This window comes from Sedimentibacter sp. MB31-C6, assembly GCF_035934735.1.
GTDB lineage: Bacteria > Bacillota > Clostridia > Tissierellales > Sedimentibacteraceae > Sedimentibacter.
In genome coordinates, this window is record NZ_CP142396.1 from 57,672 (window position 1) to 288,357 (window position 230,686).

At 29.0% G+C, this 230,686-nt stretch carries 232 protein-coding genes, 3 tRNA genes and 1 riboswitch (2 of these 236 only partly in view); of the genes, 27 read left to right on the forward strand and 208 right to left on the reverse strand.

Features of this window, described 5'->3' with window-relative positions; genetic code table 11:
- Positions 1-183: the 5' portion of a DNA ligase D gene (gene ligD, locus U8307_RS00270; RefSeq protein WP_326909114.1), read on the reverse strand. Its footprint begins 2,259 nt before the window's first position; only the first 183 of its 2,442 coding nucleotides appear in the window; the start codon lies at positions 181-183; the stop codon falls past the left edge of the window.
- Positions 184-187: 4 nt separating this feature from the next.
- Entirely contained in the window at positions 188-961 is a 774-nt protein-coding gene (gene ku / locus U8307_RS00275) for a non-homologous end joining protein Ku (RefSeq protein WP_326909116.1), read from the reverse strand.
- A 190-nt stretch (positions 962-1,151) separates the two neighbouring features.
- Between ku and U8307_RS00280 the strand changes: the two genes are divergently transcribed.
- On the forward strand, positions 1,152-2,282 hold the full coding sequence (locus tag U8307_RS00280; protein ID WP_326909118.1) for a zinc-dependent alcohol dehydrogenase: 1,131 nt from the start codon (positions 1,152-1,154) through the stop codon (positions 2,280-2,282).
- A gap of 100 nt (positions 2,283-2,382) precedes the next feature.
- On the opposite strand, the gene purB is transcribed toward U8307_RS00280, so the two are convergent.
- The 25 genes from purB to U8307_RS00405 form a co-directional block, all read right to left on the reverse strand.
- Positions 2,383-3,816, reverse strand: coding sequence for an adenylosuccinate lyase (gene purB, locus U8307_RS00285; RefSeq protein WP_326909120.1), 1,434 nt, complete (start codon positions 3,814-3,816; stop codon positions 2,383-2,385).
- Positions 3,817-3,963: 147 nt separating this feature from the next.
- Positions 3,964-5,538: a ribonuclease Y gene (gene rny / locus U8307_RS00290; protein WP_442985534.1), complete on the reverse strand. Its 1,575-nt coding sequence runs from the start codon at positions 5,536-5,538 to the stop codon at positions 3,964-3,966.
- 316 nt (positions 5,539-5,854) lie between these two features.
- A complete protein-coding gene (gene recA, locus U8307_RS00295) occupies positions 5,855-6,880 on the reverse strand; it encodes a recombinase RecA (RefSeq protein ID WP_326909122.1) in 1,026 nt (341 codons plus the stop codon).
- A 111-nt stretch (positions 6,881-6,991) separates the two neighbouring features.
- On the reverse strand, positions 6,992-7,543 hold the full coding sequence (pgsA, locus tag U8307_RS00300; RefSeq protein WP_326909124.1) for a CDP-diacylglycerol--glycerol-3-phosphate 3-phosphatidyltransferase: 552 nt from the start codon (positions 7,541-7,543) through the stop codon (positions 6,992-6,994).
- Positions 7,540-8,865 carry a 30S ribosomal protein S12 methylthiotransferase RimO gene (rimO, locus tag U8307_RS00305; protein ID WP_326909126.1) on the reverse strand — a complete coding sequence of 442 codons (1,326 nt, stop codon included), beginning with the start codon at positions 8,863-8,865 and terminating at the stop codon, positions 7,540-7,542. The genes pgsA and rimO overlap by 4 nt, the downstream gene beginning before the upstream one ends.
- Positions 8,862-11,267: an FtsK/SpoIIIE family DNA translocase gene (locus tag U8307_RS00310; protein WP_326909127.1), complete on the reverse strand. Its 2,406-nt coding sequence runs from the start codon at positions 11,265-11,267 to the stop codon at positions 8,862-8,864. The genes rimO and U8307_RS00310 overlap by 4 nt, the downstream gene beginning before the upstream one ends.
- Positions 11,268-11,473: 206 nt before the next feature.
- On the reverse strand, positions 11,474-12,178 hold the full coding sequence (locus U8307_RS00315) for a ClpP family protease (protein WP_442985535.1): 705 nt from the start codon (positions 12,176-12,178) through the stop codon (positions 11,474-11,476).
- A 222-nt stretch (positions 12,179-12,400) separates the two neighbouring features.
- Positions 12,401-12,634, reverse strand: coding sequence for a YlmC/YmxH family sporulation protein (locus U8307_RS00320; RefSeq protein ID WP_326909128.1), 234 nt, complete (start codon positions 12,632-12,634; stop codon positions 12,401-12,403).
- Positions 12,635-12,653: 19 nt separating this feature from the next.
- On the reverse strand, positions 12,654-13,085 hold the full coding sequence (gene dut, locus U8307_RS00325; protein WP_326909130.1) for a dUTP diphosphatase: 432 nt from the start codon (positions 13,083-13,085) through the stop codon (positions 12,654-12,656).
- Entirely contained in the window at positions 13,075-14,355 is a 1,281-nt protein-coding gene (locus U8307_RS00330; RefSeq protein WP_326909132.1) for a M16 family metallopeptidase, read from the reverse strand. The genes dut and U8307_RS00330 overlap by 11 nt, the downstream gene beginning before the upstream one ends.
- Positions 14,356-14,384: 29 nt before the next feature.
- A complete protein-coding gene (locus U8307_RS00335) occupies positions 14,385-15,122 on the reverse strand; it encodes a polysaccharide deacetylase family protein (RefSeq protein ID WP_326909134.1) in 738 nt (245 codons plus the stop codon).
- Positions 15,123-15,400: 278 nt separating this feature from the next.
- A complete protein-coding gene (locus U8307_RS00340) occupies positions 15,401-17,494 on the reverse strand; it encodes a polyribonucleotide nucleotidyltransferase (RefSeq protein ID WP_326909137.1) in 2,094 nt (697 codons plus the stop codon).
- A gap of 180 nt (positions 17,495-17,674) precedes the next feature.
- Positions 17,675-17,944 (reverse strand): 30S ribosomal protein S15, encoded by a 270-nt coding sequence (gene rpsO, locus U8307_RS00345; RefSeq protein ID WP_326909139.1) that lies wholly within the window; start codon positions 17,942-17,944, stop codon positions 17,675-17,677.
- Between the two features lie 143 nt (positions 17,945-18,087).
- The gene (locus tag U8307_RS00350) at positions 18,088-18,843 is read right to left on the reverse strand and encodes an FAD synthetase family protein (protein ID WP_326909140.1); all 756 of its coding nucleotides are present in this window, start codon (positions 18,841-18,843) and stop codon (positions 18,088-18,090) included.
- A gap of 16 nt (positions 18,844-18,859) precedes the next feature.
- Entirely contained in the window at positions 18,860-19,735 is an 876-nt protein-coding gene (gene truB / locus U8307_RS00355; protein ID WP_326909142.1) for a tRNA pseudouridine(55) synthase TruB, read from the reverse strand.
- Positions 19,732-20,715: a DHH family phosphoesterase gene (locus tag U8307_RS00360; RefSeq protein WP_326909144.1), complete on the reverse strand. Its 984-nt coding sequence runs from the start codon at positions 20,713-20,715 to the stop codon at positions 19,732-19,734. Before U8307_RS00360 ends, truB begins: the two co-directional genes overlap by 4 nt.
- A complete protein-coding gene (rbfA, locus tag U8307_RS00365) occupies positions 20,690-21,064 on the reverse strand; it encodes a 30S ribosome-binding factor RbfA (RefSeq protein ID WP_326909146.1) in 375 nt (124 codons plus the stop codon). The genes U8307_RS00360 and rbfA overlap by 26 nt, the downstream gene beginning before the upstream one ends.
- 18 nt (positions 21,065-21,082) lie before the next feature.
- On the reverse strand, positions 21,083-23,254 hold the full coding sequence (gene infB, locus U8307_RS00370) for a translation initiation factor IF-2 (RefSeq protein WP_326909148.1): 2,172 nt from the start codon (positions 23,252-23,254) through the stop codon (positions 21,083-21,085).
- A 15-nt stretch (positions 23,255-23,269) separates the two neighbouring features.
- Positions 23,270-23,563: a L7Ae/L30e/S12e/Gadd45 family ribosomal protein gene (locus U8307_RS00375; RefSeq protein WP_326909150.1), complete on the reverse strand. Its 294-nt coding sequence runs from the start codon at positions 23,561-23,563 to the stop codon at positions 23,270-23,272.
- Positions 23,556-23,825 (reverse strand): RNase P modulator RnpM, encoded by a 270-nt coding sequence (gene rnpM, locus U8307_RS00380; RefSeq protein WP_326909152.1) that lies wholly within the window; start codon positions 23,823-23,825, stop codon positions 23,556-23,558. The genes U8307_RS00375 and rnpM overlap by 8 nt, the downstream gene beginning before the upstream one ends.
- Entirely contained in the window at positions 23,825-24,883 is a 1,059-nt protein-coding gene (nusA, locus tag U8307_RS00385; protein ID WP_326909154.1) for a transcription termination factor NusA, read from the reverse strand. The genes rnpM and nusA overlap by 1 nt, the downstream gene beginning before the upstream one ends.
- 14 nt (positions 24,884-24,897) lie before the next feature.
- The gene (gene rimP, locus U8307_RS00390; protein WP_326909156.1) at positions 24,898-25,362 is read right to left on the reverse strand and encodes a ribosome maturation factor RimP; all 465 of its coding nucleotides are present in this window, start codon (positions 25,360-25,362) and stop codon (positions 24,898-24,900) included.
- Between the two features lie 267 nt (positions 25,363-25,629).
- Positions 25,630-29,910, reverse strand: a complete 4,281-nt coding sequence (locus U8307_RS00395; protein WP_326909158.1) for a PolC-type DNA polymerase III — start codon at positions 29,908-29,910, stop codon at positions 25,630-25,632.
- 99 nt (positions 29,911-30,009) lie between these two features.
- Positions 30,010-31,476, reverse strand: coding sequence for a sensor histidine kinase (locus U8307_RS00400; RefSeq protein ID WP_326909160.1), 1,467 nt, complete (start codon positions 31,474-31,476; stop codon positions 30,010-30,012).
- The gene (locus U8307_RS00405; RefSeq protein ID WP_326909162.1) at positions 31,466-32,161 is read right to left on the reverse strand and encodes a response regulator transcription factor; all 696 of its coding nucleotides are present in this window, start codon (positions 32,159-32,161) and stop codon (positions 31,466-31,468) included. The genes U8307_RS00400 and U8307_RS00405 overlap by 11 nt, the downstream gene beginning before the upstream one ends.
- A gap of 233 nt (positions 32,162-32,394) precedes the next feature.
- Here U8307_RS00405 and U8307_RS00410 point away from each other — a divergent pair, with 233 nt between their 5' ends.
- On the forward strand, positions 32,395-33,021 hold the full coding sequence (locus U8307_RS00410; RefSeq protein ID WP_326909164.1) for an MgtC/SapB family protein: 627 nt from the start codon (positions 32,395-32,397) through the stop codon (positions 33,019-33,021).
- A gap of 62 nt (positions 33,022-33,083) precedes the next feature.
- Here the strand turns inward: U8307_RS00410 and ispG are convergent, their stop codons facing one another.
- From ispG to topA, 10 genes are all read right to left on the reverse strand, one after another.
- Complete coding sequence (gene ispG / locus U8307_RS00415; protein ID WP_326909166.1) at positions 33,084-34,145, reverse strand: flavodoxin-dependent (E)-4-hydroxy-3-methylbut-2-enyl-diphosphate synthase; 1,062 nt, start codon at positions 34,143-34,145, stop codon at positions 33,084-33,086.
- Between the two features lie 65 nt (positions 34,146-34,210).
- On the reverse strand, positions 34,211-35,455 hold the full coding sequence (gene rseP / locus U8307_RS00420) for an RIP metalloprotease RseP (RefSeq protein WP_326909168.1): 1,245 nt from the start codon (positions 35,453-35,455) through the stop codon (positions 34,211-34,213).
- Between the two features lie 16 nt (positions 35,456-35,471).
- The gene (locus U8307_RS00425; protein WP_326909170.1) at positions 35,472-36,239 is read right to left on the reverse strand and encodes a phosphatidate cytidylyltransferase; all 768 of its coding nucleotides are present in this window, start codon (positions 36,237-36,239) and stop codon (positions 35,472-35,474) included.
- 12 nt (positions 36,240-36,251) lie between these two features.
- The gene (locus U8307_RS00430) at positions 36,252-36,974 is read right to left on the reverse strand and encodes an isoprenyl transferase (protein WP_326909171.1); all 723 of its coding nucleotides are present in this window, start codon (positions 36,972-36,974) and stop codon (positions 36,252-36,254) included.
- Positions 36,975-37,046: 72 nt separating this feature from the next.
- Positions 37,047-37,232: a hypothetical protein gene (locus U8307_RS00435; RefSeq protein ID WP_326909173.1), complete on the reverse strand. Its 186-nt coding sequence runs from the start codon at positions 37,230-37,232 to the stop codon at positions 37,047-37,049.
- Between the two features lie 4 nt (positions 37,233-37,236).
- On the reverse strand, positions 37,237-37,794 hold the full coding sequence (frr, locus tag U8307_RS00440) for a ribosome recycling factor (RefSeq protein WP_326909175.1): 558 nt from the start codon (positions 37,792-37,794) through the stop codon (positions 37,237-37,239).
- 1 nt (position 37,795) lies between these two features.
- On the reverse strand, positions 37,796-38,509 hold the full coding sequence (gene pyrH / locus U8307_RS00445; RefSeq protein ID WP_326909177.1) for a UMP kinase: 714 nt from the start codon (positions 38,507-38,509) through the stop codon (positions 37,796-37,798).
- Between the two features lie 91 nt (positions 38,510-38,600).
- On the reverse strand, positions 38,601-39,515 hold the full coding sequence (tsf, locus tag U8307_RS00450; protein WP_326909179.1) for a translation elongation factor Ts: 915 nt from the start codon (positions 39,513-39,515) through the stop codon (positions 38,601-38,603).
- A 73-nt stretch (positions 39,516-39,588) separates the two neighbouring features.
- The gene (gene rpsB / locus U8307_RS00455; RefSeq protein ID WP_326909181.1) at positions 39,589-40,365 is read right to left on the reverse strand and encodes a 30S ribosomal protein S2; all 777 of its coding nucleotides are present in this window, start codon (positions 40,363-40,365) and stop codon (positions 39,589-39,591) included.
- Between the two features lie 191 nt (positions 40,366-40,556).
- A complete protein-coding gene (topA, locus tag U8307_RS00460; protein WP_326909183.1) occupies positions 40,557-42,749 on the reverse strand; it encodes a type I DNA topoisomerase in 2,193 nt (730 codons plus the stop codon).
- A gap of 268 nt (positions 42,750-43,017) precedes the next feature.
- On the opposite strand from topA, the gene U8307_RS00465 reads away from it, so the two are divergent.
- Together U8307_RS00465 and dprA are read left to right on the forward strand one after the other, a co-directional pair.
- On the forward strand, positions 43,018-44,544 hold the full coding sequence (locus U8307_RS00465) for a YifB family Mg chelatase-like AAA ATPase (RefSeq protein ID WP_326909185.1): 1,527 nt from the start codon (positions 43,018-43,020) through the stop codon (positions 44,542-44,544).
- Between the two features lie 103 nt (positions 44,545-44,647).
- Positions 44,648-45,754 (forward strand): DNA-processing protein DprA, encoded by a 1,107-nt coding sequence (gene dprA, locus U8307_RS00470; RefSeq protein WP_326909186.1) that lies wholly within the window; start codon positions 44,648-44,650, stop codon positions 45,752-45,754.
- Between the two features lie 6 nt (positions 45,755-45,760).
- Here the strand turns inward: dprA and U8307_RS00475 are convergent, their stop codons facing one another.
- A complete protein-coding gene (locus U8307_RS00475) occupies positions 45,761-46,474 on the reverse strand; it encodes an NAD-dependent protein deacylase (RefSeq protein ID WP_326909188.1) in 714 nt (237 codons plus the stop codon).
- A gap of 166 nt (positions 46,475-46,640) precedes the next feature.
- Positions 46,641-47,750, reverse strand: coding sequence for a polysaccharide deacetylase family protein (locus tag U8307_RS00480; RefSeq protein ID WP_326909189.1), 1,110 nt, complete (start codon positions 47,748-47,750; stop codon positions 46,641-46,643).
- Positions 47,751-47,885: 135 nt separating this feature from the next.
- On the opposite strand from U8307_RS00480, the gene U8307_RS00485 reads away from it, so the two are divergent.
- The gene (locus U8307_RS00485) at positions 47,886-48,416 is read left to right on the forward strand and encodes a DUF4364 family protein (protein WP_326909191.1); all 531 of its coding nucleotides are present in this window, start codon (positions 47,886-47,888) and stop codon (positions 48,414-48,416) included.
- Between the two features lie 34 nt (positions 48,417-48,450).
- On the opposite strand, the gene U8307_RS00490 is transcribed toward U8307_RS00485, so the two are convergent.
- From U8307_RS00490 to U8307_RS00510, 5 genes are all read right to left on the reverse strand, one after another.
- On the reverse strand, positions 48,451-49,368 hold the full coding sequence (locus tag U8307_RS00490) for a glycine betaine ABC transporter substrate-binding protein (RefSeq protein WP_326909193.1): 918 nt from the start codon (positions 49,366-49,368) through the stop codon (positions 48,451-48,453).
- 18 nt (positions 49,369-49,386) lie between these two features.
- Positions 49,387-49,974, reverse strand: coding sequence for an ABC transporter permease (locus U8307_RS00495; protein WP_326909196.1), 588 nt, complete (start codon positions 49,972-49,974; stop codon positions 49,387-49,389).
- Position 49,975: 1 nt separating this feature from the next.
- A complete protein-coding gene (locus tag U8307_RS00500; protein WP_326911508.1) occupies positions 49,976-50,611 on the reverse strand; it encodes an ABC transporter permease in 636 nt (211 codons plus the stop codon).
- A gap of 5 nt (positions 50,612-50,616) precedes the next feature.
- Entirely contained in the window at positions 50,617-51,738 is a 1,122-nt protein-coding gene (locus U8307_RS00505; RefSeq protein ID WP_326909198.1) for an ABC transporter ATP-binding protein, read from the reverse strand.
- A 198-nt stretch (positions 51,739-51,936) separates the two neighbouring features.
- Complete coding sequence (locus U8307_RS00510; RefSeq protein WP_326909201.1) at positions 51,937-52,827, reverse strand: YncE family protein; 891 nt, start codon at positions 52,825-52,827, stop codon at positions 51,937-51,939.
- A gap of 131 nt (positions 52,828-52,958) precedes the next feature.
- On the opposite strand from U8307_RS00510, the gene U8307_RS00515 reads away from it, so the two are divergent.
- Positions 52,959-53,474 carry a ferritin gene (locus U8307_RS00515; protein WP_326909203.1) on the forward strand — a complete coding sequence of 172 codons (516 nt, stop codon included), beginning with the start codon at positions 52,959-52,961 and terminating at the stop codon, positions 53,472-53,474.
- Positions 53,475-53,534: 60 nt separating this feature from the next.
- On the opposite strand, the gene U8307_RS00520 is transcribed toward U8307_RS00515, so the two are convergent.
- The 17 genes from U8307_RS00520 to U8307_RS00600 all read right to left on the reverse strand — a co-directional run bounded on the left by U8307_RS00520 (position 53,535) and on the right by U8307_RS00600 (position 71,544).
- Positions 53,535-54,209 (reverse strand): DUF3298 and DUF4163 domain-containing protein, encoded by a 675-nt coding sequence (locus tag U8307_RS00520; protein WP_326909205.1) that lies wholly within the window; start codon positions 54,207-54,209, stop codon positions 53,535-53,537.
- Between the two features lie 145 nt (positions 54,210-54,354).
- A complete protein-coding gene (locus tag U8307_RS00525) occupies positions 54,355-55,146 on the reverse strand; it encodes a patatin-like phospholipase family protein (protein WP_326909207.1) in 792 nt (263 codons plus the stop codon).
- A gap of 30 nt (positions 55,147-55,176) precedes the next feature.
- On the reverse strand, positions 55,177-55,905 hold the full coding sequence (locus U8307_RS00530; RefSeq protein ID WP_326909209.1) for a lytic transglycosylase: 729 nt from the start codon (positions 55,903-55,905) through the stop codon (positions 55,177-55,179).
- A 68-nt stretch (positions 55,906-55,973) separates the two neighbouring features.
- The gene (rnhA, locus tag U8307_RS00535) at positions 55,974-56,414 is read right to left on the reverse strand and encodes a ribonuclease HI (protein WP_326909212.1); all 441 of its coding nucleotides are present in this window, start codon (positions 56,412-56,414) and stop codon (positions 55,974-55,976) included.
- Between the two features lie 13 nt (positions 56,415-56,427).
- On the reverse strand, positions 56,428-57,591 hold the full coding sequence (locus U8307_RS00540; RefSeq protein WP_326909214.1) for a 3-phosphoglycerate dehydrogenase family protein: 1,164 nt from the start codon (positions 57,589-57,591) through the stop codon (positions 56,428-56,430).
- Between the two features lie 339 nt (positions 57,592-57,930).
- Positions 57,931-58,074, reverse strand: a complete 144-nt coding sequence (locus U8307_RS00545; protein ID WP_326909217.1) for a hypothetical protein — start codon at positions 58,072-58,074, stop codon at positions 57,931-57,933.
- A gap of 62 nt (positions 58,075-58,136) precedes the next feature.
- Positions 58,137-59,297, reverse strand: coding sequence for a tRNA uracil 4-sulfurtransferase ThiI (gene thiI / locus U8307_RS00550; protein ID WP_326909219.1), 1,161 nt, complete (start codon positions 59,295-59,297; stop codon positions 58,137-58,139).
- Positions 59,298-59,312: 15 nt separating this feature from the next.
- Positions 59,313-60,464 (reverse strand): cysteine desulfurase family protein, encoded by a 1,152-nt coding sequence (locus U8307_RS00555; protein ID WP_326909221.1) that lies wholly within the window; start codon positions 60,462-60,464, stop codon positions 59,313-59,315.
- A gap of 237 nt (positions 60,465-60,701) precedes the next feature.
- Positions 60,702-61,511 carry an aminotransferase class IV gene (locus tag U8307_RS00560; protein WP_326909223.1) on the reverse strand — a complete coding sequence of 270 codons (810 nt, stop codon included), beginning with the start codon at positions 61,509-61,511 and terminating at the stop codon, positions 60,702-60,704.
- Positions 61,511-63,850 (reverse strand): ATP-dependent DNA helicase, encoded by a 2,340-nt coding sequence (locus tag U8307_RS00565; RefSeq protein WP_326909225.1) that lies wholly within the window; start codon positions 63,848-63,850, stop codon positions 61,511-61,513. The genes U8307_RS00560 and U8307_RS00565 overlap by 1 nt, the downstream gene beginning before the upstream one ends.
- 85 nt (positions 63,851-63,935) lie before the next feature.
- On the reverse strand, positions 63,936-64,322 hold the full coding sequence (locus U8307_RS00570) for an ATP-binding protein (protein WP_326909227.1): 387 nt from the start codon (positions 64,320-64,322) through the stop codon (positions 63,936-63,938).
- An 88-nt stretch (positions 64,323-64,410) separates the two neighbouring features.
- Positions 64,411-65,004: a ribosome biogenesis GTP-binding protein YihA/YsxC gene (gene yihA / locus U8307_RS00575; protein WP_326909229.1), complete on the reverse strand. Its 594-nt coding sequence runs from the start codon at positions 65,002-65,004 to the stop codon at positions 64,411-64,413.
- 141 nt (positions 65,005-65,145) lie between these two features.
- On the reverse strand, positions 65,146-67,473 hold the full coding sequence (lon, locus tag U8307_RS00580) for an endopeptidase La (protein ID WP_326909231.1): 2,328 nt from the start codon (positions 67,471-67,473) through the stop codon (positions 65,146-65,148).
- 62 nt (positions 67,474-67,535) lie between these two features.
- A complete protein-coding gene (gene clpX / locus U8307_RS00585) occupies positions 67,536-68,795 on the reverse strand; it encodes an ATP-dependent Clp protease ATP-binding subunit ClpX (RefSeq protein WP_326909232.1) in 1,260 nt (419 codons plus the stop codon).
- A gap of 12 nt (positions 68,796-68,807) precedes the next feature.
- Positions 68,808-69,392: an ATP-dependent Clp endopeptidase proteolytic subunit ClpP gene (gene clpP, locus U8307_RS00590; RefSeq protein WP_326909234.1), complete on the reverse strand. Its 585-nt coding sequence runs from the start codon at positions 69,390-69,392 to the stop codon at positions 68,808-68,810.
- A 65-nt stretch (positions 69,393-69,457) separates the two neighbouring features.
- Positions 69,458-70,825: a trigger factor gene (tig, locus tag U8307_RS00595; RefSeq protein WP_326909236.1), complete on the reverse strand. Its 1,368-nt coding sequence runs from the start codon at positions 70,823-70,825 to the stop codon at positions 69,458-69,460.
- A gap of 149 nt (positions 70,826-70,974) precedes the next feature.
- The gene (locus tag U8307_RS00600) at positions 70,975-71,544 is read right to left on the reverse strand and encodes a GNAT family N-acetyltransferase (protein WP_326909238.1); all 570 of its coding nucleotides are present in this window, start codon (positions 71,542-71,544) and stop codon (positions 70,975-70,977) included.
- Between the two features lie 349 nt (positions 71,545-71,893).
- Between U8307_RS00600 and U8307_RS00605 the strand changes: the two genes are divergently transcribed.
- Positions 71,894-72,505, forward strand: coding sequence for a hydrolase (locus tag U8307_RS00605; protein WP_442985536.1), 612 nt, complete (start codon positions 71,894-71,896; stop codon positions 72,503-72,505).
- Positions 72,506-72,543: 38 nt separating this feature from the next.
- Here U8307_RS00605 and U8307_RS00610 read toward each other — a convergent pair whose 3' ends face one another.
- From U8307_RS00610 to U8307_RS00635, 6 genes are all read right to left on the reverse strand, one after another.
- A complete protein-coding gene (locus U8307_RS00610) occupies positions 72,544-72,984 on the reverse strand; it encodes an ATPase (RefSeq protein WP_326909242.1) in 441 nt (146 codons plus the stop codon).
- Positions 72,985-72,991: 7 nt separating this feature from the next.
- A complete protein-coding gene (coaD, locus tag U8307_RS00615) occupies positions 72,992-73,468 on the reverse strand; it encodes a pantetheine-phosphate adenylyltransferase (protein ID WP_326909244.1) in 477 nt (158 codons plus the stop codon).
- Between the two features lies 1 nt (position 73,469).
- Complete coding sequence (gene rsmD / locus U8307_RS00620; RefSeq protein ID WP_326909246.1) at positions 73,470-74,027, reverse strand: 16S rRNA (guanine(966)-N(2))-methyltransferase RsmD; 558 nt, start codon at positions 74,025-74,027, stop codon at positions 73,470-73,472.
- Between the two features lie 70 nt (positions 74,028-74,097).
- A complete protein-coding gene (gene recG, locus U8307_RS00625) occupies positions 74,098-76,152 on the reverse strand; it encodes an ATP-dependent DNA helicase RecG (protein WP_326909248.1) in 2,055 nt (684 codons plus the stop codon).
- A 77-nt stretch (positions 76,153-76,229) separates the two neighbouring features.
- Positions 76,230-77,849 carry a DAK2 domain-containing protein gene (locus U8307_RS00630; protein ID WP_326909250.1) on the reverse strand — a complete coding sequence of 540 codons (1,620 nt, stop codon included), beginning with the start codon at positions 77,847-77,849 and terminating at the stop codon, positions 76,230-76,232.
- Between the two features lie 13 nt (positions 77,850-77,862).
- The gene (locus tag U8307_RS00635; protein ID WP_326909253.1) at positions 77,863-78,219 is read right to left on the reverse strand and encodes an Asp23/Gls24 family envelope stress response protein; all 357 of its coding nucleotides are present in this window, start codon (positions 78,217-78,219) and stop codon (positions 77,863-77,865) included.
- 318 nt (positions 78,220-78,537) lie between these two features.
- Between U8307_RS00635 and rpmB the strand changes: the two genes are divergently transcribed.
- Positions 78,538-78,729 carry a 50S ribosomal protein L28 gene (gene rpmB, locus U8307_RS00640; protein ID WP_326909256.1) on the forward strand — a complete coding sequence of 64 codons (192 nt, stop codon included), beginning with the start codon at positions 78,538-78,540 and terminating at the stop codon, positions 78,727-78,729.
- Positions 78,730-78,786: 57 nt separating this feature from the next.
- Here rpmB and U8307_RS00645 read toward each other — a convergent pair whose 3' ends face one another.
- The 17 genes from U8307_RS00645 to U8307_RS00725 all read right to left on the reverse strand — a co-directional run bounded on the left by U8307_RS00645 (position 78,787) and on the right by U8307_RS00725 (position 94,787).
- Positions 78,787-78,975 carry a hypothetical protein gene (locus U8307_RS00645; RefSeq protein WP_326909258.1) on the reverse strand — a complete coding sequence of 63 codons (189 nt, stop codon included), beginning with the start codon at positions 78,973-78,975 and terminating at the stop codon, positions 78,787-78,789.
- Between the two features lie 133 nt (positions 78,976-79,108).
- Positions 79,109-79,567, reverse strand: a complete 459-nt coding sequence (locus U8307_RS00650; RefSeq protein ID WP_326909260.1) for a DUF2935 domain-containing protein — start codon at positions 79,565-79,567, stop codon at positions 79,109-79,111.
- A 145-nt stretch (positions 79,568-79,712) separates the two neighbouring features.
- A complete protein-coding gene (asnS, locus tag U8307_RS00655) occupies positions 79,713-81,101 on the reverse strand; it encodes an asparagine--tRNA ligase (protein ID WP_326909261.1) in 1,389 nt (462 codons plus the stop codon).
- 123 nt (positions 81,102-81,224) lie between these two features.
- Positions 81,225-81,866, reverse strand: coding sequence for a thiamine diphosphokinase (locus U8307_RS00660; RefSeq protein WP_326909262.1), 642 nt, complete (start codon positions 81,864-81,866; stop codon positions 81,225-81,227).
- On the reverse strand, positions 81,867-82,526 hold the full coding sequence (gene rpe / locus U8307_RS00665) for a ribulose-phosphate 3-epimerase (RefSeq protein ID WP_326909264.1): 660 nt from the start codon (positions 82,524-82,526) through the stop codon (positions 81,867-81,869).
- 19 nt (positions 82,527-82,545) lie between these two features.
- Positions 82,546-83,424, reverse strand: coding sequence for a ribosome small subunit-dependent GTPase A (gene rsgA / locus U8307_RS00670; protein ID WP_326909266.1), 879 nt, complete (start codon positions 83,422-83,424; stop codon positions 82,546-82,548).
- Between the two features lie 8 nt (positions 83,425-83,432).
- Positions 83,433-85,487: a Stk1 family PASTA domain-containing Ser/Thr kinase gene (gene pknB, locus U8307_RS00675; protein ID WP_326909267.1), complete on the reverse strand. Its 2,055-nt coding sequence runs from the start codon at positions 85,485-85,487 to the stop codon at positions 83,433-83,435.
- Positions 85,484-86,230 (reverse strand): Stp1/IreP family PP2C-type Ser/Thr phosphatase, encoded by a 747-nt coding sequence (locus U8307_RS00680; protein ID WP_326909268.1) that lies wholly within the window; start codon positions 86,228-86,230, stop codon positions 85,484-85,486. Before U8307_RS00680 ends, pknB begins: the two co-directional genes overlap by 4 nt.
- Before the next feature lie 9 nt (positions 86,231-86,239).
- On the reverse strand, positions 86,240-87,268 hold the full coding sequence (gene rlmN / locus U8307_RS00685; RefSeq protein ID WP_326909270.1) for a 23S rRNA (adenine(2503)-C(2))-methyltransferase RlmN: 1,029 nt from the start codon (positions 87,266-87,268) through the stop codon (positions 86,240-86,242).
- A gap of 34 nt (positions 87,269-87,302) precedes the next feature.
- Positions 87,303-88,634 (reverse strand): 16S rRNA (cytosine(967)-C(5))-methyltransferase RsmB, encoded by a 1,332-nt coding sequence (rsmB, locus tag U8307_RS00690; RefSeq protein WP_326909271.1) that lies wholly within the window; start codon positions 88,632-88,634, stop codon positions 87,303-87,305.
- Between the two features lie 150 nt (positions 88,635-88,784).
- Complete coding sequence (gene fmt / locus U8307_RS00695) at positions 88,785-89,714, reverse strand: methionyl-tRNA formyltransferase (RefSeq protein WP_326909272.1); 930 nt, start codon at positions 89,712-89,714, stop codon at positions 88,785-88,787.
- Positions 89,714-90,166: a peptide deformylase gene (def, locus tag U8307_RS00700; protein ID WP_326909274.1), complete on the reverse strand. Its 453-nt coding sequence runs from the start codon at positions 90,164-90,166 to the stop codon at positions 89,714-89,716. Before def ends, fmt begins: the two co-directional genes overlap by 1 nt.
- 18 nt (positions 90,167-90,184) lie before the next feature.
- Positions 90,185-92,602, reverse strand: coding sequence for a primosomal protein N' (gene priA / locus U8307_RS00705; RefSeq protein WP_326909276.1), 2,418 nt, complete (start codon positions 92,600-92,602; stop codon positions 90,185-90,187).
- A gap of 68 nt (positions 92,603-92,670) precedes the next feature.
- Positions 92,671-93,006, reverse strand: coding sequence for a DNA-directed RNA polymerase subunit omega (rpoZ, locus tag U8307_RS00710; protein WP_326909278.1), 336 nt, complete (start codon positions 93,004-93,006; stop codon positions 92,671-92,673).
- A gap of 5 nt (positions 93,007-93,011) precedes the next feature.
- A complete protein-coding gene (gmk, locus tag U8307_RS00715) occupies positions 93,012-93,617 on the reverse strand; it encodes a guanylate kinase (protein WP_326909280.1) in 606 nt (201 codons plus the stop codon).
- Positions 93,618-93,630: 13 nt separating this feature from the next.
- A complete protein-coding gene (locus U8307_RS00720; RefSeq protein ID WP_326909282.1) occupies positions 93,631-93,888 on the reverse strand; it encodes a DUF370 domain-containing protein in 258 nt (85 codons plus the stop codon).
- Positions 93,889-93,899: 11 nt separating this feature from the next.
- Positions 93,900-94,787 carry a YicC/YloC family endoribonuclease gene (locus U8307_RS00725; RefSeq protein WP_326909284.1) on the reverse strand — a complete coding sequence of 296 codons (888 nt, stop codon included), beginning with the start codon at positions 94,785-94,787 and terminating at the stop codon, positions 93,900-93,902.
- A gap of 176 nt (positions 94,788-94,963) precedes the next feature.
- Between U8307_RS00725 and U8307_RS00730 the strand changes: the two genes are divergently transcribed.
- A complete protein-coding gene (locus U8307_RS00730) occupies positions 94,964-96,715 on the forward strand; it encodes an Rqc2 family fibronectin-binding protein (RefSeq protein WP_326909286.1) in 1,752 nt (583 codons plus the stop codon).
- 36 nt (positions 96,716-96,751) lie between these two features.
- Here U8307_RS00730 and pyrR read toward each other — a convergent pair whose 3' ends face one another.
- The 15 genes from pyrR to U8307_RS00805 all read right to left on the reverse strand — a co-directional run bounded on the left by pyrR (position 96,752) and on the right by U8307_RS00805 (position 109,426).
- On the reverse strand, positions 96,752-97,282 hold the full coding sequence (gene pyrR, locus U8307_RS00735; protein WP_326909288.1) for a bifunctional pyr operon transcriptional regulator/uracil phosphoribosyltransferase PyrR: 531 nt from the start codon (positions 97,280-97,282) through the stop codon (positions 96,752-96,754).
- A 21-nt stretch (positions 97,283-97,303) separates the two neighbouring features.
- On the reverse strand, positions 97,304-98,212 hold the full coding sequence (locus tag U8307_RS00740; protein WP_326909290.1) for an RluA family pseudouridine synthase: 909 nt from the start codon (positions 98,210-98,212) through the stop codon (positions 97,304-97,306).
- A complete protein-coding gene (gene lspA, locus U8307_RS00745) occupies positions 98,205-98,681 on the reverse strand; it encodes a signal peptidase II (protein ID WP_326909293.1) in 477 nt (158 codons plus the stop codon). The genes U8307_RS00740 and lspA overlap by 8 nt, the downstream gene beginning before the upstream one ends.
- An 80-nt stretch (positions 98,682-98,761) precedes the next feature.
- The gene (locus tag U8307_RS00750; protein WP_326909294.1) at positions 98,762-99,547 is read right to left on the reverse strand and encodes a YlmH family RNA-binding protein; all 786 of its coding nucleotides are present in this window, start codon (positions 99,545-99,547) and stop codon (positions 98,762-98,764) included.
- A gap of 13 nt (positions 99,548-99,560) precedes the next feature.
- A complete protein-coding gene (locus U8307_RS00755; RefSeq protein WP_326909296.1) occupies positions 99,561-99,812 on the reverse strand; it encodes a YggT family protein in 252 nt (83 codons plus the stop codon).
- 9 nt (positions 99,813-99,821) lie between these two features.
- On the reverse strand, positions 99,822-100,262 hold the full coding sequence (locus U8307_RS00760; RefSeq protein ID WP_326909298.1) for a cell division protein SepF: 441 nt from the start codon (positions 100,260-100,262) through the stop codon (positions 99,822-99,824).
- A 1-nt stretch (position 100,263) separates the two neighbouring features.
- A complete protein-coding gene (locus tag U8307_RS00765; RefSeq protein ID WP_326909300.1) occupies positions 100,264-101,001 on the reverse strand; it encodes a YggS family pyridoxal phosphate-dependent enzyme in 738 nt (245 codons plus the stop codon).
- Positions 100,979-102,235 (reverse strand): HlyD family efflux transporter periplasmic adaptor subunit, encoded by a 1,257-nt coding sequence (locus tag U8307_RS00770; RefSeq protein ID WP_326909301.1) that lies wholly within the window; start codon positions 102,233-102,235, stop codon positions 100,979-100,981. The genes U8307_RS00765 and U8307_RS00770 overlap by 23 nt, the downstream gene beginning before the upstream one ends.
- A 239-nt stretch (positions 102,236-102,474) precedes the next feature.
- The gene (spoIVA, locus tag U8307_RS00775) at positions 102,475-103,998 is read right to left on the reverse strand and encodes a stage IV sporulation protein A (protein ID WP_326911510.1); all 1,524 of its coding nucleotides are present in this window, start codon (positions 103,996-103,998) and stop codon (positions 102,475-102,477) included.
- Positions 103,999-104,144: 146 nt separating this feature from the next.
- Complete coding sequence (locus tag U8307_RS00780) at positions 104,145-105,143, reverse strand: NAD(P)H-dependent glycerol-3-phosphate dehydrogenase (RefSeq protein WP_326909303.1); 999 nt, start codon at positions 105,141-105,143, stop codon at positions 104,145-104,147.
- 10 nt (positions 105,144-105,153) lie between these two features.
- Positions 105,154-105,735, reverse strand: coding sequence for a glycerol-3-phosphate 1-O-acyltransferase PlsY (gene plsY, locus U8307_RS00785; protein ID WP_326909305.1), 582 nt, complete (start codon positions 105,733-105,735; stop codon positions 105,154-105,156).
- Between the two features lie 29 nt (positions 105,736-105,764).
- Positions 105,765-107,084, reverse strand: coding sequence for a ribosome biogenesis GTPase Der (gene der, locus U8307_RS00790; RefSeq protein ID WP_326909307.1), 1,320 nt, complete (start codon positions 107,082-107,084; stop codon positions 105,765-105,767).
- 18 nt (positions 107,085-107,102) lie between these two features.
- A complete protein-coding gene (locus U8307_RS00795; protein WP_326909310.1) occupies positions 107,103-108,401 on the reverse strand; it encodes a DUF512 domain-containing protein in 1,299 nt (432 codons plus the stop codon).
- A gap of 156 nt (positions 108,402-108,557) precedes the next feature.
- The gene (locus U8307_RS00800) at positions 108,558-109,154 is read right to left on the reverse strand and encodes a HutD family protein (RefSeq protein WP_326909312.1); all 597 of its coding nucleotides are present in this window, start codon (positions 109,152-109,154) and stop codon (positions 108,558-108,560) included.
- Between the two features lie 101 nt (positions 109,155-109,255).
- Complete coding sequence (locus U8307_RS00805) at positions 109,256-109,426, reverse strand: 4Fe-4S binding protein (RefSeq protein ID WP_326909314.1); 171 nt, start codon at positions 109,424-109,426, stop codon at positions 109,256-109,258.
- 411 nt (positions 109,427-109,837) lie between these two features.
- On the opposite strand from U8307_RS00805, the gene U8307_RS00810 reads away from it, so the two are divergent.
- A complete protein-coding gene (locus tag U8307_RS00810; protein ID WP_326909316.1) occupies positions 109,838-111,241 on the forward strand; it encodes an alanine/glycine:cation symporter family protein in 1,404 nt (467 codons plus the stop codon).
- Positions 111,242-111,323: 82 nt separating this feature from the next.
- On the opposite strand, the gene U8307_RS00815 is transcribed toward U8307_RS00810, so the two are convergent.
- From U8307_RS00815 to U8307_RS00850, 8 genes are all read right to left on the reverse strand, one after another.
- On the reverse strand, positions 111,324-112,205 hold the full coding sequence (locus tag U8307_RS00815; RefSeq protein ID WP_326909319.1) for a PSP1 domain-containing protein: 882 nt from the start codon (positions 112,203-112,205) through the stop codon (positions 111,324-111,326).
- Complete coding sequence (holB, locus tag U8307_RS00820) at positions 112,202-113,185, reverse strand: DNA polymerase III subunit delta' (RefSeq protein WP_326909321.1); 984 nt, start codon at positions 113,183-113,185, stop codon at positions 112,202-112,204. Before holB ends, U8307_RS00815 begins: the two co-directional genes overlap by 4 nt.
- An 11-nt stretch (positions 113,186-113,196) precedes the next feature.
- On the reverse strand, positions 113,197-113,529 hold the full coding sequence (locus tag U8307_RS00825) for a cyclic-di-AMP receptor (RefSeq protein WP_326909322.1): 333 nt from the start codon (positions 113,527-113,529) through the stop codon (positions 113,197-113,199).
- Entirely contained in the window at positions 113,526-114,152 is a 627-nt protein-coding gene (tmk, locus tag U8307_RS00830; protein WP_326909324.1) for a dTMP kinase, read from the reverse strand. The genes U8307_RS00825 and tmk overlap by 4 nt, the downstream gene beginning before the upstream one ends.
- Complete coding sequence (locus U8307_RS00835) at positions 114,149-115,579, reverse strand: aminotransferase class I/II-fold pyridoxal phosphate-dependent enzyme (protein ID WP_326909325.1); 1,431 nt, start codon at positions 115,577-115,579, stop codon at positions 114,149-114,151. The genes tmk and U8307_RS00835 overlap by 4 nt, the downstream gene beginning before the upstream one ends.
- Positions 115,580-115,664: 85 nt before the next feature.
- Entirely contained in the window at positions 115,665-115,796 is a 132-nt protein-coding gene (locus U8307_RS00840) for a hypothetical protein (RefSeq protein ID WP_326909326.1), read from the reverse strand.
- A 110-nt stretch (positions 115,797-115,906) separates the two neighbouring features.
- The gene (locus tag U8307_RS00845) at positions 115,907-116,176 is read right to left on the reverse strand and encodes a pro-sigmaK processing inhibitor BofA family protein (protein ID WP_326909327.1); all 270 of its coding nucleotides are present in this window, start codon (positions 116,174-116,176) and stop codon (positions 115,907-115,909) included.
- Between the two features lie 88 nt (positions 116,177-116,264).
- The gene (locus tag U8307_RS00850; protein ID WP_326909329.1) at positions 116,265-116,771 is read right to left on the reverse strand and encodes an FUSC family protein; all 507 of its coding nucleotides are present in this window, start codon (positions 116,769-116,771) and stop codon (positions 116,265-116,267) included.
- Between the two features lie 144 nt (positions 116,772-116,915).
- Between U8307_RS00850 and U8307_RS00855 the strand changes: the two genes are divergently transcribed.
- The 4 genes from U8307_RS00855 (at position 116,916) to U8307_RS00870 (ending at position 122,417) form a co-directional block, all read left to right on the forward strand.
- Positions 116,916-118,106, forward strand: coding sequence for a coenzyme F420-0:L-glutamate ligase (locus U8307_RS00855; protein ID WP_326909332.1), 1,191 nt, complete (start codon positions 116,916-116,918; stop codon positions 118,104-118,106).
- 258 nt (positions 118,107-118,364) lie between these two features.
- Positions 118,365-118,847 carry a complex I 24 kDa subunit family protein gene (locus tag U8307_RS00860; protein ID WP_326909334.1) on the forward strand — a complete coding sequence of 161 codons (483 nt, stop codon included), beginning with the start codon at positions 118,365-118,367 and terminating at the stop codon, positions 118,845-118,847.
- Positions 118,844-120,721: an NADH-quinone oxidoreductase subunit NuoF gene (locus U8307_RS00865; RefSeq protein ID WP_326909336.1), complete on the forward strand. Its 1,878-nt coding sequence runs from the start codon at positions 118,844-118,846 to the stop codon at positions 120,719-120,721. The genes U8307_RS00860 and U8307_RS00865 overlap by 4 nt, the downstream gene beginning before the upstream one ends.
- 4 nt (positions 120,722-120,725) lie before the next feature.
- Positions 120,726-122,417, forward strand: coding sequence for a [FeFe] hydrogenase, group A (locus U8307_RS00870; RefSeq protein WP_326909338.1), 1,692 nt, complete (start codon positions 120,726-120,728; stop codon positions 122,415-122,417).
- 92 nt (positions 122,418-122,509) lie between these two features.
- On the opposite strand, the gene U8307_RS00875 is transcribed toward U8307_RS00870, so the two are convergent.
- From U8307_RS00875 to U8307_RS00940, 14 genes are all read right to left on the reverse strand, one after another.
- On the reverse strand, positions 122,510-123,967 hold the full coding sequence (locus U8307_RS00875) for a nicotinate phosphoribosyltransferase (RefSeq protein WP_326909340.1): 1,458 nt from the start codon (positions 123,965-123,967) through the stop codon (positions 122,510-122,512).
- Positions 123,968-123,978: 11 nt separating this feature from the next.
- Positions 123,979-124,614 (reverse strand): isochorismatase family cysteine hydrolase, encoded by a 636-nt coding sequence (locus U8307_RS00880; protein WP_326909342.1) that lies wholly within the window; start codon positions 124,612-124,614, stop codon positions 123,979-123,981.
- 270 nt (positions 124,615-124,884) lie between these two features.
- On the reverse strand, positions 124,885-125,856 hold the full coding sequence (locus U8307_RS00885; protein WP_326909344.1) for a 4Fe-4S binding protein: 972 nt from the start codon (positions 125,854-125,856) through the stop codon (positions 124,885-124,887).
- Positions 125,857-125,871: 15 nt separating this feature from the next.
- Positions 125,872-126,444 carry an electron transport complex protein RnfA gene (locus U8307_RS00890; protein ID WP_326909345.1) on the reverse strand — a complete coding sequence of 191 codons (573 nt, stop codon included), beginning with the start codon at positions 126,442-126,444 and terminating at the stop codon, positions 125,872-125,874.
- A 13-nt stretch (positions 126,445-126,457) separates the two neighbouring features.
- A complete protein-coding gene (locus U8307_RS00895; RefSeq protein WP_326909347.1) occupies positions 126,458-127,054 on the reverse strand; it encodes an electron transport complex subunit E in 597 nt (198 codons plus the stop codon).
- 9 nt (positions 127,055-127,063) lie between these two features.
- Positions 127,064-127,639, reverse strand: coding sequence for an FMN-binding protein (locus U8307_RS00900; protein WP_326909349.1), 576 nt, complete (start codon positions 127,637-127,639; stop codon positions 127,064-127,066).
- Positions 127,639-128,571, reverse strand: a complete 933-nt coding sequence (locus U8307_RS00905; protein WP_326909351.1) for an RnfABCDGE type electron transport complex subunit D — start codon at positions 128,569-128,571, stop codon at positions 127,639-127,641. Before U8307_RS00905 ends, U8307_RS00900 begins: the two co-directional genes overlap by 1 nt.
- A 12-nt stretch (positions 128,572-128,583) precedes the next feature.
- On the reverse strand, positions 128,584-129,915 hold the full coding sequence (rsxC, locus tag U8307_RS00910; protein WP_326909353.1) for an electron transport complex subunit RsxC: 1,332 nt from the start codon (positions 129,913-129,915) through the stop codon (positions 128,584-128,586).
- A 161-nt stretch (positions 129,916-130,076) separates the two neighbouring features.
- Complete coding sequence (locus tag U8307_RS00915) at positions 130,077-130,622, reverse strand: ATP-binding protein (RefSeq protein ID WP_326909355.1); 546 nt, start codon at positions 130,620-130,622, stop codon at positions 130,077-130,079.
- 46 nt (positions 130,623-130,668) lie between these two features.
- Positions 130,669-131,361, reverse strand: a complete 693-nt coding sequence (locus tag U8307_RS00920; RefSeq protein WP_326909358.1) for a PHP domain-containing protein — start codon at positions 131,359-131,361, stop codon at positions 130,669-130,671.
- Positions 131,358-131,690, reverse strand: a complete 333-nt coding sequence (locus U8307_RS00925) for a DRTGG domain-containing protein (protein ID WP_326909360.1) — start codon at positions 131,688-131,690, stop codon at positions 131,358-131,360. Before U8307_RS00925 ends, U8307_RS00920 begins: the two co-directional genes overlap by 4 nt.
- Positions 131,691-131,716: 26 nt before the next feature.
- Positions 131,717-132,952, reverse strand: a complete 1,236-nt coding sequence (locus U8307_RS00930) for a [Fe-Fe] hydrogenase large subunit C-terminal domain-containing protein (protein ID WP_326909362.1) — start codon at positions 132,950-132,952, stop codon at positions 131,717-131,719.
- A gap of 12 nt (positions 132,953-132,964) precedes the next feature.
- Complete coding sequence (locus tag U8307_RS00935) at positions 132,965-133,390, reverse strand: ATP-binding protein (protein WP_326909364.1); 426 nt, start codon at positions 133,388-133,390, stop codon at positions 132,965-132,967.
- Positions 133,372-133,734: a DRTGG domain-containing protein gene (locus U8307_RS00940; RefSeq protein ID WP_326909366.1), complete on the reverse strand. Its 363-nt coding sequence runs from the start codon at positions 133,732-133,734 to the stop codon at positions 133,372-133,374. Before U8307_RS00940 ends, U8307_RS00935 begins: the two co-directional genes overlap by 19 nt.
- Positions 133,735-134,019: 285 nt before the next feature.
- Here U8307_RS00940 and U8307_RS00945 point away from each other — a divergent pair.
- A tRNA-Leu gene (locus U8307_RS00945) sits at positions 134,020-134,105 on the forward strand.
- 72 nt (positions 134,106-134,177) lie between these two features.
- Here the strand turns inward: U8307_RS00945 and U8307_RS00950 are convergent.
- Entirely contained in the window at positions 134,178-134,924 is a 747-nt protein-coding gene (locus U8307_RS00950) for an SH3 domain-containing protein (protein ID WP_326909368.1), read from the reverse strand.
- Positions 134,925-135,081: 157 nt separating this feature from the next.
- On the opposite strand from U8307_RS00950, the gene U8307_RS00955 reads away from it, so the two are divergent.
- A complete protein-coding gene (locus U8307_RS00955; RefSeq protein ID WP_326909370.1) occupies positions 135,082-135,834 on the forward strand; it encodes a hypothetical protein in 753 nt (250 codons plus the stop codon).
- Positions 135,835-136,011: 177 nt separating this feature from the next.
- Here the strand turns inward: U8307_RS00955 and U8307_RS00960 are convergent, their stop codons facing one another.
- The 14 genes from U8307_RS00960 to nrdR form a co-directional block, all read right to left on the reverse strand.
- On the reverse strand, positions 136,012-136,554 hold the full coding sequence (locus tag U8307_RS00960) for a site-2 protease family protein (RefSeq protein WP_326909372.1): 543 nt from the start codon (positions 136,552-136,554) through the stop codon (positions 136,012-136,014).
- A gap of 13 nt (positions 136,555-136,567) precedes the next feature.
- Entirely contained in the window at positions 136,568-137,200 is a 633-nt protein-coding gene (locus tag U8307_RS00965) for a M23 family metallopeptidase (RefSeq protein ID WP_326909373.1), read from the reverse strand.
- Between the two features lie 135 nt (positions 137,201-137,335).
- Complete coding sequence (locus U8307_RS00970; protein WP_326909374.1) at positions 137,336-138,049, reverse strand: nucleotide-binding protein; 714 nt, start codon at positions 138,047-138,049, stop codon at positions 137,336-137,338.
- Positions 138,050-138,086: 37 nt separating this feature from the next.
- Positions 138,087-141,464 carry a penicillin-binding transpeptidase domain-containing protein gene (locus tag U8307_RS00975; protein WP_326909376.1) on the reverse strand — a complete coding sequence of 1,126 codons (3,378 nt, stop codon included), beginning with the start codon at positions 141,462-141,464 and terminating at the stop codon, positions 138,087-138,089.
- A 30-nt stretch (positions 141,465-141,494) separates the two neighbouring features.
- On the reverse strand, positions 141,495-141,986 hold the full coding sequence (mreD, locus tag U8307_RS00980; protein ID WP_326909378.1) for a rod shape-determining protein MreD: 492 nt from the start codon (positions 141,984-141,986) through the stop codon (positions 141,495-141,497).
- 26 nt (positions 141,987-142,012) lie between these two features.
- A complete protein-coding gene (gene mreC, locus U8307_RS00985) occupies positions 142,013-142,852 on the reverse strand; it encodes a rod shape-determining protein MreC (RefSeq protein WP_326909380.1) in 840 nt (279 codons plus the stop codon).
- A 13-nt stretch (positions 142,853-142,865) separates the two neighbouring features.
- Positions 142,866-143,927: a rod shape-determining protein gene (locus U8307_RS00990; protein WP_326911511.1), complete on the reverse strand. Its 1,062-nt coding sequence runs from the start codon at positions 143,925-143,927 to the stop codon at positions 142,866-142,868.
- A 50-nt stretch (positions 143,928-143,977) separates the two neighbouring features.
- Positions 143,978-144,667 (reverse strand): RadC family protein, encoded by a 690-nt coding sequence (gene radC / locus U8307_RS00995; RefSeq protein WP_326909383.1) that lies wholly within the window; start codon positions 144,665-144,667, stop codon positions 143,978-143,980.
- Positions 144,668-144,756: 89 nt separating this feature from the next.
- Positions 144,757-145,335, reverse strand: coding sequence for a nucleoside triphosphate pyrophosphatase (locus U8307_RS01000; RefSeq protein ID WP_326909385.1), 579 nt, complete (start codon positions 145,333-145,335; stop codon positions 144,757-144,759).
- Between the two features lie 10 nt (positions 145,336-145,345).
- Positions 145,346-145,588 carry a DUF4321 domain-containing protein gene (locus U8307_RS01005; RefSeq protein ID WP_326909387.1) on the reverse strand — a complete coding sequence of 81 codons (243 nt, stop codon included), beginning with the start codon at positions 145,586-145,588 and terminating at the stop codon, positions 145,346-145,348.
- Between the two features lies 1 nt (position 145,589).
- A complete protein-coding gene (locus U8307_RS01010) occupies positions 145,590-146,111 on the reverse strand; it encodes a Gx transporter family protein (RefSeq protein ID WP_326909389.1) in 522 nt (173 codons plus the stop codon).
- 74 nt (positions 146,112-146,185) lie between these two features.
- Positions 146,186-146,572, reverse strand: coding sequence for a NusG domain II-containing protein (locus tag U8307_RS01015; RefSeq protein ID WP_326909391.1), 387 nt, complete (start codon positions 146,570-146,572; stop codon positions 146,186-146,188).
- Positions 146,573-146,740: 168 nt separating this feature from the next.
- Positions 146,741-147,373, reverse strand: coding sequence for a DUF4241 domain-containing protein (locus U8307_RS01020; protein ID WP_326909393.1), 633 nt, complete (start codon positions 147,371-147,373; stop codon positions 146,741-146,743).
- A gap of 19 nt (positions 147,374-147,392) precedes the next feature.
- Complete coding sequence (nrdR, locus tag U8307_RS01025; protein ID WP_326909396.1) at positions 147,393-147,863, reverse strand: transcriptional regulator NrdR; 471 nt, start codon at positions 147,861-147,863, stop codon at positions 147,393-147,395.
- 150 nt (positions 147,864-148,013) lie between these two features.
- On the opposite strand from nrdR, the gene U8307_RS01030 reads away from it, so the two are divergent.
- Complete coding sequence (locus U8307_RS01030) at positions 148,014-149,270, forward strand: alanyl-tRNA editing protein (RefSeq protein WP_326909399.1); 1,257 nt, start codon at positions 148,014-148,016, stop codon at positions 149,268-149,270.
- On the opposite strand, the gene U8307_RS01035 is transcribed toward U8307_RS01030, so the two are convergent.
- The 14 genes from U8307_RS01035 to U8307_RS01100 form a co-directional block, all read right to left on the reverse strand.
- Entirely contained in the window at positions 149,237-149,620 is a 384-nt protein-coding gene (locus U8307_RS01035) for a thioesterase family protein (RefSeq protein WP_326909400.1), read from the reverse strand. The two genes, U8307_RS01030 and U8307_RS01035, sit on opposite strands and share 34 nt — an antisense overlap.
- Positions 149,621-149,663: 43 nt before the next feature.
- Positions 149,664-150,722, reverse strand: coding sequence for a mechanosensitive ion channel family protein (locus tag U8307_RS01040; RefSeq protein WP_326909402.1), 1,059 nt, complete (start codon positions 150,720-150,722; stop codon positions 149,664-149,666).
- A gap of 142 nt (positions 150,723-150,864) precedes the next feature.
- A complete protein-coding gene (locus tag U8307_RS01045; RefSeq protein WP_326909404.1) occupies positions 150,865-152,187 on the reverse strand; it encodes an ABC transporter permease in 1,323 nt (440 codons plus the stop codon).
- Positions 152,188-152,199: 12 nt separating this feature from the next.
- Positions 152,200-153,945: an efflux RND transporter periplasmic adaptor subunit gene (locus U8307_RS01050; RefSeq protein WP_326909406.1), complete on the reverse strand. Its 1,746-nt coding sequence runs from the start codon at positions 153,943-153,945 to the stop codon at positions 152,200-152,202.
- Positions 153,938-154,636: an ABC transporter ATP-binding protein gene (locus tag U8307_RS01055; RefSeq protein WP_326909408.1), complete on the reverse strand. Its 699-nt coding sequence runs from the start codon at positions 154,634-154,636 to the stop codon at positions 153,938-153,940. Before U8307_RS01055 ends, U8307_RS01050 begins: the two co-directional genes overlap by 8 nt.
- Positions 154,637-154,731: 95 nt before the next feature.
- Complete coding sequence (locus tag U8307_RS01060; RefSeq protein ID WP_326909411.1) at positions 154,732-156,267, reverse strand: hypothetical protein; 1,536 nt, start codon at positions 156,265-156,267, stop codon at positions 154,732-154,734.
- A 254-nt stretch (positions 156,268-156,521) separates the two neighbouring features.
- Positions 156,522-156,815: a DUF1232 domain-containing protein gene (locus U8307_RS01065; RefSeq protein ID WP_326909413.1), complete on the reverse strand. Its 294-nt coding sequence runs from the start codon at positions 156,813-156,815 to the stop codon at positions 156,522-156,524.
- 4 nt (positions 156,816-156,819) lie between these two features.
- The gene (locus U8307_RS01070; RefSeq protein ID WP_326909415.1) at positions 156,820-157,191 is read right to left on the reverse strand and encodes a universal stress protein; all 372 of its coding nucleotides are present in this window, start codon (positions 157,189-157,191) and stop codon (positions 156,820-156,822) included.
- Positions 157,192-157,207: 16 nt separating this feature from the next.
- A tRNA-Sec gene (locus tag U8307_RS01075) sits at positions 157,208-157,305 on the reverse strand.
- Between the two features lie 253 nt (positions 157,306-157,558).
- Positions 157,559-158,245 (reverse strand): response regulator transcription factor, encoded by a 687-nt coding sequence (locus tag U8307_RS01080; RefSeq protein ID WP_326909417.1) that lies wholly within the window; start codon positions 158,243-158,245, stop codon positions 157,559-157,561.
- Positions 158,246-158,374: 129 nt separating this feature from the next.
- Positions 158,375-160,282: a selenocysteine-specific translation elongation factor gene (gene selB, locus U8307_RS01085; protein ID WP_326909419.1), complete on the reverse strand. Its 1,908-nt coding sequence runs from the start codon at positions 160,280-160,282 to the stop codon at positions 158,375-158,377.
- Positions 160,279-161,694 carry an L-seryl-tRNA(Sec) selenium transferase gene (gene selA / locus U8307_RS01090; RefSeq protein ID WP_326909420.1) on the reverse strand — a complete coding sequence of 472 codons (1,416 nt, stop codon included), beginning with the start codon at positions 161,692-161,694 and terminating at the stop codon, positions 160,279-160,281. The genes selB and selA overlap by 4 nt, the downstream gene beginning before the upstream one ends.
- 59 nt (positions 161,695-161,753) lie before the next feature.
- On the reverse strand, positions 161,754-162,797 hold the full coding sequence (selD, locus tag U8307_RS01095; protein ID WP_326909421.1) for a selenide, water dikinase SelD: 1,044 nt from the start codon (positions 162,795-162,797) through the stop codon (positions 161,754-161,756).
- A gap of 12 nt (positions 162,798-162,809) precedes the next feature.
- Positions 162,810-163,382, reverse strand: a complete 573-nt coding sequence (locus U8307_RS01100) for a helix-hairpin-helix domain-containing protein (RefSeq protein ID WP_326909423.1) — start codon at positions 163,380-163,382, stop codon at positions 162,810-162,812.
- A gap of 148 nt (positions 163,383-163,530) precedes the next feature.
- Here U8307_RS01100 and U8307_RS01105 point away from each other — a divergent pair, with 148 nt between their 5' ends.
- Positions 163,531-164,826 carry a D-alanyl-D-alanine carboxypeptidase family protein gene (locus tag U8307_RS01105; protein ID WP_326909425.1) on the forward strand — a complete coding sequence of 432 codons (1,296 nt, stop codon included), beginning with the start codon at positions 163,531-163,533 and terminating at the stop codon, positions 164,824-164,826.
- 49 nt (positions 164,827-164,875) lie between these two features.
- Here the strand turns inward: U8307_RS01105 and U8307_RS01110 are convergent, their stop codons facing one another.
- The 8 genes from U8307_RS01110 to U8307_RS01145 all read right to left on the reverse strand — a co-directional run bounded on the left by U8307_RS01110 (position 164,876) and on the right by U8307_RS01145 (position 173,569).
- Positions 164,876-166,948: a methyl-accepting chemotaxis protein gene (locus U8307_RS01110; protein ID WP_326909427.1), complete on the reverse strand. Its 2,073-nt coding sequence runs from the start codon at positions 166,946-166,948 to the stop codon at positions 164,876-164,878.
- A gap of 150 nt (positions 166,949-167,098) precedes the next feature.
- Positions 167,099-169,165, reverse strand: a complete 2,067-nt coding sequence (locus U8307_RS01115) for a methyl-accepting chemotaxis protein (RefSeq protein WP_326909429.1) — start codon at positions 169,163-169,165, stop codon at positions 167,099-167,101.
- Positions 169,166-169,334: 169 nt separating this feature from the next.
- Positions 169,335-169,718, reverse strand: coding sequence for a RidA family protein (locus U8307_RS01120; protein WP_326909431.1), 384 nt, complete (start codon positions 169,716-169,718; stop codon positions 169,335-169,337).
- A 10-nt stretch (positions 169,719-169,728) separates the two neighbouring features.
- Positions 169,729-170,100 carry a ribosome silencing factor gene (gene rsfS, locus U8307_RS01125; RefSeq protein ID WP_326909434.1) on the reverse strand — a complete coding sequence of 124 codons (372 nt, stop codon included), beginning with the start codon at positions 170,098-170,100 and terminating at the stop codon, positions 169,729-169,731.
- Positions 170,097-171,218: a nicotinate-nucleotide adenylyltransferase gene (gene nadD, locus U8307_RS01130; RefSeq protein ID WP_326909435.1), complete on the reverse strand. Its 1,122-nt coding sequence runs from the start codon at positions 171,216-171,218 to the stop codon at positions 170,097-170,099. The genes rsfS and nadD overlap by 4 nt, the downstream gene beginning before the upstream one ends.
- A 1-nt stretch (position 171,219) precedes the next feature.
- On the reverse strand, positions 171,220-172,680 hold the full coding sequence (locus U8307_RS01135; protein WP_326909437.1) for a PTS system mannose/fructose/sorbose family transporter subunit IID: 1,461 nt from the start codon (positions 172,678-172,680) through the stop codon (positions 171,220-171,222).
- Between the two features lie 8 nt (positions 172,681-172,688).
- Complete coding sequence (locus U8307_RS01140) at positions 172,689-173,153, reverse strand: PTS sugar transporter subunit IIB (protein WP_326909439.1); 465 nt, start codon at positions 173,151-173,153, stop codon at positions 172,689-172,691.
- Between the two features lie 17 nt (positions 173,154-173,170).
- Positions 173,171-173,569, reverse strand: a complete 399-nt coding sequence (locus U8307_RS01145; RefSeq protein WP_326909440.1) for a PTS sugar transporter subunit IIA — start codon at positions 173,567-173,569, stop codon at positions 173,171-173,173.
- Between the two features lie 96 nt (positions 173,570-173,665).
- Between U8307_RS01145 and U8307_RS01150 the strand changes: the two genes are divergently transcribed.
- A complete protein-coding gene (locus tag U8307_RS01150) occupies positions 173,666-173,926 on the forward strand; it encodes a cysteine-rich small domain-containing protein (protein WP_326909442.1) in 261 nt (86 codons plus the stop codon).
- On the opposite strand, the gene U8307_RS01155 is transcribed toward U8307_RS01150, so the two are convergent.
- On the reverse strand, positions 173,923-174,768 hold the full coding sequence (locus U8307_RS01155) for a histidinol-phosphatase (protein ID WP_326909444.1): 846 nt from the start codon (positions 174,766-174,768) through the stop codon (positions 173,923-173,925). The genes U8307_RS01150 and U8307_RS01155 overlap by 4 nt on opposite strands.
- Before the next feature lie 167 nt (positions 174,769-174,935).
- Here U8307_RS01155 and U8307_RS01160 point away from each other — a divergent pair, with 167 nt between their 5' ends.
- Positions 174,936-175,580 carry a hypothetical protein gene (locus tag U8307_RS01160; protein WP_326909446.1) on the forward strand — a complete coding sequence of 215 codons (645 nt, stop codon included), beginning with the start codon at positions 174,936-174,938 and terminating at the stop codon, positions 175,578-175,580.
- A 202-nt stretch (positions 175,581-175,782) separates the two neighbouring features.
- On the forward strand, positions 175,783-176,484 hold the full coding sequence (gene sigK / locus U8307_RS01165; RefSeq protein ID WP_326909448.1) for an RNA polymerase sporulation sigma factor SigK: 702 nt from the start codon (positions 175,783-175,785) through the stop codon (positions 176,482-176,484).
- 71 nt (positions 176,485-176,555) lie between these two features.
- On the opposite strand, the gene U8307_RS01170 is transcribed toward sigK, so the two are convergent.
- Genes U8307_RS01170 through mltG form a run of 3 tightly spaced genes read right to left on the reverse strand, consistent with a single transcriptional unit; the run spans position 176,556 to position 179,510 of the window.
- Positions 176,556-177,773 carry a peptidase U32 family protein gene (locus U8307_RS01170; RefSeq protein ID WP_326909450.1) on the reverse strand — a complete coding sequence of 406 codons (1,218 nt, stop codon included), beginning with the start codon at positions 177,771-177,773 and terminating at the stop codon, positions 176,556-176,558.
- Between the two features lie 16 nt (positions 177,774-177,789).
- Positions 177,790-178,434: an O-methyltransferase gene (locus U8307_RS01175; RefSeq protein WP_326909452.1), complete on the reverse strand. Its 645-nt coding sequence runs from the start codon at positions 178,432-178,434 to the stop codon at positions 177,790-177,792.
- Between the two features lie 56 nt (positions 178,435-178,490).
- Positions 178,491-179,510: an endolytic transglycosylase MltG gene (gene mltG, locus U8307_RS01180; RefSeq protein ID WP_326909454.1), complete on the reverse strand. Its 1,020-nt coding sequence runs from the start codon at positions 179,508-179,510 to the stop codon at positions 178,491-178,493.
- Between the two features lie 266 nt (positions 179,511-179,776).
- On the opposite strand from mltG, the gene U8307_RS01185 reads away from it, so the two are divergent.
- On the forward strand, positions 179,777-180,019 hold the full coding sequence (locus tag U8307_RS01185) for a hypothetical protein (protein WP_326909456.1): 243 nt from the start codon (positions 179,777-179,779) through the stop codon (positions 180,017-180,019).
- 95 nt (positions 180,020-180,114) lie between these two features.
- Positions 180,115-180,822, forward strand: a complete 708-nt coding sequence (locus tag U8307_RS01190) for a peroxiredoxin (RefSeq protein WP_326909458.1) — start codon at positions 180,115-180,117, stop codon at positions 180,820-180,822.
- Positions 180,823-180,860: 38 nt separating this feature from the next.
- On the opposite strand, the gene U8307_RS01195 is transcribed toward U8307_RS01190, so the two are convergent.
- From U8307_RS01195 to pdaA, 19 genes are all read right to left on the reverse strand, one after another.
- The gene (locus tag U8307_RS01195) at positions 180,861-182,546 is read right to left on the reverse strand and encodes a ribonuclease J (protein ID WP_326909459.1); all 1,686 of its coding nucleotides are present in this window, start codon (positions 182,544-182,546) and stop codon (positions 180,861-180,863) included.
- Entirely contained in the window at positions 182,524-182,997 is a 474-nt protein-coding gene (locus U8307_RS01200; RefSeq protein ID WP_326909461.1) for a Fur family transcriptional regulator, read from the reverse strand. The genes U8307_RS01195 and U8307_RS01200 overlap by 23 nt, the downstream gene beginning before the upstream one ends.
- Positions 182,998-183,015: 18 nt before the next feature.
- Positions 183,016-183,261 carry a DUF1292 domain-containing protein gene (locus U8307_RS01205; protein WP_326909463.1) on the reverse strand — a complete coding sequence of 82 codons (246 nt, stop codon included), beginning with the start codon at positions 183,259-183,261 and terminating at the stop codon, positions 183,016-183,018.
- 15 nt (positions 183,262-183,276) lie between these two features.
- Positions 183,277-183,693, reverse strand: coding sequence for a Holliday junction resolvase RuvX (gene ruvX / locus U8307_RS01210; RefSeq protein ID WP_326909465.1), 417 nt, complete (start codon positions 183,691-183,693; stop codon positions 183,277-183,279).
- A gap of 7 nt (positions 183,694-183,700) precedes the next feature.
- Positions 183,701-184,648: an aldo/keto reductase gene (locus tag U8307_RS01215; protein WP_326909468.1), complete on the reverse strand. Its 948-nt coding sequence runs from the start codon at positions 184,646-184,648 to the stop codon at positions 183,701-183,703.
- Positions 184,649-184,741: 93 nt separating this feature from the next.
- Positions 184,742-185,011 (reverse strand): IreB family regulatory phosphoprotein, encoded by a 270-nt coding sequence (locus U8307_RS01220; protein WP_326909470.1) that lies wholly within the window; start codon positions 185,009-185,011, stop codon positions 184,742-184,744.
- A 137-nt stretch (positions 185,012-185,148) separates the two neighbouring features.
- Positions 185,149-187,788: an alanine--tRNA ligase gene (gene alaS / locus U8307_RS01225; RefSeq protein ID WP_326909472.1), complete on the reverse strand. Its 2,640-nt coding sequence runs from the start codon at positions 187,786-187,788 to the stop codon at positions 185,149-185,151.
- A 302-nt stretch (positions 187,789-188,090) separates the two neighbouring features.
- Positions 188,091-188,519, reverse strand: a complete 429-nt coding sequence (nifU, locus tag U8307_RS01230; RefSeq protein WP_326909474.1) for a Fe-S cluster assembly scaffold protein NifU — start codon at positions 188,517-188,519, stop codon at positions 188,091-188,093.
- A 93-nt stretch (positions 188,520-188,612) separates the two neighbouring features.
- The gene (gene nifS, locus U8307_RS01235) at positions 188,613-189,788 is read right to left on the reverse strand and encodes a cysteine desulfurase NifS (protein ID WP_326909476.1); all 1,176 of its coding nucleotides are present in this window, start codon (positions 189,786-189,788) and stop codon (positions 188,613-188,615) included.
- Complete coding sequence (locus U8307_RS01240) at positions 189,766-190,212, reverse strand: RrF2 family transcriptional regulator (protein ID WP_326909479.1); 447 nt, start codon at positions 190,210-190,212, stop codon at positions 189,766-189,768. Before U8307_RS01240 ends, nifS begins: the two co-directional genes overlap by 23 nt.
- 183 nt (positions 190,213-190,395) lie before the next feature.
- On the reverse strand, positions 190,396-190,668 hold the full coding sequence (locus U8307_RS01245; protein ID WP_326909482.1) for a putative Se/S carrier-like protein: 273 nt from the start codon (positions 190,666-190,668) through the stop codon (positions 190,396-190,398).
- 115 nt (positions 190,669-190,783) lie between these two features.
- Positions 190,784-191,287, reverse strand: coding sequence for a hypothetical protein (locus U8307_RS01250; protein WP_326909484.1), 504 nt, complete (start codon positions 191,285-191,287; stop codon positions 190,784-190,786).
- A 15-nt stretch (positions 191,288-191,302) separates the two neighbouring features.
- The gene (locus U8307_RS01255; protein WP_326909485.1) at positions 191,303-192,619 is read right to left on the reverse strand and encodes a replication-associated recombination protein A; all 1,317 of its coding nucleotides are present in this window, start codon (positions 192,617-192,619) and stop codon (positions 191,303-191,305) included.
- A 49-nt stretch (positions 192,620-192,668) separates the two neighbouring features.
- On the reverse strand, positions 192,669-193,085 hold the full coding sequence (locus U8307_RS01260) for a SoxR reducing system RseC family protein (RefSeq protein WP_326909487.1): 417 nt from the start codon (positions 193,083-193,085) through the stop codon (positions 192,669-192,671).
- A gap of 45 nt (positions 193,086-193,130) precedes the next feature.
- Positions 193,131-194,903, reverse strand: coding sequence for an aspartate--tRNA ligase (aspS, locus tag U8307_RS01265; protein WP_326909488.1), 1,773 nt, complete (start codon positions 194,901-194,903; stop codon positions 193,131-193,133).
- A gap of 346 nt (positions 194,904-195,249) precedes the next feature.
- Positions 195,250-196,128 (reverse strand): L-serine ammonia-lyase, iron-sulfur-dependent, subunit alpha, encoded by an 879-nt coding sequence (gene sdaAA / locus U8307_RS01270; RefSeq protein ID WP_326909489.1) that lies wholly within the window; start codon positions 196,126-196,128, stop codon positions 195,250-195,252.
- Positions 196,128-196,811, reverse strand: a complete 684-nt coding sequence (gene sdaAB / locus U8307_RS01275) for an L-serine ammonia-lyase, iron-sulfur-dependent subunit beta (protein WP_326909490.1) — start codon at positions 196,809-196,811, stop codon at positions 196,128-196,130. Before sdaAB ends, sdaAA begins: the two co-directional genes overlap by 1 nt.
- Before the next feature lie 132 nt (positions 196,812-196,943).
- A complete protein-coding gene (locus tag U8307_RS01280; RefSeq protein ID WP_326909491.1) occupies positions 196,944-198,110 on the reverse strand; it encodes a dicarboxylate/amino acid:cation symporter in 1,167 nt (388 codons plus the stop codon).
- Between the two features lie 149 nt (positions 198,111-198,259).
- Entirely contained in the window at positions 198,260-199,060 is an 801-nt protein-coding gene (pdaA, locus tag U8307_RS01285; protein ID WP_326909493.1) for a delta-lactam-biosynthetic de-N-acetylase, read from the reverse strand.
- Between the two features lie 302 nt (positions 199,061-199,362).
- Between pdaA and U8307_RS01290 the strand changes: the two genes are divergently transcribed.
- Positions 199,363-199,734, forward strand: coding sequence for a DUF1622 domain-containing protein (locus tag U8307_RS01290; RefSeq protein ID WP_326909495.1), 372 nt, complete (start codon positions 199,363-199,365; stop codon positions 199,732-199,734).
- A gap of 46 nt (positions 199,735-199,780) precedes the next feature.
- On the opposite strand, the gene U8307_RS01295 is transcribed toward U8307_RS01290, so the two are convergent.
- From U8307_RS01295 to U8307_RS01320, 6 genes are all read right to left on the reverse strand, one after another.
- Entirely contained in the window at positions 199,781-201,079 is a 1,299-nt protein-coding gene (locus U8307_RS01295) for a sensor histidine kinase (protein ID WP_326909497.1), read from the reverse strand.
- A gap of 2 nt (positions 201,080-201,081) precedes the next feature.
- Entirely contained in the window at positions 201,082-201,801 is a 720-nt protein-coding gene (locus U8307_RS01300) for a LytR/AlgR family response regulator transcription factor (protein ID WP_326909499.1), read from the reverse strand.
- Between the two features lie 52 nt (positions 201,802-201,853).
- Complete coding sequence (locus U8307_RS01305) at positions 201,854-202,300, reverse strand: hypothetical protein (RefSeq protein ID WP_326909500.1); 447 nt, start codon at positions 202,298-202,300, stop codon at positions 201,854-201,856.
- Positions 202,301-202,484: 184 nt separating this feature from the next.
- Positions 202,485-203,693, reverse strand: a complete 1,209-nt coding sequence (locus U8307_RS01310; RefSeq protein WP_326909502.1) for an ABC transporter permease — start codon at positions 203,691-203,693, stop codon at positions 202,485-202,487.
- Positions 203,671-204,387, reverse strand: coding sequence for an ABC transporter ATP-binding protein (locus U8307_RS01315; protein ID WP_326909504.1), 717 nt, complete (start codon positions 204,385-204,387; stop codon positions 203,671-203,673). Before U8307_RS01315 ends, U8307_RS01310 begins: the two co-directional genes overlap by 23 nt.
- A 7-nt stretch (positions 204,388-204,394) precedes the next feature.
- Entirely contained in the window at positions 204,395-205,633 is a 1,239-nt protein-coding gene (locus tag U8307_RS01320) for an efflux RND transporter periplasmic adaptor subunit (protein WP_326909506.1), read from the reverse strand.
- A gap of 423 nt (positions 205,634-206,056) precedes the next feature.
- Between U8307_RS01320 and U8307_RS01325 the strand changes: the two genes are divergently transcribed.
- Entirely contained in the window at positions 206,057-206,686 is a 630-nt protein-coding gene (locus U8307_RS01325) for an SIMPL domain-containing protein (protein WP_326909508.1), read from the forward strand.
- 163 nt (positions 206,687-206,849) lie between these two features.
- Here U8307_RS01325 and mobB read toward each other — a convergent pair whose 3' ends face one another.
- From mobB to U8307_RS01415, 18 genes are all read right to left on the reverse strand, one after another.
- A complete protein-coding gene (gene mobB, locus U8307_RS01330; protein ID WP_326909509.1) occupies positions 206,850-207,344 on the reverse strand; it encodes a molybdopterin-guanine dinucleotide biosynthesis protein B in 495 nt (164 codons plus the stop codon).
- A complete protein-coding gene (locus U8307_RS01335; RefSeq protein ID WP_326909510.1) occupies positions 207,345-209,153 on the reverse strand; it encodes an NTP transferase domain-containing protein in 1,809 nt (602 codons plus the stop codon). It abuts the gene before it with no gap.
- Between the two features lie 14 nt (positions 209,154-209,167).
- Entirely contained in the window at positions 209,168-210,253 is a 1,086-nt protein-coding gene (locus U8307_RS01340) for an ABC transporter substrate-binding protein (protein ID WP_326909512.1), read from the reverse strand.
- Between the two features lie 21 nt (positions 210,254-210,274).
- Complete coding sequence (locus U8307_RS01345; RefSeq protein ID WP_326909514.1) at positions 210,275-211,054, reverse strand: ABC transporter ATP-binding protein; 780 nt, start codon at positions 211,052-211,054, stop codon at positions 210,275-210,277.
- Positions 211,051-212,067 carry a FecCD family ABC transporter permease gene (locus tag U8307_RS01350; RefSeq protein WP_326909516.1) on the reverse strand — a complete coding sequence of 339 codons (1,017 nt, stop codon included), beginning with the start codon at positions 212,065-212,067 and terminating at the stop codon, positions 211,051-211,053. The genes U8307_RS01345 and U8307_RS01350 overlap by 4 nt, the downstream gene beginning before the upstream one ends.
- Positions 212,068-212,257: 190 nt before the next feature.
- A riboswitch (molybdenum cofactor riboswitch) is annotated at positions 212,258-212,386 on the reverse strand.
- 102 nt (positions 212,387-212,488) lie between these two features.
- Positions 212,489-213,520, reverse strand: coding sequence for a 4Fe-4S binding protein (locus U8307_RS01355; protein WP_326909518.1), 1,032 nt, complete (start codon positions 213,518-213,520; stop codon positions 212,489-212,491).
- A gap of 125 nt (positions 213,521-213,645) precedes the next feature.
- Positions 213,646-214,416, reverse strand: a complete 771-nt coding sequence (gene tatC / locus U8307_RS01360; protein ID WP_326909520.1) for a twin-arginine translocase subunit TatC — start codon at positions 214,414-214,416, stop codon at positions 213,646-213,648.
- Between the two features lie 16 nt (positions 214,417-214,432).
- Positions 214,433-214,606, reverse strand: coding sequence for a Sec-independent protein translocase subunit TatA/TatB (locus tag U8307_RS01365; RefSeq protein ID WP_326909523.1), 174 nt, complete (start codon positions 214,604-214,606; stop codon positions 214,433-214,435).
- 18 nt (positions 214,607-214,624) lie between these two features.
- Positions 214,625-215,029, reverse strand: coding sequence for a twin-arginine translocase TatA/TatE family subunit (locus U8307_RS01370; RefSeq protein ID WP_326909525.1), 405 nt, complete (start codon positions 215,027-215,029; stop codon positions 214,625-214,627).
- A 180-nt stretch (positions 215,030-215,209) separates the two neighbouring features.
- Entirely contained in the window at positions 215,210-215,809 is a 600-nt protein-coding gene (locus U8307_RS01375; RefSeq protein ID WP_326909527.1) for a 4Fe-4S dicluster domain-containing protein, read from the reverse strand.
- A 5-nt stretch (positions 215,810-215,814) separates the two neighbouring features.
- Positions 215,815-216,477 carry a TorD/DmsD family molecular chaperone gene (locus U8307_RS01380; protein ID WP_326909529.1) on the reverse strand — a complete coding sequence of 221 codons (663 nt, stop codon included), beginning with the start codon at positions 216,475-216,477 and terminating at the stop codon, positions 215,815-215,817.
- A 64-nt stretch (positions 216,478-216,541) separates the two neighbouring features.
- Positions 216,542-218,770 (reverse strand): molybdopterin dinucleotide binding domain-containing protein, encoded by a 2,229-nt coding sequence (locus U8307_RS01385; RefSeq protein WP_326911514.1) that lies wholly within the window; start codon positions 218,768-218,770, stop codon positions 216,542-216,544.
- Between the two features lie 54 nt (positions 218,771-218,824).
- A complete protein-coding gene (locus U8307_RS01390) occupies positions 218,825-219,604 on the reverse strand; it encodes a hypothetical protein (protein ID WP_326909531.1) in 780 nt (259 codons plus the stop codon).
- Between the two features lie 376 nt (positions 219,605-219,980).
- Entirely contained in the window at positions 219,981-221,303 is a 1,323-nt protein-coding gene (locus U8307_RS01395; protein ID WP_326909533.1) for a sigma-54-dependent transcriptional regulator, read from the reverse strand.
- A gap of 6 nt (positions 221,304-221,309) precedes the next feature.
- Positions 221,310-223,136: a sensor histidine kinase gene (locus U8307_RS01400; protein ID WP_326909534.1), complete on the reverse strand. Its 1,827-nt coding sequence runs from the start codon at positions 223,134-223,136 to the stop codon at positions 221,310-221,312.
- Between the two features lie 11 nt (positions 223,137-223,147).
- A complete protein-coding gene (locus tag U8307_RS01405; protein ID WP_326909536.1) occupies positions 223,148-224,146 on the reverse strand; it encodes an ABC transporter substrate-binding protein in 999 nt (332 codons plus the stop codon).
- Positions 224,147-224,511: 365 nt separating this feature from the next.
- A complete protein-coding gene (locus tag U8307_RS01410; RefSeq protein WP_326909538.1) occupies positions 224,512-226,143 on the reverse strand; it encodes a hypothetical protein in 1,632 nt (543 codons plus the stop codon).
- An 11-nt stretch (positions 226,144-226,154) separates the two neighbouring features.
- On the reverse strand, positions 226,155-226,925 hold the full coding sequence (locus U8307_RS01415; protein WP_326909540.1) for an ABC transporter ATP-binding protein: 771 nt from the start codon (positions 226,923-226,925) through the stop codon (positions 226,155-226,157).
- 250 nt (positions 226,926-227,175) lie between these two features.
- Here U8307_RS01415 and U8307_RS01420 point away from each other — a divergent pair, with 250 nt between their 5' ends.
- Both U8307_RS01420 and U8307_RS01425 read left to right on the forward strand, forming a co-directional pair.
- Positions 227,176-228,156 carry a biotin--[acetyl-CoA-carboxylase] ligase gene (locus tag U8307_RS01420; RefSeq protein ID WP_326909542.1) on the forward strand — a complete coding sequence of 327 codons (981 nt, stop codon included), beginning with the start codon at positions 227,176-227,178 and terminating at the stop codon, positions 228,154-228,156.
- Between the two features lie 40 nt (positions 228,157-228,196).
- Positions 228,197-228,745 (forward strand): biotin transporter BioY, encoded by a 549-nt coding sequence (locus U8307_RS01425; RefSeq protein ID WP_326909544.1) that lies wholly within the window; start codon positions 228,197-228,199, stop codon positions 228,743-228,745.
- A gap of 18 nt (positions 228,746-228,763) precedes the next feature.
- Here the strand turns inward: U8307_RS01425 and U8307_RS01430 are convergent.
- From U8307_RS01430 to U8307_RS01440, 3 genes are all read right to left on the reverse strand, one after another.
- Positions 228,764-228,851: transfer RNA gene (locus tag U8307_RS01430), tRNA-Ser, on the reverse strand.
- Positions 228,852-228,930: 79 nt separating this feature from the next.
- Positions 228,931-230,412, reverse strand: coding sequence for a coproporphyrinogen dehydrogenase HemZ (gene hemZ, locus U8307_RS01435; RefSeq protein ID WP_326909546.1), 1,482 nt, complete (start codon positions 230,410-230,412; stop codon positions 228,931-228,933).
- Between the two features lie 113 nt (positions 230,413-230,525).
- On the reverse strand, positions 230,526-230,686 hold the 3' portion of the coding sequence (locus tag U8307_RS01440; protein WP_326909548.1) for a glutaredoxin family protein. 97 nt of this gene lie beyond the right edge of the window; 161 of the gene's 258 nt are visible here — the last part of the coding sequence; its start codon lies beyond the right edge, outside the window; it ends in the stop codon at positions 230,526-230,528.

Sequence of the window (230,686 nt, forward strand, 5' to 3'; positions counted from 1 at the left end):
GGGTACCGCCCAGCTTAAAAGAACACCTTTCCATTCCAGTCGAAAATCAAAGTGATCTCTACTAGCTAAATGATGCTGAACAACAAATCTTAAAAATTCCTCCGAATCTTTTATCTTACCTACAGGCTCTAAAGTCCTTCCAAAATTTCTTTTTTGGTTATATTCGTCTAATTGTACATTCATAAGATTACGCCGATTCCTTGTCTTTCTTAGCTTTTTCTACGCTAGCTTTTAGTGCCTCCATAAGGTCAATGACTTTACCAGGACTTTCGCTTTCAACAGCCACAACCTCTTTTCCAGAAACTTTTGTCTCTATTAGTTGACGAAGTCTTGTCTGGTATTCATCTTTATACAAAGAAGGATCAAATGGCGTATCCATGGAGTTAATTAGCGTTTTTGCCATATTCAACTCCTGCTCTGATACTTCAGGCTTAGTATATTGTTTTTGAAGATCCTTAACTTCATCAGCAAAGAACATAGTAGAAATAAGTATACCTTCTTCTCGAGGAATTATTGCCATAAGCGTGTCCTTCGTTCCCATAACTGTCTTACCTATAGCTATTTTTTGTTCTGCCATAAGTGCAGACCTTAACAACTCAAAGGCCTTTTCTCCTCCTGTCTCAGGAGCTGCCTGATAGGTCTTTTCATAGTAAACAGGAGAAATCTGATTTAATTGAGCAAAGTGAAGAATTTGAATTGATTTTTCTTTTTCAGTCTTTATTTTTTCAATTTCTTCATTTGTAATTACAACATACTTGTCCTTATCATACTCATATCCTTTTACTATATCATTAGAATTAATTTCCTTGCCGCAGTGGCCACATGTTTTCTTGTATCTAATACGACTATTGTCTTCTTTATGCAACTGATTGAAGCGAATGTCATTGTCCTGTGTTGCAGTGTACATGGCAATAGGGATTGCAACCATACCAAATGTTATAACCGATTTACGTGATATCATATTGAAACACCTCCAAGGATATTGTTTCCAAATTAGGTCTATGTATTCCTACCCATTTTTAAATATTTGTAATATAGTTTTTAAAATATATTATATATATATCAAAATACCTTAATTCGAAGCCATAAATTTTTGTATATTAAATCTTCATAAGGCAAAGATAAATAAAAAAGTTATTTATGAGGTTAATATGAAAGCATTAGTATATGAAGGAATACAAGAAGTAAATGTTAAGAATGTAGATGACCCAAAAATTGAAAATCATGATGATATAATTGTTAAAGTAACATCAACGGCTATATGTGGTTCTGATTTACATCTTGTTCATGGATTAATTCCCAACATGCCAAAGGGATTTGTGTTAGGACATGAAACAATGGGAATTGTAGAAGAAGCAGGAAAAGATGTTCACAAAGTAAAAAAAGGAGATAGAGTTATTGTTCCATTTCCAGTAGCTTGTGGACATTGTTGGTATTGTCAACATGATTTGTATAGTCAATGTGATAATTCAAATGATTATGGGGAAATTGGAGGTATATTTGGCTACAGTAATACTCTTGGAGGATATGCTGGTGGTCAAGCAGAATACTTAAGAGTCCCCTACGCTAATGTAGGGCCTACAAAAATACCTAATCAACTAAGTGATGAACAGGCATTATTTTTAACCGATATCCTTCCAACATCTTATTGGGGTGTCGATATTGGTGGTGTTAAATCTGGTGATACTGTTGTTATTTTAGGTTGTGGTCCAGTAGGTCTTTTAACTATAAAATGGGCAGCATTCAGAGATGCGAAGCGTATAATCGCCGTTGACAGAGTTGGATATCGATTAAAACATGCCGAAGATAATTACAATGTTGAAGTTATTAATTTTGAAGACTATGATAATACTGGAGAATATATAAAAGAAATAACTAATGGAGGTGCTGATGTTGTAATTGATTGTGTAGGATTAGATGGAAAGATGTCAACTTTTGAAAAAATTGAAACAGCTTTAAAGTTACAAGGCGGTTCAAAGTCTGCTATAGAAATAGCAACTCAAGCTGTTCGAAAAGGAGGTACCGTCGTACTTGTAGGAGTGTATGGCCTACGATACAATAATTTTCCATTAGGTGACTTCTTCTCTAGAAATATAACTTTAAAAATGGGCCAATGCCCTGCCCAAGCTTATATAGATACAATTTTAAAATATATAGAAGAAGAAAAATTTGATGCTACTGATATAATAACACATAAATTATCTTTAGACAAAGGTAAGCATGCTTATGAAATATTTGATAAAAAGAAGGATGAATGTATAAAAGTAATTCTTAAACCATGATTTATAGTCCACCTTCTATATACCCAAATAAAATAAAACTATCAAAAAAGAGATTCTGCATAAAAAGCAAGTCTCTCTTTTATAGAACCTATAAATAATTCTATACTCTTAACTCTACATCAACACCTAGCATATCCTTATTTTCTTCAAGAATTGGTTTAATTGTTTCATTATAAAATTCTACAACCTGTTGAGGTGCTCTTCCTACATAGTTACTAGGATTAATTGTTTCTTCAATTTCTTCTATTGACATGTTGATTATTTTGCTCTTAGACATTCTATCGATTAAATCATTTTGTCTACCGAATTTTTTCACTTGCTCTGCAGATTGCATAGATAATACTCTTATTTCCTCATGAAGTTCCTGTCTGTTACCACCACGTTTTACTGCTTCCATAATAATATTTTCTGTAGCCATAAAAGGAAGTTCTTCATTAATATGTTTTTGTATCACTTTATCATTTACAACTAATCCTGAAAATACATTAATTGCAATTCCAAGAATAGCATCCGCTGCCAAGAATCCCTGAGGTATGCTTAACCTTTTAATAGCTGAATCGTCTAGTGTTCTTTCTAACCACTGAGTTGCAGTAGTATTGGCCATATTAGCTTCATTTGACATAATAAATCTAGATAACGACGCTATTCTTTCACTTCTCATAGGATTTCTTTTATATGCCATTGCAGAAGAGCCTATTTGACTTTTTTCAAATGGTTCTTCAATTTCTTTTTGACTTTGTAATATTCTAATATCATTAGTAATTTTATGTAAACTTTGTGCAATACCGCTTAAAGTAGACAACACATAATAATCAATTTTTCTAGTATATGTCTGACCAGTCAATTTAAAAGCATCTTTAAAACCCATTTTTTCGACTACAAGTTTTTCTAACTTATTAACCTTTTCTCCATCGTTATTAAAAAGACTCATAAAACTTGCCTGAGTGCCTGTAGTACCCTTAACTCCTCTTAATTTCACCATATCAATTACATGAGTAATTTCTTCATAATCAATATACAAATCCTGTAACCACAAACTTGCTCTTTTTCCTACAGTAGTAAGTTGTGCTGGCTGATAATGAGTATATCCCAAAGTTGGCATATCTTTATATTCTAAACAAAATTCTGATAAGACACTAATTAAATTTACAAGTTTCTTCTTAATTAAAAAAAGTGCTTTTTTCATTAAAATAGCATCAGTATTATCAACAACATACATGCTGGTTGCTCCAAGATGAATTATCGGCATCGCTTTTGGACAAGCAATTCCATATGTATGCACGTGAGCCATTACATCATGTCTAAATTCTTTTTCTTTTCTTGCAGCAAGTTCAAAATCTATATTATAAATATTAGCTTTCATTTCTTCAATTTGTTCATCCGTTATATTTAAGCCAAGTTCCTTTTCGCCTTCTGCTAAAGCAACCCATAACTTTCTCCATGTGGAAAATTTGCTTTCATCTGAAAATAAATAACTCATTTCTTTACTTGCATACCTTGATATTAATGGATTTTCATATGTATCTCTTGGCATTTTATACCTCCTAATATTTAAATTCTTTTAATCAAAAATTCTAACGAAAAATTTAACTCTTCTTTTGTGCAACAATTGTTCAACTACTTTTATTGTATCTCTATATTAAAAAGAAGTAAACAATAAATTGTTTACTTCCGTATATTTCTACTTTGCATATTCTATTGCTCTAGTTTCTCTAATAACATTTACTTTAATCTGTCCTGGATATTCCATTTCATCTTCAATTTTCTTAACTATATCTTTAGCAGTAATAATAATACTTGAATCAGTCGTTACTTCAGGTTTTACCATAATTCTAATTTCTCTTCCTGCTTGTATTGCAAAAGATTTTTCTACACCATCAAATGAATTTGATATTTCTTCTAATTTTTCTAATCGTTTTATATATGTTTCAAGAGTTTCTCTTCTTGCACCTGGTCTTGCAGCAGATATCGCATCAGCAGCTTGAATTAAAACTGCTTCAACAGTTTGAGGTTCAACATCTCCATGATGTGCAGCAATCGCATGCAATATAGCTTTATTTTCTTTATATTTTCTAGCTAAATCTTCACCAATAGTAACGTGAGGACCTTCAACTTCATGATCCACAGCTTTACCTATATCATGTAATAATCCAGCTCTTTTTGCTATCTTTACGTCAGCTCCAAGTTCAGCAGCCATTATTCCTGCAAGATAAGAAACTTCTATAGAATGTTTCAATACATTTTGACCATAGCTTGTTCTAAATTTTAACCTGCCTAATAATTTTATAAGTTCAGGGTGAAGTCCATGTACACCAGTGTCAAGTGTTGCTTGTTCTCCTTCATCTTTAATCTGCTGTTCTATTTCTTTTTTTGCTTTTTCAACCATTTCTTCAATTCTAGCTGGGTGAATTCTTCCATCTGATATTAATTTTTCTAGTGCCAATCTGGCAACTTCTCTTCTAATAGGATCAAATCCCGATATTACTACAGCTTCTGGGGTATCATCTATTATTATATCTATACCTGTAAGTTGTTCAAGAGCTCTGATATTTCTACCTTCTCTTCCTATTATCCTACCTTTCATTTCATCATTAGGTAAGTCGACTACAGATACAGTTGTTTCCGCTACATGATCTGCAGAACATTTTTGGATAGCATATGTAATAATTTCACGTGCTTTTCTCTCTGCAGTTTCTTTTGCTTCTCTTTCAATGTCTTTAACAGCGATTGCAGCTTCTTGTTCAGCATCTTTTTTAATGTTACTAATTAATAAGTTTTTTGCTTCTTCTGTTGATAATCCAGAAATTCTCTCAAGTTCTTGAATTTGCCTGTCATGTATAGCTGCTAGCTTACTTTGCTTTGTTTCAATTTCTTTTAATTTTTTTTGAAGCATTTCTTCTTTTTTTTCGACAAGCATACTTTTTGAATCAAGCATTTCTTCTTTTTTGATTAATCTTTTTTCTGATCTTTGTAATTCAGTTCTTCTTTCTTTGTTTTCTCTTTCATATTCATTTCTTATTTTGTGAGCTTCATCTTTTGCTTCAACAAGATATTCCTTCTTTTTTGTCTCAGCTTCTTTTTTTGCTTCGTCAATTATCCTTTTAGCTTCAGTTTCAGCACTACCTATTTTACTTTCTGATATACTTTTACGCATAAAAAAGCCTAATACTATACCTATAATTATACAGATAACGCCTACTATTATTTCAACGAACAATTCAGCACCTCCCAATATTAAATTTTCAAGCTGCGAAATATATACATTTTCATCACATTTCACTTATATTGTCGAAATAATTTGAAAATGTTTATCTTTAAAAAGATATATTTAAAAATAGTAATGTTATTTCTTAATACTTGAATATAATATATTTTATAATTTTTTAACAACTCTGTCAAGGAGCAATGTCTATTTGTGCACTAATTTCTTAAATTTTAATTAATTTTTTTCATAAAAATTTCTTTTTTTTAAAATAAGTGGCTAAAAAATACTATAGTTAACATAGATATAATTATGTTAACTATATTAGAAAATAAAAAAAGGCATATAAAATGCCTTAACTATGTTTATTTTATTTTTCTGTTTTATCCTTAGTTTTTATGATTGAATTGTCTTCTATAAATTCGTATTTTTCTCTTATCTTTAATTCTATTTCATTCATTAATTCTGGATTAGATAATAAAAATTCTTTTGAATTTTCCCTTCCTTGTCCTATTCTGTTTCCTTCATAAGAATACCAAGCTCCAGCTTTATTTACAATATCAGCTTCAACTCCTATATCCAGAATGCAACCTTCTTTCGATATTCCCTTTCCATAAATTATGTCAAACTCAGCTTGTTTAAATGGTGGAGCTACTTTGTTTTTAACTATTTTTACTCTAGTTCTGTTACCATAAACTTGATCTCCCTTTTTTAAAGATTCTATTCTTCTAACATCTAATCTCATTGAAGAATAAAACTTAAGTGCCCTTCCTCCAGTTGTTGTTTCAGGACTTCCAAACATAACCCCAACTTTTTCACGTAATTGGTTAATAAAAATTGCAACTGTGTTTGATTTACTAATTGCTCCTGCAAGTTTTCTAAGAGCCTGAGACATAAGTCTTGCTTGTAAACCTATGTGAGAATCTCCCATTTCTCCATCAATTTCAGCTTTAGGTACTAATGCTGCAACAGAGTCTACAACTAATACATCAACAGCACCACTTCTAACAAGAGCTTCAGCAATTTCTAAACCTTGCTCTCCTGTATCAGGTTGAGAAATAATTAAATCCTCTACTGATACTCCAAGTTTTTTAGCATATCCAGGATCTAATGCATGCTCAGCATCTACAAATGCAGCAATACCTCCCCTTTTTTGAGATTCTGCTATAATATGTAACGCAACTGTTGTCTTACCAGATGATTCAGGTCCAAATATTTCAATTATTCTTCCTTTTGGAACACCACCTATTCCAGTAGCTATATCAAGAGGCAATGCGCCTGTAGGTATTGATTCTAAGTTAAGTTTCGCATCTTCTCCAAGTTTCATTATAGAACCTTTTCCAAATTGTTTTTCAATCTGAGCAATGGCCAGCTCAAGGGCTTTTTCTTTTTCCATCTCATACTCCTTTTTAGAACATTTGTTCACTTTATTATATTATATAAAAATTACTACTTTTTGTCAATATAAACTTACATAAGAATAGTAATAAATCTTTGAGATTTATTACTATTTAATTACATTTAAATTATCATAAATATATGTTACACCAGATACAACTGTTAATAATACAGCTATTACAACAAGAGGAGTAATCATTGGTGATGCAAAACGAATATAACCTGTATAATCAATTAAAATAACAACAATTAATACCATTTGAAAAACCGTTTTAATTTTACCCCACGGATTTGCAGCTATTGTGACTCCTTTTGATGCTGCTAAAGTTCTGAAACCAGAAATTAGAAACTCTCTAGATATAATTAAAATTACTATCCATGAGCTTAAATATCCTATTTCTACAAATGCAATAAAAGCAGATGCAGTCAATAGCTTATCTGCTAAAGGATCCATAAATTTTCCGAAGTTAGTTATTAAATTGTCTCTTCTTGCAATATGCCCATCAATTGCATCAGTTACTGCAGCTCCTATAAATATTAACAATGGAAAGAATCGAAATACTCCTTTACTAATAAATAAAAACAGCAAAAATAGTGGAATTAACAAAATTCTAATAACAGTAAGTTGATTAGGTATGTTCATATTTTTAAACCAATTCATTGTTTCACATCTCCTATCAAATCATATTCTAAGGCATCATTTATTTTCACTTTATAAATATTGCCTATAGTTAACTCTTCATCTGATGTTACATAAACACAACCGTCTATTTCTATTGAATCCATATATGTTCTACCTACATATATATTTTCAACATCCTTTTCTTCAATTAATACATCATAAGTATTTCCTATTTTATTACTATTAAGTTCATATGATATGCCTAGTTGTAATTCCATTAACTCATCATGTCTTTGTTCTTTTACATTTTCACTTATTTGATTTGGCAATTTATATGCTGGTGTGTTTTCTTCCCTAGAATATTTAAATATTCCCACTCTATCTAACTTATATTTTTGTAAAAAATCTTTCAACTCTTTATGTTCTTCTTCTGTTTCTCCTGGAAATCCTGTAATTAAAGAAGTTCTAATTACAGCACCATCAACTTCCTTTCGAATTTTAGAAATCAAAGTAATAATTTGTTCTTTATTTGTTTTTCTGTTCATCTTTTTTAAAATATTATCGCTTATATGCTGAAGTGGAATATCAAAATATTTTAGCAGCTTATTATTATTTTTAAATTCATTTATTAGGTCATCATATACATCCTCAGGATACATATAATGAATTCTAATCCATTCTATTCCATCAATTTCAGATATTTTATGAATTACTTCATGCAATTTTCTTTCATTATAAATATCTAACCCGTACTTACTCGTATCCTGTGCTATTATTATTATTTCCTTTACACCTTTCTTTGCAAGTACTCTAGCTTCATCCACTATATTTTCAATTTTACGACTTTTATATTTACCTCTTATTTTAGGAATAATACAATAAGTACAATTATTACTACAACCTTCTGATATTTTCAAGTATGCATACCAACTAGGAGTTAATGTATTTCGTGGTAATATTTCATTTATCTCATCTTCACTTGTTTTTACGATTAACTTATTTTCTTTTTCATATTCTTCAATATATTTATCTATTTTATCAAAGCCACTTGTACCAACTATTATATCTACCTCAGGAATTTCCTTTGATAATTCACTTCCAAACCGTTGAGCTAAACATCCCGTTACTATTATTTTAGCATTTTTATTAACTTGATATTTAATATCTGCCGCACTTAGTATAGAATTAACCGATTCTTCCATAGCATCATTAATAAAAGAACAAGTATTAATTATAATATAATCTGCCTTGTCTGCATAATCAGTTATCTCATATCCTTTTTCTGTAAGAATTCCAAGCATGTTCTCTGAATCAACAAGGTTTTTCGAACATCCTAGTGAATGCATGTAAATTTTTTTCATTTATTTCCTCTCAATTCTTCTAATTCTTCTTTTGTAATAAGTACTTTTCGAGGTTTACTTCCCTCGTGCCCTCCTACAATTCCTCTTTCTTCTATTTGATCCAGAATTCTAGCTGCCCTTGCATATCCAACTTTAAATTTTCTTTGAATATATGAAGCTGAAGCTTGACCATTATCAACTACAAGTTCTATTGCTTGTTCTAATAATTCATCTGCTTCTTTCTGTTTTGTAGGTGATTTTTCAATTTCATCTAAAATTTCTTCTCTTTTTTCTGTTTTTAACTCTATATGTTGTTCTCTGATATTATCAACTACACGTTTAATTTCTTCATCAGAAATAAATGTACCTTGAATTCTTATTGGTTTTGCCATTCCCATTGGGTGATATAACATGTCACCTTTACCTAACAGCTTTTCAGCACCACCGCAATCTAAAATAGTACGAGAATCTATTTGTGAAGATACAGCAAAAGCTATTCTAGATGGAATATTTGCCTTAATAACCCCTGTTATAACATCGACAGATGGCCTTTGAGTTGCTATAACAAGATGTATACCACATGCTCTTGCTAACTGTGCTATTCTAGTAATATATTCTTCTACTTCACTAGAAGCTACAGTCATTAAATCTGCAAGCTCATCAATTATTATTACAATTTGAGGCATTTTTTCTGATTGTTCCTTAACCATCTTCTCATTATACGATAAAATATCTCTTACACTGTTTTGTGCAAACACCTTATAACGATTAGTCATTTCTGCGACTGCCCAATTTAATGCATTGGCAGCCTTACGCGGATCAGTTACTACTGGAATAAGCAAATGAGGGATTCCATTATAAATACTTAATTCAACAACCTTAGGATCAATTAATATAAGTTTGACCTCATCCGGCTTAGCTTTAAATAATATACTCATAATTAAAGAGTTAATGCAAACACTTTTTCCTGAGCCTGTTGCTCCTGCAATAAGCAAGTGTGGCATTTTCTCAATACTAGCTATTATATTTTTTCCTGCTATATCCTTTCCTAACGCAAATGGTATTTTTGTATTTACTGATTTATAATCTTTAGATTCAATTAAATTTCTCAAAAATACACTGGTCTTAATTCGATTTGGAACTTCTATCCCAATTGCTGATTTTCCTGGTATAGGAGCTTCCATACGTATTTCTGATGTAGCTAATGCCATTGCGATATCATTAGTTAGTCCAGTAATTCTACTTACTTTAATACCTGGTGCAGGTTGTATTTCATATCGAGTTATTGTTGGACCTTTACTAATTTGCAATATATTACACGGTATATTAAAGTTATTCAAAGTTTCTATAAGCTTTTCTCCATCCTTACGCAAGTCAGCCTTATCCCCTTTTGAGCTGGATGGAATAGATGTAAGTAGCGTAGTAGAAGGAAGTTTATATTTATCCGCACTATTTCCTGTTATGCTAATGATATCATCTGTAATTTCTTCTGGTTCAAACTTTTCAATTGCCTTTTTTCCCTTCTTTTTTGATACTTCAGAATTTTCAGTTTCATTATCTCCCTGTGTAGTATTATCTATATTAGAAACTAAATTATTTGTTAATTCAGCTTTTTTAATTTCGTCTATTTTTAATTGAGTAATATCAGATTTTTTTAAGTTTTCAAGTTGAGAATTTGAGTAATCGTAAATTTTAATATTTTCATTTTGGTCAATCTGACTTTTATTATCTATAGCCTTTTTCTTTGATTTATTTTCTTCATCTACTTCTATAAATACAAAACTATATATAGCATTTAATATTTTTTTAATATAATTAATAATTACTGTAAATAGTCCAATTACACTTTGATTTGTAAGAAGTATAATAAAAGAGAAAATTAAAGCACCTAATACTATAAAAGTTCCGTTTTTCCCAACTAACTTTATTGAAATGAAAGTTAGAATGTTTCCAAGTATGCCTCCACCTTTATTTAAAATTCCTGTATCTATTGAACTAATTATTAATTCACTAAAATTGCTGTTTCCTGTCATTATAGCATAAACAGCTAAGTCAGATATTGCACAATACATTATGTAACAAACAAAAAACCCTATTACAGCAATAACTTGATCATTATCATTAAAAACTTCCCAATTTAATAATCTCATCATACCAATTATTAAAATTACAAAGGGAAGAATGCTTGAGCCCTTTCCAAATACTGAATATGTAAATAGATTTATTGTTTTTCCTACTATGCCAGTTTGAGTTTCTGTATTTATTACAATAATCAAAAATACTGCAAAAGCAACAATAAATATTCCAGTTATTTCTTTTTTTAGAAGGTTGTTTTTATTATCTGTTGAAGTCTTCTTTTTTTTACTCTTCTTATGAGTAGTTTTCTTTTTATTTTTTACTTCAGTATTTTGTACCTTTGCCATTATTAATCAAAGTCCCCCTAATTGATTTGATTAATAATTATATCACATGATACAGCTAATTCGCAATGTTTATTTGCCTATTGCTTCATTGTACAATAAAATAAGCAAAAAAATATCGAATCTAAATAAGAAACTATATTTTTTTGCTTATCCTAATTTAATACTAATGTATAATTGAACTATAGTTACTAAGAATTCTATAGAGACTACTTATCATTCTCATCTATTATATTCCTTAACACGTTCATAGAGGCGCTAAAACCGCCTATTTCGTCTATTAATCCTATATCCACGACTTCTTGTGCATTGAGAACAGTTCCTACGTCATTAGCGATTTCGTCTGTATCATACATATAACCTAATAGTGATTCCCTATCTACTCTTGAGTTAGATACTATAAAATTCGTTATCCTTTCTTGCATTTTTTGGAAATACCTAAAGGTTTGGGGCACACCTATTACAAATCCATTAGTTCTTATTGGATGAATAGTCATTGTTCCTGTAGGTGCTATAAAAGAATGTCTAGCTGATACTGCAAGAGCAGTTCCTATACTGTGTCCACCTCCTAATACTAAAGAAACTGTAGGTTTAGTTATACTTGCAACAAGTTCTGATATTGCTAAACCGGCTTCTACATCACCTCCTACAGTATTTATAAGCATAAGTATACCTTTTATTTGAGGATCCATTTCGGCACCTATAATCATTGGTATTATATGTTCATATTTTGTTGTTTTACTTTGAGGTGGTAAAGATGAGTGACCTTCAATTTCACCTATAATACTAATAAAACATATGTCTTTAACAGGATTAACATCTGACATACTACCTACCTGTTTGACATTTTCCATTTGTTGATTTGAATTTTCGTCTTTATTAGTTTCATTCCCACTAAATAGAAATGGATTCATCGGCTCTTGATTAAAAGAGTTTTCATTTCCTTGTTGATTATTTATCTCTCTTTTACCATCTAGATTGTTAAATTGTGGCATATTCAAATTATTGCTATTTTGCTTCATATTTCCCTCCAAATAAAATAATCAGGTATTGTTCCTGATTATTCTTTGAAGATTTATTCTTTTTATACACTTATTAATTTAATTTTTAATAAAGTATTAATTTGTTGCCATAATTCACTCATTTTCTATGATAATCATATCACTGCCAATTTTTTTTATACTTTTCCATGATATTTCCTTTTTTTTCTGCTCTTTAAAAAAATTAAATCTATTTGAGCTTCCAGATATAAAACTTATTATCGAACCAGTTTTTTCATCAATAACCAAATCACAGTCTCCAAAAATCCCCATATTTTCACCTGTGTCAATATTAATAATTTCCTTACTATACAATTCACTTAGCTTCACAATATCCCCCCTTTTAATATTATACTCCTGTGTGACCGAAGCCTCCTTTTCCTCTTTCGGTATCTTGAAGTTCTTCTACTAACTCAAAATCAGCTTGCTCATGTTTAATAAAAATCATTTGTGCAATTCTATCTCCATTATTAATTGTAAATTCCTTATCTCCTAAGTTAATTAATATAACTTTTATTTCACCTCTATAGTCTGAATCTATAGTACCTATTCCATTTACAAGACTAATCCCATGCTTTATTGCAAGTCCGCTTCTAGCTCTCACTTGAGCTTCATATCCTTCAGGAATTTCTAAAAATAAACCCGTGGGCACTAAAGCTCTTTCTAAAGGTTTTAAAATAACAGAACTTTCTATATTTGCCTGTAAATCTACACCAGCTGATCCTTTAGTTTCATAGACTGGTAAATCAAATTGATTGTTTTTAATAACTTTAACTTTCATAATTGTCTCCTAGTACTTTATTTATTTTTTCTTCTAAATCTTTATGTTTTTTTAAATTACCTGCAAAGGTAATGCTTAATTCATCTAAATTAAATAATTCATTAGCTATCTTTAACACATCATCATATTTAACATTGTTTATTTTTTCAATAATTTCATCTGGATATTGAATTTCATTGTATAACAACTCTTTTCTTCCGATTGAAGACATACGGCTAGATGTACTTTCTAAACTTAGTATATAATTACCTTTTATTTGTTGCTTTGCTCTATTAAACTCTTTCATAGAAATATTTCCATTTTTCATACTAATCATTTCTTTTAATATAGTTCTTAAGGCATCTTCTGCCTGATTAAAAGACATCCCTGCATATATACTGAAAATCCCGCTATTAGTATAATTAGACACAAATGAATATACAGAATAAACTAAGCCTTTTTTTTCTCGCACTTCTTGAAATAATCTAGAACTCATAGTTCCGCCAAACAAATTATTTAAAATTGTAAGTGGATAATAATAAGGATCGTGTCTACCAATAGTTTTATTACCTATACACATATGCAATTGTTCTAAATCTTTATTAATAGGAATAACTTTTCTTTCATATTTACCATGTTTATCAGTATGAATAACTTCATTGTTTTTCCAACTATCAAATTTGTTTTTTATTAAATTAATGAATTTATTTTCATCAAAATTTCCTGCAATAGCTATAACTGTATTATAGGGAGAGTAATTATCATTCATATAATTTAATACTTTTTCTGTAGTGAATGTTTTCAGATTTCCTTCTGTACCAAGTATGTTGTAAGCCATAGGACTGTCATTAAAAACTATTTCAGTTAATTTATCATGAACATTATCTTCAGGCGAATCTTCATACATTTTTATTTCTTCTATAACAACAGAAATTTCTTTTTCTATTTCTTCTTGCTTGAATTGTGAATTGAAAAACATATCGGACAAAATATCCACTGCCTCTTCAATATTTTCATCTAATACCTTTACATAAAAACATGTATATTCTTTACTGGTAAATGCATTTAATTGACCTCCCAAGCTATCAATTTCTTCTGCTATTTGATTAGCCTTTCTATTTTTTGTACCTTTAAATAACATATGCTCAATAAAATGCGACAAACCATTCGTTTCTTCATTTTCGTTACTTGATCCTACTTTAACCCAAATACCAATCGAAGCAGACTTTACATAGTCTATCTTTTCCATTGTTATTCTAAGTCCATTATCTAATGTGTGTTTCTTTATCATATTTCCTCCGTTAAATTTTCTTTTGTAATTCACTTCTTAAGCATTTCACTTACTGGTACTATCTTATAATTTTGTGTTAGTAACTCTTCAATAATTGTCCCTAATGAATCAACAGTTCTTTTTGTTGGATGTATTATTATGATGTCACTTGTTGTAAGCTTATTGAAAATATTCTCATTTATCATATCTGTAGTAGTTCCTTTTTTCCAATCCATAGTATCAATAGATCCAAGTATGATTCCAGGATAACCTAAGTCAATTGCAGCTTTAATTACATCGTCATTATAAGTTCCAGAAGGTGTTGTAAATAGTTTCAAATCATAACCCGTTAATTCTCTTAAAATCTTATCTGCTTTGTCTATATCTTCATATGCATTTTCATAGGACAATGTTTCATAGGATTTATTAAGAAATCCACTGTTTCCTATTTCATGACCGCGAGCACTTAATTTAGGTACTATCCCTGGAAATTCTGCTGCCCATCTACCTGTAGGAAAAAAAGTTATTTTAACATTATATTTATCAAACAAGTCAAGCAACGGACTTATATAATCATTGCCCCAGTCCACTTTACAAGCAAATGAAACTACTTTACCTTCAACATTTGTTCCTTTTCTAATAACAAATTCTTCAGCTTCTTTTTCACTAAATACTCCAATTTTCTTAGTATTATATCGTCCTAATATAAGTAAAATTATTATAACTGCTATTAAAACTATAATTATAAGTCTTCTTATAAAAATTATATTATTGCAAAAAAATTTCATAAAAATCCCCCTTTTATTTAAATGTATTAACAATAGGGCTCATTTATGATTTATTAATTTGATAAACATTATGATTATTTCCCAAAAGCTCTTTATATTTATTATTTAAATGGAGAATGACATTTTTTTGCTTTATTATAAGTATAATATCAAACATCTACAATAAATTCAATACTTATAAACAATAAGTATTGAATAATAGAAATTAATTACAAAAAATAAAAAATAACAAATTCAAAGTCTCTGCCATGATATTTGTTATTTATTTTTAAAATTTATTATTTATCTTCTGATTCTTTTATTGCTTCTTTTCTTGAAAGTTTTATTTTACCATTTTGATCAATCTCTATTACTTTAACTAATATTTCATCTCCTAATTTAAGAACATCTTCAACTTTTTTTACTCTATTTTCTGATATTTGTGATATATGAAGCAATCCATCTTTATTATCAGTTAGCTGAACAAATGCTCCAAAAGTCGTAATATTTACAACTTTACCGAGAATCAATTCTCCTACTTCAATTTCTTTAACAATGCCTTCTATTATTTTCTTAGCCTTATAAGCATTTTCAACGATTTCTGCTGCAATTAAAACTGAACCATCCTCTTCAATATCAATTTTAACACCAGTTTCATCTATTATTTTATTAATTACTTTTCCGCCAGCACCTATAACATCTCTAATTTTATCAGGCTTAATATTCATCTTGATAATCTTAGGAGCATATTTACTTACTTCTTCTCTTGGTGTATCAATACATGCCATCATTTTATCTAAAATAAATAACCTTCCAATTAATGCCTTTTCTAATGCGTTTGTTAATACTGTTTTATCGATACCATGTACTTTAATATCCATTTGTATAGCAGTAATACCTTCTTTTGTTCCGGCTACTTTAAAATCCATATCTCCTAAAAAGTCTTCCATGCCTTGAATGTCAGTAAGTACAACAACGTTGTCTTTTTCTTTCATCAATCCCATGGCTACTCCAGCAACTGGCGCTTTAATTGGTACACCTGCATCCATTAGTGACAAAGTACTTCCACACACACTGGCTTGTGATGTTGATCCATTTGAACTTACTACCTCAGAAACAAGTCTAATAGTATATGGGAATTTATCTTCAGAAGGCAATACAGGTTCTAAAGCTCTCTCAGCTAATGCTCCATGACCAATTTCTCTTCTTCCTGGACCTCTGGATGGTCTTGTTTCACCAACTGAATATGATGGAAAATTGTAATGGTGCATGTATCTTTTAGATGTTTCTTCTGATATGCCATCAATTTTTTGTTCTTCACTAGTAACTCCCAAAGTTGCTACAGTTAAAACTTGAGTTTGACCTCTTGTAAATAATGCAGAGCCATGTGTTCTAGGTAACATTCCTACTTCACAAGATATTTTTCTTATTTCATCAATTTTTCTGTTGTCAGGTCTAATTCCTCTTTCAAGTATATTTTCCCTTACTTTTTCTTTTACTATTTTGTAAAGAGCATCATCTATATCAGCTGCATTTTCTGGATATTTTTCTAAAAATATCTCTGTTGCCTTAGCTTTAAATTCATCAATTTTTTCTTGTCTTTCTGTTTTATCTTCAACAATTATAGCTTCATTAATAATAGGCGAAGCATATTCTCTTATTTCTTGTTCAATTTCTTCATCTGCTTCAAACTTAACAAAATCAAATTTATCTTTTCCAACTTCTTTTCTTATTTCTTCTATAAAATCACATAATAATTTTATTTCATCATGAGCACGTAAAATAGCATCAAGCATTTTTGCTTCGGAAATTTCATTAGCTCCTGCTTCAACCATCATGATTGCTTCTTTAGTTCCTGAAACTGTTAAATTCAAATCTGTTGTTTCTCTTTGCTTACTATTTGGATTTATAATAAATTCATCATTAATCAATCCTACATTTACAGCTGCTGTTGGTCCATCAAAAGGAATATCTGATATTGTCAATGCTATTGATGAGCCTATCATTCCAGCAATTTCAGGTGAACAATTTTGGTCAACTGACAATACTGTTACTACAACTGAAACATCATTTCTAAATCCCTTTGGAAACAATGGTCTTATGGGTCTATCTATAAGACGTGATGTAAGGATTGCCTTATCACTAGGTTTACCTTCTCTTTTTAAGAATCCCCCTGGAATTTTTCCTACAGAGTATAGTTTTTCTTCAAAATCAACACTCAATGGAAAAAAGTCTATACCTTGTCTAGGTTCCTTTGATGCAGCTGTATTTGCCATTATGACTGTATCACCATATTGTACAATACAAGAACCATTTGTAAGTTCTGCTATTTTCCCTACAGTAACTTTCAGTTCTCTTCCAGCGAGCATATATTTAAATACTTTCTCTTCCATTAGTACCTCCTTAAATTTATGTATATATTGCAGTCTCATTCACAAAACTATTTGAATAAATAAAACGGACAAATAATACTGGAATTCCTTGCGTTTAACCTACTACTACTTTTTATACTTAATAATCGTAAAATAAGGTTATAGTTATAAATAATAGAGCGGGATTCCCCCGCTCTAATTCTATCTTCTTAATCCTAATTTTGCAATAATGCTTCTATATCTTTCAATGTCATTATTTTTTAAGTAGTTAAGAAAACCCCTTCTTTGTCCAACCATTTGTAAAAGACCTCTTCTAGAGTGATGGTCTTTTTTATTGCCTTTTAAATGTTCAGTCAAATTATTAATTCTGTAAGTTAATAAAGCAATTTGAACTTCGGGTGAACCTGTGTCATGCTCATTAATCTTATATTGCTCTATTATTTGTGTTTTTTGTTCTTTTGTCATAGTCATTGCTATGCACCTCCATATATTTAATTATTTCACCATAATCCAAGTAATACGTTGAGGATTCGTACAACATAGACTATGGAATCCTATAAATTCTAACATAAATTTTAATTTTTGTAAATATATTTAAACAATAAATTTAATTTTTATATAATTTTATCTAAAAATATTATATCTTTACTTGCATTAATTTCCTTATTAAAGGTAAAAACACTGCCTTCTTTATTCGTAATTATTGTTGCTATGGCTTCATCTTCACCTATTCTTACTTTATACTTTCCTTCTATTGGTACTACAATACTACTATTATTATTTACAAATCCCACTTTTTTATTATTATTTATAATAATATCTTCGCTATAAATAGTATAATCATTTATTAAGAGAGTATTACCTTCACGAATTTTTCCTTCTCTTATTAAATTACGTACCAAAGTACTACTAACTGCTATACCATTATATTTTACAGGGTATATTTCTTCAACTCTATAGCCATATATATCCTCAAATTTTTTTAATGTCTTAATATTTCCCATAGCTTTATAACCAAATGTAAAATTATACCCTACAACTATATTTTTAGCATTAAACCTTCCAATAAGTATTTCCTTAATAAATTGTTCTGGCGAGTATTTAGAGATTACCTCATCTAGCTCTATTTCAACTACGTTTGTTACGCCATAGGATTTTAACATATCTATTTTTTTCTTTGTATTATTAATATATCTAATATTAAAGCTAGATTTTTTCAAATCTTTTTTTACATACTTAAAAGTTATTATAATGCTATCTTGATTTGTTTCATGGCTTTTTTCTATCATTCTTTTAATTAAAATGTCATGTCCTATGTGAATACCATCGAAATTTCCAAGAGCAACACATGATGCATTATTTTTTATCATTTTTACCACCTATAGCCTACATAAGTAATTTGTCCATTTTTATCTTATTATCATCTATTTTATGACCTATTCCAATAAGAGTTTCCATACAATATATATAAAAGTTATTATCACTGTTCAATTCTGATGTATCCGTTATAATTTCATTTCCAGACACAATTTTATCGAAATGAATACGGTCTATATAAAGTCCTTTCATAGGAAACATTTTATCTATAGGTATCAAACATTCATCTAATCTACCACTTTCCATAAAGAATTTCAACTCATCTAAAGTAGTAGATTCATTAATATTTAAGCCCTTAGCTGCTGTTCTAATTAAAATACCCATATGACCTAATGTTCCAAGTCTTTCTCCAATGTCATTGCACAATGTTCTCATATATGTTCCCTTTGAGCATTTTACATTCATTAATATTTTATTTTTATTAAATTTCAAAAGGGTAAGTTCTTTTATATTAATCGGTCTTTTAGGTTTTTCAACTACTATATTTTGTCTTGCATACTCGTATAGTTTCTTACCATTAAGTTTAACTGCAGAATATGCAGGAGGTGTTTGAAGTTGCTCTCCCTTGAATTCCTTTAGAACTTTTAATATATCTTGTTCTGTTACTCTTAAATTGTCTCCAGTTTTAACAATCCTACCGTAACTGTCTTGAGTATCAGTACTGTGTCCCAATATTAATTCGCATACATATTCTTTATCCCCATTCATCAATATATCGCTGAATTTAGTACCTTTCCCAACACATATTACTAAAACGCCTGCTACATTAGGATCAAGCGTACCAGCATGACCAACCTTTTTAATTCCGAGGGTCTTTCTTACATAATATACAACATCATGAGATGTCATACCTGTCGGTTTCAATATGTTTAATATTCCGTTCATATTTCTCCAAAATATTCTTTTAAATCATTAATAATGAGTTTTTTTACTTTATCTATATTTTCATTTATCTCAAAACCTGCTGCTTTACTATGTCCCCCTCCTCCGTAACGAAGAGAAATTTTCGACACATCAATTTCATCGCTTTTAGAACGAAGACTTATTTTCGTATTATTATCGTACTCTTTTAATACACAGGATACCTCTACTTCATTGATTTCCCTTATAAATTCAACAACTCCATCAATGTTACCCATATCAACATTATTGTCATCTAGAATTTTTTTAGTTATTGCGGTAATACCTACTTTATTATTATAATATAGTTCTATTCCTGATATACATTCAATATATGCTTTAACAATATTAGCAGGTTTTGAATTATATATTAAATTATCGATTTTAGAAACATTTACTCCTAAATCTATTAAATCTGCTACTTTTCTATGAGTATAACTACTTGTACTTGAATAACTGAATTTTCCTGTATCTGTTACTATAGCTATGTAGATATATTCTGCCATTTTTTTTGTTATTTCCTTGCCAGTTGCTTTAATAACATCATATAAAAGCTCTCCTGTTGAGCTTATATCTGTATCGATAATATTAATATCAGCAAAGTTATCATTAGTTTTATGATGATCTATACAAATCGTTTTTATTGTATTATTTATAATATTTGTAAATTTACCAAGTCTTTCTGCATCACTACAATCAAGGATAAAAACAACATCAAAATTATTATCATTATATTCCTTTGCTATAATTTCTTCATTTACAAATGGTTTATAATTATAAGGAATGGAACCGTCAATACAAACTGTTAAATTTTTATTAAAGGGAATAAGGAATTCATATAGGGCCATAACAGACCCTATACAGTCTCCATCAGGATTTTTATGTCCTGCTATGCAAATATTGTTACACTTATCAACCATTTCCATTATTTTCTTTATATCATTCAGGTTTAGTTTTATCGACATCTTTTTTACCTTCTTCTTCTAAAACCTTATTGATTAGGTTGTTCATATATATTCCCTTTTCTATTGAATCATCCTTAACAAAAATCAATTCTGGAGTATTGCGAATTTTAATTTTCCTACCGACTTCTCTTCGAATATAACCTCTTGCACTTTTTAGAGCTTCAAGAGTCGGTTCGCTATCTCCATAAACTGAAATATATACTTTTGCAAACTTTAAATCCTCAGTAACACGAACATCAGTTACGCTCATTAGTTCTGATATTCTAGGGTCCTTAACATTATTTCTTATTACTTCTGAGATGACCCTTTTCAGTTCTGCTGGCAGTCTGCTATTTCTTTTGTTTGACATTCTATACCTTCTTTCTGACTATCGCTTTATCTCTTCCATTATATAAGCTTCTATTGAATCACCATCTTTAATATCATTATATTTTTCAATTCCAATTCCACCTTCATAACCAGAATTAAGTTCTGAAACATCATCTTTAAATCTTCTCAATGATGCAATTTGACCTTCATGAATAACAATATCATTTCTTAACAATCTAACCTTTGATTTTCTTGTAACTTTACCACTTGTTATATATACTCCAGCTACAGTACCAACATTAGGAACTTTAAAGGTTTGCCTTACCTCTGCTCTACCTTGAACTACTTCCTTATACACTGGTGCTAACATACCCTTAACTGCAGAATTAATATCTTCTATAGCATTATATATTATATTATAGGTACGCACATCAACATTTTCTTTTTTAGCTAAATCTATCGCTGAAACAGATGGTCTAACATTAAATCCAATAACTATTGCATTTGAAGCTGAAGCGAGCATTATGTCATTTTCATTAATACCACCTACTCCACCGTGTATAGGATTAACTTTTACTTCTTCCATACTAAGTTTTTGTAAAGCTTGCTTAACTGCTTCTATTGAACCACTAACATCTGCCTTAATAATTATATTTAAATCCTTAACTTCACCTTTTTGAATTCTATCATATAAATCATCTAAAGACACTTTTGAAGATGTATTAATATTTTCTTGATGTATTTTATCCTTACGTTTTTCAGCAATATTTTTTGCATCCTTTTCATTCTCCATAACTATCAAAATATCACCTGCTACAGGAGTTTCTGAAAGTCCAAGTATTTCGACAGGAACGGCTGGACCAGCTTGATTTATCTTTTTACCTTTACTGTTAAACATTGCCCTTATTTTACCATGAGAACTACCGACTAATACGGCATCCCCTTTTTTTAAGGTTCCTTTATCGATTAAAACAGTAGCTACTGGACCTCTTCCTTTATCAAGTTTAGCTTCTATAATGGTTCCTTTTGCATTTCTATTAGGATTAGCTTTTAACTCCTGTACTTCTGCAACTAGAATTATCATTTCTAATAAATCTTCAATTCCAGTATGATTCTTTGCAGATACATGTACAAAAATAGTATCTCCACCCCAATCTTCAGACAATACTCCTTGTTCAGCAAGTTCTTGTTTTACTTTATCAGGATTTGCACCTGGTTTATCTATCTTATTTACAGCAACTATAATAGGAACTTGAGCTGCCTTAGCGTGGTTTATTGCTTCTATTGTTTGAGGCATAACACCATCATCAGCTGCTACAACTAATATTGCTATATCTGTAACTTTTGCACCTCTAGCTCTCATAGATGTAAATGCTTCATGTCCAGGTGTATCTAAAAGTGTGATTTTTTTCCCATTTATCTCTACTTGTGAGGCTCCAATGTGTTGTGTTATACCACCTGCTTCCAAATCAGTAACAGAGGTATGCCTAATCGCATCTAAAAGAGAAGTTTTACCGTGATCCACATGACCCATTACTGTTACAATAGGTGGTCTAGGTAACAAATCTTTTTCATCATCCACATCATCTTTATTGATTGAATCTTCTAAAATTTGCAACTCATCAACTATTTCTAACTTCTTAAGGCTTACACCAAATTCTTCAGCAATTAGTAGAGCTGTGTCGTAATCAATTTCTTGATTCATATTTGCCATAACACCTAACGTAATAAGTTTAGATATTACATTGTTTACAGTTACTCCCATTTTATCTGCCAAACGTCTGACAATTATAGGTTCTTCTACTTGAATAACTTTAACCTTAGGTTGATAAACTTTTTTTTCTGTTTCTACTGGTTGATGTTGTTGTTGTTTATTTTTATTATTATCAGCCTTATTTTTATTTACATTAGATGAAGATTTATGGGATACTTGTTTAGGTTTTGTATTTTTGTTTGGCGTTATTAATTTTTTATCAACTTTTTTTAATTTAGCTTGATTTAAATCTATATCTTCATCAACTAAAGGTTCATCATCTATTACAGCACCTTTACTTGATTTGGATTTTTTGCTACTATTAATATGATTTAATGCTTTTTTTAATCTTATAACTTCTAGGTCGGAAATTGAACTCATATGGTTTTTTATAGTAATCCCTAATTCTTGTTCTGCTAAAACAACAAGATCTTTACTATTCATTTTTAATTCCTTTGCAAGTTCATATATTCTCATGCAACCACCTCCGATTTATGTGTTGTTTAATAAGTACGATGCAATGTTATCATCATTTATTGATAATACACTCACCATTTTTCTCCCTAGGCTTTTGCCAAGGAGTTCTTTTTCTCCATACTCAATATATTCACAATTATGATTTTTGCAAAAATACAGAATATTTTTTTTTGTTTTTTCTGATGCATCTTCCGCTATCAATACTAATACAGATTTTTTATTTTTAATTTCTGTAACAGTAACATCAAATCCTATAGATATTTTGCCACCTTTTCTCGCTAATCCCAACATAGAATAAATTTTATTCATTTCTTGAAATCTCCAATTTTAATGCTTCATATACTTCATCTGGAATTTCTGCTTCTATTGATTTAGCTAACCGTTTAGATTTAATCGCTTTTTCAAGACAATCTGATTTCTTGCAAATATATGTTCCTCTACCATTGAGTTTTCCAACTAAATCTAATTTAATTTCATTTTCCTTATTTTTCACGATTCTACACAATTCTTTCTTTGGAAAACTTTCCATACATCCAATACACTTTCTCATTGGTATTTTACGTTTTTTCATTATTCCACCTCAGAACTTCTTTCAATTTCCTGGGATTCACTAATAATGTCTATTTTCCATCCAGTCAACTTAGCTGCTAATCTAGCATTTTGACCTTCTTTTCCTATAGCTAAAGACAACTGATTATCCGGAACTACTGCTACCGCTCCTTTATCTTTGTCATCTGCTGTTACCTTTATAATTTTTGCAGGTCCAAGGCTATTTGCTATATATTTTGCAGGATCTTTATCGTATATAATAATATCTATTTTTTCTTGTGAGATTTCATCTATTATGTTTTTAACTCTTGAACCCTTATTTCCTACACAAGACCCAACTGGATCAACGTTAGGATCATTTGTATAAACTGCAATTTTTGTTCTTGATCCTGCTTCTCTAGCTATTGAAAATATTTCAATTATACCATCACTTATTTCAGGTACTTCTAATTCAAAAAGCCTTTTTACAAGATTAGGATGACTTCTTGATAGCATAATGCTTGCACCTTTTCCTGTGTTTTTAACTTCTAAAATAACTGCCTTTATCCTATCCCCAGAATTATATATTTCATTTGGTATTTGTTCACTTTGAGTTATTAAGCCTTCTATTTTACCAAGATCCAAATATACATTTCCCTTACTTATTCTTTGCACAACGCCTGTAATAATATCTGATTCTCTTCCATAAAATTCACTAAAAATATTTTCTCTTTCAGCCTCGCGAATTTTCTGTAAAATAACCTGTCTTGCTGTTTGAGCAGCTATACGACCAAAATCTTTTTTAGGTTTGATTTCTATTTTTACTATATCATCTAATTCGTACTTAGTATCAATAGCCTTAGCATCTTCTAAAGATATTTCTTGATTTTTATTCTCTACATTTTCAACAACTATTTTATCAGAAAACAATTTATATATTCCATTTACTTCATCTATCTCAATGCTAAAATTAGTAGATTTACTATAATTTTTTTTATAACCTGTTTCTAATGCGGATTTAATTGCTTCCAAAACAACGTCTTGGCGAATTCCTTTTTCTTTTTCAAGTTCGCTTAGTGCGTTCAATATATCTTTATTCATTTTAATTGCCTCCATTAAAAATCCTCAATTACTTTATTAATTTTTGATATATCATTTAAATTGATAGCAACATTTTCATTATTTACCTCAATAACTATATTACTTTCTTGCTTTTCAAGTAAAATTCCTGTATAAACCTTACTACCATTTAAAGGCATATATAATTTTACTTCAACTAATTCGCCTATATTATTATTAAAATCTGTTTCTGTTTTAAAAGGTCTTTCAACTCCTGGAGAAGAAACCTCTAAAAAATATTGTTCCTTTATCATATCTATATCATCTAGCCTTTTGCTTAAACTGCGACTTATATCCGCACAATCATCAACTGTAACTCCCTCTGATTTATCGATATATACCCTTAAGTACTTAAATGGACCTTCTTTTACATACTCCACATCTATTAATTCATATTCCGTAGGTTTTATAATATTTTGAACTATTTCACGAACTGATGTTTCAATAGATTTCTTATTCATTATTTTTACCTTCTCCTTTTCTTTATTATCCAGTTGATTTTAAATGATTAATACATACAATCAGAAAGAGTGGGAATCCCCACTCTTTCTGTCAAAAAACATCTTTTATATATTATATCATAGCTAATAATAAAAATCAAATAATAATAATTTTTTTTTTGACAAATAATACTATTTTCATAATATTTTTATTATACCCTTATTTATAATATATAATAGATTATTTATTGTATACAAAACAGTAATAATAGTCAAAGTTATGTCACATTAAAAAAGTGATATTTGATTTGTTTTATCTAAATCTTTAAAGCAACCATGTTTTTCCATTACTTCAATAACAGTCTTGCTTACTTTAGCGCGTTTAGCTATATCTTCAATAGAAATAAATTCTCCATTTTCTCTTTCGGCCTTAATATTTGCAGCTGCATTAGCACCTACTCCTTGAAGTCCTACTAACGGTGGTATAATACCTTCATCTGATAATAAAAATTTCTTATCATCTGACTTATACAAATCTACTTTAGTAAATTTATACCCTCTCTTGTACATTTCAAAAGCAACTTCTAATACTGTTATAAGATTTTTTTCCTTTGCAGTTTTTTCATTACCCTTTTCTTCAAGTATTTTAATATTTTGTAATATACTATTTTCACCCTTAACTATAATATCTGCATCAAAATCTTCTGCTTTCATTGTAAAGTAAGTTGCATAAAATGCTGCAGGATAATGCACTTTAAAATATGCTATCTTTACTGACATAGTAACATAAGCTACAGCATGAGCCTTCGGAAACATATATTTTATTGTATTACATGAATCAATGTACCACTGTGGAACATCCTGTTCCTTCATAGCCACTTCATCTTCATCTCTAAGACCTTTACCTTTTCTTACTCTCTCCATTATATCGAATGATTTTTTCTTAGGTACACCCATTTGAATTAAATATGTCATAATATCATCACGAGTCGATATAACTCCACCTATTTCAGCATAACCTTGACGTATTATATCTTGCGCGTTGTTTATCCATACATCAGTACCATGAGAAAGACCACTTATTCTCACCAAATCAGAAAACGATTTTGGCTTAGTATCCATAATCATTTGACGTACAAAAGGAGTACCGAATTCAGGTATTGCTAATGTTCCTGTTTTACAATTGATTTCATCTAATGTAATTCCAAAAACTTTTGGACTATTAAATATAGTCATAGTTTCAGGATCATCTGTTGGAACATCATCTCTATTTATTCCAGTAAAATCTTCAAGCATACGTATAATACTCGGCGTATCATGTCCAAGGAGATCTAGTTTAAGTATTCGCCCTGAAATAGAGTGATAATCAAAATGAGTTGTAATAGTGCCAGATTTTTCATTATTAGCAGGATATTGAACTGGTGTAAAATCATGAATATCCTTATTTCTAGGTACAACCATTACTCCTCCAGGATGTTGCCCTGATGTACGCTTAACACCTAAACAACCTTGAATCAATCTATCTATTTCAGCTCTTCTTTTTACTATTCCTTTATCTTCAAAATAATTCTTAACAAAACCATAGGCTGTTTTATCTGCTATTGTACCGATTGTACCAGCTCTAAATACCTTTCCTTCCCCAAAAAGCTCCTCAGTAAATTTCATTGCGATACCTTGCTCTTCTCCAGCAAAATTCAAATCTATATCAGGCTCCTTGTCTCCTTCAAACCCAAGAAAAACTTCAAATGGAATATCGTGACCATCTTTATTAAGAATCTCACCACATTTTGGACAGTTTTTATCAGGCAAGTCATAACCTGAACCATAACTTCCGTCAGTAATAAACTCTGAGTATTTACAATGAGGACAAATATAATGAGGCACTAGTGGATTAACTTCAGTTATACCACTCATAGTTGCAGCAAAAGAAGAACCAACTGAGCCTCTAGAACCTACTAAATATCCATCTTCATTAGATTTTTTAACTAACTTTTGTGCTATAATGTACATAATAGCATAACCATTACCAATAATAGAATTAAGTTCTCTTTCCAATCTCTTTTCGACAATTTCTGGCAAGTTATTTCCATATATTGATTTAGCCTTTTCATATGCTATACTTCTAAGTTCTTCGTCAGAGCCTTCTATAATAGGAGGAAAAGTTCCATTTGGAATTGGAAGTAAAAAATCAACATTATCTGCAATAAAATTAGTATTTTTAACAACTACCTCATAAGCTTTTTCTTCTCCAAGATAAGAAAAATTGTCAAGCATTTCATCTGTTGTCATTAAATATAGAGGTGCTTGATCTTCTGCATCTCCAAATCCCTGTCCGGTCATTAGTATTCTTCTAAAAACTTCATCTTCCTTTTCTAAAAAATGCACATCACCTGTTGCTATAACTAATTTATTTAGTTTTTCACCAAGGGAAACAATTTTGCTATTGATACCTTTTAGCTCATCCATATCTTTTACTCGTTCGTTTTTTACTAAAAACATATTATTTTGCAAAGGTTGTATTTCCAAAAAGTCATAATATGATGCTATTTCTTCAATCTTTTCATCACTGGCACCATTGAGTAACCCTCTGTACAATTCACCAGCTTCACATGCGGTTCCAATAATAAGTCCTTCCCTAAAGTTCGATAATCTCGACTTTAATAATCTAGGTTTTTTATAAAAGTAATTTAAATGAGATTCAGAAACTAATTTATATAAGTTCTTTAACCCAGTATAATTTTTTACTAATATATTTATATGATAAGAAATTTGTTTTTTTACATCAATATCATCCTTAAGAAGTTCATTTAAATTACCTAATTCAATTATAGAGCGTTCTTTTAACATATTTAATAAGTTAATGAACAAAAAACCAGTAGCCTGTGCATCGTCAACTGCTCTATGATGGTTCTCAAGCTTAATTCCAAGTTTTTTAGTCAATGTGTTTAATTTATGATTTTTCACTTCCTTCATTAAAGCTTTTGAAAGCTCTAGTGTATCAATAACAGAAGGATCATAATTAATATTAAGATGATTAATAGATTTTTCTTTTATAAAACTCACATCAAAATTTGCATTATGAGCAACAAGAACTCCATTTTCTCCAACAAACTCAAAAAAATCACTTAAAGCTTTAGTAATATCAGGTTGTCCAATTAACATGTCATCAGTTATTGAAGTAAGCTCTATAATTTTAGCTGGAATACTTCTATCTATATGTACAAATGTAGAAAAGCTATCAATAATCTTCCTATTTCTTACCTTAACTGCTCCTATTTCAATGATATCATCTTTTTTAGGATTTAATCCGGTTGTCTCTAAATCAAAAACAACAAATTCATCATCTAAATTTAATGCTTCACATTTATAAACAATTGAAACTACATCATTAATTAAATATCCTTCCATTCCATAAATTACTTTAAAATTGTCATCTGAACAATCCATTGCTTCAGGAAATCCTTGAACTACACCATGATCTGTTATCGCCATAGCTTTATGTCCCCATAGTTTAGCTTTATTAGCATAATCTTTGAATCCATTTATTCCATCCATAGAGCTCATTCCAGTATGCAAATGTAACTCTACTCTCTTTTCCTTAGCGTTGTCCATTCTGGTTATTTCTTCTTCAATTTTTTGCATATTATTTATTTTTATTACAAGTTGTTTTTCATATTCATCATACTCTGCAGTACCTATTATTTGAATAAAATTTCCTTTTTTATAATCTTCATCGTCAAAATTCTTCGGACAAAAATATTTTGCTCTTATAGAATCTGTCAAGTCAGTTAATGTAATAATTAAAAGTATAGTTCCTGTTTTTAGTACTCTTTTATCTATATTTATGATTTTTCCCTTTACATTTACAACACCAGAATCACTGGTGACTTCTGACATTTTAGATATAGGTACACTGTTAAAATCAATTTCCTTTCGTTTTCTTGCTCTCCTTTTAAATCCTTCTTTTTCAGAGACTACTGATTTAGTTTGCTTTTTTTCTCTTGTATCATATGAATTTTGAATTACCTCTATGTTTTTTTTAAGCTCATCGTCTAACAATTGTTGTGCTGTTAAAGCTGCTTCGTTTTCAGCTTCATTTAAAATAATTTTGAAATTATAAGCTAATTTATAGTTGTTAATTATATTAATGAATTTACCTTCTATATTCATTTTATTTAATTCATCATACAAAATTTTATTTTGAACCTTTAGTAAAATTTGGTCATTATCGAATTCAATATTTATATGATGAACTGCTTTTTCTATTACAAAGGATGTTTTCTTTAAAAAATAATAAAAATTACTTTTTAACTTCTCTCTAATTAATTTATCATTACCAAGGTATGAGTCATCAAAATTATAATTAAGTTTAATTTCAAAATTAATAGAATTGTCAAAATATTCTTTAATTTTATTAACTGCATAATCAATATCACAAAAATCAGCTATACAATTGCTTTCTGCATATATTCTTACTTTATTACTTTTTTTCAACACTTCTATTTTGTTAAGCTTTATATCTCTTATACTTTTGCATTCCTCAAAATTTAAAATTCTGTTAAAAAACATATGTTACTCCCTCTTTATTTCATACTATTTGATTATAACATTAAGAAATACTAAATTCAATATAATTGAATTTAGTAAATACTCTTAAGATGCAAATAGTCAAGGAAGAACAAATTTAAACACTGTACCCTCACTTATTTTACTATTTACTGATAAATCTATATCATGTCTATCCGCAATTTGTTTTGCAATGGCAAGCCCAAGACCTGTTCCCTCTATATTTTCTTTAGATTTCACCTTATAAAAACGGTCAAATATATAAGGTAAATCTTCTTTTAATATTCCTATTCCGCTGTCTTTTATATAAACTGTATTTTCATATTTAATAACATTTATTATACTATTTATATTAGAAAACTTAATTGCATTATCTAAAATTATCAAAAACATTTGACGTAAACGTACATAATCTCCATTAATTACACAAATATCTGTATCCTGTTCATACTTTACTTCAATGTTCTTATCTTTAGAAATACTTGCTATACTTCTTATTGTATCTTTTAAAACATCACACAAATTCAATTTTTGCATATCTATTTGAAAATCAGTATTTTGTAATCGTGATAAATCTAATAAATCATTAACAAGTCTTTCTAAGCTTTTACTTTCATTTAACATTTGTTTATGATAATCTTTAATAATATTAGGTTCTATTATTACTCCATCACAAAGTGCTTCCAGTGAACCTCTAATTACCGTTACTGGAGTTCTTAATTCATGAGAAATATTTGCAATAAAATCACGCCTTAGATTTTGAAGTTTTTTACTTTCATGACTTGCTATTTCTAACCGGTTGCTTAAAATATCTATTGTTGAAGCAAGTTCACCAATTTCATCACTTTGATTTATATTGGTTTTAACTTTATAATTTCCTTCAGACAACATAAGTGCAGTATTTTTCATTTTTTTCAAAGGGTTTGTAAAATTCACAACTAATATTGTAGATAATAAAATAGATAACACTAACCCAAATATTATACTTATTGCTAAAATTTTAAATCCTTCATAAAGAGCATCATTTATCCCTTCAACTGGCGAATGAAGTAGAAGTGCACCAACTATATTAGATTCAGACTTAATAGGAGTACCAATTGTAAGGGTTGCAGTATTCAACAAATTGCTAAATCCTTCGCTAAAGGTTGTACTACCTTTAAACACATCCTTTACCACAATATCTGCATCATTAGGTAAGTCAGTGTACATGTATTGTCTATGTCCCATTTGTCCTACAGTTATTAAATTTAAATTTTCATCAACAATCCATACATCAGCCATAGCAATATCATCTAAATTCTTGATATATACACCTAACCCTCCTTGCATATTGCCCATCATCCCACTTTGCATTCTGTTTTTTCTGTTATATATGTTTGTTGATGTATTATCCATGAATTCAGATATCGTATTAGCAATTATAACTGCACGATTTTCTAATTCTGATTTTTGTATTTCTATAGTATGTTTTTTAAATAAATGCATGAATATTAAACCTATGATAATAGAAAAAATGACAAGGGTAGCAGAAAAATAAAAGATTAACTTGTTTGCTATTTTACTTTTCATCTATATTCACCTCGAATTTATAGCCAATACCCCAAATGGTTTTTATTTCCCAACTTTTCTTTGATAAATTTTCTAGTTTTGCTCTTAACCGTTTTATATGAGAATCAACAGTACGACTATCACCATAATAATCATAGCCCCATATACTATTCAATAAATTATCCCTAGTAAAAGTTTTATTATTATTCGTCGCAAGAGTCCACAAAATCTCTATTTCTTTTTTGGTTAAGGATACATTTTTATTATCAATCGTGACAATATAATCATTTATATTAATTTTAAGATTATCGAAAGTGAAAATATGTTGTTTACTATTATCATCATTAGAAATTCTTCGCATAATTGCCCTTACCCTAGCCATAACTTCTGCAGGTGAAAATGGCTTAACTATATAATCATCAGCTCCAATGTCAAGTCCCATAATTCTTTCAAAATCCTCTCCTCTTGCAGTAATCATAATTATTGGTACATTAGAATTTTTTCTAATTTCTCTGCACACACCAAATCCATCTATTTCTGGCATCATAACATCTAGTAAAATTATATCTGGATTATGTTTATAAAAAGCTTCCATTGCTTCATTACCATCATATGCCACAATTGGAGTAAATCCTTCTTTTTTTGCATATTCACTTAATATTGAAGCAATTTGCTTATTGTCATCTGCAATAAGAATATTAGACATAATACCACCTCTACTAAATTTTTAATTAATTATATCATACTAGAAATTTAATTTGTGACAAAACTTTGTTTTTCAATAAAATAAAAAACTCTCAGTAGATATAATTTATGTTATAATAACTTTATTATTAACATAAATTATATTACTATGTTAATCTAACATAAAAAAGAGGAGGCTTACTTATCGATATATTATATGAATTAAACATTGTTTCTGTAACAGTCAGAGTTATAATGTCTTTAATTATTGGTGGACTACTGGGTTTAGAACGAAGCAGAAAAAGTAGACCTGCTGGCTTTAGAACATATATGCTTGTATGCTTAAGTTCAACTTTGGTTATGATGACAAATCAATTTATTTTTGAAACTTATAGTAGTGGTGATCCTGCAAGATTAGGTGCTCAGGTAATAAGCGGTATAGGTTTTCTTGGAGTGGGTACAATTATAGTCACAAGAAAAAATCAAGTTAAGGGGTTAACTACAGCTGCTGGATTATGGGTTGCTGCTTGCCTTGGATTATCTATAGGTATTGGGTTTTATGCCGGAGCTATAATTGTTGGAATATTTGTACTACTTATAATGACATTATTTAAAAGCATAGAAAACTGGCTTTTATCAACAAATAAATTTATGACAATATATGCTTCTTTCCCTACTATTGAAAATTTTGATGGGTTTGTTTTACTTTGTAAAAAATTAAACTTCAAAATAAATGACATTGAAATGACAAGAGATAACAATTCTAAAGAATTTGCTATAGTAGCAATAATTAATTTAGAAAGTAATGAACGATACAATCATATGGAAATCATACAGAAACTCAGTTCCTATGAAGGTCTTCATCGATTGGAAGAACTATAGTATATAAATACCTACTAAATTAAAAGAAAAAGGTTCTTGTATCAAAGCAAGAACCTTTTTCTTTACATTTTATCAATTTCTTTTAAAAGAACTTTAACTATATCTTCTTCCTTAATTTTTTTTATTATTTCACCCTTTTTAAATAATAATGCTTCACCACTTCCTCCTGCTATTCCTATATCAGACTGTCTAGCCTCCCCAGGCCCATTTACAGCGCATCCCATAATTGCAACTGTTATTGGTTTATGTACATCTTTTAATCCTTCTTGAATTTTTTTAGAAAGTTCAATTAATTGTATTTTAGTTCTTCCACAAGTAGGACATATTATATATTTAATGCCAAAATTTCTTAGTTCTAAACTTTTTAATATTTCTCTAGCTACTTTAACTTCTTCTTTTGGATCATCAGTCAATGAAATGCGCATTGTATCACCTATTCCATCTACTAAAAGACTGCCGACTCCTATTGCAGATCTAATACTTCCTTCAAATAAAGTTCCCGCATGAGTAATACCTAAATGCAAAGGATAATTTACTTTTTTTGCCATAATTCTATAAGCATCTATAGTCATTTTAATATCAGTACCCTTCATTGAAAGAACAATATTATCATAGTCAAGATCTTCTAATATTCTAACATGCTCCAATGCACTTTCAACCATACCAATCGATGTTGGCTGTCCGTTATACTTTTCTAATATTTTTTTATGAATTGAACCTGCATTTACTCCAATTCTTATAGGGATATTTCTAGGCTTAGCTTGTTCAACTATCTTTTGAACCCTTTCTATACTACCTATATTACCAGGGTTAATCCGTAATTTATCTATCCCATTTTCAATACTTTTCAATGCTAGTTTATAGTCAAAATGAATATCTGCTACTAATGGAATATGTATTTGCTTTTTAATTTCCTTGATAGATTCAGCATCTTCCATATCAGCCACAGCAACTCTTATTATCTCACATCCAGCTTCTTCTAATTCCAAAATTTGATTAACAGTAGACTTTACATCCTTAGTAAAAGTATTTGTCATAGATTGAACTAATACTGGAGCTCCTCCACCTATTTGAACATCTCCACACATAACAATCTTACTTTCTCTACGTACAATTTGATCCATTAAAACCTCCCGAAACAATACGAACCATATTAGGAATTGTAGGATATGGAATATATTTACACTAGTTATATTCTAAATATTCTCAATATATCTTTATATGTTATAAACAACATAAATGCAATTAATACTACAAATCCAACAAAATGTATATACCCTTCTTTTTCTATTGGTATAGCCTTTCCTCGTATTCCTTCAATTAATAGGAATACTAATTTACTTCCGTCTAAAGCTGGAATAGGCAACAAATTCATAAAACCTAGATTAATGCTTATAAATGCTGCTAAGCTCATTAATGAAAGTAAACCGCTTTCAGCAGCTTCCCCCACCATACTAATAACCATAACAGGTCCACCTAGTGCATCACTTCCTAATTGTCCTGTAACTAATTGAACTATAGTCTTAAACATAAGTTCTATATAATATACCGTTTTATAAGCTGATGATGCTATTGCCGAAACAAAAGACTTTTCTATTTGAGTATTATACCTTACAGAGATTTGCTCAACTGGAACAATGTTATAATCAAACAATTCACCATCCCTATCAACTGTAACTTGAATTGGAGAATCTCCTACAGAATTATCTATTTCTGCTGTAAGCTCTTCCCATGTATCAACTGGTACATCATTAATTTTTATAACCTTATCTTTATCCTTTATGCCGGCTTTATATGCTGGAGAATTCATATCAGTAGGTGTTACAACAGTTGTAGTTTCTCCATCTATTAATGTTGAAGTAATTCCCACTATCTTTCTATAATTATTATTAATTTTATATTCTTTAATTTCACCGTTTCTTTCAATATTTATATTATAATAATCATTTTCAGGATTTGTTATTTCATAGAATATATCTTCCCAAATATATGCTTTTTCTCCATTAACAGATATAATTTTATCTCCTGATCTAATTCCTGCTGCATATTCATTAGAATTTTCATCTATAATATCTATTATATTTCCAGCAACCCCAAAGGAAAATGCTATAATAATAAAAAGAACTAATGCCAATATATAGTTCATTATTGGCCCTGCTGCCACTACTTTAAACCTTTGCCACACTGTTTTAGTACTATAACTAGTTTTAGTTTTTATGTCTTCTTCTTCGCCTTCCATTTGTACAAATCCACCAATAGGTATAGCCCTGATTGAATAAACAGTATCATTTTTTTCCTTTTTAAATAATACGGGTCCCATTCCTATAGCAAATTCGTAAACTTTTATTCCAACACTTTTAGCTGCTTTATAGTGACCGTATTCATGAACAAGTACTATAATTGAAAATATTAGTATTGATGCAATTATTGTCAATATTATTCCCTCCAATTTATATAAAGTGGTTTATAAAGTAATATACAACAGGTGCTACAAATAAAACACTGTCAAATCTATCTAAAATACCACCATGACCTGGTAAAAAGTTACCAAAGTCTTTTATTTTATATTCTCTTTTTATTTTAGATGCTGCAAGATCTCCTAACATTGAAAAGACAGATGCACTCACACTAAATATTATAATGTAAATATATTTATTTATTCTTAAATAATCAAAATAAAATAAAGAAATTATAGTACAGCCAAGTATTCCTCCAATAGCCCCTTCAATAGTTTTATTTGGACTGACTTGGGGATACAATTTATGTCTACCAAATAATTTTCCAGTAAAATATGCAAAGGTATCAGAACCGAAGGCAATAATATAAACAATCCATACAAACTTTGAGTTGTTCATCAAAATCATATGATACATAAAAAATACAACATATGAACCTACAAATATTATTTGCGACATTATCTTTAGGTTAATTTTTTTGTTAAATATAAACATAACAAAATTGAATGATATATACAAAAATAATATAAAATTAAAATAAATCAAATAATCATTAATTTTGGCAACAAATAAAGATATAGCAAATAAGTAGTTTATTATAGCACCATACTTAAAACCACTATTAAATAAGGTTTTTGAAAGTTCATAAATAGCTATGCATGTTATTCCAAAATATACAAAGTCATATAGGATACCACCATAATATGTAACAAAAGCAATGAATGCCCCACCTAAAACTCCTGTAACAACTCTTTGTCTCATAATGACACCTTCCTAATTTCCGTACCTTCTCTTTCTTTGTTGAAAGTTATTAATTGCTTTTAAATATTCTTCTTTTTTAAAATCTGGCCATAATATATTTGTAAAATAAAATTCTGTATAAGCAAGTTGATATAATAAAAAATTACTTAGTCTCATTTCTCCACTTGTCCTTATCAATAAGTCAGGGTCAGGTATATCATATGTATATAAATATTTTGCAAAGTTATCTTCATTTATTTCATCTATATTAATTTCATTATTATCATAGTCAATTATTATTTTCTTAATAGCATTTATAATTTCACCTCTTGAGCCATAACTTAATGCTATATTTAAACTAAGTCCTGTATTATTTTTCGTAAATTCTATTGCACGGTTAACTTCATTTCTTGTATTTTCAGGCAAATCTTCTAAATTACCCATTAATCTAACTTTTACATTATTTTTATTTAAATAATTTAATTCCTTATTTATAAAATCAACTAATAAGTTCATCAAATAATCTACTTCATGTCTATCTCTACTCCAATTTTCAGTTGAAAAGGCAAATATTGATAAATATTTTATTCCAATTTGAACTGAGGTTCTTACTAAATCAATAACTCTTAAAGAACCCTCTCTATGTCCTAATTTTGCAGGTAGCAATTTTTGTTTTGCCCATCTTCTATTACCATCCATAATTACTGCAACATGTTTAGGAATTATTCCATTCATTACCTGGTCTTCTAAATTCATATTTTTCAGCCTCACAATTTTCAAACATTACTAACAGGCTTATGATTTATATTCACAAGCCTGTACTACAGACTAATAATAAGATACAAACAATGTAACATAATTGTTATTAGAATTTTCTCTAATAACATATGGTTTATGTAAATCATTAAACTTTTTGTTTGTTCCTGTAATTTTTATAATTTTAATTATTTTACTATTTTTCTCTTCAATAAATTTTAAAGCTTCTCTTAATGGATAACCAAGTACATTATCCATTAAATCAAACCTCTAATATTTCTTTTTCTTTACTTTTATATATATCGTCTATTTGACCAATAAATTCATCAGTTACCTTTTGGATTTCAGTTTCTGCCTTTTTATGATCGTCTTTAGTGATTTGGCTTTCTTTTTCCATTTTTTTAAATTCATCATTAGCATCTCTTCTTATATTCCTAATTGCAATTTTTGCATTTTCAGTTTCTTTTTTAACTAATTTTAAAAGTTCCCTTCTTCTTTCTTCAGTTAATTGTGGAATTACAAGTCTAATGATTTTACCATCATTTGAAGGATTAATACCTAAATCAGATGACATGATAGCTTTTTCTATTTCTTTTAATGCATTTCCATCCCATGGTTGAATTAATATAGTTCTAGGCTCAGGTACTGATATATTAGCAATTTGATTTAAAGGGGTCATAGTACCATAATAACTTACTTGAATTTTATCAACGAGTTTTGGGTTAGCCTTTCCTGCTCTAATAGACGCCAAATCTTCCTTAAGAAAATTAATAGATTTACCCATACTTTCTTTAGATTGTGAAATTAATTCTTTATACATATTATACCTCCTTAATTATTGTTCCTATACTATCTCCTGTAACAATTTTTTCAATATTTTCCGGATTCTCAATACCAAAAACTAGAATAGGAATTTTATTATCCATACATAATGATGTTGCAGTTGAGTCCATTATCTTAAGTCCTTTATTCAGAACATCAATATATTTGAGTTCTTCATATTTTATTGAATCTGGATTTTTCTTTGGATCATCACTATAAACGCCATCTACACCATTTTTAGCAAGGAGTATTATGTCTGCATTGATTTCTGCTGCTCTAAGCGCTGCAGTTGTATCTGTAGAAAAATAAGGGTTACCTGAACCACCGGAAAAAATTACAACTCTACCTTTTTCCAAATGTCTCACAGCTTTTCTACGAATATAAGGCTCTGCAATTTGTCTCATTTCTATTGCTGTTTGAACTCTGGTTTCAACATCAATTTTTTCAAGAGCATCTTGAAATGCCAAACTGTTTATTATAGTTCCTAGCATGCCCATATAATCTGAGGTAGTTCTATCCATATCTTTAGCACTAGCGCCTCTCCAGAAGTTTCCGCCACCAACTACGATAGCTACTTCTACACCTAAACTGCTTATTTTCTTAATTACATAGGAGATTCTAGTGATTATTTCTTCACTTATACCATGGCCAGCACCCCCAGACAACGCTTCACCGCTTATTTTTAAAATTATTCTCTTATATTTACAGTCCATTTTACCCTCCTGAACACTCTTATTTTAATTAATGGAGAACCATGCAGTTCTCCATTTATTTTTCCTTGATAAAGATTATTCTTTTTCAGGATTATAGACCGATTTGTTTTGCTACTTCATCTGCAAAGTTTTCTTCTTTCTTTTCTAACCCTGCACCTACTTCAAATCTCTGTACTCCAGCAATCTTGATGTCTTTTCCTATCTTTGCTGCAGTATTACTTATTACTTTTTTAACTGTTAAATCTGAATCCTTAACAAAAATTTGCTCTAATAAACATACTTCTTTAAGCTCTTTATTAAGTCTTCCTTCAACCATTTTTTCAACTATATTTTGTGGTTTTCCTTCATTCAATGCTTGTGCTATAAGAATTTCCCTCTCATGTGCTATGAAATCTTTATCAACATCATCTCTAGATATATATTTTGGATTCATTGCTGCAACTTGCATTGCTAAATCTTTTCCTAGTTCTTCAAGAGCAGACTTATCTCCTTCAGATTCTAAAGCAACAATAACAGAAATTTTACCACCACCATGAATATAAGATACAACAGCACCATTAGAAACTTGTTCTGTTGCAAATCTTCGAATTGACATATTTTCGCCTATTCTTGCAATTTTTTCTGTTAATACTTCTTGAACAGTTTTTCCATCCGTTAATACAGCTGCTTTTAAAGTTTCTACATCTGTATAATCATTTTTTATTACTATTTGTGCTAGTTCTTCTACAAACAATTTAAATTCTTCATTTTTAGCAACAAAGTCTGTTTCAGAGTTAACCTCTATTACAGTTCCCTTCTTACCGTCTTCTGAAACTATAGCAGTAGATAATCCTTCTGCCGCAACTCTTCCAGATTTTTTAGCTGCTTGTGAAAGACCTTTTTCTCTCAATACGTCTACAGCCTTTTCTATATCTCCATTTACTTCTTTTAAAGCTTTTTTGCAGTCCATCATGCCTGCATTAGTTCTTTCTCTAAGTTCTTTTACCATTGAAGCTGTTATTTCCATTTAATTACCTCCAAAATTTAAAAAAGCAAGGTGTAAGGAAAAATTTCCTAACCCCTTACTTTATTTTTTTTATCTATTTTTCTACTGTTTCTGTTGTTTCTGTTGTTTCTTCTACTTTTTCGAATTCTTCTTCTGTTATTGCATCCTTAGGCTCTTCTTCCATTTGAACACCTTGTTTTCCTTCTAAAACAGCGTCAGCCATAGTAGCAGTTAATAGTTTAACAGCTCTAATAGCATCATCATTACCAGGAATAACGTAATCTATTTCATCTGGATCGCAGTTAGTATCAACTATTGCTATAATAGGAATTCCTAATATTTTAGCTTCTTGGACAGCTATTCTTTCTTTACGTGGATCTACAATAAATAAAGCACCAGGAACTTTTTCCATGTTCTTAATTCCACCTAAAAACTTTTCAAGTCTTTCAGCTTCATTTCTCAACTTAATTACTTCCTTTTTTGTAAGAAGTTCGAATGTTCCATCTTCTTCCATAGCCTTTAATTTGTTTAATCTGTCAATTCTCTTTCTTATAGTACTATAGTTAGTTAACATACCTCCAAGCCATCTTTGACTTACATAATGCATGCCACATCTACTAGCTTCTAATCTAGTAGATTCTTGAGCTTGTTTTTTTGTTCCAACAAACAAAATTTCTTCACCATTTGCAGAAAGTTCTTTAACAAATTCATATGCTTTATCTATTTTACCGCTTGTTTTTGCCAAGTCAATTATATAGATACCATTTCTTTCTGTAAAGATATACTCTGCCATTTTAGGGTTCCATCTTCTTGTTTGGTGACCAAAATGAACACCTGCTTCTAGCAATTTTTTCATGTTAAGTATTGCCATAAATAATTTTCCTCCTTTTGTTTTTACCTCCAGAAATATCATCTCAAGCAAAAGACCTTTCGGCACAACTCTCGCATGATCTAAATCTGTGCGTAATTAAGATTAGTATATCATAGCATAATTCCTTTGGCAATATTAATTTTTATATTTTATTAATATTATTTTAATATTTTTACAATATAAATTATTTATTATTCTTTACTACTGCAATTTTTATTTGTACATGTTGCTTTATTATTTTTTAATACCATCATACTTCCGCAGTTTTTGCATTTTTCATTAGTTGGCTCATACCATGATAAAAAATTACAGTCAGGATAATTAGTGCAACCAAAAAATCTTCTCCCAGCCTTAGAATACTTAATAGCTAGTTTATGGCCACATTGTGGACAATCAACATCTAATTCCTTCACTATAGGTTTCGTATTCTTACATTCCGGATAATTTGAGCAAGCTAAAAAATCTCCATATCTTCCTTTTCTTTTTAGCATTTTAGACCCACATTTTTCACATGTTTCATTTGTTTCTTCTGCTGCTTCCTTTTCCTTAAGTGGTTTAGTATTTTTGCACTCTGGATAATTAGGACATGCTAAAAACTTTCCGTATCTCCCCTTTTTAACTACCATGTATTCTCCGCAATTTTCACATTGCACATCACTTACTTCATCTTTTATTTCTATCTTTTCCATTTCTTTTTCTGCTATATCAAGATAGGATTTAAAATCTTTATAAAAATTTTTAATTACATCGTGCCAATCAGTTTTGCCCGTAGCAATTTCGTCTAAATTATCTTCCATTTCAGCAGTAAACTTCTCATTAATAATTTCAGGAAAATATTTTTCCATCATTTCTGTAACAAGAAACCCCATATCGGTGGGAAGAAGATTTCCCTTGTCCTTTATAACATAATCTCTATTAGTAATGGTGGAAATGGTAGGAGCATATGTGCTTGGTCTTCCAATTCCTTTTTCTTCTAAATCCTTAATTAAACTTGCCTCTGTATATCTTGCAGGAGGTTGAGTAAAATGTTGTTCAGGATTAATTTTTATAATTTCTAATTTATCTTGTTCTCCTATATCAGGTAGTATTTTATCTTCGGAGCCATCTTTATAATTGTAAACAGCCTTATATCCATTAAATGCAAGAATTCTTCCATTTATTTCAAAAATATTATTATTACTATTTAAAATAACCTTTGTTACATCATATATTGCATCTGTCATCTGACATGCAACAAATCTTTTCCAAATTAAACTATATAATTTGAACTGATCGTTACTAAGATTATCCTTAATACTTTCTGGACTTCTTAATACTGATGTAGGCCTGATAGCTTCATGAGCATCCTGCACCTTACTTTCATTCTTCTTAGATTTTGTAAATACTCTGCTTTTAAAGTATTTTTCACCATAGTTAGATAATATATAATCTTTTACACTTGACATAGCCTCATCTGACAATCTATTTGAATCAGTTCTGATATAAGTTACAAGTCCAACACTTCCTTCACCCTTTATGCTAATTCCTTCATAAAGTTGTTGTGCTAACATCATTGTTTTCCTAGCTGTAAAGTTTAACTTCCTATTTGCTTCTTGTTGTAGACTACTAGTTGTAAAAGGTGCACTCGGCCTTGAATGACTCTTTGTTTTATTTATCTTATAAACAGGTATTGTTTTTTCATCTATGCTACTTATAATTGCATTTACTTCTTCTTCATTATTTATTTTACCCTTACTAATTTTCTCATTAATAATTTTTCCAATATATTTTGCAACTATTTTTTTTCTTTCTTTTTTTAATTCTAAATCTAATGACCAATATTCCTCTGGTTTAAAGTCAATAATTTGTCTTTCTTTATCAATTACTAACTTTAACGCCACTGATTGAACTCTTCCTGCACTTAAACCTTTTTCAATCTTTTTCCATAATAACGGACTTATATTGTAACCAACTAGTCTATCAAGCATACGCCTTGCCTGTTGTGCATCAACTACATTAAGATTTATTTTTCTCGGATTTTTACTAGCCTTTTTTATAGCATCCTTTGTTATTTCATTAAATTCTATTCTAATATCTTTGCTATCATCTAATTTTAAAATGTTAGCTAGATGCCATGATATAGCCTCACCTTCTCTATCTGGGTCAGTTGCTAAAAATACGTTGTCTGCTTTTTTAGCTTCCTTTTTTAATTCTTTTATTACATCACCCTTGCCTCTAATAGTTATATAATTAGGTTCAAAGTTATTATCAATATCAATTCCCAACTTACTTTTTGGCAAATCGCGAACATGTCCTACAGAAGCTTTTACAGTATAGTTTTTTCCCAAAAATTTCCCTATTGTTTTAGCCTTTGCCGGTGATTCTACTATAACTAAATTTTTCATTACTTCCTCCAATACCTGTTGCTTCTATGCTATTATTTATATTTTAATATTAGCTTATCAATATGGTATACCTTATAATACATTTTTTTATTTGTCAATAGGTGCTGTTTAAAATTATACAATCAATGTAACTTTATTTAACTTATAAATATGTCAAATATATTAAATTGTTAAATAATTCCATTAGTGTGTTGAAATTTTTGTAGAAATATTATATAATTATCGGAAGAAACGTTTTCTACTTATATTGTGGTCTATTGGAGGATATATGCTTTCAAAAGTAAAAACATGTGTTTTATGTGGTCTCAACGGTTATGAAATTGATGTTGAAACAGATTTGTCAGGAGGATTGCCAAACTTTACAATTGTAGGACTTCCTGATATTTCGATTAGAGAATCCAAAGAAAGAGTACGTTCTGCTATAAAAAACAGTGGTTTTAAATTCCCTGTCAGCAGAATTACTGTTAATTTAGCTCCTGCAAATTTAAAAAAGGAAGGGAGCCAAATCGACCTACCTATTGCAATAGGAATCTTAACTGCTAGTAAAATAATAAAAAATAAAATAGATGAAAAAACTTGTATTATTGGAGAGCTTTCTTTAGATGGTAAAATAACTGCTATAGATGGAGCCTTACCAATGACAATTTCAATGCTTAAAAACAATTTTGAAAGAATAATAATTCCTATGGATAATAAAGAGGAATGTGGTGTAATTGAAAAAATTGAAATTATACCAGTAGAAAATTTAAATGACTTAGTAGATTACTTAAACGATAAATTATTAATTGATTCTTATCATATAACTTATGACTCTATAACAAATATAGATAGCTTTACCGAAGATTTTTCAGACATTAAAGGACAACCTGCCATGAAAAGAGCTGTAGAAATCGCTGCTGCAGGTGCGCACAACCTTTTGCTTCTTGGAAGCCCAGGCTCAGGTAAAACAATGATAGCCAGACGTATACCAACAATTCTTCCTGATTTAACATTAGAAGAATCAATGGAAGTTACTAAAATATATAGCATATCAGGTTTGCTAAACAAAAAAGGGTTAATTAAAAAGCGTCCTTTCCGTTCACCTCATCACACTTCATCTCGGGTAGCTATGGCCGGAGGAGGTAGTAAACCTAGTCCAGGAGAGGTATCTTTGGCTCATTACGGTGTTTTATTTCTTGATGAAATACCTGAATTTCCTAAAAACGTACTTGAAGTATTAAGACAACCTATGGAAGATGGAAACATATCCATCTCTAGAGCAAATGGTTCCTTTACATTTCCTGCCAAGTTCATGATGGTAGCATCTATGAACCCCTGTCCTTGCGGTTATTTAGGGGACCCAACTCATGAATGTTCCTGCAATCAAGGACAAATAGACAAATATCTAAGTAAGATATCTGGTCCTTTATTAAATCGTGTAGATATTCAATTAGAGGTCTTTCCTGTAAAATATGATGATTTAAAAGATACTAGACTTGAGGAATCATCCGAATCAATAAAAAATAGGATAATTAGAACAAGGAACATTCAACAAAAAAGATATAAGAGTATTGGAATTATGACAAACTCCGAACTAAGTGGTAAACATATATTAAAATATTGTATTGTGAACAAAGAATCAGAATTACTTTTAAAAAATGCATTTGAAGTTTTAGGTTTAAGTGCTAGAGCATATAATAAAATACTTAAGGTTTCTAGAACAATAGCTGACTTAGAATGCAGTGACAGTATTGAAACAAAGCATATTGCAGAAGCCATTCAATATAGGAGTTTAGACAGAAAATATTGGAATTAATATAACAATCAAAAAAAATTGTGTTAACTTTATATGTAAGATGTAAATATGTATAAATTGAAATTAATATTGGAGTTAAAGTTATAATTATTCGGAGGAAACTATGGATAAATTAAATGCTAACCAAATAGCATTAGCTTGGCTCAACTCTGTCAATGGTGTAGGCAATGGAAAAATCGAAAAACTTCTTGAATACTTTGGTAGTCCTAAAGAGTTGTGGTACAATTTCGAAGAAGAAAGACATAATTTAAATATTTTAGATTTTAAAATTATTAATGAATTAATTAAAAAAAAGGATAATTTTGAGTATAAATTAATTAAAAAACTAGAAGAACAAAATGCAAAGATTATTACTTATTTTGATTTAGCTTATCCTAAGAAACTTAGAAATATCAATGGTGCACCTTATATTTTATATTATAAGGGGAATTTAAATTGCGCGAATAATTTATCTATTGCTGTAATAGGCTCACGTAAAGCAACAAACTATGGTAAATGGGTGGCTGGTAAATTTACTAAAGAACTATCTGAATTAGGAGTAACCATAGTAAGTGGATTGGCAACCGGTATTGATACTATCGCTCACAAAAATGCACTAAAATATAATGCTAAAACTATTGGAATAATTGGATGTGGAATTAATGTCATTTATCCGAAAAAAAACGAAGAACTATACAATGAAATTTTAAAAAATGATGGAGTTATTATAACTGAATTCCCCTTTGATATGAAACCCATGCCTGCTAACTTTCCAATTCGAAATAGAATTATTAGTGGATTATCAGATGGTGTTTTAGTAATTGAAGCTCAAGAAAAAAGCGGTACCCTTATAACTGTTAGTCACGCGGCCAATCAAGGTAAGGATATATTTGCAGTTCCAGGTAACATTGATAGTTTATACAGCAAAGGAACTAATGCATTAATTAAAGACGGAGCTAAAATTACCACATGTTTAGACGATATAATAGAAGAAATTTTAGAGTTAAAAAATCTAATTAGTTGTAAAAATAAAATCTTTTATAATAATTTAAATGAAAATGAAATAAAAATAATAGACTCTCTCAAATCAGGTGAAAAAACAATATTTGATATAAATAATAGTACAAATATATCAACTAATGATATATTAAGTACTATAACAATGCTAGAAATGAAAGGTATTGTATTACAGTTAACTGGTAATAAATATAGATTAGCTGATTTAAGCTAAACATATCTATAATTGCAATTCTTCAAATACTTTTCCTATACTATCATTTATTACTAGATTTGCTTTTTTATCCATAGATGTTATTGATTTATTAATGAGTACTAATTTATTTCCTCTATAATAATTAAGCAATCCTGCTGCTGGATAAACAACAAGAGAAGTACCTCCAACTATTAAAACATCTGCATTCTCTATATATTTAACTGATTTTTCTAAAACATCGCTATTAAGAACTTCATCATAAAGCACTACATCAGGTTTAATTATACCTCCACAATCACATTCAGGTACTTTATTACTATTAATAATTGTTTCAACATTATAAAATTTATTACATTTTGTACAATAATTACGATGTACTGACCCATGAAGCTCTAAAACATTTTTACTACCTGCTATTTGATGAAGTCCATCTATATTTTGAGTTATAATGGCTTTTAACTTCCCCATTTTTTCAAGTTTTGCAAGTTTTATATGAGTCGTGTTTGGTTTAGCATCTAAACATAACATTTTATCTCTATAAAAATCATAAAAATTATCAATATTATTTACAAAGAATCTATGGGATAAAATTATTTCTGGTGGATAATCATATTTTTGATTATATAAACCATCCACACTTCGAAAATCTGGAATGCCACTTTCAGTGGATACTCCCGCTCCTCCAAAAAAAACTATATTTTCACTTTTTGAAATTAATTCTTGAAATTTTGATTTCATAATTCTCCCCTTATCTTAATTAAAATAATTTTTTATATTTATATAGTATACCATAATTTCAAAAATGCAAAGTTAATAAATAAAAAAATGATAATTTCCCCTTCTAAGAAAATTATCATTTTAGTAATTTTTCCAAATAATATTGAATACCATTTCTTTAATATTATTAATATATATTTACTAGCATGTCTCCTACCATATCCATATTTAAATATTCTTTGTGTCTTTCAGGAATTGTTATTACCTCTGAAAATCCATCACTAATAAATCTTTCTCTTTTATTTTCTTCAAACTGTTTAAAATAATCATACATTCCACAACCATCAACATCTATTTCACTTGCTGTTACTCGATATAAACTTTTAAAATCAGTTAATGTATCAAAAGGTGAGTATGCAGGTCTCCAACCTACATCTAAAACAGCTACCGTTTTATAACTATTACCTTCATATTCTCCTTCTAACATGTCATTAATAAATTCATCATTAGGATTACTACCATGAGGCAATGCTAAAGTTTCTACTGAATAATCTGAAATATATTCTCCAATGATATTGTTAACTGAGCCAATTTCTGCTTGTATTTCCTCTCCTGTTAAAAGTTCCATTTTATTATGGCTATAGGTATGATTTCCTATGTCATAATCATTTTCAATTAACCAGTTAAGTTTTTGCTCAGCATAATCAATTTGTCCAAATGGATTTGTTCCAAGAAAAAAACTAGCTGTTACATTGAAATCTGGATATTTAGATTTAAATTCTTCTAAAATACCTACAGCACAATTCGAATCTATAACCATTTCGCCATTTTCTTCTATTAAATTAAAATTATTTTGTCTTCCATCATCAAAAGTCAAAATAATCGGAGTATATCCTTCTTCTGTATATATTTCTCCTTTTGCATAATCATTTAAACTTATCATACGATATCCATTTTTATACATATATTCCAAATCCTTGCGAAAATTAGCAGCAGTTCTTTGCCACACTGTTTCTTCCTCACCTATACCGTGATACATAAGAATCATAATCTCTCCTAACTCATTAGGTTCTTTCGTTAAATCTATTGAGTCTATTGGATTCTGTTCTTCTTCAGTAATAATTTCTTCATTTTTTTCATCTTTAGAATCTTCATTTTCAGCTTCATTTTCCTTATTAGTAGGTACATCTTCATGTTGATTATCTTCTTCTATAGTAGGTTTATCATCAACACCACAGCCTGTGAATAAAACAACAACTGCAATTAAAGTTAAAATTTTAAAAAATCTTTTTTTCATTTAATTCCCCTTTATTTTTACTTAAATATATTTTATAATAATATTAAGAAAAAGTCTACTTACATAATTTTCAATTTTTATTGTTATTATTTTAATTTTTGATATAATAAGATAAAATATCTGGAGGTATTAAAATTGGGAAATGGCAAAATTGCACAAGATAAATTAAAACTGTTATATATTATAGACTACATTAATCTTCCTCTTACTAACAACGAATTGACGAATTATACCTTAGAACATAACAATATGGATTATTTCACTTTACAACTAATGCTAAGTGACTTGTGTGATTCTAAATTTATTGAGCTTTATTCAAAGAATGGTAATGAATACTACTCTATTTCAGATGCAGGTAAAGCAGTTCTAGAAATGTTTGGAGACAAACTACCAGAATATTTTATAGAAGATGTAAATTTAAATTATTCACATTTGAAAAAAGAAATAAAAAAGCAAAGAGAATTACTTGGTCACTATTATAAAAGAAAAGACGACGAATATATTGTATCTCTTCAAGTTACTGAAAACGAATCCGTAATATTTAATCTCAGTATAAATGTTCCCACAGAAAATTTAGCAAAAAATATCTGTAAAAAATGGGATTCAAATCCTGAAGAAATTTTCGGTAAAATAATAAATACGTTGACTTCAGATTCACTTATATAATTAAAAAACCCCACTAGTGGGGTTTTTTAATTATTTATTTAGATAAGCCTATTTGAACTAAAAATTGTTTTGCTACATCATAAGGATCTTGTCCCTCAACATCTACTAAGTAATTTAACTCTGTCATTGTTTCATTATTGATTTTATCTGATAAACTATTTAACACTTCTTGTAGATTAGGTGCAGTTTCTTCATATTCTTCAAAAAGAGTGTCTCTAATTTGGTATGCTCCATAATATTGTGGGAAGAAAGACTTATCATCTTCCAAAACAATTAAATTAGATTTTTTTATTAATCCATCCGTTGAGTAAGCCATGGTAACATCAATATTATTATTATCCATAGCTGCATATTTAAGACCTATATCTATAGACTTACTATCTGCCCATTCAATTCCATACTTTTCATTAAATGGTTCAAAACGCATTGAAGCTTCCTCATCAAAAAATTCATGTTCTGCTCCAAATATCAAATCCTTTGTATATGGTACTAAATCGCTAATTGTAACAATATTATTTTTTTCTGCAAATTCTCTTCTAACTGCTATAGCATAAGTATTTTCAAAACCAAATTTATCTGTTAATGTAAGTCCTAATTCTTCAGAGCCTTTCTTTTTTACCCAATCAAAGAGTTCTTCTCCTTCAGGTACATCTACTGTATCCAAGCCTAATAAAGTTGTTAAATGTGTACCATCATATGATACAAATAAATCAACTTCTTTGGATTGATTTGCATTTGCTCCAGAAACCGTTTGCATTGAATCATGGAATTTCACATCTAAATCCGTATTTTCTTCAATTAAAATTCCTGCCATTTGCATCAAAATTTCAATTTCAGAAAAATGTCCACTAAGTAATACTATTTCAGTATTTTCATCTCCACCATTGCTACACGCTACAACTGTTACAATTAACAAAATTGTTATTAAAAGTAAACTAATGTTTTTTTTCATTTTATATCCTCCATTTTTTTATCTAGCTTTAAGTTTATTTTCTATAAATCCCATTCCAATATCAAAAGCTACAGCCATTATCATAAGTGTTATAGTAGCTTGAATTAAAGTCTCCATGTCTTGGATTAGTATTGCTCTATTAATTATTGATCCAAGACCTCCGCCTCCTACAATAGCTCCAAATACAGCAGTTCCAATAGATGTTACTACAGCTATTCTAATACCAGTAAAAACCATCGGAAAAGCTAACGGTAACTCTACTTTAAACAATCTTTGTATTTTAGTCATACCCATTCCTTTAGCAGCTTCTTTTACACCTGGGGCAATATTTTCTAATCCAACATATGTATTTCTTACGATTGGCAGTAAAGAATAAAGCATTAAGCCCACTATAACTGTTGTTCCAGTTGCTCCAAATGCAATCATTATTAGTCCAAGTAAAGCTAATGCAGGAATAGTTTGCAATAAATCAACTACCCATAGAATAATTTTTCTTGTTGGTTTAAATAAATAACAAATAACACCTAGTATTAAACCAATCATTGTAGCAAATAAGCTCGCCATAGCAACTAAATATAAATGTTCAAAAACTTTATCTAGTTTCAAATTACTTCTCTCCTTTCAGACCACGAGGCGTAATTTTGTTTTGAAGTAAATCAATTAAATATCCAAGACACATTGCTAAAATAGCTGATGGCAGCGCACCACCAATAATTAAAGCTTGATTATTAGTTTCGATTCCTCTATAAACAAATTCCCCTAGACCTCCTAGTCCAATCATTGCTGTCAATACTGCCCAACTAACTGTATAAATTGTTGCCATTCGAAGACCACTAAAAATAGAACTCATAGCAAGGGGTAATTCTACTTTAAATAAAATTTGCATATTATTCATTCCACAACCTTTAGCAGCTTCTTTCAAACTCTTGTCTACATCTAAAATACCTGTGTAGGTATTTTTTAATATTGGGAATATTGCATATATTGTAAGAGCTATAATTACTGTTATAGGATTCATTCCCAAATATATAAAGAGAATTCCTATAAAAACTAATCCTGGTATCGTTTGAAACACACCTAATATGGGAATAATTATCTTTGAAAGTTTATTAAATCTAGATAAAAATATCCCTAAGATAAGTGCTATAATAAATCCTATACCTACAGAAATAAAAACATATTGGAGGTGCACCAAAATTGCTTTAATAAGCATATCTCCATATCTTTCTAAAAATTCTAATATTTTATTCAATTTTCTTCACCCCAAACTACACTAGCTAAAGCTTTAGTCATACTAGTTCGTGTTATAATGCCAGCTACTGTTTTATTTCTATTTAAAACTACTAAATAGTCAGCCTTTATTTCTATAAGTTTTTCAAAAGCGTCTTTAGCGTTAGTATTTATTAAAACCGTAGGTACATCACTATTTACTATTTTAGAAATCATCTCACCAGGTTTTCCTGATTCCCGTATACATTCAATAGTAACAATACCTTCAAACTTATCGTTGTCATCAACTATGATAGCTGAATTTAATTCTTTTTGCTTCATAAGTTCAATGCACTCAAGGGTTTTTTTAGTTGCTGAAACAGTTAAAACCCTTTCCTTCATAACATCTGAACATGTTAAGTCATTACCACTACGAGAATAAGAAAGTTTACCCATAAACTTACTTATTAATGGATGTGCTGGTTTATTAAGCATATCTTCAGGAGATGCTGCTTGTAAAATTTTACCTTCTGCCATGAATACAATTCTATCTGCTAATTTTACCGCTTCATCCATATCATGAGTAACAAAAATTATAGTTTTATGTAGCTTTTTTTGTAAATTTTTTAATTCATCCTGAAGACTGTCTCTGCTAATAGGGTCTAAAGCTCCAAAAGGCTCGTCCATCAATATTATAGGAGGTCCTGCAGCTAAGGCCCTTAGTACACCAATACGTTGCTGTTGGCCACCACTTAATTCATTAGGATACTTCTTAGCATTTTCTTCATATGGTAAATTAACCATCTCTAATAATTCTCTAACTCTTTTATTTCGTTTTTCTTTGCTCCATTTTAATAATTTAGGCACAACTGCAATATTTTCTTCTATAGTCATATTTGGAAACAATCCAATTTGTTGGATTACATAACCAATTTTTCTGCGAAGTTCAACAGGATTTATATCTTTTATATTTTTATCATCTATGTATATCTTACCTTTATTAAATTTAATTAATCTATTTACCATTTTTAAAGTAGTCGTTTTCCCACAACCTGAAGGACCAATAAGAACTACAAATTCTCCATCATTTATGGTCAAGTTCAGGTTGTCTATAATGGTTATATCATCATATCTTTTCGTTATATTTTCATAAATAATCATATAATATCATCCTCATTCATTTTACACTCTTTGCTTAGTGTTATTTATAATCTTAACATATTTTTACATATATGTAAAGTTTCTAAATTCAACAGATTTTGACTTTACATAATAATGTTTTATTATTTCTCTAAATTTTACTGAATTTACGTCATGTAACTAATCTATAATTATGCAGAATATGCAAGTTAACTGAACTCAATTAATAGCTTTTATACATTCTGGAATAAAATTTAAATCAATATTATTTAAAACTGTTAATGTTTCTTTATCTATTATGTTTATTTGATTTTTTTTAGAATTAGTGACTAATATTTTATCAACTGTAAATGTTAATCCTTCAGGATATCCTCCTAAGAATATTTGTTTAACAATTTCTCTTTTTTTAACATCAATTATATAGATGCTTTTTTCTACAATATTTATTAGATATAGCAAATCACTTCTAATATCTAATTCAAAATTAGATATTAAACCTTCTATATCAATAACCTTTTCCATTTTGCCTGTATCTGTATTAATAAAATTAATTTTAGTATATAAGCAACCATTAACATAGTATGTCATGACAATAATATTTTTCTCTGATAAAAAAAGATGCATTGGCTTTCCTTCTGTATAAAAATACCTTTTTATGCCATTGCTTAAATCATACTCCAATATTTTATTTTCTTCATAGCATGAAGTATATAGCTTATTGATTTTTCCATTACAAATTGTATCATGAGGCTTAATATCTGCTGGAATTGAGCCTGTTAGTGTAAAGTCTTCTAAATCTATTACAGAAATACTATCTGATTCAAAGTTAGTAACAAACATGTTCTCATTGTTTAAACACATATGCCTGGGATCTCTTCCTACTGTAGTTTCGTCAAATTCATAATTGTCAAAATTGTACTTGTATATTTTATTATTAAATGAATCAGCTAAATATACAATATTACCTGAACTTAATATGCTGTGAACTGCAATTTTTTCTGTTGTACTAAAACCAATAACTTTATTGCAAATATAGTTATTTTCGCTTAATTCTAATAACATTAATAAATACCTATTTTGACTAAATCCTGTTACAACAACTTTTTCCATTGAAATCACCTCCATATATTTTATGTTATTCTTTTAAAGAAGTGATTTATTAAATAATAAATTGTTTTAACATATATATTTAGGGTATTATTATAATATATAAATTAAAATTTTTATGAAAAGGAGAAACTATGTTAAACGAAAAAATTGTTAGCTTACTAAATGATCAGATAAATAAGGAATTATTTTCTGCTTATCTTTACTTAGATATGTCAAATTATTATTATGATGAGGGTTTAGACGGATTTGGAAATTGGTTTAAAGTTCAAGCACAAGAGGAAAGAGATCATGCTATGCTCATAATGCAATATATGCAAAATAATGGAAAGAAAATCTCTTTAGGCGAAATAAAGGCACCGAACACAACATATTCAAATCATAAGATTCCTTTAGATGAATCTTTAAAACATGAACAATATATTACTGAATCAATTCATAATATATATGATTCAGCTTATAACACTAAAGATTATCGAACTATGCAATTCCTAGACTGGTTTGTAATGGAACAAGGAGAGGAAGAAAAAAATTCCGAAGAATTAATAAGAAAGTATGAATTGTTTGGAACTGACTCAAAAGGATTGTATATGTTAAATTCAGAATTAGCAGCTAGAGTTTATACCGCACCGTCCCTTGTATTAGAATAAATATTAAATAAATACAGCAGAATTTACTGTCCTGCTGTATTTTCTTTTCATTTTTTTATTTTAACACGAAGGATTTACTACTTCCTCTTGTTCATATGGTATTAAGAATTCAGGTATACCCGCAGCATATGGTGCTATTTCATATTGTTGAAAATAAATTACAATTCCCTGAGGAGTTAAATAAAAGTTATTAACATTAAAATACGTATCTACATTTTTTTCATAATCATCAAAGTACATATTATTATCTAATACTGATTGCAATCTTATTTCCATTTTAATATAATCTTTTATTAAGCTAACATAGTCAACATTATCATTAAATAAACTACATAACTTTATTATATCTCCAGTTTCTATATTAAATGTGTCTGAAGTTCTTTCAGTCATACCATGAGCTCCACCTAAATACCGATAATCATCATAATACAAACTTAGTATATTATTTTCATTATTTGTTATTGTATAAACATAATACAATTCAAATTGCCTTATAGGAATATTTCTTTCAATTGAATATCTATAGTGTTTTATAGCTAATTGAAAGTGAATGGCAACACAATATTTCACTAATCGAAAGGCTCTTTCGCTTAAATATCTATTAATTCTAACACAATTACTTTGATAATTTTCTGAGAATAACTGAGGATATTCTATTTTGTAATAAAGCAATAGCTCATTATTATAATACAACTTATCCTCTATAACCACCCTTTTAATTATGACAAAATCCATCTATATATCCTCCTTTATATACAATATGCAAAATATATAATAATGATATATGAAATAGTTTTATATAAATAAAAAAATCAGAGTAGAAATAAATTCTATATCTACTCTGAAAAAAGTGGTCACCATAAATTTGAGTGTTTTTTATTTAAGGTAATAAATAAGAAAGATTTTCTTCTAATATTTTTTTGGAATCCTCATATCCCTTTTCAATCATCCAATTAATTCTATCTCTACTTGCTTCTAACGTATTACTGAGAAAAACTTCAGGAGCTATGTCTATAATTTTAACATCATTATATTTGCTAAATTCATATTCTTCTGGTCTTAAGCGTACTGTAATAATTATGTTGCATCCTCTTTTCGCAACCATATCAATAGGTAATCTACTGTTGATGCTACCATCTAAATAATATTTACCATTTATTGATTTAGGTGTGAATATAGGTAAATTACAGCTTGCAAAAACAAACTCATGCAAAAAACCCTCTGGTATATCATTAATGAATAGATTCATTGTTTTTTTATCAGTTAAATTGTATGTTGTAAGTCCATAAATTATATTAGAACTTCTAACAGCATTTTCATTTATATTTTTTTTATAGAGATCAATTATGGGTTCTGGATTAATACCCTCGCTATGCAAATATTTGCTTTCAAAATCATCTATATTATTTAGTATTTTCTTTAAGTTGAGTGGCTGAGAGTGTTTAGATTTATTATGATTTTCAATAGAAAAGTTCAAGTTACTCCACATTTCAGAAAACTTCTCATACTCTCCTAATACATAAGCTATACCGTTAACCGCTCCAATTGATGTCCCCACAACAAAGTCATACTTTATATTTAGTTCTTTTAATGATTTTAAAACCCCTATTTGATAAGCCCCCTTAGCTCCTCCCCCCTCTAATACTATTCCTACCTTTTTAATACTATCCATCCCTATACCTTCTCCTTTGTTAAACTGATTTTATCCTATGACTTCTTCCTCTGGATTAGGAATACAAATTCTCGTTCCAGTAATCAAAAAGTTTGCAGGTCTTAAATTTGGATTTGCAATAAGTAATTGCGATGGTGTCATTTCAAATTGTTGTGCAACAGTCGATAAACTGTCATTTTGTCTTATAATATATTCTATAGTATTTGGACTTACACATTCTTGATAAGTTTCAGGCGGAATACATAATTCTGCCCCGGGTTCTATAATATTTGGATTAAAGCCTACATTAGCAGCCATCAATTCATTAACACTTATGTTATAAGTTATTAAAATATCGCTTAATCTAGTACCTTGTTCTATTGTCACCATGGTTCCAAAAGGACAAGTTGCTGATACATCGGGTATACATATTTCTTGACCAACCTTAAGGTCATAAGGATTAGCATCTGGATTTGCCTCTAACAAAACATTTAGAGGTATATTATATCTCTGTGCTATACTGTAGAAACTGTCTCTTGCTCTAACTACATAATATGCTCCGTTTATACAAGGCGGTCTTTCTGGTACACTTGGAACACATATTGTCATGCCTACTGTCAATGTTCTTAGTCTTAATGTAGGATTAAGGTCTAATAAACCAGCTAAAGTAATAGCAAATCTATTAGCTATAGAATTTAAAGTATCCCCTGGAACCACTGTATAAGGCATGGTAAATCTATCTTGACATGGATTCTGAATTTGATTTTGTCTATAAATCATTATTTATTCACCTCATAACGTAATATAATTTGTTATTTTATAATATTCATAAGGTAATGAATGTTTCCTTAATTTTTATACTTATCTCTTTCTAAAACAGCCAATTTATCGCATCGTTCATTATATTCATGCCCGTTATGCCCTAATACATGAACAAATTTTACATTATGCTTATTTACAACCTCTATTAGTCGTTGCCATAATTCCTTATTTAGCACAGGTTTACCATCGGATTTTTTCCAGTTATTTTTTTGCCATGAATTTATCCACTTTTTGTTAAAAGCATCGACAACATATTTAGAATCAGTTGTAACTGTCACTTCACAAGGTTCCTTTAGTGTTTCCAATCCTTTAATAACTCCCAATAGCTCCATTTTATTATTTGTAGTATTTTTTTCTCCGCCACTAAGCTCTAACTCTTTACCCTTATACTCTAATATTACACCATATCCACCAGGTCCAGGATTTCCACTACAAGCACCATCAGAATATATATTTACAATTTTCATATTACCACCTTTTTTATTTTATCAAAATAACTCTTAATATTCCAAGACTACTTTCCATTTCTCTTATTTGTTCTTCAGTTATATCTCCTTTAATATCTATTATATTACATGCATATTCTCCATTACTTTTATTAACCATACCCATTATATTTACATTATATTTAGCTAAAACCGTTGCAATTGTATTAATCATATTTGGAATATTTTTATTAAGAACTATAATTCTATCACTTTCAGGATATCTATCCATAGAGCAATCCGGAAAATTAACAGAATTACTAATGTTTCCTTTTTCTAAATACTCTACCAACTCAGTTACAGCCATTTCAGCACAATTTTCTTCAGCTTCATGTGTTGAGCCACCTAAGTGAGGTATACAAACAACATTTTTTGCATTAATTAGTTTTTCATTAGGTAAATCCGATACATGATATCCTACTTTGCCACATTCTAAAGCATTAAATAAGTCATCTTCATTAATTATACCCGTTCTAGCAAAATTTAATATTTTAACTCCTTCTTTCATTATTTCTATATTTTCTTTATTTATATAGTTTTTTGTTTCATCATTATATGGTATATGTAAAGTAATATAATCACTTCTTTTGTATAACTCATTAATATCATTTGTATACTGCACGTCCCAAGATAATCCTAGTGCATTTTTAACTGATATGTAAGGGTCATAACCTATTACTTCCATTCCTAGTTTTATTCCTAAATTTGCAACAAGATGTCCTACATTACCAAGTCCTATAACACCTAAAGTCTTACCTTTTAATTCAGGTCCTACAAATTGAGACTTACCCTTTTCAACATTTTCCACTACATTTTCATTTAAACTTCTTGTCCAATCTATACTATCAATTACTTTTCTTGAACTAATTAATAAACCAAAAAAGGTCAATTCGCATACTGCATTTGCATTTGCACCTGGAGCGTTAAATACTACGATTCCCTCTTCTGCACACCTTTCAACGGGAATATTGTTTACACCAGCACCTGATCTTGCAATCGCTTTAAGGCGTGTTGAAAAATCCATATTATGTATATCCATACTTCTCATAACAATTCCATCAACATTACTGGTTTGATTTAATACTAGTTCATACTTATCCTTTTTTAGTAAATTCAAAATATTTTTTGGTACTTTATTAAATAATGCTATCTTATACATATTATGTCTCCTTTTAGTAATTATAAGGAATAGTATACATCGTAAAATAGTTAAAATCAAGTAATAAAATATTAATTACTTATATACTTATTATAAATCTTAATAAAAAGAGTTGCTTCGCAACGCCGCTAGGGGGACCTATGTCCCCCTTCGGCGTAAAAATGCTTTATTAAAGCATTTTTACTGAGCACCCCCCTTAACGGCAAGGACGTTCCGTCCTTTGCAATCCTCGTTTTTTATTATATAGGAAAGGAGAACTTTCCTATATAATAAAAAAAATAGTCAAACACTTAAAATTAAATGTTTGACCATTGCTTAAGTACTTAAATTACATTTACCTTAGTATCCTCTTCCAAATCCTCTGCCAAATCCGCCAAATAAGAAGAAAATAACACCTATTATTATTATCCAAAACAAAAAATCATTGTCGTTATCACAAGGATCGCAACAACCAAAACCAGTAGCTTTTACTTCATCTGACATATAATTCACCTCTCTAACTTTATAATTTAATATATGTTAGAGTTCAGATATTGTGATTAAGTTTAAATAATTTCCATGGTAAAGTAAGCTTTATTAACTAATTCTTCTATATTTAAATTCTCTTCTGATTTTTTTATTCTTTCAATTTTTGGTTTAGTCAATGGATGTTTAGGAGCAAAAACTGAACAACAATCATCATAAGGTAATATTGATGTTTCATATGTTCCAATATTTCTAGATATTTCTATAATTTCAGTTTTATCTAATCCTACTAATGGTTTAAGTATAGGAATATCTATAGCATTTTCTATAACAGCCATAGATTTCATAGTTTGACTGGCTACTTGTCCTAAGCTCTCTCCAGTTATAAGCATATCTATATCATTTTCTTTTGCTATTTTTTCAGCAATACGCATCATGAATCGTCTTGCTAATATTGTTGTTTCTTCTTCTTTGCAATTTTCCTTAATAGCTTTATGAATTTCTAATATATTAATGCTATACAATTTTATTTTTCCACAGTATTCTCCTATTAACTCTGCTAGCTTTTTTACCTTTTCATTTGCCCTTTCACTTGTAAAGGGATACGTATGGAAGTAAAGAGCATCAACTTCAACACCTCGTTTTGCAATCATATATCCAGCAACTGGACTGTCTATTCCTCCAGATAGTAAAAGCAATGCCTTGCCATTTGTTCCGATAGGTAATCCACCAACTGTCTTAATTTTTTCAGAAGAAATATAACATTTACTTTTAATATCAATATAAATTTCTAAATCCGGATTGTGAACATCTACTTTAATATTATCAAAGTTTTTTAATATTTCTCCTCCAATCATAGCACTAAAATCCATAGATTTTATAGGGAAACTTTTATCACTCCTCTTTGTATGAATTTTAAAAGTTTTAATTTCTTTTTTGGATGTAATATATTCAAATAGTTCCTTAACATTTTCCTTTATTGTTTCTACATCTTTTTCAATTTTTATAGAAGGACTAATTAAAACTATACCAAAAACTTTCTTAACTTTTTCTATTATATCATCCATATCCTCTTTTCGTTGAGTTTCCACAAAAATTTTTCCTTGATCTTTAAAAACTCTAATATTTTTAAAGTCTTTTAATGCAAATTTAATTTGTTCAGCTAATTTTTGTTCAAAGGAACCTCTGTTTTTACCTTTTAAAAATATTTCACCAAAACTTAATGCTAATACATTATACATATTATTTTCCTTCCATTATAATTTAATTATATCCCTTATTTCATGTACGGATTTCTTGATATTTTCTATTACATATTCGACCTCATCATATGTATTAAAATACCCTAAACTTATTCTAATAGTACCACCTAAATAATCCTTGTCTAAATTTATCGCTTCTAATATTCTATAATTATTTTTAGCTTTTGAAGAACAAGCTGATCCGGTGGAAACATAAATACCGACATTCTCTAAATAATGAACGAGTATTTCTCCTTTAATATCTTTAAACGATACACTTAATATATGAGGTGCACCATTATTATCAAGCTGACTGTTAATTTTTATATCATCTATTTCTTTTGTTAATTTATCGCAATAAAGTTTTTTCAAAGAGTAAAACTTCTCTGTATATTTATTGAAATCTTCATTAATTAAATCACACGCTACTCCGAATCCCACTATTCCTGGCGTATTTTCTGTTCCTGGACGTATTCCATTTTCTTGATTTCCACCAAAAATTATTGAATTAATCTTACAATCTGAGCTAATATATAATCCTCCGACACCCTTTGGTCCGTGTATCTTGTGACTGCTAAAAGCCATAGTATCTACAGGATACTTTCGTATATCTATTTCAATTTTACCATAGGCTTGTATTGCATCTACATGAATTTTAGTTCTGCTATTCTTATTTTTTACCACCTTTGTTATTTCATTTAAATCTTGTATTGTACCAAATTCATTGTTAACTAATATAAAAGATACAAGAACAGTATTTTCATCAACTAATTTTTCAAGTTCATTTAAATTAATCTTTCCTGTTTTATCTGTATCTACATATTTAACATTAATTTTTTCTTCAAAATGTTTATATATATTATAAACTGACGGATGCTCAATTTTTGTTGTTATGATATTATGTTTTTCATTAATATTGTATAAATGACCAAAAATCGCAATATTATTACTTTCCGTTCCTCCTCCTGTAAAATAAATTTCATTTGCCTTTGCATTAATAATTTTTGCCACTGACATTCTTGCAGTGTTGATTTTTTTTTCAATCTCTAGTCCCTTACTATGAAGAGATGATGGATTTCCATAATCTTTTTCATAAATTTCAATCATTCCTTCTAATACTTCTGGTCTTACTTTAGTTGTAGAACTGTTATCTAAATAAATTTCCATATTAACCTCTTTTTCTAGAATTTATAAGCATTCTTTTATACTACTGTCGAATTCAAGAGAAATTTCTTTAAATTAGTAAAATTAGTTTGTAAAAATGCTTGCATAATCTTTCTACATTTGCTATAATATCTATGGTTATCCCCCCGATAACCAAATATATTCCCAATACCCCTTTTATGCATATTAATGCTTCACAATTATGGCCTGCTGGCCATTTTTGTGTTTTTGGGACTTTATTTATATAACCATATTCATTTCATTTAAATAAAGTTTTGAAACCCTTTGAATGATAGGATTATCAGATGAATTATAATTAATATCATCAATAGTTCTTATAGGAAGCACATTATTAGAAGTACCAGTGATAAATGCACCATCAAAATTTTTCAACTCGTTTAAGTGAATATTTCTTTTTTCTACTACAATTCCATTTTTATTACATACATCTACAATTTTGCCTCTTGTAACACCTAAAAGAACAGCATTATCTAAAGAAGTTACTAGTTTTTCTTTAATAACAAAAAATATGTTTGATTTGCTTCCTTCGCTAATAGTATCATCTTCATTAATTAAAATTACTTCGAAGGCATTAGATTCATTCAATATCCTTTCTACATTTTTTTTAAAATCAATTTTATATTCCTTTATATTTGGATTATCCCTCTGCAATTTTGCCGTAACTGTATATATGCCTGATTTAAATTGTTCATTTGACGGATAACTACTTTTTATAAAATACATCATTAGTACTGGTTCATTAGAAATATAAAATGAAACTCTTATATTGCAATTGTAAAATTCATTTTTACTAATAAGCAATTCTATGTTTTCCTTAAAAATTTTATAATTAATTGAAAAATTTAATTTACTCAACTTTATACTTTTAATCATTCTGTCATAATGCTCTCTTAGAAAGATAGGTCTTCTATTTATAACTCTTATTACTTCGTATATATTAACATTATTTTTTTCTAAAAGTTCATTAATATAATCTAGTGAAACAATTTTTCCATTTACTACATTCATATTGGAAATCACTTTAATCATTAGTCATCCTCCTTTTCAAACCAAAAATTATTTATTTGTTTTTTTAATTCATCAACATTATAAATTTCTTTATAATGTTTCCAATGCCCAGGAAACATATTTATATATGAATATTGACAAAATCTTGAATCTATTAATACTACAACTCCTTTATCTTCTTCAGTACGAATAACACGTCCTGCTGATTGAAGTATTTTGTTGAAACCTGGAAATTTATAAGCAAAATCAAAACCCGAATTATATTTTCTATCAAAAAAATTTTTTATTAAATTCCTTTCAAATGAAATTTGAGGTATTCCTGTACCTATTATAACTGTACCTATTAACCTTTCTAGAGGTAAATCAATTCCCTCTGAAAAAATTCCTCCAACTACAGTAAATAGAACAATATTTGAATAATTATTAAATCTATTAATTATCTCAATTTGTTCTTCTTCATTCATTCCTTTATTTTGTACAATAATATTATTGGTATTGTAACAATTTTCATACACCTTTACAACTTTTTCTAAATAGTTATATGATGGAAAAAAAATCATATAATTGCCCATTTTTTCATTAATAGTAGCATGAATATATTCGCAAGCTTTTTCTATATTTAAATCTCTGCATGAATATTTCATAGATATATCACCTGTTATCATAAGATTTAAATGTTTTTCCTTAAAGGGTGATTTTATTTTTAACAAAAGGTCACTTTCTTCTCCTCCTAAAATATACCTAAAATATTTTAATGGTGTTAATGTTGCAGAAAAGAATATTGAGGAACATGCCTGTTTCTCCACTTGATTCAATATATCAGACGGATCTATTAAATATATTTTAACAGTAAAATTATTTTTAGATAAATCCATATAATAACAAAAATTATCATCATACATTTCAGAAATCTTTATAAAAAACATACCTTTAAAATAAATATCGACAAGTTCATCTGGAATATGATTTACCTTTTTATTATTAATATATTTTCCTGCAGAATCGACAAACTTTCTTATTGATTTAATAAGGTCTTTAGGTTCCTCTTCTAGAACTTCTGATACTTCAATCATGCTCTTCTTTAATTCAATAAATTTTTTATTAACATTATATAAGTCTTTGCTTATATTTTTATTAATTTCTTTCATTATTTTATATGTATTATAAAAATCTTCTTTAACGATTTCAGGTGAATACATGTTTCTAGCTCTGTCTTCTAAATTATGAGCTTCATCTATCAATAATATATCATTGCTTTTTTTGAAAACATCATCTCTTTGTAATGCTACTCTTGGATCAAAATAATAATTATAATCGCAAATTACTATATCTGACATATAACTTAAGTCTAAACTTAACTCAAAAGGACATATTTCATTTTTCTTTGCTAAATTTTCTATATACACTCTATCATAAAGCAAATCATTTTTTATTGCATTTTTTAGAGGTGCATTAAGTTTATCGTAATATCCTCTTGCATACTCACAAATTTCAGGCTCACAATTACATTCTTCTTTAAAGCAAATTTTCTCTTTAGCTGTTATAATTGATGTCCTAAGTTTAAGACCGTTATCAACCATTAATTTTATTGTATCAAAAGCTATTGTTTTCGTTGATGATTTAGCTGTTAAATAGAATATTTTAGAATTCTTTTTTAAATTCATTGCCTTAATAGCTGGAAATAAAACAGATATTGTCTTACCAACTCCTGTTGGCGCTTGAGCAAAAAGGTTTTGCCCCAATTTTATTGTTTTAAAGACAGCGACGGAAAACTCTCTTTGTCCTTGTCTATATGATTCAAAAGGAAATTTTAATTTATCTATTGACGCAGCCTTTGATTTATTTAAAGAAATTATAGTTTTTGCCCAATCTACATAAATATGCAACATTTCATAGAAAAAAGCTCTCAATTCGTCAATATCATAACTAAAATACAATTCTTTTGTTTTTTTTGAATCAATATTAAAATATCTTAATTGTATATTTAAATTATCAACTTTATTTTGAAGTCCATATATATATGCATAACACTTTGCTTGAGCAATGTGTGATTTATTATAATTCTCATTAATCTTTTCTAAATCTGTATAAGTAGACTTTATTTCATCAATAGTAACCTTGTCATCTTCATCTACAATGCCATCAGCTCGTCCTTCTATTACAATATAAACATTATCTATTTCAAATTCTTGCTTTAAAAAAAATTCTCTTATGTAATTCTCACTCATTTGAGACTGTAATAATTTATGTGCCTTAATTCCTTCCATGGCTCTTTCATTGCTTATTGATGAAGTATTTAAATCTCCGCTTTTATAAATAAATTCTACTAACTCCCTTACTGAAAGTTTTATGTTATCCATTTTTCCTCCTATGCAGGCAGCAAAAAAATAAACACCTACAATATACAGTGTTTATTATATCAAACAAATTATAAATTTAAAATGTTTATTTTAAATATTGGACACAAGTAACAGTATTTCCTTTTACATCAAATTTATCGGAAAGACCTTCTACAAGCATTAATCCTCTTCCTGATTCACAATAGTCATATTCGCCAAATGCTTTTCGCCTATATCTTATTCCTGGGCCTTCATCTGATACCTCTATAATCAAACATGAATTATCTATTATAACATTAATATTCAAAAGCTTGTTTTTGTCTTCCATATTTCCGTGCTTTACTCCATTTATTATTAATTCATGTAGTATTAACTTTGTATTAAAGCAAACTTTCTCATTTAATAAACTTTCAATATTATGAAGAATGTCTTCAACAACATCTTTAACCATGTTTATGTCGATGTTAACTTTCCTCTCTATTTTACAATTCATCCATTTTTTCCTCCCCGTAAAAATAATATACCCTATTTTTACATTCTTAATCAGATATGTATATTAATTTGTAGTGGATAAGAGGTATCTATTCTTCTATTCCCAATATATTTTCAAATAGATTCCAGACATTTTCAACACCAGCTTTAGTTTCTGATGAAAAAGGATAAAGTAAATTATCATTACTTATATATAATGACTTTTTTATAACTGATAGATTTTTCATTTGTTGTGACCTTGACAATTTATCTGCTTTAGTAGCTATTACATATCCAGTAAAATTACAATTTTTAATCCATGTATACATTTGTTTATCATTTACGCTAGGTTCGTGTCTTATATCTACCAACAAAACAACTTCCTTAAGTTGATTTCTATTATAAAGATATGTTTCTATCATAACCCCCCATTTTTCTCTTTCATTCTTCGATACTTTTGCATAGCCATAACCTGGTAAGTCAACTAAATTTAACGTATCATTAATATTATAAAAATTAATTGTTTGAGTTTTGCCTGGCTGCCCACTTGTTCTTGCTAATTTTTTTCTATTTACTAATGCATTTATCATTGATGATTTACCAACATTTGATTTTCCAGCAAATGCTATTTCAGGAACTTCAGTATCTGGATATTGTTCTTTTTTGGCTGCAGTTATTAATAAATCTGCTTTTTTAATAATCATATTTTCCCTTTCTTTAATTATGTAAACTAGTAATATTTATAAATCTTTTATCTTTATGACAAAAAGCAAGTTATATATGTAAGCAATTACTTTTATATTTAATACAATTGCTTACATATTATCAAGTTCTAGCTATATCTATTATATTAATGATTCTTTTACAACATCTTCAATTTTATCAACGTATACTATTTCTAAAGAACGAGTAATTTTAGTGTCAATCTTCGAAGCTTCTAATTTATTTTTAGAGCATAGAATAACTTTCTTAATGCCAGCCCTTTTTGCAGCTAACAATTTTTCTTTTAATCCACCTATTGGTAAGACTCTACCAGTAATAGTAATTTCTCCAGTCATAGCTACATCCTTGCGAACATATTTTTTAGTTAAAGCTGAAATAATTGCAGTAGCTATTGTTATACCTGCAGATGGTCCATCTTTAGGTATTGCGCCTTCAGGAACATGTACATGAATATCAGTTTCTTTAAATATTTTATAATCTATTCCAAGGTTCTCTGCATTTGATTTTATATAACTTAACGCTGCCATTGCAGATTCTTTCATAACATCACCAAGCTGACCAGTAAGTTGAAGTTTCCCTTCTCCCTTCATAGTATTTACTTCTATAAATAGAGTTTCTCCTCCAACTGTTGTCCAAGCAAGCCCTGTAACTACACCTATTTGATCTTCTTCATATACTAAATCATAGTCATATTTAGGAACACCTAAATAATTTTTAATATTTTGACTATTAATAACTACCGAACTTTTATTGTTTTCTACAATTTGAACAGCAGCTTTCCTAATTAATTTTCCTATATTTCTTTCTAAATTTCTTACTCCTGATTCTCTTGTATATCTTTGGATTAATTGTATTATAGCGTTCTTAGATATTTGAATTTGGTTGTCTTTAATACCATGTTCCTTAATTTGTTTTTCGATTAAATATTTTTCTGCTATATTAATCTTTTCATTTTCAGTATATCCCGATAACTCTATTATTTCCATTCTATCTAAAAGAGGGCCGGGAATAGTTGATGTAGAATTAGCAGTTGTTATAAACATTACATTCTCTAAATTAAAAGGTGCTTCTATATAATGATCCGTAAACGTTGAGTTTTGTTCAGGATCTAAAGCTTCAAGTAAAGCAGATGCTGGATCTCCTCTAAAGTCATTTGCTAATTTATCTATTTCATCTAATAAAAAAACAGGGTTGTTTACTTTAACTTTTGCTATTGAAGATATTATCCTTCCTGGTATAGCGCCAATATAAGTTCTTCTATGTCCTCTAATTTCAGCTTCGTCTCTCACACCACCCAGTGAAATTCTTACATATTTTCTATTCATTGCTCTAGCTATGGATTTTGCTATTGATGTTTTCCCTACACCCGGTGGCCCTACGAAACATAGTATTGGACCTTTCATATTTTTATTTATATGTTTAATAGCTAAATATTCTAATATTCTATCTTTAACTTCCTTCAAGCCAAAGTGATCTTCATCCAGTATTGTCCTTGCCTTTTTTAGATTTGTATTATCTTTGGTTTTTTTATCCCATGGCATATCTATCAACCAATCCACATAAGTTCTTATAACGCCAGCATCTGGAGAAGATGAAGAAATTTTTAAAAGCCTGTTGATTTCTTTTTCTGCTTTTTCCCTAACTTCCTTTGGCATTTTGGCAGTAGATATCTTTTTCAAATATTCGTCTACTTCTAATTCAATACTTTCTTCTTCTCCCAATTCTTTTTGAATAGCCCTTAATTGTTCTTTAAGATAATAATCTTTTTGAAACTCATTTATTTGCTTTCTAACTATCTCACTTATCTCATCTTCAATTTGTAATATTTTTGTCTCTTTTACAATAAAAGTATTTAAAATTTCCAATCTTTTATATGGATCGAAGGTTTCAAGTATTTCTTGCTTTTGCTCAGGTTTAATATAAATATAAGAAGCTATTACATCTGCTAATTTATCTGGGTTTTTAATTTCTTTTAAAGATGTTATTGTATCTGTAGCTATTTTTGTATGAATTGATGCATATTCTTCAAACTTTTCTAAAGATAATCGAACCATTGCTTCAAGTTTTTCTTCTAAAGGTAACACACTACTATAAATATACTCATCTAAAACTACTTCAAAAAAAGGATCTTCCTGTGATATTGATTTTATTTTTCCTCTATTTATACCTTCTACTAAAACCCTTATATTATCTCCAGGCATTTTTATCATTTGTTTTATTTTACATATTACTCCTACTTCATAGAAATCTTCGTCTTTAGGTTTATCTACTTCTGGTTCTTTTTGAACAGTAAGAAAAATATCTGAATCTTCAAGCATTGCCTCTTCTAATGCATTTATTGATTTTTCTCTTCCTATATCAAAATGAATTACTGTATTAGGAAAAATTCCAATACCTCTGATAGGTATCAAAGGTAGAATTCTGTTTTCTATACTATAGTTTAAAATCATATTTTTCTCCCTATCTTAAAACAAGCAATATCATAAAAACTGCCTACAAAGGCAGGCAGTTTTTATGATGCATTTTCTTCTTTATCAACTAAGGCCTTTTTAGTTAATACTAATTTCGGCTCACTTTTATTAACAATTGTATCTTTCGTTATCAGACATTTTTTAACGTCATTTCTTGAAGGTATTTCATACATTACATCAGTCATTGTGCTCTCAAGAATACCTCTTAACCCTCTTGCTCCGGTGTTGATTTCTAAAGCTTTATTTGCAATTTCTTCTAATGCTTCTTTTTCAATTTCTAAATCAACATTATCTATCTTGAACAATTCTTTATATTGTTTCAATAAAGCATTTTTAGGTTCTGTCAAAATAGTAACTAAAGCTTGTTTATCCAGTTTTTCTAGTGTTACTAGAACTGGCATTCTACCAATAAATTCGGGAATTAATCCAAATTTTAATAAATCGTTGGCCTGCACCTTCTTTAGCAATTCATCAGTATCTTTGAAATTATTTCCTTTTATATCAGCACCAAAACCTATGCTTTTCTTACCTATTCTTTTTTGTATTATTTTTTCTATACCATCAAAGGCTCCACCTAAAATAAATAAAATATTAGTAGTGTCTATCTGTATAAAATCTTGGTGTGGATGTTTCCTTCCACCTTGTGGAGGTACATTAGCTACTGTACCTTCTAATATTTTCAAAAGAGCCTGCTGAACGCCTTCACCACTTACATCTCTTGTTATAGATGGATTATCTGACCTACGTGATATTTTGTCTATTTCATCTATATAAATAATACCCTTTTCTGCTTTTTCAATATCAAAATCTGCTGCTTGTAAAAGTTTGAGAAGTATATTTTCAACATCTTCTCCTACATACCCAGCTTCAGTAAGTGATGTCGCATCTGCTATTGCAAATGGTACGTTTAATAGCCTTGCTAAAGTTTGAGCTAAATATGTTTTTCCACTTCCAGTAGGTCCCATAAGTAGAATATTACTTTTTTGAATCTCTACTTCTTCTTTTTTAGTTTTATGATTAATTCGCTTGTAGTGATTGTATACTGCCACAGATAAAGATTTTTTTGCTTGTTCTTGCTGTATAACATATTCATCAAGCTTTTCTTTAATCTCTTTTGGTTTAGGAAGCTCGGTAAAATCATATTCCTCGTATAAATCTATATCATCATCAACTATATTATAACACAGTTCAATACATTCATCACAAATATATACATCTGGTCCCGCAATAAGTCTTCTTACTTGTTCTTGAGATTTTCCACAAAACGAGCATTTAATTTGTTTTTCATTATTTTTGCTCATTAAAACACTCCTTTATTTTCTTTTGGCAATAATTTCATCAATTATACCATACTCTTTAGCTGCCTCCGCTGTCATAAAATTATCTCTATCAGTATCTTTTTCAACCTGTTTTAATGGTTGACCTGTTTTTTCGCTAATTATATTATTTAAGGTTTCTCTTATTTTTATAATTCTGTCTGCATGTATCTTAATATCTGAAGCCTGACCTTTCATGCCACCTAAAGGTTGATGTATCATTATTTCTGAATTTGGAAGAGCTAGTCTTTTTCCCTTTGCACCAGATAGCAATAAAAATGCACCCATACTTGCAGCCATTCCAACACAAATTGTTGAAACATCAGGTTTAATATATTGCATTGTATCGTAAATTGCCATTCCTGATGTTATAGATCCCCCAGGACTATTTATATATAACTGTATATCTTTATCAGGATCCTCAGATTCTAAAAATAAAAGTTGTGCTACTATAACACTTGCAGTTGCATCATTTACTTCATCGCTTAAAATTATAATTCTATCTTTTAAAAGTCTTGAATAAATATCGTAAGATCTTTCTCCTCTACCTGTCTGTTCTACTACATATGGTACTAAAGCCATTATTCATTCCTCCTATATTATATTTTTATCTTACCTTTATTGTATCAATAAATCTTAATTTTATCTTAATTATTTTCCTTATTTTCCTTTGAATCATCTGAATCAGCATTTTCTTTTTTTTCTTCTGTTTCAACTTTTTCAACAAATTTAGCATTTTCTACAAGCATCTCGATTGCTTTTCTTTTTTGAAGAGTTTCTTCAATATAACTTTTGCTTGATTCAATCATACTTTCTTTAAAAGTTTCTAATCTTTCTTCTTCTACATTATATGATTCTGCTATTTTAGAAATTTCTTCTTTTAAATCATCATCTGAAATTTTAATGTCTTCTTTTTTAATGATTTCATTTAAAACTAATTCAGCTTTTACATTAAATTCAGCTTGTTCTTTAGCACTGTCCTTATATTGATCTACAAAGGATTTTATTATACTATCATATTCCTTACCAACAAATCCTTGAGAACGAAATTGTTCCTCATAATTCCTTGCTAAGTAATTTATTTCTCTTTCTATTAAAACTTCTGGTACTTCTACTGTTGATTCTTTTACAACTTTAGTTATAACATTATTATCATTTGTAACTTTTTCTTGATCTTCAGCTTTTTTTTGAAGTGTTTCTTTAGTTGATAATTTAAGCTCCTCTAAAGTGTCAAATTCACTTACATCTTTAGCAAATTCATCATCAATTTCTGGAAGTTCTTTTGTTTTTATTTCATGTATTTTAACTTTAAAAGTTGCATCTTTTCCTTGTAAATCCTCTGAATGATATTCTTCAGGGAATTTAACATTTACTTCAACTTCCTCACCCATTGACTTTCCAATAAGTTGTTCTTCAAATCCAGGTATAAATGAATTTGAGCCAATTTCTAAAGATTGATTTTCTGCAGTACCGCCTTCGAATTGTTCTTCACCTACAAACCCTGTATAATCTATAGTTAAAAAATCTCCATTTTGTACTGGTCTATCTGATACTTCAATAATCCTAGCATTTTTTTCTTGAATACCCTTAATTTCTTTATCCACATCTTCATCACTTACAGACATTTCAAACTTTTCAACTTCAATTCCTTTATATTCGCAAAGTTTAACATCAGGCATAACCTGAACTTCAGCACTTAAAACTATATCTTCACCATCTTCAAATTTTTCAATATTTATATTTGGACTATCAATAACATTAAGTTCTAATTCAGTTACTGCTGCTGGATATGCATCTTTTATTGCAATATCAAGTGCATCATCATAAAAAATACTCTTTCCATATTTTTTCTCTATAATGTGTCTTGGCGCTTTTCCTTTTCTAAAGCCTTGGACATTAATATTATTTTTAGCTTTTAAATATGCTTTATTCACAGCTTTTTCAAAGTCCTCTTGAGATACTGTAAATTCAATTGTTACTATATTATTATCTTTTTTTTGTAATTTGGAATTCATTATTTCCTCCTATAATCCTTATTTAGTTTATGTAAAAAAGTCAAAATTGTTTCATTTTAATCAATTTCATAATTAACCATTCTATTATAACATAATCAATTTTAAAATCAATAATTTATTGAGGATTTTTGCATTATTTTAGTAGTATATTACTCTTTATAGTCATATACACAACAATTTACTATTAATTTTTCTGAATTCAAAAATATTTTTTTTTCATTTTTTATATATACCATACCTGCCTTTTCCATTACTCTACCAGAAGCCTTATTTCTAACATCATGTAATGCTCTTATAGTAATAAACCCTACCTCATTTATCAAATAATCTATAACATCTTTTAAAGCTTCTGTGGCTATTCCTTGATTCCAATATTTTCTCGCAACTGTATATCCTATTTCGCAATACTTTTTTCTTGTCTTAATATTAGATAATGATATAGAGCCAATTACTTCTTCAGTTTTTTTGTCAGTTATTGCCCAATGATAATACTTTAACTTATCATATTGTTTAATCCATTCATATAAATATATCTTTGTAGTTTCTATACTATCGTGTACCTTCCACGCGTTATACTTTGCTGCTTCTACATCACTAGTCCAATTTGTATAAACATCATAGACATCTATGGTCTGAAATTTTCTTAATATAAGTCTTCTAGTTTCAATTAATTGAGTACCTTTATGTATCAAATTAGATTTATTTCTACACAAATACATTAGATTTTTTCTCCTCATATATTTATAACATCCACTTTGTATATATTAACTTGAAAGTACTTATCTTCTTTATAAGTTATAAACTTACCTCATTAGAATTATTATATAATTTTACAGTACATTTGCATAGAAAATTTTACAATTTATCAAGATATAATTTATTGTATTTTTACATCAAAAATTATATAATTATATAAATATAAAATCAGGAGGTATATATATGGAGAAATTATATAGTAATGAAATTATTGATGACAATTACAGCCAAGATGTTAAAAATAATACTGAAAAAAGAGATAGAAAATTCATACCTACCATTGAATCAGTTTTAAAAAAGAAACCAATACAAATGCCTAAAGAAATATATAAAACTAGTGGAATAAATATCTTTGGTAAAAGAATAAAGTCATTAATATTTTCAACTGATTTAGCGATTATCAAAAATCATAATGCCGATGGTGTAATAGCTGTTTATCCCTTCACACCACAAATCGCTATTAACCAAGCTATCATAGAAATCTCATCTTCTCCTGTATTTGTTGGTGTTGGAGGTGGCATAACCACTGGTCAAAGGTCAATAGATATTGCAATTAATGCGGAATTAAACGGTGCATTTGGAGTTGTTATGAACGCTCCCACACCTAATGAGCTAATCAGCGAAATGAAAAAAAGACTTGATATACCAATAATTATTACAATTGTATCTGCAAAAGAAGATTTTGAATCCAGAATTCAAGCTGGTGCTTCAATATTTAACGTTTCTGGAGGTAATAAAACATATGAAATTGTTAAAACAATAAGAGAAAGACATCCATTATTTCCAATTATAGCTACAGGAGGTCCAACAGCAAAAGATATATCTAATACTATTCAAGCTGGAGCAAATGCAATTACCTTTACTCCTCCTACAACTGGAGATTTATTCTCCGAAATAATGGACAACTATAGAGATAAAATGTAGTACTGGGAGGATATTTACCTCCCAGCTTGTACAAAAATTTAATTTTTTAAAGCTTCCCTGTTATCTTCAATAATATTATTTATATCTCTAATCTTTTCTTGAAGCTTAGAAAGTATTTCATCACTATAATTAAAAGCACTTAATTTCATCTCATTAGCTTTTTCCTCAGCTTCTTGAATTATTTTCTTTGCATAGCTTTGAGCTTCTTTTGTTATTTCACTATCTTGAATGAGATATTGTTGTTGCTCTTTTACTTTTGCAATTAATTCCTCAGCTTCTTCATGTGCCTCTGATAAAATTCTTTGACGTTCTTTTGCAACCCACGATGCTCTGTTTATTTCATCCGGTAATTTTAACCTTATATCATTAATTACCTCTAATACTTCCTCTTTATCAATCATAACTTTATTCGACAAAGGAAACTTTGAAGCATCCTCAATAATATCTTCTATTCTTTCTAATAAATTCAAAATATCCATTTAGACTTTACCTCCCTAGTTTTTTTTCTATTGCATTAAATACATTTTCCGGTACTAAATCCTTATAGTTACCATTAAATCCAGCTACCTCTTTAACCATGCTTGAACTAATAAAAGAATATTCTGATGAAGCAACTAAGAATATTGTTTCTAATTCACTATTTAAATGCCTATTAATAGCTGATATAGATAATTCGTATTCATAATCTGATACAGCCCTCAAGCCTCTCACAACCATATTTATTTTATTTTTTCTACAATAATCAACAACTAATCCTTCAGCTACATCAACTTGAACATTTTTTAATTCTGATACAGCTCCCTTAACAAGTTCATATCTTTCTTCTTTTGAAAACATGTATTTTTTTGAGCTATTATTAAATACAGTTACAAGCACCTCATCAAATTTATTAGCACATCTCTTTACTAAGTCAAGATGTCCACAAGTAATAGGATCAAAGCTACCAGTATATAAAACTTTCATTTCAGTCCTCCAAATACTTTACTATGCTGATTCTAGTTCTTCCATATAATTTTTCTTTATATTTTATTATATTATCTTTATATTCAATTTCCTTTTCGGTTTTATCACCTTCTATTATTAATAAACCATCCGGCTTAAGAATATTATACTTCAATACTTTTTCTACTATATTATAACTACAATTTAAATCATAAGGTGGATCTGCAAATATAAAATCAAATTGCTTTTTTTTATTATTTAAATCTATTATTGCTTTTTCATAATTACTTTGTATTATTTTAGAATTACTTATAAAATTGCATAGTTCTAAATTTTTCTTAACATAGCTTAAACTTTTTCGAGAATAATCGACAAATATACATTCTTTAGCGCCTCTTGCTAAAAACTCAATCCCTACGCTACCTGATCCGGCAAATAAGTCTAACACTATTGATTCTTCATCAATATAACCAATCATATTAAATATAGCTTCCTTAATTTTATCAGTTGTAGGTCTAACAGAAACACCATCAGGTGCATAAAGTTTTTTGCCTTTATTTTTTCCTGAAATAATTCTCAAAATTTTCAACCCCTAATTATAGTTTATTTCAAACAATCATCCTACACTATCCCTCTAAGTGACAACTGCATTAATTAAACACAACATCTTCATTTTTAAATAGTTTAATTATTTCTTCTTTTAAATTTATATATTCTTCTTTATCAAGAAATGGATTTTCATTAATGATTTTTTTAGATAGCAACTGAACCTTTTGAACAATATTAACATCATTAATTATATTTTGTACTTCATATTTAGATAATCCATGTTGTTTTGTACCAAAAAATTCACCTGGTCCTCTATTTTTCAAATCTTCTTCAGCTATAATGAAACCATTGTTTGTGTTTTTCATTATGTTCATTCTATCTGATGATTTTTTTGACTTACTGCCATTTACCAATATACAATAAGACTGATATTTTCCTCTTCCTACTCTACCTCTTAATTGATGTAACTGAGCAAGTCCAAATCTTTCTGCACTAAGAACCATCATCACAACGGCATTTGGAACATTAACTCCAACTTCAATAACAGTAGTCGAAACAAGTACCTTTATTTCGTCATTATAAAATCTATTAATTGTTTCTTCTTTGTCTGAACTTTTCATTTTTCCATGCAATAATCCTAATTTGCATTCAGAAAAATATGTATTACTTAATTCATTAAATATTTTTTCTGCAGAATCAATTTCTAAATTTTCTGATTCTTCTACTAAAGGAGCAACAATATACCCTTGTCGACCACTTTTAATCTGTTTTTTAATAAAACTATATGCTTCGTTTTTTTGATTTTCATTTAACACATATGTAATAACTTCATGCCTGCCAGGAGGCATTTCATCAATAACAGAAATATCTAAATCTCCATATACTATTAGAGCTAAAGTTCTTGGTATAGGCGTCGCTGTCATAACTATCATATCTGGGTTATTGCCTTTATTAGATAACATTGCTCTTTGTCTTACCCCAAATCGATGCTGTTCATCTGTAACTACAAGTCCAATATTACTAAATTCTACATTATTCTCTATGAGTGCGTGAGTTCCAACAATTATATCTATTTGACCATTTTTTAATTCATCTAATATTTTCCTTTTGTTTTTAGCATTTGTTGATCCTGATAGAAAAGCAACATTCAAATTAATATTTGCAATTTTAAAATAACCTTTAATTGTATCATAATGCTGTAATGCTAAAATTTCTGTTGGTGCCATCATAGAAGCCTGATAACCAGATTTTATTGCTATTAACATAGCATAAATTGCTACTATAGTTTTACCAGATCCTACATCCCCTTGTACAAGTCTATTCATAGGTTTACTTAATCTCATATCTTCTTTAATTTCTTTTATTACTTTGAGCTGCGCATTTGTAAGTTTATACGGAATAGAAGCTATAAGTTTATCACCAAGTGATGAATCATTAATTTTTAGACCTTGGGAACTTGTTCTAAGTCTATTCTTTATAGTTAATAGCCCTAATTGCATTATCAAAAGTTTTTCAAAAGCGATTGACTTTTTTGCAAGAGAATATATTTTATTATTTTCTGGAAAATGAAAATATTTAATTGCATCTCGCCTTGATATCAACTGGTATTTGTTTTTTATTTCAATTGGAATAATATCTTCAATTTTACTATAATATTCATCAAGAGCATTTTTCACAGCTTTTGTAATTTCATTATTTGAAAGACCATAAGTTAAACCATAAATAGGCATAATTCTTCCAGCTTTTTTATCTTTACCTACCTTTTCTATATCAGGATTAGTCAATTCATATTTACCATAAGCATATTTTACTTTTCCAAAAACATAAAACCAATCTTCTAAATTTAGTTTTTGAAGCAAGTAATCTTGATTAAAAAAAGTAAGAGTAACAAAGCCTGTATCATCTCTGCCTGCAACTTTTATTATAGTCATATTTTTTTTAATTACTTTTTTTTCAGGAGTATTAAAGAGCTTAATTTTTAGTAAGACTTTTGTATTATCTACCATTTCATTAATTTTACTTACTGTTCTCCTATCTTCGTACTTAATAGGATAATAATTCAACAAATTCTCTATGGTAAATATTCCTAGCTTTTTAAATTTTTTTGCTTTTTTTGGTCCAACTCCTTTTAAATACTGTATATCAGAATTTAACATGAAACCACCTATTTATAATTATAAATTCAGAATACAAATACACCCTGTTTATATCAATTTAAAATAAAGCGAAGGATTTATTCCACAGATATTATATAATAATAAAGAGGTTGACCACCATATATTATTTCAACATCGCATTCTTCTGCAGCTTCTTCAACTCTCGATTTTAAATTTTCTGCAATCTTTTTATCAACGCCTTCACCATAAAAAAGAGTTATTAAAAAACTATCTTCATCTACCATCTTATTAATAAGCTCTATTGTTTCATCTTCAGCATTATTTCCATGAGCAACTATCTCCCCATCATATAATGCAATAATTTCATCCTTTTTAATTTCCATATCATTAAATACAGTATCTCTTACTGCATAAGTTATTTGACCAGTTTTTACTTCCTTTACAGCCTCAGTCATAGCTTCAATGTTTTGTTCAACATCATTTTCTTCTTTAAATACAAGCATAGCAGATATACCTTGAGGTATACTTTTACTTGGTACTACATGTAATTGTTTTTGTGATACTTTCTTAGCTTGATTTGCAGCTAAAATAATATTGCTGTTATTTGGCAATATTATAATGTTATCAGCATTGATATTTTTTGTCGCTTCAATAATATCTTCTGTACTAGGATTCATTGTCTGTCCTCCAGACAAAAATACATCAACACTTAAATCATCAAAAACTTTTTCAATTCCTTCGCCCATTCCTATTGCAACGAACCCATATGGCTTCTTTTCTTCGCTTTTTTTAGAGGAATTCTTATATCTTTCTCTAAACTGTTCCTTCATATTATCTATCTTTATTTTAATTAATTCACCATACTTTACAGCGATTGCTAAAATTTGACCTGGATTATTTGTGTGTATATGTACTTTAATAATATTGTCATTACCTACACAAACTATAGAGTCACCTTTATCAAATATTTTACTTAAGAAATCTTCAGCAGTTTTTTTCGCATTATTAATAATAAATTCTGTACAATACGCATATATAATTTCATCTTCACTGCTGAATTGCTGTATTTCCTTTTCAGTCTCTACTACTTTTTTATCAACTTCTTCTTGCTTAATTTCAACACCTTTTAAAGAAGCCAACGCGCCCTCTAAAAGAAATATTAAACCCTTACCACCTGCATCAACAACATCTGCCTGCTTTAATACCTTAAGCATTTCTGGAGTTCTATCTAAAGTATCCTTAGCCTGCTCTATTAAAATTTCTAAAAATTCTATAGTATCTTCATAGTCTATATATGATTCCATTGCCCTTTGAGCTGTTTCTCTTGCAACCGTTAAAATCGTACCTTCAACTGGCTTCATAACTGCCTTATAAGCTGTATCTGAAGCAGATTTACAAGCTTCAGCTATAGCCTTTGTATCAATTTTATGTGTACTTTCCAACCCTTTAGCCATACCTCTAAACAATTGTGATAATATTACACCAGAATTACCTCTCGCTCCCATTAAAGATCCATTTGCAGCAGCTTGAGATAGTTTTTCTATAGTACTTTCAGTTAAATTGTTTATTTCTTTCATAGCTGCTTGAACTGTCAAGTTCATATTTGTACCTGTATCCCCATCTGGTACAGGAAAAACATTTAAAGAATCTACTATAGCTTTGTTATTTTCTAAATTGACAGCGGCTCCTAAAAGCATTTTTTTAAATGTAATATTATCAATATATTTTACAAACATTTTTTCCTCCTCACTATTTCTGCACCCTTATCCCTTGTACAAAAATATTTACTTTGTCAACATTTACCCCTGAAAAAGACTCTATACTATATTTAACTTTAGAAATAACATTTTCTGCTACTACTGATATTTTTACACCATATTGAAATACAGTATATAAATCAACATTTAATTTATCATCTACTGTAGTTACTTTTATTCCTTTTGTTAATTGTTCTTTCTTCAACAATTCGAAGAATCCTTCAGTAGCATTTTTTGTAGCCATTCCTACTATTCCATAGCATTCCATAGCAGCAATACCGGCAATTGTGGCAAATACTTGATCATCTATTGAAATATTACCAAATTCATTTGTTATATTTACTGACATATACGACCTCCTATATTTTATTTATTTAAATAATATCTTATAAGTAAACTTATTATAACCTTTTTATCAAAAATTTACAAATAAAATATGAATGGCGAAATTTAGTTTATATTCTGTCATATTATATTTTATTATACTAATTAAAATTTAATATTGCAATATTTATATTTTAATGGTAAACTAAATAAGTTAAAAAGATAAGCAAGTTATTATAACAGTAGCTTATACAAAAAAGGCATATGACGAAATTATCGTTAATACCTTAGATATATTTATGGATACGAAGCTTAATGTTAAAATAAACGGGAGGTGTAGAATATGGCTAAATTTTGTGAGGTTTGTGGAAAAGGTACTATTTCTGGACACAGTATAACACATGCTGATAGAAAAATTAAAAGAACTTGGAAGCCTAATGTTAGAAAAGTAACTGTTTTAGACAATGGCACTCCAAAAAAAATAACTGTTTGCACTAGATGTATAAGATCTGGTAAAGTACAACGTGCAATATAAAATAGTGGCTATTGAAGCCATTATTTTTTTTATAGTAATATACAAACAATTATTATTTTACAAAAGTCTAAACAAGGTACTTCCAAGAACAACTAACAAAACGCCTAAAATAAAGAGCCAAATTTTAACTGGCAAAATCTGAACAACAATAATAGCTCCTATAACTGCTATCATAATTCCTAATATTTCAGTAAATTTTATTTTTCTGCCTATAGGGTTACATTTCTTTTTACGCTTAAAATTCATAGTATCACTCCTAGTAACTGTTAAGGTATTCAATTTTAACATTTGAAGTTACCCGTTAATACATTCTATTCACTCTTATAAAAAAGATACAAAAAAATTAGAAATATCCTTATTTTTTTGCATCTTTGTTCTATTAATAAAAGTTCTTTCTTTTGTTAGCAGTATCTTGCATAAGTAAATCTAAAAATGCTGATACTATTCCTATAAAATATTCAGACTCTCTTCTTATATGATTTATAACAGTAGTAGAAATAGGATCATTCATAACTGGATCACTTTCTCTAAGTAACATACTTAAAAAATTTATAAAAACCTGGCTTTGTTTAATTGCTAAATTAATTAATTGAGCATTATCTTCATATATTCTAGGTGATATATTTTGATTATTTACAATGTTTTCTATATACTGTGTAATTCTTGATTCGGTAGAATCAAATATTTCCTTATATTCGATTAGTTTATTTACATATTCTTCCTCTAAATCTGGTACAACTTCTTGAATAACAACTGTATGTTCACTTTCTTGACGTTTCCAAAATTCTGCTTCTTCTAAAGCTCTAAGTATATTCATTTCACCATAAATAAACCTCATAACATTTTCCTCCGAATTATTTATTTATGTTATTATACGCAAAAATAAATTATTGGTGAGAATAAAAAGTGTTCAATAATGCAGAATAAGGAAATCAAAAAAGGATTTGTGTTTTATCACAAATCCTACAATAATTCTATATTAATTAAAATTCTGCATTTTTTGGTGTTCTTGGGAATGGTATTACGTCTCTTATATTAGTCATACCAGTAAGATACATAATAAGTCTTTCAAATCCAAGTCCATATCCTGAATGTTTTACCCCTCCGTACTTTCGAAGTTCCATGTACCACCACATTTCTTCTGTAGCTACACCCATTTCAGCCATACGTTTCTCAAGATAGTCTATTCTTTCTTCTCTTTGACTTCCTCCAATTAGTTCTCCTATTCCTGGAACAAGTAAATCCATAGCAGCAACAGTTTTATTATCTTCGTTCATTCTCATATAGAATGCCTTAATATCTTTTGGATAATTTGTAACAAAAACTGGTTTGCCAAATATCTTTTCAGACAAATATCTTTCGTGTTCTGTTTGAATATCAGTACCCCATTCAACAGGATAATCAAAATTATCATTATTTTTCTTTAATATTTCTATAGCATCAGTATAAGTTATTTTTCCAAACTCTGAATTAATTACATTGTCTAGTTTTGAAAAAAGTTCTTTATCTACAAAACTGTTAAAGAATTCCATTTCTTCTTTTCCATTATCCAATACATAATTAACTACAAATTTAACCATGTCCTCAGCAAGTTGCATATTATCGTTTAAATCTGCAAATGCAATTTCTGGTTCAATCATCCAAAATTCAGCAGCATGTCTAGTTGTATTAGAATTTTCTGCTCTAAATGTTGGCCCAAATGTATATGTATTTTTAAAAGCTAAAGCAAAAATTTCAGCTTCTAATTGTCCACTAACCGTTAGATTTGCTGATTTTCCAAAAAAATCTTTTGAATAGTCAACCTTACCTTCTGACTTTTCTAAATTATCTAAATTAAGAGAAGTAACTCTGAACATTTCACCTGCACCTTCAGCGTCACTTGCTGTAATTATTGGAGGATGAGCATATATAAATCCTCTTTCATTAAAAAATTTATGTATAGCATATGCCGCTAGAGATCTCACTCTAAATACTGCTGCGAATGTATTAGTCCTAGGTCTTAAATGTGCAATTGTTCTCAAATATTCAAATGAATGTCTTTTTTTCTGCAATGGATAACTTGAATCTGATGAAGCCTCCAAATTAACTTCTTTTGCTTTAATTTCAAAAGGTTGTTTTGCCCCCTGTGTTTCCTCAAACATTCCTCTAACTGTTATAGCACTTCCTGTAGAGAATTTTTTTATGTCGTCAAAGTTTTTCAAGCTATTATCAAATACAATTTGTAGATTCTTCAAAAAAGTTCCATCATTTAATTCAATAAAACCAAAATTTTTAGAATCTCTTATTGTTCTTATCCAACCTTCTACATAAACTTCTTTTCCGTAATATTCCTCAGATTTTTTAAATAAGTCTTTTAAATCAATTACTTTCATATTTCCTCCCTTGTAAAAAAAACTCCTTCTATCCTCTAGGAGGGAAAGAGATTTCCATATCATCTCACAACATATTTGATTATAAATCAAAATTCCATCTATTGCAATATTAAATTCATATATTCAATCATTAGCTACAATAAGAAATGCCGTTCCACTTCTCAAAGTAACTTCACTAACTTTAACATTTATCTCATTACTAATACAGAGAGTAGAACCTCTTTTAACATTAACTTTATTTAATGGATACTTGAACCCTTTCAAAGTTAAATCATTTATCTCTTCGGTAATAGGTACTATTGATATAAAATAATTTTTTTTATATTGTAATGTCAATTTTGTATCATCTGAGATAATTTGTATTATATTATTATTATCTATTATTTTAATTTTAATACCTTGTTTATAATACTTTTCCAATAACAGCATATTAGCCATAGTATGATCTAATCTAGTTCCTGTAGCTCCTAAAATTATCATATCCTTATAGCCTTTATTCACTGCAAGGTCTATAGCTAATTCCATATCAGTATAATCTTTTTCCGCCGGATACTTAATTATTTCTACATTCATATCCTCGTATTTTTTTAATATAGAATAATTTACGGAATCAAAGTCACCAATAATTATATCAGGTACTAATCCAAGGATTTCTGCTTTTGATAAGCCTCCATCTGCACATATAATTAATTCAATGCTATTAAAGACTTCTTCATTTGAGTATTTATTAAAAGAACTACCATTTCCAATAATTAAAACAGACATTTATTTTCCCGCCATAATTTTTTTAAACTTTTTAGTTTCTTCAATTACATTATTTGCTTTATAAATAGCTGAGCCTGCAACAATTACATTAGGTCCCCAGCTTAAAATTTCTTCTAAATTTTTTAAAGAAACTCCACCATCTATTTCAATGTCTATGTTTAAGTTTTTTTCTTTTATTAGTTCTTTTAAATCAGTAAATTTAGATTTAACATTTTTTATTAAACTCTGTCCGCCGAATCCTGGATTTACACTCATTAATAAAACCATATCAACATCACCTATTATATCTTTAAGTATTGATATAGGCGTTGCTGGATTTAATGAAACTCCTGCCTTTAATCCTAAAGATTTTATTTTTTGTATAGTTCTATGTAAATGTAAGCATGATTCTTGATGTACTGTAATAATATCTGCACCAGCCTTATAAAAGTCATCAATATACTTATCTGCATTTTCAATCATTAAATGAACATCAAAAGTTAACTGTGTAACTTTACGTATAGATTTAATAACATCAGCCCCTATAGAAATATTCGGAACAAAATGTCCATCCATTACATCTATGTGTATATAGTCAGCTCCGCCTTCTTCGACTCGCTTTATTTCCTCTCCTAGTTGAGAAAAATCTGCAGATAATATTGATGGCGATAGTTTATTCATATTTCCTCCCTAAATCTTATCAGTATAATTTTTTATTTCTTATTTCTTCTAGCAACTTTGTATAATTATTATATCTAGTTTCACTAATTAAGGAATTTGTAACTGCTTCCTTAATTACACAATTTGGTTCTTTATAATGCAAGCAATCTGCAAATCTACAACCACTACTATATTTTACTATTTCAGGATAGTAATTGCCTAATTCATATTCTGTAATTCCATCAAATTCAAAGGAACTAAAACCAGGTGTATCTACTACATATCCACCAAAACTTAACTTGTATATTTCTGCATGTCTAGTAGTATGCTTGCCTCTTTTTAGTTTTTCGCTTATTTTACCTGTTTTTAATTCAAAATTTGGTTGTACCGCGTTCATTATAGAAGATTTTCCAACACCAGATGGACCTGAAAATACACTTAATTTATCTTTAAGAATACTTTTAAGTTCTTCTAAAGATTTCTCATCTTTAATGCTTGTAAAAATAATTTTATAACCAGTGTTAATATAAATTTCTCTTATTTCTTTTTTCTTATCTTCACTGTCAAGATCTGACTTATTAAAACAAATTATTGGTTTTAAATTATTTGTTTCTGCCGCTATTAATAGTTTATCAAGAAGTAAGAAGCTTGGTTCTGGATTTGTAGTCGCAAAGAATATTAGCAATTGTTCAACATTTGCAATAGGAGGTCTCTTGATTTCATTTGTTCTTGTCTTTATTTCCTCAATATAACCACAATGTTCATCTTCAGCTGTAAGCCTAATTATTACATTATCTCCTACTAGTGGTTTAATATTTTGAAGTCTAAAAATGCCTCTAGCTCTGCATTCAATCTTTTCTTCACCTATATCTACGTAATAATTTCCGCCAACGCCTCTAGTTATAATACCCTCTATCATAAATTCTCCTACTCAAAAGTAATTTCAGCTCTATCATATAACTCATTATCTATATAAATATCAAAAATTTGAGTTCCCTTTCCTTCAATATTTATAATAATACTTTTTTCTGATGTATTTACTTCTTCTGAATATAATATTTCTATTCCAGAATCAGTAACCCTTTGAACTACAACGAGAACTTTTTCCTTATCTGACGGTAGTTTAATTGTAAGTGGATAAGTTCCGATTGCTGGCTCGTCAGGTTTTTCATTGTCTTCATTATCTTCAGAATCATTACCTTCATTTTCCGTTTCCTTTGGACCTAAGCTTACAGTCATCCATATTGATGAGCCTTGCTCCACATCTTGACCAGCAGGAACACTTTGTTTAATAACTAATCCCTCTGCAATATTTTCATCATTTTCCTCAGTAATTTGTCCTACAGTCAAACCATATTGTATAATCATTTGTTTTGCTGTTTCTAATTCAAGACCTTCTACATTTGGCATTGTAGTGTAAATAATTTCTGGACCTTTACTTATAACATAATCTACAGAATCATTTTCATTAGCAGAAGTTTCTGCTACAGGAGACTGGTCGATTATCTGACCAGAAGGTACATTTTCAGAATAATCTTCTGTTACACGACCTTCTTCTAACCCTGCTTCTGATAGGATTAGTCCAGCTTCTATAGCGTATTTCCCAATTAAATTTGGAACCTTAATTTCTCTTTGACCTTTACTTATAATTACATCAACAGTATAATTTTCTTTAAGTTTAGTTCCTTCTTCTTCACTTTGATCTACAACCTTGCCTTCTTCAAAATCATCATTATATTCTCTTTCTGAAATATTGAATACTAATCCAAGATCTTCAATTATTTTTTCAGCCTCTTCTTCATCTCTTCCAATTAAATCAGGCATTGTTACTTCAGGAACATAAAGCATGGCTCTAAATCCAATTAAACCACCAATAATTGCTACGGCTAATGCACTTAAAATAGCAGCTAAAGTAATTTTTAAATTCTTACTTTTCTTGCCATCTTCATCTTGCTCTTGATATTCATCAAATAAATTATCTTCTTCATTACTTTCCTTTTCTCCAAAAAAGGTTTTGAAAGCATTGTCAGAATTTTTATCAAATAAATCTATATCTATAACCTTTTTATTTTCTTCAGGATTTTCTGCATTGGAATTAATTTTAGGCATGACTATTGTTGGACTATCGATTATTTCTTCTTCATGATTTTTAGTTGGTATTAGTTCGCTTAAATTATCTAATTTCTTAATTAATTCATCAACACTTTGATATCTAAAACTCTGATGTTTTTCTAAACATTTCATTATAATATCTTCAAGACTTTTTGATATTTTTAAATTCTTTATGCGTGTTGTCGGTAACTCAGCATTCTCTTGAATTTGTTTCATAGCTACAGTAATATGATTATCACCATCAAATGGTACTACCCCTGTTATCATTTCATACATTACAACTCCTAGAGAATATATATCTGACTTATCATCTACATAACCTCCCCTAGCTTGTTCTGGAGAAAAATAATGCACAGACCCGATAACATTTGATGTATTGTTTATTGTTGAACTTGAAGCTGCTCTTGCAATCCCAAAGTCTGCAACTTTAGCAATACCTTCTTCCGTTAATAAAATATTATGTGGTTTTATATCTCTATGAACTATCTTATTTAAATGTGCATGTTTAAGCGCTTCAGCTATTTGTTTTGTAATTTTTATAGTTTCCTGCTCGCTTAAGCGATCCTTTCGTTGAATATATTTTTTTAAAGTTTCACCTTTAACATATTCCATTACTATATAATATATATCATCTTCTATTCCCGTATCATATATATTAACAATATTAGGATGTGTAAGACTTGCTGCAGACAAAGATTCTTGCTTAAAATTAGCAACAAAATCTGGGTCAGAAGTTAATTCCTGTCTAAGGACTTTAATAGCTACAAATCGGTTTAATACGTTGCATTTTGCCTTATATACATAAGACATTCCGCCTCCACCAATTCTTTCTATAATTTCATATCTATTACCTAATATTTTACCTATCATAAATTGTCACCTCTATAATTATTATCAACAATAATTAAAGTAATGTTATCTGTTCCTCCATTATCGTTGCTGAGATCTATTAACCTTTGTACACTTTTTGAACAACCATATGTAACTATAGTATTCAATATTTCTTCGTCGTTAATATGAGTTGTAAGCCCATCTGAGCAAATAAGCAAAGCTTCGTTTTTTAAGAACTCAATTTCAAAGATATCGACTTGCATATCTTCTTCACTGCCTACTGCTCTCGTAATAATATTTCTTTTAGGATGTTTTTTTGCTTCTTCTGTCGTTATTCTTCCATCTTTTAATAACTCATTTACATATGTATGGTCTTCTGTAAGTTGTATTATCTCATCATCTTTTAATAAATAAGCTCTACTATCACCTATATTTCCTATATATGCTATGTTATGCTCCAAGTCAACTACTGCCATAGTCACGGTTGTTCCCATACCATTGTACTCTTCTTTTTCAAAAGATTCTTCTCTTATTTTCTTATTTGCTAATTGTATACTGTCATTAATAAATTTTGGAACCATGAAATTCTCTGACATACAATCGCTATCGAAGCATTGCTTAATTGTATCTATGGCCAAAGAACTTGCGACTTCTCCAGCTTTATGACCACCCATACCATCTGCAACTGCATAAAGGTTAAATCTTTTGGTTTCTTGAATCAAAAAATTATCTTCATTTATTTCTCTCAACAACCCTTTATTTGTTTCAAAGTATACCTTCATAAAGATACCTCACCTCTTCAAAAAATTATTACGCAATTGTCCACATGCTGCATTGATGTCGCTTCCTAATTCTCTTCTGACAGTTGCATTAATCCCATTTTGAGTTAATAATTTTTTGAACTTCTCAATATCAAAATTTGATGAAGGACTAAGATTAGCTTCCTTCACATAATTACATGGTATTAAATTAACATTAACTAATTTATTTTTTAAAAGATTACTAAGTAAAATTGCATCTGATGAACTGTCATTAAAACCTTTAATCATTATATATTCAAAAGTAAGTCTTCTTCCTGTTTTACTTATATAATAGTCACATGATTTCATCAATTCTGGTAACTTGTATTTATTAGATACCGGCAATATTTTTTCTCTTTTTTCTTGAGTAGGTGCATGTAATGAAATAGCAAGGGTAATTGGAATATTTTCATCTGCAAGTTTATATATATTAGGAATAATTCCACATGTAGACAATGTGATTTTCCTCATAGATATATTTTGACCTCTCTCATCATTGATTATATTTAAAAACTTGATTATATTGTTATAATTATTAAGAGGTTCTCCAGAGCCCATTATGACTATATTTGTTATTTTTTCACATATATCCTTTTGGATTAAATAAATTTGCTTAAGCATTTCAGCAGATGTTAAATCTCGTATATAACCATTTTTTGTAGATGCACAAAAAGCACAACCCATTTTACATCCTACTTGTGATGAAATGCAAGCAGTATTTCCATATTTATATTTCAAATAAACACTTTCTACAATATTTGAATCTTCAAATTTTATAACATACTTCCTAGTATCATCTATTTTTGATTCAAGCTTTAAATCAATTGAAGATTCAGTAAATTCTAAATATTTAGATAAATTTTCTTTAGTTTTTTTTGAAATATTACTTATCTCATCAAAACTATCTACTGTTTTATTATGCAACCATTCAAATAATTGTTTTGCCTTGAATTTTGGTTCCTTAAGTTCTATAATTTTTTTTTCTAGTTCATTAAAGCTTAAATTATCTATTTTAATCATAAATTTACCTTCTCGCAAATAATACTGTATTATATCATACCCTTGTCATTTTAGCAATAAAAAAGCCGTCCATATTATGCATATGAGGGTATATTTCTACATACCCTAGCTTTGCTGTAGTAAAATAATTTCCAACTTCATTTGATATATCCACCAATGCAAAATTCTTATTTTTATTTAAAAACTCATTTACTAATTCAATATTTTCCTTTTTATTAGTAGTACATGTAGAATAAATTAAAAATCCTTTATGTTTTAAATATTTTGATGCATTTTCCAATATTCTATACTGAATTTTAGAAATATCTTCTAAGTCACTTTCTAATTTATACTTAATTTCTGGTTTTCGTCTAATTATTCCAAGCCCAGTACATGGTACATCTACTATACAATAATCTGCCTTGCTTATTAAATTTTCATCTAGTTTTGTTGCATCATATACTTGTGTAAATATATTCTTTATACCGAGTCTTTTTACTTCCTTGTTAATAAGTGGAAGTTTTCCTTCATAAATATCTCTAGATATTATTTTTCCAGTATTGTTCATAATTTCTGCAGCATTTAAGGACTTACCTCCAGGTGCAGCACACAAATCTATAATTAAACTGTTTTCATTAGGATTTAGTATTTGCCCAACAATCATAGAACTTTCGCTTTGTATTGAAAATAACCCACATTTATATTCTTCTATTGTATCAATTTCAAATGGATTTTTAATAATTAAACCCTTTTCAGCTATTTTACATTTATTTGAAATAATTCCTTTTTTACTAAACTTGTCTATTAACTCTTCTCTAGTAGTTTTTAAGGTATTTACTCTTACTTCTAAAGGAGCTTCTACATTATTTGCTACTAATACTTCCTCTAAGTTATCTTTACTAAATTGATTTTTCCACATTTCAACTATCCATTTTGGATATGAATATTTAATACTTAACAAATCTATATATGGTAACTTATTCATGTCATTTATTATATTTTCTTTATTTCTTATTATGTTTCTCAAAACAGCATTAACTAATTTAGATGCTCTAATATTTTTTCTATCTTTTAAATATTGAACACTTTCATTTACTACTATATTTTCACGAGAGATATCAAGAAAAAATAATTGATATACTGCAAGTCTTAAAACAGCTAATACATCAAATTCCATTTTTTTAGTTTTTGTTTTAGAAATTTGATTAATAACCCAGTCTATAAATATTAAATTTTCAATTACACCGAATACTGATTTTCTATATATACCCTTATATTTATTATTTATGTTATTTATATTATTATTTATAATTATATTTGAATATGACTTATCTCTAAATATTTTTTTAAGAGATTCAAGTACTATGACTCTATAACCATTATCCATTAACTTCTCCTTCATTTATTTTTAAAAAAAGGGTTGATTCCAAATCAACCCTTGTTAATTATAATACACTGTAATATATAATTCAACTCAATTAATTAAAAATTAAGATTACTCAACTAAAAATTAAGAATCTATAATGAGACTTTCCACTTATTTCAGAATTATTTTTTCTGGAAATTTATTTCCTCTTAAATATGATTCTATGGACATTCTTTTTTTACCAGGCATTTGAAATTCTTTTATAACAACAATACCATTCTTTGCTACTACATATATTCCTTCATTAACAGTCTTAATTATATATCCTTCTTCATAGTCAGTTTTTTCCTTGATGTATGAAGATTTATATACCTTAATATTCTTATCCTCATACCTAAAATATGCAGTAGGCCATGGTGATAATCCTCTAATTAAATTATGAATACTTTCTACATTTTCATTCCAGTTTATTTTAGAATTATTTTTATTAATCATTGGAGCATAACTTGATAAGTTATGCTTTTGCTTTATTGGCACTATCTCATTTTTTTCTAATTTTTTAAGTGTTTCAATTAGTAATTCTGCTCCTTGAATCATAAGTTGATCATGTAGATATCCAACATTCATTTCATCATCAATTTCAATTTCAGACTTCAATAGCATATCACCTGTATCCAAGCCAACATCCATTTTCATAGTTGTAACACCTGATTTCTTATCACCATTAATAATAGACCAATTAAGAGGAGCAGCTCCTCTTAATTTTGGTAATAGGGATGCATGAACATTAATACAACCATATTTAGGTATATCTAATATTTCTTTGCTTAAAATTTGTCCAAATGCTACAACTACAATAACATCAGGATTATAAGATTTTAATATTTCTAGATTTTCTTCTTTTTTAATTTTATCTGGCTGTAAAATATCAATACCTAATTCTTCTGCCTTTTGTTTAACTTCTGATTTTTTTAATTTTTTGCCTCTTCCATAAGGTTTATCAGGTTGAGTAACTACAAGTTGAATGTTATATCCATTTTCATGGAGTTTTTCTAAAGAAGGAACTGCAAATTCTGGAGTCCCCATAAATATTACATTCATTAATCCACCTGCTTTTCTACTCTATCAATAAATAATATACCATCTAAGTGATCTATTTCATGACAAATACACCTAGCTAAAAGATCCTGCCCTTTAAGTGTGACTTCCTTACCGTTTTCATCTGTATAAACAACTGTTACATTTTTAGGCCTTTTTATATTTTTTTTTACTTCAGGTACACTTAAACAACCTTCTTGATCTATTTGTTCTCCAGAGGTTTCAATTATCTTTGGATTAATAATTTTATAAACATTCCCATCTCCAACGTCTATAACAACCATACGTTTTAAAATACCTATTTGAGGAGCTGCAAGCCCTACGCCATCATTTTCATACATAGTATCAACCATATCGTCTAGTAATATTTTAATTTTGCTATCTACGTTTGTAACTATCTTGCTCTTTTTTCTTAATATTTCATCTCCATTAATTCTAATATTTCTTAATGCCATATATCCTCCCTATATATATTAAATAGTATCAGTATTTATATTTATACTAACCTTTATATGTTCAATATCCTTATCCATATAAATACTTCTCAAAATTTTTTTTAGATTATTAAGACAATAATTTGAAGCCTTAATAAACAAATTAACTCTATACTCATCATTAACTTTATAAATATTATGTGGTACAGGTCTATATAATAATAAACTTCTTTCAGTAACCATATCTTGTACTAAAATTTTAAGTTCATCATATTTTTCCCTAGCTATTTTAGAAACTAACCCTTCATTTCTTGATATTAAACATATATTTATTATATTAATAAATGGTGGAAATGCAAATTCTTTTCTTAACTTTAATTCTTCGTTTAAAAACAATTTATAATCATTGTTTGTAGCAGCATTTATAATAAAATTATTAGATTCATAAGTTTGAATATAAACATTTCCTTTTTTGCTTCCTCTACCCGCCCTTCCGCTAACTTGTGTTAGAAGCTGAAATGTTTTTTCACTAGAATTAAAAAATGGTAAATTTAAAATTGCATCTGCAGACAATACTCCAACCGTAGTAACATTTGGAAAATCAAAACCCTTAGCTAACATTTGAGTGCCTATTAAAATATCAATTTCACCAGATTTAAAATTATTATATATATTTTCATAATTTTCTAGATTTTTCATGGAATCAACATCCATTCGTTCTACAGTAGAACTAGGAAATAAATGTTTTATAAGTTTTTCAACATGCTGCGTCCCTGCTCCAAATTGTTCTATTTTATCACTTCCACATGTAGGACATACATTAGTCATACTTTTAGTTCTACCGCAATAATGACATCTTAACATATTTCCTTTAACATGATAAGTTAATGATACATCACAATGATCACATTTAGCTACATAACCACATTTTTTACAAGATACAAAACCAGAATATCCTCTTTTGTTCAAAAATAAGATAACTTGCTCTTTCTTATTTAACGATAACTTAATACTTTCATATAACTCTTCACTTATTATAGTATTATTACCTTTGTCAAGTTCATTACTCATATCTATTATATTCATTTTAGGCATCATCGTATTGTTTACACGACTTTTTATTTCTAACAACTTTATTTGATTCTTTATAGTCATATAATAAGTGTTTAATGATGGTGTAGCTGTTCCAAGTACAACTTTGCTTTTTAAAATATAAGCCATTTTAATAGCTACTTCTATTGTATCATACTTTGGAGAAGTAGAGGATTTATAGCTATCTTCATGTTCTTCATCGATTATAATAATACCTAAATCTTGAACCGGAGCAAATATGGCAGATCTTGCCCCCACAACAACATCAACTTCTCTATTATATATCTTACTCCACTGTATAAATTTTTCTTTTTTACTTAATCGACTATGTATTACAGCAATTTTATTTCCAAATCGTTTTTTAAATCTATCAATTGTTTGAGTTGTCAATGATATTTCAGGGACAAGCATTATTGATTGCTTATTCATATTTTGAAAATGCTCAATTACATTCATATATACTTCTGTTTTACCACTTCCTGTTACTCCATGAAGTAGAAAAGCTCTATCATCAGAACTTATAATTGTATTACATGCTATTCTTTGTTCATTATTCAACTCTATAAATTTCTCTTTTTTTTTCTTTTCTTCAGTTTGATATAAAACAAACTCTATTGATATAACATCTTTTTTTTCAAGATTTTTTATTACAGATGCAGAAACATTTAAATCTTTAGTAATTGTCTTTATATTCGTTTTACCATATTCTTTCAAATAATTGATTATTTTCAACTGTTTAGGTGTTTTTTTTATATTATATTCATCTATAGGCTTATCTTCTTTTAAGCTAATTAGTCTTTCATGAGCTACATTTTTATCTGTGTTTTCTTTACTTATAATTTCAATTACTTTTTTATCCTTTAAACTTTCAAGTAATGGATAAAGGTCATTCCCTTTATATATCTTTTTTAATTTAACTAATTCAAAATCGCCTTTTTTTAGCACTTCTAGCAACTCATTTTCTTTTGAATTTAATGTACTATTAAAATCTATATTTTTAACTTTTATAATTATTTTATGTTCATATTTAATCATAGCCGGTATCATTAGCCTAATTGCATCTGAATATTTACATATATATCTTTCACGAATCCAAAAAGCAAGTTTTATCATTTCTTCTTTTATAATTGGTTTATCATCTATAACATCAATTATAGGTTTAATTTTATTTAATGGAATATTACATACTCCACTTGTAGAAATTACCAATGCATCAACAATATGTTTGTTTCTGCCAAAATTCACAGTAACTCTTTTACCTGTTTGAACTTTATTTTCTAATTCATTGATAACACCATAAGTGTATATTTGGTCTGTACTTTTTGAATTATTATTAATAATAACCTGTGCAAATAAATTATACATTTTCTCTCCTAGCTTATGGATAAAAACTAAAATTAAATAATCAGCCATAAGACTGATTATAATTTTTACTATTTTTCTGTTTCTGCTGATTCAGATTCTTCTGTTTCTGCTAATTCTTCTAATTCTTCTATTTCTTCTATTTCTTCTAATTCTTCTAATTCTGTTTCTTTTTGTTTGCTTAGTTCAGAAATCTGAGCCTTACTATACTGATCTAAATTATATATAGCCTCGTATTTTTTTGCATAGAATTCCTCAATCGCAACAGCTACAGGTTTTATTGTATTTGTCTCAACCAATGTCTCCTGTCCATCTATAATTTGTCTAGCCCTTCTAGATATTATCGTAACTAACGAATATCTACTATCTGACATGTCTATTAAATTATCAATAGCAATTTTTTTCATCTATTCTATACCTCCTTTATTCTGTTTATTAAAGTTTTATTCCTAATAGCTTTGTTTTTCTCTGCTGAAATTATATGTCTAATTTTATCGGTTGCTGCTTCCACTTCATCATTTAATACTACATAATCATATTGAAAGGCATAATTTAATTCTTCACAGGCGCTTTCCATTCTTTTAGCTATTACCTCTTTTGAGTCTGTACCTCTTCCTTCTATTCTGTTTTTTAATTCTCTTAATGATGGAGGCATAATAAAAATAAAAACTCCATCAGGATAATTGTCTTTAACTTGCAATGCTCCTTGTATATCAATCTCCAAAATTACATCATTTCCAGATTCTATCTGCTCTAAAGCTTTTTCTTTTGGAGTACCATAATAATTCCCATACACTTTTGCATATTCTAAAAACTTATTTTGTTCAATTCTTTTTTCAAATTCTTTTTTATCTATAAAATAGTAATTGACTCCTTCAACTTCACCGACTCTTGGTTTTCTTGTTGTTGCCGATACAGAAATACTTATATCTTTCATTTGTTTTAAAAGTCTTTTGCAAATAGTTCCTTTGCCTGAACCTGAAGGACCTGATATTACTATTAGTAATCCTTTGTCCATTTTTGTCCCCTTGTTATTTTATATTATGATTATTATGTTCAAACCTTTGAGCCATTGTATCAGGTTGAATTGCAGACAAAATTATATACTCACAATCAGTAACTATTACAGCCCTTGTCTTTCTTCCATAAGTAGCATCAATAAGTTTACCTTTTTCACGAGCTTCTTGAATAACACGCTTAATAGGTGCAGATTCCGGACTAACAATTGCGATTATTCTGTTAGAAAGTGCGATATTTCCAAACCCTATATTAATTGTATTATTTGTCATAATTCTATCTCCTACTCTATATTTTGTATTTGTTCTCTTATTTTTTCAAGCAAATTTTTCACTTCAATAACTATTTGAGTAATATTTAAATCTCCAACCTTAGACCCTATAGTGTTAATTTCTCTATTTGCTTCTTGAATTATAAAATCTAACTTTCTACCAATTGTTCCACCAATTTTCAATGAATTATCTAATTGTTTCATATGAGATTTAAATCTTACTATTTCTTCATTTATATCACTTTTATCAGCGTAAAATACTATTTCATTATATAATCTGCCCTCATCTAATTCGTGTTTACTTCCTAAAAGCTCACTAATTCTCAATTCAAGCTTTTCCTTATAATCAGAGACTATTTTTTCAGAATATTTACTTATTTCATCAATGAGTTCAACAATTTTTTCCATACTGGATCTTATATCTTTTTCGAGCTGAATACCTTCGTTTTTTCTCATAATTATTAAATTACTAACTGCTTCATTCATTGCAGCTTCAACACATAGTCGTAGCTCTTCTTCATCTTTATTGTTATCTTTTGACACGAGAATATCTTGGAATTTAATTATAGTATCTAAAGAAAGGTTACTATCAATATTTAAATCTTTTTTTATTTCATTAATAGCATTATTATACTGTTGTGCTAAATATAAATTCGGAACAATGGTTGTATCAGATTCACTTAAATAGTCAATATTAAGATATACGTCTATTCTACCTCTTTGCAAACTGTTTTTCAAGATTTTTCTTATATTTTCTTCAATAGGTCTTAAATTTCGAGGAGTTTTAATATTTATGTCACAATATCTATTATTAATTGTTTTTATTTCTGCTGTTATACTTCTTTTACCATCATTATGTATGCCTTTACCATAACCTGTCATACTGATTATATTTGCCATCTTATTCTCCAATTTTTTATTCTATTTAATAATTATAACATTAATTTGAAATTAGTAAACAATAAATTTTATTTTACATGACATAAATAAAATTTTGTTGTACAATACTATAATAACAATAGCTAAGCAAGATACAAGCAAAAGTCTATCTTATTGCTTGTTATAAAGGAGGCAATATGTCATTAGACGGTATTTTTTTAAATAGTATAAAAAATAATTTATATAACAACTTAATCGGTGGGCGTGTAGATAAAATTTATCAACCCGATAAAAATGAAATAGTTATATCTATAAGAAATGGAGGTGGAAATTTTAAACTTTTATTAACATGTGCAAGTAGCAATCCACGTATTCACTTAACAAATGTTACAAGAAAAAATCCTGATCAACCACCAATGTTTTGTATGCTTCTACGAAAACATCTTACAGGAGCTCATATAATCGATATAAAACAAATTAATTTTGATAGGATTTTAGAAATAACTTTTGAATGTAAAGACGAACTACAAACTACAATAAATAAATCCATTATTATTGAAATTATGGGCAAACACAGTAACATAATTTTCTTGAATACAGAGTCTAAAATAATAATTGATTCTATTAAGAGAGTTGCAGAAAATGTTAGTAGTATAAGACAAATATATCCTGGGTTAACTTATATTACACCTCCATTAACTATTAAATTAAATCCTACAAAAATAATAAAAGAGGATTTCATAAACGCAATAAAAAACGCTAATGCAGGAGTTTATATATATGATTTTATCTATAAAACCTTCACTGGAATAAGTCCCTTTATCAGTAGAGAAATATGTTTTCTTTCAAAATTAAATGAAAGTACATATTTAGGAGAATTAAAAGATGAAGAAATCGAACTACTTTGGCATTCATTTTTTATGATAATGAATAAAATTAAAGAAAGAGATTTTTCATTTCATATATATTCAGATGAGAATTTTAACAATTTTGGATTCTATTGCTTTGATTTAGAATGTCTTAACACCTATGATAAAAAGACTTTTGAAAATCCCGGTGACTTATTAGATACTTATTATTATGAACAAGATAATAAAAATAAAATAAAACAAAGAGTATCAAGTTTAGTAAAAAGTTTGAATACAAAAATTGACCGAGATAAAAAAAAGGTTGAAAAGCAAAGAAATGAACTATTAAATGCCGAAAACAGAGAAAAATATAAAATATATGGTGAATTAATTTTAGCTAATTTACATATTGTACCTGAAAATAACAAACTCAAGGTTATAAATTACTATGATTCTGAACAAAAGCATATTTATATTCCACTAAATCCTAGACTTAATTTAACACAAAACAGTCAAAAATTTTTTAAAAGATATAATAAACTTAAAAAAGCAGAAGAAGAACTTCTAAAGCTAATAGATTCATCACTAAATGAAATACGGTATTTGGAAAATGTTCTATTCTCTATTGAAGAATGTGAAACAATAGAAGACTTAAATGATATTTACAAAGAACTAATAAGTGAAGGTTTTATGAAAAAAAAGAGTAAATATAAAAAAACCAAGGAGCAAAAGCCGAATATATTGACTTATATGTCATCTGAAGGTCATGAAATAATGGTTGGAAAAAATAACTTACAAAATGATTTTTTAACATTCAAATTAGGTAAAAAAGATGATTTTTGGTTCCATGCTAAAAACATACCTGGTTCTCATGTAATTTTGAAAACTAATAATGAGGAATTGACAGATGAGGAATATGTAGAAGCAGCAAAAGTTGCAGCATTTTACAGTAAAGGCAAAAATTCAAGTAGTGTTGAAGTTGACTATACTAAAAAAATAAATGTAAAAAAACCTTCTAATTCAAAACCAGGATTTGTAATATATGATACAAATTTTTCTATGTTAGTTAATCCTGATATATCATCTGTTAAATTAAAGTAAGCACTATTAAAGAGCCTTAATTTTAAGGCTCTTTAACTATTCCATAATTACTACCTGGCTGATACCATCTATTTCTTCAAGTTGAACACTTATTCTTTCATTTTTTGAAGTAGGAACGTTTTTGCCTATGAAATCAGCTCTAATAGGTAATTCTCTATGACCTCTATCTATTAATACAGCTAATTCGACATTTTTAGGCCTACCTTGATCTACAATAGCGTCTAATGCAGCTCTAACCGTTCTTCCAGTATACAAAACATCATCAACTAATATAACTGTTTTATCTTCTATATCAAAATCTATACTTTTAACTGCAACAGGCGCTCTATCATCCTTTTCATAATCATCTCTATAATAAGTTATGTCTAACGGAAACACTGGTATCTTAGATCCTTCAATTTCTTCAATTCTTTTTGCTAGTTTTAATGATAATGGCAATCCCCTTGTTTTAATACCAATAAGTATAATATTTTCAGTACCCTTATTTTTTTCTATAATTTCATGAGCAATTCTCACAGTGGCTCTATTAATTGCCTTTGCATCCATGATTAATGCTTTAGTTTTCATTATTACCTTCCTTTCTATAAGTTATTGCTTCTCTATTATTCTTAATACTTTTTTAAAGTAATCTGGTAATTCCGAATCAAATTCCATATATTTTTTCGTTGTTGGATGATTGAATCCAAGGATTTTAGAATGAAGCAACTGACCTTTTAATTTAAATTTATTCGTTTTGCATCCATATACATCATCGCCAACTACGGGATGACCTATATATTTCATATGCACTCTAATTTGATGTGTTCTGCCAGTTTCAAGTTTTAACTTAACTAATGTATACTTTCCGTAGCGTTTTAAAACCCAAAAGTTAGTTATTGCTTCTTTACTGTTTTTCTTTGTAACTGTACGTTTTTTTCTATCTTTCTCATTTCTTCCTAATGGAGCATTTATAATTCCATTATCTTCTTTTATATTTCCTTCAACCAAAGCATAATAAATCCTATAAATAGAATGTTCCTTTAAGCAATTAGCTAAATAATTATGCGATTTGTCATTTTTTGCAACCAACATAAGTCCTGAGGTATTTTTATCTAGTCGATGAACAATTCCTGGTCTCATAACTCCATTAATTGATGATAAATTCTTTAAATGAAACATTAATCCATTCACTAAAGTACCTGTATAATGACCTGGAGCTGGATGAACTACCATGCCTTGAGTTTTATTAACTACAACTAAATCTTCATCTTCATAAATTATATCTAAATCTATATTTTCAGCCTTTACATCAAGAATTTCTGGTTCAGGTATAATCATTTTTATAATTTCATTTTTTTTTATTTTATAATTTGATTTTATATTTTTTTCATTAACCGTAACATTTCCATCCTCAATAATTTTCTGAATAGAATTCCTAGACATATCTTGTAATTTACTTGATAAATAAGAATCTATTCTTTCACCAACAGTATCTGAAATCAATATTATTTCATTCATTCAATCCACTCTTTTCAAATTTATTAAAAAGTATTAATATTACCATTAGGAATGAACCAACAACTACAAAACTATCTGCAAAATTAAACACTGGAAAATTATATATATTACCAAATCTCACATCAATAAAATCAACAACATATCCCAATTTTATTCTATCAACAAAATTACCAATTGCTCCTCCTCCAATTAATGTTATTGATAGTCTAGACAACATCGTAATATTTTTAAACTTAATAAAAATATATAGCAATATTGACATCATAACTATTGTTGCAATAACAAAAAACCAAAGTTGATTTTGTAGTATTCCAAAAGCTGCCCCCCGATTTTCTACATAAGACAACATTAAAAAATCTCCTATTATTTTTATAGAACTACCATCCTTTAACACATTGACCGCCCACAACTTAGTAATTTGATCAATGAAAATAGAAAATATAAAAACAACACCAAAAAATATATTCATAATTATTTCCTCTCTTTTGCAATTAACAACCACTTATCAGCTATCGTTTCATAAATGTTCAAAATTATATATATAATTAACTAAACATAATGTTTTATTTCAATTTTATGCTTACCACTTTTTGTAACACCTAAGTATCTATGAACTTTAAATCTACCATATTTGCTTATTGAAATAATGTCACATTCTTTTATATTTTTAGAAATTCTATCCTCTACTTGCCAATTAATTTTAACATGACCTGATTTAATAATATTACATGCTAACTCTCTGGATTTATTAATTAAGTTTTTTACTAAATTATCAAGTCTCATGGAAGAAATATTAATTGTCAATAATATATGTTCCTGTTCTTTAAAATTAATATCATTTATGTCTATACTTTCCGTTTCAATTTTATTATGACCAATTTTGTCTAAATTGAAAATTATATAATCTAATATATCTCTATGAATAACAATATCAGCATAGTCTTCATATACAAAGATATCACCAGTCTTGCTTCTATCTATACCTAATGACATTATTGTTCCTAAATAATCTTTATGACTTAAATCCCTAAATTTAGACTTATTCTTTATTCTTAATCCTGTAATAAATTCACTTTCATCAATGTTTTCGAAATAACTAGGTGCGAAAATGAAAACTTTCCTCTCACCATCTTCAAATGAGGGGAAAAGTTCAAAATTAATATCATAATATTTAATAATAGGTAAACTTAATTCTGCCACATAAGGATTGATAAATTCCGTTGTGGCAGAGACATAGTTTTTTTCTACATAAGCTGCTTTATCAGCTATTTTTTTTACTGTAACTTTCGTTTCTTCATCTTTTATATAATCATAATATTTTTCAATATTTTTCATGTTTTCTCCACAGCTATATTATTGATTGTAATATATTCAAAAGAACAAAAGCCAATATAGGAGAAAAGTCAAACATTCCCATGCCTAATCCTAGTTTATCTAAAATTGCCCTGCAAGGTGCCAATATTGGCTCAGTCATCTGATAAATAAAGTAGGCTATTCTTGAAGATTGTAGGGTTGGGAAAAATGATAATAGTACTCTCACCAATATTAAAGAATCAATAATTCTAAATAATATACTGAGAGATAATCTTATTAAATACATATATGCTCCTTACTTGCTGTAATAAAAATTCCTTTCAAATCTATCACTTAAACGGCCATCAATTTGCACATTACAAGGTGCGATAACAAATATTCCATTAGATACCTTTTGTATACTTGCTTCTAATGCATATACAGCTCCCTTAATAAATTCGAATACTTGTTTTTGATCTTCTAGTTCCATTTCCTCAATATTAAGAACTACAACCTTACGATTTTTCAGTTCATCAACTGCTTTAGTACAGTCTTCGTACTTTTCTGGCTCACATATAAAGACTTTCATATCAGTGTTAGAATGAACCTTTATTACATTATTTTTCTTTGAATAGGCTTCCAATCTTTCTGGTTTGCTGTTTTCATATCTCGCATCAACAGCATCCTCCTCATCATATTCTTCATCATCATACTCAGTAATACCAATAAAATCCTTAACCTTATCCATTACTCCCATTTTAGTTTTCCTCCTTATAATTTCTTGCTCCAAATATAGCTGTTCCAATTCTAACTATATTCGAGCCTTCTTCGATAGCAATTTCAAAATCATTTGTCATACCCATTGATAAATATTTCATGTTAGTATTTTTAATTTTCATTTTAGAAATATCATCATAAATTTCTTTCATTTTTTTAAAAACCCATCTAATTTCTTCAGGATTTTCACAATAAGGTGCAACTGTCATAAGCCCTAAAATTTCTATGTTGTCATATTGTTCTAATTCTTTAACAAAGGAACGAACATTTTCAGAATTTATTCCGAATTTGCTCTCTTCTTCGCCAATGTTAAGTTCAATTAAAACCTTAGCTGTTAAATTATGTTGTTTGGCTCTCTTATTAATTTCGTTGGCTAAATCTTTACTTTCAACAGAATGAATAAGCTCAACCTTATCTATTATGTATTTCACCTTATTTTTTTGTAAATGTCCAATCATATGCCAATTTAAGTTATAATCAGACAGTGTTTCATATTTACTTACTAATTCTTGGACTCTGTTTTCTCCGAGATTTGAAATTCCCCCTTCTATTGCTTCCTTCGCTTTATCAGCATTGACCGTTTTAGATACTGCAATAACTTTTATATCATCAGCTTTTCTACCAGATTTTTCTGCTGCTTTAGCTACTCTTTGAAATATATCGCTAATATTTTCTTTAATACTCACCTCAAGCCTCCTATTTTGCAATTTGTCCCTCATATACATTTTCTGGTTCAATTATTACTTTATCAAAAATCTTTATAGTGTAATATGTATTATCATCTATATTAATTGTTCTTCTTTCTTTTTCACTTACATAACTTCCTATTGAAACCACAGTATACGTATCATCCTGACCTAATATTTCAACAGGGAAAAATTTAATTATATTACTTGCATCCTCAATATAAACACCTGTTATGCCGTCCTTTTGAGTTATAGCTTTTGTTTTTATTTTTATACCCTCATGAATATCTGTAATAAGTTCTATATCTATATATCTTTTATCATAAATTTTATAAAAATAATCATCAAAGTATAATATTAATACCGATTCTTCACTACCATAATTAATTTTTTCAATATAACCCCATACTTCGTGTTGAGTACCATCATATAAAATTCTCGTTTTAATATACTTATTTTCATTAAATAATTTAGCATATTCGTTATCTACAGTTATAGTTATGTAATAGTTAAAATTACGAATTATTTTATATAGATTGTCTCCTTTGAAAATTTCTTGTTTCTGGCTACTATCTGTTAATGTATAGTCTTTTTTAATTGTCGTACTAGGTGTCATGTCTAATACATTTTCATATCTATAAACATCTTCTAACCCATCAATTTTATATGTAATAATACCAGGTTGTGCCGAATAATATGGTATTTTATTAGTTTCAATACTTTTACTTAAATTATCCTTCATAGATTCAAGTTGTTCAACATCATAATCCTCATACTTATTGTCTGAAAAAACCATTACCCCATTATTATTTACTTGTCCAAAAATCTTATACATATTTTCTATATCATCATTTAAAATACTTGATTGTATCTCTAATTGATAAGTTGTTATATCTTCACTAGACAATTTTTGACCTTGAGGCATAAGACCTTTATTATTTTTTAAATCTATTACATTTTGCAATTCAGTAATTTGACTATTTATTTGAGTTGCATTTAAATCAGAGTTTAATTCTGCTACCAAATCGCCTTCTTTTATCTTATCTCCGTCTTCATGATAATATGTTACATTACCATCTAAGTTTGCGCTGTAAACCTCTTCATCTTTAACAACAATTCCATTAGCTTTAATTATATCTTCTAAGGTGCCTATCTCTGCAACTATAGTTTCTGCAGAACCATTGCTGTTTTGAAAAATATATAAAACAATGCACACTGTGACAAAAGAAAAGAAAAAATTTTTTATACCAAAGTTTCTTCTTGACATTCTTTCTTTGCCTCCACAATTCATTGATATAATATTATGTTAAAGTAGCCTTCTTAGAATGTTAGGTTATAATATTATAACATGGATTTAATTTGTATTGCAAGGAATATATACTTAATTTCTAATAATATTACACCATTTTTATATAAAATAATATAAAAATATGACAAATTACTATTTATAGTATTCGAAAAAATACAAAAAAAAAAGGGTGTCATTATGACATCCCAATTTTTCCCTTAAATTATTAAGAATATTATACTTCCTGAACCGTCATTTACAATTTTTTCAATAGTCTTTTTAAGTTTTTTTCTTGCATTTTCTGGCATAGCAGTTAATTTAGATTCAAGCTGTTCCTCAACTAAGCTATATAAAGTTTTGCCAAATATTTCAGCATCCCAAATACATTGAGGATTATCTTTACTTTGCTCTATAAGATGATTCATTAAATCTTCACTTTGAATCTTACTTCCTATAACAGGTGATACTTCTGTATTTAAACTTGCATTAAAGATATGCAGAGACGGTGCCTGTGCTTTAATTTTAATACCATATCTGCTACCTTCTTTAAACACTTCTGGTTTATCAATTATCATGTCAGAAATACCAGGTGTTACATAACCGTATCCTTTATTTCTTGCATCATTAATAGCATCTTCTACTCTTCTATATTCATCTTTTGCGCTTGCTAAATCACCAATAAGTTTCAATATTTGATGCTCTCCAGTAATTTCCTCACCAGATAATTCACTTATAACTTTATAATAATAAGAATCATCTATATCAATTCTCATATTGATACTACCTTTGCCTAACTCTATATCTTTTACATAGAAATCTTCCACATAATCATTATCATCAGAAAAGATTTTCGTAGCATCAAAATCGCTAATCTTATAGCAACTATCAAAATCTTCTTTTAAAACTTGAATTAAGTCATGTTTTAATGTATAGTCATAAGTCAACCCATCAAACCACTTAGGCAAATCGACATTAATTTCTTTTATTGGAAATTCATAAAGCACATCTTCAAGTACATTTTCTATATCTTCAGTTTTTAAATTTAAGCAGTCCACAATTTGTACGGGAGCTTCATATTTTTCATTTAATTGTGAAGCCAATGCAACGGTATTTTCGTTTTGCGGCTGTGTAGTATTTAAAATAATTACAAATGGTTTGTTTATTTCTTTAAGCTCTTTTACCACTCTTTCTTCAGCTGTAATATAGTTGTCTCTATTTAAGTCCGTTATACTTCCATCTGTCGTAACTAATACTCCTATTGTTGAATGTTCTTTTATAACTTTTCTTGTTCCAATTTCTGCTGCTTCAGCAAATGGTATAGGAGCCTCATTCCAAGGAGTGCTTACAAGTCTAGGAATTTCACCCTCCATATTTCCAATTGCACCTGGTATCATATAACCTACACAATCAATAAGTCTTAAATTTGCATTTATATTATCTTTAAATGTTACTTTTACTGCCTCACCAGGAACAAATTTAGGTTCCGTAGTCGTAACAGTTTTGCCTGTACCGCTTTGAGGCATTTCATCTTTAGCTCTTTCCCTTATGTACTCATCCTCAATATTTGGAAGCATTACATTTTCAGAAAATTTTCTAATAAATGTTGACTTACCTGTTCTAACTGGACCAACAATTCCTAAATATATTTCGCCCTTTGTTCTTCTAGCTATATCTTCATATATATCTAAATTAGTAATATTAATCCCTCCCCCTAAAAATATGCACTTTCGTATACAATTAATTTATATGCCTTTAATTCTATCATTATTACTAAATATATAAAAAAATATATTATAAAACAATCTATCTACAGCAACTTATAGAATATAAAGCCTTCTATCAAATATATGATAAAAGGCTTTATAATATGATTTATTCATTTGTAATATTATAGTTTTTCTTCTTTTTTATCTCTTAGCATTAATTTATTTACTGTTTCCTTTACTTCTGCACTATTTTCTAATATATGATACATTGCATCTACAATAGGCATTTCAACTTTTAACTTTTTAGCAAGTTCAAATGCTGCATATGTAGTTGATATTCCTTCTACAACCATACCAACTTTTTTAATAGCTTCATCCTTTGAATATCCTTGACCAATTAAATTTCCTGCATTCCAGTTTCGAGAATGCTTACTAGTACAAGTTACTATTAAATCTCCAATACCTGACAAACCAAAAAATGTTTTAACATCAGCACCCATTGCAACTCCAAGTCTAGCTATTTCAACGATTCCCCTGTTTATCAACGCTGCTTTTGCATTATCACCATATCCTATACCATCTGAAATGCCTGCTCCTAAAGCAATAATATTTTTAAGCGCCCCACCAAGTTCTGCTCCAATTACATCATCATTTGTATAAACTCTGAAATATGTTGACATAAAAACATCTTGGATCTTTTCTGCAACATTTTTATCTTCACATGCTACTGTAATAGCAGTAGGCATTGATAACCCTACCTCTTCAGCATGAGAAGGACCTGTAAGAGCTGCAAAAGTACAATTAATTGTTTCTTCTCTAACTATATCTGAAACTAAATTCATAGTTCCAATTTCAATACCTTTAGATGCGTTAATGATTATTTTATTTGATTTGTTTTCAGTGCGGATTTTCTTTAAAACCCCTCTTATCATTTGAGTAGGTATTACAACTAAAATGATTTCTGCACCCTTTACTGCTTCATTTATATTTGAAGTAAAAACCACATCTGACGGTATTTTAACATTAGGTAAATACTTTTTATTTATTCTTTCCTTACCTAATTCTATGCATTTTTTTTCGTCTCTTAACCAAACAGTAACATCATTTTTATTCTCAGAAAGAAGTTTTGACAATGCAGTTCCCCAACTACCTCCACCAAGCAAAGTAATTTTAGCTTTCATAAAGAATCTCCTATAATTTATTTTCTTTACCTTGTAATAATCTTTTAATATTTTCCTTATGCCTATAAATTGACATTGAAGCAATAATTAATCCAAATATAAATAGCTGAACATTAAATGGTCTAACGAAAAGTAATATAACAATAGGCGCTAAAGACATACCTATTATTGAACCAATAGATACTATTCTTGTAAATATAGCTATTAATATACCGATTACAAAGCATATAAAAGTAACAAAGGGATTAATTATTAACACAACTCCTATTGTAGTAGCAACGCCTTTACCTCCTTTGAATTTTAAAAGTACCGGCCAATTATGTCCAATAATCACACAAATTCCTGCTAAATAACAACCTATTTCACCACCAATACCATTTCCAATATAAACTGCTATAACTCCTTTTAATACGTCTCCAATAAACACCATTACACCTATCTTTTTACCAAATGTCCTAATTGCATTTGTTGCTCCAGAATTACCACTACCATATTCACGTACGTCTTTTCTAACTAATAACTTTCCTAGTATATAGGCAAAAGATAAATTACCTAAAAAATAAGATATAATTGCAATAATAAAATAATTCATATGTCTCCCCTCAATAAATTCTGTATTAACTATTTTTCACTTCTGTTTCTAAATTCTATTATAATAGGTGTACCTTTATATTCAAATGCTTCACGAATTTTATTTTCTAAATATCTTTCATAAGAAAAATGGACAATATTACTATCGTTTACAAATATTAAAAATTTAGGTGGATTAACAGCCACTTGCGTTCCATAAAATATTTTTAATCTTTTTCCTTTTACTGTACGAGGTTGATTCATCAATACTGCTTCCGTTAAAATGTCATTTAAAACACCTGTAGAAACTCTTAAGTTCCTAAAACTATATACTTCATTCACAGTATCTAATATTTTATTTACCCTTTGTCCTGTAAGAGCAGATACCGTTAAAATAGGTGCATAACTAGCATAAGCAAAACTGTTTCTTATATTATCATGAAACTCACTAAAAGTTTTTGGTTCCTTTTCTATTAAATCCCACTTATTAACAATTATTATCATGCCTTTATTGTTATCATGAGAGTAACCTGCAATTCTAATATCTTGATCAGTAACACCTTTATCTGCATCAATAACAAGTATGCAAATATCAGCCCTTTCTACAGCAGTAAAAGCTCTTAAAACGCTATATTTTTCTACCGCTAAACTAACTCTGCTCTTTTTCCTAATACCTGCTGTATCTATTAATGTGTATTTTTGTTCATTAATTTCAAACTTTGTATCTATAGCATCCCGTGTAGTACCAGGAATATCACTAACAATAACTCTGTCTTCACCAATTATGCGATTAATTATAGATGATTTACCTGCATTCGGTTTACCAATAACAGCAATCTTTATACTATCATCTTCTTCTGCAGTATCTAGACTTTCATCAAATTTTGATATAATAATATCTAAAAGATCTCCTAATCCTAAAGCTTCTGAAGAAGAAACCGGTATAGGTTCACCAAGTCCTAAATTATAAAATTCAAAAATATTGTTGTTGTTTACATATTTATCCATTTTATTAACTACAAGGACTATTTCCTTTTTAGCTTTTCTAAGCATTTGTGAAACTTCCATATCAGAAGCAGTTATTCCTTCTTTACCATCAACCATAAACAATACAACGTCAGCCATATCAATTGCTATTTCTGCCTGTAATCTCATTTGTGCAAATATAGTGTCTGTTGTATTTGGTTCAATTCCTCCTGTATCAATCAATGTAAAGTAGTTATCCAACCATTCACATTCTGCATAAATTCTATCACGAGTAACGCCTGGTGTATCTTCAGTAATTGATATTCTTTTACCGGCAATTCTATTAAAAAGTGTAGATTTACCTACATTAGGCCTACCTACTATAGTTACAACTGGTCTTGCCATTTTTGATCCTCCGTATTTTTATTCTACAATTAAATTAAGCAAAGCTTCTCCATTTACTTCACAAATAATCACTTCTGTATTAAGTTTATTTTTTAATTCATCTATAGTTAAATCATCTAACATAACATTATTATCATTAATCATATTTTGAGGTATAATTATATTCTTACAGTCTTTGTTTCTAAGCTGTTCTATTATATCATTTCCTGTTATTAATCCAGATACAGTTATTTTCTCCCCAAAGAAATTATTAACAATTTTTTCTACTTTTATTTTTATATTTATTTTACTCATTATAGTTTCAACTAATGAATTTAAGAAATTATATGCAGAAACTCCTGTCACTATAGTTACTTCATCTAGTATAGGCTTAGAATTATCACTTAAATTATCCAAATATTTTTCTATTTCCCATTGAAAAAGCCTGCACATACCTATTCCATTTTCAAGCTGGTCAAATTCTTCATACTTTTCATAAGAAGGAAAATCCATTTTACTTAACAAATAAAATTCATCAGCAATAAATATGAATCTTGTATTTATTTTTTTATATAATTCTTCTTGTAATGTAGACACTTGATTTACAACACTTAATGCACTATCATAATCAAACGGTGTTAATTTAGTCAATTTTTCTCGATATTTTGTCAAACCTACTGGAACTACAGCAACACTTCTAAGTCCTGGATGAAGTGATGATAAATCTTTTATAGTCTTTTCTAATTGAAGACCATCATTAACACCTTTAACTAAGACTATTTGACAGTCAACAGTTATACCTGCGTCAATTAATTTTTTTAAATATTTCAAAATGTCTATATCTTTATTGTTACCCATCATATATTTTCTTAAACTTGAATCAGTTGTATGAACAGAAACCTTAATTGGACTAATCCTATATTTTACTATTCTATTTATTTCATCATCTGATAAATTAGTGAGAGTTATAAAATTTCCATATAAAAATGACAATCTAGTATCATCATCCTTTAAATACAAAGACTTTCGCATACCTCTAGGCATTTGATCAATAAAACAAAAAATACAGTTATTAGAACATACTTTAATATTATCCATAAGTGGATTTTCAAAAACAATTCCTATATCTTCATCATAGTCTTTTTCAATTTCAAGTTCCCAAATTTCTCCGTTTTGCCTTTTTATTTCTATTGTAATTTCATCATCTGATATTTGAAATTTATAATCTATATAATCAGAAATTTTACAGTTATTTACAGACAACAACTCGTCTCCAGGTTCTAGTTCGAATTCATCAGCAATACTGTTTTTTAATACCTTTACTATAATATTTTTCATATTTTATTCCTTTATTTTATACTATATAATATACTTGCCAAAATTCATATGTTATCTCTCTTAACAGTCATCACATTATATCATATTGATTTAATATACTGCAATCCTATTATCAATTATTTTATTTATATCCAATGTAAACAAATACATGCCCCATTATTCCATTAAAGAGGCATGTAATATATTTACTGTTTTTTGTGTTAATATTTTAACGTTAATTTTTGTATTAGAGCTTAATTTAATGATTAAAAGTTCATTTTTATTTAAAAGTATTTCTTCATCATTAATCAAAAAAACTAATGGTTTGTAATAAGAATAAAATATTTCAAATTTTTTTGTTTTTCCTTCATTTGCAAATTCTAAAATATGCTCAATTTTATTATTTAGGTTTCTCAATTTTCCTTTTGCTTCGTTTGATAGCATCAGATTAAAGTCTTTTACTTGTCCGAAACTATGTGTCCTAATGTCTCCACAGAATTCATAAATATCAAAGGGTTTTAATTCAATGTATTTTTTATAGTCATGTGTCAATTTCAAATTATTATCTAAAGAAGTAATAAATCTATAAACACCTGCTAATTCTGTAAAATCAGATTCTTTTAAATCTACTGTTGCCGAACTTATTCTCCATTTAAAATTTAATTCTTTATAAGAAGATTCCTCAGGATATATATACATTTGTGTAGTTTTTCCACCTGACCACTCTGATGTTATAAAATCCTTTTCTTTTATTATTTTAATATCATAAGCCACCTTAATCTCCCTTTTATTAAATCATTCATTTAATCAGTTTTCTCCTTTAATAATACTTATCAAAAAAAGCCCTATTAAAAGGCTTTCTTTGATAAGTATTATTAATCCTGTTGAGGTGCCTCAACTGGACATACGCTAGCGCATGCTCCACAATCTATGCAAGTTGCAGCATCTATTACATATTTATCATCTCCAGCAGTAATAGCACCTACTGGACATTCAGGTTCACATGCTCCGCAACTAATACAAGCATCTGTAATTTTGTAAGCCATTAAATTTCACCTCCCCCAATATCATCATAAACATTTTAACATTAATTTTATATATTTAAAAGTACTTTTTATAATAAATTGTTAAATATTTTATTTATTTTAATATTTTGTCCATATTATTTTAATTATTTCCTTTTTTTTCATTCTTATTAAAATTTTCTATAAATGCTTGATTGATAATTTATTAACCATTGTGATGCTAAAATTTTAAATATTAAAATATAAAATATTAAAAATTCTATTTTCCTAAAATTATTATTGTCGTTAAAAAGTTAAGTTTCTTACTAAAAATAAACGTATATCGTTTTCCTCTTAATAAAAACAGTTTATATTTTTAATTGTTCTTTTACATTGACAAGCATATAGTACATTGTTATAATATTATCAATCACAAGAAAGGAGATATTCGAATTGACAGTATTAGAAAATTTTGTAAGTACAGTTAATAGTATTTTATGGGACTATGTATTAGTAGTCGGCCTAGTGGGAATAGGTATATATACCTCTATAAAACTAGGATTTCCACAAATTAAATGTTTCGGAGCGGCAGCAAAAAAGGTTTTTGGAGGTATCTTTAAAAAGGAAACCAATAAAGAAGGAACAATGTCTTCTTTTCAAGCCTTAGCAACGTCAATTGCTGCACAAATTGGTACTGGAAACATAGCTGGTGTAGCAACAGCAATCTCATTAGGAGGACCTGGAGCCGTATTCTGGATGTGGATATCTGCATTTTTTGGAATGTCAACAATATTCGTTGAAGCTACCATGGCTCAAAAATACCGTGAAACGACAAAAGATGGACAACTAGTTGGTGGTCCAGCATATTACATCAAAAATGGATTGGGTTCTAAAGGTTTAGCATCATTTTTTGCCATTGCACTTATTATCGCATTAGGCTTCATTGGAAATATGGTACAATCTAACTCCATAGCTGATGCAGTAAGCAGATCATTTAATATTCCACAATTGGCTATTGGTATTATCTTAGCTGTTTTTGCTGGCTTAATCTTTATTGGGGGAATGAAAAGGATTGCTTCTTTTGCGGAAATGGTAGTTCCTATAATGGCTGCAATTTATATTTTAGGTGCAATAGTTATTATGGTTATATTTAGAGCAGATCTAATACCAACAATAAAAGGAATCATTATAGCTGCATTTTCTGCAAAATCTGTATTAGGTGGTGCAGCTGGAATTGGTGTACAACAAGCCATAAGATTTGGAATTGCTAGAGGTCTCTTTTCAAACGAAGCAGGTATGGGTTCTACTCCAAACTCACACGCAGTTGCAGATGTATCTCATCCTGCTGAACAAGGACTTTCTTCAATGATTGCAGTATTTATTGATACAATATTAGTATGTACTTCAACAGCTGTTGTAATCTTAGCTACTGGAGCTCATAATTCAGGTGCGATAGGTGTCGGAATGACTCAAGAAGCTTTCAATATAGCTTTTGGTCCAATAGGAGGTATGTTCTTAGCAATTTGTTTAACATTCTTTGCTTTTACAACTGTAGTAGGATGGTATTATTTTGGAGAAAACAATATTCGTTTTTTATTTAAAGGTAAAAATGCAATTCACATATACCAAATAGTTGTTTTGATTTTTATCATTCTAGGTTCCTACCAAAAAGTAGACTTTGTTTGGAGTTTAGCAGATATGTTCAACGGAATAATGGTAATTCCAAACTTAATAGCTATCTTCTGTTTATTTAAAGAATCTAACGCTATTCTACAAGACTATAACAATCAAATTCATAATAATGAAAGATTACACTATGAATATAAATATCAACAAACAAAAACAAATTTGTCATAATTAGAACTATTAATTTAATTATTATAAACTAAAAAACCTCCTAAAGGATAGTATGATTTATCCTTAGGAGGTTTTCATTTACTTAGTCTTCTAAATCTTTTAATTCATCAATATTAATATCATCATGTTTATGTTTTATAGATCCTTCTTCAACTACTTTAATATCACATCCGTTAAATTCTTCTATTTCGTTAGTTCCATCTTCTTTCCTTATTTTAATTTTTGCAGTTTTAAATAAAGGATTTATATCAATAACTACTCCTGATTTATTAGTGTCATTAATAGTTACTCTATCTCCAACATCAGGTAAATATTTTATATTTTCATCATAAACATGATGTTCATAATTCAAACAACACATAAGTCTAGAACATATTCCCGATATTTTGGCTGGATTTAATGATAGTTTTTGTTCTTTTGCCATTTTTATAGAAACAGGGTAAAATTCTCCTAAAAATGATGAACAACACATTGGTCTGCCACATGGTCCTAATCCACCAATCATTTTAGCTTCATCTCGAACTCCAATTTGCCTTAATTCTATTCTAGTTCTAAAAATAGCAGCTAGATCCTTTACTAGTTCTCTGAAATCTATTCTACCATCTGCTGTAAAATAAAATATAACTTTATTATTATCAAAAGTATATTCTATATCAACAAGCTTCATATCTAATTTATGTTCTTCTATTTTTTGTAAACAAATGTCGAAAGCTTGTTTTTCTTTATCTTTATTTTCCTGATTTATTTTTATGTCTTCTACTGTAGCTATTCTTAAAACTTTTTTTAAAGGTTGTACTATATTTTCTTCTTTTACCATTTTAGGTCCTACAACTACTTGACCATATTCTATTCCTCTAACAGTTTCAACAATAACAAAGTCTCCCTCTTTTATCCATTTCTTATCAGGATCAAAATAGTATATTTTCCCAGCCTTTTTGAATCGAATGCCGACTACCTTAATCATATTTTAAAGACCTCCTGAATTTTGAGTAACATATTATCTATAATTAATTTATAGTTTACGTTACTTTTTATATTGTTTCTTGCAGATTGTAGATATTGTATTAACTCTGAGTCAACTTTTATACCTGTCCCATGTAAATTTGCAAGTTCTACTAAATCCTTGTTTATTACTAATGATTCTATATTGTGATTAACATATATTATATCTCTTATCCATACCATAAATATTTCTATAACTACATCTATATTATCTTTTTGAACTTCAAAGTAATTTTCAACTTCAAATATTATTTCTGAATCCGATTTAATAATTTTATTAAAAATATCTATTACTTCCATACGCTTTTCTAATATATTATCTTTTCCATTTATAATATTAACAGCTTTGTTTAAAATACCATTTGAATAATTAGCCGCTAAAATAATTTTTTCTTCATCTTCATTATATTTTTCTTTTAAATATTTTATAATTATACCAGTATTTACATTTTTAAATTTAATTATTTGACATCTTGATATTATTGTAGGTAGAAGCAAATTAATATTATTAGTCAATAATATTATTATTGAATCTCCCGGAGGCTCTTCTAAAGTTTTTAAAAAAGTATTAGCTGCCTGAATAGTCATTTCATGAGCATTATTTATAATATAAACTTTTTTATTTGATTCGTAAGGTTTTTTATTAATTGATTCGATTAATTCATCTATATCTTCCCTTTTAATAGAGTTTTCACCATTATTAACTATATGCATATCTGGGTGGTTCATAGAATTTACCTTAATGCAATCACTACAAACATTGCAAGGATCAAGTTCAAAGTCTTTGCAAAGTAAAGACTGGGCAAATACCAATGATAAATCATATTTGCCCATACCTTTAGGACCCTCAAAAATATAACAATGAGATATTTGATTATTATTAATAGAATTGACCAAAAAATTTTTGATTTCATCTTGTCCAGCTACATCTTTATAAAGCATTAGATGCCTCCTTAAATTTTTTCAAACCTATCAACAGTAGTTACAAACACTACAGCACCTCCTACTGTTACTTCTATAGTTTGTGGCAAATATCCACCAACAGTACTAAAAGAACTTGGTGGAATAGCAGCTGTTATCTTTTTTTTAGTTTTGCATATTTTTCTTATAATTTCAATTCCATTATCTACTTTATCATCTTCAACTACTGATAAAATAGTTGTATTTCCTGAGCTTAGGAAACCACCGGTTGATGACATCTTCGTTGAAGAGAACCCATTTTCTCTTAAAGCTGTAATTAATTTATTTGCGTCATCATTTTGTACAATTGCAGTAATTAACTTCATATAGTTTCCTCCTTTTTTAAATTTATAATTTTTTTAATATCATTGAAAATTTCGTCAATTGTTCTTTCAGCATTGATAGTTTTTATTTCAGGATAAGATTTTGTTAATGTTTTATATCCAGCATATACTTCCTTGTGAAAAGAAATATTCTCCTTTTCCATTCTATCTCCACCATCAATACTGAGTTTTCTTTTTAATGCTCTTTCTGGATTAATATCAAATAACAAAACTAAATCAGGCTTTAGTCCAGTTGTTCCGAAATTATTTATTTTATTTATCTCATCAATGCCTAATCCTCTCCCTAATCCTTGATATACAAGACTTGAATATACATATCTTTCACTTATTACTATCTTGCCAGCTTCAAGCCATGGTATTATTTTCTGTGATACAAGCTGAGCTCTAGCTGCAGCATACAATAATGCTTCAGTTCTGTAATTCATTTCTATATTGTTATTATCAAGTATAAGTTCCCTGATTTTTTCGCTTATATTAGTTCCTCCAGGTTCTCGAGTAAATTCAATTTCTCTTCCTTGTTCCTTAAAGTATTCTCCAATTTTTTTTGCCATTGTACTTTTTCCTGAACCATCTGGTCCTTCTAATACAATAAATAAACCTTTCATATAACCACTCTCAATTTATTATTTTTATCTACACCATTTACATTTATACCATTTTCAAGCATTGTTTTTACATAATCTATAGTATCTTGAACAATTATTTCTCCAGGACAAACTAATGGGATTCCTGGTGGATATGGAATAATTGATTCTGCAGCAGTTCTTCCTATAGATTTATTTATATCTATTAATTCATTTTTTGCATAAAAAGCTTTTCTCATTTTCACAGCATGTTTCAATACAGGAAATGCTTCTATTTGTATAATTTCTTTTTTATCTTTACTTTTACTTTCTTCAAAATATATTTCCTTTACTGCATCAAATAATCTTTCAATATCTTCTGGTTCATCAGTTGCAGTAATATATCCTACAGTATACATTAAATCTGCCATTTCCATTTGAATTTTATATTTTTCTCTTAAAATTTCCTGTAGTTCAGTACCAGTTATACCTAGTTCACTCATGCTTATAACAGCTCTTGTTGCATCAAAATCATAACATCCTTCATTTATAAGAAAATCATCTTCTAATACATTTATACCCATGTTCCTCAATTCTGAAGTTTTTCTTTTAAATACATCTATATTTCTTAACAATCTATCTTTTCCATATTCATTCATCCAATGAATTGAATTTTCTATCGAAGACATAAGTACATATGAAGGAGATGTTGTTTGTAGCATTCTTAACATCGCCTCGATATTGCTCAGTTCTACTCTGTCTGAACAAATATGCAAAATTGAACCTTGGGTTAAACAAGGTAATGTCTTATGCGTGCTTTGTGTAACAATGTCCGCTCCTGAACTTTCTGCTGAAGGTGGAAGCAAATCTTGACAAAAATGAAGATGTGATCCATGAGCTTCATCTATCATCAATATTTTTCCATACTTGTGGACAATTTCCGCAGCCTTCTTAACATCAAAACAAATACCATAAAAAGTGGGATACGTCAATACAACCATTTTAATTTCAGGCTCATCAATCAGCATCTGCTCTAATTTTTCTAAGCTAATACTAAAATTTAATCCATATTTTTTATTGAATTCCGGATATAGATAATCTAGCTTTAAATCCCCTAATATACAAGCATTGTAAACAGATTTATGACAATCTCTTTGTACAAGTATTTTATCTCCAGGACTTGTACAAGCCATTATGGATGAAATAATTCCACAGGATGTTCCATTTACTACCATGTAGGATTTCTTTACCCCGTAACTTCTTGCAATAAAATTCATAGCATCTTTTAAGAAGCCGTTAGGATAATGTAAATTATCTGTTCCTAGGGTTTCTGTAATATCATAAAAATTAAGATCATTTCCTAAGTCTCCTAAAATACCATATTTTCCTTTATGACCGGGCATATGAAAATTTGTCTCTACTTCACTTCTATATTGTTTAATACCCGAAATTATATTTTTTTTTTCCATTTACAACTCCTGTTAATAATTAAGTTTTTAATACTTTTTCATCCATAAATTTCTTTTCATAAATTCTTAAATAAAATGAAATACACTATTTTGAAACATTTCTTTGCCTTTTTTTAATTATACTCTTAGTAGTATGAACAGTTTCAACAGTCAATATTATCATTATTGAAATAACCATAATTACTATTGAAAATAGTACAATATATTCTAATAACAATTTATCACCTTCTGCAATAATAATTAAATATATTATATAACAGCATAACCTCTATGTCCAATAGAAATTCATAAATACTAAATATAAAACAGTTGATTTTGTCTTAGAATCTAAATTATTAGTTTAATAATTAATATGGCAATGAAACCTGGCACCCCTAATAGTCCAACCGTCAATGCAGTAATTTCATTTACACCAATATACACACCTGTAAATTGCCCAAAAAAATTAAATATTATTATAAGTAATCCTCCTAGTATTGAGTTCAATACTATTTTTCCTATGAATTTTAAAGGTTTTACAAAAATCCACGACAACATGAATATTAACATTATTCCGGCAGTATATGCAAGAATAATTCCTATATCAGCTCCTACCACTAGACAACCTCCTATATAGTTTTTATTAATATTATGAAGTTGTCCTTAAGTTTATGTCTACTAGGCTATATCTTTAAAATTAAATAAATTATTCTTCTTCTTCATCATTATCCTTCTGAAATCTTTTAGGCTTTTTTATATATTTATTTACAATAAGTGCAATAAAAATACCAATTGAAGTATCAATTATTCTGTCAATTGTATAAATTAAATAACCGCCTTCTTGTCTTTTAGTTATTAATATACTTAAATATACAACACAACATATTGAAACAGCATCCTTTTTATTAATTGCGACACAAATTTCTATCAAAACTATAATTCCTATTGGAATAAATAAAAAGTAAGCATCCTCGATAATATATGTTTCTAAAAATATCAGAACAATAATTGCAACAAAACCGCCAATGGCTGTTCCTATTATTCTAGAAATACTTTTCTGCATTGAATTATCAACTGTATTTTGCATGCAAATAACTGCAGCAATACAAGCATAAAATGAATTTTCTCTATTTATTATTTCAAATAGCAATAAACAAAAAAATACTGCTATCGTAGTTTTAATATTTCTCATCCCAATTTTAGGAATATTCATCTTTTCACCCCATAAAAAATCGTTACTTTTAATTTTTCTCTTAATGTTATATTATAAAAATTTAATATTATATTTTACTTATAGTATTTATTGTATTATAATATATTACGTTATAATAATAAAGTAATTTTTAAGGAGAGTTATATGGAAAGAATGTTAGGAACTGTCGCAAGGGGATTAAGAGCTCCTATTATCATCAAAGGTGATGACATAGCACAAATTACTGTTGATACAGTATTAAAGGCTTCAGAATATGGTAATTTTGAATTAATGGATAATGATATAGTGGCAATAACAGAAGCTGTAGTTGCAAGAGCACAAGGTAACTATGCGCATATTGATGATATTCAATATGATGTAAAGCAAAAATATAAATATAATACAATTGGATTAGTTTTCCCAATATTAAGTAGAAATAGATTTGCTATATGTTTAAAAGGTATTGCTAAAGCTGCAAAAAAAATAGTATTAATGTTTAGTTATCCTTCAGATGAAGTGGGTAATTCTATAGTGGATTTAGATATGCTTGATAAGGCAGGTATTAACCCATGGAAAGATACCTTAAATGAAAAGCAGTTCAGAGAGCATTTTAAAAATACAAGTCACTTATTTACTGGAGTTGACTATATAGAATATTACTCTAATCTTATTAAGGAAAGCGGTGCAGAAGTTGAAGTAATTTTTTCAAATAATCCTACAAGTATACTAAAATACACTGATTCTGTTTTAACCTGTGATATTCATACTAGAAACAGAACTAAGAGGTTATTAAGAGAAGGTGGAGCTAAAATAGTATACGGGCTAGATGATATTTTGACTACGTCGGTTAACGGAAGCGGTTTTAATGAAAATTATGGACTTCTTGGTTCTAATAAAGCTAAAGAGGATACTGTAAAATTATTTCCAAGAGACTGCGAATCATTAGTTTTGAAAATTCAACATATGCTTAAAGAAAAAACAGGAAAAACTATAGAAGTAATGGTATATGGTGATGGTGCCTTTAAGGATCCAGTAGGTAAAATATGGGAATTAGCAGATCCAGTTGTTTCTCCTGGATATACAAAGGGACTTGCAGGTACCCCTAATGAACTAAAATTAAAGTATCTTGCTGATAATCAATTTGGTAATTTAAAAGGTGAAGATCTTAAAATTGCAATATCAAAATACATTGAAAATAAATCTGACAACTTAAAAGGAAGTATGGAATCTCAGGGTACTACACCTAGAAGACTCACAGACCTAATTGGTTCCCTTTCTGATTTAACTTCTGGAAGTGGAGATAAAGGAACTCCTATAGTTTATATACAAGGATATTTTGACAATTATTCTAATTAATAAAATACGCATTTATTTCATCCTGAACATAGCAAGAGATTTTTTTGAGTTAAAAACACTTAAATGTGCTTTTTTATTTAAAACATTTAATTAAATAAGTATATATTAAAAATGGCATATTTCTTTTAACAAATATGCCATTTTGTTTAATTTAATAACATTTTTTTAATATATTAAAATTCTTCTTGATTTTATATTTGAATTGTTATAAAATTAACAAGTCCCACCCTATTTTGTAATGAAAGGAAAGGTATTTTTATGTTCAATGAGGTTTTTAAGGAAAAGGTAAACGAAATCATTACCCGTCATAATAGTGATAAGAAAAAGCTTATTAGTATTATACAGGACGTACAAAAAGAATATCATTATCTGCCCGAAGAAGTTTTGATTTATATTGCTGATACCCTTGATATTAGTCATGCAAAAATCTATGGTATAGCTACCTTTTATGAAAATTTTTCTTTAAATCAAAAGGGCAAAAATATTATAAAAGTATGTGATGGAACTGCATGTCATGTAAGAAAGTCTATTCCAATTCTTAATGCTATTTATAAAGAATTAGGTTTAAATGATGAAAAAAACACAACTGATGATATGATATTTACTGTGGAAACAGTCTCATGCTTAGGTGCTTGTGGACTAGCTCCAGTTATAACAGTCAATGATTATGTATATCCAAAAATGACACCTGAAGCTGTTATAGAGCTTCTTAATAACATTAAGAAGGAGGAATTCAGATGATAATTAGCAATTATAACGATTTAGTATCTACAGCAAATAAATATAAAGAATCTTTAGACAAGCAAACTAAAAAAGTTCTAATTTGTGCTGGAACAGGATGCCTTGCTGGAGGTTCTTTAGCTATTTATGAGAAAATCAAAAGTCTTATTAAAAAGAGAGGGCTTTTAGTTGAAATAGATTTGACTAAGGAAGATGAAGGTATTGGTGTAAAAAAAAGTGGTTGTCATGGGTTTTGTGAAGCGGGTCCTCTTATACGTATAGAACCATATAACTATTTATATTTACATGTCAAATTAGAAGATTGTGAAGAAATTGTAAGTAAAACTTTAATTGAAGGTAAGCCAATTGAAAGATTAATGTATTTTAACAATGAAAAGTTATATAAAACTCAAGAAGAAATTCCTTTCTATAAAAGACAAACAAGATTAATTCTTCATAACTGTGGTCATATTGATGCTGAAAATATTCAAGAATATATTAGCAGAGGTGGATATAAAGCTACTGCCATAGCTTTAAATACTATGAAATCTAAAGAGATATGCACCATAATAACAGATTCAGGTTTAAGAGGCCGAGGTGGCGGTGGTTATTTTACGGGAAAAAAATGGAGTCAGGTTTTGTCTCAAGATAACCCTGTAAAGTATGTAGTATGTAATGGCGACGAAGGTGACCCCGGCGCTTTCATGGATAGAAGTATCATGGAAGGTGATCCCCATAAGGTTATTGAAGGTATGATTATAAGTGGTTATGCAACTGGGGCTAACAATGGTTATATATATGTAAGAGCTGAGTATCCAATGGCAGTTAATAGATTAAAAATAGCCATTAATCAAGCTTTGGAACTTGGACTTTTAGGTAATAATATTTTAGATTCAGGATTTAATTTTAATATACATATAATCCAAGGAGCAGGAGCTTTTGTATGTGGAGAAGGTAGTGCTCTTACTGCCTCTATAGAGGGCGAAAGAGGAATGCCCCGTGTTAAACCTCCAAGAACAGTTGAGAAAGGGTTATTTGAATGTCCAACAGTTTTAAACAATGTTGAAACTTTTGCAAATGTACCTATCATTATATTAAACGGTTCAGATGAATACAAAAAATATGGTACTTCAAACAATTCTGGAACTAAAGTCTTTGCACTAACTGGTAATGTAGTTAATACTGGTTTAATTGAAGTTCCTATGGGAACAACATTAAGAGAAGTAATATTTGATATAGGCGGTGGAATTCCAAATAATAAAAAATTTAAAGCTGTGCAAATTGGAGGACCTTCAGGTGGTTGCTTAACATTTGATAAAAACCATTTAGATTTACCTCTTAGCTTCGACTCCCTCAAATCTGTTGGGGCAATGATTGGTTCAGGAGGAATGGTAGTTATGGATGAAGATACGTGTATGGTTGAAGTTGCAAGATTCTTTATGAGTTTTACACAAAGGGAAAGCTGTGGTAAATGTATCCCATGTAGAGAAGGTACCAAAAGAATGCTTGAAATTCTAGAAAAAATAACTTCTGGAAATGGTTCTTTAGAAGATTTACAACTACTTAAAGAAATTGCAGACACTGTCAAAAATACTGCTTTATGTGGACTCGGAAAAACTGCTGCCAATCCAGTATTAAGTACTTTAGAATATTTTTACGATGAGTACCTTGCTCACGTTAAAGACAAAATATGCCCCGCTAAAATTTGCAAGGGATTATCAACTATAACTATAGATCCTAATATGTGTAAAGGATGCAGTAAATGTGCTAAAAGCTGTCCCGTCGAAGCAATATCAGGAACAATTAAAAATCCTTATGTTATAGATAAAAATAAATGTATTAAATGTGGTGCTTGTATTGAAGTTTGTCCTTTTAAGGCAATCAAGGAGGTATAAAATAATGAGCGGTATTATGATTATAGACGGAAAAAAAGTGGATTTCGAAAATCAAAAAAATATTTTAAGTGTAATTAGAGATTCAGGTATTGACTTACCTACATTTTGCTATCATTCTGAACTAAGCATTTATGGAGCTTGTAGAATGTGTTCTGTAGAAACATCTAGTGGAAATATTATTGCAACATGTTCAGAAAAACCAAAAGATGGTATGGAAATATATACTAATTCTCCAAGAATCAGAAAATACAGAAAAATGATATTAGAACTATTATTAGCAAACCATGATAGGGATTGTACTGTATGCGAACGAACAGGAAAGTGTCAATTACAAAAACTTGCTAAAAGATACGGAATAAATAAAATTAGATTCAATCAGTTAAATGAAGAAAACGAAATTGACTATTCCAGCCCAAGTATAATTAGAAATCCTAACAAATGTATTAAATGTGGAGATTGCGTAATGGTATGCGAAGAAATACAAGGAGTTGGAGCTTTAGGCTTCTCTCATAGAGGTACTGAAGTAAAAATAAAACCCGCATTCAATAAAAATCTTAATGAAACTAATTGTGTTAATTGTGGTCAATGTAGAATTGTATGTCCTACCGCAGCCATAACAATTAAAAATGAAACTCAAAAAGTATGGGATGCCATTTATGACAAAAACACAAGAGTTATTGCACAGATTGCCCCAGCTGTACGTGTTTCATTAGGAGAAGAATTTGGAATGGACCCTGGTGAAGTTACTTTAGGTAAAATAGTTGCAATTTTGAAAAAACTTGGAGTTGATGAAGTATTTGATACAGCACTTTGCGCAGATTTAACAGTAATAGAAGAAAGTAACGAATTCTTAGATAGATTTGCTAAAAATGAAAATTTACCTCTTTTTACTTCATGCTGTCCTGCATGGGTTAAATTCGCTGAAAACAAATACCCTAACTTAGTTAAAAATATTTCTACATGTAAGTCTCCTCAACAGATGTTTGGAACTGTTGCAAGAGAAGCATATAATAAACAAGATAAAATAGATGGAAAAGAAACATTTATAATTTCAATTATGCCATGTACTGCAAAAAAAGCAGAAGCAGCACGACCAGAATTTAGTCATAATAATATAAGGGAAGTTGATGTTGTATTAACTACTCAGGAACTAGCTATAATGATTAAAGAAATAGGAATAAACTTTGATAATACCGAAGAAGAAGCATTAGACATGCCTTTTGGATTAGCCTCTGGAGCAGGAATAATCTTTGGTACAACTGGTGGTGTTACGGAAGCTGTTCTACGAAGAATGCTAAAAAATAAATTTGGTAAAGATGATTGTGAAATAATATATAACAGCGTTAGAGGTTTAGATGCCGTTAAAGAAGCTACAATAGAGGTAGATGACAAAAGTATTAGAATAGCCGTTGTTCATGGTTTAAAAAATGCTGATACGCTTGTTAAACTAATTGAAAATGGTGAAAAACATTATGATTTAGTAGAAGTTATGGCTTGTAAAGGTGGTTGTATCGCTGGAGGTGGACAACCTGTACCTAAGATTATAACAAAAGAAACTAGAGCACTAAGAGCGCAGGGTTTATATAATATAGATAAAACTAACCAAATTAAAAGTTCAGATGATAATTATATAATAAGGACAATTTATGAAGATATATTAAAAGACAAAAACCATATCTTACATGTTCATAAATAGCAATGACAAATGTAGGGTATGCATACCCCGGGACGCATACAATGCGTCACTACAAATGACAATTATACGGAACGCAATGCGTTCCGTATAGATTATTTAAAACTATATTGATTAATCATATTTTGTTTGCAATCCCATAATTCTTTAGACAAATCAACAAAATAGTTATGTGGATTTGTAAATCTTTTTACTTCATTCCAAACATTATCAACTTTTGCTTTGCAATAAGACCTTATATCATTAAGTTTAGGACTTTCATACACACATTCACCATTTAAAAATACTGGTACTTGAAGATTTTTAGCATAAAAATTAGTTACTTTTTTCTTTTTCCATACATGAACTTCATCAAATATTATATATGGTTTAGTATCATTTATAATTTCGTTAGCTAATGTTATGACATCTGCTATTGGACTGTTTGTTTTCTTATCATACAATCTCCAAACCTTCTTATACCCTGGATTTGTTATTTTCTCCTCGTTCTCTGAAAGTTTAATTTTCGGCATGATTTTACCATCTTTTTCAATAGCCGCAAGTTTATAAACACATCCAAAAACGGGTTCTGATTTTGCTGTTATAAGTCTTTCTCCTACACCAAATGAATCTATTTTAGCTCCCTGACTTAATAAATCAGTTATAATATATTCATCTAAACTGTTTGATGCAACTATGCTACAATCGTGAAGTCCTGCTTCATCTAACATCTTCCTGCATTTTTTACTTAAATATGCAATATCACCACTATCTAATCTTACTCCCTGTAACCTTTTACCCATCGGTTCCAAAACTTCTTTAGAAATTCTTATAGCATTAGGGATTCCACTTTCTATTACATTGTATGTATCTATAAGTAATGTACAATTATCTGGATAGTTTTCAGCATACAATTTAAACGAATCATATTCATTATCAAACATTTGTACCCATGAATGAGCCATTGTTCCTAAAGCAGGAACTCCAAATACTTCATCTGCCAATGTTGTTGCTGTTCCAACAACACCTCCAATATAAGCAGCTCTAGCGCCATAAATAGCACCATCATACCCTTGACTTCTTCTAGCACCAAACTCCATTATCGGTCTTCCTTTTGCTGCTCTAACAATCCTGCTAGCTTTAGTTGCTATAAGACTTTGATGATTGATAGTCAATAATAACATTGTTTCTATTAGTTGTGCTTCTATTGCCTTTGCCCTTACAGTTATTAATGGCTCACTAGGAAAAACTGGAGTTCCTTCAGGTATAGCAAAAATATCACCGGAAAATTTAAAATTTTTAAGATATTGTAAAAAATCTTCTTTAAATAAATTTTTGCTTCTAAGATATGCAATATCCTCTTCTTTAAAATTCAAATTTTTTATATACTGAATTACTTGTTCTAATCCTGCAACTATCGAAAATCCTGCTCCATCGGGATTCTTTCTGAAAAACAAATCAAAATAAACAATAGAATCCTTTTGTCCATTTGAAAAATATCCATTTGCCATTGTTACTTCGTAAAAGTCCATAAGCATAGATAAATTTCTTTCTCCAAAATTATTATATTCCATTAAACTTCTCCTCAGTTAATTTTATCAACTATCTCAATGCCACTAGTATGCATATTGTATAAAGCAAATAAATTCATTAAGTATCCGTCATGCGATCCACCATCATATGTCTCCACTGCATTTATCGGTACTAAAATCCTTTTATTTATATTTCTATCATTAAAATAAGCCTTTAAACTTAAAGTAAATTGAAGTACACATATATCTGTAACACAACCCATAATTATATAATTGTCTATAATATCTATATATTTATTCAACCATTCTTGAAAATTGTCGTTATTAAACCCATTAGTACTATTCTTCTCAATACATATAGACTCTTGCCCTTTTGTAAAGGGTATAAGCTCTTGAATTAAATTAGCTTCCTCTGTGTTTCTAAGACAGTGTAACGGAAAACTATTAAATTCAGCACATTCTTCATCGTGACTATCTATAAAAAATACTTTTTTATAACCTTTAGTTCTTTCATTCAAAGATACTATATTATCAACAATACTAGCAACTCTTGGTGACGATAATGGTCCTGTATAAACAAAACCATTTACCATATCAATAGTAATAAGCGCAGTTTTCTCTTTTTTTAAAGAAGTAAGTTCAACAGATTTTCCTTTTATTTCATTTTCAATTACCTTTAAAGCATCCATAATAATTTCCTTTATTTATTTTAGTTATAATGCAATTTAACAAATACATTATAATGTCTATTTAATATTTTGTCAAAAATAATTACTAGATTACTACTCAACTAATACTCATAAGAAAATTGATTGGTTTAATAAAAAAAGAAGAAGCTATTAATAGCTTCTCGACTATTGACAAAACATAAATATAATAACTTAAAAGATTTTCATATGTTTATAAGTTTGTCTTTAAGCTTATAAGCTAATAGTAGCTTATAAAACCTTAAATTTAGATTATTTTAATTCAATTGCATCTTTTGGGCATTTTGTTGCACATACTCCACAACCTATGCATTTATCCTTGTCTACTTTGTGAGTTTTTTTAACTTCTCCTTCAATAGCATCAACCGGACAATTTTTAGCACAAATTGTACATCCAATGCATTTTTCATCTATTATATTAGCTTTCTTTCTAGTAGATAAATCTCCCTCTATTGCTTTTGTAGGGCATTTCTCTACACATACCATACATTCAGTACATTTGTCGTAATCTATTTTTGCTATATTGTTTTCAACATGAATAGCATCAAAAGGACAATTCTTTTCACAAATTTTGCATCCTATACATCCAACTTTACATACTACCTTTACATCTTTTCCAAAATCTCTATTATTACATCCTACAATAACATCTTGAGAATAAGGAACTAATTCTATTACAGCTTTAGGACATTCTTCAATACATTTTCCACATGAAGTACATTTCTCTTTATCTATTACAGCTATACCATCTTCAATAGTAATAGCATCAAAATCACATACATCAACACAATTTCCAAAACCTAAACAACCTTTATCACAAGATTTGTTTCCACCTGCTACAGCTGCAGCAGCTTTACAGTCTGTAACTCCTTGATATTCATATTTCTTAGTTGCTACAGTATCACAACCTTGACATAATACATGAGCTACTTTCTTTTCCCCAGCTGTTGCTGTTACACCCATTATTGCACCTATTTTATCATAAGCTTCATCATTAGCAACTGGACAACCATTAACTGGCGCTTCTCCTTTTGCTATTGCATTTGCCATTCCATCACATCCTGGAAATCCACATGCACCACAGTTAGCGCCTGGAAGGGCATTTCTTACATCAATAATCTTTTGATCTACTTCTACATGGAATATCTTTGAAGCTACTGCTAATAAGGCACCAGCTAACACTCCTAATCCACCTAACATTCCTACTGCTTTTACTATAACCATTTATCTGCACCTCCCTTATATTTGTAATCCTGAAAACCCAAGGAATGCAATAGACATTAAGCCTGCAGCTACTAATGCTATAGGTGAACCCTTTAATGCTTCTGGTACATCAGCTGAATCAATTTTTTCTCTTACTCCTGCAAATAAAACTATTGCAAGTAAAAATCCACCTGATGTAGCAACAGAATTTACTATTGCTTCAATAAAGTCGTATTCTTTTGTTATATTTAAAATTACTACTCCTAAAACAGCACAATTTGTAGTAATCAACGGCAAATATACTCCTAATGCTTGATATAAGCCAGGACTTGATTTTTTCAAAAACATTTCAACAAATTGAACTAATGCTGCTATTATCAATATAAAAGCTATTGTTTGTAAATATCCAATTTCAAAATAATCCAATAAAATTTGTACCAAAAATGTTATAACAGCTGACAAAGTTATAACAAATATAACTGCAATACCCATGCCTGCTGCTGTTTCTATTTTCTTTGAAACGCCGAGGAATGGACAAACTCCCAAGAACTGTGAAAATATAATATTATTTACTAAAAACGATGCTATAAATAAACTAACTAATTCCATCTATCCTAACCTCCTACGCTTTCTTTTTTCTAGTTAAAAAATTTACGAGACCTATTAACAATCCAAGTGCTATAAAAGCTCCTGGAGGCTGTACCATTATCATCATAGGTTCAAATGATTCTCCCATTATCTGAAAACCAAAAATAGTTCCGTTACCTAAAAACTCTCTAATCGCAGCTAGAAGAGTTATAGCAAAAGCAAATCCTATACCCATACCCAAACCATCAAATATAGAATCAGCAACTCCATTTTTTGATGCAAAAGATTCAGCTCTACCAAGTATAGTACAATTAACAACTATAAGTGGTATAAAAACACCAAGAGCCTTATATAAGTCATAAGTATAAGCATGCATAAACATATCAATAATTGTAACAAATGTTGCTATTATTATAATAAAAGCAGGTATACGTACTTCATCAGGTATAACTTTTCTCAATAAAGAAATTACTATATTTGAACCTACTAACACCACGGTAACTGCAACTCCCATTCCTATTCCATTAATAGCTGATGTTGTTATGGCAAGTGCAGAACACATTCCAAGCAATTGAACAAAAATAGGATTTTCTTTCAAAAGACCATTTTTAAATACTTTTATCTTATCCATTTTTACCTCCTATTTATTCAAATATTGATTATAGATATTAATTGCATTATTTACAGCACTTGTAAAAGATACTGAGGATTTTGTCGCTCCTGTAATGGCATCATAACCATCATCAGGTATTTCAGCATTGGCATCCATATCTATAAACTGATTTTTAAATTCAGGTTCTGCTACTTTACTACCAAGACCTTGTGTTTCTTGTATTGTTGTAACAGCTATTCCAGTAATTTTACCCTCTGGAGAAACGCCTACAAATAATTCTATATCTCCACCATATCCTGAAATAGTACTAAAAGTTTTTATTGCATATCCTAATTGATTACCTGAACCATCAACAGCTGTCATTAAATCTACAAATTTTGTATTATCTGTTTTAATTGATTCAACTAATGCCGTATCTTCATACGGTTCAAAGATTTCTGAACCTGGCATTACAGCTTCTAATATTGCAGGATCCATACTAGCTTTTGCTTCAACTTCAGCAATTTTATCTTTAGTGAAATCATTTGTAAAAGCCAATACCCCACCAGCTATAGCTGAAATCAAACACAAAACGCCACCTAATTTAACTATGTTATTTTTCATTATTTAGCACCTCCAAAAAGCTTAGGTGTTACATACTTATCTATTAAAGGAGTTAAAATATTCATAAGTAGTATTGAATATGATACACCTTCTGGATATCCGCCAATTTTCCTTATTATCATTGTTAGAATTCCTGCACCTATTGCATAAATAACTTTACCTCTATCAGTTATAGGACATGTTACATAATCTGTAGCCATGAAAAATGCTCCAAGCATTAATCCTCCACCTAAAACATGATATAACATCATACTTCCGCCATCTACAAAAAGAGCTAATATTGCAACAGTTCCTATATAAAATACAGGGATTATCCACTTAATTACACCTCTGTAAATCAAATAAATTCCACCTGCTAATAATAGCAACGCTGAAGTTTCTCCTAAAACTCCTGGTATATTTCCAACAAGCATATCAAACAATGATGGCAATTCACCTGTAGCACTCCCTTTTATAATTGATAATGGAGTAGCTGAACTTACTGCATCAGTTACTGGATCTATCCATCCAGTAGTTAAATGAGGATTCCATGAAGCCATTAAAAAAGCTCTACCAGCTAATGCTGGGTTTATGAAGTTAAAACCTATACCACCAAAAATTTGTTTTGCAATTGCAATTGCAAAAGCAGAACCTAATACTGGAATCCACCATGGTGCTGTTGGCGGTATATTAAATGCCAATAATATTCCTGTTACAACTGCACTTAAATCAGTTACAGTTATTGGTTTTTTCATAATTCTTTGACAAATATATTCAGTTACAACTGCTGAAACTACAGAAGCGATAACTAAAATCAATGAATTAAATCCAAAATAAAAAATACTTGCCACTAATGCCGGTAGCAATGCAATAACTACATCTAGCATTAATTTCTGGGTCGTCTCATCTGTTCTAATATGAGGTGATGATGAACCTATCAATTTATTTTCCATCTATTATTCCTCCTATTTAGCCTTTTTGCGTTTAGTTAAAATTTCTTTTTTTGCAACACGTATCGTTTCAACCAAAGGTCTCTTTGCTGGACATATAAATGAACAAGATCCACATTCGATACAATCAGTTGCATGAAACTTATCAGCTTCTTCAAAATTATTTAATATTGCTTGTCTGCTGATCATATATGGCTGTAAATTAACGGGACATATACTTACACATTTTCCACATCTAATACAATTAGATGGTTCTGGAACTTCTGCATCCTTTTTATTAAGTACAAGTATACCTGAAGTTCCTTTGATAACTGGTACCTCATCAGTATATTGAGCTATTCCCATCATAGGTCCACCGTTAATTAATTTACCAGGCTCCTCAGAATAACCACCACATTGTTCAATTACATCTTTAAATAATGTTCCAATTCTAATATATAAATTTTTAGGATTTTGTATTGCACTTCCTGTAACTGTTGTTACTCTTTGAATAACGGGCATTCCTGTTGCAATAACATTTCCTATAGTTGCAACAGTCCCTACATTGTCTACTATACAGCCAACATCCATTGGAAGTCCGCCAGAAGGTACTTCTCTGCCAGTTATAGCATTAATAATTCTTTTTTCATCACCTTGTGGATATTTTGTTTCTAGAGATACTACCTCTATTCCTTCATAATCAGCCACAATTTTCTTCATAACCTCAATTGCATCAGGTTTATTCTTTTCTATAGCAACGTAAGATTTATTCACTCCTACTGCCTTCATAATTGCTCTTAACCCTAACAATACTAAATCTGGTTTTTCTAGCATTATTCTGTGGTCAGCTGTTAAGAAAGGTTCACATTCTGCTCCATTAACTATTATAGTATCAATTGGCTTATCTTTCGGTGGACTTAGTTTTACGTGAGTTGGAAAACCTGCTCCACCCATTCCTGTTAAGCCAGCTTCTTTAATAATTGCCAAAACTTCTTCCTTAGATAAGTCTTCAAGTTTTCCCTTTGGCCTTACAGATTCGTGAATTTCAAATAAACCATCAGACTCAATAGTAATGCAACTTACTTTAGCACCTGTTGTAATTTGATGCACATCAATTTTCTTTACAGTTCCAGATACACTTGAATGTACTGGTGATGAAACAAAAGCTTTAGATTCTCCAATCTTTTGTCCTACTTTTACTTTTTCTCCTACTGTAACTAAAGAATCACAGGGGGCTCCTATATGCTGTGATAATGGAATCACAACTATATTAGGTTCTAAAGCATTTTCAATTGCTACATTCTCAGTTTTCGTTTTATGATGAGGGGGATGTATTCCGCCCCTGAATGTAAACACCTTTGCGCTCATAATATCACCTCTTGTTTAAGTTTATAATATAATTAACAATCCTAAAAATCAAACAAATTGATTATATCAGATTTACATTTATTTTTAAATACCTATTTTAAAATTTTTATCATTTATTTAATTTTTTTGCAAGGTTTTGTTATAAAATTTCAAATATTATGTTAATAATTATATAAATTCTTAATATTTTCATTAATATATTCTTTAATCCAAAGTAATACACTGCTTTCGTTTATATCAACATTTTCTAATATTTCTTTAATTTCAGTTGTACTTACTGAAAATGTTAACATATCTACCTTATGTTTATATATTAACTCACAATCTACTAAAGAATTAATAATTGTCATAATTGTATCACCAATATTTCCCAAAGGTGCTCTATCAATATTACTTCTTTCAAAGCAGCATTCTACCTTTGTTCCCTTTCCAATTGTAGAATCAATTGTTAAATTTCCGTTACATCTTTCACAAGCCTCTTTTAACATAGGAAGCCCTAAACCTACTTTTCTGGTTTTCCGTGTTGTATAAAAAGGATTTGTTACTTGATTTAGAATTTCTTTACTCATACCATTACCATTGTCATTAATTATAATTTTTAAAACATCATCCTTTATACTGTCCATTATTTCTATTTCAATTAATGACGCATTGGCTTTTACACTATTCATAGCAATATCTAATATATGCATGGACAATTCCTTCATACTAACCTCCTAGCAGGCATTAAATAAAAAGTCGCATAATGCGACTTTAATATATCTTTAAATATCTATAGACATCCTCTATTGAATCTAAATTCATAAAATTTTCGGGTTCAGATATATCTACTAACTGATGTGCATCCGAATTTACTAATTTTATATATTTTTTTAATTGTTTATCCTTTATCTCTTCATTTGAAGTAACTTCAATAAAATTCAATTCTAAATCGATAGGTATAAATCCTAATACACCTAATATACCATTTGATTTTTTATATACATGTGCAGGAACAGTAATTCCGTGATATCTCTTTGATAAATAATAAATATCTTCTACAGAATAACTTGTTGCATTTATTAAAAGTTTATCTAATTCTCCAATTTTTTCTTCATTATGATTGTAAATATTTTGTTCTCCAAAAATTTTAGTATTATTTTTAATATTTGGTAACGAATCATATATTACATTGCCAAATGCCAAGGCGTCATCAAGAGCTTTAAAATAACATAATATATGAACTTCTTCTTTGGTTGTTACTTCTATTCCAGGAATTACCTTTATGCCCATTTTTTTTCCTAAAAATGCAATAGCTGATAAATTCTTAGTTGTATTATGATCAGTAATAGAAATGATATTCAAACCTTTTATATAGGACATATTAATAATATTATTGGGCGTCATATCACTATTTCCACATGGAGATAAATCAGAATGAATATGCAAATCATAATAAAATTTCATTTTATACCCATGGTGTGCAATCTACAAGCCACTTGATATGCACTATCCTTAGTTTTGAATATCGGTATATCTAATTCTTTTGCTTTATTTAAAGTTTCATCTTCAATTTCCATACCTTCAACAATAATTATGCATGATAAATCTAAGAGTTCTGCAATAGCTACAATATTGACATGAGTTTGTATTGTAATCCAAAGGAAATTTTCTTTCGCCTTTGACATAGCAATACTTAATAAATCTCCAATATAAACACCTTCAATTTGTATTTCTTTATTTGTAACTAATAATGGTTCTAATTTTAAATTACTAGCTAAATCCAAATTCTTCATATACCCCTCCAATATATTTAATCACTTCATGAATTAGCTCTTAAAACAACACATTCAAATATAGTCGATTGACCATTGTAAATGTCTTCTGCATGAGAGAGACAAGTAGGCGACCCACAAGATCCACAATCTAAGCCAGGGAGTATTGCCAATATTTGTTTAATTTCCTCATTCTTTTTTAATGCTTCTTTTATATTAATTTTATTTACACTTTCAGTATCCGGAAATTCAAATTCAAAAAACCCTTTATTGTATAACTTTTCAAAACATTCTAAATCAGAATTAATTGGTTCTCCATCTAATGTATTTAATATATACTTATTATTACTGCTTGCTATAAATGGATTTATAACATTAAAAGTTCCACCTACACAACCTTGAACACAGGCCAATACCTCAACATAATCAACTCCTGACAACTTGCCATTTTCTATTTCTTCTAATATCTGTATTACATTTTCCATTCCATTTACAGCAATAAAGTTTGTCAATTTAGCAGATTTTGATTGTCCGCCACACACTGACCACTTTAAGCCACTTAAAGATGGATAAGAGCAAATTAAATTGTCTTCCTTTACAACTTTTTGATATAATTCCCCATAAATTTTATTAAGAGGTATTACCCAATCAACAGAAGGTCCAAGATTTCCTATAGGATCAGTAACTGCTAACAATTTAGCTGGACATGGAGTAATATAAAACACGCCTATATCCTTATCTTCTAAGTTAAACTTCTTTCTAGCGTTATTTCTTGCTAGAATACCTGCAATTTCCATAGGTGTCTTCAATGCAATTAAATTTTCTGTTAAAGATGGATATCTTATATTTATAAGCCTTAATGTAGCTGGACAATTAGTGTTTATAAATGGTCTGATGTCTTTGTTATTATCTATTTTTTTCTTTATTGCCTTAGCAACTAGTTCTGCAGCCCAACTTTCATCATATACATAATCGAATCCAAGTTTTAAAATTGCATTCTGTACTACACATATATCAGTTCCTCTCGGAAACTGACCATAAATAGTAGTAGATGGTATAGCAATTTTACATTTATAAGCATTCGTTTCATTTTTCCACTCAATACATTCAGGAGAATATGCTCCATATGAACACGCTCTTATACATTCTCCACAATGTATACATTTTTTATGATCAATTATAGCTTTACCATTCTTTATTCTAATCGCCTGTGTAGGACACTTTTTCATACAGTTAGTGCATCCCCTACATTTTTCTTTATCAAACATAATAGAAAAATTCATTTGTCAATCCCCCTATATAAATATCGTCAATTCTATTAAAGTGCCATTTTTATCCGATATTATTTTAAATATATCAGAGTATTTTTTCATATTAGGTAGTCCCATTCCAGCTCCAAAGCCTAGCTCTCTTACCTTATCAGTTGCTGTTGAATAACCTTCAGTCATTGCTAATTCAACATTGTCAATTCCTGGCCCTATATCCTTCGATATTATTATAATTTTATCTTCATATAAGTCACAATAGATTTTTCCCCCTAAAGAATGAATAACAAGATTGATTTCTGCTTCATAAAAAACTATTGCAATTTTCCTGATAACTTTAGAATCAATACCTAATGATTTTAAATTACTTTTAATATAACTTGAACTTTTGCCTGCAGTAATAAAATCATTAGAAGTTATCTCAAAACTAAATCTTTTTAATAAGTCGTTTGCCATTTCCGATTTCCCTTCATGCCGTTTTTATATAATAACCCGCATGTTTCGAACATAATATTATCAGTAGCAAGTATAGTTAAAGAATTTTCAACAGCTAAATCAATTATATCTGAATTTGGTACTTTTCCTCGTACAAAAAGCACGGCAGATATATCCATTATTTCAGCAGTTCTAATCACCTGAGGATTACTTAAACCAGTAATAAGCAAAGTTTCATCATTTGCATAGGCTAATACATCACTCATTAAGTCACTGGCAAAAGCATACTCAAATTCTTTCTCTTCATTACAAAATTCAGTTAAAACTTTCGCATTAACAATTTCAATGATTTCTTTGATTTTCATATTGTCCCCCAAGACTTAATATTATTTTATTATTAATTAATAATTTTCATCCTTCACGTATATCTATAATTTAATAAAATTTCTCTAATTTTATTATGTTTTAACATTCTGCATCCTCACCTTTAGAGGTGGTTTTATACATTCATCTCATTTTGTAAATATTATAATATAATTATAATATAAATACCGTCTTTTCACAAGAGTATTTGAAAAAAGGTATGCAATTTTAAAAAATTATCTTTACAAAATATAAATCTTCTATTATAATAATAAAGCACTATAAATGCGGTTGTGGCGGAACGGCAGACGCACTAGCTTGAGGGGCTAGCGAATGAATATTCGTGGGGGTTCAAGTCCCCCCGACCGCACCAAAATATAATAAATAAGATAAAAAAATTTAGAGATAATCCTAAATTTTTTTATCTTATTTTTAAATTTATAAATTATTGTAAAGTAATATATTGAGAAAATACATATCCAATTGTACCATTGTAGTTTATATTATACCAATCACCAACTTGCTCGATTATAGTCACAGTAGCACCATTAGGTGCCATACCTATTACAGGTGCATTTAATGATGGACCATTTCTAATATTTAAATAGCCACTAGTTAGGGTTACTAATCCAATTTGTTCTTCTTCAGGCGGAACTACTTCAGGTTGCCCATAAAAATACTCAGCAATTGAAGTAGCAATTACATTTCCAATTGAATCAATATTATTTGTTATCCAATTTGCATCTTCTATATTATCATGATAAGCAACTTCTATTAAAACAGAAGGTGCTCTTGTTCTTGAAACTTCTCCAAGGCTAGTTGTAGGAACAATTGATACAAGATCAGGCAAAGGATAAATTTCTCGAAAATTCTGTTGAAGAATTTCAGCCATTCTTAACCCATCAGCACTAGTTGGATAGTAAAAGGTAATAACACCTCTATTCTGACCTGCTTGTGCCTCCCCTGATGCATTAGAATGTATAGCTACATGAAAATCATAATTTCCTGCATTAGAATCTCGTATAGACGAACCAGCTGTCATTTCTGGTGTGTTTCTTGCGTATTCTATCCCGTACTGTTGTAAGTATGGTATCATTGCATCAGTTACTAAATTCATCCAGTATTCCTCATTTCCCTCTGTTACATAGGGATTAAATTCTTGTGTCGAAGGACTTAAATATATTGTAGGCATTTCAAACCTCCCTTTTTATAGTATTCAACATTGTTGTTTATCCTATTTTATGCCACTTTATAAATCCTGTTCTTAATTTAAATTACGTATATCTATTTTTATGAATTAATATTATTTATCATTCTTAATCATATAATATTATTAGGGGGATGAAAAAATGATTAAAAGAATATATAACTGTTTATATAAAAGAATCTTTATTTTTATTTTTATATTTTGTATAGTAATAGTGTTTTTTTCTTTAACTAATGTTCATTCTAAAAAAATAGTATTCAGTAAAATAAACCCAACTGAAAATATAAATAAAAAAGTAATTATAGACAATTGCGAAAAGTATAACATGTCTATTTATTACCCAAATACAAAAAACAGCAAGGTTAACAATAATATAAAATTTATTATTAATAATTATAAAAGAAGGATAAAATATGATACTAAACATTTTATTCCAACTGATGATAAAGACAAAGTAATAATGAATATAGATTACAATATTACTAGCGTTAATAAAGAAATAATATCAATTATTTTCTTGGTAGATTACAGATATGGACAAATAACTAATAAAGAAATAATTACAAAGACATATAACTTATCTACAGGAGAAGAATTATATTTAAATGATATGTTTGATGAAAAATTAGGATATTCAGATCTCTTATCTATTAAAGCTAGAGAAGCTCTAATAAACAATAAAAAGATTGATAATAGAAATTTAATTTACTTTATAGATGATATTAACTTTAGTAATATTAAAAGTTTTGATGGTTATACTTTTTCTAATTCACATTTATCTATTTATTTTAACTCTAATAAACTCTCATCAAAATTTATTGATATTTATGAAATACAAATACCATGGATAGAAGTAGAACACCTGCTTAAAAATAATATATTGCTAATTAAATAGGGCAAGCCGCGGATTTCCGCGGCTTGAGGCAAAAAATTTAAGAGGCATTTATAAATTAACATTTACAAATGTAATATCATTATACTATTATATTAAAAATAATTCAAATATTTTTTTATAAATTGTAAATAGATTGTTTAACCCAATAGTAAATCATTACCTTATCTTAAAATTCAATTATTTATAATATCCATTAAAGTACTTTTTTCTTTTATTCTTATAATAGCTAACTTTAATATTTCTTTCCATTAAAATCATGTTTTCTTCAATTATACCTTTTAATCCCATAATAATTAACAATAAATAAACCCATATTTTATATCTATAAATAATAATCAAAAAGCATACAATAAAAAAACTATTTGTCATTATAATATATCTAGAGACAACTTTAGAATTCAAAAAATATTCTAAAATAGATTTGCAAATATTTCCTCCATCTAAAGGCACTATAGGAACTAGATTTACAAAAGCCAAAAAAAAATTAATTTCTGCGAAGTATTTATACAATGAATTTCGAAGAACTATGTATAAAACAATATTACAAAACGGTCCAGAAAAAAACAAAATAATTTTTTTAAATAAACTAACGTTTTCTAAATCAGCATTTATATTAAATCCAAATATTGTAATTTTTACTTTATCGAATTTTATATTTAAGATAATCGCAGAAAATAAATGAGCAATTTCATGAATGGCAAGAGCAATAAATATTGCCACAATTTTCGTCTACCTAATGTGTTAATTCAAATAATTTTACTGGATTAATAGATTCACCTTGTTCCCAAACTTCAAAATGTAGTAACTTGCTTTCTTTGCTCAATGCTCCTATTATATCGCCCTTAGAAATATTATCTCCTTCTTTTACAAAAGCTTCATTTAATTTACCATAAATAATCGTCTTATTACCTTCTTCAATAACTACATAATTAGATAATTTTTCATTATTTCCAACTTGAGTAACAGTACCAAATGATATAGATTTCACAGTCTCAGTGTTTGATAATATATCTATCCCATGATTATAATAAGTCTCATCTCCACTTTTATTCAAACCATAGTCTTGATATATTGTGCCAATAACAGGAGCAACAAACTCTGAATTTTCTTTAGAAAAAAATGGAATACTTTGTTTTATATCTGTTACAAAATTTAAAATATTTTTTTTAACTGTCGTTGGTTCAATTGTTTCGTTAAGTTTTTGATCTGCAGTATTAATAATTTGTCTTGTTGTATCTGAATTTACTTGCTTTGTTATTATTACTGCAGTTACTAGTACTATACTAAAAACTACTTGTAATGCTAATTTCTTATTAAATTGTTCCTTTCTTTTAATACTAATTCTTTTTTTAGATATTTTATTCATTCCTAAACTCACCCCTTCACTATATTTTATTAAAATATTACAAGCTTTATTACAAAATAAAAAACTTTTGTTATATTTTTCAACAAAAGTTTTTTATTTTAGTTTCGTTTCTAATCATAAATTAATATCCCATCATCAAACAATAGAATTTATTTTATTAATTATTTCTTTTATACCATCATTAAATATATTTTCTTCTTTGTTAAAGAAAAAGTCATTTGATAATGTAACATATCTTGAATCTTCCTCAATAATAGCCGTTAGTTCCTTTTCTATCATTTTTTTTAGATCACTTATTTTAAGCATAATTCCTTTTTTAGATTTTTTCTTATCATATCTATTTATTACAACCATTGAACTATCTAATGAAAATTTGTTTGCAATATCTATATCATTATTTATTTCTTTTACACTTGAGTAGTCATTATTATTAACGCTTACAATGATATCAATATTGTTAAAATCCACAAAAGATAATTCTATTGTTTTATCTATATCAACAATTATAATATCATATTTATTCTTTGCAGCTATTATCAGTTTCGAAAAATTTTCTCTTTTTACTTTATTTAATTTATCAAAAATTCTAGGATATGGAAGTATGCTTAAGTTTTCTGTAATATCTATTATTGCCTGTTCAACTGAACAGGTGCAATCCAACACGTCTTTAATATCATATATAATATCTTCATTAACATTTAAGTATTCCGATATTTTCTTTTTCCCAGATGATAAATCCATAAGAAGAACTTTCTTACCACTTTTTGAAAGTTCTACACCAGTTTTAATTGATATAATAGTTTTTCCTATTTCATTTTTTTGAGAACTAACTAAAATTACACTACCCATTTTTTATCTCCCCTATTTTTTTAACAATATAAATACTCTATTGCGAAACCGTATTGTTTGGAATTGTATTATTTAGTTTAAGATACTCGCCTATGACCTCTCTAACAATTGGAGTTGGATACCTTCCCGAACCACCTTGAAAAAGCACGCATGCAACAGCAATTTGTGGATCATCATAAGGTGCAAAAGCAACATACCATGCAAATTCGTCGTAAGGCTCACCAGTATCGGGGTTAATTCCTTCCTTTTGTGCTGTACCAGTCTTGCTTCCAACTCCAACAGGGAAATTAGCATAGGGCTTTGCACTATCATCTAAAGATACAAGCCTCATTCCTTCTTTTAATACATCAAAATAACTGTAGTCATTTACTTCAATTCTTTCAGATTCTCTTAAAGGTTTGTAATTTGTTTCTTTATCATCATATGTTTTAACATCTTTAATAACACTTACATTATGTTTATAACCACCACTTGCAATCATAGCAACATAATTTGCCATTTGCAAAGTAGTATATGAGTTATTTCCTTGGCCTATACTTATATTTAAATTATCTCCTGCATTCCAAACAGCTTGATTTATATATGAATATTTAATTATATCAACTAAAGGAATGTTATTATCATTAGTTTTATCTGGATTTAATCTTAAAGCTTTAAGTTCATCATAAACTTCTCCTCTTGTCATTAAATCATCACGATCAATCCAACTCACGATTTCTTCAACTATTTCATTTTTCATACCTTCATCAACTTTATATCCATCTTCTAAATATCTTTCTACATTAGCTTCTAGAAATATTCTTAGGTACATTCTAATATTTAACTTTTTTCCTTCTATACTAGGTACTCCACCGGAATATTCCTGAGGTATGTCTATTTCAATGCCTGTTTTGCTGTTTAAACCAAATTTATTTGCTGTTTCAATAATATCCTCTGCATCAACTTTAACAGTATGTTTTTGATTTGTAGCTAAATTTTCTCCTAATACAGTTGTATAAAAGTAAAAATTACAAGAATTCATAATTGCTTCATACATAGTTTGATATCCATGAGAACCACCATACATATTATAAATCCAACAACTAAAATGTCTATCTCCAACTTCCATAGTTCCAGCACAATATACCTTAGTATTAGGATTTACACCTTTGTCTAAAGCAGCTAAAGCTGTAACCATTTTAAATGTAGAGCCTGGCTGAATAGCAGTTAACATAGAAATATTATAAAGTGGTCTAGGAGCTAATGGATTTTTAGATTCATTTATAAGACTATTCCAATCCTCACTAGAAATACCAGTTGAAAACAAATTCAAATCATAAGAAGGATAGTTGGCCATTGCTAATACTTCTCCTGTTTTTACATCTAGCGCAACTAAGGCTCCTGATTCAGCATTTTCATATTTATCTACAAAATTAAAATCTCCCCATTCACTTTCAAATACACCCCCTACATGAATTTGTTCAAGACCTTTTTGCAAAGATTCTTCAGCTTTTTTTTGAAGATTTTTATCAATTGTAAGATACAAATCATCTCCAGGTATTGGTGCCTCGCTTGAAACAGACCTAATAGTCTTACCAACATTATTTACTTCAACAGTTTTTTTACCTTTTTTTCCTACTAAGTACTCTTCAAATTTTTCTTCTATTCCAGTTTTCCCTATTATATCATCAGGACTATATCCTTTTTCTGTAATATACTCCTGTACTTCATAGTCCTGTGCAATTTTGCCTAAATAACCTAAGATATGCGCTGCAGAATTATTTTCCGGATAATATCTAAGAGGTTCAATTTCTACATTAATTCCATTTAACTCATGAGATCTTTCTGATATCATTGCAACAGATTTTTCTGAGATACTATAACATATATCGACAGGATGATATGACAAATATCCAATCTTGTTATACCTTTCTCTTATAACTAACATGTTTCTTAATTCATAATCATTTATATTAGAATCAATATCCAAAGAATCTTTTAATAAATTAAAAACTTCTTCAGCAGTATAATCTTTAGAATCATCAATTGATTTTACATTTTTAGTAATCCAATTCTTTTTATTTCTAATTGGTGTGTATTCCCAATCTGCTATTGATATTGATGGGTTTTCATATTTGAGCAACTCTATTTGAGCATAATATTTCACATCATCATTAGTAATGAGGTTGTATAACACGTCAAAATTTCTTACTGCTATTTCCTTTATAAAATCAAAAGCAATTGTATTATTATCTAAATGTAATTGGTTTAAATATTTGTTTTTTATTTCTTCATCAGTATATTCAAACATTATATATTCGCCATTTTCAGTGAAATTCACCGGCAAATCAGGATATATTTCTGTTAGCATTTCTATCAAATATTTACCTGGAATAAATTTTTTATTCCCTGATTGATATACTCGTTGTAATAAGTTGTTTATTGAATTATTAATTGTGAGAAGAACAAAATCATCTTTAGCAGAAGTTGTTTCTGTTATTCCTTCATACTTCATTATCAAATTTCGTTTTACACTTTTATACTCATTATCTTGAATAAATGAATATTCAACAAGTTTAATATTGTCTGCCAAACCTTTTGTTTGTAAAAATTCATAAGAAAGTCGTCTTATCTTTGAATTTGAAAACAAATTAGTAATGTAATTATTTTTTTTGATTAGTAATTGTCCCACCACAATATCAGGACTTGAATTTTTACTCAATCCATTTTCTTCAAGCCATATTTTAATTGAATCTGTTTCTATTTCTTCAGTATTATCATTATTGTTTTCAATATTTTCTTCTGATTCTACTGTTTCTCTAATAAAAATATATTGCCCATCTACTAAATCAATGGGAATGTCCATATTCTTTTTAATTAATTCCAAAACTCTTTTTTTAACATTAAAATTTTCATTATAAATTTGTGTTTCATAATTTAACCATTCAATTATATTTAACTTAATTTCTTCAATTACCTTATCATGTGCTGTTTTATATATACTGGATATAATTTCTTCATTTGAATTTTCATCAGCTATTATATTCTGTACATTTTCTATATCTTCATTAATATACTCAAAGGTGTCTAATTCAATAGGAAATTCATCTATAGGTCTTTCTCCATTTTCATCAAGTATTTTGGATAAAATATAAGATACTTGATTAAACTGGTTGATAGGAAGTTCATCTGTATACATCTGTACAGTAAAACTTGTAACATTATCAGCAAGTATTTCTCCATTTCTATCAAAAATTTTGCCTCTTGGAGCTTTTACTGGAATATCCTTAATTTTCTTTATATCGGCTATTGCTCTATAATCCTCCCCTTGGACTATAGTAAGAACTGCCATTCTAAATCCAAGAACTATTAGCAAAAAAACGATAATTATATAAAATATATTAAATCTATTTTTAAAAAATTTTTTTAAAGCCATCTTATTTCACCATATAACCTTTTCTTTACACTATTTCACACTAATTCGCTCAAATAAGAGTATTACAAATTTTAAAATCAATACTGTAAAAACAGTATTTAAAACTATTTCAATTGTTAGTGTCCTAAACATTATACCTACACTTACTAAATTGTATTTAAGAAAAAATAGAATTATATATAAAAACACATGCATAAATACTGTAGAAATTACTGTGATTATACAATATAGTACATAATTTTCTCTATTTACCTCTTCACTATGATATCCTACTAAAGCTCCTATAATAAAATAAATCAATGAATAAATACCAAATACATCATATAACATAACATCGTATAAAAAACCTGTAAGCAACCCAAAAAAGCTGCCAGTTACACCTCCAGTCATTATAGCAAAAATAACAACTAATATTAATGAGATATTAGGTATAACTCCCAATAAATCTACAAAGTTGTAAAAAGAAGTTTGAAGGATAAAATTTATAACAATAATAGCAGTCATTATACTGATTTTTTTCATTTAAACTACTATTCCTTTCATTTATTCTATCTGTCTACCATTAAGACAAATACTTTATTTAATTTAGTAAATTCTACTGCTGATTTTACTACTATCCTTTGAGTAGATGCATCTGTTGTTTGTACTACATCTGTAATTGTTCCAATATAAATATCTGGTATATATACTTCACCTATGCCAGAAGTTACTAATTGCTCGCCCACATTTGCCCTAGCCTTACTATTAAAAAAGTATCCTGTTACAGTACCATCTATGCTTCCTTGAACTATTCCGCTTTCTTCATTGTCAATATCCCTAAAACTTATTCTGCAAGTTTCATCAAGAATTGTAATAACCTTTGACCAATTAGAAGAAGTTTCTGTAATTAAGCCAACTAGTCCAACTTGAATAACACCATTTTCACTTTCTACAGCATGAATTACTATATCATTTTTCTTTAATCCATCATTCTCACCTTTATCAATTGTAAAGCGACTAAACCAATTAGAATTATCTAAACCAATAACCTGACCTACAACATAATCATGTTCTAAATTTTTCTTCATTTCATATTCAGCTTCAACTGCTTCAGATTTATTTACAACATTTTCAAGTATTCTAACCTGTTCCTGCAATTCGTGAACCTTTTCAGTTAATAATAAGTTTTCTTCACGCATTTTTACTATTTCCTGAACAGAATAAAAGGAACTAGTCAATGTTTGTCCAATGTTATAAGTAACTTTTTGCAGACTAGATATAAGGTTTCCTAGGAAACCTATATTAATATCTGCAAATCGTCCTACTGACGATAACCCAATTAAAATTATTAATATCAAAATTGTTAGATAAAACAAAAATTTTTTTAGATGTTTTTTAATAAAATACATTTATACTCCACTATTACATATTTTCACATATTTTTCCTGCCCCAAGAACTACGCATGATAACGGATTATCTGCAATATATACTTTTAATCCTGATTCTTTTTCAATATAACGGTCTAATCCTTTAAGCAATGCTCCTCCACCAGTTAAAAATATACCATTTGTAAATAAATCCGATGCTAATTCTGGTGGTGTTTTTTCAAGAACCCTTTTTATTGCATTTACAACATTATTTATTGTTTCCAAAATTGCTTCCCTTACTTCATCATGTGTTATTGTAATTTTCAAAGGTAACCCTGATACTATATCTCTTCCTCTAATATCCATAATTGTAACATTCTCTACAATCTTTTCTTCCACTGTCTCTAAACTATCGTCTAATACCATATCTTTTACTCTTTTTTCTGTTTTTTGATTATAGTATTCATTACTTGCATTACCTAAAACTTTTTTTATTTTTTCTGCTGTTACTAATCCAATATCCATTTTATATTTTAATTTTATATAATCCTTAATATTAACATCCATATCATCTCCAGCAATTCTCAAAGAATCACTAACTACTATACCTCCTAAAGATACAACAGCTATTTCAGTAGTTCCGCCACCTATATCAACAATCATATTTCCAATTGGTTGTTCAACATTCAAACCTGCCCCAATAGCTGCTGCCATTGGTTCTTCAACAAGTTTTACTTTTCTTGCACCAGCATCATATGCTACTTCTTCTACAGCTCTCTTTTCTATTGAAGTAACGCCTACTGGTACACATATAACAATATTTGATTTTATAAAACGTCTGTTATTTAAAGCTTTATCTATGAAATATTTTATCATAGACCTTGTAATCTCGAAATCTGCAATTACGCCATTTTGCAAAGGCCTTATTGCGTTAATTGAAGCAGGTGTTCTATCAATCATATCTTTAGCATCTTGACCTACTGCACAAACCTGATTAAAATTTGTTTTTATCGCCACTACAGATGGTTCGTTAACAATTATTCCCTTACCTTTAACATAAACTAATGTATTTGATGTACCTAAATCTATACCTATTTTTTGTGTAAATAAATCCATAAAACTCATATATATTTCCTTTCAATCTACGATAGCGCAGTTATTCACAATTATATTAAACCGTCTTCTTTAAAACTAAAAAATATTCCATCACCTATTATTATGTGATCAATAACCTTAATACCTATAATTTTCCCGCATTCAACTAACCTGTTTGTCAGTACAATATCCTCGTGACTAGGCTCCACTTCACCACTAGGATGATTATGGACTAGTATAATTGATGAGGAGGAGCTTTTAATAGCTTCTATAAATACTTCTCTTGGATGAACTATAGAACTATTAAGACTACCTTCAGAAATTTGTGGAACTTTTATTATATTGTTTTTTGTATCTAAAATTATAATTTTAAAATATTCTTTTTTGCAATAACGTAATTCCTCCATCATAACAATAGCTGCATCGTTAGGTGAAGTTATTTTTATCTTATCTATTTTTAATGTACTTATTCTTTTACTAAGTTCAACAACCGCTAAAAGTTTAGCTGCCTTAACATTATTAATCCCTTTATATTTCTTGAAATTTTCTAATGTTCCTTCAGAAATATTTCTTAACCCTTTTCCATCCTCCATTAATAATCTTTGTGCTAACATTATAACATTTTCTTTTTTGCTTCCAGTTCTTAAAACTACTGCAATTAATTCTGAATTAGTCAAAACACTAGCTCCATACTTTAGCAATTTTTCCTGTGGTCTATCTTCGGCAGGTATTGACTTAATGGTATAATTAGTATTGTCCATTTTATCCTCCAATATGCAATATATTACAAAATTACCAGACATCGTTTATAGATGGATGTATGAACATGTTTCCTTTTTATGTAATATTATTAGAGCAATTTTTCAGAAAAATGTTTTGCACATAAATTATTCAATTTAACTAACGGTAATCCTTTTACATTATTATAACAACCATCTATTTTTTTTACTAACAGTTCTCCATAACCTTGTATGCCATAACCACCAGCTTTATCCTTATATTCTCCAGTATTTAAATATCTTTTTATAAAATCATCATCAAATTTAATAAACTCAACCGTTGTTTCTTCGTAGTCTACTATTCTTTTTCCTGTAACATTATCTATTATGCAAATACCTGTATAAACTTTATGACTTTTACCTGATAAATATTTGAGCATACTAAAAGCTTCATCATAATTACTTGGTTTTCCCATTACTTTATGCAAATAAACTATTGTATCTGCAGCAATAATCAAACCTTTTTCATCACAAATATCATGAACGTTATTAGCTTTTTCGATAGCTATTTTCATAACTGTAGTTTGAGGTTTATCCTTTGGATTAACACTTTCTTTAACTTCAGGTATATATCTATTTATTACATTTGCATAATTACTTAACATTTCAATTCTTCTTGGTGATTTTGATGCTAAAATAATTTTTTTCATAATATTATCCTTATAGCTTTCTATAAGCTATTATTGCAATTAATAGTCCTATTATTCCTGCTACAGTAAGATTTGCATTAAACCCTAATGTAAATGATACTAAATTTAAATCCAATGTAGCTGGACCAAAACCTATTGATTCGCCATAATTTAAAATAGGAAAATATGATGAAAATGCATTACCGATTATTGTTCCTACAATTGAACATGTCAAGATTAGTAAAATTAAGAAAAACGTGCTCCCCCTTTTCATACTAAACCTCTCTATTTTCTTTAAGTAATGTTTTATTTAAATTATCTGTCATAAATATTGATGTATATCCTACAAAACATCCTGTAAAGATACTTATTAATGACAAAATTGGCAAATAATAATACATATTGATAGTTTCAAACATTATTGCAGCTACACTTACTTGAGTAGCATTATGAGTTATAGCTCCTAATACACTAATGCCAATAAAACTAAAATATTTATTAAAATACTTAACCCCAAGATACATTATAATAACACTAGCGATTCCACTAACAATACTATATATAAATGATATAGGATTAGTTGCTACAAGCATGAGAAGAACGCACCTTAATATAACTACAATAAAAGCGTCTTTAAAACCAAATACTATTATTACTGTTAATGTTACTATATTTGTTAAACCTAGTTTTGCTCCTGGTGCAATATATGGAAGAGGTATCATTCCTTCTATAATACTTAGAATCATTGCCCCTGCAGTTAATAGTGATAAAAATATATATCTCTGTATTTTACTCATATCTATTCTCTTTCTATTAATATTATGAAAGTTAAAACAATATTATATATCATCATTTATCTTAATTTGAACAATTACGGTGCTATAAAATCAATACCATCATTGCTATTTCCTTCTATTTTAATTAGAAGCTGATTAGGAAGACAAACAATTATTTCACCGTCAGAACTTATTTTACCCTGATAAGTACAAATTTGATCTGGGCAACTTGCTTCTTCTATCCAAATTTTCTTGTCCTTAATTTTAATTGTATTATGTCCTACTCCTGAATTTATTGTAAATTCATTTTCATAATTTTCACTTAAAATATATTTACCTACTAATTCGTTTTTTGAATATACTAAAGCAATATTATCATCTACCTTGGATACATTTCTACTTCCGTAAAATAAAAGCAAAATATTTATTATTATTATAGCTATAATTAATGCAATATCATACTTATTAATTTTCTTTTTCATAATAGTCCTTTAAATTGTATTAGATTATGTAATTCTATCATTATTTAATCAAAAATTCAAGTTTGTTTAAACTTTTTTTCTTCAAATTTCTACATATTATTTAATCAAAAAACTCAAATAAGTGGCAATATTATCATAAAATACGAAAGATAATATTGCCAAAAGAAGTTACAGTTCTACAACCATAAAATCAGTTACTAATCGTGTCAATTTGTTATTTTTATCAAAACCATAATATGTAGGAAAAACACCGTTGTTCCAACCACTTGCAAATATTATTATATTGGCTCCATTTGTTTCATCCAATACAACTTCTACGCATGAATTATCACTTTCTCTAACTACATTCTTCACTTTCTTTTCATATTTTTCTAATTCATTCTCATCCATTACATCTAAAATTCTCATTACTTTTTCATCCATAAAACAGCCAAGACCATTTTCAACTTCATAACCCATGAATTCATCAAAAGCAAATCCTGAAGAAGATTCCCCCGCATATAAAGCCATTTCCCATTTAACTGGTTCATTATCGCTAAGTTTTAGTTCTGCGATAATTGATTGTTTTTTTCTTTTTTCTGTTTTCCCATAATATATGTACACTGGATAAGTACCCGGCTTAATTGTTTCAGAATAGCTTTCATCATCATATAATAAAATTGGGTCTGTAGCTATAACCTTTCCAGATATAACCTTAAGCTTTCCTGCTTCAATTCTTTCAATATGCATTCTACCAAATTCAGTATCAATCATATCAGTATTACCATGCGTTATATTTAAAACATCTAGATTAATATACATAATATGCTCCTTTTTAAAGTTAATCACTAATTTCATTTCTTTCGTCAAGAATTCTTTTCAGCTCATCCATAAAAGTATTTATATCTTTGAACTTCCTGTACACTGAAGCAAATCTTACATAAGCTACATCATCAACTTTTTGAAGTTCGTCCATTACCAATTCACCAATTAATTCAGTGGATACTTCATTTTGAAATGTATTATAAAGTTGTTTTTCAACTTTATCTGCAATGTTTTCAATTTCTTCAAGGCTTACGGAACGTTTATTACAGGCTCTAATTAATCCGTTAATAATTTTATCCCTGTTATATCCCTGACGGGTTCCATCTTTTTTTATTACAACAATAGTTGTCTCTTCAATTTTTTCATATGTAGTAAAACGATGTCCGCATTTAACACACTCCCTGCGACGTCTTATTTTAAACCCATCATCTGTAGGTCTTGTATCTATAACCTTGCTTTCTGAAAAATTACATTTTGGACATTTCATAATTATTATCCCTCCTTTAATAAATTTTACTAAAATTTTTCAATAAAGTAAACATATTTATTCAAATTTTCACGATTTATGTTATAATGGTAAAAATATATTTCAAATTAAATTATATACATTATAACAATAAATAAGTAGGAGCGTAAAATGAATAAAACCGACAAAATTTATCAAGAAAATTCTTATTTAACAACTCTTGAAGCTAAAGTAATAAATTGCACAAAAAAAAATAATATTTATGAACTAATTTTGAATAAAACAATTTTTTATCCTCATATGGCAGGCGGCCAGCCTAAAGACATAGGTACCATTAATGGTGTCGAAATACTAAATGTTTTCGAAAAAAATAATAAAATTATACATGAAATTAAAGAGCCTCTTCAAGGAAATGTGTTATTATCTATTGACTTTACTGTTAGATTCGATCATATGCAACAACACACTGGACAACATTTATTATCCTATGCTTTTGATAAACTATACAATGGTAAGACTGTTGGCTTTCACATAAGTAAAGAATATACTACCATTGACATTGATATAAACATAACTGATACTATGGCTAACGAAACAGAAAATTTTGCTAACGATATAATTTATAAAAATAAAGAAATTACATTTTCAACTTTAAATTATAACGACGCAATAAAGAGGAATTTAAGAAAAGAACCTCCTAAATTAAATAATCTAAGAATTGTTAATATTGCAAACATTGAAGCAACTGCTTGCGGTGGAACTCATGTTAATGCTACAGGAGAAGTTGGAATAATTAAAATAGTAAAGTTGGAAAAGTATAAATCTGGCACTCGAGTTTATTTTCTTTGCGGTAAAAGAGCTTTAAATGATTATAATAATAAAACAAAGGAATTATTAGAAATATCAACTACATTAACTTGCGGAACAGAATTAATCAAAGATACCATTAATAAATTAAAAGCAGAAAATAAAAATTATACTAAAGTAATAACATCTTTATCAAATGAACTCAATTTATATAAAGCAAAAGAATTAAAAACTAAATATGTAAAAAAGAATAATATTAATTTTATATTTGAATATTTAGATAATACCAATATTAAGGATTTAAGATTTATTTGTTCTAAAATAATTGAAGATGAAAATTATGTATTAGTAATTGTTTCTGAAACTGATGAAAATTGCAACATAGTAATAGGTCAATCTAATAATATGAGCTATGATTTAAGAGTCGTCTTTGAAGAATGTAAAAATTTCATTAATGCTAAGGGTGGTGGTAATAATAAACTCATTCTTTATATGTCTCTATGCTTATGGTATCTAGACATAGCGAATGATCTCTTTGTGAAATTACCGAGATTCTTCGACTATGTCTCATATATGAAATATATTTTTTATTTCAATTTTTCCATAAATTTTTCTTCTTGAATTATAAATCTTTCGTGTATTCCCTCTCCAATTTTTTTATCCTCATCATATGCTTCAACTTTAAAAACAAGTCTTTTTCTGTCTATTTCTACAAGTTCTGCTTCAGCATAAACCTTTTTTCCTACTGCAGTCGCACTTATATGTTTAATATTTACACTAATTCCAACAGTAGAATAACCATCAGGTAAAAGTTTCTGTATTGTATTCATTGAAGCTGCTTCCATAAGCCCTATCATCATAGGAGTTGCAAAAACTTCAGCTGCACCACTACCAAAAACTTTTGCTGTATCATCTATTGAAACAATTTTTTCTTCCTTATGCTTTAATCCTACTTTAAATCTTAATTCCAAAATATCTTACCTCCATTATAATTCATAAAAATAAAACTAAATTTTAATTTTTTTCCATATACACACTCATACTTGGAAATGCAAAAGACATACCCTCTTCTTCACATATATTCATTATTTTAAAATTTATATCATTTTTTACGTCCATAAATTCTCCATATTGAGAAGTATTTGTCAAATACTGAATAGCTATATCTAATGAACTAGCTCCAAAACCATCAAATTTTACTAGTGAAGAATCTTCTTTTACCATAGGATGTGAATCTAACATTTCCTTTATTTTATCTATTACTGTTAATAATTTTTCTGAAGATGTATCATATGTAGCGCCAATAGTAAAACTTGCCCTTCTATTTTCTCTCAACGTATAATTAATTACTTCTCTGTCAGTAAATTTTGCATTCGGTACGACAACTAATTCTTTATTTATAGTTCTTATTTTTGTACTTCTCAATCCAAGTTCTTCTACAGTACCTTCACTAGAATCTACTCTAATCCAATCCCCAATATTAAAAGACTTATCTGTAAGCACTATAAATCCGCCAAAGAAATTCTTTATTAAATCTTGCGAAGCCAATGCAAGTGCAGCACCTCCAATACCTAGACCAGCAATGATACTATTTAGCTGTTTAAAATTAAATTCTACTGCAACTGCTACAACTGCAATTACTATTATTAATACTTTTATAATTTTAAATAATAAAGGAAATACAGTATTAGGTATTTGTATTTTTTTATCTTTACTATAATATCCTTCACTTAATAGATATGAAAAAACAGAAATTATATTTAATAAGCCTTGTGTAACAGATATAATAATACAAGCTCTGTATACCCTGTTTAAAAATAATGATATTGTAGGAATAAATGGTAAAATTGAAAGAGCAAAATATATCCCTGTGTAAGTGAAAAATCTTTTCAATGGTTCTTCTATTGATTCAACTATCAAAGTAATTCCCTTTAATTTATACTTATCTGATATTTTTTTAATAAGTTTTATTATGATATTTGTGATAACATTTTTAAACATCAAAAAGATAAAAATTATTACTAATGAATAAATTACTGTATTTAAATTAACTTGTTCTATAAAAATTATCATAATCGTTTCCTTTCATTTTTTTTCGTTTTTTAATATTATATAATGAATTATAGAATTTTAAAAGGAGTTTTGCAAAAGAATAACAAAACTCCCGCTATTTAGTTTTTAATCCTAAAATTTATGAAATTAAATCACTAAATATTTATCTTTTTAAAGCTTCAACTGGTGGTAATGATGATGCATTGATTGCTGGATATACTCCAAATAATAACCCTGAGCACAAAGCAACACCAACAGCTATTCTAATAGAATCTAAGCTGACAACTGCTGATAAACCATATCTTGATACTACAGTAACAGCCCAAGCTCCTAATATAATACCAACTACACAACCAATAATACTAACATATACAGCTTCTAATAAAAATTGTATAAGTAAATCTTCTTGTTTCGCACCTAAAGCTCTTCTTACACCTATTTCACTTGTTCTTTCAGTTACTGCAACTAGCATTATATTCATAATACCAATACCACCAACTAAAAGAGAAACTGCAGCTATCCCTCCAAGTAGTACAGACATAATACGATTAGCTTGATCTGCTTCTTCTACAAGATTATTTAAACTAGTTATTGTTAAAGGCTCTTCGCCCTTTTCAAACACATTAGTTGAATCATCCGGGTTTTCAGGTTCTTCTACAGGCTCCTCAATAACATCGTCTATAGGCATTTCTTCTTCATTTTCATCTTCTTGCCCAGGCTTAATATTATTTCCTATACCAATTTGTCTTTTATATATTCTGCCAAGTTGAACCATTGCAAGCTCTGCATCTTCTGCTGTATTTGATTTAGCCCAAATTTCTTCAACATCTAAAGCTTTCGTAATTTTCATAGCTGATGTAAATGGTATGACAATTTTATTGTCTATATTGTCTCCATTTCCTTCACCCTTTTCACCTAAGACACCAACAATCCTATAATTTATTCCATCTATTTTAATCGTTTGTCCTACTGGACTTCTACCATTTAACAGTGAATTTGCAACATTAAAACCCAGCACAGCAACTGGTGAACGTTGTTTTACATGAAGAGATGTAAAAAAGTTGCCAGAAACTACAGGATGATCTTTAATTTGAGAATAATATTGATTTACACCTAATATATCTAGTTCACTTTCATCTCTTCTCCATCTAATTGGTGCTTCTTCTTTGTAAACAACAGGCGTTGCATATTCAACTCCTGTTATTCTTTCTGCTAACCCTTCTGCTTCATCAGTTTTAAAACGAACATTTTCTGCATTGGATTTTATTACAATTACATTTTGACCTAAACTTTCAAATTGTGCAACTATTGATTTTCTAGCACCTTCACCTATTCCCATTAAACTTACTACAGCAGCAACTCCAATTGCAATACCTAAAACTGTAAGAAATGTTCTAAGCAAATTCGAAGTAATACCGTTAAATGCCATTTCAGCAGAAAACTTTAACCTAATAAGTGCAGAGGTGATTTTTCCTTTATTTTTCACCTTTCCCACCTCCTACTCATTTGTACTTGGTATAAATGAGTCATTTTCTGGTACAGTTTGACTTGGCATTAAATCCTTAGTGCTACCTGTCACTACCAACTGTCCTTCCTCTAAACCGCTTAAAACTTCAACTTGCATATCATTCATTAATCCTACTTCAATTTCTATTACTTCAACTTCTTCATTTTCATTAATTATTTCTACTTTTTGTTTATTATCTTCTTCAAATACTGCTTCTATTGGTATAAGAAGTGTATCTAATGATTCTCCAGAATCTACAAAACAATTTGTATTCATCCCTGGTCTTAAGCCTTCTCTACCATATACCATTATTTGAACATTATATACAGTCTTACCATCTCTGTCTGTATATTGATTTAAACTCATAACCTTCCCTTCAAATTCTTCACCTGGGAGTGCATCAACTGTAATTTCTACAGGAGCATCCTGACTAATATAAAGTACATCTAAATCACTTACAGTTGTATATATATACATTTCATCTGTATTGTACATGTCCATTAACTGCAATTCCCATTCATCACTTGATTCAGATGCTTGTATTGTATCTCCTTCTCTATAATTTACATAAGAAACCATTCCATCCGATGGTGCTGTTACCATTAATTTAGTTGTCAATTCAGATAATTTATCTATTCTCTTATTTATATCTTCAATTTCATCATATTTAGAGTTTATACTATCTATGCTCTGCTTAATCGACTCGGTAACATCATTTCCAGCTATTCGTACTAAAATATCTCCCTCTTCAACAAATTCATTTTGACTTACAAAAACTTCAGTTGCAATAATATTTGCATTATCATCACCAGAATATTCAGTATATGGTATCTTTTTTTCATTGACAAATGAATCTACTGTACCTTGGTATGACAATGCCATTACAGGACTTCCTTCATTTTCAGTATATATTGAAACAACCATTCCCGGTTGAACAAGTCCAGGGTTATCAGCTTCTATAACACCATTGTGAACATATGTTATTCCATCTGCATTTGGTACTTGATTAGAGTTTAATTTTTTTATAGTTCCATAATAAAATCCATCGAAAGCTGTTACTGTACCAGTTTCAGTAGGTCTTCTATATTGCATCAATACCTTTTGATTTACCTTTAAGCTGCTATATTCATATGTATTTACTTTAAATGAAATTTCAACTTTACTATCATCTACTATTGTAGCTATATTGTAACTTTCAACTCTCTCTCCTTCTTCAACATTTAGTTCTGTTATACGCCCTCTTATAGGAGCACTAAAAACTATGCCTTCATGAGGGTTTATTTGGTTAATATCAGAAATATTTTTATTTATTAATTTCTCTAAATCTTCAATTTCAGAAGTAATTTTATCTTCATTATCTTTTATTGAATCAGTTAAATCTTCTAATATATCTCCTAAATTATTAGCAGATAAACGAACTAAATTATCTCCCTTTTGAATCATTTCATTAGGCTCAACAAATACTTCTTCAACAGTATATGTAACAGATACAGATGCTCCATTTGAGTCTGTTACTCCTTCGGGCTTAGGTGCGGTTATAGAGCCTCCCCAATTACCATTTAATTGTCCAGTTATGTTAACACCTTGTTTTATATCTCCTCTGGTAACAGGTTTAGTTGAATATTTAGGTCCTGTCGAAACCTCAGAAGAATCTGGTACTAATTGTTTAGCTGTTAAGTAACCTCCAAAAAAAACTATAACTAACACTAAAATAATTGAAATTACCTTTTTACTCATTTAATATACCTCCACTATTTACGTCAGAAACTATCTCACCATCAACTAATCTAACTATCCTGCTGCCATATTCAGCTATTTCCTCTTCATGGGTAACTTGAACTATCGTCATACCTTTTTCATTCAAACCAACAAATAGCTCCATTATCATATTACCTGTTTTGCTATCTAATGCTCCTGTTGGCTCATCTGCCAATATAATAGCTGGGTTACCTGCTAGCGCTCTTGCAATGGCAACTCTTTGTTGTTGACCCCCGGACAATTGAGTTGGCAAGTGGTGCATTCTTTCTTTTAATCCTACCAATTCTAATGCTTCCTGTGCTAATTCTCTTCTGACTTTTTTATTTTCCCCTCTATATATTAGCGGAATTTCAACGTTCTTTATAGCATCTAAATGAGGAAGCAAGTGAAAATTCTGAAAAACAAAACCTATGAATGCATTTCTCACTTCAGACATTTTAGAATCATTCAATTTATCTACGACATGACTTGCCAATTCATAAGATCCTCCTGTTGCATGGTCCAAACATCCTATTATATTCAATAGTGTTGATTTGCCTGAACCTGATGGTCCCATAATAGAAACAAATTCTCCCTTTTTAATAATCAACTGTATACTCTTAAGAGCTTCTACTTGAATTTGACCAGATTTATATAATTTGGAGATATTTTCCATTTTAATTATGTCCATTCTTCACCTCTCTTAAATAATTTAGTACAAATATATTCAATTAGTATGACGTTAAATAATAGAAAAAGTTCCACAATTTAATTAATTATATTTAATTATTTAATAACATCTATGTATATGGAGTCAATCCAAACCTTATTTATCCCTTCATATTCTAAATAAATATTTAACGAATCGGCATTTGTAACGTTTATAGGTACTGTATTTTGTGACCACAAATCATCATATATATCTATTTTTGTATGAAAATTAGATGCAAGATTTCCATCCTTATAAGCTTCTAAAACAATTAATGCTGATACATCCATTTCAGACTTAGTTTTTGCGGATACTCCTATTTGCCTTTTAAGCATATAACTAAAATCTTCATCAGTAAAGTCAACAGCCGCAAATAATACCTTTACTTTTTCATCAACATCATTTTTTATAACAAGTGAACTAGGTCCTTCTACAAATATTTCATTGTCTTCTTTCGCTATTTCTCCTTGATAACCTATATTATTTAATAATTCATCATTTAAATATTTTTTTTCTGTAACATTAGCATTAGATTCTTCGTTTGAATCTTCTTGGTTTGTATCATTTTCTTCATTTTCATTGTTATCTTTATTATCTTTATTTTCTTGTTGATTTGCTTCAGAAGTACCCCCTGAGGTTTCTTCAGAATCTTTTGTTTTTTTCATCAGAGAATTTCCTACAAGTAAAACTAAAACAACTAATAGTATTGATACAATTGCTCTCTTTACATCTTTATTCAATTTAAAACTTGTTTTTTTGATGTTATCTTTTTTTTCTATATCAACATTATCAATATCATTACTGTCATTACTATTTAAATAAATATCTAATACTGATTCATCAGTTTTTTCTTCAAGGTCAATTTTTGTATCGGTTGAATCTTCTTTTATATTTAAGTCTTGATTAAGTTGTTTTGCATTTTTATCAGTTAAATAAATTTCAGTATCATTAGAAAGTGTTTTCTTATTGCTAAATATCATATTATATATTGGTGACCTTACAAGCTCTTCTAAAGTATCTTTAGGAAACATATACTCTCTAGTCAAACATCTTACTATTATCTTTAAAATGTCTGGAGGAATTATTTCAGATATATTGTAATCAACTATTTCTGAACCAGCGAAAATAAAATGAATAATGTTTCCCAACCTTTTAAATGTTTCATTATCAGAAATATCGTACTCGTCTTCAAAAATAAGATTACAGTCAACAATTACTTCATTATTATTATCTATGTATACCCTGTCTAAATCAAGGATTTTTTGTTGTACAACATCAGTCATGTTATATATGTCTGAAGCTAGCTCAATTATTTTTTTCGATAATGAAAACTGTTGCTTTATTGTTAATTTACTATTTACAAATTCTTTAATGCTTTTTCTTTCATCCTTTAAAGGTTTAGTAAAAATATAAATTCTGTCCTCAGTATTATAACATTCTATAATATTAGAAGATAATTTTTTTAAATCTTCTATATTAATTAGATTGATAACTTTTTGACTTGTAATAATGTTACTATAAAATATATCCCCTGAATCGTTGTCTTTGCACTCTAAAACTCTTTGAAATACATTTTCGTAAATTGTTCGTACAATCTTATAATTATTATTCATAGGCACACCTCCGAATATTCTTTACTATATATTAACAATATTTTCGACAAATTGAAAGCAATTTTTAATATTTTTTAAGAAAATATATTTATTTGTATAATTGTAGGGTATGCATTTTATGCATACCGCGGGACGCATGCAATTAAAGTCCCCTACAGTCATAACCGTAATATATGCAATTGTCTAAATTAACGGGACGCATGCAATGCGTCCCCTACATTTTAATATTCGTATGTAATAAAAAAAGGAAGAAATTATTCTTCCTCATCTTTATGTATTTCATATTCTACATCTTCAACAATTTTATCTTTTTTAACATTTTTATTATTCTTTTCCTTGTCATAATATTTTTTTGTTTTTTCCATAACAATACTCAACAAAAAAATAAACATAATAATATCATCAATAATACTAAATCCAAAAATTGGAGCAGGTATTAAATCAATCGGACTTAAGATATAAATTAATGGAATTATTATCCACCATTTTTCCTTTAACGGAATATTTTTATCAAAAAGAAATTTAAAAATTAAATATATTCTACTCATCGCATTATATTATAAATTCTCTGCCAGGTAATTTTCTCTTAAGTTTACTAGCAAAGTTATTAGCAGGATCTTGCACATTTGGAGTGCCTAAAACAACATGAGTTATTTCATTTTCAATAGCATAATCAACAATAGTTTTTATAACATCCTTAGACCTTTTTACAACTAAATTAGCTCCAACTTCCTTTGTAATTTCAAATAAATATTCTAATGCATCTCCATCACTTAAATTATATAACAATTTATCTTTTTCATTTACTACATGAATTACATAAAGATTGCTGTCTTCATCATCACGGGACAACATTGAGCCTTGTCTAATAAGACTTTCACATGTCCTTTGTTGTGTAACACATACCAAAACTTTCTTATGCATCGTTACTCTCCTTAAATGGCGGGAATATGTGGGAATCGAACCCACCCAGGACGCTCTAAACGCCCCACATCTGATTTTGAAGACCAGGAGGCACACCAGCACCCATCTATCCCCATCGGTAAATAATAATAACATAATATCATACTTATTTCAAGAATAATTTCCATACTAAATTGAAATAACATTTATAATATTATGATACTTTTATTTTATAGCTTTACTCTTAATGTTTTCTTTATATTAAAGGTGTTAAAAGAATAGGTATATATGCAAAAATTAGCTGTAAGCACTTTTATAAGTGAATACAGCCCGTTTTATATTTATTAATTATTAAAGTTGTTAAAAATTATTGAAATTTACAAAATATTTATTGCTTATTTCTAAAATAATATCCTACTCCCCACTTCGTAAGAATATATTCATAACTTTCTGATTTGTTTTCAATTTTCTCTCTTAAACGTCTCACATGAACATCTACTGTTCTCAAGTCACCAAAATATTCATATCCCCATATTATTTCCAAAAGTTCTTCTCTCGAATATACTTTGCCTGGATTAGTAGCAAGTAATAATAATAAGTCAAATTCCTTTGCAGTTAAATTAATTTCTTTTCCATTCAAACTAACTTTTCTTCCAAGAGCATTAATTACAAAATCATCAACTACAATTGTTTGTTCATTTGACTTTTGATTATAACCTTTAGTTCTTCTTAAAATAGCTTTCATCCTAGCTTTTAACTCTAAAATATTAAAGGGCTTTGTCATATAATCATCTGCGCCGTATTCCAACCCTAATATTTTATTCATATCTTCATCTTTGGCAGTTAAAATGAGTATAGGAACATTTGATTTTTCTCTAATTTTTTGACAAACTTCAAGGCCATCCATTTCAGGTAGTATAAGATCTAGTATTATTATGTCATATTCTTGAGAAGACATTTTCTTCAAAGCTTCATTGCCATCAAGAGCTGAGTCAACCTCGTAATTGTCCTGCTCCATACTATACTTTAATCCTTTTATTAATAGAAGCTCATCATCCACAATCAATACTTTCATATGTTACGCTCCTTAAATTAGTTTGTTACAAAAATTAAACTTTTACCTTATATTACCTTGATAAAGAAGTATTGTCAAGCAGAATATTAAATTGAAGTAAATCATTATTATATTTAAGTAAATTTAATATTAGGTAGTCAATATTCTGTCATTTCCTACGCGTTTAGTTACTTTTTCAATGTCAAAGTATTCTAGAAGACTTATTGCGTTTTTACGATTTGTATTTAGTAAGTCTCTAAACTCTCCTGCAGTAATTTTATCATTTTCTTTAATATATTGAATTAGAATGTTTTTAGCTTTTATATATAAGCTGACTGTTGTAATACTATCTTCATTAATCTTTATTAATTTTTTTTCATCTATCATAAGAGATATGATTTCATCTGCTTCTTCACTTTTAATAATATTAATTAATTCATCAAGTCTTATGAAATTAAATTGCGTACTTTCAAGAGTTTTTAATATTTTATCTTCACAATAACTATATTCATCATCATATTGTATTTTAAAATAAGGTAAAGAAAGAAATTCTCCCTCAATATTGATTTTCCCATTTTCAACAAATAGCAGTATAACAGAATCAAAGACTGATTGTTTAATATTTGAAAGAAATCTACTTTTTATTTCTGACTTTTTAGCACCTTTTCTGTACTTATTATTTTCATGAAATTTAAAAAGATATTGTTCTAATTTTGTTTCAAATTCTCTTTCGAAATCCTTATGCCATGTATATAATTCACTTTTTTGTTGGAAAACAGAAATTCTTTCCTGCTCATTGAGTATTTCAATACTGCTTTTTATTTCATCTTCTGTTAAAGCAGTAATTTTTGCCAACTCTGAAATAGAAGGTATTGAAATTGAATTTTCCTTAATAATATTCTCTATTACATCTGTATTGGAACCTTTCTCTTTTACTTTTAGTTCCTCTAATAGTTTCTCATCAAATCTTTTTCTTTTTGTCGGTACTGGTTCAATTATTTCTCCTCCACCTATAGTCTCCATAGGTGAATAAAATCTTACAATAAACTTATCTCCTCGTCTTACTGCAATATTTTCTTCAAGTCTTAATTGAGCATAACAACTTTCTCCTGGAGCTAGTTCATCTTTGTCTAACAATACAACTCTACATAATATTTCACTTGTTCCAGTATAAATATGAAGCCTCGACCTGTTTAAAACAATACGTCTTGAATTTTTAAGTAATGTTAACTTTACATCCAGCATAATTGTATTTTTCATAGAATCTACCGGTGCAATTACACATCCCCTATATATTTCTGATTTTTTAATATTAGTTAAATTAACTGCTGTTCTTTGACCAGCATAAGCATCTTCAGCATTTTGCGAATGTACTTGGATATTCCTTATTTTACTTATTTTATTTACAGGATAAACTTCTACTACATCACCTTTTTTAATTTTTCCAGATATTAAGGTTCCCGTTATTACAGTACCAAAGCCTGAAATAGAAAACACTCTGTCTATTGGTAGTCTAGGTATAGTATTAACATTACGCTCTTCTATTTCTTCTTCTGTTAGTTTACATATTGAATTAACAAGATTGTCTATTCCGAATCCAGTTTTAGAAGAAACTTCTATTATAGGTGATTTTTCTAAAAATGTATCTTTTAAACCTTCCTTAACATCTTCTTTAATGAGTTGTAGCCACTCTTCATCTACTAAGTCATACTTTGTCAATACAACGATACCTTTTTTCACACCTAGAAGATTTAATATATTTACATGTTCTTCAGTTTGAGGCATTATTCCTTCATCTGCAGCAATAACCAAGAGAACTATATCCATTCCAATTACTCCTGCAAGCATGTTTTTAATGAATTTCTCATGGCCCGGAACATCTATTATACCAGCTTTATTTCCATCAGGAAGATCAAAATAAGTAAACCCTAAATCTATGGTTATTCCCCTATTTTTTTCTTCTTCCCATCTGTCAGTATCTCTTCCAGTAAGCGACTTAATCAATGAAGTTTTCCCATGATCAATATGACCTGCTGTTCCAATGATTAAATTCTTCATATTATTTCTCCCATAACTATCATCTTTTTAAAAGTATCGCATATTATTTCCATATCCTCAAGTGTAACAGTTCTTAAGTCCAACATAAAGTAATCATTAACTATCCTTCCAACAATAGGTACTTCCTGTAATCTTAATTTTTCTTCTAAAGCAGCTGTTGTCATACTCTTTGGTTTAATTGTTAAGCATTCGCTAATTAATCTTTCTAATGGCAAAGATCCTCCACCAATTTGTGATTCACACTTCTGTATATTTAATTCACAATAAGAACCTAAAATAGGATTTAATATATTATATAAATCCTTTACTTGTTGATGAATTTCCTCAAAGCTTTTCAAAATCATTTTAAGAACTGGAATATTTTTAACAGCTTTTCTTTCATCTATGTATTCGCGAAATACGCATTCAAGAGCTATTGCTGTAAATTTATCAATTCTGAGTGCACGAGTTAATTGATTTCTTTTTAATTTATCAATTAACTGTTTTTTCCCTACTATTATTCCAGCTTGTGGCCCTCCTAAAAGTTTATCACCACTAAAACAAACTATATCAACACCTGCATTTATTGAATTCTGAACTGTAGGTTCGTATGATAATCCATATTTGCTTAAATCTATCAAAACTCCGCTTCCAATATCCTCTATAACCGGTAAATTATACTTTCGCCCAAGTTTTATAAGCTCCTCCAATGAAACTGATTCAGTGAACCCAACTATTTGATAATTGCTAGTATGTACTTTTAAAAGAGCTGCTGTATCTACATTTATCGCCCTTTCATAATCATATAAATGAGTTTTGTTTGTAGTTCCAACTTCAAATAATTTTACGCCACTATGTTCCATAACATCAGGTACTCTAAATGAGCCTCCTATTTCTACAAGCTCACCTCTTGAAACTATAACTTCCTTATCTTTTGCAAATGTATTTAATATCAACAATACTGCAGCTGCATTATTGTTAACTGCCATTGCAGCTTCTGCCCCAGTTATTTTAGTAATTATCTTTTCAAAATGAGAATACCTTGAACCTCTTACTCCTTCTTGTAAATCATACTCCAAGTTTGAATAACCCGTAACTATTTTATTTATTTTTTCTGCTATATCTTCAGATATAACGGCTCTTCCAAGGTTGGTATGCAGTATTGTTCCTGTACCGTTAATTACTTTTTTCATATTAAAAGAAATGTATTCATCTAAGTCATTTTTTATATACTCTAAAATATTATCAATTTTTTTGCGAATTTCATCTTCACTCTCTGAAATTCTAATATATTCCCTTAAATCTTCAGTTGCTTTTCTTACAGATTGCAATACAAAATCCCTAGTATACATTTCTGATAATTTTCTTATCTCTTCATTTTCCATCAGTATATCAACCTTTGGAATGCTTCTGTAATAATTATTTTTATCCATTTATTTCTCCCTAGTATTTTTGAATGAAGCCAATATATGCATAAAATGCGTCCCTATATTTAGTTATAAAATGTAATATATTTATCTTGCTTTTCTACAACTTTCCCTATTAATGCGAATTCAGTTTCCAAGTTATGTTTTAATTCATCTAAAAGTTTATCTGCATATAATTCATTTACAGATATTAATAGTCCTCCTGAAGTTTGTGGGTCAAAGATTAAATCTAAATATTCTTCATTAATACTATTAAATGACACCTTATTTTCAAAAAATTTACAATTTTTATAAGAGCCACCTGGTACTAAACCCATTTTTGCATAATCCAATGCATCACACATTATAGGTATATCACCTATTTTTAAATTAAAAGTTACATTACTTGCTTCTGCCATTTCTACTGCATGACCTACAAGCCCAAATCCTGTTATATCTGTGCAGCTGTTTATAGGATAGTAACTAATAACTTCCTTAGCTTTTTTATTAAGAGAAGTCATTACAGAAATTGCATTTTGTTGGCTTTCTGCTGATGAAATTTCTGCTTTAATTGCTGTATTGATAATACCAGATCCAATAGGTTTTGTTAATATCAAAACATCACCCGGTTTTGAACCATAATTTTTTAAGATTTTATTTGGATTTACTAATCCAGTCACGCATAAGCCATATTTAGGTTCATCATCTTCTATGGAATGTCCTCCAGCTAATGTAGCTCCTGCTTCCATAACCTTTGATGCTCCACCTTTTAGAATTTCTGCCATTATATCAGCTTCTAAACAATTGGGAAAACCAATTATATTTAAGGCTAATATAGGGTCTCCTCCCATTGCATAAACATCACTTAATGAATTGGCTGCTGCAATTTGTCCAAATGTAAATGGGTCATCAACTACTGGTGTAAAAAAATCAACTGTTTGAATAATTGCTAAATCATCACTTATTTTATAAACTGCCGCATCATCAGATGTTTCCAAACCGACTATTAATTTATCGTCTACAAATTTAGGTAGCTTACTCAAAACTTGAGTAAGGGTCTCAGGACCTATTTTAGCCGCTCAGCCTGCTGCCTTTGTCATCTGTGTTAATTTTATATCCTCTATACTCATAATAACCTCCTATCATTTACCTACTGTTATATTATCTTTGAATTTTTCAAAGGTTTTATCTCCTATACCCTCTATATTTTTTATTTCCTCTATTGATGAAAATACTTTTGCATTTCGATATTCAATTATTCTTTCAGCATATACTTCGCCAATGCCTGTCAAACTCATTAATAAATCCTTTGAAGCAGTATTAATATTAATTTTACTACTTCTTAAATCATTTTCAACATAATCTATTTCTTCATTTTCATAAGGTATGTATATTTTTTCTCCGTCAATTAACTTCCTTGCTTTATTTAGATTCCTAGTATAAGCTTTATCCTTCAAGCCTCCAGCCATAACAATTGCATCATTTACCCTACCTCCATCCATAAGTTCATAAACACCCGGATTCTTTACAGCTCCATCTATGTCAATAACTATATAAAGTTCAGTAGATTCAATTTCCATGTCATTATTAAATGAATCCTCAGTAAATTTTATTTCCTTTTCCTTCCTTGACAGTTTAATTCCTATTAAAGTCATTACTATAGTTGCAATAATCAAAACAACTGCAAGTCCTTTTTTGTAAATGCTGTTGTTCATAAAATCCTCCCATAAGTAATTTGATGGATTCTAAATTTATAGTAAACACATACATTATACATTATATTTTTAAAAAAACAAAATTTTTTAATTACAATTTTACATTTTTCTGTTATACTATATTTTGTATAAATTTAAGGAGTTAAATATGGTTAAAAAGATATTAGTTTATTCTTTGATTTTTTCAATTATTATACTAAATATTAATTTAGTACAGGCACAAACGAAACCATCACTATTAAGCGAATCAGCAATTCTTATTGATTCAAATTCAGGTACTATATTATTAGAGAAAAATCCAAATAAAAAAATGCACCCCGCGAGCTTAACAAAAATTATGACAGCAATAATTGCAATCGAATCTGGAGATTTATCAGATGTTATAAAAGTAGATGATGATACTCCCTATGAAATATATGGAAGTCATATTGCACTTGAACCAGGAGAAATCTTAACATTAAAAGACTTACTTTATGCTTTAATGTTACCATCTGCAAATGATGCAGCTGCTGTAATTGCTAAACATTATGGAGGAAGTATAGAAGAATTTGTTGAGCAGATGAATGAAAAAGCTAAGGACCTCGGAGCACATAATACTAACTTTGTTAATCCTCATGGATTACATGATGAAAATCATTATTCAACAGCCTCTGATTTAGCTTTAATAACAAAGTATGCTATGAAAAATGAAACCTTTAGAAAGATAGTAGGAACTGTAAAATATGAAATTAAGCCTACCAATAAAAAGTCAGAAGTAAGATACCTTGCTACTTTAAATAAATTAATTCATAATACAAGTACAAGTCAAATAATAGTAGATGGTACTTATATAAACACCAATTATGATGGTGTTACTGGTGTTAAAACAGGATATACTCCTGAAGCTGGCAATTGTTTAGTTGCAAGTGCTGAAAAAAATGGAACTGAATTAATAGCCGTTACGATGAAGGGCGTATCTTTAGAAATGTATCAGGATGCCCATAATATGTTTAATTTTGGATTTAATGAATATCAAAGTATCACCATAGTTAAAGAAAATACTTTTATTCAAAATTTACAAATTAAAAATGGAGACAGCAAAGAAATTTCCTTAATTACTGAAAGTGACTTTACTACACTTACAAAAAAAAAATCTGAAAATGACATTGTTTCAAAAATAATAGTTGATGAAATTACATTACCTTTAGAAAAAAATTCAATTGTTGGTAAAATAGAATATTCCTTAGACGGAAAACTATTAGGAAGTGTTAATTTAATAACTCCAACAGAAGTAAAAAGCACGCTAATTAATTCTGATGAAAGTATAATTGTAACAATAATTAAATTTATAGCAAATTTAGGGTTGTTTATATTAATTATAGTACTAGCCTTAAAGATATATAATGGAATAAGAATTAAGGCGAACAGAAAGAGAAGACGTAAAAAATATCGTGCAGATTTATAATTTATAAAAAAAGCTAAAGAGCTGGCTCTTTAGCTTTTTTAGTTTAAAATTAGGAGAAACTTTCACTTTCCTCTTCTTCAACATTAAAATTATCAATTAACTCTTTTAGTATTTGAACTTGTCCAGACAATTCTTCACTATTAGCAGCACTTGCCTCTGCAGTTGCTGCATTTTCTTGAACAACTGATGATATTTGTTCAATTCCGTCTCTTATTTGATTTACGGAAACTGTTTGTTGAGCTGATGCATTGACAATTTCTGTTATCAGATCATTTGTTTCTTTTGTTTTACTTACAATACCTGACAATGATTTTCCTGCTTCATCAGCTAATGATGTTCCTTTATTTATAGCTGTTATTGAATTTTCTATTAATGAAGTTGTTTGTTTAGCTGCTTCTGCTGATTTACCTGCTAAGTTTCTTACTTCATCTGCTACTACTGCAAAACCTTTACCTGCTGAACCTGCTCTTGCTGCTTCGACTGCTGCATTTAATGCTAGTATATTTGTTTGGAATGCTATATCATCAATTACTTTTATTATCTTTCCTATCTCACTTGATGACATACTTATTTCATCTATTGCATCTAACATTTCTTTCATTTGAGCATTACCTTTATCAACTTCATTTGCAGACTCTAATGCTTTTTTACCTGCATTTTCTGCATTTTCCGCATTTGCTACTATTGTTGAATATATTTCATTAATTTCTGCTGATAATTCCTCTATAGAACTTGCTTGTTCAGTTGTCCCTTGTGCTAAAGCTTGTGAGCCACTTGATACTTGCTCTGCATTTATATTAATTGAATCCGATGAATCCTTTATTCTTCCAATTATATCCTTTAATGTACTTGATACTTTTTCTAATGCTCCTTTTAACTTTGCAAATTCACCTTTATAATCATTTTCAAGATCCATTACTAAATTGCCCATTGCAAATTCATCTAATACCATTACACTTTCATTTATATAAATGATATATGATTTTAATCGTTTTGTTAAACTATCTATTGACTTTGCAAGTTCTCCTATTTCATCATTGCTTTTTATATTTATGTCTACATCTAACTCTCCTAATGCTAGTTTATTAGTAACTTCTGTGATTTTCTTAATTGGTTTAGTAAGCTTACCAATAATAATATACATTAATAAAGACAATATTATTATTGTTATTATATAAATAATAATTATTGTTATCATTAAATTTAATTTATTTGCATTAAATTCACCTTCAGGCATAGCTGATACTACTTTCCATCCAGTATCTCCAATTGTAATACTACTTCCCATATATTTTTCATTGTTATATGTGTATTTAATAATTTCATTATTACTGTTATCTATTTCCTGAAGTAAATTATCACTTACTTCTATTTCATTTATAGATTTCAAAATATTATCTTCATCCTTATGTGAAGTAATTACATTGTCGTTTGTTAATAAATAAAAATATCCATTATTTCCTAATTTCGAGTCTCCTACTACTTTGGATAAAGCTTCAATTGTAATATCAATACCTGTAAGACCTACAACTTTATTATTTACCTTTACTGGTGCAGTAATAGTAATTACCATATTACCCGTTGCAACATCTACATAAGGCTCGGTAACGTTTATAACATCATCAGTCATAGTTACATAATAATCTCTAGTTTTCAAATCAAATGATGCATCAGATACTCCGCTTATATCATCTACATAATAAGAAGGATCTGATTCAGCTATATACGCAGATAACATAACATCAGCTTCCTTTTTTTGAGTATCTATTAAAGTTTGTCTAACAATGTCATAACCTTCTACTTCTTCTATTTTATCTCCAATTTCAGCATTAACTAAAAAGCTTTGTAGATTTTTGTCTTGTGCCATCTGTTCAGCTATTGTAATATAACGCAAAAAAAATAGTTCAGCTTCATTGCTTATACTATTTACCGTTTCTTGTAGTATTTGTTTTTCATTTTCAGTAAATCTCGTACTTACAGTTGAACTGATTATAATACCAGTAACAGATAACAATATTAAACTTGCACAAAACAATGCTATAACTAATTTACCTTTAATACTCCTAACGTTTTCCTTTTTCTTGATTTTTCTTTCTTTTTTTTCTCTTTTTTTAATCTTCATTTTAAGCCTCCAAAATTTATAATATTTAATTTTTCACCTCCACTATAATTATCGTGTTTATTTCGTAGAAATTTAGTAAATATAGGAAAAAATAAATAATCTCAATAAGGAATTATTATACACCTTATTGAGACTATTTGATTCTTTTGTTTATGAATTGCTTACAACTTTTTCTTCAACATTGAAATTATCAATTAACTCTTTTAGTATTTGAACTTGTCCAGACAATTCTTCACTATTAGCCGCACTTGCCTCTGCAGTTGCTGCATTTTCTTGAACAACTGATGATATTTGTTCAATTCCGTCTCTTATTTGATTTACGGAAACTGTTTGTTGAGCTGATGCATTGACAATTTCTGTTATCAGATCATTTGTTTCTTTTGTTTTACTTACAATACCTGACAATGATTTTCCTGCTTCATCAGCTAATGATGTTCCTTTATTTATAGCTGTTATTGAATTTTCTATTAATGAAGTTGTTTGTTTAGCTGCTTCTGCTGATTTACCTGCTAAGTTTCTTACTTCATCTGCTACTACTGCAAAACCTTTACCTGCTGAACCTGCTCTTGCTGCTTCGACTGCTGCATTTAATGCTAGTATATTTGTTTGGAATGCTATATCATCAATTACTTTTATTATCTTTCCTATCTCACTTGATGACATACTTATTTCATCTATTGCATCTAACATTTCTTTCATTTGAGCATTACCTTTATCAACTTCATTTGCAGACTCTAATGCTTTTTTACCTGCATTTTCTGCATTTTCCGCATTTGCTACTATTGTTGAATATATTTCATTAATTTCTGCTGATAATTCCTCTATAGAACTTGCTTGTTCAGTTGTCCCTTGGGCTAAAGCTTGTGAGCCACTTGATACTTGCTCTGCATTTATATTAATTGAATCCGATGAATCCTTTATTCTTCCAATTATATCCTTTAATGTACTTGATACTTTTTCTAATGCTCCTTTTAACTTTGCAAATTCACCTTTATAATCATTTTCAAGATCCATTACTAAATTGCCCATTGCAAATTCATCTAATACCATTACACTTTCATTTATATAAATGATATATGATTTTAATCGTTTTGTTAAACTATCTATTGACTTTGCAAGTTCTCCTATTTCATCATTGCTTTTTATATTTATGTCTACATCTAACTCTCCTAATGCTAGTTTATTAGTAACTTCTGTGATTTTCTTAATCGGTTTAGTCATTTTTCCAATTACCGCAGCTAAAATTACTAAGAGAATGGCTATGGCGAAAATATAAACTGTTATAATTATAAGAATTAATTGTATTGTATTAGATGTAAATTCATCCTTTGGTAAGAAAGATAACACTTTCCATCCTGTATCTCCAATTTCTACACTATTACCTAAATACTTCTCGCCTTGATATAAATATTCAACAACATCTTTATTTTTATTGTTAATTGATTGAATTATATTATCACCTAAATCTATTTCATTAATTGACTTTAATATATTATCTTTATTATTATGCATTGCGACAGTATTAACTTTTGTCAACAAAGCAAAGTTTCCAGTGTCTCCTAACTTATATTCTCCAACTGCCTTTGATAATTTATCGATTCCAATATCTACAGCCGTTAAACCTACTATTTTATTATTTACATAAACTGGTGCTGATATCGTTATTACTAATTTCCCTGTAATTGCATCTATATACGGATCAGTAATGCAAATTATTCCTTCTGTAACAGATTTATAGTACTCTTTTGCTGTAACATCATATGTCATATCTGAGTAAATTGTAGGTGAAACTAAATAGTATGATGGATCTCCTTCAGCAATATATGCTGATATTATAACTTCTGAATCCGTTTGTTGCGTTTCTTCAGTAGTTTTAGCTACCGTCATAAACCCTTCAACTTCTTTAATATTATCTCCTGGTTTTGTATTAACTAAGAAATTTTGTATATTTTTATCATTTGCCATTTGTTGTACAATAGTAATATACCGCTGAAAGAAAGTATTAGCTTCATTGCTTACTCCATGTGCAGTTTCATATAGTATTTCTTTTTCATTATCACTGAAATGATTATTGACCATTACACTTATAATTGCACCCGTAACAGAAAAAACTAATAAACATACAATGAATAATACTAACAATAGTTTTCCTTTTATACTTTTTGCACCGGTTTTGTTAACGTTTTCACGAACTCTGCTTTTGTTTTTAAATTTCATTATAATACCTCCTCGTTAATCACTGTTATATTAATTATCGTATTTATATTTAAAAAAATTAGTTTTATAAGCAAAAAACAAGTTTTCCATCTGAAAACTTGTTTTTCAATAAATGTATACAATTAAGATCTTCGGACATTGAAAAAAACGGGACGCATAAAATCGCCCCCTACATTACTGCTATTGCATCGATTTCAATATTAGCATCTTTAGGAAGTCTTGCTACTTCTACGCAAACTCTAGCGGGTTTATGATCCTTAAAAAATTCTCCATACATTTCATTTATTAATCCAAACTGATCCATGTTTTTAATATAAACTGTACATTTTACCACATCCTTAAGAGAAGCTCCACTCTCTTGTAAAATAGCTTGAATATTTTGTAAAGAAATCTTAGTTTCTTCTTTAATGTCATTTCCTTTGTATAAATCCCCAGTATATGGATTAATTGGCAGTTGTCCTGATACATATATAGTATTACCAGCCTTTATTCCCTGAGAGTATGGCCCTACTGCTGCAGGTGCATTTTTAGTTTGTATTACTTCTATTGACATATAAACCTCCCTATTTCCAATTTTTTATACCATATTGTTCAACATCTAAAGAATTATTATCGAGCCATAACGATTCTAAATCATATATATCTCTTTCTTCTCTATGAAAAATATGAACAATAATGTTATCTGTTTCTAATAATATCCATCTTCCAGTTTCAAAACCTTCTTTATGATAAAAATTCATGCCTTCCTTTAATCCTCTATCCAGTACTTCATCTGCAATTGCAACAGTTTGCCTTTCATTATTACCACTGCAAATTATAAAGTAATCAGTTATGGAACTAATTTTAGAAACATCTAATACTACAAAATTATAAGCTTTTTTATTATCACATGCATTTAAAATTACTTCAATTCTTTTTTTGTCGTCTAAATTCAAATTTTACCTCCTTTCTTTAAATATTTTAACGCCTTTAATGATTCCTCGTCAAGTTCAAAATTCCTCTTTTTTACATAATTAATTGTATTCTCTAATGATTTAACTATCGCTTTATCGAGATCTTCATATGCTATTTTTCGAAGTTCTTCTACACCTTCATAATTTCTGGATTGTTCAATTTTATCCGCAATAAAAATTATCTTTTCTAAAGTATTCATTGATTCTTTACCTGTAGTATGACATTTTATTGCATTTAACACATTTTCATCATATACATTAAAAAAGTCCTTTGCTAATTCTGCTCCGTCTTTAGAATGGGAAATATTATCGCCAGCTTTTTTTGATTTAGCACAATCATGTAGAAGTCCTGCTAATTTTGACTTATTAATATCTTCATTATATTTAACTGCAAGTTTTTCTGCTTCTTCCATAGTTCTTACACAATGATTAAAAACTTTAGAAGTAGTAATACTTTTAAGTTTTATTTTAATTTGCTCTATATCATTATTATTTAAAGTATAAATACTATTTTTAATTATGTACTGTTCTACTATCTCTGGTAGCAAATATTTTGATGTTTTTCCATATTTAAATCTTTGCCTAATATCTGTAGAAGAAATTTGCAACATAGGAACCTGTAAGATTTCAATATTAGCTTTGTATTTTTCTTTTATTTCATTAATTTTCAATTCAACTTCATTCTTATTATTTCCAGGCCTTGAAACCGCTATAAATTTACATAATTTAAGTAAAGTTTCTGGCTTATACCAAGTAGATATTTCTATTATAGCATCCATACCTGTTATAAAATAAAACTCAGTATTTTTATAATGTTTTTGAAGTTCTACAATTGTATTCAGAGTATAGCTTTTACCTGGTTTATTAATTTCAATATCAGATACAGTAAATTTATCATTTGTTACTATAGCTAAATTAGTCATTAAATATCTATCATACGAACTTGCACCAATCCCATTTTTATGTGGAGGGTTTCCAGCTGGTATAAATATTATTTTCTCCAAATTATATATATTTAATACCTCGTTTGCAATAACCAAATGACCAAAATGTATCGGGTCAAATGTACCTCCCATAATTCCAATTCTCTTGTTTTTCATGCTAACTCCTCATATGTTTTCCTATTAAATATATAGTATATATGATTGTTAATATTATAATAACTAAAACAATATATAAATTCTCTCGAAATGTTTCTTGACTTAAATTAATAAATTTACCTGTGCATGCACCTAATAATGCTGAAAATATATATGAAGAATACCGTTTAATTTTGCTTTTCTTAACAAAATTTATCCTTTTAATCAGGCTTCCTTTGCCTTCATAATAGCCCTTCATCCAACCAGTATAAGATAATAGTAAAATTATTATACCAAGTAAAATAATAGGTAATAAAGCTACATAATAATTTTTATCTAAAGACAATAAAATGGATAAGGTAATAAACATAGGTGTTAAAACAACTTGCGTATAAGAATCTCCTAAACCAGCTGCAATACCCATCATTCCTTTTTTTATATACCCAATATCACTGTTTTCATTACTAATTATTTTTTTTTCTTCCAAAGAAATTATATATCCATGAATAGGCGTTCCCATATTTGGTTCAGTATTGAAAAAGTCAGAATATTCATGAATAACTTCAGAAACTTTATTATTACCCTTATACAATTTTTTTGCTATGTTTTTCATACTATGAGCAAATGCCATACCTTGTAATCTGTCATAACTATAACATGAATGAGAAAAGTTCATCCATATAATCCAAGAGTAAACTAAATCCTTTTTATTTATATGTAAACTTTCTTGTTTATAAGTAAACCCTGATATATCTTTTATAATATCTTTATATGATAATATTAATAAAACTACAATTGTGATAAAAAATAAAAAAGAAGAACTTATGTTAAAAAATAATACAATTAGTAAAAAGGAAACAAAAATTAAAATAAAAAGTATTTTTTTCAGATTAAAAATGATATTTATAATAGAACTAAATGTTAATAATATACCCATTATAAAAAATATATTTTTTATACTTTCATAATAAATAAAATTATTTAATATAATCATTGTTCCAATGGAAAATGCAATTACAACAGTACTCATTAAATATAAGAGCAATTGTGGTAATAAACCATTATAAATTGCTATATTTGGATTAAGACCTTTATTATATTTTTTTTCATAAATTTTTACAAAAACTGAATTTATATTTAAACGATATTTCCATATTAAAATACCAAAAAAACCAAAGGGATATGCAATTGCAGCTGATTCAACTGGTGATAATCTAAATATAACAGCAGCAACAGCACTGATAACTGCTGTCAGACATTGATCTCCTTTAAAAGAGCCTCCCGTTGAAACGAAATCTATATATATTAAGTTTACTATAGCTCCTGTTTGTAATCCTGTTGTTATGTCTCCCAGTATCATACCCGCTAACATTCCAGATACTAAAGGTCGATATAATGTATAATATCCAATTCCAAAAGATAATGCAGTACTACTACCCCAAAAATATAAAATACTTATTAAAATAAATTGAAATTCTGTCATGTCTTTACCTATTCTATTATAATAGCTTTGTCATTGGGGAGCATTTGAACTTCTACTCTTATTCCCTTTTCAGACATTCTTTTTAACATATTCAGTTCATTCTCGCTTAAGTGTATAGCATTTTTAAATTTTGTACGATTATGACTGTTACTTATACCCCCAATATTTAATTTACTAATTTTTATACCTAATTTAATTAATTTATCAACATTTTCTATATATCTGCTAAGAATAAAAAGTCTTGAGCCCTCATCATTTAAATTCAAATAATTCCTTGAATCTTCTACAGACAAAACATCCACCTTTACATTATCAGGTGCTGCTTCTTTTATCAACGTTGACATAAACTCATCCTTTGAATATTCATCGTCAACAATTAATATTTCGTCTGCTTTTAAATAAGGTATCCAAGACACTATGACTTGACCATGTAAAAGCCTATCGTCAATTCTTGTCAATAAAATATTTTTCATGTTTCCTCCATAATAATCTAGTCTGTCGAGAATTTATCATTAACAAATACTATGCTTTTCTTACCGTTTTTTATTATTTTTTCCGCAATATCACTTAAACTGTAAGAAGTTCTATTTACAGCTATATCAATAAATAAAGGAAAATTAATTCCTGTTATATGATAAAAATTTCTATTTTTCATTGCTTTTGTAACTGCCATATATGGACTTCCACCATACATGTCAGTAAATACTATTAATTCATCCTTTGATAGTCTCTCTATTACTTCTTCAACTTTTTTAGAAAATTCTTCAAAGCTTTCTCCACGATGAAATGATATGCTTTCTGCATCTTCAACTGTCCCAATTATTAATTCAGAGCTTTTTAATAATTCTTTTCCAAAATCGCCATGTGTAACGAGCAAAATATTAATCATAATATCATCTCCTTAATTTTATATTATTATTATAGCATACAATTTGTATTTTTTGTATTACTATGTTATAATCAGTTAAAAAAATAGGAGTGTCAAATGAGTAAAGAACATTATAAATTTTTTCAAAATCAACAATGTGAATTTTTCCCATGTCATAAAACAAAAAATATAGAAGAATTTAATTGCTTATTTTGTTATTGTCCCTTATATATGCTTAAAGACAACTGTGGGGGTAATTTTATAAAAAACAACGGCATTAAAGACTGCACAAATTGTCTTTTTCCTCACTCAAAAGGAAGTTATGAAAGAATTATGTTAAAAATGAAAGATGTAATAGAAGAAGGTAGCAAATTTTAATTTATTAATTGCTTCTTCCAACCATCTTTTGATAAATATGATAGACTTTCAAATCCTAAGTCAAAAACAAGTTTATACATTTCATCGAAGTTACATGCAATTCCATTAATATCATGAGCATCGGAATTTATTATAATCGGAATTCCTTTTTCTTTTATCATTTTTAAAATAAAAGTTGAAGGATATTGTTCTTTTGTATAACCCCTGGCAATCCCACCTGTATTAACCTCTATAATAGATGAAGTTTTTTTAATAATATTCAAACATTTTTCTATAATTTGAATATACCAGTCAGATTTTTCATCAAATAAAATATTGTTTTTATTGTTTTTCTTAAATAAATCTAAATGTCCTATTATAGGAGGTTCATACTTGACAACCATTTCTGAAATATGATTATAATAAGTTTCCACTGCAAGCTTTGTATTTTCATTAAAACTTTCCTTAATACCAAGTATAAGCTCTTCAATATTATAATCAACCGTCCACATTACACCATTTTTGAAGGTATCTAGATAATGTACAGAACCTATGTAATAATCTAGCCTATCCATTAATTCTATAGAAGTTTCCTCAAATCCGATACCAGGTATATAATCTAATTCCATTCCAACGAAAATTTCGATTGTATCTTTATACTTTTCTTTAAGTAATTCGATTTCAGTAATATATTTCTCAACATTATATTTTTGTATATTCCAATTCGACACAAATTGTGTTGGCCCATGAGAAGAAATACCTATAGATTGCATATTGCTGTTTATTGCAGCTATAACCATATCTTCAGCGCAGTATTTTCCGTCACAATAATTTGTATGTGTATGTAAGTTAGTTAAGTGCATCTTATCACCACCACCAGTATTTTATCTATTAACATAGAAATTATTTTACCTTACTATTTTATACGAAGTTAATAAAATAGTAAAGAAACATTTTTATATTTGATTCACTAATATCATTCTGTTACGTATATTAATTGTAAGAAATCTAATGAAGTTTGGAGGAAAATATGAATTATTCAAAATATAATAACAGAAATAATATGCCACACTATGATTCGTTGCCCTTTAGCAGTTCTGAGAAGAAAACATATATAAGGGATAGATTAAATGCTATGGAAAACACAACAAATGACAGAATGCCTGGTATGCCTGGAATGCCTGGAATGCCTGGAATGTCTGGAATGCCTGGTATGCCTGGTATGCCTAATAATGACCAAAGACCTCGTATTCCTATAAATGGAACTATGCCATTCATGCCAAATGGTGATATGCCTGCCATGCCATATGGACCTAATGGTGATATGCCTTACATGCCTAATAATGATATGCCTGCCATGCCATATGGACCTAATGGTGATATGCCTTACATGCCTAATAATGATATGCCTTATTTACCATATCCAAATGGCGATATGCCTGCTATGCCTTTCATACCTGATAGTGAAATGCCAAATGGTGAAATGCCATCTATGCCTTTTATGCCAAATGGTCCTATGCAAAACGGTCCTATGCCAAATGGCGATATGCCTGCTATGCCTAATGACGGAAATATTTACCCAGGTATGCCTGAAATGCCAAATCAAATGGATTGTCAACAATTGTTGGAATTAATGCAACGTATGAATTGTTTTGAAAATATGGATGAAGAGTAACCTCTTTATAACTTTCTCCCACTTTTATAAGTGGGAGAGCAAGTCGAAATTTATCTATTTTTGTGTATTTCCCGAAAAATAATAGTATAGTATATACTTAATTAAACTAAATTTAATATGTCTACAAAATTTAATAAATTGTACATACACCATTTTTGCATTTCCTGCATATAATGTAAGGTAACTCTGGGGGGTGGTTTTTTTGATTGAAAATGTATTACAGTTAGTGTTACCATTTACAATCTTCATCTTTGGTTATATCACAAGCGGAAGCTCCTTCCCGCAGCCCTTAAACAAAGATGAAGAATTAGAACTAATTTTAAAGTCTAAGGATGGCGATTTAGAAGCTCGAAATACTCTTATAGAAAGAAATCTTCGTTTAGTTGCTCATGTTATAAAGAAATACAAGTCTGTTGGTATAGATCAAGAAGACTTAATTTCTATTGGAACCATTGGTCTAATTAAAGCAGTTTCAACATTTGATAACAATAAAGGAATTAGGTTAGCTACCTATGCAGCAAAATGCATAGACAATGAAGTTCTAATGACTATTAGGAGTGACAAAAAACTAAAAAAAGAAATCTCTCTACAAGGACCATTAGGAACAGACAAAGAAGGTAACAATATTTATCTAATTGATATTATAAAATACGAAGGTGAAGAAATTGTAGGAAGGTTAGATAAAGAAGAAAAAATTAAAACACTACAAAAAATATTAGATAAAACACTGCAAGAAAGAGAAAAAACTATCATTGAATTAAGATATGGCATTAGAAACCACGAACATAAAACACAACGAGAAATAGCAAAACTACTTGGTATTTCTAGGTCTTATGTATCACGAATTGAAAAAAAAGCACTAAAAAAACTCCATGATGCTCTCGTTGTAAATGTTGGTAAATAATACATATTATGTTACAATTTATAAACAAAAGCATTCATTCTATTGAATGCTTTTGTCTAATTACTTTATTTTTAAATTTTTTTTCTTAAAATAAAATATGGTTCTACATCTTGTGATATATCAATCTGTACAATTTGTTGGGCATGTGGCGCTGAATCTATCTTATTTCCTTTTTCATCACATAAATTTTTTGCTATTACTTCAAAATGCTTACCTTTAGGTCCAAAGCACTCTAAAGTATCTCCTTCACTAAATTTATTTCTCTGCTCAACAATAGCAGTACCATCTTTTTTACTATATGACCTAATTATACCAACTACATCATAAGTGCGAATATAACTACTAGATGTATATAACTGTCCATCTTTATAAGGATTTCCAAAATAAAATCCATATGAATAGTCTCTATGAGAAGACTTTTCAAGTTCTTCTTTCCAATATTGTGTATTTCTTTGATTTTCAGGTAATGATAATTCATTTAATGCATTTCTATATGATCGTACAGCTATTGCCGTATAATATTCACTCTTATTTCTTCCCTCTATTTTCATTGCAGTAATTCCTAAATCTGCAAATTTTTGTACATGTTCAACCATACACATATCTTTAGAATTCATTATAAATGTTCCTTCATCATTTTCTTCAATAGGATAGTATTCTCCTGGCCTCTTTTCTTCAACTAAATTATATTTCCATCTGCAAGATTGGGCACAGTCTCCTTTATTTGAGAATCTTCCTGTCATAAAGCTACTTAATAAACATCTGCCAGAATAAGAAATACACATTGCTCCATGAACAAAAGTTTCAAACTCTAAATCTTTAGGTGAATTTTTAATTATTTCTTCTATTTCTACAAAAGATAACTCTCTAGCTAACACTATACGATTAACACCTTGTTTATACCAAAATCTAGCAGTTTGATAATTTGTTGTATTTGCTTGAGTACTAAGGTGAATTTTCATATCAGGTATCGTTTGTTTTATTATTTCTATTATCCCTGGATCTGCAACTATTAATGCATCTACTCCTATTTTTTGTAAATATTTAAGGTATTCTTCAATTCCTTTTAAATCCTCATTATGAGGAACTATATTAACTGTTATATTTGATTTTCTACCATACTTATGGCAGTATTCTACTCCATTTTCTAAATCTTTACTAGTAAAGTTTTTGCCTCCTGCTCTCATTCCCATTGATTTACCAGCAAAATAGACTTCATCTGCCCCATATTCTACGGCCATAACTAATTTATCAATATTTCCTGCAGGTGCTAATAATTTTGGTAACATATTTTCTCCTTTTTATTTACTTAATTAATGTAACTGCCAATCCGTCTCCTAAGGGTAAAACAGATGTTATATATCTATTATCCTGTGAAATATACTTTAAATAATCTCTTAAATTTCTAACTAAAGTTTTTTTTCTTCTAACGACCAAATCATCATTTGCTATCATTCCTTGATATAATACGTTATCTGAAAGTACTATAGCACCTGATTTCATCTTTTTACAACATTTATCAAAAAAGGTACCATAATAACTTTTTGCTGCATCAATAAAAGCTAAATCAAAAGTACCGTCAATTGTATCTAACAAATCAACAGCATCACCATAGTGAACTTTTATATTATTTTCAAGATTAAATTTTTTAACATTCTCTATAGCTTCATTATAAAATTTTTCGCTTCTTTCTAATGTAACAACTTTCCCTTCATTATTCATTTCATGACTCATAAAAATTGATGAATAACCGACATTAGTTCCAATCTCAATTATACTTTTAGCATTTATTTGTTTTATTATAAGTTTAATAAATTGACCTACTTCTTTGTGTATTATCGGTAATTTCCTTTTTTCACATTCCTTTCTAAATTGTTCTAACTTATCGTCCTCATTTTTAATAAGACTCTTAATATAATCATCTATATATTCCATATTAATATTTTCCATATTGTTTCCTTTTTATTTTTTCATACCACTAATTTTTACAGATTTTTAAAATTTCATCACTGCATGTACTTATCCTTTGCTGCTAAATGGTCATCATAGTTATTTGAAAAATGATGTGTTCCATCTCCCTTAGCGACAAAATATAAGTAATCTACTTCAGCAGGCTCAAGAACAGCCTTAATCGAAATTTTACCTGGTGAATTTATTGGAGTTGGTGGCAATCCTTCTAAGAGATATGTATTGAATGGAGAATCAACTGCAATATCTTCAAGAGTAAGATATTCTTTCCATTCACCAAGGGCATAATTAACTGTAGCGCAAGATTGAAGTTTCATATTTATATCTAATCGATTTAAAAAAGTTGCTGCAACTTCATCTCTTTCTTCGTCAAGTAAAGCTTCTTTTTCTACTATACTTGCTAAATTAATAGTTTCCTCAAAATTTAACTTAGAATTTTCAAGTAAAGGTTTAATTTCTTCTAAATAAAAACTATCAAATTGAGATAAAAGAAATCTTACTATATCTTCTTCTGAAAAGTTTACATATACATTATATGTATCAGGCATTAAATATCCTTGAAGATTTGTTATATCCTGATTATCCAACATAAATTGAAATTCATCATTAAACATTTCTCCATGTTCCATAATATTTACAAGTTCATCAAAATTCAATCCTAACTGTTCAGAAATTGACATTGCAGTGTCTTCAATAGTTAAACCTTCTATAATAGTAATATTTGCAGTATTTCCTGAAATGCCTCCTTTTATGAGTTCTTCTAATATTTTATCAACATTCATTTCCCTAGAAAGCACATAATCTCCTGCTTTCAACTTACTGTCAGCACCTGTTTTATTAGCATAATATTTAAATATCCGTTTATCTCTAATTAAATTATTATCATATAATATTTCAGCTATTCCGGATGTTGAACTACCTTGAGGGATTTCAACAATAATTTTAGCATTGTCATTGGAATCAACAGCTTGTAAATTTGCATCTATATAATTATTTACAATAATGTAGCTTCCGATTATTACAACCAAAATAACGAGAAAAGTAATTATTTTTTTCATAAGTCCTCCATATATTTAATGTTAAAACAATAATATCAATTATACATCCTAAATTTTAAAAATTCAATATATATAACCATTTTTTTGCTTAAATCCTAAAAAACCGTCAAAAACCTTAAATATTAAAATAATATGAGTATATATTTTTTAACATAGGATATAATAATTATGCTTGTTACTTTTATCATATGAATTAAAATTCTTGAATGAAATTTCATTAAGAGAAATTACTCTTTTGAATTTAATTCGTGGAAGGGTTGATTCTATTGGACAGGTTAAACAAGGGAAACGCTCCTAATTTAAAAAGTTTTAACAAATTAACTGAAATGAAAATAAAAAGGGATGTACAATCTAATTTATCTAATGAAGTATCAGGTAAATTCAATCCTGAATTAAATAGTAAAGTAAACAAAGTAAATACAAGGATTGAGGATAAAAGAATTGTTAATAATAAGCCATCCCAGTTTGGACCTATATTAGGTGTTAACTTTCATATGATTAAAAGATAAATAAGTAAAAGAAATCACGGTAATCGTGATTTCTTTTTTTAACAATTAACACTTTAATTCATATTATGATAGTAAAAAATAATAGGAGCGTTAAAATGATTCCAAATAATGATGATTCAACAAATACATATATTGAAAATAGAGAATGCTTAACAATAGGTCGTATTGCACCTGATTTTACTGCAATTACCACTCAAGGTGTTATATCTCTATCCCAATATAGAGGAAATTGGGTTGTATTATTTTCACATCCTGGAGATTTCACACCGGTTTGTACCTCTGAATTTATTTCTTTTGCCCAACTTTATCCAGAATTCGAAAAAAGAAATGTACAATTAATAGGTTTAAGTATAGATAGTAATCCATCTCATATAGCATGGTTATATGATATATTTCAATTTACTGGTCTTTACATGCCGTTTCCTTTAATAGCAGATAGAGACGCGATAGTTTCTAATCTTTATGGAATGGTAAACCCTGACAGAATTTATGAACAAAGTGTAAGAGATGTATTTATTATTGACCCTCTACAAAGAATACGTGCTATTTTAAGTTATCCTGCTACAGTTGGGAGAAATATGTATGAATTATTAAGACTAATTGATGCACTTCAAATATCTACTGAATATGAAGTAAGCACTCCTGCAAATTGGATGCCTGGAGAACCTGTTATTCAACCATTACCACAAACATATGATGAAGCAATAGAAAGGGCTGAAGATCCTGAAAGTTTTGGTGTTGAATGTCCTCGATGGTACTATTGCTTTGAAGATTTAGATAATCAACTCCAAGAAAATTTGTAATTAAATAGTAAATAAAAAAGGACTTCTGTCCTTTTTTATTATATAAAATCTTCACCTTTAACTTCTACAATAATAGGAAGTATCATTGGGTTACGTTTAATTTTTTCATATATAAAGCTACTTAAAGCATCTTTTATAGACATCTTTATATTGTTCCATTCTTTGATATTTCCTTCGCTACACTTATTTAAAGCACTTCTAACTACAGCCTTTGACTCTTCAATAAGATCTATATTTTCTCTTACATAAATAAATCCTCTTGAAACAATTTCTGGACCTGCAACAACCTTTCCTGTACCTTTTGCTGTAGATAGCACTACTATTATTAGACCATTCTCTGATAACAGCTTTCTATCTCTTAGTACTATATTTCCAACATCTCCAACACCTAGTCCATCTACTAATATATTGCCAGATGACACACTTCCATTCCTTACAATTGATTTCGATGTAATTTCTATTACACTACCATTTTTTGCTATAACAGTATTTTTTTCAGGTATTCCTAATTCTACAGCAAGTTTAGAATGTTGCACTAAATGTCTATATTCACCATGAGCAGGAATAAAAAACTTTGGTTTTAAAAGAGTTAGCATTAACTTCAACTCTTCTCGTCTAGCATGACCAGATACGTGAACTGGAATTAGTGCATCATATAATACTTCTGCTCCTTTTTCATAAAGCGTATTTATAACTCTTGATACAGTTTTTTCATTTCCTGGAACTGGACTAGCTGATATTATTACTAAATCGCCTTCTTTAATTTGTATTTTTTTATGATCATTATTAGCCATCCTTGTAAGGGCCGACATAGGCTCTCCTTGGCTCCCTGTTGTTATTATAACTATTTCATTATCTTTTAACTTTTTCAAATCATTTACATTAACTATTGTTCCTTCAGGCACATTTAAATATCCAAGTTCCTGAGATACCTTAACAGTATTTAACATACTTCTTCCTGAAATTGAAACTTTTCTACCATAGGCTACTGCGGCATTTATTATTTGCTGGACACGATGTATGTTTGAAGCAAAAGATGCAACTATTATTCTTGACTGGCTATTTTTAAATATCTCCATGAATTTATAGCCAATTGTACTTTCAGATTCTGTGTACCCAGGTCTTTCAACATTTGTACTATCTGACATGGCTAGTAGCACACCTTTACGTCCTAATTCAGCAAATGCATCTAAATCAATTACATCTCCATTTATAGGTGTATAATCAATTTTAAAATCACCAGTGTGAACTATTGTTCCTATAGGCGTATTAATTGCTATTCCTACTGCATCAGGTATGCTATGATTACTTCTAATTAATCTAACTTTAAAGCATCCTAAGTTAAAAGTTTTTCCTGGTTCTACTACATTTAAGGACACATCATCTAGTTTATGTTCTAAAAGCTTATTTTCAACAAGTCCCAATGTTAATTTCGTTCCATATATTGGAATATTGATTTTCTTCAATAAATATGGAATAGATCCAATATGATCCTCATGACCATGAGTTAATATTATACCCTTTATTTTATCTGCATTCTTTATTAAATATGTTATGTCTGGTATTACAATATCTATACCTAACATTTCATCTTCTGGAAATGACATACCGCAGTCTATAATAACAATATTGTTACCATATTCAAATACAGTCATGTTTTTTCCAATTTCGCCCATCCCCCCTAATGGAATGACTTTTAATTTATGTTTCTTTTCTGTTGCCATTATAATTCTCCTTTTTTCTACAATCACTGCAGATTCCGGTGAATTTAACGTTATGATTTAATATTTCAAAATTGTATTGTTTTTCTATAATTTCTTCCAATGAGTTCATTAAATCTTCCTTGACCTCAATAATTTTGCCACATTTTTTGCATATTAAATGATGATGTTGATGAATTTCATTATTGTTTGGCAATAATATTTCATATCGATTGCAGCCTTCATCAAAATTTAGCTTATATACTAATCCTATTTCTTCAAAGAGTTGCAAAGTTCTATATATTGTAGCCAATCCAATTTTTGGATGTTTGTGTTTAATAAGTTCATAGACTTCTTCTGGGCTTAAATGTGCATCTTTTTTTTCCATTAATATATCATATACTACTCTTCTTTGAGTAGTCATTTTGTATCCCTTATCACCCAATATATCTTGAAAATTATCTATTTCACTCATAAGAACACCTCTTCAAATTTAAATTAGTTCATCTGCTATTCCTTCGTATATTTCTACAACTTCTTTTAATTCTTCTTCATCTTCTACTATACTAAAAATAACTTCTCCGTCCTCAGTTTCTTCTACACAGTAAATCATACCTTCATCAGAGTTAATTTCATGAAGTACTGCATACTGGATATCATCAACGTGAAAGGTCGCTTCAACTACTAATTTTTCAGTTTTACCTTCATCATTAATCAATTCTACAATATTATTTTTCATTCGACCTCCCATTAATCATTTTGTACTTCGCTGCATATATGAAGTCAATATTTGAACCGCAGCTAATTTGTCTATAACTTCTTTTCTTTTCTTTCGTTTTACATCTGCTTCTATGAGCATTTTCTCAGACATTAATGTGGTAAAACGTTCATCTTCAAGCTCAACAGGCAAATCAATATGTTTTTTTACCTTTTCTAAAAATTCCAGAACTTTTTCTCCTTGTATCCCAACACTTCCATCTAATCTTTTTGGTAGTCCTGATACAATTTTAGTAACTTGGTATTCTTCAATTATTTTTTTGAGTTCCTTAATATCATTTTTAATATTTGTTCTTTTGATAGTAGTTACACCCTGCGCAGTTATCATCAATAAATCACTTACTGCAACTCCTATTGTTCTATCTCCCACATCAAGACCCATTAATCTGTCCATAGCTACCTCATACAATTTTGATATAAAAATCCGCACATTCACCAGCACAATAACTGCATAAAACACATTTACTCATATCTACTTTACATTTTCCATTAACAATTTTCAATGCATTTTGTTTACATTTCTTTGTGCATTTTCCACAGCCTACGCACCACTCTTCTATAACAAGAGTACGTTTTTGATTTCTAATTTTACTTTTTATATTATTTTTTAACTCATTGTTTTCTAAATAACAGATATTAGCTTCTATTTCTTCAATAGTACTCATACCTATAGCTAAAGAGTCCACATCCTTTAAATTATTCGCAAAGTTAAATGCATCCTTTGCTTCTGAAATTAGATGTCCTCCTCCATATATTTTCATAGCTAAAATAAACTTACCATTTAACTTAGCTATTTTTACAGCATCCAACATATCTTCTATTGTTCCATCCTGTAGGCCAATTCCTTTCATATTTATTAAAGGAAATACTATATCAATTTCTTTAAATTTAATACTGTCTTTCACTGCTTCCACTCTATGTGTAGATATACCAAAATGTTTTATTATTCCTTCATCCTTGTACTTCATAAAGCGTTTAACAGCCTCATAATGACCAATAAAATTATTGCCATTATCTTGTTCATGTAGCATAAATACATCGATATAGTTTGTGTTTAATTCTCTTAATGCCTTGTTAACACTATATTCTGCTGTCTTTTTATCATAAGCATAGCTTTTTGTAGCTATTATTAGTTTATCCCTGTCTTTATCTTTTATGAATTCTTTTAATATATTATAATTATTATAAAGTTCTGCTGTATCATAAAAATTTATTCCTTTTTCATAAGCATAATTTAATAAATTTACTTTATTGTAAACATTATCATCATTTTGCAAATTACTTAAAGCTAGTGTTCCATAACAAATTTTTGATATTTTATTTCTAAATAATTTTGTATATTGCATCATTTCACCACTAGTCTATATAAAAGATAGCAGTATATTAATATACTGCTAAATAATATTATTTATTTTGTATATGCGACTATTGAAAATATCGTACTAATTTTCTTCAATTACATCCAAATAAACATTTATTATTTCTTCTAACAGTTCGTCTCGCTCAATTTTTCTTATTAAACTTCTTGCATTATTATAATTAGTTATATAAGTTGGATCTCCTGATAATATATATCCTATGAGCTGGTTATTTGGATTATATCCCTTCTCTTTCAATGATTTATAAACTTGGGATATTACTTCTCTAGCCTCATTTAACGATTCTGTATTGTAATTAAATTTTGTTGTATTGTTATTTACATTCTTATCCATTAATACCACCCCTATACATAACTTAATTTATTGTACTACATTATTTATATAAAATCAATTAAATTATTAGATATTATTTTTCAAATATTTGCAAATTATATTTATGTTATTATAAAAACCCTTGTCATCCTAAATTTCTAATTGATTTCTTTAATTTGATTTTTTACTACTTCAAATGCTTCATTAATTTTTTCTGGATTTTTTCCTCCAGCTTGTGCGAAATCTGGTCTTCCTCCACCACCTCCGCCAGCAACAGTTGCTGCTGTTTTAATTATATTTCCAGCATGAATTCCTTTTTTAACCAAATCCTTAGTAACAGATGATACAAATAACACCTTGTTTCCTAAGTCAGATGCTAGAATTATAATACAGTTTTCATTTTTATCTTTTATTTTATCAGCCATTTCTCTTAAAGAGTTAGCATCCTTATCTTTAGTTTTAATCGCAAACAACTTTAGCCCATTTATTTCTTCATAATCATCAAGAATTTCATTTATATTATTCTTTAAAATTTCATTATTAAGCTTATGAATTTCTTTATCTTTATCTTTTAACTCTTTTTTTAGATTATTCACTTTACTTAAAAGTTCTTCTCTCGTAGTTTTCATAGTTTCTGACAATCCATCAACTAAATCATTTAAATAATTTAAATAATTTAAAGCAGCTTTTCCAGTTATAGCTTCTATTCTTCTCACACCTGAAGCTATACTACCTTCTGAAATAATTTTAAATAAACCTATTTTCCCAGTTTCATTAATATGTGTGCCTCCACAAAGTTCTTTGCTAAAGGTATCTATACTTACAACTCTCACAACACCATCATATTTTTCATCAAATAAAGCAGTAGCTCCAGATTTTTTTGCATCCTCAATATCCAACAAATCAGTAAATACCTTATAATCTGCAAAAATTGCCTTATTTACTCGTCTTTCAATTTCCTTAATTGTTGCTTCATCAATAGTCTCAAAGTGTGTATAGTCAAATCGCAGTCTCTCTTCTGAAACATAAGATCCTGCTTGATTAACATGTTCTCCCAAAATTTGCTTTAATACTTTATGTAATAAATGAGTACTAGTATGATTCTTAGCTATATTTTTTCTTTTATCAACATCAATACTAGCTATTATATTATCACCTACAGAGATAGAACCTTTCATAATTTTAGCTTCGTGAATATAAATATCTTTATTATACTTATTAGTACTTATAACATCTGCTTCAAATTCATCTGCAGCTAACTTACCTGTATCTCCAACCTGTCCGCCGCTTTCAGCGTAAAAAGGAGTTTTATTAAGTATAATAAAGCCTGACTGCCCTTCCTCTATAGTATTATTCTCAACACCATTAACTATTATTTTAAGAACTTCAGCTTCATCTGATACTTCTGTATATCCAGTAAAAATTGTTTTAGCTGCATCAATATTAAAATCTTTATTCTTCCAACCTGAACTACCTGTTTTATTTCTAGCTTCTCTTGCCATTTTTCTATGTTCTTCCATTATTGCAAGAAATTCTTCTTTATCCAATTCAAAGTCATTTTCATTTAATATTTCTTCGGTAAGCTCATACGGGAATCCATAAGTATCATATAACTTAAATGCAATACTACCATCTAAAACATGTTTGTCAGCTTCTTTGATTTTTTGTATTTCCTTCTGTAAAAGCTCTAACCCTTGGTCTATTGTTATTTTAAATTTTTCTTCTTCAAGATTTATAACTTTTAATATATAACTTTCCTTTTCTGAAAGTTCAGGATATGCTTTTTCCCACTCATTTATAACTACTTGAACAGTTTCTGTTAAGAATTCTCTATGTATGCCTAAAAATTTACCCTTACGGATAGCTCTTCTTATTAATCTTCTTAAAACATATCCTCTACCTTCATTTGAAGGAATAACTCCGTCACCAATCATAAAAGTTGCTGCTCTTGAATGGTCGCAAATTATTTTCATTGCAGTATCCTTATTCTTGTCTTTTCCATAACTTAAGTTTGTTATTTCTTCAATCTTTTTAATTATCGATAACAATGGCTCAACATCAAATACTGAAGGTTTACCTTGAAGAACTGTAGCAACTCTCTCAAGTCCCATTCCTGTATCTATGTTAGGATTTGGCAAAGGATGATAAACTCCTTTTTCATCTTTGTCAAATTGGGTAAATACTAAATTCCATATTTCAATATATCTGTTACAGTCACAACCTGGTTTACAATCAGGTAATCCACAGCCTTTACCTTCTCCAGTATCATAATATATTTCAGAACAAGGACCACTTGGACCTACTTCTAATTCCCAGAAGTTATCGTCCTTTCCAAGCCTGACAATTCTTTCAAGAGGAACACCTACTTTTTCATGCCATATTTTTTCAGCATCAGTATCCTCTTCATATACTGTTACCCATAGTTTATCTTCTTCAATCTTTAATGTTTTTGTTAAAAATTCCCACGCCCAAGAAATAGCTTCATCTTTAAAATAATCACCAAAAGAAAAGTTTCCGAGCATTTCAAAAAAAGTTAAATGTCTTGCAGTAATTCCTACATTATCAATATCTCCAGTGCGTACACATTTTTGACATGTAGCCATTCTATTAGATGGAGGTATCTCTGCACCTGTAAAATATCTTTTCATAGGTGCCATTCCAGCTCCTATGAGAAGTAAACTTTTATCATTCTTTGGTATTAATGAAAAGCTTTGTTCAGTTAAATGTTCTTTACTTTTAAAAAAATCCATAAATTCTTTTCTTATATTATTAATCGAAAATCTATCTAAATTATCCATTTTTCCTCCGTTCAAGTATTCGATTCATTCTTTATTAAGAAATTATAATGTATTCTTTACCATATTGTCAACTATAAATAAATAATAAAAAGAGTTGCTTCGCAACTCCGCTAGGGGGACCTATGTCCCCCTTCGGCGTAAAAATGCTTTATTAATGCATTTTTACTGAGCACCCCCCTTAACGGCAAGGACGTTCCGTCCTTTGCAATCCTCGTTTTTTATTATATAGGAAAGGATAACTTTCCTATATAATAAAAAAGCGGTAGCAATAATCAACCGCCCCCGCAAATTATAATATGTTATTAATGACAGTGAATTTCATCATCCTCTGGTACATAATTTTCTAATCCCTTAATTATCTTACCTGTTTTCTGTGAATAATCAAATAACGCTGACTTAACTGCTTGCTCTGCTAATACTGAACAGTGAACCTTAACAGGTGGAAGTCCTCCTAAAGCTTCAATAACTGCCTTATTAGTCATTTCCACAGCTTCATTAATATCTTTGCCTTTTATAAGTTCTGTTGCCATACTTGATGATGCAATAGCTGAACCACATCCAAATGTTTCAAATTTTACATCCTCTATAATTTCTTCATCATTAATCTTAAGATATATTTTCATTATATCCCCACATTTAGGGTTACCAACTTGCCCAATTCCATCAGCATCTTCAATTGAACCTACATTTCTTGGATTTCTAAAATGATCCATTACTTTTTCTGTATACATATCTTCCTCCATTTATATATTTAATTCAATTTCTTTTTCAATAAATCTTTACTACCTTTCAACCTATAAGGTTAGAAACACTCTTTTGCCTTTTTATAAATCATTGTCATCCTTAAGAGGTGATATTGATCTTAGTCTAGTAATTATATTTTTCATTGTTTCAATTACATAATCAACATCGTCTTCTGTAATTTCTTCACTTAAAGTCATTCTTATTGAACCGTGTGCAGTTCCATGATCAAGACCAGTGGCCAAAAGTACATGAGAAGGATCCAATGATCCTGACGTACATGCTGAACCGCTAGAAGCTGCAATACCCTCCATATCTAACAATAATAATATAGATTCACCTTCAACATATTTATATGAAAAATTTACATTATTTGCAAGTCTTTCTGTTGGATGGCCATTTAATACAACATCTGGAATATTTACCTTTATTCCATCCATAAGTCTGTTTCTAAGACTAGTCAAACGTTCTATATGTTTGTCGAAATTTCTTGAAGCAATTTCTACAGCTTTACCAAATCCTGCAATGTTTTGTACACCCTCAGTACCAGCTCTTTTTCCTCTTTCCTGTCCACCGCCATGTATGAAGTTGTCTATCTTAACACCTTTACGAATAAAAATTCCACCAACACCTTTAGGCCCTCCAATCTTGTGGGCAGACATGGACAATAAATCTATATGTTGTTTCTTAACATCTATCTTAACACTGCCTAAAGCCTGAACTGCGTCAGTATGGAATGTTATATTATGTTTTTTAGCAATTTCTCCAATTTCCTCAATATGTTGAATAGTTCCTATTTCATTATTTGCATACATTACAGAAATTAGTATTGTTTCAGGCCTTATGCTAGTTTTCAACTGCTCTAAATCTATCATTCCATATTTATCTACATCTAAATACGTTGTTTCAAATCCGAATTTTTTCAAATATTCACAAGTATGAAGAACTGCATGATGTTCTATTTTAGTTGTTATAATATGATTTCCTTTATTTTTATTAGCAAAAGCTACGCCTTTAATAGCCCAGTTATCTGATTCTGTACCACCAGCAGTAAAATATATTTCTTTTTCATCAGCATTTATAAAATTTGCAACAGTACTTCGTGCATTTTCAATTGCTTCCTTTGACTTTCTTCCAAGTTCATATAAAGAGCTTGATGGATTTCCATACATCTCATCAAAATAGCCACGCATTTCTTCTATTACTTCTTTTCTTACTTTTGTTGTGGCAGCATTATCAAGATAAATTTTTCTGCTCATTATTATCCTCCGTTAAAATTTTTTTATGATCCTCGTACATATCAGCAAGTGTTATATTATCAATTACGTCATTAATGCTATTTTCTATTTTTTCAAAAATAATTCTTGTAGCGCATATTGATTCTCTTGAACAAATATCTTTACCTAAGCAATCAGAAGTCGTAATATCTCCCTCTAATGTTCTAAGAATCATTCCAACTGTTATTTCCTTAGGATTTTTTGCAAGCATATATCCGCCTTGAGGTCCTCTTACTGTTTCTATATAACCTTTTTTCTTTAACTTAGCAAATAGTTGTTCTAAGTAATTTTCAGATATTTCATATTTTTCTGATACTTTCTTAAGAGAAATCGGGCCAGATCCATAATTTAGTGAAAGTTCAAATACTGCTTTCAAACCATATCTGCCCTTCGTTGATAATATCATATCTATCTCCCTTCTCTTTTAATCCCTACTATTTAACTTGGGTTTAATTAATTATATTATACCCAAGTAATTTTGTCAACAATATTTATAAAAATTTGTCTAACAAAAAAAGAAACAGGACGCATACAATGCGTCCCCTACATTTAATTTGTTTGCAGGACATTTACATCACACAGTATTAATTTAATCAAAGGTTAAAGGTAATAATTTATATACTAATAATCCATTTTGTTTTATTGTACTATAAACATTATCTATAGGATATTTTCCTCGACACTCTCTTATAATTAATTTTAATGTTTCTAAATCTTTGGTTTTTAAACATAAATCACATTCGCTTTTGATACTAAAAGGTGTTTGAGAAAGTTTTATATTTGTTAGTTTATACTTTTCTAAATTGCTATAAGCCGCAATCGTATAGTTACCATGCTTAAATGTAATAATATATAACTCCATATTATTCCTCCTTTATGCTGTGAAAAACTCTTATTTAACATATTTTATTAAAAATAAAATAATAAGTTACAACATAAAAAAGTATTATTATATGCCAGTTAAAAATAATCTTTTATTAGTTTAGGTATTCATGTTCTTCTTCGCTCTCATAAATGCTTAATTCATATTTCAAATCTTCTAAATTTGATACATATTCTTCCATTGAAATTTGATTAGAGTATAACAAATTATCCAACTTATTTTTTGTATCTTCATATATAAAAATTTCTTTACATGGCCAAATAATATTACTTATTTTATTAGAATCAGAAATCAATATAGATATATTCATTTCATCTTCAACTAAGTCTAAGATTGTGCCCATCAGATAGCATTTATTAATTCTAATATTATTTTTTTTAAAGAAATTTCTTATCTCTTGAATAAATAAAAAATGTTTCCTCTTAATCTCATATGATACATTTTCATTTAAACTATCATCCACTAAATCTTTATTATAAAATTCAACGGACACATCATATCCCTTATTTAAATCGAAATCTTCAAGATTTATTTTATTATTTAACTTCTGTCCTATATCTAAATTATTAATATTTGAATTTGAAAATTTAAAATCCATAATAATCCCCCTATTCTAAGGAACCTGATTCAAGTATTCCATAAACTTTTTAATTCTTGATTCATAGCCTGAATCCTTTGGTTCATAAAAGTTTACACCCTTCATAGTCTCTGGTAAATATTGTTGTTTTACATAAAATTTATCATAATCGTGTGGGTACATATAGTTTGTAGCTTTATTTAACTTTGCTGCGTTCTTATAACTTTTATCCCTTAAATGATCAGGAACTTCCAAAGAACTCCTTTCAACAGCTTCTAAAGCTTTATTTATAGCTATATAAGATGCATTACTTTTTGGAGCACAAGATATATATATAACAGCTTGAGCGAGAATTATTCTGCCTTCAGGAAATCCAATTATCTCAATTGCTTTAAAAGCATTTACCGCTACTTCTAAAGCTCTAGGATCAGCGTTGCCAACATCTTCTGAAGCGCATATAATAATTCTTCTTGCTATGAATTTTGGATCTTCTCCACCTTTAATCATTTTAGCAAGCCAAAATACTGCTGCATCCGGATCTGACCCTCTCATACTTTTTATAAAAGCTGAAATTGTATCATAATGGCTGTCCCCATTTTTATCATATTCAACTTTCTTTCTTTGAATACATTCTTCTGCTATACTTAAATCGATTTTAACTTTACCATTAACTTCTTTAGTCGTTTCTATCCCAAGTTCTAATGCACTAAGAGCTTTTCTTATATCTCCATTTGAATTATTAACTATAAGATTTAAAGCATCTTCAGTAACTTCTATATTTTTGTTACCGTAGCCTTTTTCTTTGTCTTCAATAGCCCTTTTCATAACATTTTTGATATCTATATTTGAAATTTTTTTAAACTCAAATACTAGAGATCTAGATATCAACGCTGAATTAACCTCAAAATATGGGTTTTCAGTAGTGGCACCAATAAGAATTATAGTTCCATTTTCAACATAAGGTAAAAGGGCATCCTGTTGAGCTTTGTTAAATCTATGAATTTCATCAATAAAAAGTATAGTTCTTTTATTATAAAAAGACAATTCATCTACAGCAAATTTTATTCTTTCTTTAATATCCTTTATACCACCGGTTACTGCATTAAGCGTTGTAAAATTATTATTCGTATTTTCTGCTATTATTTTAGCTAAGGTAGTTTTACCTGTTCCTGGTGGCCCATAAAAAATGGCAGAAGAAAGTTTATCAGCTTCTATTGCTCTATTTAAAATTTTACCCTTACCTACAATATGTTCTTGTCCGACAAAATCATTAAGATTTAAAGGTCTCATCTTTTCAGCCAATGGTGCCTTATTTTTTATTGAATTTTCATATTGCATATCAAATATATTCATTGTTTACCTTCTAATATTTCATTACATCAAAGTTTCAATAAAACTACATTTATAATTTTTTAGCTACTGTATATTTTATAGAATTTTTTTTCATTTCATTTTTATCATAACTTTTTAATATAAAATGGGATACTACTAGTGATGCTAACCCTGCAAGAGCCGAAATAGCATCTTTGTTTGAATTTCCATTCATTAAGGTATTTACTATAAATATTGTACCTATCATTAAAACTAAAGGCATTCCATAAATCATGAGTATATGCTTAAACATAACGTCATTTTCAGTTGTTATTTCTACATAATCTCCCACTTGTATATCATCTGTTACTTCAGTTTCTATTCTAATTCCGTTTACTTTACATGCTGCTGAACAACTTGCACAATTGTCTCCACATGCAGAAATTCTTTTTACTAAAATAGTTGCTTTATTACCATTAATTTTTTCAATTTTGCCTACTTGTTCCATTAAAATCATCCTTTCTAAAATTAAAATCTTAATAAGCAGGATAAATTATTCAATTGTATCAATACCTAATTCCTTTAATTGTTCACTTGACGCAATAGCAGGAGCATTAGTCATTAAACATGATGCACTTTGTGTTTTTGGAAATGCAATTACGTCTCTTATATTATCACTATCAGTTAAAAGCATCATAAAACGATCTAATCCATATGCAATTCCACCATGAGGTGGTACCCCGTATTTAAAAGCTTCTAATAAATATCCAAACTTATCATTAGCTTCTTCTTGTGTCATACCAATTGCCTTAAACATTCTACTCTGCAAATTGCTATTTGTAATTCTAATACTTCCACCACCTATTTCATCACCATTAATTACAATATCATAGGCCTTTGCTCTTACCTCATCAGGATTTGATTCTAATTTATCAATATCTTCATCTATCGGTGCAGTAAATGGATGATGTTTTGCAACATATCTATCTTCTTCCTCACTATATTCAAACAATGGAAAGTCAGTTATCCATACTAATTCAAATTTATTTTTTTCAATTAAATTTTTACTTCTAGCAATTTCTATTCTTAAAGCGCCAAGGACAGTATTTACTACTGATTCCTTATCAGCTACTATGAAAACTATATCTTTTTCTTTTATATCTAGGTTAGTTATTAATTCGTTAATTTCTTTTTCACTTAGAAATTTAGAAATTGGAGATTCAAAAACTTCATTTTCATATTTAAACCATGTTAAACCTTTAGCTCCATATGTCTTTGCAAATTTCTCTAATTTAGAAATTCCTTTTTTCGAAAACTCTTCCGAAGAACTATCAATTTTAATACACTTAATTACTCCACCATTTTCAATCGTAGATTTAAATGCATTAAAACCAGAATTCACAAATATATCAGATATATTATTTAATTCAAAACCAAAACGCAAATCAGGTTTATCAGAGCCATATTTATCCATAGCAACTTGATATGACATTCTCTTAATAGGAATTTCAATATCAATGTTTTTTATTTCCTTAAATATTTTTTGTATAAGTTTTTCATTTATTGATATCACGTCTTCAACGTCTACAAATGACATTTCGATATCAACTTGAGTAAATTCAGGCTGCCTATTAGCCCTCAAATCTTCATCTCTAAAACATCTTACTATTTGATAATATCTATTCATACCAGATACCATTAATAACTGTTTAAAAAGCTGTGGCGACTGTGGTAATGCATAAAATTTTCCTGGATTAACTCTGCTTGGTACTAAATAGTCCCTTGCTCCTTCTGGAGAAGGCTTTGTTAAAAAAGGAGTTTCCACTTCATTAAAACCATTATCATATAAAAAATCTCTAAAAATCTTTGATGTTTTACTTCTCATAATAAGATTTTTTTGCATACTTGGTTTTCTTAAGTCAAGAAATCTATATTTCAACCTCATTTGTTCAGATACATCATCATTATCTTTAATATATATAGGTGGAGTTTCAGCAGAATCCAAAATCTTTAATTCATCAATATATACTTCTATTTCTCCTGTTGCCATTTCAAGGTTTTTAGATTCTCTTTCGCATACCTTTCCTCTAACAGCAATAACAAACTCACTTCTTAAACTTTCTGATTTCTCAAAAGCTTCTTTATTTACTTCAGTATCAAATACTACTTGAATTAAACCCGTAATATCCCTTAAATCTGCAAAGATAAGTCCACCTAAGCTTCTTCTTTTTTGAACCCATCCCATTAGCACAACTTCTTTACCAATATCCTTTTTTGTCAATTCTCCACACATATTAGTTTTTCTCAGCAAACCCATAGATTCCATAATTATCCTCCAAATAAAAATAAATAAAACTCGTCCCTCTTAGGGACGAGTATAACCCGCGTTGCCACCCTATTTGGACTAAAAATAGTCCCTCTCAATTGTCATTGCAATAAATAGAGGTGTCTTTCATCACAAGCTAATAATAGGCTTCCATCGTCCCTATCTTGCTTTAATTAAAACTAAGTGATTACTCTTCCCCTTACAATATATATTACATTAAAATTACCATAGTACAAATTGTTTGTCAATAATATTTTTTTACCATTACAGTAATCTATTTATAAAAATAAACTCTTTTTTATATATGTTTCTTTTAAAATAATATAATCTTTTTAACAAAATCATTTTATGATTCTTTAAATATTTCTTCATTAAACTTTAAAGCTGTAGGCGTTATTGCTATGCCCCCTAAAGCAGTTTCTCTAAGTTCAGGAGGTAATTGCTTGCCAACCCTATACATTGCCCATACAACTTCATCAAATGGAATTTTACTTTTTACACCACTCATTGCTAAATCTGCTGTTGTAAGAGCACTGACAACACCGGCCACATTTCGTTTTGCACAAGGCACTTCTACAAGTCCAGCAACAGGATCACAGATAAGACCTAATACATTTTTTATGACAATAGCTGCTGCATCTAAAGCCTGTTCAGGAGTACCGCCTAACATTTCAACAATAGCTGCTGATGCCATGGCTGCAGCAGAGCCACACTCGGCTTGACATCCTCCTTCTGCTCCTGCTAAGGTAGCATTTTTAGCAATAATAATACCTACACCTGATGCTGTGAACAACGCATGTATTAATTCTTCATCAGTTTTCTCTAATTTTTCCCCCGCAGATATAACAGCAGCAGGCAATATACCACAAGAACCAGCTGTTGGACAAGCAACTATTCTTCCCATAGCAGCATTTACTTCAGATGATGATAATGCCCTAGCCATTGCTCTTACAATAAAATCTCCAGTTAACGTTTTTTTCTTATCAGCATATTGTCCTAATTTATATGCATCTCCTCCAATTAATCCACTGACAGACTTTACATCATTATATTGTGCAAAAGAAGAAGAACTCTTCATTACATCTAAATTATGTTTCATCTTATTTAAAACATCACTTCGATTAAGATCACTTTTTTCCATTTCTTGTCTTATAGTGTATTCATATATAGATATACCTTCTTTTGAACACTCTTTTATTAAATCCTTACCATTTGTTACAAACATTATAAAACTCCTTCTACTACTGGATTAATAAATTTAACACTTTCTATTTCTTCAATTTGTTTTACCTTTACTTTTATCTTTTCAGTTATAATATTATCTGTTTCCAATGCCATAGTTGCTAATTTACCTTTTCCATCTCTATATACCCTCATGTTTGCTATATTTATATTATCTTCAAATAAAATAGATGATATCTTAGAAATAACACCAGGTAAATCCTTATGATGTGTAAGTATAGTAGGAAATTCTCCTGTAAACTCAACATTTTGACCATCAATATTAAAAATCAAAATATTTCCTCCACCTATCGAAGATCCTGTAACTTCGGAAATCATTCCATCTTCTCTTGTTATAATGAATTTTACAGTATTTGGATGAACTTCACCTAAATCACTTTCAATAAAGTCATATTCAATTCCATTTTCAGTAGCTATTTCATAAGATTTCTTTAAATTTTCATCCCAAGGATCTATATTTTGTATTCCGGCTAACAATGCCTTATCAGTTCCATGTCCTATATATGTTTTTGCAAAAGAGCCATGAAGATAAAATTCTACCTTTTTTATTTTACCTCCAGCTATAATACGGGCTACCTTTGCTAATCTAGCTGCTCCTGCAGTATGAGAACTAGATGGACCAACCATTATTGGTCCTAGTATATCAAAAGCGCTATAGTCTCTCATGTAAATCTCCTTTACTAAAAATTATATCGTAAAAATCTAATATAATATAATTGCCTTTCATTATAGTTTTTAGGCAATCATATTATAACATAGCTTATCTTTAAATCAACAGATTATTTATTACCAACATAACTACTTATTTTCTTGAATTCTATCTACTATCATTGCCACCGCTTGATCTCCTGTTACATTACAAGCAGTACCGAAACTATCCTGAGCAATATATAAAGCTATCATTAATGCTATCATTGGCTCAGTAAATCCTAAAATCAATTCTAATACTCCTAAAGAAGCCATAACTGCTCCTCCGGGTACTCCAGGTGCAGCAACAATTGTAATACCTAACATAGCTATAAATCCAAAAAAAGCACTGAATACTATTGGTACTCCATTTAACATCATAACTGACATAGCACAAATAGTTAATGTTATTGTGCTACCAGACATATGAGTTGTTGCACAAAGCGGAATAACAAATTCTCTAATCCCCTTTGAAATGCCAATCTTTTCGGAGCATTGTATGTTAACCGGAATCGTTGCAGCAGAGGATTGTGTTCCTAAAGCTGTCATATACCCAGTAATTTGTATCTTTAAACTTCTGAAGTAATTTTTTTTGCTTATAAAACAACTAATTGCAAACTGAAATAAAATAATAAGTATATGACAAGATATTACAATTAAAAATACCTTCCAAAATACTGAAAACACAGTCATAACCTGTCCAGTATATGTCATATTTCCAAAAATCCCAACTATGTAAATAGGTAGTAATGGTATTACTATACTTTCAATTACTTTGGTAATAATTTTTTGAAAGTCATTAGCAATTTTTCTTAGCGGATCGCTGTCAATTGCTGCTATTCCCAATCCTAACAAGAAAGCTAAAATTAAAGCTGATACTACTTCCATAATAGCAGGCATTTCAACTATAAAAAAAGGCTCTAAATCTGCTTTAGCTGTAGTAATATTTCCAGCAGTTTCTGGTGTAATAATTGAAGGTAATAATGATACTCCAACAGTATATGCAAATAAACCAGCTATTAAGGTAAACAAATAAGCTATACCAATAGTTATACCTAAAAGCTTACCTGCACCTGTTCCAAGTTCAGCAATTCCCGCTGTTACAAACCCTAAAATTAAAAGTGGAATAATAAATCCAAGAAAGTTGCCAAATATTGAACTAAATGTTACAAATATTTGAATAAACCAATTCGGTGCGACGATACCAATTATTAAACCAAAAATAATACCGAGTATTATTTTTGATATAAGCCCTAGCTTAAATCTCTTACTTTGCATGAAATTTCTCCTTTGCTTTTCATTTATCTTAGTTTATTCTTTCAAATCTAAGTAAAAATATCCAAAATATTAAATAAAAAACAGGAAGGATAATATATAATCGCTTCCCATTTATAAATTCTAATTACTAATTATAACAACAAAGTATGTTATTTTAAATCATTTAAAGTTTTAAACTTATATCCTTCTTCTTTCCATTTAGATAATAATTCATCTAAAATTTCTGCATTAGTTTGAGATGTACTGTGTAATAAAACTATTGCCCCCGGATGAATACGAGGTATTAATTTGCTAAAAGCTTGCTCTTTTGTTGGTTGCTTATCTACATACCAATCTACATAAGCAAGACTCCAAAATATTGTTTTATACCCAAGTTCTTTTGCATTTTTAAGATTTTCTTCGTTAAACTTACCTTGAGGAGGTCTATAAAACTTAGGCATATCCTGCCCCGTTGTTTCTTTATATAATTCCTCCAAAGAATTTAATTCCTCTTTAAAAGCTTCTAACTCTAATAATCTTGACATATCTGGATGATTATATGTATGATTCCCTACAATATGCCCTTCATTAACCATCCTTTTTACTAAATTAGGGCTTTTTTCTATATAATTACCAACTAAAAAAAACGCGGCCTTTACATCATGCTCACTTAGAATATCTAAAATTTGAGGTGTATAGCCATTCTCAAATCCAGCATCAAAAGTTAAATATATAACTTTATCGTCTGTTCCATCAACATAATATGAATTATACTTCTTTAGATATTCTGGTGTTGCATTTCCTAATGGAGATTTTCCATTCTCTCTAAAACTCAATCCCCAATTTGTTATTTCTGTTGATGTAGTGATAGAAAAATTATTAGAATTCTCAATTATAAAAAATAAAGCAAATAAAAATACACAACATACTAAAAAAATCATTATATTTTTTTTCTTAATAGCAATTAACACTTCCTCACCTCCCATTTATAGTTATATATATTTAAAATTAATAGACAATATGTCAACTAAATGATATATTACATATATATATCATTTAGTTGACATATTATGCATTATATGCTTACCGCTTCTACTGTTCGATTCTGTAAGGGCCGCATTTTATGCGTCCCGATACCGCAGTGTAGCAAGGATATAATATGGTATTACGAAATGGCATTTGACATTAGCAGATATGTTTATTATAATTCTATATAGCTTGTATTAAAATTTCTTATTAAGTTATCGATTATATTATCTTTTCGGAGGAAAATATGTTAGAACATTTGATTTCAATTATAGTTCCTAATTTGGCACATATGCTAGAACTAATTGGAGTTTTTATTGTTATGTATTCTGCAATAAAAACATTTTTTAGGTACGCCTTTAGATTTTTTAAGTTTTCTGATGAAACTGTAAAAATAGAATTTTCCCAAGCGCTAGCTATGGCTCTTGAGTTTAAACTAGGAGCAGAGATTCTGAAAACTCTTGTTATTAGAACGATTGATGAGCTTATAATACTAGCTTCAATTGTAGTGTTAAGAGCTGCTTTAACATTAATAATACATTGGGAAATCGAATCTGATTCCAAGCGTTGCAATCATTTTGCAGAATTAAAAGAAGCTAATAAAGTTAAAAATAAGTAATAAAGAAAGTCATGCAAATATACTTAATTGAGAATCAGTCCAATATTTACTTTGTAAGGTTATTGACAGGATTATAAAGCAATAAATCCGTATAAAACATATTATCTGTGTAATAAATATCTAATACACCATTATACCTTTCAATAGATTTCTTAACACTTTTGAGTCCTATGCCATGATTCTCTATATCATTATGTGTTGTCTCTAATTCACTGTTTTTATAGGACACATTACCATTAAAAGGGTTGATCATACTTAAATAAAGAACATTTCTTTCATATTCAATAGAAATGCATATTTCTTTTTCTTCTTTTGTATTTATTGTTGCTCTTATAGCATTATCTATTATATTTCCCAAAACAACACTTAAATCAAAGGGATGAATATTTAGTTTTTTTGGAATACTCAAATTTAAATTTACGTTAATACCATATTTAACTGCTTCATTAATTTTGTAATTCAATATACTATCCACCTCTGAATTTCCAGATTTAGCATATTCATTTGAACAATTAACATAATCATAAATTTTTTTAAGATAGCTTAATGCACTTTTATTGTCTTTTTTTTCAATCATAATTTGTAAAGATGTAATATGATTTTTTAAATCATGTCTAAGTATTTTTATATTTTCCTGAGACTGATTAATAAGTTCAAATTGTTTACAATAAGCATTGTTTTGTTGTTGTAAAATAACATTCTCCATTTTTTCATTATCGAATTTCACTATTGAATCATAAAGATAAAATACTAGAATATTAATCATAAACATAATAATAACACTTATATTAATTAAAAGTAAATTATTATCATTAATTACAGAAATTAAAATAATTGTTGATATTAAGGTGCCAATTGGAATTATTATTATAGAAAACCAATGTTGCGGTGATACAATTATACTTTCTTTGACTAATTTAAAATTTGATAAAGCAAGAATTATCACAAAAGAAAAAATTTTCGAACTAATTAATACAATTATCATTTGTAAATCGTCATTTAAAGCAATTATATTTATATTCAAAAAACTTACTGTTATAACAGCAAAGGCTTCTAGAATTGCCAAAATAACATATGTTAAAATAGTTGCAGTTAATTTTAATTTTAATGTAGAAGGATAATTTAAAGTTATTAAATAAAACATAAGTATGTTAATAATCAAATACATACTAGGCTTATTAAAAAATAAAAAAGCAAGTCCTATTACAATATAGTAAAATATATATGATAGTACCTCCAATTTTCTATTAACCTCATTTGTGTTAAAAAAAATATTCATAAATTTATAAATTACATATATTCCAAATATATTAGAAATCATATAAACAATATTTATACTATTCATAATTATTTCATCCTTTGTTTTCGATGCAGTAATTGATTTCTAACAGATTTTCTGTTATTTTGACTTATAGGCAAAATTTTATCATCTGACATTTTTACATATTCATACTGATACTCAATTACATGTTTATAATTTACTAAAAATGATTTGTGAATTGTTATAAAATCCTGATTATAAAGTTGTTTTTGAACTTCTGATAATTTACCATAACAGCTTTGAATTTCACCTTTAGAAATAATATTTACTTTCCTTCTATCACTTTCAAAATATATAATGTCTTGAAATGGTATTCTATAAATAGAATTACCATTTTTAAACTCAAAACATTGATTGCTTTTTTCTATTAATTTAGTCGCCATTTTAATAACATCAAACAATTTATCGTATTCTATAGGCTTTATTAGAAAGTTCAATGGTCTTATTTGAAAAAGATCCATTGCATAACTTTCTTTAGCAGAAATATAGACAATTTGTGTTATTTCATCATTCATTTTTTCCCGAATAATTTTTCCTACTTCAACTCCATTTAATTTATGAAGTTCAATATCTAACAATATAATATCAAAATGATTGTTCTCAGATAAAAATTTACATAAATCCTCCCCTGAAAGAAAAATTTCCACCTCTATAATTTCAAAAATATCTTTACTAATTTCCTTCAGCATATTTTCTATCTGTAAACAAGTAATATTATCATCATCACACACTGCAATTTGTAACATGTTATCACCTGCTAATTTTCTTAATTATTATATAATATTATACCATATAAATTTACTTTTGTGAAATTTTTAACTTTGATAATTGGTCTTTGAGATGTTTGCGAGAATTAAATAATAAATAATTAAGTTCTTTTTTTTGCAATTTAACTATATCATTTAATTCTATTAATTCATATCCTAATATATCTTTCCAAACTATTACGACTCTATTTAAAGGTTCGAGCATCAAAATTGATGCTTGTACTAAATTTTCAATCTTATTATCAATCTGTGATGTAAAATCTTTTATATTACAAATTGTATTTGATTCGGTAAGAAAAATATAACATACTTCCATTGAACAAATTTTAAGCATTTTATCCGTTATTGTTTCTTGACAATTAAATTTCGTCAATACTCTATCAACTGCTAGAGTTGCAATATCACTAGCTTTATTTTCTTCTCCTATGAGACGAAATGAAACGTTATAAATTTTTAAAATAAATGTATTAAAGTTCATATTAAATACCTGCCAACTTTTAATTATAACTTTGGAAGTAATTGTGACACAATTACTTCCACCGCTTAACCGAGCAAGTTACACCTTTTACTCGGTATACCAAACTATACTAACACATAGTTAATACTCCTGCGGCAAATCGTCAAAATTAACATAAAGAGTTGTCAAAACTAACAATTTAATATTATTCATATCTTAATGATTCAATAGGATCCGACTTTGCTGCTTTTTTTGCAGGATAATACCCAAAAAAGATACCTATAATAGTTGAAAATGCAACAGCAATTATAATTGAAGCAGGATTGACAACTATAGGTATAGATATTAAAGAGCCTCCTAACATGACTAAACCTATTCCAAAAGCAGTTCCAAAAATACCACCTATTGCTGATAGAGTGGCAGATTCAATTAAAAATTGAAATAAAACATCATTTGTTCTAGCTCCTAGTGCCTTTTTTATACCTATTTCTCTAGTCCTTTCAGTAACAGAAACAAGCATAATATTCATAATTCCAATACCTCCAACTACTAATGATATTGCAGCTATAGCACCAACAGCTACAGATAATCCACCCACAACATTATTCACCATTGCTTGATCTTCTTCTACTGTATAAAATATGTAATTCTCTGGCTCTCTATGTTTTAAATTAGCTACATAAGAAACAATTTCATCTTTAACATAATTTATTGTATACTTTTCGTTTACAAATACGTCTAAACTATAAAAACCATAATATGACGGAAATGCAGTCGTATATGGTATAAAACTACTTTCATATACACTTTGACCTTGAAGAAGTGATAAAACAGGAGACTGTTCAATTTTATATACACCGACAATTAATAAGTCTTCTTTGTTTTCTTTTATATCTACTCTTATTGTTTTTCCCACAACATTATCATTTCCAAATAACTTTAATGCAGCATTTTGCTCTAAAACAATAACTTTACTTTTCCTTTCGACATCATTTTCGTTAATCATCCTACCATATAACATTTTAATTTCCTGAACATCCCTATAATTTCCACCAACACTTTGCATTCTTAATTTAATAGTATTTCTATTAATAGTAACATCACTTCTCAATGATTCATCAGTACATATGTAAGCTAACTTATCTCCAAACCTTTCCTTAAGTAACTCAATATCTTCCATTGAAAAAAAATCAGTTGACCTAAAATCTTCAATATTGCCTACATACATATAAGCTCGATTTTTCCCTATATCTTTATATATATCGTCCATTACTCCTTTCATGCTGTCTCCTATGGAAACTATTGAAATTACAGAGCTTATGCCAATAATAATTCCAAGCATCGTAAGCAAAGAACGCATCTTGTTTGATAAAATTGACTGAAATGCTATTTTAATATTCTCTAGCCAAATCATTATAGACACCTTCTTTCATTTTGTCTTCTACAATATTTCCATCTTTAAATACTATAACCCTATTAGCATATCTTGCAATATCAACTTCATGTGTAACTAAAATTACACTAGTTCCTTCTTTATGTAAATTTGTAAACAACTCCATAATTTCTTCAGAGGATTTAGTATCTAAATTACCAGTAGGTTCATCTGCTAAAATAATTGGAGGATTATTAGCTAAAGCTCGAGCTATTGCTACTCTTTGTTTTTGACCACCAGATAATTCATTAGGCAGATGAGTTATTCTATCACTAAGACCCACCTTTTCTAACAATTCCAATGCTCTGTTTTTCCTTTGAGGCGGTTTTGTTTTTGCATATATCATGGGGAGCTCAACATTTTTTAACACATTAGTTCTTGGTATTAGATTAAAAGCTTGAAATACAAAACCTATTTTTTTATTTCTAATAAATGATAATTCATCAGGATTTTTTTTACTTATATCTATACCTTCTAACAGATATTCACCATCTGTTGGTTTATCTAAGCAACCTAGAATATTCATAAGAGTAGATTTACCAGAACCAGAATGGCCCATAATTGCAATAAATTCTCCACGTTTTATTTCAAGATTTACATTTTTTAAAGCATGTACTTCTACAGAACCATTTTTATAAATTTTGTTTAATTTATTAATATTTATTATGTTATCCATTATATTCCTACTCCATTCCTATTTCATTGGGAGTAACTGTCATTCCATCCACATATGTATTATCAGGATTTATTATAACTTTCATCCCTTCGGTCAGCTCAGAACTATAAATTTCTGTCTCTAAATCAGTTTCTAGACCAATTTCAACAGATATTGATTTAATTGTATTGTCACTATTTATAACAAAAACTTTAAAAGCAGAGTCACTTTCCTGTATTAATGCACCTGACGGAACTGTTAAAACATCTTCAGACTTATCTACTTTAATTTTAGCAGTAGCTAAAACTCCTGCTATAAGTTCATCTGGTTTTTCCAATACTTCGATTAAAACAGGTATAACTCTTTCCATAGAATTATTTTCTTTTTGTTCAGCTGTAGGTGATATTCTTGCCACAGTTCCATTTACAAAATCTTGCCCTAAAATATCAGAATATATTTCGACTTCCTGTCCTTTCTTAATTTTCCCTATATCATATTCACTTATATAAACTTTCATTTGAAGCTGTTCTAAATTCTCAATAATAAACATTGCTTTCTCGTTTTCTGTATCATTGGCATATCTACCTAAAAATACATTTACTCTTGTAACTGTGCCGTCTATAGGACTTCTTACATAAACTTTTTCTAAATCTTCCTTTTTTTGTAATAGTTCTTTTTTCTTTATTTCAATAAGTTTTTCTTCAGCAGGTGTTGAAACAATTTTACCATTTGCAACATTGTAGCTTTCAATATTTTTTTTTGCTGTATTTAATTCACTTTCTATATCTTTAAATGCTTCCTCTGTTATAATTTCATTTTCAAATAATATTTGATTTTGATTATAACTTTTTTCTAATTCTTTGAGTTGCAAAAGAGCTTTATCATACTCGATTTGCTTTGATTGTAACTTTTCTTGTTGTTCTAAATTCATTAACTCTATTTGACTTTCCACTTCAGAAATGTCTTTTTCAAGTTCCTCACTATCCAATACAGCTAAAACTTGATCTTTCGATACAATATCTCCTTCTTTAACTTTAATATCTACAATTTCATAATTCAATGGAGAAACAACCTCGGCTTTTTCAATACCATCTAATGTAGACTTTACAGAAATAATCTGTTCTATTGTTTTAGTTTCTAAAGACATAATATTTGCATTGAAAACTGGTTCTTTCGTATTTTTGTTAAACACCAAAAATACAGAAACAGCAACAATAAAAATTAGTAAAACAATTATTAATTTTTTACGTGTAAATATTTTTTTCATTTTCGACTCCTAATTATATAATAATTTGCGTTTTATACTAGTGTATTAGTTTAATAATACACTAGTTGAATATTTGTGTCAATAATTAACACTATTAATATATTGTAATATTTAATAAACCTTGATTTTAACTTATCTAGCCATCTTTCATATATTTATAAAACACACCATATTGCATTAAATCATACTATTTTTACCTTATTTTGTTATTAATGATTTATTAAAAGATCATTAAAAGTTTTTCTGTCTATTTTAAAGAAGGTTTATTTTACACTACATTACAAAGCCTTATTTTACCATAATATTTTTACATTTCCACTAGTATAACAAAATTAATATATATTTTAGTCATAAGTTACAGTATTAAGATTATTACATATAATGGTATAAATAATTAATTATTTAAGGAAGGTGGTTCATTAAATGACTAAAGCTTTTTCTGATGTACATAACACTCATAATGGTAAAACCATGACTTTAACAGGACATGGTAAAGTTACTACTGCACCTAATATTGCGATTATTCGTCTAGGTGTACAAACAACAGGTGAAAACCTAGTTGAAATCCAATCTGAAAATGCTCAAATAGTACAAAGAATACTACAGGTTCTTCAACAAATTGGTGTCACAGATGTTAAAACTTTTCAATATACAATTAATAAAATTTATGACTATGACGAAGGAAGGCAAATAGACAGAGGTTATTCTGTTAGAAATGTTCTTGAAATAAAAACTAGTAATTTAAATCAAGTTGGAAATATTATTGATGCATCTGTAAATTCAGGAGCCAACATTGTTGACCTTATTTCATTTGATGTTTCTAATAGCGACTTTTATTATCAACAAGCACTAAATCTGGCTATAAAAAATGCTATTCAAAAAGCTAAGTCAATATTAAATAATTTAGGAATTAAAGCAGAACCAATACCTATTAATATTATTGAAACCAGTTCTTTACCTCCACAACCATTTCAACGTGAATTTGTTTCAACTCCAATTGTACCAGGAAATATACAGACAGAGGCGTTTGTAACAGTGGAATTTGTTTATTAAATAAATTTACATTACAATTTTATATACATAACAAAATAAGCAATCTCAATTAAATAATAATTAATTGAGATTGCTATTATGTTTAAGTTAATGTTGTTTATCGAAATTTATAATATCTTCATTAAATTTTCTCGAAGCTTTCCCTGGTACTGAACTAATTTTTTTATTTCTGTTTTTCCATAAAATTAATTATTTCATTTGCAATTCCTTCTGCGTCATCTATATGGTAGCATGGAATACCTATGTCCCAGGAGATGTCGCTGGCAATTGCAATTAATTCGTTCGGTTCACATAATAGAGTGCTATGGGCTGTTGAGCGGAAAACTTCTATTTTTGGCTTATTTTGTCTTTTAAAGCCTTCTGTAATTATTAAATCCACGCCTTCAATTCTATCAACAATTTCATCTAAGGTTAATTCTTTTTCTCTTTTTTCAATCATTGCAAATTTTTCAGGAGAAGAAATTGCTATTATATCTGCTCCTGCCTGTGCATGTCTCCAGGTATCCTTGCCCGGTTTATCCATTTCAAAGCTATGGGCATCATGCTTTATAACAGCTAATTTAATATTCTTTTCCTTTAAAATCCTTATTACCTTTTCTAACAGTGTTGTTTTTCCGGAACCAGATTTAGCAACAACAGATATTACTACTTTACTCATTTAGTCCTCCTCAATATAATATACATTTATTAAATCATCAGCTTTAAAATAAGCCTTTGATGGTAGATCAATTAATATATTTGTTTTTTTCAATACATCAAAAATACTTTTTCCTTCAAAAATTTTAAATTGCAATTCTCCTTTTTCCAAATGCAGTCTTCCTTGCAAAATTCTTCTGTAAGACTTTTTGTTTGCATAATCATCAGGAATTTTTATTTCTAATTTAGCAGGCATGAAATTACTTATTCCCATAAGCTTCTTTATTACAGGCTTTACAACTAAGTGTACGTTGTTAAATGCTGAGCCGGGACTACCTGATAAACATAAGAACAATTTTTCATCCTTTTTGGCAGCTATAAATGATTTTCCAGGTTTTACAGCAATCCCTGAAAATAAAATTTTGGCTCCCAGCATCAAAAGACTTTGCTCTATCAAATCATATTCTCCAGAAAATGCTCCTCCGAAACTTATTACTATATCGGACTCTTTCATAGCCTCTGAAAGCTTTTCAGAAAGTTTTGCTGCATTGTCAGGTGCGATTCCTCCCATAACAGTTTCAACACCTAAATTTTTCAGTATACTGTCTGCAAAATACATGTTACTGTTATATGTTTTAGCTGTATTGTATTTTTCACCCGGCAAAATTAACTCTGAACCGGTACTGATAATGGAAGCTTTAATAACCCAATAAACTGGGATAAAAGAAATTCCGTTAAACGATAGAATACTTAGCAATTCAGGGCTTATTATTTCTCCTTTTGAAGCAACTATATCGCCCTTCTTTACATCACTGCCGGCTTCAATTATATTTTGCCCTTTTTTTATATTTCCTCTTACAATTATAGATGAATTTTCTCTTTCCACATGTTCATGCATTATTACACCGGCAGAATTTAAAGGCAATACTGCTCCTGTCATAACACTTTGTGAATTGCCCCTTGATAAAGAATTCACCGGTATGGAACCTGCTGGCACCTTATCTGTAACAGCTAATTTCAAAAATCCATTTAGCATAACATCATTTATATCTTCATCACATATAATATACCCGTCCACAGATGAACGCTGTGATTCAGGCAAATTTTGCGGAGCATATATGTTTTCAGACAGTACTCTCCCTAATGAATTGTTTATATGGATTATTTCAGTTTTATTTGTAACTTTTGTTTTAGATAGAAGTAGCTTAAGTGCCTGTTCTATTTCAACATTTGTTTTAAGACCGTTAATTTTAACCATATTGTATAAGTCTTCAGGAGTATTAATATTGAAAAAACTTTTAGTGCATTGATTAAACTCATGATATAATTTTTCTAAGTCCAAATAATTTGTTTTAACTAAGGAATATAACTCTATTACCTTTATTATATTGTTGTTTAAACATTGTTCAATACCCGGTATGCAAGTTTTCTTATATAGGGCAAATAATGGCTCCATATGGTCATTTATTAAAGGAACTACAATATCATTGTCTAATCGATGCTTTAACATTTCCTCTACTAAAAAAACTTCCCACATTGGCATGTCACAAGGTATTACAAATAACCAGTCATTTTTTGCTGCCTTAAGAGCTGCATGAATTCCACCCATAGGTCCCATTCCCGGATAAATGTCTTTTATAATTTTCACATTCTCTATATGATATTTTTCAACATTATCTGCTACAACAATTACCTCATCAAATAGTTTGTTAAGCTTCTTGAGAGAATTTGACATAAATGTCTCATCTCCGTACTTAATGAGAGCCTTGTCCTTTCCCATACGAGAACTTTTACCACCTGCTAATAATATACCTGTAACATTATAAGACATTTCCCCACCTCGCTTTAATTTACCTTGCTATTGACCAATATTTCTTCTATTTCCTCATCTGTAATATCATATAAATAGTACAATTCAAAGAAATCTTTAATTTCCTGCTTAACATCAATTTCATATTTATCAGGATAAAGTATATTAGCAAGCCATTTAATTCCTATAATTCTGTTTACAGAAGGCGGTCTATTTATCCAATCATATGGAATACCGGGTATTTCATAAACTTTTCCATCATTAACAGCATTAATAACACCCCAGCTACTACTATTTGTTATATCCTTATAAACTTGATGATTACTGTCGCCATCGATACTAATAATAACCACATCAGGGTTTTCAAGAATTACTTGCTCCAATGAAACCTGAATTCTTCTTGATTCTGACTTCCAGTTACTGCTGGCAACATTTAAACCACCTGCAATTTCAATTATTTCAGAATTAATAGTCCCTCTAAGTTCAGTTTCAAGACCTTTAGGCCCCATTGCATAATATACTTTTACTCTTTTTTCTTCGGGGATATTGTTAATAACTCCCTTTACATTACTCATTGTTTTAGTGAAATAATCTGATAGTTTCTTTGCTCTATCTTCCTTATTCAATATTTCTCCAAGAAAGGTATATGCTTCAGCTGTTTTATCAATACTTCCATCTACCATTAATACTGGTATGCCTGTTTGTTTTTCAATTTCTTCTGTATCAGATATATAAGCTTCTGAAACATCTCCCATGTTAATTATTACATCAGGTTTTACCATTAAAAACTCTTCAATATTGCCATTATACTGAGTTCCTTTCCAAGAGCCCAACACAGGAGTAGCCTTGTTTGTATCTCCTAAATACTTTAATTCCATTTCTGACATTTCGCTGTTTAATCCTGCAATGCTCTCCGGTGCCAATGTCTGTATCAAAATTGTTCCTAATGTACCTGTTGCATAAATTTTTTCAACATTTGCAGGTATTTCTACACTTCTTCCTGCCATATCAACAACAGTTCTATTTTCTGTTTCTTTAACTTCTTCTTTCTTGTTGCATCCAACTACTAACAATAAAGCAGTAATTAATAATATAATTAATAATAATATTTTCTTTTTCATTTTAGCCTCCATCTTATGCGATTAATAAGGAATACATACTTTAAATTTATTTTCGTCACTAACCTGTACGTTAATTAATTCAGAATCAATATTATACAATTCTTTGATGTTTTGTTTATTAATAACTTCATTAGGGTCACCTGTCGAATGAATAATACCACCCTTCATAAGCGCTGCCTTGGTTCCGTATCGAATTGCATGATCAGGCATATGGGTAGAAATTATAACACCTATGCCCATCTTTGAAAGTGTTTGTAAATGATTCATAACCTTGAACTGATTACCGTAATCTAAATTAGATGTTGGCTCATCCATAATTAGTATTTTGGGTTGTTGTGTCAGTGCTCTTGCAATTAGCACAAGCTGTCTTTCACCTCCGCTTATATTAGTATAGCTTTTGCTTGCCAAATGACTAAGTCCTATGCTTTCTATTGCTTTTAAAGCAATTTCTTCATCGCTTTTAGATGGCATATCAAATCTGTTTAAGTGGGGTGTCCTTCCCATTAAAACAACCTCCAAAACTGTATATGAAAAGGGAGGGTTGTGGTGCTGCGGAACATATCCGATAAATTTGGCAATCTTCTTCCTTGTCCAACCAGAAATATTTTTATTTCCTAATGTAATATTTCCTTTGTCAGCTTTCAATATTCCTAATAACACCTTGAATAATGTTGTTTTTCCTATCCCGTTAGGCCCTAACAAAAATAAGCACTCCCCTTCACCCAAAGAAAATGAAATATTTTCAAATACTGTCTTTTCTAAATTATACCTAAAAGTTAAATTTTCTACATTTAATCTCATTTCCAACCTCTCCTTGATCGTGCCAATAGCCATAGATAAAAGGGTGCACCTATAAGTGATGTAATTATCCCTATGGGAAACTCTATAGAAAATATGGTACGTGATATTGTATCAACTATTAACAAAAATGCTCCGCCCATGAAAAATGAAGAAGGCAATAATACTTTGTAATTAGGTCCTGCTATATTTCTCGCCAAATGCGGTATAACCAATCCTATCCAACCTATTGTACCGCAAACAGCTACCGAGGATGCAGTGAGCAGTGTTGAGAACAATACTATTATTAGTCTTATTTTATTGGTATCAATTCCTAATGTTTGCGCTTCTTCATCTCCAAAGGATAAAACATTGAGATTCCATCTCATAAAATATAAAGGAATTAAAGATAATAAATTTATAGTTAATAAAATTAAAATATCTTCCATATCTATTGCCGTCAAGCTCCCAAGCAGCCAGAAATTAATTGCAGGCAATTTATTATAAGGGTCTGCTATATATTTTATAAGAGATACAAAAGAATTGAAAATTGTTCCAACAAGCATTCCTGAAAGTACCAATACAAGCACTTGATTATTTTGTCTTACTTTAGTGCTTACAAACCATGTTACAGCCACAGCCAAAATACCTGTTATAAACGAATTTATTTGTATCCCTATTATACTCCATGAAAATATAATTCCTATGGCAGCACCTAAAGATGCACCTGCAGTGGCTCCCAATATATCCGGTGATACCAACGGATTGTTAAATATACCTTGATATGCTGCTCCTGAAACAGATAGAGAACCTCCTATTATTACTGCTGCTAAAATACGTGGTAGCCTTACATCAAACAAAACTGTTTCCATTGCAGAATTTATTGCATAGTCTTTTCCGAAAAAACTTACTGACATAATTTCATATATATCATTGTAGGTAATTGGAAATTTCCCTAATGTTAAGGAAATTACACATAAAAATATTATTGTAATCACCATTATTCCATATTTATATTTTTTTAAAATATCGTTCATGCTTACTCCATTTCAAGTCACTTTATAAGGTACATACGCAGGGGAATGCAACAAATTTGTTTGCTCCTTGCGTCGCACAAATTTGGCATTCTGTGCGGTTGACCTACCATCCATTTCTCAGAAAAAGGACTCTGAGAAATGGGGTTAGGGCATACAAAAAGCTTACACAGGAATATGCCAATGTAAGCTTAATAAGCCTAATGCATCTCCTTTCCAAACGTGGGGACAGCAGATTTCTCTGACTACCCTGTGGGGTTTAAACCCAGGTTATACAAGCATAGTTTCCCTTAGCTCGTAAAACTCGGAGTATTAAATTGTAAATAGACTTCATTTTAGGTGCATAGTTCTTGTCATTCTGAACCAAAGGTGAAGAATCTCATATGTTAATAGATTAGATCCTTCGCTATGCTCAGGATGACAATTATTTTTTTGTGTTCTTCCATGTACAAGTCGGACAAACGTCGGTTTCTGTAATAGATGCAAAGAATTCTTTTTTGCAAGATATACATTCCTTTTTTGTATTGAAAAAGATTGTTTCATTTATTATTTCAAAATTTTCTCTTATGTCAATTGCTTTTGTTGGACAAATATCTTTGCATAAATTGCAACCGGTACATAAATATGTTCTGAATACAATTGTATCGTTGTTTTCCTCCCAAACATTATGGGTGCACATTTTCATGCATGCTTTGCACTGAATGCATCTGTCCTTATCTATATCAACTAAATAAACAGATAATTTGTTTTCATTGTTTTGCTGCCATTTTTGTAGGATTTGTCCTGTCGAGCGCCAGAACTGAACCCTAATGGCAGGTGGTGCTATTTCATATGTTTTACCGAATAAATCCTTTGCCATATGTTTAAAGAAGCTTCTTCTGTCAATCGGAGTATCCTTTTTTATCTTTTCTGCTTCCTTAACATATTCAACTAAATTTTCCACATCTTCATTATGCACTGACATAGGTGGTAAGTTTAAATTATTGAGTATTATGTTTGTTCTATCTAATTCTATTTGCAGATTATGGCTTCTTTGACAATTATCGCATTTATTTAAATTTGTATGAATCTCTCTGAAGCCGTTATTATATATATTTAATAAAATTTTAGTGCTTAAAAAATTCAAGCACTCAATTCGTGAATTATTGTTTATGTTCTCATTAAGCTTATGCTTGTTGCATAGCAAATAAATTTTTTTATCTGCTCCCATAAACTTTCTGCCTGTATCTACTAATGCATTAGTCGGACAATGAGAAACACATTCATTGCAAAAGTTACAGCTTTCACTTATGGTTATTCCCTTTTTATTAATTTTTACAGCCTTTTTACTGCAAACCTCTTCACATATATTGCAGCTTGCCTTAGGAGAAATGTTCTTTATGCACTTTACTCGCTCGTACTTTGGCCTATAATCTAAATTATTTATTATTCCAACTACATCCATAATTCCAGCCATATATTCACATCCTTATGTTCAAAGGCTAGAATGGACAGACTGTTTATCTCATTCTTGCCTTTTTATGTTGTTTAAATTATGCTTTTTCTACCTAGTAAAGTCCTTCCTTGAACGAAGGGAATCCGTTAATCTTCATCATCTTCATTATCTCTCTTTCTTTTTCTTATAACTCTGCTAATTAATACACTGATTTCAAATAACAAAATCATTGGTAATGCAACTAATATTTGTGAAATAATATCAGGCGGTGTAATAATTGCACCAATTATAAATATAACAACAATTACTGCCTTGCGGCTCTTAATAAGCCATTCAGTTTTTAACAATCCCAATTCACTTAACAGAATTGTAACAACCGGCATCTCAAAAATAGCTCCAAATGTAATAAGAGTAGTCAATACAAAGCTTACAAAATTCTGTATTGTTATAGTTGGTTGAATAGAATGATTTTGATCTACACTAATGAAAAATGTCAATGTAACCGGCACTACAACGAAATAAGCAAATAATGTACCTAACAAAAAGCAAATCAAGCCTGCTAAAAGTGACAAAAACATAGTCGTTTTTTCTTTTTTCATAAGAGCAGGTTTTACAAAAAGCCAAACTTCAAACAAAATAACTGGCGATGATAAAACAAGGCCGCCAACTATTGCCAATCTAATGTATTGTGAAAACAATTCACCCGGTGCAATATAAACCATTTGATAACCGATTTCTTTTGCTTTATCTACAAGCAGCGCCACTAAATCATCACAAAAATTAAAACCAACAACTGCTACGGTTAAAAAGACAATAACAATGACAAATATTCTTTTTCTTAATTCACTTAGATGCTCAATTATACCCATTTCGCCACTGGGCTTTTTATCTTTTTTCTTAACAGCTCTTTTACTCACGGTTCATTCTCCAATATTAGTTTTCTTCTGTATTTGAATCCTCTTCATTACCATCATCTATACCATCTTTAAAACCTTTAATAGTTTTTCCGAAAGTTTTTCCTAACTTAGGTAACTGCTTTGGTCCAAATATTACTAAAACAATAGCAAATATTACTAATAATTCCTGTGTTCCAATTTTTCCAAACATAATATCCTCCTGGTATAATTAATTTTCTTGAACAATTTCTGTTTCTTGCGATAAACTTTCTTGTGTTTCCGTGATAACCGCTGAAGTATTTTCTTTTAATTCTTCAGCTACCGAAATAACATTTTCTTCCTTCTTTTGAAGTTTTCCAATATCATTTACGGATTTTTTAATATCCTTGATAGGTTTATTAGCATCATTCGAAATTTTTTTCAATGGTTCAACGGCTTTTTTAAGGGGCTTTTTAATTTCTTCCATCGGTTCTACAACACTCTCATTAATATCTTCTGACAGCTTGTCAGCATAAACCTTAATCGAACTCAGGAATTTCCCAGCCTTTTTTGCATACTTTGGAACCTTGTCCGGTCCAAGCACCAACAATGCCACTACGAAAATTACCACTAATTCTGATGTGCCGATTTTCAATAATATCCTCTCCTTTAAGTTAGTACATCGCTCTATAACTTTATTATTAAATGTTTTACTGGATAATGTTAGTTTAATGTCAATTTATAAAAATTACTATATATAAATAATCTTTACGATTGCTTATTTTCAATTGAAGGTGAGGAGTTCTGCCAAAGACATTACTCCTCTTAAATATCTTTATTCTTTACCGCCTTTAAATCTATCGGCAGGTTCAGTTCCTATTTCATTTAATCCTATATATACTACGCTTAAGTCTAATCCTAAGTCTTCTTTTAACCCATGAACTTCATTTTCTTTGATTAATTTTGCCACATCACTTTCGGGATCATTCAAATCACCGAAGTACCTGGCATGAGAAATACAAGTGCTTACACATGCAGGCATCAAGCCTGATTCAGCTCTTCCTACACAGAAAGTACATTTTCCCGCCTTTTGATCCGGCTTCATGTATCTTGCTTCATAAGGACATGCTACAAGACATGCTCCGCAGCCTATACATTTTTCTTCATCTACAACAACACTTCCGCCTTCCAAAGCAAATGTCGCTTCAACAGGACATACTTCAAGGCAAGGTGCATCAACACAATGATTGCACATTTTAGGCAATTTTACTTTTGATACATTTGGGTAACTGCCATGATCCCATTCTTCCACCCATGTATTAAAACAGTTTTGGGGCACGTCATTTTCCATCTTGCATGCAACAGTGCAAGCATGGCAGCCGACACATTTTCTCAAATCTATAACCATACCGTAACGCTTTTTATTTTCTGGCAATTAAATCACTCCTTTTCTGGCTCTAATACTAAAATATCTTCTTTTATCCATGCAGCACAAAGATTAAGCCAATAACTGTAAAGGCCTTTGTTCTTTTCTTCTGACAATCTTGCATAATCTTCAACCCACTTGCTTAAATGTTCACTTAAAAACTGTCTCTCAAGATTTTGCCATCTTAGTGCATTTTTTTCTTCGCCCTTTTCCAACGAGCTTTCTTCTTCAGAAACAAGAAAAGTCATAAATGACATTTCATATGCTATATGATCAGGAAATGGTATATCCTGCAAAGACTTGAACATATTAAGCTTATGAAAATTAAAAGACACCATTTCATAGCATGCTTTCACATGGAAGGTTTCTTTTGTTTCCAATTTCCCAAACTTAATTTTCTTACCACTCTTAGATCTGTTTCTTATGGCAGATTCATAGGGTGGTATAAATGATGAAGAAGTGGGAACAAAAAACCTGTCATAGTATTCTTGTTCATATTTTTCTATATCAGACAACTCAATTGAAAATTCATTGCTGCTGTCCTCAATCAACTCTTTTAATACTTCTTGTCCCTCTTTCATTACTTGAAGAAGAGAATCTGTAGGAACATTAAGTAAACAATATGAAAGAAGTTCATATATTTTTTTTCTTTGTTTGCATATTGTTAATTGGTCCATATTTACCTCTTTCCATACTTAGATTGTCCATTCCGATTATAATAATCGGAATGGATTGACTTTCTTAAAGCTTTTCTACTTTGTAAGCTCCACCATTTCTTGATGGTCCTCCTGTAGAAACCTCACTGAAACCGAAAATTCCTTCTATACTTGGGTCAGTTATACCGATTAAATGGAATCCATGTCCTCTTTCTGCATCTGACTGTTCTTTACCTTCGATTGTAAAGGATTTAGCTCCATATTCCCAATGTCCGTAACCATAAGCCACGCCAATTGTTCCTTTTGCAATACCTTCTCTTACAAGTGCTGTTCCTTCAAATTCTCCACCTGTAGCAGGGGTAACTTTTACTTTATCGCCAGTAGAAATTCCTAAAGCTTTTGCATCTTCTGAATTCATTTCTACTTTGTTGCCTAAATTAATATCTTTTAAGCTGCTGCTGTTTGCAAGCATACTTACACTTCTGAATTTTGGTTTATAGTTTGCTGCTTTAAATGGCCACTCTTCTTTAGCAAACACATCACTTACCAATTCTCCATTAAAGAATCTTTGTGGATTCCAAGCAGGAGTACCGTAAGCAAACTTTTCACCAGTTATAGAATTGTAGCTTGTTGCCAACTTTTCGTTATACAAAGAGAAGCACTTAGTATTTGCAAATACTCTGTTATCCCCATCAAAGCCTGCGCCATGGTCTTCAAATCTACCGCCTCTAGAAAGAAGATTCATAACTTTTTTCCACTCTTCTTCAGAGCCTAAAGCATCTTTCCAATTACTTGTTGCAGTTTCTAAATCCTGCATTTCTATTTCTTCATCAGAAATATCATCAACAGCTTCACCATCATATGCCAAATTTGCAACACCTTTTAAATAGAACTCATGAGCATCGTTAAAGTCATATTTATTGCCATCTACATCAGTGATTGCATCTTTTCCAAATCCTGGCACTCCTATAGCTTTAGCAACGTCTACCAAGAATACTTCATATGAAGCATGTCTGCCATCATCTAACTTCATTGATGCAGGCTCAACAACAGGCCATCTTAAGGTTGTTGCTTTACCTGAGAAGTTACCTTCTACGTTTGCTAGTCCCCAGCTTTCATAAGGTGTTGTATCAGGAACTATGTAGTCTGCCAAAGCAGTTGTTTCACCCATGTAACAATCCACTGAAATAAATAATGGAACTGTTTCAGGACTCTTTAATGTTTCTATTACTTCTTTTCTTGCTGCTGCTGGAAGAGCCAATAAAGGATTTGCCATCCAGTTCATAAATATTTTAACACTGTAAGGATATTTATTAATCATAGAGAATATCATCTGATTGTCAGAGCCTGAACCAACAGGATGCCAAGGCAATCTGCTTGGATATGGATTGTCTCCTTTAGCAACTTTTAACTTGTATTCATCAGTACTTTCGTAGCTAACTCCAGCCCTGCTCAAAGACAAAGCTTTATTAGCAGGTTTTCCTTCAATTGTGCTAAGTTTGTAACGGGCACCATCTGTTAAACCCTTGTATGAGTATCTTCTTGGGAAAATACCACCTTTTTTATTCATGCTTCCTACAAATGTTGATAATACATTCACAATAAAAGCTAAATCTAATCCGTTAGATGTAGCTGTACCGCCTAATGTATCAACAGATGATTTCATTCCGTGAGAAGTAAAATCATCGGCTATTTCAATAATAGTATTTTTATCTATTCCACAATCTGCTGCATATTCATCTAAGGTGTGTTCATCAGCAGTTTCTTTTAATATTACAAATGCTGTTTTCACTTTGATTCCTTTTACTGCTCCCACAAAATGAATATCTGCTTCTTTAACATCTTTTATAAATTTTGCATCTCCTGTAGCTTTGTCAATTGTCATGAAAGGTTCTTTTTCATCTTCAGGAACTATGAACCCAACATCTTCGGCTCTTAACATTTTTCCGTAATTCTTATGAGATTCATCAACAATAACTAAGTGTGATGCATTACTCCATGAATTGTAGCCTTTTTCCTTAGCTGCCTCTAAATTAGGTGAGCTTAAATATTTTTCATCATACTTTTTGTTATCAATTATATATTGAATCATAGCCATTCCAAATGCCCCATCAGTAGTTGGTACAATAGGAACCCACTTAGAATTTTTAAGCAATGGATTTACTGCTCCACCTACCATTACAGGATCCACCACTGTAATTTTTACATTCCCATCATTTAAAGCTTTAGCTGACTGACGAGCTATAGCCTGCATAGGCTTTCCACTGTGTCCCGGGAATGCTCCCATAAATAAAACATATTCTGCATTATTGATATCTGGTTTTCCACCATTAGTCGTTACCTGCTCCGCAGGTACTTTAGAGCCACCTCAGGAATAGCCGTGACCGTAATTATTAACGGTTCCGAATGCTCCCGAGAATCTTCCTGATATACTTCTTCCGTCTCCACGACCACCGTTCATAACCAATTGGTTTGAAACCGCACCTAAATCAGGTCTCTCAGGGTCAATAAGTGTTTGGTTGTCTCTTACTTTTCTAAACCCATCAATTGCATAATCTTCTCCTATATCACCGAAAAGATTTCCACCTTCAACAGTTTCATCAATTAATTCTTTCCATGAAATAGGTTTCCATTTACCTTCTCCACGTTTATCAGTTCTTTTTAATGGAACTGTTATACGCATTGGATCATAATAGCTTTCCAATGTTGCATTACCTCTTGCACATAATGTACCCCTATGGAGATTGCCGTTGTTCTTATAAGTACTAAAAGCTAAATACCCTGCAGTCAACGGATCCTTCATGCTTAGATGAGGCTCTGCGTTGTTTGGGTTATATGGATTTCCGTACACTCTCAGGATTTTACCTGTGGACTTATCGATTTTAACACGATTACCACAGGAAGTATAACATCCCAAGCATGCACTGTTTCTCATTAAGATTGAAGGTTCAAACTTTACTTCACCTGTTGCCAAATCAATTACAGCCTCAGGCTTTTTGCCTCCAAATTCTTTTGCATCAGGAAAACTTTCTGGAACCGGAGTTTCTTCTTCCACTACTGCTGTCTTTTTATCACAGCCTATGCTTAATCCCGTAAGAGATAAAGCTCCGGCGCTTCCTAATACTTTCAAAAAAGTTCTTCTTTTCATATTGATTATCACCTCTATTTTTTAAAAAAGTATTTTTGTCACTAAATTAACAAAGCAATTTATATGCCAATAGTTCTCATTCTGTATTACTTTTATTTATTTTTGACTCTAATATGGCTAATTTTCAACGTATAATTATTCCTAATTATTTTTCATGAATTAATTTTTTTCATATTTAAGTCCTTTAGTATTACTTTTTTTAAATATAGAGAATTTTTTTACGCCATTTTGACAAATTTGTTTGTAATATAGACAAAAAAAATACAATATCTAAATTTAGATTTTGTATTTTTTGTTACTGTTAACCATAAAGAGAGAAGATGTATGCCCCTACCTTCTCATGTCAAAATGTCAAACGCTATGTCACAATGACATGTTAGTTGTGTATATCATATTCAGCTATTTTTCTATAAAGAGTTCTTAACCCTATTTTCAATATCTTAGCAGCTTCGGTTTTATTCCAACCTGTTCTAACAAGAACCTGTTCAATATGCTCTTTTTCCATATCCTCTAAAGATAAGCTTTTTACATTATTTTTATTGCTAATTTCTCCTGAGAAAAAATCAGGTGACATTATTTCTTCACCCTTTGAAAACAATATTCCTCTTTCTATTAAATTTGCCAATTCCCTAACATTTCCCGGAAATTTATAATTTAATAAAAATCCTTCAGCTTCCTTGCTTAATTTTTTATTTGAATTGCTTTGTCTTAAAAAATGCTCTGCCAAATACAATTTGTCTTTTTCTCTGTCTCTAAGAGGAGGTACTTCTAGTTTTATAACACTTAGCCTATAATAAAAATCTTCTCTGAAGCTTCCGTCTTCTATAGCCTGCTCTAAGTCTACATTTGTGGCAGTTACAACTCTTACATTGATTTTCTTTGTAGTTGTTCCACCTACGGGCCTTATTTCTCCCGTATCTAAAAATCTAAGAAGTTTAACCTGCAGAAAAACATCCATATCTCCTATTTCGTCTAAAAACAAAGTTCCTTCATTTGCTAATTCCAATAAACCTTTTTTATCAGCACCGGCTCCAGTGAATGCCCCCTTTACATAACCAAACAATTCACTTTCCAACAACTGGCTAGGAATTGCGCTGGCATTTATAGGGATAAACGGGTGCTGAGCACGGCAGCTGTTATAATGAAGAGAACTTGCTACCAACTCCTTGCCTGTTCCGCTTTCTCCCAAAATAAGAACAGGTAATGTACTATCAGCAACCTTTTCAATTCCATGTTTTAAATTGACAATAGGCTCGCTCACCCCAACTATATTGGGTCTACCGCTGGTTCTTTGAATTGTTTCAATTAGATTACTGTTATATTCTTTAAGCTTCTTTTTTTCTAATGCTTTTCCCAAAACCAATTCCAATTCAACCGGTTTTATGGGCTTAGTAAGGTAATCATAGGCTCCGTTTTTCATAGCCTTAATTGCAGAATCTACATCCGCATAACCTGTAAGCATAATTACTTCCATGTTTGGCTGAAACTTCTTTGTTTCTACTAAAAGTTCCAATCCATCCATTCCATTCATTTTAATATCAAACAAACCTGCATCAAATTCTGAGTTTTCTATTATTTTTAAGGCTGCTAAGCCGGAATTGGCTGTTTCAACAATATAATTTTTTCTACTAAGCCTTTGCTGCAATATTTCAGTGAATTTTTCTTCATCATCTACCAATAAAATTCTATACTGTTCCACTTGTCATCACCTCTTTGATGTGGGTATACAAACTTTTGCTTTCACACCTTTTTCATCATTATTTTTTAAATAGATATATCCTCCGTACCTTTCTACAATTGTTTGAATAATAGGAAGGCCCAGTCCTGTGCCGTTGCCAAGAGGCTTGGTTGTGAAAAAGGGGTCATAAATATGTTTGAAATCTTCCTCATTGATTCCTGTTCCTGTATCTATAATTTCAATGCATACCATATCATTGTTTTGATATAGCTTAATTGTTAATTTGCCTCCATTAGGCATTGCATGCAATGAATTTGTTGCTAAATTCAATATAACCTGCTGCATCTGGGATTCATCTGCCAATACACAGGGTACGGATTCATCCCAAGAAAGCTCTAATTCTATATTTTGTTTACTAATTGGATATTTGACTAATTTTAAAACTATATTTATTACATCAGGTATATAAACATTCTTTATCCTTGGCTCAACTTCTCTTGAAAAAGTTAATAAGCTTTGAACTATATCTGTGCACCTTTTTATTTGTTCCCTTATATTAAGCAAATAATCCTTAAACACACCTGAAGTTTTAAGTTCATTTACATCCTTGGTTTCCATTAACTCCAATAAATCATCTGCATAAAATCCTAAGATATTCATAGGATTATTAATCTCATGGGCAACTCCTGAAGCCAACAATCCCACTGAAGCTCTTTTTTCAGCTATGAGTGCTACCTTTTCATTTTCTCTTTTTATTTTAATTTCATTAATCATTATATTAAATGCTTCTATAACAAGACCTAGTTCATCCTTAGAACGATAAGGAATTTGATAATTTAAGTTTCCGTTTTGTACTGAGGATACTCCTTTTGACAATTCCTTTACAGGCCTGATTACCATGGAAACAATAAATGCTATCAGTACAATAATTATAACAATAATAATAAATAATACAATTGTCAGTCTGAACATCATTGTCCAAAGAGCTGAATATGCATTTGATAGAGGCTGTTCAACAACAACCCCCCAACCCACCGTTGGAATTAATCCATAAACGCCTAAAACCTCTTCTCCTGTATAAGACTTATAAGTTATTGATTTGAAATTATCGTAAATACTCGCATCAGAATCTTTTAATAAATTTTGTACACTTTCACTGCCTAAAACATCCTGCTGTCTCAATACCTGGCTATAATCAGTGTGTCCTATCAAGTTTCCTTCCCTATCAACCAGCATAATGTAACTTCCATTAGGAAGTTCTAAGGATGACATTTCCTCCATAACCTTTCTTAAGCTGATTTTCCCTATAAATCCTCCGGCAAACTCCCTGTTTAAATATGATATAGGTACATAACAATCAAAAACAACCTGGTTATTATTATCAACTTCAGCGTTGTCTATATATAATTCTCCATTTTGCAATGCTAAAAGTTGGGGTTCTGCTACCTTATTAAGGTCCTTATCGGAATAAGCATAACGTTTTGATACTTTTGCTGTTTCTTGACCCTGATAAGATATAATTATCAATTCCTCTAAATGAGGAAAATTTTTTAATACTCCATACATAAATTCTTCCTTTTTATTTTCATTATTAGAAAGGAAAAATTCCGAATTGGTTAAAGAAACAGTATCTAATGCAGTTTGCAAAGTAACAATCAAATCTGTAACCGTATGAGATACTCTCGAGGCTGCCAAAGCATGATGTTGATGAATAGATTTTTGTATTTCTTTTTTTAGCATTTCCATGTTGTATAAGCCGAATAGTATTATAGGAACAATGGAAATAACAGCTATCATGGCTATTAATCTTATTTTTATGCTGTTATACCACTCTATATTTGTCCATTTGTCCATAGTAACACCTTTCACTGATATATAAAATGATCTACATAAGGCATTTCAGAAGCCTTAATATCTACGCCTATCTTTTTTGCAGTATCAACATTAACATACAATTCTAATTTTTCTGGAGATTCAATAGGTATGATTTCGGGGTCTTGTCCCTTTAAAATATTTACCACAATTCTTGCAGCCTGAATTCCTTCATTGTAATTGGTTCCTCCGTAAAAAGCTAATGCTCCTTTTTGAACGTGTTTGTTGGAAACAGCTATGAGAGGCAATTTATTTTCTATTGTAATATCTATTATTTCTTCTATTACCGAATTAAATAATAAACTACACATTAGCATTACTCCGTCTGTTGACTTGCTTTTTTCATTTAAAATACTAAAAATTTCACTTTCCTCAGTAACGGGAATTATATCTAATTCAACATTATATATGTCAGCTGCATCATATAAATATTCAATACTTGCATCTATTGGCATATTTTTTGGATTATACAAAACCAATACCTTTTTAACACTTGGAACTAATCTTTTTAAAAATTCAATTCTTTTACCAGACAGTTGCACATAATAACTGTCTATTCCGGTAAGATTACATGCTGGAGAAATACGATCCTCCACAAATCCTAACCCTACAGTGCATGCAACACCTATGAATGCAACAGGAGTTTGTGAATCTTGGGTAACCTTTTTTGCAGCTGTTGTTTCATCAATACCTAATGGTACTATTACATCAACTTTTTCATCTACTAATTCCTTAGCCATCCTCTCCAAGTCATCAAGATTTTCATTTGCATTTTTTATAATGATTTCTACATCTTCCTCATATAGACCATACTTTTTTAATCCTTCACGCATTCCTTCAACCTTATCCAATCTGCTTTCAATAAAAGTCAAAACACCAATTTTATAAATTTTGGTTTTTTTTTCATGAGCATTTGAGAATAAATTATTTATATTGGAAAGTAAAAAAGCTGATATTATGAGAACAGTTAGAATAATCACATACTTTTTCATAATTACCTCATATTTTTATATGAATTTTTTTATACATAATTAGTATATATTATATTTAATAAACATTCAATATATAAAATAATTTAAGTTTCCCCATTTTCAATTTTTAAAAACTTATGAAGCCACTAATTTAAAGTAGTTGAAGATATCAAATTGTTGTGATTTAATGTTTTTAGGTATAAAGCTTTGAATTCCAACTTTAGTTTTAACTAAAATGCTTTCTATAGCATAGCCAATGGCATAGTAAATAAACTTAGGAATGTCATAAATTCTCTTTGAACATTCCTTAAGTTCTTTAAAAAATATACTATCAGCTCAAAATAAAATAAGTTCAGTACCTGGCACTGAACTTATTAATATTATAATTATTTTTTAATAAATAATCTTTTCGGTACTGCAAACTTCCAACTTAAAGGAATACATATAATCAGCATTCCGATATAAATCCAATTTCCCATAGGTATTTTATGAGAAATAATATGGAGGATTAAAAAACATGCTGCTACCCCTAATGACATAAAATATTTATCTATCGATTTACTTTGATTAGACTCATTTATTGGCAATGAAAATGGAAATTCAGTAAAATATATTTTTCCAATAATCGGAAGAATAACTATACTTACTAACATTATGGTAATTATATCAATAATGAATTTTTCCTTAAAAAGAACTATATATATAATACCATTAAAAATTAATAAAGGTATTAACAATCGAGTAGCAATTGATTTTAAAACACCCTTATATAATTCTTTTATATTATCAAATCCTGATATTGCATATACAAAAGAGCCTTTCCAAGCAGTCGAATATTGTACTAAATCTAACACAGGTGGAAAAGCAATAAAGTTAAAATAAAGAAAAAAACTTTCAAATCCACTTGCCTCATAACCAGAACCTCTCATACCCATATTAAAAATCATTAAAACTGGAAGAAGAATACCCATCGAAAGGGAGGGATATACTTTTAATTTTAAACTTCTGTCACTTCGTAAAACAGCATTAGTAAAGTGATATGATTGTTTTACAGTTTCATTCCTATTTATTAATTTCCCTATTAATACTTCAATTCTGTGTTTTGAAGGTTTTTCTCTTCCTTCTGATTCTAATTTCAATAATAGGGATTCCATTTTTTTGCTGAGTTTTAAGTATATTATAAAGCATATCAAAGGTACTGCAATTAACAATACTGTAAAAACAAAAAAGTGAATTTCTCTTCCTTTATTGAATATTATTTCAAAAGGTGCGCCAAACCATAAAATTGGATTAAAATAATTATGTATTTCAAATTTATACGCAATATTTTCCAATGTTGAAAAATCTATCATACGAATGGCTATTTGATAACCTATAGTAACTAATATAGTCAAAAGAATTTGAATTAAATTAATAATGTTCCTTAATAACTCCCCGTCGAAAAATCTCAATATCAAAAGATATATAAATGCAGTTAACAAAAATATAAGCAAATCCATCAAAAGTATTTCTATCAAAAAAATTGGAATAGCTAATAGCCCGTTAGTCATTACTATTGCAACAAGAGATGGTCCTGCTATAAAAGCATTAAGACGAAACATATATATCAAAATATGTAATACCTTAGATAAAGATACTACCTTACTATTAATAGGTTTGGTCAATAAAATATTTTTATCCTTTGTATCTAATAAAACAAAAGAAAAGTCAGAAATTAAATACATAGTTGTCATAAAGAAAAATGCTCCGGAAAAATAAGTCATACGAATCATTTCGTCTTCAATAAAATAAATAAAAAATGCTAACATTAATCCAAACAAAAGATGCATTAAATATCTTTTAATCAGAGAAGTTTGCTCTGATTCATTTTTTTTATTTTGATTTGCAATTACAGGTGCTCTTCTGTTGTCTAATGTAAGTTTAGTATTTAAAATCATACGCATTATTTCATAATCAATACCGCAAATTTCAAATACCTTTTGAAATTTGTCAAGTATTTTCAAAGATAAGAATTCCATATTTTCACCCCTTAGCTCATAAATACAGATACAAATTTATTTGCAAGCTCTTCATGGTCATAAAAGCCTGTTACGTCATTAAATATCGACTCTAAGGATGAATCTGTTTGCTTTTTCATTACTTCTTTCATTGTTCCGTCAATAACGATTTCGCCTTCATTAAGTAGCAAAATCCTGTCACTTAATTTTTCTACAACTTCTAAAATATGTGATGAGTAGAATATCGTTTTACCCACCTTTTTTAAGCTTTGCATAATTTCTTTAAAAACTAAAACAGTATTTGCATCAATACCACCTAAAGGTTCATCTAAAAATAAAATATCAGGATTATGAAGCATTCCAGTTATAATTGAAAGTTTTTGTCTCATACCTTTAGAAAAAGTATGAATTCTTCCATCGATAGCGTCCTCTATCCCAAAAATACTCATCATTTCCTTGCCTTTTAACACTGCATTGTGAGAACCGATTCCATATATCATTCCAATAAAGCTAATATATTCAAATGCAGTTAAATTATCATACATATCAGATATTTCTGGAACATATCCAATTCTTCTTTTATAATCAATCTGACCTTTAATATTTTCTCCAAAAACGTATATTTCTCCATCATATTCATCTATTAATCCAAGTATTAGCTTAATTGTAGTACTCTTTCCTGCACCATTAGAACCAATATAGCCAATAATCTCACCGCTATTTACACTAAAGTTAATATCTTTTAATACTTCTTTCTGTCCAAATCTTTTATTAACATGTTCCAATTTTAATACTTCTAACATGATTTTCTCCTTGATTTATTAATTTCAATATTAAATAATTATATCACAAATTGTCGGACTGATTATCCACAACCTATTTATTATATCATATAATTATGTTTTATTTTGTTGCAAGTAAAAATTAATATATCATAATGTTAAAATTAATACCTTTTAAATTTGTATTTTGTATTGTTAACTATTATAATATTTTGGTTGACAATTAAGTTAAGTTTCTATATAATACTTTTAGAATGGAGGTGAGTTTAAATTGACTGTTAAAAATGAAGTTTTACATATTTTAGAAGAAAACAAAGGTAAAAACATCTCTGGTCAAGAATTAGCTAATATATTATGCGTTTCAAGAACAGCAATTTGGAAGGCCATTAAATCACTACAACAAGAGGGTTACTTAATTAATGCTGCATCAAACAAGGGGTATTCATTATCATATACCTCAGATGTTATATCTTCTGAAGGTATAAGATTATTTTTATGTGAAAAGTTTAAGAATATTCCTATTTCTGTTTATAAATCATTGTCTTCTACTAATACTGAAGCAAAAGCAGAAATAATACAAAAAGGTATTCATGGGACTGTTGTTATTTCTGAAGAACAAACAAATGGACGTGGAAGGTTTGGAAGAAAATTTTTTTCACCACCAAATACTGGCATATATATGAGTATTATTTTAAAACCTAATTTGAATATTTCTAATTCTGTTCTGATAACAACAGCAGCAGCTGTAGCTGTGTGTCTTGCTATAGATAAATTTACAGAAAAAAAACCTCAAATAAAGTGGGTTAACGATATTTATATTGAAAATAAAAAAATATGCGGAATCCTCACAGAAGCTGTTACGGATTTTGAAAGTGGTACGATAGATAGTATTGTAATTGGTATAGGATTAAATGTAAAAACAGAAAATAAAACTTTTCCAAATGAATTACAAGAAATAGCTGGATCGATTTTACAAGATAATGATAATTTTGCTATAAGGAATAAATTAACTGCTGAAATAATTAATAATGTCTTATCTACTTGTGAAAAGTTAGAAGAAAAAAAATTCCTAAAAATTTATAAAGAACGTTCAATGATATTGGGGGAAAATATATTTTATAAAAAAAATAATAAGTGGATTGAAGGGTATGCCCAAGATATTGATGAAAATGGAGGCTTAATAGTATCTCAAAATGATGGACAACAAATAATTTTAAAATCAGGAGAAGTATCAATTAGAAAAACGAAATGAAATATAAAACACAAGAAATTTAATTTAAGGGGAAACGACAATGAAATTAAGTATTAATGATATAACACAAACAGGTATATTTACTGCTTTAACAGCAATTGGAGCTTTTATAAGCATTCCAGTAGGGCCTGTACCCATAACTTTACAAACTTTTTTTGTTTTGTTATCTGGTATTATTTTAGGATCAAGGAAAGCTATGTTCTCTCAAATAGCATACATACTATTAGGTTTAGTTGGTCTTCCAATATTTGCAGGATTCTCTGGTGGACTACAAACTATAACTAAACCAAGCTTTGGTTTTTTAATTGGATCTGTTTTAGCTGCTTATTGTGTTGGCAAAATTACAGAAAAAAAATCAGATTCTACTACAAATATGTATATAGCTGTTATTATTGGAACTTTAATTATATATGCTATTGGAATTCCCTATATGTATTATATACTAAATATAATGTTGTCCAGTAATCTACATATTAATCAAATTTTAAAATTAGGAATGTTAATGTTTATTCCTGGTGATACAATAAAAGCTATTGTAACTGTATTATTAGGTAGTAAACTACAAGGAAAATTAAATAAAAGAAACTAGAATTTTACATGAAAACAACGGAGAGTCAGGGATTCGAACCCTGGGTCGGGTATTAACCAACACGGCTTTTCGAGAGCCGCACCTTAAACCTCTCGGACAACTCTCCATATCATAATTCTAATACTATTTTATATTAACGAAACTACCTTCTGTTGTCAATGTGAAATTTTCATAATATACATTATCTAACTAGGTATTTCTCTTATTAAATCAATCTTTTTTTCTATTATTTCGTCAATTCGATTATTGTAGTCATCTAAACCTTTAAAATTATGTATTGGTTTATGCCTGTCATTATTAACCATAATTTTACTTGAAGCTCCAGCTCCGCAAGCAAGTATTGTTTCATTTTCTTCAATTATTATCATATTATAAATGCATTCTTTATTTTTAATTGCAAAACCTACATTTTCTAAATTTCCTTTTATATTTTTTTGCCTATACATATAATATGGTTTATAATTATTTTCTAAGCACCTTTCCTCAACTATTTTTTGCATATTTTTAAGTAAATTATATTCTTTAGAATACTGTAAGCTTTGTTTTGTAAGTAGAGAATTTCTCTTATAAGCTAAAGCATGAACAGTTATATTATCAGGTTTAAGTTTAATAATTTCATTGATAGTATGATTAACTTCATTTTCATCTTCATTTGGCAATCCTAATATTATATCCATATTTATAGAGTTGAATTTTATTTTCCTAGCTAATAAGTATTTATCTTTTATATCTTTCACACTATGTTTTCTACCTATTATATCCAAAGTACTTTGTTTCATTGTTTGAGGATTTATACTAATTCTATTTACATAATTCTTTTTTAAACAATAAAGCATATTTTCATCAATTGTATCTGGTCTTCCAGCTTCAAATGATATTTCTTTAATTGATGATAAATCATAATATTTTCTAATTGAATCAAATATCATATTAATTTGTTTTTCATTTAAAATAGAAGGAGTTCCTCCACCTATATATATTGAATTTAATTTTAAGTTTTTTTCTAAGGCTAGTTGAATTGATTTTTCAATTTCGTATTTTAAAGTTTTTAAATATTTTTCAATACTACCTTCTTTATTTATATAAGAAGTAAATGAACAGTAACTACATTTTGTAGGACAAAATGGTACACCTATATACAAGTTATAATTTTTATTCCTATATTCTTTTTTAATGTATTTCTCTTCGATTTCTAATACATCCCACAAAAGCTTTATTTTATCTAAAGAAACTTCGTATGTATCTTTTAATATTCTATTAATTTCAGCTTTACTTTTGCCAGAATTTTTCGCGACAAATAAAATTTTTACTGGCCTTACTCCAATCAATAATCCATATTCTGGAGTTATCTTATAATAATTTTTAAATACATTATGTACAGATTTAACAACTACTATTTTTTTAAGTTTCTTCTCATTTTCTTTTTCCAGTATTATATCTTTACCTTTTATTTCAATTTTGAACAACTCCTCATTATCTTTATATAATTTAGCTTTTCCAACAAAGTCATCATTTTGTTTTTCAATGATAGTAAACAATCCTAGCCCTGTATTTTCACTTATTTCGCTAGTATCTCTTATTTTATACTTTATATTTAAGTCAAATACTCGTAGAGCATTTCTGACTTCATATTCAAAATTGTGTCCTTCAAAATAAAAATTAATCATATGTACTCCTATCATTAAAAAAGTTATTCTAATTATAACAATAATTTTAAGTATAATCCATAAGTTATTTATGCAAAAAAAAGGCTTACTTAAAGCCTTTAGGATTTTATATATTATAATGCTGCTTTTAGTACAGATTCAATTTTTTCTTCATTAGGCACACCTTCATGAATTTTTACATTATCAACATAAAATGTAGGTACATAATAATAGTCATACTCTGCACATACTTGAACATTTTGCGACTCTTCAATTTTATCTATTATAATATTAT

Excerpts from the sequence above, each read along its gene's own strand:
- U8307_RS00520 (WP_326909205.1), bottom strand. The coding sequence starts at position 54,209 with ATGGATTTTGTCATAATTAAAAGGGTGGTTATAGAGGATAAGTTGTAT.
- mreD (WP_326909378.1), bottom strand. The coding sequence starts at position 141,986 with ATGAAAAAAATCAGTATAATGACTGCTATTATTGTTATAAATTTTATC.
- U8307_RS00660 (WP_326909262.1), bottom strand. The coding sequence starts at position 81,866 with ATGTCTGTTTTAATTATTGGAAATGGTAGTTCTTTTAATAAATACTCA.
- mobB (WP_326909509.1), bottom strand. The coding sequence starts at position 207,344 with ATGAGTAAAGTAGTAATATCTGTTGTTGCTAAATCTGGTTCCGGAAAA.
- U8307_RS00805 (WP_326909314.1), bottom strand. The coding sequence starts at position 109,426 with ATGGCTTACAAAATTACAGATGCTTGTATTAGTTGCGGAGCATGTGAA.
- U8307_RS00515 (WP_326909203.1), top strand. The coding sequence starts at position 52,959 with ATGTTAAACGAAAAAATTGTTAGCTTACTAAATGATCAGATAAATAAG.
- U8307_RS00480 (WP_326909189.1), bottom strand. The coding sequence starts at position 47,750 with ATGAAAAAAAGATTTTTTAAAATTTTAACTTTAATTGCAGTTGTTGTT.
- infB (WP_326909148.1), bottom strand. The coding sequence starts at position 23,254 with ATGAGAATATATGAACTTGCAAAGGAATTAAAAATGAATAGTAAAGAT.
- coaD (WP_326909244.1), bottom strand. The coding sequence starts at position 73,468 with ATGAAAGTTTTATATACTGGTAGCTTTGATCCTATTACTTGTGGACAT.
- U8307_RS01205 (WP_326909463.1), bottom strand. The coding sequence starts at position 183,261 with ATGAAAAATAATATTGTAGAATTGATTAATGATGAAGGTAAAACTGAA.
- U8307_RS00760 (WP_326909298.1), bottom strand. The coding sequence starts at position 100,262 with ATGGGAGTAATGGATAAGGTTAAGGATTTTATTGGTATTACTGAGTAT.
- U8307_RS01065 (WP_326909413.1), bottom strand. The coding sequence starts at position 156,815 with ATGAGTAGAATATATTTAATTTTTAAATTTCTTTTTGATAAAAATATT.
- U8307_RS00490 (WP_326909193.1), bottom strand. The coding sequence starts at position 49,368 with ATGAAAAAAAACATTAGTTTACTTTTAATAACAATTTTGTTAATTGTA.
- topA (WP_326909183.1), bottom strand. The coding sequence starts at position 42,749 with ATGAAAAATTTAGTTATAGTAGAATCACCGGCAAAGGCTAAAACAATA.
- U8307_RS00600 (WP_326909238.1), bottom strand. The coding sequence starts at position 71,544 with ATGTATTTGTGTAGAAATAAATCTAATTTGATACATAAAGGTACTCAA.
- radC (WP_326909383.1), bottom strand. The coding sequence starts at position 144,667 with ATGGACAATACTAATTATACCATTAAGTCAATACCTGCCGAAGATAGA.
- U8307_RS00850 (WP_326909329.1), bottom strand. The coding sequence starts at position 116,771 with ATGAATATTCCTAAAATTGGGATGAGAAATATTAAAACTACGATAGCA.
- U8307_RS00835 (WP_326909325.1), bottom strand. The coding sequence starts at position 115,579 with ATGGAAAAAAAAAATATAATTTCGGGTATTAAACAATATAGAAGTGAA.
- U8307_RS00765 (WP_326909300.1), bottom strand. The coding sequence starts at position 101,001 with ATGAGGGACAAATTGCAAAATAGGAGGCTTGAGGTGAGTATTAAAGAA.
- U8307_RS00895 (WP_326909347.1), bottom strand. The coding sequence starts at position 127,054 with ATGGATAAGATAAAAGTATTTAAAAATGGTCTTTTGAAAGAAAATCCT.
- U8307_RS00740 (WP_326909290.1), bottom strand. The coding sequence starts at position 98,212 with ATGAATGAAATAATATTGATTTCAGATACTGTTGGTGAAAGAATAGAT.
- U8307_RS00545 (WP_326909217.1), bottom strand. The coding sequence starts at position 58,074 with ATGTCAGATGAAGTAAAAGCTACTGGTTTTGGTTGTTGCGATCCTTGT.
- U8307_RS01315 (WP_326909504.1), bottom strand. The coding sequence starts at position 204,387 with ATGGATAACATAATAAATATTAATAAATTAAACAAAATTTATAAAAAT.
- U8307_RS01300 (WP_326909499.1), bottom strand. The coding sequence starts at position 201,801 with ATGTTACAAATTGCAGTGTGTGATGATGATAATATTACTTGTTTACAG.
- U8307_RS01110 (WP_326909427.1), bottom strand. The coding sequence starts at position 166,948 with ATGAAGATTAAAAAAAGAGAAAAAAAAGAAAGAAAAATCAAGAAAAAG.
- U8307_RS00720 (WP_326909282.1), bottom strand. The coding sequence starts at position 93,888 with ATGACAAATAATACAATTAATATAGGGTTTGGAAATATCGCACTTTCT.
- priA (WP_326909276.1), bottom strand. The coding sequence starts at position 92,602 with ATGTATAATTTATTTGCACAGGTTATTATTAATAATAATTCAAAAAGT.
- U8307_RS00890 (WP_326909345.1), bottom strand. The coding sequence starts at position 126,444 with ATGGAATTAGTTAGTTTATTTATAGCATCGTTTTTAGTAAATAATATT.
- rpsO (WP_326909139.1), bottom strand. The coding sequence starts at position 17,944 with ATGACTATGACAAAAGAACAAAAAACACAAATAATAGAGCAATATAAG.
- ku (WP_326909116.1), bottom strand. The coding sequence starts at position 961 with ATGATATCACGTAAATCGGTTATAACATTTGGTATGGTTGCAATCCCT.
- U8307_RS01345 (WP_326909514.1), bottom strand. The coding sequence starts at position 211,054 with ATGAGATTAAATGTAGAAAATTTAACTTTTAGGTATAATTTAGAAAAG.
- pgsA (WP_326909124.1), bottom strand. The coding sequence starts at position 7,543 with ATGAATTGGTTTAAAAATATGAACATACCTAATCAACTTACTGTTATT.
- U8307_RS00965 (WP_326909373.1), bottom strand. The coding sequence starts at position 137,200 with ATGAATAAAATATCTAAAAAAAGAATTAGTATTAAAAGAAAGGAACAA.
- U8307_RS00650 (WP_326909260.1), bottom strand. The coding sequence starts at position 79,567 with ATGAGGTTTATTTATGGTGAAATGAATATACTTAGAGCTTTAGAAGAA.
- asnS (WP_326909261.1), bottom strand. The coding sequence starts at position 81,101 with ATGAAAGTAATTGATTTAAAAGACTTATTTAAAAAATCTGAGGAATAT.
- holB (WP_326909321.1), bottom strand. The coding sequence starts at position 113,185 with ATGCTTTATAAAGATGTAGCTGGACAAGATGAAATCAAAAATTTTTTG.
- rsxC (WP_326909353.1), bottom strand. The coding sequence starts at position 129,915 with ATGAGCGCAAAGGTGTTTACATTCAGGGGCGGAATACATCCCCCTCAT.
- U8307_RS01040 (WP_326909402.1), bottom strand. The coding sequence starts at position 150,722 with ATGATAATTTTTATAGAACAAGTTAATTTAAATACAGTAATTTATTCA.
- def (WP_326909274.1), bottom strand. The coding sequence starts at position 90,166 with ATGGCATTAAGAAATATTAGAATTAATGGAGATGAAATATTAAGAAAA.
- yihA (WP_326909229.1), bottom strand. The coding sequence starts at position 65,004 with ATGATTATTAAAAAAGCAGATTTATTAATAACTGCAGCCAAAAAAGAA.
- U8307_RS01050 (WP_326909406.1), bottom strand. The coding sequence starts at position 153,945 with ATGAGTAAAAAGGTAATTTCAATTATTTTAGTGTTAGTTATAGTTTTT.
- U8307_RS00920 (WP_326909358.1), bottom strand. The coding sequence starts at position 131,361 with ATGAAATTTTATTATGATTTGCATATTCATTCTGATTTATCTCCATGT.
- U8307_RS01155 (WP_326909444.1), bottom strand. The coding sequence starts at position 174,768 with ATGCACTTAACTAACTTACATACACATACAAATTATTGTGACGGAAAA.
- U8307_RS01425 (WP_326909544.1), top strand. The coding sequence starts at position 228,197 with ATGAAATTAAGTATTAATGATATAACACAAACAGGTATATTTACTGCT.
- U8307_RS00475 (WP_326909188.1), bottom strand. The coding sequence starts at position 46,474 with ATGAAATCAAAATTTCAAGAATTAATTTCAAAAAGTGAAAATATAGTT.
- U8307_RS00875 (WP_326909340.1), bottom strand. The coding sequence starts at position 123,967 with ATGGAATATAATAATTTTGGAGAAAGAAATTTATCTATGCTTATGGAC.
- U8307_RS01120 (WP_326909431.1), bottom strand. The coding sequence starts at position 169,718 with ATGTCAATAGAAGTAATACAAACTAAAAATGCACCTGCAGCAGTAGGG.
- U8307_RS01325 (WP_326909508.1), top strand. The coding sequence starts at position 206,057 with ATGACTAAAGCTTTTTCTGATGTACATAACACTCATAATGGTAAAACC.
- U8307_RS01390 (WP_326909531.1), bottom strand. The coding sequence starts at position 219,604 with ATGAAAAGAAGAACTTTTTTGAAAGTATTAGGAAGCGCCGGAGCTTTA.
- U8307_RS00560 (WP_326909223.1), bottom strand. The coding sequence starts at position 61,511 with ATGATTAAAGTGATTTCCAATATGAATGTAGTAAATGGAAAAATTGTT.
- U8307_RS00425 (WP_326909170.1), bottom strand. The coding sequence starts at position 36,239 with ATGAGACAAAGAGTTGTTACAGGAGTTTTAGGTGGGGCATTCATTGCT.
- U8307_RS00955 (WP_326909370.1), top strand. The coding sequence starts at position 135,082 with ATGATTAAAAGAATATATAACTGTTTATATAAAAGAATCTTTATTTTT.
- clpP (WP_326909234.1), bottom strand. The coding sequence starts at position 69,392 with ATGGCTTTAGTACCATATGTAGTAGAACAGACAGGTAGAGGAGAAAGA.
- rpmB (WP_326909256.1), top strand. The coding sequence starts at position 78,538 with ATGGCTAAATTTTGTGAGGTTTGTGGAAAAGGTACTATTTCTGGACAC.
- U8307_RS01215 (WP_326909468.1), bottom strand. The coding sequence starts at position 184,648 with ATGATGCAATATACAAAATTATTTAGAAATAAAATATCAAAAATTTGT.
- ispG (WP_326909166.1), bottom strand. The coding sequence starts at position 34,145 with ATGGATCAAATTGTACGTAGAGAAAGTAAGATTGTTATGTGTGGAGAT.
- U8307_RS01335 (WP_326909510.1), bottom strand. The coding sequence starts at position 209,153 with ATGTCTTATAATGTTACAGGTATATTATTAGCAGGTGGTAAAAGTTCT.
- recG (WP_326909248.1), bottom strand. The coding sequence starts at position 76,152 with ATGTTAAATTCTGATATACAGTATTTAAAAGGAGTTGGACCAAAAAAA.
- pknB (WP_326909267.1), bottom strand. The coding sequence starts at position 85,487 with ATGATAGGTAAAATATTAGGTAATAGATATGAAATTATAGAAAGAATT.
- U8307_RS00795 (WP_326909310.1), bottom strand. The coding sequence starts at position 108,401 with ATGAAAAATATTATAGTAAAGGTATTAAAAAACAGTATTGCTGATGAA.
- U8307_RS01100 (WP_326909423.1), bottom strand. The coding sequence starts at position 163,382 with ATGAACAACAGCATTTACAAAAAAGGACTTGCAGTTGTTTTGATTATT.
- nadD (WP_326909435.1), bottom strand. The coding sequence starts at position 171,218 with ATGAAAAACAAGAGAATTGGAATTATGGGAGGTACATTTGACCCGATA.
- U8307_RS01410 (WP_326909538.1), bottom strand. The coding sequence starts at position 226,143 with ATGGAATTCTTATCTTTGAAAATACTTGACAAATTTCAAAAGGTATTT.
- rsmB (WP_326909271.1), bottom strand. The coding sequence starts at position 88,634 with ATGGATAATGGTTATAGAGTCATAGTACTTGAATCTCTTAAAAAAATA.
- U8307_RS00375 (WP_326909150.1), bottom strand. The coding sequence starts at position 23,563 with ATGAATAAAATTTATTCTATGTTGGGATTAGCGAGAAAAGGTGGCAAA.
- U8307_RS01380 (WP_326909529.1), bottom strand. The coding sequence starts at position 216,477 with ATGGACCAATTAACAATATGCAAACAAAGAAAAAAAATATATGAACTT.
- U8307_RS01290 (WP_326909495.1), top strand. The coding sequence starts at position 199,363 with ATGTTAGAACATTTGATTTCAATTATAGTTCCTAATTTGGCACATATG.
- U8307_RS01280 (WP_326909491.1), bottom strand. The coding sequence starts at position 198,110 with ATGCAAAGTAAGAGATTTAAGCTAGGGCTTATATCAAAAATAATACTC.
- U8307_RS01240 (WP_326909479.1), bottom strand. The coding sequence starts at position 190,212 with ATGATATTATCAACGAAGGGCAGATATGGTTTGAAAGCAGTATTTGAA.
- U8307_RS01195 (WP_326909459.1), bottom strand. The coding sequence starts at position 182,546 with ATGGCAACAGAAAAGAAACATAAATTAAAAGTCATTCCATTAGGGGGG.
- U8307_RS00870 (WP_326909338.1), top strand. The coding sequence starts at position 120,726 with ATGAGCGGTATTATGATTATAGACGGAAAAAAAGTGGATTTCGAAAAT.
- U8307_RS00880 (WP_326909342.1), bottom strand. The coding sequence starts at position 124,614 with ATGGATGCTTTAAAGGTAATTGAAAATGAAATAAAAGGAAAATCTGTT.
- U8307_RS00855 (WP_326909332.1), top strand. The coding sequence starts at position 116,916 with ATGGAAAGAATGTTAGGAACTGTCGCAAGGGGATTAAGAGCTCCTATT.
- U8307_RS01175 (WP_326909452.1), bottom strand. The coding sequence starts at position 178,434 with ATGGAAAATATTAATATGGAATATATAGATGATTATATTAAGAGTCTT.
- U8307_RS01070 (WP_326909415.1), bottom strand. The coding sequence starts at position 157,191 with ATGCATAAGAAAGTTTTGGTATGTGTTACACAACAAAGGACATGTGAA.
- U8307_RS01170 (WP_326909450.1), bottom strand. The coding sequence starts at position 177,773 with ATGTTACCAAAATTATTAGCACCTGCAGGAAATATTGATAAATTAGTT.
- pyrH (WP_326909177.1), bottom strand. The coding sequence starts at position 38,509 with ATGGACTGTAAATATAAGAGAATAATTTTAAAAATAAGCGGTGAAGCG.
- U8307_RS00310 (WP_326909127.1), bottom strand. The coding sequence starts at position 11,267 with ATGGCAAAGGTACAAAATACTGAAGTAAAAAATAAAAAGAAAACTACT.
- U8307_RS00330 (WP_326909132.1), bottom strand. The coding sequence starts at position 14,355 with ATGATAAAGAAACACACATTAGATAATGGACTTAGAATAACAATGGAA.
- U8307_RS01355 (WP_326909518.1), bottom strand. The coding sequence starts at position 213,520 with ATGGCTGGAATTATGGATGTAGTTGGAATAATAAATAATTTAGATTAT.
- lspA (WP_326909293.1), bottom strand. The coding sequence starts at position 98,681 with ATGAATATATTTTTTGGTGTTGTTTTTATATTTTCTATTTTCATTGAT.
- U8307_RS00565 (WP_326909225.1), bottom strand. The coding sequence starts at position 63,850 with ATGGATAACATAAAACTTTCAGTAAGGGAGTTAGTAGAATTTATTTAT.
- rnhA (WP_326909212.1), bottom strand. The coding sequence starts at position 56,414 with ATGAAAATTGTAAATATATATTCTGATGGTGCTTGTAGTGGAAATCCT.
- rlmN (WP_326909270.1), bottom strand. The coding sequence starts at position 87,268 with ATGATTAAAATAGATAATTTAAGCTTTAATGAACTAGAAAAAAAAATT.
- U8307_RS01115 (WP_326909429.1), bottom strand. The coding sequence starts at position 169,165 with ATGAAATTTAAAAACAAAAGCAGAGTTCGTGAAAACGTTAACAAAACC.
- rbfA (WP_326909146.1), bottom strand. The coding sequence starts at position 21,064 with ATGTCAAACAAAAGAAATAGCAGACTGCCAGCAGAACTGAAAAGGGTC.
- U8307_RS00630 (WP_326909250.1), bottom strand. The coding sequence starts at position 77,849 with ATGTTTGTAAAATATATTGATAATATTACATTTAAAAAAATGCTTTTA.
- rsgA (WP_326909266.1), bottom strand. The coding sequence starts at position 83,424 with ATGATAGAGGGTATTATAACTAGAGGCGTTGGCGGAAATTATTACGTA.
- selA (WP_326909420.1), bottom strand. The coding sequence starts at position 161,694 with ATGGATAAAAATAATTATTACAGAAGCATTCCAAAGGTTGATATACTG.
- dprA (WP_326909186.1), top strand. The coding sequence starts at position 44,648 with ATGGATAAATTAAATGCTAACCAAATAGCATTAGCTTGGCTCAACTCT.
- U8307_RS01295 (WP_326909497.1), bottom strand. The coding sequence starts at position 201,079 with ATGAATAGTATAAATATTGTTTATATGATTTCTAATATATTTGGAATA.
- U8307_RS00940 (WP_326909366.1), bottom strand. The coding sequence starts at position 133,734 with ATGAAAATCAAAGAAATCATTGAAATTGTTAATGCGAAAGTTTTAACT.
- U8307_RS00900 (WP_326909349.1), bottom strand. The coding sequence starts at position 127,639 with ATGAAAAATAACATAGTTAAATTAGGTGGCGTTTTGTGTTTGATTTCA.
- truB (WP_326909142.1), bottom strand. The coding sequence starts at position 19,735 with ATGAACGGAATATTAAACATATTGAAACCGACAGGTATGACATCTCAT.
- nifU (WP_326909474.1), bottom strand. The coding sequence starts at position 188,519 with ATGTATACAGAAAAAGTAATGGATCATTTTAGAAATCCAAGAAATGTA.
- U8307_RS00530 (WP_326909209.1), bottom strand. The coding sequence starts at position 55,905 with ATGATTTATAGACAAAATCAAATTCAGAATCCATGTCAAGATAGATTT.
- dut (WP_326909130.1), bottom strand. The coding sequence starts at position 13,085 with ATGAAAGTTAAAGTTATTAAAAACAATCAATTTGATTTACCAGTCTAT.
- U8307_RS00315 (WP_442985535.1), bottom strand. The coding sequence starts at position 12,178 with ATGAATCCATTTCTATTTAGTGGGAATGAAACTAATAAAGACGAAAAT.
- fmt (WP_326909272.1), bottom strand. The coding sequence starts at position 89,714 with ATGAATGTAATATTTATGGGGACTCCAGAATTTGCAGTTCCTTCTTTA.
- U8307_RS00950 (WP_326909368.1), bottom strand. The coding sequence starts at position 134,924 with ATGCCTACAATATATTTAAGTCCTTCGACACAAGAATTTAATCCCTAT.
- U8307_RS00905 (WP_326909351.1), bottom strand. The coding sequence starts at position 128,571 with ATGGAAAATAAATTGATAGGTTCATCATCACCTCATATTAGAACAGAT.
- U8307_RS00635 (WP_326909253.1), bottom strand. The coding sequence starts at position 78,219 with ATGTCAGTAAATATAACAAATGAATTTGGTAATATTTCAATAGATGAT.
- U8307_RS00770 (WP_326909301.1), bottom strand. The coding sequence starts at position 102,235 with ATGTCAAGAAGAAACTTTGGTATAAAAAATTTTTTCTTTTCTTTTGTC.
- U8307_RS00280 (WP_326909118.1), top strand. The coding sequence starts at position 1,152 with ATGAAAGCATTAGTATATGAAGGAATACAAGAAGTAAATGTTAAGAAT.
- U8307_RS01400 (WP_326909534.1), bottom strand. The coding sequence starts at position 223,136 with ATGGACAAATGGACAAATATAGAGTGGTATAACAGCATAAAAATAAGA.
- tsf (WP_326909179.1), bottom strand. The coding sequence starts at position 39,515 with ATGGAAATAACAGCTTCAATGGTAAAAGAACTTAGAGAAAGAACTAAT.
- U8307_RS00935 (WP_326909364.1), bottom strand. The coding sequence starts at position 133,390 with ATGGCAAACGACTTATTAAAAAGATTTAGTTTTGAGATAACTTCTAAT.
- U8307_RS01145 (WP_326909440.1), bottom strand. The coding sequence starts at position 173,569 with ATGATTAATATTTTGCTCGTTACACATGGCGATTTTGGAAAAGAATTA.
- U8307_RS01415 (WP_326909540.1), bottom strand. The coding sequence starts at position 226,925 with ATGTTAGAAGTATTAAAATTGGAACATGTTAATAAAAGATTTGGACAG.
- U8307_RS01260 (WP_326909487.1), bottom strand. The coding sequence starts at position 193,085 with ATGGAACAAGTAGGCAAAATTGAAAAAATTAATGGTAATAAAGCAACT.
- U8307_RS00465 (WP_326909185.1), top strand. The coding sequence starts at position 43,018 with ATGCTTTCAAAAGTAAAAACATGTGTTTTATGTGGTCTCAACGGTTAT.
- U8307_RS00335 (WP_326909134.1), bottom strand. The coding sequence starts at position 15,122 with ATGAAATTTTTTTGCAATAATATAATTTTTATAAGAAGACTTATAATT.
- U8307_RS00725 (WP_326909284.1), bottom strand. The coding sequence starts at position 94,787 with ATGGCAAATATAATCAGTATGACAGGTTATGGTAAAGGCATACATAAT.
- purB (WP_326909120.1), bottom strand. The coding sequence starts at position 3,816 with ATGCCAAGAGATACATATGAAAATCCATTAATATCAAGGTATGCAAGT.
- U8307_RS01105 (WP_326909425.1), top strand. The coding sequence starts at position 163,531 with ATGGTTAAAAAGATATTAGTTTATTCTTTGATTTTTTCAATTATTATA.
- aspS (WP_326909488.1), bottom strand. The coding sequence starts at position 194,903 with ATGGAATCTATGGGTTTGCTGAGAAAAACTAATATGTGTGGAGAATTG.
- nrdR (WP_326909396.1), bottom strand. The coding sequence starts at position 147,863 with ATGAAATGTCCAAAATGTAATTTTTCAGAAAGCAAGGTTATAGATACA.
- pyrR (WP_326909288.1), bottom strand. The coding sequence starts at position 97,282 with ATGAAAACTAAAGCATTAATCATGGATGCAAAGGCAATTAATAGAGCC.
- U8307_RS00430 (WP_326909171.1), bottom strand. The coding sequence starts at position 36,974 with ATGAATTTAGAAGACCAGGTAATGAATGGAATAATTCCTAAACATGTT.
- rpsB (WP_326909181.1), bottom strand. The coding sequence starts at position 40,365 with ATGGCAATACTTAACATGAAAAAATTGCTAGAAGCAGGTGTTCATTTT.
- U8307_RS00825 (WP_326909322.1), bottom strand. The coding sequence starts at position 113,529 with ATGAAGTTAATTACTGCAATTGTACAAAATGATGACGCAAATAAATTA.
- U8307_RS00730 (WP_326909286.1), top strand. The coding sequence starts at position 94,964 with ATGTCATTAGACGGTATTTTTTTAAATAGTATAAAAAATAATTTATAT.
- U8307_RS00645 (WP_326909258.1), bottom strand. The coding sequence starts at position 78,975 with ATGAATTTTAAGCGTAAAAAGAAATGTAACCCTATAGGCAGAAAAATA.
- U8307_RS00525 (WP_326909207.1), bottom strand. The coding sequence starts at position 55,146 with ATGGATAGTATTAAAAAGGTAGGAATAGTATTAGAGGGGGGAGGAGCT.
- U8307_RS01220 (WP_326909470.1), bottom strand. The coding sequence starts at position 185,011 with ATGGATAAGAATGTAAATAACAATACAACAAAATTTAATTACAATACA.
- U8307_RS00610 (WP_326909242.1), bottom strand. The coding sequence starts at position 72,984 with ATGGATATTTTGAATTTATTAGAAAGAATAGAAGATATTATTGAGGAT.
- U8307_RS00540 (WP_326909214.1), bottom strand. The coding sequence starts at position 57,591 with ATGTATAAGATAGCATTATTTAATAAAGTACCAAAAAATATTTTGAAT.
- U8307_RS00815 (WP_326909319.1), bottom strand. The coding sequence starts at position 112,205 with ATGATTAAGGTAGTCGGCATTCGATTCAAAAAGGCTGGGAAAATATAC.
- recA (WP_326909122.1), bottom strand. The coding sequence starts at position 6,880 with ATGGAAAAAGAAAAAGCCCTTGAGCTGGCCATTGCTCAGATTGAAAAA.
- clpX (WP_326909232.1), bottom strand. The coding sequence starts at position 68,795 with ATGAGCAAAAATAATGAAAAACAAATTAAATGCTCGTTTTGTGGAAAA.
- thiI (WP_326909219.1), bottom strand. The coding sequence starts at position 59,297 with ATGTATAATGTATTAGCATTAAGTTTTGGTGAAATATTTTTAAAAGGT.
- U8307_RS00360 (WP_326909144.1), bottom strand. The coding sequence starts at position 20,715 with ATGTCGATAAAACTAAACCTGAATGATATAAAGAAAATAATGGAAATG.
- U8307_RS01135 (WP_326909437.1), bottom strand. The coding sequence starts at position 172,680 with ATGACAGAATTTCAATTTATTTTAATAAGTATTTTATATTTTTGGGGT.
- U8307_RS01080 (WP_326909417.1), bottom strand. The coding sequence starts at position 158,245 with ATGAAAGTATTGATTGTGGATGATGAGCTTCTATTAATAAAAGGATTA.
- tmk (WP_326909324.1), bottom strand. The coding sequence starts at position 114,152 with ATGAAAGGTTTATTTATTGTATTAGAAGGACCAGATGGTTCAGGAAAA.
- U8307_RS01015 (WP_326909391.1), bottom strand. The coding sequence starts at position 146,572 with ATGAAAAAGAAAATTAATAAGTATGATATTGCATTAATTATAGCTATA.
- U8307_RS00885 (WP_326909344.1), bottom strand. The coding sequence starts at position 125,856 with ATGGTTATAGTAAAAGCAGTAGGAATGTTAGGTGGATTAGGAGTGTTA.
- U8307_RS01150 (WP_326909442.1), top strand. The coding sequence starts at position 173,666 with ATGAGTAAAGAACATTATAAATTTTTTCAAAATCAACAATGTGAATTT.
- U8307_RS01310 (WP_326909502.1), bottom strand. The coding sequence starts at position 203,693 with ATGATTTGGCTAGAGAATATTAAAATAGCATTTCAGTCAATTTTATCA.
- ruvX (WP_326909465.1), bottom strand. The coding sequence starts at position 183,693 with ATGGACAGATTAATGGGTCTTGATGTGGGAGATAGAACAATAGGAGTT.
- tig (WP_326909236.1), bottom strand. The coding sequence starts at position 70,825 with ATGAATTCCAAATTACAAAAAAAAGATAATAATATAGTAACAATTGAA.
- U8307_RS00340 (WP_326909137.1), bottom strand. The coding sequence starts at position 17,494 with ATGGAAGAGAAAGTATTTAAATATATGCTCGCTGGAAGAGAACTGAAA.
- U8307_RS01010 (WP_326909389.1), bottom strand. The coding sequence starts at position 146,111 with ATGAGTAAAATACAGAGATATATATTTTTATCACTATTAACTGCAGGG.
- U8307_RS01005 (WP_326909387.1), bottom strand. The coding sequence starts at position 145,588 with ATGAAAAGGGGGAGCACGTTTTTCTTAATTTTACTAATCTTGACATGT.
- frr (WP_326909175.1), bottom strand. The coding sequence starts at position 37,794 with ATGTATAAAGAATTAATTTCACAATCTAAAGAAAGTATGGGTAAATCT.
- nifS (WP_326909476.1), bottom strand. The coding sequence starts at position 189,788 with ATGAGCAGAAAAATTTATCTTGATAATGCTGCCACAACAAAAGTAAGA.
- U8307_RS00510 (WP_326909201.1), bottom strand. The coding sequence starts at position 52,827 with ATGGAAAAAGTTGTTGTAACAGGATTTAGTCAAAATAGGTATTTATTA.
- rimP (WP_326909156.1), bottom strand. The coding sequence starts at position 25,362 with ATGAATAAGAAATCTATTGAAACATCAGTTCGTGAAATAGTTCAAAAT.
- plsY (WP_326909305.1), bottom strand. The coding sequence starts at position 105,735 with ATGAATTATTTTATTATTGCAATTATATCTTATTTTTTAGGTAATTTA.
- rimO (WP_326909126.1), bottom strand. The coding sequence starts at position 8,865 with ATGAAAAAAATTTACATGCATTCACTAGGATGTTCGAAAAACCTTGTT.
- rpe (WP_326909264.1), bottom strand. The coding sequence starts at position 82,526 with ATGAATAAACTATCGCCATCAATATTATCTGCAGATTTTTCTCAACTA.
- mltG (WP_326909454.1), bottom strand. The coding sequence starts at position 179,510 with ATGAAAAAAATAATTACTTTTCTCGTTATTTTGGTTGTAATAATCGGA.
- selB (WP_326909419.1), bottom strand. The coding sequence starts at position 160,282 with ATGAAGAATTTAATCATTGGAACAGCAGGTCATATTGATCATGGGAAA.
- lon (WP_326909231.1), bottom strand. The coding sequence starts at position 67,473 with ATGATTTTAAACTATAGTATAGAAAACAGAATTCTACCTTTGATACCT.
- U8307_RS00405 (WP_326909162.1), bottom strand. The coding sequence starts at position 32,161 with ATGTCTAATATTCTTATTGCAGATGACAATAAGCAAATTGCTTCAATA.
- U8307_RS00970 (WP_326909374.1), bottom strand. The coding sequence starts at position 138,049 with ATGGGTAGTGTAATTTTAGTTAGTTCTCAAAAAAATGAAATAGGAAAA.
- U8307_RS00605 (WP_442985536.1), top strand. The coding sequence starts at position 71,894 with ATGCCTAAAGAAATATATAAAACTAGTGGAATAAATATCTTTGGTAAA.
- U8307_RS00755 (WP_326909296.1), bottom strand. The coding sequence starts at position 99,812 with ATGTATTTAATAAGATTATCTCTCAGTATATTATTTAGAATTATTGAT.
- sdaAA (WP_326909489.1), bottom strand. The coding sequence starts at position 196,128 with ATGTTTGTAACAAATGGTAAGGATTTAATAAAAGAGTGTTCAAAAGAA.
- U8307_RS00570 (WP_326909227.1), bottom strand. The coding sequence starts at position 64,322 with ATGAATTGTAAAATAGAGAGGAAAGTTAACATCGACATAAACATGGTT.
- U8307_RS01365 (WP_326909523.1), bottom strand. The coding sequence starts at position 214,606 with ATGTTTGGAAAAATTGGAACACAGGAATTATTAGTAATATTTGCTATT.
- U8307_RS00350 (WP_326909140.1), bottom strand. The coding sequence starts at position 18,843 with ATGATAAAAAATAATGCATCATGTGTTGCTCTTGGAAATTTCGATGGT.
- hemZ (WP_326909546.1), bottom strand. The coding sequence starts at position 230,412 with ATGATTAATTTTTATTTTGAAGGACACAATTTTGAATATGAAGTCAGA.
- gmk (WP_326909280.1), bottom strand. The coding sequence starts at position 93,617 with ATGGACAAAGGATTACTAATAGTAATATCAGGTCCTTCAGGTTCAGGC.
- U8307_RS00925 (WP_326909360.1), bottom strand. The coding sequence starts at position 131,690 with ATGAAGAATTTGGATTTAGCTAGTAATTTAAAATTAGAACCATTATTA.
- nusA (WP_326909154.1), bottom strand. The coding sequence starts at position 24,883 with ATGAATAAAGATATATTGAACGCACTAAGCGAACTTGAAAAAGAAAAA.
- U8307_RS00860 (WP_326909334.1), top strand. The coding sequence starts at position 118,365 with ATGTTCAATGAGGTTTTTAAGGAAAAGGTAAACGAAATCATTACCCGT.
- U8307_RS00750 (WP_326909294.1), bottom strand. The coding sequence starts at position 99,547 with ATGAAAAATATTGAAAAATATTATGATTATATAAAAGATGAAGAAACG.
- alaS (WP_326909472.1), bottom strand. The coding sequence starts at position 187,788 with ATGGATAATTTAGATAGATTTTCGATTAATAATATAAGAAAAGAATTT.
- U8307_RS00410 (WP_326909164.1), top strand. The coding sequence starts at position 32,395 with ATGTCTTTAATTATTGGTGGACTACTGGGTTTAGAACGAAGCAGAAAA.
- U8307_RS00505 (WP_326909198.1), bottom strand. The coding sequence starts at position 51,738 with ATGATTATTTATGAAAATATAACGAAAAGATATGATGATATAACCATT.
- U8307_RS01250 (WP_326909484.1), bottom strand. The coding sequence starts at position 191,287 with ATGGATTTTAAATTTTCAAATTCAAATATTAATAATTTAGATATAGGA.
- U8307_RS01000 (WP_326909385.1), bottom strand. The coding sequence starts at position 145,335 with ATGAAAAAAATTATTTTAGCATCAAAATCACCAAGAAGAATTGAAATG.
- U8307_RS01200 (WP_326909461.1), bottom strand. The coding sequence starts at position 182,997 with ATGAGTGAAATAGATAATTTTCAAGATATATTGGGTGATAAGGGATAC.
- mreC (WP_326909380.1), bottom strand. The coding sequence starts at position 142,852 with ATGTATTTTATTAAAAAACATCTAAAAAAATTTTTGTTTTATCTAACA.
- U8307_RS00435 (WP_326909173.1), bottom strand. The coding sequence starts at position 37,232 with ATGGATAATGTACTTGGTTATCCATTAAGAGAAGCTTTAAAATTTATT.
- U8307_RS01350 (WP_326909516.1), bottom strand. The coding sequence starts at position 212,067 with ATGAACGATATTTTAAAAAAATATAAATATGGAATAATGGTGATTACA.
- U8307_RS00680 (WP_326909268.1), bottom strand. The coding sequence starts at position 86,230 with ATGAAGGTATACTTTGAAACAAATAAAGGGTTGTTGAGAGAAATAAAT.
- rpoZ (WP_326909278.1), bottom strand. The coding sequence starts at position 93,006 with ATGAAAAAAATTGCTATTGATAATTTAATAGACATGTCAGATAGTAGA.
- U8307_RS01055 (WP_326909408.1), bottom strand. The coding sequence starts at position 154,636 with ATGGACATAATTAAAATGGAAAATATCTCCAAATTATATAAATCTGGT.
- U8307_RS01020 (WP_326909393.1), bottom strand. The coding sequence starts at position 147,373 with ATGTATATTAATCTAGATGTTTTAAATATAACGCATGGTAATACTGAT.
- U8307_RS01160 (WP_326909446.1), top strand. The coding sequence starts at position 174,936 with ATGAATTATTCAAAATATAATAACAGAAATAATATGCCACACTATGAT.
- U8307_RS01190 (WP_326909458.1), top strand. The coding sequence starts at position 180,115 with ATGATTCCAAATAATGATGATTCAACAAATACATATATTGAAAATAGA.
- U8307_RS00395 (WP_326909158.1), bottom strand. The coding sequence starts at position 29,910 with ATGTTTTTTAACAGAATTTTAAATTTTGAGGAATGCAAAAGTATAAGA.
- rnpM (WP_326909152.1), bottom strand. The coding sequence starts at position 23,825 with ATGAAAAAACGTAAAATACCAATGAGAAAGTGTATTGGATGTATGGAA.
- U8307_RS01320 (WP_326909506.1), bottom strand. The coding sequence starts at position 205,633 with ATGAAAAAAATATTTACACGTAAAAAATTAATAATTGTTTTACTAATT.
- sdaAB (WP_326909490.1), bottom strand. The coding sequence starts at position 196,811 with ATGAGAGACTATAGCGCTTTTGATATACTAGGACCAATAATGGTTGGT.
- U8307_RS01255 (WP_326909485.1), bottom strand. The coding sequence starts at position 192,619 with ATGAATATATTTGATATGCAATATGAAAATTCAATAAAAAATAAGGCA.
- U8307_RS01060 (WP_326909411.1), bottom strand. The coding sequence starts at position 156,267 with ATGAATAATAATTATAAGATTGTACGAACAATTTACGAAAATGTATTT.
- U8307_RS00975 (WP_326909376.1), bottom strand. The coding sequence starts at position 141,464 with ATGGCTTTAAAAAAATTTTTTAAAAATAGATTTAATATATTTTATATA.
- U8307_RS00865 (WP_326909336.1), top strand. The coding sequence starts at position 118,844 with ATGATAATTAGCAATTATAACGATTTAGTATCTACAGCAAATAAATAT.
- U8307_RS00990 (WP_326911511.1), bottom strand. The coding sequence starts at position 143,927 with ATGGATTTATTTACACAAAAAATAGGTATAGATTTAGGTACATCAAAT.
- U8307_RS01140 (WP_326909439.1), bottom strand. The coding sequence starts at position 173,153 with ATGAAAAATATTTTATTGACAAGAATTGACGATAGGCTTTTACATGGT.
- U8307_RS01405 (WP_326909536.1), bottom strand. The coding sequence starts at position 224,146 with ATGAAAAAGTATGTGATTATTCTAACTGTTCTCATAATATCAGCTTTT.
- U8307_RS01245 (WP_326909482.1), bottom strand. The coding sequence starts at position 190,668 with ATGGAGTTATATATTATTACATTTAAGCATGGTAACTATACGATTGCG.
- U8307_RS00780 (WP_326909303.1), bottom strand. The coding sequence starts at position 105,143 with ATGAAAGCTAAAATTACTTTGCTTGGTGGAGGTAGTTGGGGAACTGCA.
- U8307_RS01030 (WP_326909399.1), top strand. The coding sequence starts at position 148,014 with ATGAATAAAACCGACAAAATTTATCAAGAAAATTCTTATTTAACAACT.
- U8307_RS00915 (WP_326909355.1), bottom strand. The coding sequence starts at position 130,622 with ATGAAGGAATTGTCCATGCATATATTAGATATTGCTATGAATAGTGTA.
- U8307_RS01305 (WP_326909500.1), bottom strand. The coding sequence starts at position 202,300 with ATGAACTTTAATACATTTATTTTAAAAATTTATAACGTTTCATTTCGT.
- der (WP_326909307.1), bottom strand. The coding sequence starts at position 107,084 with ATGGCAAGACCAGTTGTAACTATAGTAGGTAGGCCTAATGTAGGTAAA.
- U8307_RS00555 (WP_326909221.1), bottom strand. The coding sequence starts at position 60,464 with ATGGAAATTTATTTAGATAACAGTTCTACAACTAAAGTAAGACCAGAA.
- U8307_RS00930 (WP_326909362.1), bottom strand. The coding sequence starts at position 132,952 with ATGAATTTTTCTATTATGTTTGATAAAGAAAAATGTAGGGGATGCACT.
- U8307_RS01340 (WP_326909512.1), bottom strand. The coding sequence starts at position 210,253 with ATGAAAAAGAAAATATTATTATTAATTATATTATTAATTACTGCTTTA.
- U8307_RS00400 (WP_326909160.1), bottom strand. The coding sequence starts at position 31,476 with ATGAAAAGTAAAATAGCAAACAAGTTAATCTTTTATTTTTCTGCTACC.